The organism is Microbacterium sp. M28 (genome assembly GCF_025836995.1).
GTDB lineage: Bacteria > Actinomycetota > Actinomycetes > Actinomycetales > Microbacteriaceae > Microbacterium.
The window spans coordinates 2,258,204-2,488,889 of sequence record NZ_CP107546.1 but is presented as its reverse complement, the minus strand read 5'-3'; the positions used below and the strand labels follow the sequence as shown (position 1 = coordinate 2,488,889).

At 69.3% G+C, this 230,686-nt stretch carries 195 protein-coding genes and 2 riboswitches (2 of these 197 cut by a window edge); of the genes, 104 read left to right on the top strand and 91 right to left on the bottom strand.

The annotated features are described in order from the left end of the window. On the top strand, positions 1–345 hold the end of the coding sequence (locus OED01_RS12150; protein ID WP_264155542.1) for a carbohydrate ABC transporter permease. The gene continues 621 nt to the left of window position 1, outside the view; 345 of the gene's 966 nt are visible here — the last part of the coding sequence; its start codon lies beyond the left edge, outside the window; it ends in the stop codon at positions 343–345. Between the two features lie 42 nt (positions 346–387). Beyond that, positions 388–2,142, top strand: coding sequence for a type 2 periplasmic-binding domain-containing protein (locus OED01_RS12145; protein ID WP_264155541.1), 1,755 nt, complete (start codon positions 388–390; stop codon positions 2,140–2,142). Between the two features lie 237 nt (positions 2,143–2,379). On the opposite strand, the gene OED01_RS12140 is transcribed toward OED01_RS12145, so the two are convergent. The 3 genes from OED01_RS12140 to OED01_RS12130 are packed head-to-tail and all read right to left on the bottom strand — an operon-like array spanning position 2,380 to position 6,331. Next, positions 2,380–2,982, bottom strand: coding sequence for a YesL family protein (locus tag OED01_RS12140; RefSeq protein WP_264155540.1), 603 nt, complete (start codon positions 2,980–2,982; stop codon positions 2,380–2,382). After that, positions 2,979–3,980 carry a LacI family DNA-binding transcriptional regulator gene (locus OED01_RS12135; protein WP_264155539.1) on the bottom strand — a complete coding sequence of 334 codons (1,002 nt, stop codon included), beginning with the start codon at positions 3,978–3,980 and terminating at the stop codon, positions 2,979–2,981. The genes OED01_RS12140 and OED01_RS12135 overlap by 4 nt, the downstream gene beginning before the upstream one ends. Then, complete coding sequence (locus OED01_RS12130; RefSeq protein ID WP_264155538.1) at positions 3,974–6,331, bottom strand: glycoside hydrolase family 95 protein; 2,358 nt, start codon at positions 6,329–6,331, stop codon at positions 3,974–3,976. The genes OED01_RS12135 and OED01_RS12130 overlap by 7 nt, the downstream gene beginning before the upstream one ends. A gap of 62 nt (positions 6,332–6,393) precedes the next feature. Between OED01_RS12130 and OED01_RS12125 the strand changes: the two genes are divergently transcribed. The 14 genes from OED01_RS12125 to OED01_RS12060 all read left to right on the top strand — a co-directional run bounded on the left by OED01_RS12125 (position 6,394) and on the right by OED01_RS12060 (position 23,283). After that, entirely contained in the window at positions 6,394–8,448 is a 2,055-nt protein-coding gene (locus tag OED01_RS12125) for a beta-galactosidase (RefSeq protein WP_264155537.1), read from the top strand. Further along, positions 8,445–10,766, top strand: a complete 2,322-nt coding sequence (gene yicI, locus OED01_RS12120; protein WP_264155535.1) for an alpha-xylosidase — start codon at positions 8,445–8,447, stop codon at positions 10,764–10,766. The genes OED01_RS12125 and yicI overlap by 4 nt, the downstream gene beginning before the upstream one ends. Further along, positions 10,766–13,255, top strand: coding sequence for a glycoside hydrolase family 3 C-terminal domain-containing protein (locus OED01_RS12115; RefSeq protein ID WP_264155534.1), 2,490 nt, complete (start codon positions 10,766–10,768; stop codon positions 13,253–13,255). The genes yicI and OED01_RS12115 overlap by 1 nt, the downstream gene beginning before the upstream one ends. A 26-nt stretch (positions 13,256–13,281) precedes the next feature. Then, positions 13,282–14,235: a type I pantothenate kinase gene (gene coaA, locus OED01_RS12110; protein WP_264155533.1), complete on the top strand. Its 954-nt coding sequence runs from the start codon at positions 13,282–13,284 to the stop codon at positions 14,233–14,235. Positions 14,236–14,296: 61 nt separating this feature from the next. Next, positions 14,297–16,144, top strand: a complete 1,848-nt coding sequence (glmS, locus tag OED01_RS12105; protein ID WP_264155532.1) for a glutamine--fructose-6-phosphate transaminase (isomerizing) — start codon at positions 14,297–14,299, stop codon at positions 16,142–16,144. A gap of 141 nt (positions 16,145–16,285) precedes the next feature. Then, entirely contained in the window at positions 16,286–16,645 is a 360-nt protein-coding gene (locus tag OED01_RS12100; protein ID WP_264155531.1) for a holo-ACP synthase, read from the top strand. Beyond that, positions 16,642–17,748 (top strand): alanine racemase, encoded by a 1,107-nt coding sequence (gene alr / locus OED01_RS12095; RefSeq protein ID WP_264155530.1) that lies wholly within the window; start codon positions 16,642–16,644, stop codon positions 17,746–17,748. Before OED01_RS12100 ends, alr begins: the two co-directional genes overlap by 4 nt. Further along, complete coding sequence (tsaE, locus tag OED01_RS12090; protein ID WP_264155529.1) at positions 17,745–18,227, top strand: tRNA (adenosine(37)-N6)-threonylcarbamoyltransferase complex ATPase subunit type 1 TsaE; 483 nt, start codon at positions 17,745–17,747, stop codon at positions 18,225–18,227. The genes alr and tsaE overlap by 4 nt, the downstream gene beginning before the upstream one ends. Positions 18,228–18,308: 81 nt before the next feature. Further along, positions 18,309–18,932: a tRNA (adenosine(37)-N6)-threonylcarbamoyltransferase complex dimerization subunit type 1 TsaB gene (gene tsaB / locus OED01_RS12085; protein WP_264155528.1), complete on the top strand. Its 624-nt coding sequence runs from the start codon at positions 18,309–18,311 to the stop codon at positions 18,930–18,932. Then, positions 18,929–19,504 carry a ribosomal protein S18-alanine N-acetyltransferase gene (gene rimI / locus OED01_RS12080; protein ID WP_264155527.1) on the top strand — a complete coding sequence of 192 codons (576 nt, stop codon included), beginning with the start codon at positions 18,929–18,931 and terminating at the stop codon, positions 19,502–19,504. Before tsaB ends, rimI begins: the two co-directional genes overlap by 4 nt. Continuing rightward, a complete protein-coding gene (gene tsaD, locus OED01_RS12075) occupies positions 19,501–20,574 on the top strand; it encodes a tRNA (adenosine(37)-N6)-threonylcarbamoyltransferase complex transferase subunit TsaD (RefSeq protein ID WP_264155526.1) in 1,074 nt (357 codons plus the stop codon). Before rimI ends, tsaD begins: the two co-directional genes overlap by 4 nt. Continuing rightward, positions 20,571–21,017: a hypothetical protein gene (locus tag OED01_RS12070; RefSeq protein WP_264155525.1), complete on the top strand. Its 447-nt coding sequence runs from the start codon at positions 20,571–20,573 to the stop codon at positions 21,015–21,017. The genes tsaD and OED01_RS12070 overlap by 4 nt, the downstream gene beginning before the upstream one ends. Before the next feature lie 83 nt (positions 21,018–21,100). Next, positions 21,101–22,225, top strand: coding sequence for a hypothetical protein (locus OED01_RS12065; RefSeq protein WP_264155524.1), 1,125 nt, complete (start codon positions 21,101–21,103; stop codon positions 22,223–22,225). After that, complete coding sequence (locus OED01_RS12060) at positions 22,222–23,283, top strand: hypothetical protein (RefSeq protein ID WP_264155523.1); 1,062 nt, start codon at positions 22,222–22,224, stop codon at positions 23,281–23,283. Before OED01_RS12065 ends, OED01_RS12060 begins: the two co-directional genes overlap by 4 nt. A gap of 6 nt (positions 23,284–23,289) precedes the next feature. Here the strand turns inward: OED01_RS12060 and OED01_RS12055 are convergent, their stop codons facing one another. Next, positions 23,290–24,549, bottom strand: a complete 1,260-nt coding sequence (locus tag OED01_RS12055) for a THUMP-like domain-containing protein (RefSeq protein ID WP_264155522.1) — start codon at positions 24,547–24,549, stop codon at positions 23,290–23,292. Positions 24,550–24,708: 159 nt separating this feature from the next. On the opposite strand from OED01_RS12055, the gene groES reads away from it, so the two are divergent. The 3 genes from groES (at position 24,709) to OED01_RS12040 (ending at position 27,468) form a co-directional block, all read left to right on the top strand. After that, positions 24,709–25,005 carry a co-chaperone GroES gene (gene groES / locus OED01_RS12050; protein WP_017203655.1) on the top strand — a complete coding sequence of 99 codons (297 nt, stop codon included), beginning with the start codon at positions 24,709–24,711 and terminating at the stop codon, positions 25,003–25,005. A 142-nt stretch (positions 25,006–25,147) separates the two neighbouring features. Beyond that, positions 25,148–26,077: an EamA family transporter RarD gene (rarD, locus tag OED01_RS12045; RefSeq protein ID WP_264157968.1), complete on the top strand. Its 930-nt coding sequence runs from the start codon at positions 25,148–25,150 to the stop codon at positions 26,075–26,077. A 134-nt stretch (positions 26,078–26,211) separates the two neighbouring features. Further along, positions 26,212–27,468 (top strand): ABC transporter substrate-binding protein, encoded by a 1,257-nt coding sequence (locus OED01_RS12040; protein ID WP_264155521.1) that lies wholly within the window; start codon positions 26,212–26,214, stop codon positions 27,466–27,468. A 158-nt stretch (positions 27,469–27,626) separates the two neighbouring features. Here the strand turns inward: OED01_RS12040 and OED01_RS12035 are convergent, their stop codons facing one another. Genes OED01_RS12035 through OED01_RS12020 form a run of 4 tightly spaced genes read right to left on the bottom strand, consistent with a single transcriptional unit; the run spans position 27,627 to position 31,745 of the window. Continuing rightward, positions 27,627–28,427: an ABC transporter ATP-binding protein gene (locus OED01_RS12035; protein WP_264155520.1), complete on the bottom strand. Its 801-nt coding sequence runs from the start codon at positions 28,425–28,427 to the stop codon at positions 27,627–27,629. After that, a complete protein-coding gene (locus OED01_RS12030; protein ID WP_264155519.1) occupies positions 28,424–29,431 on the bottom strand; it encodes an ABC transporter ATP-binding protein in 1,008 nt (335 codons plus the stop codon). The genes OED01_RS12035 and OED01_RS12030 overlap by 4 nt, the downstream gene beginning before the upstream one ends. After that, positions 29,421–30,398 (bottom strand): branched-chain amino acid ABC transporter permease, encoded by a 978-nt coding sequence (locus tag OED01_RS12025; protein ID WP_264155518.1) that lies wholly within the window; start codon positions 30,396–30,398, stop codon positions 29,421–29,423. The genes OED01_RS12030 and OED01_RS12025 overlap by 11 nt, the downstream gene beginning before the upstream one ends. Before the next feature lie 3 nt (positions 30,399–30,401). Continuing rightward, positions 30,402–31,745, bottom strand: coding sequence for a branched-chain amino acid ABC transporter permease (locus tag OED01_RS12020; protein ID WP_264155517.1), 1,344 nt, complete (start codon positions 31,743–31,745; stop codon positions 30,402–30,404). A gap of 216 nt (positions 31,746–31,961) precedes the next feature. Here OED01_RS12020 and guaB point away from each other — a divergent pair, with 216 nt between their 5' ends. The 4 genes from guaB (at position 31,962) to OED01_RS12000 (ending at position 38,144) form a co-directional block, all read left to right on the top strand. Continuing rightward, positions 31,962–33,464, top strand: a complete 1,503-nt coding sequence (guaB, locus tag OED01_RS12015) for an IMP dehydrogenase (protein ID WP_264155516.1) — start codon at positions 31,962–31,964, stop codon at positions 33,462–33,464. Between the two features lie 112 nt (positions 33,465–33,576). Further along, positions 33,577–34,935, top strand: a complete 1,359-nt coding sequence (locus OED01_RS12010; RefSeq protein WP_264155515.1) for an MFS transporter — start codon at positions 33,577–33,579, stop codon at positions 34,933–34,935. Continuing rightward, on the top strand, positions 34,932–36,389 hold the full coding sequence (locus OED01_RS12005; RefSeq protein WP_264155514.1) for a pyridoxal phosphate-dependent decarboxylase family protein: 1,458 nt from the start codon (positions 34,932–34,934) through the stop codon (positions 36,387–36,389). The genes OED01_RS12010 and OED01_RS12005 overlap by 4 nt, the downstream gene beginning before the upstream one ends. A 66-nt stretch (positions 36,390–36,455) precedes the next feature. Beyond that, positions 36,456–38,144 carry an ABC-F family ATP-binding cassette domain-containing protein gene (locus tag OED01_RS12000; RefSeq protein WP_264155513.1) on the top strand — a complete coding sequence of 563 codons (1,689 nt, stop codon included), beginning with the start codon at positions 36,456–36,458 and terminating at the stop codon, positions 38,142–38,144. 9 nt (positions 38,145–38,153) lie between these two features. Here the strand turns inward: OED01_RS12000 and OED01_RS11995 are convergent, their stop codons facing one another. Then, the gene (locus tag OED01_RS11995; protein WP_264155512.1) at positions 38,154–39,239 is read right to left on the bottom strand and encodes an FAD-dependent oxidoreductase; all 1,086 of its coding nucleotides are present in this window, start codon (positions 39,237–39,239) and stop codon (positions 38,154–38,156) included. Between the two features lie 66 nt (positions 39,240–39,305). On the opposite strand from OED01_RS11995, the gene OED01_RS11990 reads away from it, so the two are divergent. The 3 genes from OED01_RS11990 to OED01_RS11980 all read left to right on the top strand — a co-directional run bounded on the left by OED01_RS11990 (position 39,306) and on the right by OED01_RS11980 (position 46,057). Further along, a complete protein-coding gene (locus OED01_RS11990) occupies positions 39,306–40,424 on the top strand; it encodes a GuaB3 family IMP dehydrogenase-related protein (RefSeq protein WP_264157967.1) in 1,119 nt (372 codons plus the stop codon). A 55-nt stretch (positions 40,425–40,479) separates the two neighbouring features. Next, entirely contained in the window at positions 40,480–41,235 is a 756-nt protein-coding gene (locus OED01_RS11985; RefSeq protein WP_264157966.1) for an SURF1 family protein, read from the top strand. Between the two features lie 208 nt (positions 41,236–41,443). Then, a complete protein-coding gene (locus OED01_RS11980; protein ID WP_264155511.1) occupies positions 41,444–46,057 on the top strand; it encodes an ExeM/NucH family extracellular endonuclease in 4,614 nt (1,537 codons plus the stop codon). A 60-nt stretch (positions 46,058–46,117) separates the two neighbouring features. On the opposite strand, the gene OED01_RS11975 is transcribed toward OED01_RS11980, so the two are convergent. Next, the gene (locus OED01_RS11975) at positions 46,118–46,720 is read right to left on the bottom strand and encodes a VOC family protein (RefSeq protein ID WP_264155510.1); all 603 of its coding nucleotides are present in this window, start codon (positions 46,718–46,720) and stop codon (positions 46,118–46,120) included. Between the two features lie 109 nt (positions 46,721–46,829). Here OED01_RS11975 and OED01_RS11970 point away from each other — a divergent pair, with 109 nt between their 5' ends. Next, positions 46,830–47,363 (top strand): DUF3817 domain-containing protein, encoded by a 534-nt coding sequence (locus tag OED01_RS11970; RefSeq protein WP_264155509.1) that lies wholly within the window; start codon positions 46,830–46,832, stop codon positions 47,361–47,363. Next, positions 47,360–48,937, top strand: a complete 1,578-nt coding sequence (guaA, locus tag OED01_RS11965; RefSeq protein WP_264155508.1) for a glutamine-hydrolyzing GMP synthase — start codon at positions 47,360–47,362, stop codon at positions 48,935–48,937. Before OED01_RS11970 ends, guaA begins: the two co-directional genes overlap by 4 nt. A gap of 89 nt (positions 48,938–49,026) precedes the next feature. Here guaA and OED01_RS11960 read toward each other — a convergent pair whose 3' ends face one another. Next, positions 49,027–50,958, bottom strand: a complete 1,932-nt coding sequence (locus OED01_RS11960; RefSeq protein WP_264155507.1) for a TPM domain-containing protein — start codon at positions 50,956–50,958, stop codon at positions 49,027–49,029. Positions 50,959–51,092: 134 nt separating this feature from the next. Between OED01_RS11960 and OED01_RS11955 the strand changes: the two genes are divergently transcribed. Continuing rightward, positions 51,093–51,518: a YciI family protein gene (locus OED01_RS11955; protein ID WP_264155506.1), complete on the top strand. Its 426-nt coding sequence runs from the start codon at positions 51,093–51,095 to the stop codon at positions 51,516–51,518. After that, the gene (locus tag OED01_RS11950) at positions 51,518–52,804 is read left to right on the top strand and encodes an RNA polymerase sigma factor (RefSeq protein WP_264155505.1); all 1,287 of its coding nucleotides are present in this window, start codon (positions 51,518–51,520) and stop codon (positions 52,802–52,804) included. The genes OED01_RS11955 and OED01_RS11950 overlap by 1 nt, the downstream gene beginning before the upstream one ends. On the opposite strand, the gene OED01_RS11945 is transcribed toward OED01_RS11950, so the two are convergent. The 7 genes from OED01_RS11945 to OED01_RS11915 form a co-directional block, all read right to left on the bottom strand. Then, the gene (locus OED01_RS11945; RefSeq protein WP_264155504.1) at positions 52,794–53,066 is read right to left on the bottom strand and encodes a GlsB/YeaQ/YmgE family stress response membrane protein; all 273 of its coding nucleotides are present in this window, start codon (positions 53,064–53,066) and stop codon (positions 52,794–52,796) included. The genes OED01_RS11950 and OED01_RS11945 overlap by 11 nt on opposite strands. 131 nt (positions 53,067–53,197) lie before the next feature. Continuing rightward, a complete protein-coding gene (locus OED01_RS11940) occupies positions 53,198–56,230 on the bottom strand; it encodes an alpha-mannosidase (RefSeq protein ID WP_264155503.1) in 3,033 nt (1,010 codons plus the stop codon). A 31-nt stretch (positions 56,231–56,261) separates the two neighbouring features. Continuing rightward, complete coding sequence (locus tag OED01_RS11935; RefSeq protein ID WP_264155502.1) at positions 56,262–57,155, bottom strand: carbohydrate ABC transporter permease; 894 nt, start codon at positions 57,153–57,155, stop codon at positions 56,262–56,264. A gap of 1 nt (position 57,156) precedes the next feature. Beyond that, the gene (locus tag OED01_RS11930; protein WP_264155501.1) at positions 57,157–58,092 is read right to left on the bottom strand and encodes a carbohydrate ABC transporter permease; all 936 of its coding nucleotides are present in this window, start codon (positions 58,090–58,092) and stop codon (positions 57,157–57,159) included. A gap of 7 nt (positions 58,093–58,099) precedes the next feature. Next, entirely contained in the window at positions 58,100–59,452 is a 1,353-nt protein-coding gene (locus OED01_RS11925) for an extracellular solute-binding protein (protein WP_264155500.1), read from the bottom strand. A 105-nt stretch (positions 59,453–59,557) separates the two neighbouring features. Beyond that, positions 59,558–60,775 carry an ROK family transcriptional regulator gene (locus OED01_RS11920; protein ID WP_264155499.1) on the bottom strand — a complete coding sequence of 406 codons (1,218 nt, stop codon included), beginning with the start codon at positions 60,773–60,775 and terminating at the stop codon, positions 59,558–59,560. 109 nt (positions 60,776–60,884) lie between these two features. After that, positions 60,885–61,805 carry a Bax inhibitor-1/YccA family protein gene (locus tag OED01_RS11915; protein WP_264155498.1) on the bottom strand — a complete coding sequence of 307 codons (921 nt, stop codon included), beginning with the start codon at positions 61,803–61,805 and terminating at the stop codon, positions 60,885–60,887. 87 nt (positions 61,806–61,892) lie between these two features. Here OED01_RS11915 and OED01_RS11910 point away from each other — a divergent pair, with 87 nt between their 5' ends. Next, positions 61,893–62,879, top strand: coding sequence for a glycerophosphodiester phosphodiesterase family protein (locus tag OED01_RS11910; RefSeq protein ID WP_264155497.1), 987 nt, complete (start codon positions 61,893–61,895; stop codon positions 62,877–62,879). A 17-nt stretch (positions 62,880–62,896) separates the two neighbouring features. On the opposite strand, the gene OED01_RS11905 is transcribed toward OED01_RS11910, so the two are convergent. Continuing rightward, positions 62,897–63,295 carry a YccF domain-containing protein gene (locus OED01_RS11905; RefSeq protein ID WP_264155496.1) on the bottom strand — a complete coding sequence of 133 codons (399 nt, stop codon included), beginning with the start codon at positions 63,293–63,295 and terminating at the stop codon, positions 62,897–62,899. A 98-nt stretch (positions 63,296–63,393) separates the two neighbouring features. On the opposite strand from OED01_RS11905, the gene OED01_RS11900 reads away from it, so the two are divergent. From OED01_RS11900 to ligD, 6 genes are all read left to right on the top strand, one after another. Then, entirely contained in the window at positions 63,394–64,368 is a 975-nt protein-coding gene (locus OED01_RS11900; protein ID WP_264155495.1) for an ABC transporter ATP-binding protein, read from the top strand. Next, positions 64,365–65,384: an ABC transporter permease gene (locus OED01_RS11895; protein WP_264155494.1), complete on the top strand. Its 1,020-nt coding sequence runs from the start codon at positions 64,365–64,367 to the stop codon at positions 65,382–65,384. Before OED01_RS11900 ends, OED01_RS11895 begins: the two co-directional genes overlap by 4 nt. Before the next feature lie 103 nt (positions 65,385–65,487). Further along, positions 65,488–68,280, top strand: coding sequence for a lamin tail domain-containing protein (locus OED01_RS11890; RefSeq protein ID WP_264155493.1), 2,793 nt, complete (start codon positions 65,488–65,490; stop codon positions 68,278–68,280). Between the two features lie 136 nt (positions 68,281–68,416). Beyond that, complete coding sequence (locus OED01_RS11885) at positions 68,417–70,831, top strand: ATP-dependent helicase (protein ID WP_264155492.1); 2,415 nt, start codon at positions 68,417–68,419, stop codon at positions 70,829–70,831. 87 nt (positions 70,832–70,918) lie between these two features. Further along, positions 70,919–72,073, top strand: a complete 1,155-nt coding sequence (locus tag OED01_RS11880; RefSeq protein WP_264155491.1) for an SseB family protein — start codon at positions 70,919–70,921, stop codon at positions 72,071–72,073. A gap of 48 nt (positions 72,074–72,121) precedes the next feature. Further along, positions 72,122–73,174, top strand: a complete 1,053-nt coding sequence (gene ligD, locus OED01_RS11875; protein ID WP_264155490.1) for a non-homologous end-joining DNA ligase — start codon at positions 72,122–72,124, stop codon at positions 73,172–73,174. Positions 73,175–73,180: 6 nt separating this feature from the next. Here ligD and OED01_RS11870 read toward each other — a convergent pair whose 3' ends face one another. Continuing rightward, positions 73,181–74,221, bottom strand: coding sequence for an ATP-dependent DNA ligase (locus OED01_RS11870; protein ID WP_264155489.1), 1,041 nt, complete (start codon positions 74,219–74,221; stop codon positions 73,181–73,183). A gap of 163 nt (positions 74,222–74,384) precedes the next feature. After that, a complete protein-coding gene (locus OED01_RS11865; protein WP_264155488.1) occupies positions 74,385–75,833 on the bottom strand; it encodes a phytoene desaturase family protein in 1,449 nt (482 codons plus the stop codon). A gap of 65 nt (positions 75,834–75,898) precedes the next feature. On the opposite strand from OED01_RS11865, the gene OED01_RS11860 reads away from it, so the two are divergent. Further along, positions 75,899–76,411 carry an SLC41A family transporter gene (locus tag OED01_RS11860; protein ID WP_264155487.1) on the top strand — a complete coding sequence of 171 codons (513 nt, stop codon included), beginning with the start codon at positions 75,899–75,901 and terminating at the stop codon, positions 76,409–76,411. A 5-nt stretch (positions 76,412–76,416) separates the two neighbouring features. Here the strand turns inward: OED01_RS11860 and OED01_RS11855 are convergent, their stop codons facing one another. Together OED01_RS11855 and OED01_RS11850 are read right to left on the bottom strand one after the other, a co-directional pair. Further along, on the bottom strand, positions 76,417–76,809 hold the full coding sequence (locus tag OED01_RS11855) for a hypothetical protein (protein WP_264155486.1): 393 nt from the start codon (positions 76,807–76,809) through the stop codon (positions 76,417–76,419). Beyond that, positions 76,806–77,453, bottom strand: coding sequence for an NAD(P)-dependent oxidoreductase (locus tag OED01_RS11850; protein ID WP_264155485.1), 648 nt, complete (start codon positions 77,451–77,453; stop codon positions 76,806–76,808). The genes OED01_RS11855 and OED01_RS11850 overlap by 4 nt, the downstream gene beginning before the upstream one ends. A gap of 107 nt (positions 77,454–77,560) precedes the next feature. Here OED01_RS11850 and OED01_RS11845 point away from each other — a divergent pair, with 107 nt between their 5' ends. Then, entirely contained in the window at positions 77,561–78,118 is a 558-nt protein-coding gene (locus OED01_RS11845) for a PadR family transcriptional regulator (RefSeq protein WP_264155484.1), read from the top strand. Between the two features lie 18 nt (positions 78,119–78,136). On the opposite strand, the gene OED01_RS11840 is transcribed toward OED01_RS11845, so the two are convergent. After that, the gene (locus OED01_RS11840) at positions 78,137–79,372 is read right to left on the bottom strand and encodes an acyl-CoA dehydrogenase family protein (RefSeq protein ID WP_264155483.1); all 1,236 of its coding nucleotides are present in this window, start codon (positions 79,370–79,372) and stop codon (positions 78,137–78,139) included. Between the two features lie 55 nt (positions 79,373–79,427). Further along, entirely contained in the window at positions 79,428–80,090 is a 663-nt protein-coding gene (locus OED01_RS11835) for a TetR/AcrR family transcriptional regulator (protein WP_264155482.1), read from the bottom strand. 130 nt (positions 80,091–80,220) lie between these two features. Between OED01_RS11835 and sucC the strand changes: the two genes are divergently transcribed. Both sucC and sucD read left to right on the top strand, forming a co-directional pair. Next, entirely contained in the window at positions 80,221–81,387 is a 1,167-nt protein-coding gene (gene sucC, locus OED01_RS11830; RefSeq protein ID WP_413231583.1) for an ADP-forming succinate--CoA ligase subunit beta, read from the top strand. A gap of 18 nt (positions 81,388–81,405) precedes the next feature. Further along, complete coding sequence (gene sucD, locus OED01_RS11825; RefSeq protein WP_264155480.1) at positions 81,406–82,308, top strand: succinate--CoA ligase subunit alpha; 903 nt, start codon at positions 81,406–81,408, stop codon at positions 82,306–82,308. 63 nt (positions 82,309–82,371) lie between these two features. On the opposite strand, the gene OED01_RS11820 is transcribed toward sucD, so the two are convergent. From OED01_RS11820 to OED01_RS11805, 4 genes are all read right to left on the bottom strand, one after another. Beyond that, on the bottom strand, positions 82,372–83,424 hold the full coding sequence (locus OED01_RS11820) for a DUF916 domain-containing protein (RefSeq protein ID WP_264155479.1): 1,053 nt from the start codon (positions 83,422–83,424) through the stop codon (positions 82,372–82,374). 74 nt (positions 83,425–83,498) lie between these two features. Further along, positions 83,499–85,445 carry a glycerophosphodiester phosphodiesterase family protein gene (locus OED01_RS11815; RefSeq protein WP_264155478.1) on the bottom strand — a complete coding sequence of 649 codons (1,947 nt, stop codon included), beginning with the start codon at positions 85,443–85,445 and terminating at the stop codon, positions 83,499–83,501. 185 nt (positions 85,446–85,630) lie between these two features. Continuing rightward, positions 85,631–86,377: a GntR family transcriptional regulator gene (locus OED01_RS11810; protein WP_264155477.1), complete on the bottom strand. Its 747-nt coding sequence runs from the start codon at positions 86,375–86,377 to the stop codon at positions 85,631–85,633. A 73-nt stretch (positions 86,378–86,450) separates the two neighbouring features. After that, entirely contained in the window at positions 86,451–87,020 is a 570-nt protein-coding gene (locus tag OED01_RS11805; protein ID WP_264155476.1) for a TetR/AcrR family transcriptional regulator, read from the bottom strand. A gap of 75 nt (positions 87,021–87,095) precedes the next feature. Between OED01_RS11805 and OED01_RS11800 the strand changes: the two genes are divergently transcribed. Continuing rightward, positions 87,096–87,503 (top strand): VOC family protein, encoded by a 408-nt coding sequence (locus OED01_RS11800; RefSeq protein ID WP_264155475.1) that lies wholly within the window; start codon positions 87,096–87,098, stop codon positions 87,501–87,503. 63 nt (positions 87,504–87,566) lie between these two features. On the opposite strand, the gene OED01_RS11795 is transcribed toward OED01_RS11800, so the two are convergent. Then, entirely contained in the window at positions 87,567–88,991 is a 1,425-nt protein-coding gene (locus OED01_RS11795; RefSeq protein WP_264155474.1) for an NCS2 family permease, read from the bottom strand. 90 nt (positions 88,992–89,081) lie between these two features. Between OED01_RS11795 and OED01_RS11790 the strand changes: the two genes are divergently transcribed. The 8 genes from OED01_RS11790 to OED01_RS11755 all read left to right on the top strand — a co-directional run bounded on the left by OED01_RS11790 (position 89,082) and on the right by OED01_RS11755 (position 99,688). After that, positions 89,082–90,476 (top strand): cell division protein PerM, encoded by a 1,395-nt coding sequence (locus OED01_RS11790; RefSeq protein WP_264155473.1) that lies wholly within the window; start codon positions 89,082–89,084, stop codon positions 90,474–90,476. Positions 90,477–90,485: 9 nt separating this feature from the next. Then, positions 90,486–91,073: a phosphoribosylglycinamide formyltransferase gene (purN, locus tag OED01_RS11785; RefSeq protein ID WP_264155472.1), complete on the top strand. Its 588-nt coding sequence runs from the start codon at positions 90,486–90,488 to the stop codon at positions 91,071–91,073. 26 nt (positions 91,074–91,099) lie between these two features. After that, positions 91,100–92,707, top strand: coding sequence for a bifunctional phosphoribosylaminoimidazolecarboxamide formyltransferase/IMP cyclohydrolase (purH, locus tag OED01_RS11780; RefSeq protein ID WP_264155471.1), 1,608 nt, complete (start codon positions 91,100–91,102; stop codon positions 92,705–92,707). A gap of 180 nt (positions 92,708–92,887) precedes the next feature. Then, complete coding sequence (locus tag OED01_RS11775) at positions 92,888–94,369, top strand: DNA-3-methyladenine glycosylase 2 family protein (protein ID WP_264155470.1); 1,482 nt, start codon at positions 92,888–92,890, stop codon at positions 94,367–94,369. Then, complete coding sequence (locus OED01_RS11770) at positions 94,366–94,860, top strand: methylated-DNA--[protein]-cysteine S-methyltransferase (protein ID WP_264155469.1); 495 nt, start codon at positions 94,366–94,368, stop codon at positions 94,858–94,860. Before OED01_RS11775 ends, OED01_RS11770 begins: the two co-directional genes overlap by 4 nt. 285 nt (positions 94,861–95,145) lie before the next feature. After that, the gene (locus OED01_RS11765) at positions 95,146–97,038 is read left to right on the top strand and encodes an ABC transporter ATP-binding protein (protein WP_264155468.1); all 1,893 of its coding nucleotides are present in this window, start codon (positions 95,146–95,148) and stop codon (positions 97,036–97,038) included. After that, positions 97,035–98,843: an ABC transporter ATP-binding protein gene (locus OED01_RS11760; protein WP_264155467.1), complete on the top strand. Its 1,809-nt coding sequence runs from the start codon at positions 97,035–97,037 to the stop codon at positions 98,841–98,843. The genes OED01_RS11765 and OED01_RS11760 overlap by 4 nt, the downstream gene beginning before the upstream one ends. 50 nt (positions 98,844–98,893) lie before the next feature. Beyond that, a complete protein-coding gene (locus OED01_RS11755) occupies positions 98,894–99,688 on the top strand; it encodes a hypothetical protein (protein WP_264155466.1) in 795 nt (264 codons plus the stop codon). A 108-nt stretch (positions 99,689–99,796) separates the two neighbouring features. On the opposite strand, the gene OED01_RS11750 is transcribed toward OED01_RS11755, so the two are convergent. After that, a complete protein-coding gene (locus OED01_RS11750) occupies positions 99,797–100,255 on the bottom strand; it encodes a GNAT family N-acetyltransferase (RefSeq protein ID WP_264155465.1) in 459 nt (152 codons plus the stop codon). Between the two features lie 127 nt (positions 100,256–100,382). Here OED01_RS11750 and OED01_RS11745 point away from each other — a divergent pair, with 127 nt between their 5' ends. Further along, a complete protein-coding gene (locus OED01_RS11745; RefSeq protein WP_264155464.1) occupies positions 100,383–102,599 on the top strand; it encodes an NADP-dependent isocitrate dehydrogenase in 2,217 nt (738 codons plus the stop codon). Positions 102,600–102,677: 78 nt separating this feature from the next. Here OED01_RS11745 and OED01_RS11740 read toward each other — a convergent pair whose 3' ends face one another. After that, complete coding sequence (locus tag OED01_RS11740) at positions 102,678–104,174, bottom strand: L,D-transpeptidase family protein (RefSeq protein ID WP_264155463.1); 1,497 nt, start codon at positions 104,172–104,174, stop codon at positions 102,678–102,680. A 229-nt stretch (positions 104,175–104,403) separates the two neighbouring features. Between OED01_RS11740 and OED01_RS11735 the strand changes: the two genes are divergently transcribed. Further along, complete coding sequence (locus OED01_RS11735) at positions 104,404–104,787, top strand: hypothetical protein (protein WP_264155462.1); 384 nt, start codon at positions 104,404–104,406, stop codon at positions 104,785–104,787. 75 nt (positions 104,788–104,862) lie between these two features. On the opposite strand, the gene OED01_RS11730 is transcribed toward OED01_RS11735, so the two are convergent. Together OED01_RS11730 and OED01_RS11725 are read right to left on the bottom strand one after the other, a co-directional pair. Next, positions 104,863–105,348, bottom strand: coding sequence for a hypothetical protein (locus OED01_RS11730; RefSeq protein WP_264155461.1), 486 nt, complete (start codon positions 105,346–105,348; stop codon positions 104,863–104,865). 117 nt (positions 105,349–105,465) lie between these two features. Further along, positions 105,466–105,873 (bottom strand): RidA family protein, encoded by a 408-nt coding sequence (locus tag OED01_RS11725; protein ID WP_264155460.1) that lies wholly within the window; start codon positions 105,871–105,873, stop codon positions 105,466–105,468. 25 nt (positions 105,874–105,898) lie between these two features. Here OED01_RS11725 and OED01_RS11720 point away from each other — a divergent pair, with 25 nt between their 5' ends. The 5 genes from OED01_RS11720 (at position 105,899) to nagB (ending at position 113,418) form a co-directional block, all read left to right on the top strand. Further along, entirely contained in the window at positions 105,899–107,116 is a 1,218-nt protein-coding gene (locus tag OED01_RS11720) for a type III PLP-dependent enzyme domain-containing protein (RefSeq protein WP_264155459.1), read from the top strand. Beyond that, positions 107,107–110,349, top strand: coding sequence for a family 20 glycosylhydrolase (locus OED01_RS11715; protein ID WP_264155457.1), 3,243 nt, complete (start codon positions 107,107–107,109; stop codon positions 110,347–110,349). The genes OED01_RS11720 and OED01_RS11715 overlap by 10 nt, the downstream gene beginning before the upstream one ends. Before the next feature lie 79 nt (positions 110,350–110,428). Continuing rightward, the gene (locus tag OED01_RS11710) at positions 110,429–111,616 is read left to right on the top strand and encodes an ROK family transcriptional regulator (RefSeq protein WP_264155456.1); all 1,188 of its coding nucleotides are present in this window, start codon (positions 110,429–110,431) and stop codon (positions 111,614–111,616) included. Between the two features lie 52 nt (positions 111,617–111,668). Then, complete coding sequence (locus OED01_RS11705) at positions 111,669–112,646, top strand: ROK family protein (protein ID WP_462937627.1); 978 nt, start codon at positions 111,669–111,671, stop codon at positions 112,644–112,646. After that, the gene (gene nagB, locus OED01_RS11700) at positions 112,639–113,418 is read left to right on the top strand and encodes a glucosamine-6-phosphate deaminase (protein ID WP_264155455.1); all 780 of its coding nucleotides are present in this window, start codon (positions 112,639–112,641) and stop codon (positions 113,416–113,418) included. The genes OED01_RS11705 and nagB overlap by 8 nt, the downstream gene beginning before the upstream one ends. A gap of 10 nt (positions 113,419–113,428) precedes the next feature. Here nagB and OED01_RS11695 read toward each other — a convergent pair whose 3' ends face one another. From OED01_RS11695 to OED01_RS11670, 6 genes are all read right to left on the bottom strand, one after another. Then, positions 113,429–113,833, bottom strand: coding sequence for an NUDIX hydrolase (locus tag OED01_RS11695; protein ID WP_264155454.1), 405 nt, complete (start codon positions 113,831–113,833; stop codon positions 113,429–113,431). Then, positions 113,830–115,191: an FAD-binding oxidoreductase gene (locus tag OED01_RS11690; RefSeq protein WP_264155453.1), complete on the bottom strand. Its 1,362-nt coding sequence runs from the start codon at positions 115,189–115,191 to the stop codon at positions 113,830–113,832. Before OED01_RS11690 ends, OED01_RS11695 begins: the two co-directional genes overlap by 4 nt. After that, the gene (locus OED01_RS11685; protein ID WP_264155452.1) at positions 115,188–115,559 is read right to left on the bottom strand and encodes a YrdB family protein; all 372 of its coding nucleotides are present in this window, start codon (positions 115,557–115,559) and stop codon (positions 115,188–115,190) included. Before OED01_RS11685 ends, OED01_RS11690 begins: the two co-directional genes overlap by 4 nt. 9 nt (positions 115,560–115,568) lie before the next feature. Continuing rightward, the gene (locus OED01_RS11680) at positions 115,569–117,818 is read right to left on the bottom strand and encodes a sigma-70 family RNA polymerase sigma factor (RefSeq protein ID WP_264155451.1); all 2,250 of its coding nucleotides are present in this window, start codon (positions 117,816–117,818) and stop codon (positions 115,569–115,571) included. Positions 117,819–118,229: 411 nt separating this feature from the next. Then, positions 118,230–119,381, bottom strand: coding sequence for an N-acetylglucosamine-6-phosphate deacetylase (nagA, locus tag OED01_RS11675; RefSeq protein WP_264155450.1), 1,152 nt, complete (start codon positions 119,379–119,381; stop codon positions 118,230–118,232). Then, positions 119,378–120,877, bottom strand: coding sequence for a beta-N-acetylhexosaminidase (locus OED01_RS11670; RefSeq protein WP_264155449.1), 1,500 nt, complete (start codon positions 120,875–120,877; stop codon positions 119,378–119,380). The genes nagA and OED01_RS11670 overlap by 4 nt, the downstream gene beginning before the upstream one ends. Positions 120,878–120,941: 64 nt before the next feature. After that, positions 120,942–121,026: riboswitch (ZMP/ZTP riboswitch) on the top strand. Between the two features lie 37 nt (positions 121,027–121,063). Between OED01_RS11670 and glyA the strand changes: the two genes are divergently transcribed. Together glyA and OED01_RS11660 are read left to right on the top strand one after the other, a co-directional pair. Further along, positions 121,064–122,338 carry a serine hydroxymethyltransferase gene (gene glyA / locus OED01_RS11665; RefSeq protein ID WP_264155448.1) on the top strand — a complete coding sequence of 425 codons (1,275 nt, stop codon included), beginning with the start codon at positions 121,064–121,066 and terminating at the stop codon, positions 122,336–122,338. Continuing rightward, positions 122,335–123,216: a bifunctional methylenetetrahydrofolate dehydrogenase/methenyltetrahydrofolate cyclohydrolase gene (locus tag OED01_RS11660; RefSeq protein WP_264155447.1), complete on the top strand. Its 882-nt coding sequence runs from the start codon at positions 122,335–122,337 to the stop codon at positions 123,214–123,216. The genes glyA and OED01_RS11660 overlap by 4 nt, the downstream gene beginning before the upstream one ends. 109 nt (positions 123,217–123,325) lie before the next feature. Here the strand turns inward: OED01_RS11660 and OED01_RS11655 are convergent, their stop codons facing one another. After that, on the bottom strand, positions 123,326–123,868 hold the full coding sequence (locus tag OED01_RS11655; RefSeq protein WP_264155446.1) for a phage holin family protein: 543 nt from the start codon (positions 123,866–123,868) through the stop codon (positions 123,326–123,328). Between the two features lie 113 nt (positions 123,869–123,981). Here OED01_RS11655 and OED01_RS11650 point away from each other — a divergent pair, with 113 nt between their 5' ends. Continuing rightward, the gene (locus tag OED01_RS11650; protein WP_264155445.1) at positions 123,982–125,325 is read left to right on the top strand and encodes an anaerobic C4-dicarboxylate transporter family protein; all 1,344 of its coding nucleotides are present in this window, start codon (positions 123,982–123,984) and stop codon (positions 125,323–125,325) included. Positions 125,326–125,341: 16 nt separating this feature from the next. Here the strand turns inward: OED01_RS11650 and OED01_RS11645 are convergent, their stop codons facing one another. The 6 genes from OED01_RS11645 to OED01_RS11620 form a co-directional block, all read right to left on the bottom strand. Next, positions 125,342–126,430, bottom strand: coding sequence for an N-formylglutamate amidohydrolase (locus OED01_RS11645; protein WP_264155444.1), 1,089 nt, complete (start codon positions 126,428–126,430; stop codon positions 125,342–125,344). A gap of 39 nt (positions 126,431–126,469) precedes the next feature. Further along, positions 126,470–127,201, bottom strand: a complete 732-nt coding sequence (locus OED01_RS11640) for a DUF6882 domain-containing protein (protein WP_264155443.1) — start codon at positions 127,199–127,201, stop codon at positions 126,470–126,472. 22 nt (positions 127,202–127,223) lie between these two features. Next, positions 127,224–128,498 (bottom strand): MFS transporter, encoded by a 1,275-nt coding sequence (locus OED01_RS11635; protein ID WP_264155442.1) that lies wholly within the window; start codon positions 128,496–128,498, stop codon positions 127,224–127,226. 85 nt (positions 128,499–128,583) lie between these two features. Continuing rightward, the gene (xylB, locus tag OED01_RS11630; protein WP_264155441.1) at positions 128,584–129,912 is read right to left on the bottom strand and encodes a xylulokinase; all 1,329 of its coding nucleotides are present in this window, start codon (positions 129,910–129,912) and stop codon (positions 128,584–128,586) included. A gap of 1 nt (position 129,913) precedes the next feature. Continuing rightward, entirely contained in the window at positions 129,914–131,104 is a 1,191-nt protein-coding gene (gene xylA / locus OED01_RS11625; protein WP_264155440.1) for a xylose isomerase, read from the bottom strand. A gap of 76 nt (positions 131,105–131,180) precedes the next feature. Then, positions 131,181–132,179 (bottom strand): LacI family DNA-binding transcriptional regulator, encoded by a 999-nt coding sequence (locus OED01_RS11620; RefSeq protein WP_264155439.1) that lies wholly within the window; start codon positions 132,177–132,179, stop codon positions 131,181–131,183. Positions 132,180–132,330: 151 nt separating this feature from the next. Between OED01_RS11620 and OED01_RS11615 the strand changes: the two genes are divergently transcribed. The 5 genes from OED01_RS11615 to OED01_RS11595 are packed head-to-tail and all read left to right on the top strand — an operon-like array spanning position 132,331 to position 139,151. After that, on the top strand, positions 132,331–133,620 hold the full coding sequence (locus tag OED01_RS11615; RefSeq protein WP_264155438.1) for an extracellular solute-binding protein: 1,290 nt from the start codon (positions 132,331–132,333) through the stop codon (positions 133,618–133,620). 8 nt (positions 133,621–133,628) lie between these two features. Continuing rightward, positions 133,629–134,639 (top strand): carbohydrate ABC transporter permease, encoded by a 1,011-nt coding sequence (locus OED01_RS11610; RefSeq protein ID WP_264155437.1) that lies wholly within the window; start codon positions 133,629–133,631, stop codon positions 134,637–134,639. Continuing rightward, entirely contained in the window at positions 134,636–135,523 is an 888-nt protein-coding gene (locus OED01_RS11605; RefSeq protein WP_264155436.1) for a carbohydrate ABC transporter permease, read from the top strand. The genes OED01_RS11610 and OED01_RS11605 overlap by 4 nt, the downstream gene beginning before the upstream one ends. Positions 135,524–135,551: 28 nt before the next feature. After that, positions 135,552–137,969 (top strand): beta-xylosidase/alpha-l-arabinosidase, encoded by a 2,418-nt coding sequence (locus OED01_RS11600; protein WP_264155435.1) that lies wholly within the window; start codon positions 135,552–135,554, stop codon positions 137,967–137,969. 9 nt (positions 137,970–137,978) lie between these two features. Continuing rightward, a complete protein-coding gene (locus tag OED01_RS11595; protein ID WP_264155434.1) occupies positions 137,979–139,151 on the top strand; it encodes an ROK family transcriptional regulator in 1,173 nt (390 codons plus the stop codon). A 121-nt stretch (positions 139,152–139,272) separates the two neighbouring features. Here the strand turns inward: OED01_RS11595 and OED01_RS11590 are convergent, their stop codons facing one another. The 6 genes from OED01_RS11590 to OED01_RS11565 are packed head-to-tail and all read right to left on the bottom strand — an operon-like array spanning position 139,273 to position 145,653. Next, positions 139,273–140,055, bottom strand: coding sequence for an HpcH/HpaI aldolase family protein (locus OED01_RS11590; protein WP_264155432.1), 783 nt, complete (start codon positions 140,053–140,055; stop codon positions 139,273–139,275). Beyond that, positions 140,040–140,825, bottom strand: a complete 786-nt coding sequence (locus tag OED01_RS11585; protein WP_264155431.1) for a 2-keto-4-pentenoate hydratase — start codon at positions 140,823–140,825, stop codon at positions 140,040–140,042. Before OED01_RS11585 ends, OED01_RS11590 begins: the two co-directional genes overlap by 16 nt. Positions 140,826–140,835: 10 nt before the next feature. Continuing rightward, positions 140,836–141,996 (bottom strand): 3,4-dihydroxyphenylacetate 2,3-dioxygenase, encoded by a 1,161-nt coding sequence (gene hpaD, locus OED01_RS11580; RefSeq protein WP_264155430.1) that lies wholly within the window; start codon positions 141,994–141,996, stop codon positions 140,836–140,838. 25 nt (positions 141,997–142,021) lie between these two features. Next, positions 142,022–143,518: a 5-carboxymethyl-2-hydroxymuconate semialdehyde dehydrogenase gene (hpaE, locus tag OED01_RS11575; protein WP_264155429.1), complete on the bottom strand. Its 1,497-nt coding sequence runs from the start codon at positions 143,516–143,518 to the stop codon at positions 142,022–142,024. Between the two features lie 15 nt (positions 143,519–143,533). Further along, positions 143,534–144,211 carry a GntR family transcriptional regulator gene (locus OED01_RS11570; protein ID WP_264155428.1) on the bottom strand — a complete coding sequence of 226 codons (678 nt, stop codon included), beginning with the start codon at positions 144,209–144,211 and terminating at the stop codon, positions 143,534–143,536. Further along, on the bottom strand, positions 144,208–145,653 hold the full coding sequence (locus tag OED01_RS11565) for a fumarylacetoacetate hydrolase family protein (protein WP_264155427.1): 1,446 nt from the start codon (positions 145,651–145,653) through the stop codon (positions 144,208–144,210). Before OED01_RS11565 ends, OED01_RS11570 begins: the two co-directional genes overlap by 4 nt. Positions 145,654–145,781: 128 nt before the next feature. Here OED01_RS11565 and OED01_RS11560 point away from each other — a divergent pair, with 128 nt between their 5' ends. From OED01_RS11560 to OED01_RS11550, 3 genes are all read left to right on the top strand, one after another. Beyond that, on the top strand, positions 145,782–147,155 hold the full coding sequence (locus OED01_RS11560) for an MFS transporter (RefSeq protein ID WP_264155426.1): 1,374 nt from the start codon (positions 145,782–145,784) through the stop codon (positions 147,153–147,155). Between the two features lie 42 nt (positions 147,156–147,197). Beyond that, entirely contained in the window at positions 147,198–149,054 is a 1,857-nt protein-coding gene (locus OED01_RS11555) for an FAD-dependent monooxygenase (protein ID WP_264155425.1), read from the top strand. A 113-nt stretch (positions 149,055–149,167) separates the two neighbouring features. Continuing rightward, entirely contained in the window at positions 149,168–149,554 is a 387-nt protein-coding gene (locus OED01_RS11550; protein WP_264155424.1) for a VOC family protein, read from the top strand. Between the two features lie 180 nt (positions 149,555–149,734). Here OED01_RS11550 and OED01_RS11545 read toward each other — a convergent pair whose 3' ends face one another. Both OED01_RS11545 and OED01_RS11540 read right to left on the bottom strand, forming a co-directional pair. Beyond that, positions 149,735–150,226, bottom strand: a complete 492-nt coding sequence (locus OED01_RS11545; protein WP_264155423.1) for a hypothetical protein — start codon at positions 150,224–150,226, stop codon at positions 149,735–149,737. Positions 150,227–150,284: 58 nt separating this feature from the next. Next, the gene (locus OED01_RS11540; RefSeq protein ID WP_264155421.1) at positions 150,285–151,748 is read right to left on the bottom strand and encodes an HNH endonuclease signature motif containing protein; all 1,464 of its coding nucleotides are present in this window, start codon (positions 151,746–151,748) and stop codon (positions 150,285–150,287) included. Between the two features lie 265 nt (positions 151,749–152,013). Here OED01_RS11540 and OED01_RS11535 point away from each other — a divergent pair, with 265 nt between their 5' ends. Further along, the gene (locus tag OED01_RS11535) at positions 152,014–153,186 is read left to right on the top strand and encodes a Cmx/CmrA family chloramphenicol efflux MFS transporter (protein WP_264155420.1); all 1,173 of its coding nucleotides are present in this window, start codon (positions 152,014–152,016) and stop codon (positions 153,184–153,186) included. 86 nt (positions 153,187–153,272) lie between these two features. Here the strand turns inward: OED01_RS11535 and OED01_RS11530 are convergent, their stop codons facing one another. After that, positions 153,273–154,085: an alpha/beta fold hydrolase gene (locus OED01_RS11530; RefSeq protein WP_264155419.1), complete on the bottom strand. Its 813-nt coding sequence runs from the start codon at positions 154,083–154,085 to the stop codon at positions 153,273–153,275. Then, entirely contained in the window at positions 154,082–154,522 is a 441-nt protein-coding gene (locus OED01_RS11525; protein ID WP_264155418.1) for an NUDIX domain-containing protein, read from the bottom strand. The genes OED01_RS11530 and OED01_RS11525 overlap by 4 nt, the downstream gene beginning before the upstream one ends. A gap of 107 nt (positions 154,523–154,629) precedes the next feature. On the opposite strand from OED01_RS11525, the gene OED01_RS11520 reads away from it, so the two are divergent. From OED01_RS11520 to OED01_RS11505, 4 genes are read left to right on the top strand one after another with little or no spacing between them, the layout of a single operon-like run. Next, positions 154,630–155,586: an ABC transporter ATP-binding protein gene (locus tag OED01_RS11520; RefSeq protein ID WP_264155417.1), complete on the top strand. Its 957-nt coding sequence runs from the start codon at positions 154,630–154,632 to the stop codon at positions 155,584–155,586. A 2-nt stretch (positions 155,587–155,588) separates the two neighbouring features. Next, the gene (locus OED01_RS11515) at positions 155,589–156,344 is read left to right on the top strand and encodes an ABC transporter permease (RefSeq protein ID WP_264155416.1); all 756 of its coding nucleotides are present in this window, start codon (positions 155,589–155,591) and stop codon (positions 156,342–156,344) included. 18 nt (positions 156,345–156,362) lie between these two features. After that, positions 156,363–157,481 (top strand): sensor histidine kinase, encoded by a 1,119-nt coding sequence (locus OED01_RS11510; protein WP_264155415.1) that lies wholly within the window; start codon positions 156,363–156,365, stop codon positions 157,479–157,481. Continuing rightward, positions 157,478–158,092, top strand: a complete 615-nt coding sequence (locus OED01_RS11505) for a response regulator transcription factor (RefSeq protein WP_264155414.1) — start codon at positions 157,478–157,480, stop codon at positions 158,090–158,092. Before OED01_RS11510 ends, OED01_RS11505 begins: the two co-directional genes overlap by 4 nt. A 21-nt stretch (positions 158,093–158,113) precedes the next feature. Here OED01_RS11505 and OED01_RS11500 read toward each other — a convergent pair whose 3' ends face one another. Continuing rightward, positions 158,114–159,853, bottom strand: coding sequence for a thiamine pyrophosphate-binding protein (locus OED01_RS11500; RefSeq protein ID WP_264155413.1), 1,740 nt, complete (start codon positions 159,851–159,853; stop codon positions 158,114–158,116). Positions 159,854–159,988: 135 nt separating this feature from the next. On the opposite strand from OED01_RS11500, the gene OED01_RS11495 reads away from it, so the two are divergent. Beyond that, positions 159,989–160,498, top strand: a complete 510-nt coding sequence (locus tag OED01_RS11495) for a phosphoribosyltransferase (protein WP_264155412.1) — start codon at positions 159,989–159,991, stop codon at positions 160,496–160,498. Between the two features lie 34 nt (positions 160,499–160,532). Next, positions 160,533–161,657, top strand: a complete 1,125-nt coding sequence (locus OED01_RS11490; protein ID WP_264155411.1) for a DUF998 domain-containing protein — start codon at positions 160,533–160,535, stop codon at positions 161,655–161,657. 19 nt (positions 161,658–161,676) lie between these two features. Here OED01_RS11490 and OED01_RS11485 read toward each other — a convergent pair whose 3' ends face one another. Continuing rightward, positions 161,677–162,531 carry a MurR/RpiR family transcriptional regulator gene (locus OED01_RS11485; protein WP_264155410.1) on the bottom strand — a complete coding sequence of 285 codons (855 nt, stop codon included), beginning with the start codon at positions 162,529–162,531 and terminating at the stop codon, positions 161,677–161,679. A gap of 75 nt (positions 162,532–162,606) precedes the next feature. Between OED01_RS11485 and OED01_RS11480 the strand changes: the two genes are divergently transcribed. From OED01_RS11480 to OED01_RS11470, 3 genes are all read left to right on the top strand, one after another. Next, positions 162,607–163,497, top strand: coding sequence for a BadF/BadG/BcrA/BcrD ATPase family protein (locus tag OED01_RS11480; protein ID WP_264155409.1), 891 nt, complete (start codon positions 162,607–162,609; stop codon positions 163,495–163,497). Then, positions 163,487–164,422 (top strand): N-acetylmuramic acid 6-phosphate etherase, encoded by a 936-nt coding sequence (murQ, locus tag OED01_RS11475; protein ID WP_264155408.1) that lies wholly within the window; start codon positions 163,487–163,489, stop codon positions 164,420–164,422. Before OED01_RS11480 ends, murQ begins: the two co-directional genes overlap by 11 nt. Before the next feature lie 68 nt (positions 164,423–164,490). Continuing rightward, positions 164,491–165,552, top strand: a complete 1,062-nt coding sequence (locus OED01_RS11470) for a winged helix DNA-binding domain-containing protein (protein ID WP_264155407.1) — start codon at positions 164,491–164,493, stop codon at positions 165,550–165,552. A 12-nt stretch (positions 165,553–165,564) separates the two neighbouring features. Here the strand turns inward: OED01_RS11470 and OED01_RS11465 are convergent, their stop codons facing one another. Further along, on the bottom strand, positions 165,565–166,215 hold the full coding sequence (locus tag OED01_RS11465; protein WP_264155406.1) for an HAD-IA family hydrolase: 651 nt from the start codon (positions 166,213–166,215) through the stop codon (positions 165,565–165,567). A gap of 20 nt (positions 166,216–166,235) precedes the next feature. After that, positions 166,236–167,678 carry an XRE family transcriptional regulator gene (locus OED01_RS11460; protein ID WP_264155405.1) on the bottom strand — a complete coding sequence of 481 codons (1,443 nt, stop codon included), beginning with the start codon at positions 167,676–167,678 and terminating at the stop codon, positions 166,236–166,238. Between the two features lie 109 nt (positions 167,679–167,787). Here OED01_RS11460 and OED01_RS11455 point away from each other — a divergent pair, with 109 nt between their 5' ends. After that, positions 167,788–169,653 carry a phosphoenolpyruvate carboxykinase (GTP) gene (locus OED01_RS11455; RefSeq protein WP_413231582.1) on the top strand — a complete coding sequence of 622 codons (1,866 nt, stop codon included), beginning with the start codon at positions 167,788–167,790 and terminating at the stop codon, positions 169,651–169,653. A 164-nt stretch (positions 169,654–169,817) separates the two neighbouring features. On the opposite strand, the gene OED01_RS11450 is transcribed toward OED01_RS11455, so the two are convergent. After that, positions 169,818–171,713 carry an ABC transporter ATP-binding protein gene (locus OED01_RS11450; RefSeq protein ID WP_264155404.1) on the bottom strand — a complete coding sequence of 632 codons (1,896 nt, stop codon included), beginning with the start codon at positions 171,711–171,713 and terminating at the stop codon, positions 169,818–169,820. Positions 171,714–171,919: 206 nt separating this feature from the next. Between OED01_RS11450 and OED01_RS11445 the strand changes: the two genes are divergently transcribed. From OED01_RS11445 to OED01_RS11425, 5 genes are read left to right on the top strand one after another with little or no spacing between them, the layout of a single operon-like run. Continuing rightward, a complete protein-coding gene (locus tag OED01_RS11445) occupies positions 171,920–172,336 on the top strand; it encodes a hypothetical protein (RefSeq protein ID WP_264155403.1) in 417 nt (138 codons plus the stop codon). Next, positions 172,333–175,137, top strand: coding sequence for a vWA domain-containing protein (locus OED01_RS11440; protein WP_264155402.1), 2,805 nt, complete (start codon positions 172,333–172,335; stop codon positions 175,135–175,137). Before OED01_RS11445 ends, OED01_RS11440 begins: the two co-directional genes overlap by 4 nt. 34 nt (positions 175,138–175,171) lie before the next feature. Then, positions 175,172–178,585: a tubulin-like doman-containing protein gene (locus OED01_RS11435; protein ID WP_264155401.1), complete on the top strand. Its 3,414-nt coding sequence runs from the start codon at positions 175,172–175,174 to the stop codon at positions 178,583–178,585. Between the two features lies 1 nt (position 178,586). Next, the gene (locus OED01_RS11430) at positions 178,587–182,174 is read left to right on the top strand and encodes a brain acid soluble protein 1 (RefSeq protein WP_264155400.1); all 3,588 of its coding nucleotides are present in this window, start codon (positions 178,587–178,589) and stop codon (positions 182,172–182,174) included. Position 182,175: 1 nt separating this feature from the next. After that, positions 182,176–183,078, top strand: coding sequence for an HNH endonuclease family protein (locus tag OED01_RS11425; protein WP_264155399.1), 903 nt, complete (start codon positions 182,176–182,178; stop codon positions 183,076–183,078). A gap of 17 nt (positions 183,079–183,095) precedes the next feature. Here OED01_RS11425 and OED01_RS11420 read toward each other — a convergent pair whose 3' ends face one another. Next, positions 183,096–183,302: an AsnC family protein gene (locus OED01_RS11420; protein ID WP_264155398.1), complete on the bottom strand. Its 207-nt coding sequence runs from the start codon at positions 183,300–183,302 to the stop codon at positions 183,096–183,098. A gap of 92 nt (positions 183,303–183,394) precedes the next feature. On the opposite strand from OED01_RS11420, the gene OED01_RS11415 reads away from it, so the two are divergent. Continuing rightward, positions 183,395–184,426 (top strand): S66 family peptidase, encoded by a 1,032-nt coding sequence (locus OED01_RS11415; protein ID WP_264155397.1) that lies wholly within the window; start codon positions 183,395–183,397, stop codon positions 184,424–184,426. A 6-nt stretch (positions 184,427–184,432) separates the two neighbouring features. On the opposite strand, the gene OED01_RS11410 is transcribed toward OED01_RS11415, so the two are convergent. From OED01_RS11410 to OED01_RS11370, 9 genes are all read right to left on the bottom strand, one after another. After that, positions 184,433–185,887 (bottom strand): MFS transporter, encoded by a 1,455-nt coding sequence (locus OED01_RS11410; RefSeq protein ID WP_264155396.1) that lies wholly within the window; start codon positions 185,885–185,887, stop codon positions 184,433–184,435. An 87-nt stretch (positions 185,888–185,974) separates the two neighbouring features. Then, the gene (locus tag OED01_RS11405) at positions 185,975–187,711 is read right to left on the bottom strand and encodes a glycoside hydrolase family 35 protein (protein ID WP_264155395.1); all 1,737 of its coding nucleotides are present in this window, start codon (positions 187,709–187,711) and stop codon (positions 185,975–185,977) included. Between the two features lie 242 nt (positions 187,712–187,953). Continuing rightward, complete coding sequence (locus OED01_RS11400; protein ID WP_264157963.1) at positions 187,954–188,313, bottom strand: Fe-S protein; 360 nt, start codon at positions 188,311–188,313, stop codon at positions 187,954–187,956. Between the two features lie 68 nt (positions 188,314–188,381). After that, positions 188,382–188,858, bottom strand: a complete 477-nt coding sequence (gene ribH / locus OED01_RS11395; RefSeq protein WP_264155394.1) for a 6,7-dimethyl-8-ribityllumazine synthase — start codon at positions 188,856–188,858, stop codon at positions 188,382–188,384. Further along, positions 188,855–190,129 carry a GTP cyclohydrolase II gene (gene ribA / locus OED01_RS11390; RefSeq protein ID WP_264155393.1) on the bottom strand — a complete coding sequence of 425 codons (1,275 nt, stop codon included), beginning with the start codon at positions 190,127–190,129 and terminating at the stop codon, positions 188,855–188,857. Before ribA ends, ribH begins: the two co-directional genes overlap by 4 nt. Further along, positions 190,126–190,755, bottom strand: a complete 630-nt coding sequence (locus OED01_RS11385; protein ID WP_264155392.1) for a riboflavin synthase — start codon at positions 190,753–190,755, stop codon at positions 190,126–190,128. The genes ribA and OED01_RS11385 overlap by 4 nt, the downstream gene beginning before the upstream one ends. Next, positions 190,755–191,795 (bottom strand): bifunctional diaminohydroxyphosphoribosylaminopyrimidine deaminase/5-amino-6-(5-phosphoribosylamino)uracil reductase RibD, encoded by a 1,041-nt coding sequence (ribD, locus tag OED01_RS11380; RefSeq protein WP_264155391.1) that lies wholly within the window; start codon positions 191,793–191,795, stop codon positions 190,755–190,757. Before ribD ends, OED01_RS11385 begins: the two co-directional genes overlap by 1 nt. A 51-nt stretch (positions 191,796–191,846) precedes the next feature. Next, a riboswitch (FMN riboswitch) is annotated at positions 191,847–191,992 on the bottom strand. Between the two features lie 55 nt (positions 191,993–192,047). Continuing rightward, positions 192,048–192,911, bottom strand: a complete 864-nt coding sequence (locus OED01_RS11375; RefSeq protein WP_264155390.1) for an Fpg/Nei family DNA glycosylase — start codon at positions 192,909–192,911, stop codon at positions 192,048–192,050. 49 nt (positions 192,912–192,960) lie between these two features. Further along, entirely contained in the window at positions 192,961–193,527 is a 567-nt protein-coding gene (locus tag OED01_RS11370; protein ID WP_264155389.1) for a GNAT family N-acetyltransferase, read from the bottom strand. An 88-nt stretch (positions 193,528–193,615) separates the two neighbouring features. Between OED01_RS11370 and mfd the strand changes: the two genes are divergently transcribed. Then, positions 193,616–197,164: a transcription-repair coupling factor gene (gene mfd / locus OED01_RS11365; protein ID WP_264155388.1), complete on the top strand. Its 3,549-nt coding sequence runs from the start codon at positions 193,616–193,618 to the stop codon at positions 197,162–197,164. A gap of 66 nt (positions 197,165–197,230) precedes the next feature. Then, complete coding sequence (locus OED01_RS11360; protein WP_264155387.1) at positions 197,231–197,827, top strand: gamma carbonic anhydrase family protein; 597 nt, start codon at positions 197,231–197,233, stop codon at positions 197,825–197,827. A 7-nt stretch (positions 197,828–197,834) separates the two neighbouring features. On the opposite strand, the gene OED01_RS11355 is transcribed toward OED01_RS11360, so the two are convergent. The 5 genes from OED01_RS11355 to OED01_RS11335 all read right to left on the bottom strand — a co-directional run bounded on the left by OED01_RS11355 (position 197,835) and on the right by OED01_RS11335 (position 200,991). Continuing rightward, positions 197,835–198,215, bottom strand: a complete 381-nt coding sequence (locus OED01_RS11355; RefSeq protein ID WP_264155386.1) for a hypothetical protein — start codon at positions 198,213–198,215, stop codon at positions 197,835–197,837. A gap of 11 nt (positions 198,216–198,226) precedes the next feature. Then, positions 198,227–198,490 (bottom strand): hypothetical protein, encoded by a 264-nt coding sequence (locus OED01_RS11350; protein ID WP_264155385.1) that lies wholly within the window; start codon positions 198,488–198,490, stop codon positions 198,227–198,229. A gap of 2 nt (positions 198,491–198,492) precedes the next feature. After that, positions 198,493–198,732 (bottom strand): hypothetical protein, encoded by a 240-nt coding sequence (locus tag OED01_RS11345; protein WP_264155384.1) that lies wholly within the window; start codon positions 198,730–198,732, stop codon positions 198,493–198,495. A 92-nt stretch (positions 198,733–198,824) separates the two neighbouring features. Continuing rightward, on the bottom strand, positions 198,825–199,712 hold the full coding sequence (locus OED01_RS11340) for an agmatinase family protein (protein ID WP_264155383.1): 888 nt from the start codon (positions 199,710–199,712) through the stop codon (positions 198,825–198,827). A 1-nt stretch (position 199,713) separates the two neighbouring features. Next, complete coding sequence (locus OED01_RS11335; RefSeq protein ID WP_264155382.1) at positions 199,714–200,991, bottom strand: DUF445 domain-containing protein; 1,278 nt, start codon at positions 200,989–200,991, stop codon at positions 199,714–199,716. A 52-nt stretch (positions 200,992–201,043) separates the two neighbouring features. On the opposite strand from OED01_RS11335, the gene OED01_RS11330 reads away from it, so the two are divergent. Continuing rightward, the gene (locus tag OED01_RS11330; protein WP_264155381.1) at positions 201,044–201,316 is read left to right on the top strand and encodes a metal-sensitive transcriptional regulator; all 273 of its coding nucleotides are present in this window, start codon (positions 201,044–201,046) and stop codon (positions 201,314–201,316) included. A gap of 4 nt (positions 201,317–201,320) precedes the next feature. On the opposite strand, the gene OED01_RS11325 is transcribed toward OED01_RS11330, so the two are convergent. From OED01_RS11325 to OED01_RS11310, 4 genes are read right to left on the bottom strand one after another with little or no spacing between them, the layout of a single operon-like run. Then, on the bottom strand, positions 201,321–202,478 hold the full coding sequence (locus OED01_RS11325) for an acyl-CoA dehydrogenase family protein (RefSeq protein WP_264155380.1): 1,158 nt from the start codon (positions 202,476–202,478) through the stop codon (positions 201,321–201,323). Then, on the bottom strand, positions 202,475–203,230 hold the full coding sequence (locus tag OED01_RS11320; RefSeq protein ID WP_264155379.1) for an alpha/beta fold hydrolase: 756 nt from the start codon (positions 203,228–203,230) through the stop codon (positions 202,475–202,477). Before OED01_RS11320 ends, OED01_RS11325 begins: the two co-directional genes overlap by 4 nt. A 34-nt stretch (positions 203,231–203,264) precedes the next feature. Continuing rightward, entirely contained in the window at positions 203,265–204,161 is an 897-nt protein-coding gene (locus OED01_RS11315) for a sugar kinase (protein ID WP_264155378.1), read from the bottom strand. Then, positions 204,158–205,324, bottom strand: a complete 1,167-nt coding sequence (locus OED01_RS11310) for an MFS transporter (RefSeq protein WP_413231581.1) — start codon at positions 205,322–205,324, stop codon at positions 204,158–204,160. The genes OED01_RS11315 and OED01_RS11310 overlap by 4 nt, the downstream gene beginning before the upstream one ends. 402 nt (positions 205,325–205,726) lie before the next feature. On the opposite strand from OED01_RS11310, the gene nrdH reads away from it, so the two are divergent. Genes nrdH through nrdF form a run of 4 tightly spaced genes read left to right on the top strand, consistent with a single transcriptional unit; the run spans position 205,727 to position 209,560 of the window. Continuing rightward, the gene (nrdH, locus tag OED01_RS11305; protein WP_120228032.1) at positions 205,727–205,960 is read left to right on the top strand and encodes a glutaredoxin-like protein NrdH; all 234 of its coding nucleotides are present in this window, start codon (positions 205,727–205,729) and stop codon (positions 205,958–205,960) included. Positions 205,961–205,972: 12 nt separating this feature from the next. Further along, positions 205,973–206,407, top strand: a complete 435-nt coding sequence (gene nrdI / locus OED01_RS11300; protein WP_264155376.1) for a class Ib ribonucleoside-diphosphate reductase assembly flavoprotein NrdI — start codon at positions 205,973–205,975, stop codon at positions 206,405–206,407. Next, positions 206,404–208,548, top strand: a complete 2,145-nt coding sequence (gene nrdE, locus OED01_RS11295; protein ID WP_264155375.1) for a class 1b ribonucleoside-diphosphate reductase subunit alpha — start codon at positions 206,404–206,406, stop codon at positions 208,546–208,548. The genes nrdI and nrdE overlap by 4 nt, the downstream gene beginning before the upstream one ends. A gap of 31 nt (positions 208,549–208,579) precedes the next feature. Continuing rightward, the gene (gene nrdF, locus OED01_RS11290) at positions 208,580–209,560 is read left to right on the top strand and encodes a class 1b ribonucleoside-diphosphate reductase subunit beta (protein WP_264155374.1); all 981 of its coding nucleotides are present in this window, start codon (positions 208,580–208,582) and stop codon (positions 209,558–209,560) included. A 336-nt stretch (positions 209,561–209,896) separates the two neighbouring features. Here the strand turns inward: nrdF and OED01_RS11285 are convergent, their stop codons facing one another. Beyond that, positions 209,897–210,082 (bottom strand): hypothetical protein, encoded by a 186-nt coding sequence (locus OED01_RS11285; protein WP_264155373.1) that lies wholly within the window; start codon positions 210,080–210,082, stop codon positions 209,897–209,899. A 186-nt stretch (positions 210,083–210,268) separates the two neighbouring features. Between OED01_RS11285 and OED01_RS11280 the strand changes: the two genes are divergently transcribed. From OED01_RS11280 to OED01_RS11265, 4 genes are read left to right on the top strand one after another with little or no spacing between them, the layout of a single operon-like run. Next, positions 210,269–210,622: a YciI family protein gene (locus OED01_RS11280; protein ID WP_264155372.1), complete on the top strand. Its 354-nt coding sequence runs from the start codon at positions 210,269–210,271 to the stop codon at positions 210,620–210,622. Beyond that, complete coding sequence (locus OED01_RS11275; protein WP_264155371.1) at positions 210,619–211,932, top strand: RNA polymerase sigma factor; 1,314 nt, start codon at positions 210,619–210,621, stop codon at positions 211,930–211,932. The genes OED01_RS11280 and OED01_RS11275 overlap by 4 nt, the downstream gene beginning before the upstream one ends. Next, on the top strand, positions 211,929–212,294 hold the full coding sequence (locus tag OED01_RS11270; RefSeq protein ID WP_264155370.1) for a YciI family protein: 366 nt from the start codon (positions 211,929–211,931) through the stop codon (positions 212,292–212,294). The genes OED01_RS11275 and OED01_RS11270 overlap by 4 nt, the downstream gene beginning before the upstream one ends. A 30-nt stretch (positions 212,295–212,324) precedes the next feature. Then, positions 212,325–212,624, top strand: coding sequence for a DUF7882 family protein (locus OED01_RS11265; RefSeq protein ID WP_264155369.1), 300 nt, complete (start codon positions 212,325–212,327; stop codon positions 212,622–212,624). Positions 212,625–212,790: 166 nt separating this feature from the next. On the opposite strand, the gene OED01_RS11260 is transcribed toward OED01_RS11265, so the two are convergent. After that, positions 212,791–213,402, bottom strand: coding sequence for a flavodoxin family protein (locus OED01_RS11260; RefSeq protein ID WP_264155368.1), 612 nt, complete (start codon positions 213,400–213,402; stop codon positions 212,791–212,793). Between the two features lie 131 nt (positions 213,403–213,533). On the opposite strand from OED01_RS11260, the gene OED01_RS11255 reads away from it, so the two are divergent. Then, positions 213,534–213,743 (top strand): hypothetical protein, encoded by a 210-nt coding sequence (locus tag OED01_RS11255; protein ID WP_264155367.1) that lies wholly within the window; start codon positions 213,534–213,536, stop codon positions 213,741–213,743. Between the two features lie 6 nt (positions 213,744–213,749). Here OED01_RS11255 and OED01_RS11250 read toward each other — a convergent pair whose 3' ends face one another. After that, positions 213,750–214,352 carry a GNAT family N-acetyltransferase gene (locus tag OED01_RS11250; RefSeq protein WP_264155366.1) on the bottom strand — a complete coding sequence of 201 codons (603 nt, stop codon included), beginning with the start codon at positions 214,350–214,352 and terminating at the stop codon, positions 213,750–213,752. 50 nt (positions 214,353–214,402) lie between these two features. Here OED01_RS11250 and OED01_RS11245 point away from each other — a divergent pair, with 50 nt between their 5' ends. Further along, positions 214,403–215,332, top strand: coding sequence for an aldo/keto reductase (locus OED01_RS11245; protein WP_264155365.1), 930 nt, complete (start codon positions 214,403–214,405; stop codon positions 215,330–215,332). Positions 215,333–215,365: 33 nt separating this feature from the next. Further along, a complete protein-coding gene (locus OED01_RS11240) occupies positions 215,366–215,740 on the top strand; it encodes a PLDc N-terminal domain-containing protein (protein ID WP_264155364.1) in 375 nt (124 codons plus the stop codon). Positions 215,741–215,746: 6 nt separating this feature from the next. On the opposite strand, the gene OED01_RS11235 is transcribed toward OED01_RS11240, so the two are convergent. Then, on the bottom strand, positions 215,747–216,718 hold the full coding sequence (locus OED01_RS11235) for an epimerase (RefSeq protein ID WP_264155363.1): 972 nt from the start codon (positions 216,716–216,718) through the stop codon (positions 215,747–215,749). Then, on the bottom strand, positions 216,715–217,332 hold the full coding sequence (locus tag OED01_RS11230; RefSeq protein WP_264155362.1) for a DUF4166 domain-containing protein: 618 nt from the start codon (positions 217,330–217,332) through the stop codon (positions 216,715–216,717). The genes OED01_RS11235 and OED01_RS11230 overlap by 4 nt, the downstream gene beginning before the upstream one ends. Positions 217,333–217,480: 148 nt before the next feature. On the opposite strand from OED01_RS11230, the gene OED01_RS11225 reads away from it, so the two are divergent. Beyond that, a complete protein-coding gene (locus OED01_RS11225; protein ID WP_264155361.1) occupies positions 217,481–218,503 on the top strand; it encodes a Gfo/Idh/MocA family protein in 1,023 nt (340 codons plus the stop codon). Positions 218,504–218,518: 15 nt separating this feature from the next. On the opposite strand, the gene OED01_RS11220 is transcribed toward OED01_RS11225, so the two are convergent. From OED01_RS11220 to hrpA, 5 genes are all read right to left on the bottom strand, one after another. Next, a complete protein-coding gene (locus OED01_RS11220; RefSeq protein WP_264155360.1) occupies positions 218,519–219,487 on the bottom strand; it encodes an NYN domain-containing protein in 969 nt (322 codons plus the stop codon). 4 nt (positions 219,488–219,491) lie between these two features. Next, the gene (locus OED01_RS11215; protein WP_264155359.1) at positions 219,492–220,475 is read right to left on the bottom strand and encodes a Gfo/Idh/MocA family protein; all 984 of its coding nucleotides are present in this window, start codon (positions 220,473–220,475) and stop codon (positions 219,492–219,494) included. A gap of 37 nt (positions 220,476–220,512) precedes the next feature. Then, entirely contained in the window at positions 220,513–221,841 is a 1,329-nt protein-coding gene (locus tag OED01_RS11210; RefSeq protein WP_264155358.1) for an O-acetylhomoserine aminocarboxypropyltransferase/cysteine synthase family protein, read from the bottom strand. Between the two features lie 70 nt (positions 221,842–221,911). After that, positions 221,912–222,856, bottom strand: coding sequence for a quinone oxidoreductase family protein (locus OED01_RS11205; protein ID WP_264155357.1), 945 nt, complete (start codon positions 222,854–222,856; stop codon positions 221,912–221,914). Positions 222,857–222,865: 9 nt separating this feature from the next. Beyond that, entirely contained in the window at positions 222,866–226,957 is a 4,092-nt protein-coding gene (gene hrpA, locus OED01_RS11200) for an ATP-dependent RNA helicase HrpA (protein WP_413231580.1), read from the bottom strand. A gap of 86 nt (positions 226,958–227,043) precedes the next feature. Between hrpA and OED01_RS11195 the strand changes: the two genes are divergently transcribed. From OED01_RS11195 to OED01_RS11180, 4 genes are all read left to right on the top strand, one after another. Then, the gene (locus tag OED01_RS11195; RefSeq protein WP_264155356.1) at positions 227,044–227,880 is read left to right on the top strand and encodes an aldo/keto reductase; all 837 of its coding nucleotides are present in this window, start codon (positions 227,044–227,046) and stop codon (positions 227,878–227,880) included. A 74-nt stretch (positions 227,881–227,954) separates the two neighbouring features. Then, complete coding sequence (gene msuE / locus OED01_RS11190; protein WP_264155355.1) at positions 227,955–228,524, top strand: FMN reductase; 570 nt, start codon at positions 227,955–227,957, stop codon at positions 228,522–228,524. A 33-nt stretch (positions 228,525–228,557) separates the two neighbouring features. Continuing rightward, positions 228,558–230,360 (top strand): thioredoxin domain-containing protein, encoded by a 1,803-nt coding sequence (locus OED01_RS11185; protein ID WP_264155354.1) that lies wholly within the window; start codon positions 228,558–228,560, stop codon positions 230,358–230,360. A gap of 127 nt (positions 230,361–230,487) precedes the next feature. Continuing rightward, on the top strand, positions 230,488–230,686 hold the start of the coding sequence (locus OED01_RS11180) for an aminoglycoside phosphotransferase family protein (protein ID WP_264155353.1). The gene runs 566 nt beyond the window's last position; the window shows 199 of its 765 coding nt (coding positions 1–199); its start codon is at positions 230,488–230,490; the stop codon falls past the right edge of the window.

Here is a 230,686-nt window from a genome sequence, read left to right as displayed (position 1 = left end):
GTGTACCTGCCGAACATGACGCCGATCCTCGCCACCGTCGCGATCTTCTCCGCGGTGGCTCAGTGGAACAGCTTCCAGGACACCCTGATCTACATCACGGACCAGAGCCTGTACACGCTGCAGTACCTGCTCTACATGTTCATCAACCAGGCTTCCAGCCTCGCCCAGGCCGCGCAGAACGCCGGCGGCGACCTGTCGGGCATCGTCTCGGCGGCGACGTCCCAGACCCCGACGTCCATCCGGATGACCGTGTCGGTGATCGTCGTCCTGCCGATCATCTTCATCTACCCCCTGTTCCAGCGCTTCTTCGTGAAGGGCATCATGCTGGGCGCCGTCAAGGGCTGACGGCAACGCCCCGGAGATGCGCGCACCCAAGAAAGGAAAGCAATGAAGCTGAAGAGGAAAGCCGCGCTCGGAGTGGTCGCACTCCTTGCGGTCGGGTCCCTGGCCGCGTGCAGCGGTGACCCGGCCGAGACCGATGAGTCGCAGGTCGACTCCTTCCCGACGGAGTGGGAGGAGGAGATCACGATCGACGTGTTCGACGGTCTCGCCAACTACATGGGCATCCAGGAGGGGTGGTTCGGCGAGCTCGTCAAAGAGAAGTTCAACATGAAGCTGAACATCATCGCCCCCAACGTCGCCGGCGGCGGCGACACGCTCTACAACACCCGCGTGTCCGCCGGAGACCTGGGCGACCTGATCATCACGGACAAGGGTGAGAAGCTCGACGAGCTGATCGAGGGCGGACTCGTGTTCGACGCCTCGAAGTACTACCCGGCGATGGACGAGCTGGACCGGTTCGAGAAGGCGGTCGACAAGTTGAACGAGGGGAAGGAGGGCGTCTACGCCTTCCCGACCGCCGTCTCCGGCATCCAGCCGACCCAGCCCAGCGAAGGCCTGGAGCCCACCTTCGGCGCCTACCTGCGCTGGGACCTGTACTCCCAGCTCGGATACCCCGAAGTCGGCACGCTCGAAGACCTTCTCCCGGTGCTGAAGGACATGCAGGATCTGCAGCCCACCGCTCCCAACGGCAAGAAGGTCTACGCCCTCTCGCTGTTCAAGGACTGGGACGGCAACATGATGAACAACGTCAAGCAGCCGATCACCTACTACGGCTACGACGAGCTCGGCTTCGCGCTCGCCAAGGCCGACGGCTCCGACTACCAGGGCCTCCTCGACGACGACGGCCAGTACCACCGCGTGCTGGAGTTCTACAACGAGGCGTACCGCATGGGCCTGGTCGACCCCGAGTCGACGACGCAGAACTACGACACCCTGTGGTCGAAGTTCCAGAACGGCCAGGTGCTGTACTCGTGGTGGCCGTGGCTCGGACAGTCCGCGTACAACACCGACGAGAACATGAAGGCCGGCACCGGCTTCATGCTGGTCCCGATCGAGGATCAGACGATCTTCTCGTATGGCGCCGAGGCGTACGGCGGCAAGCAGGTCTTCTCGATCGGCTCGCAGGCGGAGGACCCCGAGCGCATCGCGGCGTTCATCGACTGGCTGTACTCGACCGAGGGCACCTACACGAACAACAGCCAGACGCAGGGTGCTGCGGGTCCTGAGGGCCTCACCTGGGAGATGGGCGACGACGGGCAGCCGAAGCTGACCGAGTTCGGCCAGGAGGTCTTCCTCACGGGCGACGCGACGGCACCCGAGGAGTGGGGCGGCGGCAGCTACATCGACGGCACCTCGGCCCTGAACGTCAGCGCCGTGCTCCCGAACGACATCGACGAGAACACCGGCCTGCAGTACAACTACCAGTTCTGGCCGCACTACCAGGAGCTCACGCAGAACGAGTTGAAGGCCGACTGGTCCTCGCACATGGACGACGCGACGAGCACCATGGAGTACCTGAAGGCGAACGACGAGCTGCTGGTCGCCCCCGGCGCGAGCTACACGGCCCCGGCGGACGACTCGCAGACCGAGGCGCTGCGCAACCAGGTCAAGGCGCTCATCGTGCAGTACTCCTGGCAGGCGACTTTCGCCGAGAGCCAGGCGGACTTCGACAAGCTGTGGTCCGAACTGCAGGAGACCGCGAAGGGCCTCGGCTACGAGGACGTTCTCGAGGTCGACCTCGACCGCGCCAAAGAGCAGAACGATGCTCGTGAAGCGGTGGCGAAGGAGTTCGCGGAGTAAGCGAGGCGTATGTGCGGAGGGGCCCGGCTTCGGTCGGGCCCCTTTCGCGTGCCGGGGGTGTGTGGCGGGGTGCCGCGTGGGACGGGTCGCGTGTGGTCGTCTCGGGGTGGTGGAGGCGGCGATATGCGCCACCTTTCGGGGGCGGGCGGCGGTTACCGCGTGAGGAGGGGTCGTGTGTGGTCGCCTCAGCGCGGCGCACGCGGCACAACGCGCCACGCCCCGACGCGGTGCCCGGCGTCAGCCGCGGCGGGCGAAGACGCTGCGGAACAGGAACGCCGTCGTGTACGCGCCGACCGAGAAGCCGATAGTGACCAGGATCACGCCGGACATCGGGAACACGATCGTGATGCACACCAGCGCGATCGGGACGAGCAGTATGCCGAGCGTGCGCACCGGTTCGGCGGCGGGCAGCAGCAGCGCGTTCCTGAGCGCCTGGCGGAACGGCGTGGTGAACGCGGCCGTGAGCGCCATCGCGAACAGGAACGCGGCGAACAGGTAGATGGCGGCCACCGTCGCGATGATCGTCGCAGCCCCGGCCAGCAGGCTCGGATGCGACGCCCAGAACACGGCGCTCGCCGCCAGCAGCACCATCGGCACGGCCAGGCACAGACCGAGCAGCGTGGCGCGGACGAAGTTGCGCCCGAACGCGGGGAAGTAGTCCTTCACCGGACGCCCGCTCTCGTCGTCGGAGTAGCGGATCGTCACCTCGTACAGCGCGCTCGTCGCCGCCGGGATCGTCACGACGGGGAGGCACGTGGCCAGGTACATCAGGTTCAGGGCGACGAATCCGAGGAACGAGGACATCCCCTGGAGCGTCCGGCTCTCCGGGTCGATCTTCATGGCGCGGAGATGGATGCCGCGGCATCCGCTGTCGATTCCAACCGGGGAGCGAGCAGCTGGACCGGCGGCTGGTCCCGGCCCTCGAGCAGCCCCAGGATCGCGCGGGTCGCGCTGGCGCCGAGCTCCTCGGCCGGCACGTCGATGCTGTCCGTCAGCGACGGCACCGTCCGCGCGATGTCGGCCGGGCACAGGGCGATCACATCCAGGTCGCGTCCATCGGGCCCGGTGTCGAGATGTCCGGCCACGTAGGGCAGCGCCCCCTCGTTGTGGAACAGGATGCCGGTGACCTCGGGGTGTTCGGTCAGGATCTCCTCGACCGTCGTCACGGACTCCTGACTGCTCGGGCAGGCGTGCACGGTGGCATCCAGCCCGAGCTCCGCCGCCGCGGCGAGGAAGCCGCGGTTCAGGCGGTCCACGTACGATGTGTGCCGGGCGATGACCTCCGCCGGAGCCCCGATCAGGGCGACGTGCGTGTGCCCGAGCTCGGTGAGACGCGTGGCAGCCAGGCGACCCGCCGCCTCGAAGTCGAAGTCCACGCACGCGATGCCGTCGGCGCCGGCCGGGAGTCCGATGAGCACCGAGGGGGTGGGGAGATCCTCGAGCGCGGCGATGCGCGGGTCGTCGGATTCGATGTCCATGACCAAGAGCGCATCGACCATGGAAGCCCGCGCGGCGCGGCTGAGACCAGCCGCATCATCGCTCGTGAGCAGCAGGATGTCGTACTGGTTGGCGCGGGCTTCTCGGACGACACCGGCGACGATCTCCATCACCACGTGCACGTCGACGCCGGAACGCAGCGGTGCCTGCAGGCCGATGACGTTCGTCGAGCGGGAGGCGAGTGAGCGCGCGCTGGCATGCGGGCTGTACTTCAGGTCGGCGATGGCCTGCTCGACGCGATCCCTCGTCTCCTGCGAGATGGTCCGTTTGCCGCTCATCACATAGGACACGGTGGATATCGACACACCGGCTGCGCGTGCGACCTCGGCGATCGTCACCATCTCGGCTCCTTCGGCTCGATGATCGTCTCTTCTCCCGGATGCAACTCTCGGACGGTCTCGTCGACCCCCGGCCCCGAGATCACGACCGCACGCGCGGTATCAGAGCGCAATCGTACCCGGGTGACGCGATGACCCCGCCACGTCACGTCGACGCGCACGCCTCCGCGGGCGCGCAACCCGTGCACGGCACCCTCGCCCCACGCGGGGGGAAGCGCCGGGAGCAGCCCGATGCGGGTCCGCACGGCGTCCGTGTCGTGGGACTGGACGAGCGCTTCGGCGATGCCGGCCGTGAGCCCGAGGTTGCCGTCGATCTGGAACGGCGGATGGGCGCTGAAGAGATTCTCGTAGACGCCGCCGCGCTGACCGGCGGCATCCTGCGCCGGCCGCAGCGACAGGAGGATCTGATCGTGCACGCGGGCGCCTTCGCCGAGCCGCGCCCACATGGCCAGCCGCCATGCGAGCGCCCACCCGGTGGACTCGGGGCCGCGGGCCAGGATCGCGTCCGCGGCAGCCCTTGCCAGCTCGGGTGTGCTCTCAGGCGTGATCATCGCGAGTGGATACAGCCCGACGAGGTGCGACAGGTGGCGATGCAGCGGCTCGGCATCCTCGACATCCGCACCCCACTCCGCGAGGCGCCCATCCGGCAAGGCGCGCAGGTCGGGCAGCAGCGCGGTCACGCGCACGAGCTCGTCGAGCCAGCCGGGCCGGGCGCCGAGCAGGCGAGCCGCCCGAACGCACGTGCCGGCCAGCTCACGCAGCAGCGTGACGTCCATCGTGGTGGACTCTCCGAGCGCGCGCGGAACGCCGGCGTCGTCCAGATACCTGTTCTCGGGCGACGTGGACGGACTCGTCCAGGCGCGCGCGCCGTCGGTGCGGATCCAGTCGAGCGCGAACAGCGCAGATCCCTCCAGCACCGGCCAGATCTCCGAGCGGAGGCGCTCCACATCGCCGTCGAACGTGAACGCATCCCACAGCTGCAGGCTGAGCCAGACGCCTCCCATCGGCCAGAACGCCCAGGCAGCATCACCCGAGCCGCCGCCGACCGGCGCGGCGTGCCCCCAGGCATCCGAGTTGTGGTGCATCGCCCAGCCGTCAGCGCCGTGCAGCGCGCGGGCGACGACGCGTCCGGTCGTCGCGGCGACGCGGCCGACGAAGGCGCGCAGCGGCTCGAGGCACTCCGGCAGACCGGTCGCATCGGCCGGCCAGTAGGCCATCTCGAGGTTGATGTTCGACGTGTACGCGCTCGACCAGGGGCCGGGGAGCTCGGCGTTCCACAGGCCCTGCAGCGTCAGAGGGATCGATGCGCGGCGGGAGGAGGAGATCAGCAGATAGCGCCCGTAGTGGAACGCCAGCGCGGCGAGCCCCTCATCCGGACGCTCCTGCGCCAGGGCGACCCGCTCGTCCACCGGCAGATCGTCGGCTCCTGGGGGCGACGGCAGCTCCAGGGCGCAGCGCGCATACAGCTCCTGGTGGGTGCGGATGTGCGCATCCCTCAGCGTCTCGGCGTCCGGCAGCGGAACCGTCACCATGGCGCGCTCGAGGGCGGTCCGGACGTCGGCCGGCGCACCGGGCAGACCCGGCGCCGTCGCGGTGCCGATCAACAGCAGATGCTCCCGCGCCGCAGCGGTCGTGAGAACGCCGTCCGCCACGTCAGCCGTGACCGACGAGCGCACGGTCACCGCGGCGGTGCGTCCCCGTGCGTCGTCGTAGCTGATCGGCTCATCGGCGTGGGCATGCGCTGGAGCGACGTCGATCGGGAGGAGCCATTCGAAGCCGAGCGCGTCGTCGCCATGGTCGACCCGGTGCGGACGCAGCTGACTTCCGACGCTCACCCGCAGCCGGATCGGCTGGTCGGCGACGACGCGGTGCACGACCGCTTCGGTCGCGGCATCCGCCCACGTCTCGTGCCGGACCGCCCCGGCATCCGAGGTGTATTCGTGCGCGGCGATGGCGGTCCGCAGGTCGAGGATGCGGCGCAGAGACGCGCTGTCGGCCGTGACGGCCAGGAGTTCGATGTCGACGTGGCCGAGCGGCAGATAGGCCTGCCCCCACGGAGTCTGCTGGCGCTGCACGAGCCGCTCGGCTTCGTCGCCGTCGCCGCGTGCGATGGCAGCGCTCGCCGCCGCGAGGACGTCGGGGCCGCGATCCGCGATCCCGGCCAAGGGGTCACCGCCGGGGAGTCCGGACCACGCCGTGATGTCGTTCAGGTGCAGGCGTTCGCCCGCGAGGCGCCCCTCGCACATCGCTCCGCGGATGCTGTCGCCGACCGGGAATGCGGCCGTCCACCGCTCGGCGGGGCGGCGCAGATGGAGGAGATGGAGGGCGTCTGCGACCTCGATGGACTTCGGCACGTGGCTAGTATATGTTCTCGTTGTTGAAACGCTTCGACAACTCGAGTCAGAACCGGAAGACCATGTCAACGACGACCCCACCCCGCCGCGCTTTCGACGCGCTCATCGCCGAGCACGGCCTCGGATTCGGTGGCGACTACAACCCCGAGCAGTGGACGCCTGACGTGTGGCGCGAGGACGTCGAACTCATGCGCGAGGCGGGGGTGAACCTGGTCACGGTCGGCGTCTTCAGCTGGGCGATGATCGAGCCGACGCCCGGTGCACGCGAGTGGGGCTGGCTGGACGAGGTGCTCGACCTGCTGCACGCGGGCGGCATCGCCGTCGACCTCGCCTCGCCGGTCGCATCGCCGCCGCCGTGGCTGGGCATGCGCCACCCCGAGACGCTGCCCGTCGATCGCGACGGCGTGCGCCTGATACCCGGATCGCGCAACCAGTTCTCGCCGGCATCGCGCGTCTACCGCGAGCACGCGGCCGCCATCACCCGTGACCTCGCCGAACGCTACGCCGGGCATCCGGCCGTTTGCATGTGGCACGTGGGCAACGAGTACGGCCAGGTCGATCACGGAGACGAAGCCGCCCGTGAGTTCCGGCTCTGGCTGGGGCGCCGCTACGGCACCATCGAGGCGCTCAACGAGGCATGGGGGACCGCGTTCTGGTCGCAGCGCTACGCCGACTTCGACGAGATCCTGCCGCCGCGCCGCATGCCGTACCTGGTCAACCCCACCCAGTCGCTGGATTTCCGCCGGTACAGCTCCGACCAGCTGCGGGAGTGCTACCGGGAACTGCGCGACGTCATCCGCGCGACCGGGGCCGCTCAGCCCATCACCACCAACTTCATGGGGTTCCATGCGCTCACCGACTACTGGGCGTGGGCGGACGACGTGGATGTCGTGTCGGACGATCAGTACCCGGATCCGGCCTCGTCGGATTCGCCGGCGGACATCGCTCTCGTGCAGGACCTCATGCGTTCGCTCGGCCGGGGACGCTCGTGGGTGCTCATGGAGCAGGCGATCAGTGCGACCTCGTGGCGGGAGCACAACCTGCCGAAGTCCCCGCTGCGCGCACGCCGTGATTCGCTGCAGGCCGTCGCCCGCGGCGCCGATGCGGTCTGCTATTTCCAGTGGCGCCAGGCGAAGGCCGGTGCGGAGCGCTTCCACTCCGCGATGCTTCCGCACGCAGGGTCGGATTCCGACGTCTTCCGCGGCGTCCGTCGTCAGGGCGAGGATCTGAAGAAGCTGACCGCCGTCGCGGGTGCGCGCGTCCCGGCCGAGGTCGCGATCCTGTTCGACTGGTCGTCGTGGTGGGCCGGTGAGGAGCCGGCTCGGCCGACCGAGCGGCTGAGCACCATGACCGAGGTGACGCGCTGGTACCGCGAGCTGTGGCGTCGCGGCGTGGTCGCGGACGTCGTGCCCGCGGCATCCGACCTGGCCGGCTATCGGACGATCCTCGTGCCGCACTCCTACATCGTGACGCCCGAGACCGCGTCGGCCCTGCGCACGGCCGTCGACGCCGGCGCGCACGTCGTGATCGGTCCGTTCAGCGGCGTCGCCGACGAGAACGCGCAGGTTCTCACGGGGCGTTCCCCCGTGCTGCTGCGCGATCTGCTCGGTGTGAGCGGAGAGGAATGGGGGGCGGTGCCGGATGCCGGGAGCCCGCTCGCTCCGGCCGACGATTGGGATGCCGGACGCGCCGTCGCTCAGCCGCACGCGGGCATCCTCGCCGAACGCCTCCGCGCCGAGGACGCCGACGTGCTCGCGCGGCACGCGGACGGCGACCTCGCAGGTATCCCCGCCATCACCCGGCGCACCGTCGGGACGGGGGCGGCCTGGTACGTGGGCGCGGTCCTCGATCAGGCGACTCTGTCGGCGGTGATCGCGGATGCGCTCGCGGCCGCGGGCATCACCGATGCGCTGGGCGGGCCGGCGGGGCTGCTCCCCGACGGCCTCGAAGCCGTCCGCCGCGGGGACGTCCTGTTCCTGCTCAACCACGCGGACACCCGCACGGACATCACGGTGACCGGGTCGCACGTCGACCTGCTCACCGGAGAAGAGACCATCGACTCCGTCGGCATCGCGCCCGGCGAAGTGCGAGCACTGACAGAAAGGCGCACCTGGTGAAGTTCACCGATGGCTACTGGCTGACCCGACCGGGTCTGACCCCGCTCTACGCGACGCAGGTCGACGACATCCGCATCGACGCGGATGCCGGGACCATGACCGTCTACGCCCCGACGGCGGTGATCCGTCAGCGCGGCGACACGCTCAACCGGCCGATGCTGACGGTCACGTTCTCGTCACCGGCATCCGGCGTCGTCAAGGTCAGGGTGCAGCGTCACGCAGGCCGCATCAACGGCGGGCCCGACTTCGAGACGTTCCCCGAGGAGGGCTTCGTGCCGACGGTCTCGGTCGACGACGAGCAGGGCGTGCTCGAGACCGGCGACCTGCGCGTGGTCGTCACCCGAGACGGCGCGTGGGACGTGCGCTTCGAGCAGGACGGGCGCGTGCTGACCCGGTCGCTTCCTCGCTCGATCGGACACTTCACGGCCGACGATTCGTTCCACGCCGACGGCGGGCCGCAGACCGTCGCGGGGGACACCTGGGTGCACCAGCAGCTCTCGATCGAGCCGGGCGAGCGGGTGTTCGGGTTCGGCGAGCGCTTCGGCGCCTTCGTGAAGAACGGCCAGGTCGTCGAATCGTGGAACGCGGACGGCGGCACGTCCAGCGAGCAGTCGTACAAGTCGGTGCCGTTCTACCTCACCAGCCGCGGCTACGGGGTGCTCGTCGACAGCCCGGACCGGGTGTCGTTCGAGGTCGGCAGCGAGGTCAACTCGCGCGTGCAGTTCTCGGTGCCGGGGGAGACCCTGGACTACTACGTGTTCGGCGGCCCCACCCCGAAGGACGTCCTGGGCCGATACACCGCGTTCACGGGCCGGCCGGCCCGCGTGCCGGCCTGGTCGTTCGGCCTGTGGCTGACGACGTCGTTCACCGCCGACTACGACGAGGCGACCGTGAACGCGTTCATCGACGGGTTCGCCGAGCGCGACCTGCCGCTGAGCGTGTTCCACTACGACTGCTTCTGGATGCGCGAGTTCCAGTGGACCGACTTCGAATGGGACCCGCGGATGTTCCCGGATCCGGAGGGCCAGCTCGCACGCCTGCACGAGCGCGGTCTGAAGGTCTCGGCATGGATCAACCCCTACATCGCCCAGCGCTCGGCGCTGTTCGACGAGGCCGCCGAGAAGGGCTACCTGCTCAAGCGCACCGACGGCGGTGTCTGGCAGTGGGACCTGTGGCAGGCCGGCATGGGCATCGTGGACTTCACGAACCCGGAGGCGGCAGACTGGTACGTCGGTCACATCGAACGCCTCATGGACCAGGGCGTCGACACGTTCAAGACCGACTTCGGCGAGCGGATCCCGTCCGAGGGCGTCGTCTGGCACGACGGATCTGACCCCGCCCGCATGCACAACCACTATCCGCGGTTGTACAACGAGGTCGTGTTCCGAGCGCTCGAGCGCCGCCGCGGAAAGGGGGACGCGGTGCTGTTCGCGCGCTCGGCCACCGCCGGGACGCAGCAGTTCCCGGTTCACTGGGGCGGCGACAGCGACTCCACGTTCTTGTCGATGGCGGAATCGCTCCGAGGCGGGCTCTCGCTCGCGATGAGCGGCTTCGGGTACTGGAGCCACGACATCGGCGGCTTCGAGGGGACACCGGACGCGGGACTCTTCAAGCGCTGGCTCGCGTTCGGGCTGCTGTCGTCGCACTCGCGCCTGCACGGGTCCTCGAGCTTCCGCGTGCCGTGGCAGTTCGACGAGGAGGCCGTCGACGTGACGCGTCTGTTCACCAGGCTCAAGATGCGCCTCATGCCGTATCTCGGCGGTGCGGCTGAGCAGGCGGCATCCACGGGCATCCCGATGATGCGTCCGATGGCGCTGGAGTTCCCCGACGACCGCAGCGGCTTCGACGCCGATACGCAGTACATGCTCGGCGACGCGCTCCTCGTCGCGCCCGTCTTCGACGCCGACGGCGCGGCCGAGTACTACCTGCCGTCCGGTCTGTGGACGTCCCTGTTGGACGGATCCGAGGTCGCGGGCGGACGCTGGGTGCGCGAGCAGCACGACTACCTGTCCGTGCCGTTGCGCGTGCGCCCCGGAACGGTGCTGCCGTGGGGAAGCGTCGACGACCGGCCGGACTACGACTGGGCCGACGGCGTCACCCTGCGCTGCTTCGCGCTCCCGGACGGGTACGACGCGGTCACGACCGTCCCAGGTCACGACGGCACGGCCGCCACCACGTTCCGGGTGCGCCGCGAGGGCGAACGGATCGTCGCGTCCAGCACGGATGCCGCGGCATCCTGGTCGCTCTCGGCCGGTGCCGTCTCCGCGACCGCCGACGGCGCAGGAGAACTGACGATCACGATCGAGGAGAACCGCTGATGCTCTTCCGCGACATCTCGGCATCCGTGGCCGACCGCGCCGCCGACCTGCTGTCCCGTCTGACGTCCGACGAGCGACTCGCGCTGCTGCATCAGGCCGCGCCGGCGATCGAGCGGCTCGGCGTCGCCGAGTACCGCACCGGCTGCGAGGCGCTGCACGGCGCCGCCTGGCTGGGCACCGCGACCGTCTTTCCGCAGCCGGTTGGCCTCGCGGCGACCTGGGACACCGAGCTGATCGAACGCGTCGGCGGGGTCGCGTCGACCGAGGTGCGCGCGAAGCGCGCCGAGAACCCGCTCGTGAGTCTGAACGTGTGGGCTCCGGTCGTCAACACGCTGCGTCACCCGGCATGGGGGCGCAACGAGGAGGGCTATTCGGAGGACCCGCACCTGACCGCCGCGTTCGGCACCGCGTATGCCCGCGGGCTCCGCGGATGCCACGAGAGGGTGTGGAAGACGGTCCCCGCGCTCAAGCACTTCCTCGCGTACAGCAACGAGACCGATCGGTCGGTGACGTCGTCGAACATGTCGCTGCGGACGCTGCACGAGGAGGAGCTCCCGGCCTTCCGCGGGCCGATCGAGGCCGAGGCCGCCGGCAGCATCATGCTCGCCTACAACCAGGTCAACGGCTCGCCAGCGCACACCCAACCACAGCTCACCGACGAGGCGCGCAGCTGGGCGCCCGGTTCGCTCGCGATCGTGTCGGATGCCGGCGCGCCCACGTTCGTCGTGTCGATCCAGGGCGCGCAGCCGGACATGACGCACGCTGCGGCCGCACTCGTGCGCAGCGGCATGGACTCGTTCACCGACAACGACGCGGACGCGACGCCCACGCTGACGAACCTCCGCGCCGCCCTCGACGCGGGTCTGCTCGAGGAGGCCGACATCGACCGTGCGGCGCTGCGCCTGCTCGAGATGCGGGTGCGCAGCGGCGAGTTCGACGGCGACGCGGACCCGTATGCCGGAATCGGCATGGATGCGATCGACGCACCCGCGGCACGAGAACTGGCGCGCGAGGCAGCTGCAGCCGGTGTCGTGGTGCTGCGCAACGACGACGGCGTTCTGCCGCTGGCGGCGCCGCGGTCGATCGCGGTGGTCGGTCAGCTCGCCGATCTCGTGCTGACCGACTGGTACTCGGGGACGCCGCCGTACGCGGTCGGCGTCGCTCGGGGACTCGCCGAGCGCTACCCGGATGCCGAGGTGCGCGTCGAGACCGGCGCGGACACGATCGCGCTGCGATCGACGAGCAACGGCTCCTACCTGCGCTCCGATGAGACGGGAGCGCACGTCGCCGCAGTGGCTTCGTCGGCGGGCGACGACGCGCTGTGGGACGTGACCGACTGGGGCGACGGCATCCTCACCTTCCGGTCGCACGCCTCGGGGCGGCTGCTCACCGGCGGTGCCTGGCCGATGCGCGCGGACGCGGACCGGGTCGGCGGCTGGGTCGTGCAGGAGAGCTTCCGCAAGCACGTGCACGCCGACGGCACCTGGTCGCTGCTGCATCTCGGCTCGGGTCGCTGGGTGCGCGTCTCGCGTGAGGTGGGCATCGTACTCGCCGAGGGCGTGACGCCCGATCGCGCCGAACGGTTCGCCGTGCGGACGGTGCGCTCCGGTGCGCAGGCCGTCGCGGATGTCGCGGCATGCGCCGATCTCGCGGTCGTCGTGGTCGGCAACGATCCGCATCTCGCGGGACGGGAGACCGAGGACCGGCCGCACCTGTACCTGCCGGAGGCGGCGACGGGGATCTGGCGCACCGCGCACGAGACCGGAACGCCCACGGTCCTCACGATCGTCTCCAGCTATCCGTATGTCCTCGGTGATGCCGCGGAGGCCGCGACGGTCATCTGGACGAGTCACGCCGGTCAGGAACTGGGACACGGCATCGCCGATGTCTTCAGCGGCGATCGTGAGCCCACGGGACGTCTGGCGCAGTCGTGGCCGGCCGACCCGGCGCAGGCGGGCGACCTCTTCGACTACGACACGCAGCGCCAGCAGGCGACCTATCGGCACCAGCCGGCGCCGTACGCGTTCGCGTTCGGGCACGGCCTGACCTACACGGACATCGCGTACGAGCAGGTCTCGATCTCCGTCTCCACCGTCACTGCGGGGGAGCCGTCGCATCGGCATCCCGCCTTCGGCGAAGCGGGTGAGGTGACCGCGACCGTTCGCGTGACCAACGCCGGCGAGCGGGCGGCGGACGAGCTCGTGCAGGTGTACGGGCTCGCGCCCGACGGCCTGCCGATCCCGCCGGCGCGGCGCCTGCTGCTGGGCTACCGGCGGGTGCGATTGGAGCCTGGAGAGACCCGCGAGGTCGAGATCTCCTTCCAGACCGCGCGGTTCGCGGTGTGGGATGAGAACCTCCGGATCGACGGTGCCCTCGACGACTGGCTGCACACGGGTGCGCTGCGCGTGCAGGCGGGGGAGTACCGGATCGCCGCCGGCCCGTCCGCGGACGCACTGGAGGTCGCCGCGCCGCTGCGCATCGTCGACTGAGCGCGCCGGTCCGGCGCGCGGATACGATGGATGCCGTGACCACCGCCGAGCCGACGCTGCCGCTGTCCCCCTATCGGGAGATCGGCCGCGCGGAGTGGGCGCGGCTCGCGGCCGACCTCGATCAGCCGCTGAGCGAGACCGAGGTCGTCGAGATCCGCGGCATCGGGGACCGGCTCGATCTCACAGAGGTGCGCGAGGTGTACCTGCCGCTGAGCCGGCTGCTCAGCCTGTACGCCACGTCGACGAAGCGTCTGGGAGCGGCGACGAGCGACTTCCTCCAGGAGGAGGACACCACGACCCCGTTCGTCGTGGGAGTCGCCGGATCGGTCGCCGTCGGCAAGTCGACCATCGCGCGTCTGCTGCGCGAGCTGATGAGCCGCTGGCCCGGCACGCCGCGCGTGGAGCTGGTGACCACCGACGGGTTCCTGTATCCGAACGCGGAGCTCGAGCGTCGAGGGCTCATGGAGCGCAAGGGCTTCCCGGAGTCGTACGACCGCCGCGCGCTGCTCTCGTTCCTCACCGAGGTGAAGTCCGGCGCCCCTGAGGTGCGGGCACCGTTCTACTCGCACATGCGGTACGACATCGTGCCTGATGCGCACGTCGTCGTCCGCCGCCCCGACGTCGTGATCGTCGAGGGGCTCAACGTCCTGCAGCCGCCGCCCGTGCCGAACGACGTCGCCGTCAGCGACCTGTTCGACTTCTCGATCTTCGTCGACGCCGACACGGCGCACATCGAGAGCTGGTACGTCGACCGCTTCCTCGCGCTGCGTCAGGGTGCATTCAGCAACCCGTCGTCGTACTTCAACGTCTTCGCGCACCTCACGGACGACGAGGCGGTGCAGACGGCGCTGGGCTACTGGAACGACATCAATATGCCGAACCTCGTCGAGAACGTCATGCCAACCAAGCACCGCGCGACCCTCGTGCTGAACAAGGGCGCCGATCACGCCGTGGAGAGCGTGCTGCTGCGCAAGCTGTGAGACGCGATGCCCCGAATATTGTTCGGAACCCTCGCAAAAAACGCCGCTTACCCTTGTGAGCATGTGTGGAATCGTCGGATACGTGGGCCCGCGGCCCAGCCAGGACATCCTTCTCGCCGGGCTCGCCCGTCTCGAGTACCGCGGTTACGACTCCGCGGGCATCGCCGTGATCGATGAGAGCGGTGAGCTCGGGATGCGCAAGAAGGCCGGCAAGCTCGGCATGCTGCGTGACTCCCTGAGCGAGAGCCCGCTCCCGGCAGGGACGACGGGCATCGGTCACACGCGCTGGGCGACCCACGGCGGCCCGACCGACGTCAACGCGCACCCGCATCTCGCCGACGACGACAAGCTCGCCGTGATCCACAACGGCATCATCGAGAACTTCTCCGCGCTGCGCGACGAACTCCTCGCCGACGGCGTGAGCTTCCGCAGCGAGACCGACACCGAGGTCGCCGCAGCGCTCCTCGGACGCGAGTACGCGAACAACGGCGGCGACCTGCAGCTCGCGTTCCGCAACGTCGTCAACCGCCTCGAGGGCGCGTTCACGCTGCTCGCGATGCACGAGGATCAGCCCGGCCTCGTCGTCGGCGCTCGCCGCAACTCGCCGCTGGTCATCGGTCTCGGCGAGGGGGAGAACTTCCTCGGCTCCGACGTCGCCGCCTTCGTGGAGCACACGCGCAAGGCGCTCGCGATCGGACAGGACCAGATCGTCGCCATCACGCCGTCCGAGGTGACGGTCACGGACTTCGCCGGAACGCCGGTCGAGGCCGAGCCTTTCGACGTCTCCTGGGATGCCGCGGCCGCCGAGAAGGGCGGGTGGCCCTCGTTCATGGCGAAGGAGGTCGCAGAGCAGCCGGAGGCCGTCGCGAAGACGATCCTCGGACGCATCCAGGACGGACAGGTCGTCATCCCCGAACTGGACGGTCTGGACGCGCTGTTCACAGGGATCACGCGCGTCATCATCACGGCGTGCGGCACGGCATCCTACGCAGCCCTCGTCGGCAAGTACGCCATCGAGCAGTGGGCGCGCGTCGCGGTCGACGTCGAGCTCGCACACGAGTTCCGCTACCGCGACCCGGTGATCGGCGAGGACACGCTCGTCGTCTCGATCAGCCAGTCCGGCGAGACCATGGACACGCTCATGGCGGTCAAGTACGCCCGCGAACGCGGCGCGCGCACGCTGTCGATCTGCAACACGCAGGGGGCGACCATCCCGCGCGAGTCGGATGCCGTCGTCTACACGCACGCCGGACCCGAGGTCGCCGTCGCGTCGACCAAGGCGTTCTCGGCGCAGATCACCGCGCTGCTGCTGCTCGGCCTGCACATGGGACGCGTGCGCGGTACCGTCGCGGATGCCTCCGTCGACGTCGCCGAGCTGCAGGCGCTGCCCGAGAAGGTCGCCCGCGTGCTCGCCGAGGAGCAGGACCACGTCGTTCAGCTCGCCGGCTGGATGGCTGACACCCGCTCTGTGCTGTTCCTCGGCCGCCACGTCGGCTACCCGATCGCGCTCGAGGGCGCGCTCAAGCTCAAGGAGATCTCCTACATCCACGCCGAGGGCTTCGCCGCCGGTGAGCTCAAGCACGGCCCGATCGCGCTGATCGAGCCTGGGCAGCCCGTGTTCGTCCTCGTGCCGTCGCCGCGCCACTCCGCGCTGGTGCACGCCAAGGTCGTCTCGAACATCCAGGAGATCCGTGCCCGAGGCGCTCGCGTGATCGTCGTGGCCGAAGAGGGCGACGCCGCCGTGCTGCCGTTCGCCGACGAGGTCATCCGCATCCCGCTCGCCGGCGCGCTTTTCGAGCCGCTGCTCGCGGTCGTCCCGCTGCAGATCTTCGCGATGGCGCTCGCGACGGCCAAGGGCCTCGACGTCGACCAGCCGCGCAACCTGGCCAAGTCCGTCACCGTGGAGTGATTGATCGTGTCGGGGGCCGACACGCCACATGTCGGACGTTCTTCGCCGAAGCGTCCGACAACTGGCGTGTCGGCCTCCCTTCTCGTGCGACGGCGCGGTCGGCATCCGTGCCGCGTGTCGGCGCCCGGGTAGGCTGAATCGGTGATCATCGGCACCGGCATCGACATCGTCGACATCGCGCGCTTCGAGCGCACGGTAACCCGGACACCGCGCCTGATGGAGCGCCTGTTCGCCCCCGCAGAGCGGACGCTGCGTCTGCCGTCGCTCGCCGCGCGGTACGCCGCCAAAGAGGCCCTGATCAAGGCGCTCGGTGGTTCGGACGGCGTGCACTGGATCGACATCGAGATCACATCGGAGGCCTCTGGTCGCCCCCGGTTCGAGCTCAGCGGCACGACGGCCGAGGTCGTGGCCGATCGCGGCATCCTGACCCTCCACCTGTCCCTGAGCCATGACGCCGGCCTCGCCGCCGCGTTCGTCGTGGCGGAAGGAGTTCCGCTGTGACCGTTCCGTTCCGCGAGGCCAGGATCGATCTCGACGCGATCGCCGACAACGTGCGGCACCTGCGCGCCCTCACCGGCGTCGAGGTCATCGCTGTCGTCAAGGCGGATGCCTACGGGCACGGCGCTGCGACCGCCGCCGTCGCCGCGCTCGCGGGCGGAGCGACCCGACTCGGCGTCGCCGAGATCGCCGAGGCGCTGCACCTGCGGCGGCAGGGCATCCGCGCGCCGATCATGGCGTGGCTGCACCAGCCGGGGGAGACGTTCGTCGAGGCGGCCGCCGCCGACGTCGAGGTGGGCATCTCCTCGTTCGACCAGCTCGAAGCCGCCGGCACCGCTGCTGCGGTCGATCGCCCGGTCGGGGTCCATCTCAAACTCGAGACCGGCCTGAGCCGCAACGGGATCGCTCCGCGCGACTGGCGGCGGGTGTTCGCCGAAGCCGCGCGCCTTGAGCGCATCGGCCGGGTGAGGATCGTCGGGCTCTTCAGCCACCTCTCCAACACGTCGCCGCAGGACGATCGCACGGCGCTCGCGCGATTCGAGCAGGGCGTCACCGAGGCGGCATCCTTCGGCATCCATCCGGAGATCCGGCACATCGCCGCCACCGCCGCGGCGATCGACCTGCCGGAGTCCCGCCTCGACGCCGTGCGCATCGGCATCGGGCTGTACGGCCTCTCGCCCTTCGACGACCGATCCTCCGGCGAACTGGGCCTGCGTCCGGCGATGACGCTGCGTGCCGCGGTCGCCGCCGTTCGCCGCGTGCCCGCAGGCACCGGTGTGTCCTACGGCTACGTGCACCGCACGGACCGGGACACGACGCTCGCTCTCGTCCCGCTGGGCTATGCCGACGGCGTGCCGCGGCAGGCGTCCGATCGCGGCCCCGTGACGATCGGCGGACGCCGGTTCACCGTGGCCGGTCGAATCGCGATGGATCAGTTCGTCGTCGACGTCGGCGATACGCCCGTCTCCGTGGGTGACGAGGTCGTGCTGTTCGGCGACCCCACCCTCGGCGTCCCCTCGGCGACCGAGTGGGCGAACGCCGCGGGCACCATCAATTACGAGATCGTGACGCGCATCGGCCCTCGCGTACCGAGGCGGGGCGCATGAGCATCGACCCCGCGTTCCTCGGACGCCGCGAGATCGCGACGGCCGAGGAGATGGAGCAGCTCGGCCTCCGCATCGGCGAGCAGTTGGGAGCCGGCGACCTGCTGGTGCTCACCGGTCCGCTCGGCGCGGGAAAGACGACCTTCACGCGCGGGCTCGCCGAAGGGCTCGGCGTCCGAGGTCCGGTGCAGAGCCCGACCTTCGTGATCGCCCGGACGCACCCGTCGCTCGTCGGACGCGCACCGCTCGTGCACGTCGACGCCTATCGGTTGGGCTCGGCCGCCGAGCTGGACGATCTCGACATCGACTTCGCCCGCTCGGTCGTCGTGATCGAGTGGGGCAGGGGCATGGCGGATGCCGTGGCCGACAGCTGGTGGGACATCGAGCTGTCCCGACCCATCGGCGGAGCCGACGGCATCGCGGACGAGGATCTGGATGCCGACGCTCCGCGCCTCGTGGAGATCACCCGCGTCGAGCGATGAGCGCGGAATCCGGCACGACCCGCGCGGCCTGATCCCGATCGGAGGCGGCTGCGGCGCATCGCCGCGACTACCCTGGGAAGCGTGATCCTCGCTGTCGACACCTCGCTGGGCTCGGCCGTCGCCATCGTCGACGGCGACGGAGCGCACCTCTCGGATGCCTCCAGTCCCGACCCGCTCGGCCACGCCGAGGTGATCGGCGATCTGCTCGTCCGCGCTGTCGAGGAAGCCGGACCCGGCCGCATCGACCACGTCGTCGCCGGTATGGGGCCCGGCCCGTTCACCGGTCTGCGCATCGGCATCGCCACCGCCCGCACGTTCGCCCTCGGTCGCGGCGTCGACGTGATCGCGGTCCCGAGCCACTTCGCGCCGGCGCTCACCGAGCTGGAGAGGGATGCCGCGGCCGGCCGCTTCGCGATCGTGACGGATGCCCGTCGCCGCGAAGTCGCGATCACGGTGTTCGACGGGCTGGATGACCACGGCATCCCGCACGTCGTGGCCGACACGATCCTGGTGCCGCGAGCGGATGCCGAGACGCACCTCGCCGGCATCCGATCCATCGAGACGATCGCGCTGGACGCCGCAGCCCTCGCCCGCGTCGGTCTGCGCGCGTCCCGTGCGGGGCGCGTCCTCGTCGGCCAGGAGCCGCTGTACCTCAGGCAGCCCGACGTGACGCTGCCCGGTGCGCCGAAGAAGGTCGGCTCATGATCCGCCGAGCGACATCGGACGACCTCGAGGCCATCATGGCGATCGAGCACGCGTCTTTCCCGACCGACGCGTGGAGCGCCGAGACGATGGCGGCCGAACTCGCGGGCGAGTACAGCCATTATCTCGTCGACGAGCAGGACGGCCGCGTCGTCGGGTACGCCGGACTGCGCTCGGTGCGCGGCGCGTCGGATGCCGACATCCAGACGATCGCCCTGCTCGACGCGCACCGCGGCGCAGGACGAGGGCGTGCGCTCCTGGTGGCGCTGCTGTCCGAAGCATCCGCCAGGGGCAACCGCGAGGTGTTCCTCGAGGTCCGCGCCGACAACCCGGGCGCGGAGGGGCTCTACCTCTCGGAGGGGTTCACCGAGCTCGGCCGTCGACCGCGCTACTACCAGCCGGACGGCGTCGACGCGATCGTCATGAAGCTGGATCTGCGGGCGTGGCAGACGGAGCCCCCGAACGGGAGGACATCGCACGATTCGGAGGACCGGAACGGCGCTATCGCTCCTCCGGATCGAGTGATCTCCTCCGGATCGAGCGACGCGCAGACGGCGAAGGAGGCCACGGCATGAGCGAACCCCTGGTGCTCGGCATCGAGACGAGCTGCGACGAGACCGGGATCGGGATCGTCCGCGGGCGGACCCTGCTGTCCAACACGATCGCCTCGAGCATGGACGCGCACGCCCGTTACGGAGGCGTCGTGCCCGAAGTCGCGGCGCGTGCGCACCTCGAGGCGCTGCAGCCGTCGATCGAGGCCGCACTCGCCGAGGCTCGGGTGAGCCTGGCGGATCTGGATGCGGTCGCGGTCACGTCGGGCCCAGGGCTCGCCGGCGCGCTCATGGTGGGCGTCGGCGCGGCGAAGGGCCTCGCCGTCTCACTCGACAAGCCCCTCTATGCGGTCAACCATCTCGTCGGGCACATCGCGGCCGACATCCTGACCCCGGATGCCGAGCCGCTGGAGTATCCGACGATCGCGCTGCTCGTGTCCGGCGGCCACACGTCGCTGCTGCATGTGCGCGATCTGACCACGGACGTCGAGCTGCTCGGCGAGACCATGGACGACGCGGCGGGGGAGGCGTTCGACAAGGTCGCTCGGCTGCTGTCGCTGCCGTACCCCGGCGGACCGGAGATCGACCGGGCGGCAGCGGACGGCGACCCGAACGCCATCCGATTCCCCCGAGGGCTGTCCCGGGCATCCGACATGGCGAAGCACCGGTACGACTTCTCGTTCTCCGGGCTCAAGACCGCGGTCGCACGGTGGGTCGAGCGCTGCGAGGCCGAAGGGTCGCCGGTTCCCGTCGCGGACGTCGCCGCGAGCTTCCGCGAAGCGGTCGTCGACGTGCTCGTGACGAAGGCGCTCGCCGCGTGTCAGGATCTGGGTGTGCCCCGTCTGCTGCTCGGCGGAGGCGTCATCGCCAACAGACGCCTGCGCGAGGTCGCGCTGACACGGGCGCAGGCTGCGGGCGTGACCGTGCGCATCCCGCCGCTGTCGCTGTGCACAGACAACGGTGCCATGATCGCGGCGCTGGCGGCCGAGCTGATCTCGTCCGGGCGACGCCCGTCCACGCTGGCCTTCGGCGCCGACTCGACACTGCCGGTGACCGAGATCCAGATCGCCGAGCGCGCGGAGGCCGCCGCATGAGCGATGAGACACGTCCGCAGCTGGAGGGCGCCAGCCCCGACGTGGAGAGGCCTGCCGGAAGCGCGCGACTGCCGGGTGCGCGGCGCGAGGGCTACACGAAGCTGCCCACGGGACCCGTCGGCATCGAACCCGTGGTGGTGAGCGGTCCGGACGCGGACGCTGTGGGCTCGTGGGAGCCGAGCACGACCGATCCGATCGAGGACAACACGCGACTCGCTCCGTGGGCGCTGCTGGCCGCGGTCGTCGCGCTGATCGCCTCGTTCTTCGTCGGCTGGGGCATCCCGGTGGCGATCGTCGCCGTGATCGCGGCCATCATGTCGCTGCGGCGCCCGTTGGAGAGCCGGCCGATCGCGATCTGGGCGCTCGTGCTGGGAATCATCGCGACACTGTACAGCGGTGGCTGGCTCGTCTGGGCAGCCATGCAACCGGGAACCTTCGGGTAGTCGGATGCTGTCGCCGGGGGAACGCGCAGAGCGGCGCGGGCGTCGACGGTCCGGACGACGCGGACTGATGAGGGGGAGCGGCGATGGCGGAGAGCGTTGACGACGAGCTGCGCGAACTGCGGGAGAAGGCCTACGGACCCGGTGGCGAGCTGACGGCTGCCGAGGCGGAGCGCCTCGAGGAGTTGCAGGCGCGCGCACGCGGGACGGCCCCTGCGCGCGCAGCGAGCACGGAGCTCGAGGCCGGACATCACGACGAAGCGCCGGCGCAGGCCAGCCGCACGATCGACCCGCCGGCTGCGGGCTCCACCGTATTCCGGGAGCCGGAGTCCCTCGACGAGCCTGAGGAAGGCACGGACACCGAGCCGGCCGACACCCGTGCGGCATCCGCCGGTCTGCGCGGCATCTCGAAACGCCGGTGGTTCCCGTTCGCGGCCGTCGCCGTCGCGCTCCTCCTCGGATTCGGTGCGGGCTTCGCCGTGTTCGGACAGAGCGTGGTGCGATCGATCGCGCTCTCGATCGCGGTCGGTGCCGAGCAGGCCGCGCTCGAGGAAGCGGGAGATTACGACCCCGGCTCGATCACGCCCATCGGGCAGTCGCACGGCGCGACGGTCTGGAACGCGACCAGGCAGGACGGCGAGATGCAGTGCGTCGTCATCACTCGCGACACGAGCGAGGCGAACGGGTGCCACCCGACCGATCAGATCGAGGAGAACGGGTTCTGGCTGGGCACCTCGCTGGACATTCCGGAGACCGAAGGCAGCCCGGCCGGAAGCCTGGATGTCAGCCTCGTCCGAGACGTCGACGGCGACATCACGATGGTCAGTCGTTTCTGGACGGCTGACCGGTGGGACTGGCGCGCGCAGTACACCGCGAGCGAGCTCGCCTACATCGATCGGATCGAGAGCGAGACCGGCATCCCCGGAGAGACGCTGCAGATCGTCGGATACGACGACGAGACCCCGATCTGGCTGGAGTACACGGGCATGGGCACGTGCATCCTCGTCGCCGTGATCGACGGCGTCGATCGGGCGTGCACCCAGTACGCCGACGAGGACGTGACCCTGGAGATCGCCGGCCCCGACGGCACCGTCACGCGCTACCAGGTGACCGTCTCCAGCTCGCGCGGCCCGTTGCTCACGATCGAACGCGTGCCCGCTCCCGGTGTCGATACAGGGATCGACGACCGGACCGGAGACGTGGAGCCGTGAGGGAAGCGGATGCTGCGGAGCTCGCTTCTCTGAGAGCGAAGGCCTACGGACCGAACGGCTCGCTCACGGATGCCGAGGCGGAGCGGCTCAGGGAGTTGCAGGACGCGACGCGCACGCCGGACCGAGTCGCCGATCCAGCGCCTGGGGCATCCCAGACGACCGACCCGGTCGAGCCGGTCGAGCCGGAAGAACCCGCCACCGGGCCCGTCGACGACGCGCAGTCACCGCCGCCGCGTCGACGCAGGCTCATTCCGGCGGCCGTCATCGCTCTCGCGGTCGTCGTGGGGACCGGCGTCGGATGGGCGCTGGCGACCGGAGCGTCGTCGTCCACGATCGAGCTGACCTCGCAGCAGCAGGAGTGGCAGGACGCCCTCGCCGCGGCGGGGGAGTACGACGAAGGCTCGTTGCGGGCCATCGCGGTCGACACCGCCACGCAGATCAGTGGCGACGCGAGCCCCGTCGTGTGGGCCGCGACGAAGGATCACGGCGCGGAGCTCTGCGTCATCGTCGGGGATGCGGACGGCGATGCAGCGACGTGCGCGGAGGAGTACGTCGTGCGGCGGGATTCGCTCGTGGCGTCCTACCCGCGTGCCGACGCGGAGCGCGACTCCGTCACGATCACGACGGCGCTGGCGCTGATATCGCCCGACGGTGAGCTCACCGGTCGGCTCTCGACGCACTGGATCGAGTCCTCGGAGGCAGGACCCGTGTCCGCGGATGCTCTCGCGCGGGACACCGCCCTGATCTCACGGGAGTTCGTCGTGGAATCGTTCGAGGTGGTCGGAGCCTTCGAGGAGTACCCGGTGTGGCTCACCACGATCGCCGGAGGGCAGTCGTGCCTGACCTACGTCGGCGAGTCCGGCGGTCCGTTCTTCACTTGCACCTCGACACAGGGCGTGGCGGACGCGCCGCTGCGTCTCGACATCATCTCCCACGACATGGGCGAACCGGACGGCGCCGGAGAACGGACCACGTTCGAGCTCACGTTCCCCGACCCGGCGTCGCGTCAGCTCCTGATCACGCGCACACCAGAGGACGAGATCCAGCCCATCGGCTGAGCAGCCTCAGACCCGATCGGCCAGCACAGCCGTCCGGTGATCGCCGATCCGCGCGAGGATCAGCGTCGCGCTCCGCGACCCGCTCAGCTTCAGCTTGCGGCGGAAGGATGCCGGATCGATGTCCATGCCGCGCTTCTTGATCTCCAGCGTTCCGATGTCGGCTCGGCGCAGGGCGGCGTTGATCGCCTTGATGTTCGCCGGCATCGACTCGCGCACGCGGAACGACTGCACGAACGGGCTGGTGACCGCGGCATCCCCCGTGAGATACGCGATGTGCTCGTCCAGCATCCCGGCGTCGAGGCTCCGTGCGACGTCGCCGATCAGACGGGCACGGATGACAGCGCCGTCCGGTTCGTGGACGAAGGCGCCGAGCGGGCGCACCTCGGCATCCTCGGCATCGGCTCCCGCAGTCAGCTCGTGCGACTCGTCGCCGCGGATCACGAGCGCGGCGCGGCGGACGCCTTCCCGCGCCAGAGCGCCGGTCCAGACGACGAGCTCGACGACGCTGCCCTCAGCGCTCACCCATTGCGCCTCGGCATCCTCGGGGAGCGCGTCCCTGTCGTGCCCCGGACCGAGCTTGATGCCGGTCGGGATGCGGGTGGCCACGTCGAACGCCCAGTCCAGCGAGGGGGAGTAGTCGGATGCCGTCACGCGCAGCGTCTCGCTGTGACCGGAGGTGCGGCGCGCCGGGTCCATCCAGATCGCTGTGCTGTTCCCGCGGAGATGTGCGTCGTCTTCGGACGTTTCGGGGGTGAACCTCCGAAGATGGCGCACATCTCCGAAGATCGTGCTCACCGCATCCTCCGCCGTCCCGTGCGACACGGAGGCATCCTCGCCGAACGCCGCCAGGTTGTACGCCGCGATCGCCGCCGTGACCTCATCGACGTCGACGGCCGTGACGGTCAGCCCGGCGCCCGCGAACGCGAGCGCGTCTCCGCCGATGCCGCAGCCGAGATCCGCCACGTGCGCGATCCCCGCGTTCCGCATGCGCCCGGCGTGCCGAGCCGCGACGCCCAGACGCGTGGCCTGCTCGAGACCTGCCTGCGTGAACAGCATCCGCTGTGCGAACGGGCCGAACTTCGCGGTGGCCTTGGTGCGCAGCCTCGCCTGACCGACGACGGCGGAGACCAGTTCGGGGGAGTGGCCGGCGGCACGCAGACGTGAGACGACTCTCGCCACATCGGTTGTGGACTCGATGCTCCCGACGTCGTCGAGCAGATCCAGTCCGTCCGGGGTGAGCAGGGCGGCGAGCTCGGTCATCTCCACCGGTTCAGCCTACGCGGCACGCGTTCGCCCAGCGCGTTACGCCTCACTGGCACTCGCATTGCGTGAGTGCCAGCCGACGTCATACACTGGCATTAGCACTCTCGGGTTGAGAGTGCGAACGAGTCTTTCGTGTCAGCGTCAAGAAAGAAGAGGTAGACCGTGTCGGTTTCCATCAAGCCGCTCGAGGACCGCATCGTCATCAAGCAGGTCGAGGCCGAGCAGACCACCGCGAGTGGACTGGTCATCCCCGACACCGCCAAGGAGAAGCCCCAGGAGGGCGAGGTCGTGGCCGTGGGCCCCGGCCGCATCGATGACAACGGCAACCGTGTTCCGCTCGACGTCGCCGTCGGCGACCGCGTGCTCTACAGCAAGTACGGCGGCACCGAGGTGAAGTTCGGCGCAGACGAGTTCCTCGTCCTGTCGGCCCGCGACGTCCTCGCGGTCGTCGTGCGCTGATCTGAGCGACCATCGCTTCGAAGGCCCGGATGCATCACGCATCCGGGCCTTCGTGCTTCCCCGGCCAGGGCTGATCCGTTTCCTGCCAACGTGGCAGCTCGTGGCATCCGACGTCCGGGCCCGGTCGTAGGGTGGATCAGTGATCACGAAGACCCCGCCCCGCACGGAGCAGACCACCGGGGCGTTGTACGCCCTCGGCGCGTACCTGCTCTGGGGCGTCCTCCCGCTGTACTTCCTCCTGCTCGCGCCCACCGGCCCCTGGGAGGTCGTCGCCTGGCGGGTGCTCTTCTCGCTCGCGTTCTGCGTCATCCTGCTCGCGATCACGCGGGGGTGGCAGCGGCTCCTGGCCATCGTCCGGCAGCCGCGCCTGCTCGGCCTCACCGCGCTCGCCGGCGTCCTCATCTACGTCAACTGGCAGGCGTTCCTCATCGGCACGCTCGACGACAAGGTGGTCGAAACCGCCCTGGGGTACTTCATCAACCCGATCACGACGGTGCTGCTGGGAGTGTTCGTCCTGCACGAGCGGATGCGCCGGCTGCAGTGGGCAGCGGTCGGCATCGCCGCGCTCGCGGTCGTCGTGATCATCGTGGGGTACGGCACGGTCCCGTGGATCGCGCTGACGCTCACGCTCTCGTTCGGCGTCTACGGTCTGATCAAGAAGAAGATCGGTCCGTCGGTGGATGCCGTCAGCGGGCTGACCGTCGAATCGTTCTGGCTCATCCCCATCGCGGTCGTCCAGTTGATCGCGGTCGGCGCGACCACCGGCATCACGATCGGGAACAACGGCGTCTGGCACACGCTCCTGCTGTCCTTCGCCGGCGTCGCGACCGCGGTTCCCCTGCTGCTGTTCGCCTCCGGTGCACGACGCATCAATCTCACCGTGATCGGGATGATCCAGTTCATCACCCCGATCATGCAGTTCCTCATCGGCGTGGTCCTCCTGCACGAACCGATGCCGACCGAGCGCTGGATCGGCTTCATCCTGGTCTGGGCGGCGGTTGCCGTCTTCGTGGTCGACCTCGTCCTCGCCGCACGGCGGCACCGCCGAATGCCGGCGGCCGAACTCGTCTGATCCGCGGCATCCGCGTCGTCATCTGCGCGAAATCAGATCGTTAGCGCACCGATACCCGCAGGCGCCGGGCCCGGTCATAGTGTTAGAGCACCCGGACGTGGTACCGCCATGTTCGCTGTTGTCGAAGGAGCAATATGAACGGTTTGCAGGGTTCGCGCCCCAAGCTGCTGGCAGGAATCGCACTGCTGGGAGCGTCGGCGCTGGTCATGGCGGGGTGCAGCACACCCACACCCGCCCCCGAGTCGTCTGAGGCGACGAACGAGCGTCCCGAGAACGTCGATCTGTCGCTGACGCTGGGCTCGCTCCTGCCCGCGACGGGAACGCTGGCCTTCCTCGGCGCTCCCATGGAGGCGGGCGTCCAGCTCGCCGTCGAGCAGATCAACGAAGCGGATGCAGGCATCCAGGTGGAGCTCGTCAGCGAAGACGAGGGCGACCTGGACAACAAGGCGTACGAGACCTCGATCACGAACCTCCAGAGCGCGGGCATCACGGCCATGGTCGGTGCCGCGTCCTCGAGCGTGACGAAGCTGATCCTCGACGGCAACGCCGGTGCGGGCATCCTCACGGTCTCGCCGTCGAACACGTCGCCGGACTTCTCGGGCATCAACGACCTCTACTTCCGCACCGCGCCGAGCGACCTGCTCCAGGGCGAGGTCCTGGGCAACCAGATCGCCGAGGACGGGCACAAGACGCTCGGCATCATCTACCAGAACGACCCGTACGGCACGGGCCTGTTCGAGGCCATCAAGACGACGTTCGAGGGCACCGGTGGCGAGGTCGTCGCCGAGGCGTCCTACAACCAGGGCGATGGCCAGTTCAACGCTCAGGTGCAGACGATCGCCGCCGAGAAGCCAGACGCGGTCGCCGTCGTCTCGTACGACCAGTTCGCGACCATCGCGCCGCTGCTGGGCAATGCGGGCATCGACACCGGTGCACTGTACCTGGTCGACGGCAACCTCAAGGACTGGCCGGACCTTCCCGTCAGCCTCGAGGGGTCGAAGGGCACCCGTGCCGGCGCCGAGCTGCCTGACGACTTCATCGACCAGCTCAACGAGGTCTGGACCGCCGGTGGCAACGAGCCCATCGACGCGCTGACCTACTCCGCTGAGGCGTACGACGCCGCGACGCTCATCGCGCTGTCGGCCCTGTACGCGGTTTCCGTCGAAGGCGCCGACATCGCGGGAGCGATGCGCACGGTGTCCGGTGGCGAGGGCGAGGGCGAGCCGTGCACGAGCTTCGCCGACTGCGCCGAGATCATCAACGCCGGCGGCACGCCGGACTACGACGGCTACTCGGGCAAGGTCACGTTCGACGAGAACAACGACCCGAAGGGCGCTGACATCGGCGTCTACGAGTACGACGCCGAGAACGTGCAGACCCGTCTGAAGTAAGACGCATACGAAAAGGGCTCCGGATGCCTCGGCATCCGGAGCCCTTTTCGTGCGCCAAGGTCGGTGTCGCGCGGTGCGGGAGGGGTCGCGTGTGGTCACCTCGCGCGTGGCGAGGCGACGATTTGCGCTACCTGCCCGCCCGGGACGCGGCGCTCGACCTACGCGGCGTCCGTGCCCAGCGTGCCGAGGTAGAGGCCGATGACCTTGGGGTCGTTGAGCAGGTCGCGTCCTGATCCCTCGTACGCGTCGCGCCCCTGGTCGAGCACGTAGCCGCGGTCGCAGATCTGCAGGCAGCGGCGCGCGTTCTGCTCGACCATGATCGTCGTCACGCCTGCCTTGTTGATGTCCGAGACGCGGATGAACGCATCGTCCTGACGAACCGGCGACAGCCCGGCCGACGGCTCGTCGAGCAGCAGCACGGCGGGGTCCATCATGAGCGCGCGGGACATCGCGACCATCTGACGCTCACCGCCGGACAGGGAACCGGCGCGCTGCTTGAGGCGCTTGCCGAGTTCGGCGAAGATTCCGGTGACGAACTCCAGGCGGGCCGCGAAGATCTTGGGGTTCTGGTAGAGCCCCATCTGCAGATTCTCCTCGATCGTCAGCGACGGGAACACGTTGTTCGTCTGTGGCACGAACCCGACGCCCCGGGCGACGAGTTTGTCGGCCTTCAAGCCGACGATGCTCTCGCCGTTGACGGTGACGTCGCCCCCGCGGATCTGCACCATGCCGAAGATCGCCTTGAGCAGCGTCGACTTTCCGGCACCGTTCGGGCCGATGATGCCGATGAGCTCGCCCTTGCGGGCGACGAGATTCGCGCCGTTGAGGATGTTCACGCCGGGAAGGTATCCGGCGTGCACGTCCTTCAGCTCGACGACGACGTCCCCGCGTGCGTGGACGTCGGGCGTCGCCTGTCCCGAGCCGGTCGATGAGACGTCGCGGTTGTCTTCGCCGGTCATGGCTTCTCCTCCTTGGGATCGTCGGATGCGGCGAAATCGGCTTCCAGCTCGGCTTCGGCCTCCGCTTCGATCTGCGCCCGCAGGCGGGTCGCCGCGGCATCCGCCACGACGGGGATGCGGCCGGTGACGGCACCGAGGTCGACATCCTGGTGGGCGCCGAGATAGGCATCCACGACGGCCGGGTCCTCCATGACCTGCTCGGGCGGGCCCTCCGCCACGACGCGGCCCTCGGCCATGACGACCACCCAGTCGGCGATGTGGCGGACCATGTGCATGTCGTGCTCGACGAACAGCACGGTCATGCCGAGGTCCTTCAGGCTGAGGATGTGCTCCAGGAGAGACTGCGTGAGCGCCGGGTTGACGCCGGCCATCGGTTCGTCGAGCATCACCAGGGTCGGATCGCTCATCAGCGCACGAGCCATCTCGAGGAGCTTGCGCTGACCGCCGGACAGCGAAGCGGCGAAGTCCTTCTCCTTGGCGTCCAGCTTGAATCGGGCGAGCAGCTCACGCGCCCGCTCCTCGATCTGCGCCTCCTGATCGCGCCAGAGGAACGGGAACAGGCCGGCCCAGAAGCCCTCGCCGCGCTGATGCGGGGCGCCGAGCTTCATGTTCTCCAGGACGGTCAGCAGCGACAGCGACTTGGTCAGCTGGAACGTGCGCACCTGACCCATCTGGGCGACCTTGAACGAGGGAACACCCGACAGGTTCTTGCCGTCGAACGACCACGTTCCGGAGTTGGGCCTGTCGAACCCGCAGAGCAGGTTGAACAGAGTCGTCTTGCCTGCACCGTTCGGACCGATGAGCGCGGTGATGGCGCCGCGCGGGATCTCGAGGTGGTCGACGTCGACCGCGGTCAGGCCGCCGAAGCGGCGCGTCACGCTGTCCGCGACGAGGATGGGGTCGACCTTGGCGACGCCGGGAGCCGCTGGACCCTTGGCGAGGCCGGTCGTCTTCGCCCGCGGCGCGGCCGGAGCCGGGCCGGTAGGGGTGGATTCACTTGACAAAGGTCATCTCCCTCTTGTTTCCGAGGATGCCCTGCGGCCGGAAGATCACGATCAGCATCAGCACGACGCCGATCAGGATGTAGCGCACCATGTCCGCCTGGGCCGCGGTCATCGGCAGCAGGCCGGCGTCCGCCATCGCGGGCAGCAGGCTGCCGAGGAACGCGAAGACGACCCAGAACAGCACGGCGCCGAGAGTCGGGCCGAGAACGGTCGCAGCTCCCCCGAGGAGCAGGATGGTCCACAGGAAGAACGTCAGCGACGTCGAGTAGCTGCCGGGGATCACGGCCGACGGCAGGACGAACACGATGCCGCCGAGCGCACCGAGCACGCCGCCGACGACGAGCGCCTGCATCTTGTACGCGAACACGTTCTTGCCGAGCGAGCGCACTGCGTCCTCGTCCTCGCGGATGCCCTTGAGCACGCGGCCCCACGGACTGCGCATGAGGGCCCAGACGAAGAGCACGGCGATCGTGAGCATGATGAGTCCGAACACGCGCACCCACAGGTCGTTCGCGTTGTAGGTCCACGGGCCGAAGCCGTAGGTCCCGGGCGGGAACGGGTTGATGTCGCGGAAGCTCTGATGGTAGCCCGACAGGCCACCGGCCGAGTTCGTCCACTTCTTGAACAGCTCGGTGAGGAACAGCAGTCGCACGACCTCCGCCGCCGCGATCGTCGCGATGGCGAGGTAGTCGGCACGAAGGCGCAGTGTCGGGATGCCGAGGATCAACGCGAAGCCCGCGCCGGCGATGAGGCCGATCAGCATGCCGATCCACCACGGGAGGCCGAAGCTGAGCACCGAGATCGCGTAGCCGTAGCCGCCGACCGCCATGAAGGCCGCCATGCCGAAGTTCAGCAGGCCGGTGTAGCCGAAGTGCACGGCCAGACCGGTCGCCGCCAACGCGTAGGCCATCGTGGTCGGGCTGAAGAGATATGCGGCGGTGTTGCCGAGGATGTTGCCGAAGTCCATGCGTCAGCCCAACCTTTCCTTGCGGCCGAGCAGGCCCTGGGGCCGTACCAGCAGGATCACGATCAGCGCGACGAGGGCGCTGGCGTACTTGAGGTCGCTCGGGACGCCGAACAGGGTCGACACCTCGACGGCGAGACCGACGATGATCGAGCCGATCAGCGCGCCGATGGCCGAGCCGAGGCCGCCGAGCGTGATGGCGCAGAAGATGAGCAGCAGCATCTGCATGCCCATGTCCCACTTCACGCCAGGGCGGAAGTACGCCCACAGGATGCCGGAGATCGCGGCGAGGACGCCGGCGAGGATCCACACGATGCGGATGACCTTGTCGACGTCGATGCCGGATGCAGCAGCCAGCTGCGGGTTGTCGGAGATCGCCCGGGTGGCCTTGCCGACCCTCGTGCGCGTCAGGAAGAACGCGACGCCGAGGATGACGAGCAGGCTGACACCCATGCCGATCATGTCGATGTACGACAGCGAGATCGGGCCGAGCTTGATCGGAGTCGGGCTGGACCCCGGCAGCTGATACGTGCCGCCGCCGATCATGAACTGCAGCGCGTAGCGCAACGCCAGGGAGAGGCCGATGCTGACGATCATGAGCTGCACCACGCCGAGTCCACGGCGCCGCAGCGGACGCCAGAGACCGGCATCCAGACCCCACCCGAGCAGGCCGCCGGCGATGATGGCGGCGATGATGCCGAGCCACATCGGCAGCTGCCAGAACGAGCTGACCAGCAGCGCGACGACCGCACCCCAGGTGACCATCTCGCCGTGCGCGAAGTTCGACAGCTTCGTCGTGCCGTAGATGAGCGCGGCGCCCATCGAGGCGAGTCCGAGCAGCAGGCCGAAGTTCAGCCCGCCGACAGTCCTGGACAGCAACTGGTCCAGGAACGACGTCGTCTCGCGGACGCCCTCGCCGAGGAACAGGTTGACGATCTTCGTCCCGGTGAGTCCGAACTCGACCTCGAACGACGCCGTCGTGCCGGAGATCGGCTGCATGCCCTCCGGCAGCTGCGTCGCGTCCACGATCACGCCGTCGGGGAGCGAGTCCTCATCGACGGTGAGCGTGTAAGTCGCGGCCTCGGGGACGTAGAGACGCCATTTGCCCTCGGCATCCGTCTCGGTGTCGGCTTCGAAGCCCTCGCCCTCGACGGACATCGTGACGTCGGCGACGGGATCGTCGTCGAACGTGATGACTCCGGCGAGATAGAAGTCGGTGATCTCCTGGCCGTCGTCGGTCTCCTCTGCTGAGGCGGGTGACGGCGGCTGGAGCGCCAGGAAGGCGAAAGCGAGGAGCGTCCCGACCAGGGCGATCGCCCATCGGATTCCGCTCCGCTTCGCCGAGATCATCGGACTCACAGAACCTCCCGTCCAGTACACAGGCCAAGACGGAGTTGTTCATCGGCCCTGATGTACGACGGTATGAGCGTAGTGTGTCGATTCTGTTTCAGCCAATGCACGATCTGCTCACGATCCGCGCTCGCGCGCGGGAATAGTACGCGAGTCGGCGGCGCTTAGAATTGGTACACCCGCGCCGCTCCCCGCCACCCCCCAGGAGGATCATCCATGGACCAGCACGACCCGTTCGGTTTCGTCGGCCTCACCTATGACGACGTGCTGCTCCTGCCGGGGCACACCGACGTCATCCCGAGCGAGGCGGACACCTCCTCGCGGATCACGCGTCGCATCTCGGTCGCGACGCCGCTGCTGTCGAGCGCCATGGACACCGTCACGGAGTCTCGCATGGCCATCGCGATGGCACGCGAGGGCGGCATCGGCATCCTGCACCGCAACCTCTCGATCGCCGATCAGGCCGCGCACGTCGACCGCGTCAAGCGCAGCGAGTCGGGCATGATCACCGACCCGATCACCACGACCCCGGACGCGACCGTCGAAGAGGTCGACTCCCTCTGTGCGCGCTACCGCATCTCGGGTCTGCCCGTCGTCGACCCCGACGGCAAGCTCGTCGGCATCATCACCAACCGCGACATGCGCTTCGTCTCCGGTTTCGAGCGTCAGACGACGTTCGTGAAGGACGTCATGACCAGCGAGGCGCTCGTCACCGCACCGGTCGGCGTCGCCGCCGGCGAGGTCATCGCGCTGTTCGCGAAGCACCGCGTCGAGAAGCTGCCGCTCATCGATGACGACGGCAAGCTCGCGGGTCTCATCACGATCAAGGACTTCGACAAGAGCGAGAAGTACCCCCTCGCCACCAAGGACGACCAGGGACGGCTGCGCGTCGGCGCAGCGATCGGCTTCTTCGGCGACGCGTGGGAGCGCGCCGAGGCGCTGCGGGATGCCGGGGTCGACCTGCTCGTGGTCGACACCGCGAACGGACAGTCGCAGGGCGTCGTCGATCTGATCCGTCGCCTGAAGGCGGACGCTTCGTTCGAGCACATCGACATCATCGGCGGGAACATCGCGACCCGTGAGGGCGCACAGGCGCTCATCGATGCCGGAGCCGACGCCGTGAAGGTCGGCGTCGGTCCCGGATCCATCTGCACCACCCGCGTCGTCGCCGGCGTCGGCGTTCCGCAGGTCACTGCGGTCTACGAGGCGTCGCTGGCGGCGCGCCCCGCCGGCATCCCGGTGATCGCCGACGGCGGTCTGCAGTACTCCGGCGACATCGCCAAGGCGCTCGTCGCCGGTGCGGATGCGGTCATGCTCGGCTCGCTGCTGGCCGGAACCGACGAGTCACCGGGCGAGATCGTCTTCCAGAGCGGCAAGCAGTTCAAGCAGTACCGGGGGATGGGCTCGCTCGGTGCCATGCAGACCCGCGGCAAGCAGACCTCGTACTCGAAGGACCGCTACTTCCAGGCTGATGTGCCCAGCGACGACAAGCTCATCCCCGAGGGCATCGAGGGCCAGGTCCCGTACCGCGGCCCACTCGGCGCCGTCGCGTACCAGCTCATCGGTGGCCTGCGTCAGTCGATGTTCTACGTCGGCGCGCGCACGATCGAAGAGCTCAAAACCCGCGGCAAGTTCGTCCGCATCACACCGGCGGGGCTCAAGGAATCTCACCCGCACGACGTGCAGATCGTCGTCGAGGCGCCCAACTACAAGCGCTGACCCGAACGGCCGGATGCCTCGGCATCCGGCCGTCCGTCTGTCGAGGTGGTCCGCACGAACGCGTCGCAACGGCGTCGAGCGACCGTCTCACGGGCGCCACTAGAGTGAGCGCATGGATTCACCGGGGAGTTCGGCGCTGACCAGGAGCCAGGTCGCCCGCTACGCGATCGGCTCGCTCGGCACCGGCGGTTTCGCCACGTTGCCGGGGCTCGTCCTCGTCTACTACCTCACCGATTCGCTCGGCGTCACGGCGCTCGCAGCCGGCGCGATCGTCACGGCTGCGAAGGCCTGGGACGTCCTGATCGACCCGGTGATCGGCGGACTCAGCGACCGCTCCTACGCGCAGGCCGGGTCGCGACGTCGATTCATGATCCTCGGGGGTATCGGCCTGCCGATCGCGTTCGTGCTCACGTTCGCGGTCCCCGGCGGGCTCGGGCCGGTCACGTCCGGAGTGTGGGTGCTGATCGCCTTCATGCTCGCGGCGACGTGCTTCAGCCTGTTCCAGGTTCCGTACATCGCCCTGCCGGCCGAACTCACCGACAGCTACCACGAACGCACCAGGCTGCTCACCTGGCGCGTGGTGGTGCTGACCACCGCGATCCTGCTGTTCGGCGCCGGTGGACCAGAGCTGCGCGGTCTGTTCCCGGACGATCCGCTACGCGGGTACCTCGTGATGGCGCTGGTCGCGGGCGTCGTCCTGGCCGTCGGGATGCTGGTGTCGGCATCCGTGGCGCCGCAGCGGCCACCGCTTCCGGTCGTCGCCGGCATGTCGATCGGCGCGCACTATCGCGCCGGCATCCGCGTGCTCCGCGAGAGCCAGCCGTTCCGGGCGCTGCTGTCGGCGTTCATGCTGCAGGGGCTCGCGACCGGTCTGATGCTGGCATCGGCCCAGTACGTCGCGCGGTGGATCCTCCAGGACGAGGGAGCCGTCACGCCGCTGTTCGCGTCGCTGATCGCCCCCGCGCTGCTGATGGCTCCGGTCTGGAAGGGCATCGCCGATCGCGTGGGCAAGGAACGCGCTTTTCGGATGGCGAGTCTGATCTTCCTGCTCTCGACCCTCGCACTCGTGGTGATGATCTGGGTGCCCGGCTGGTGGATCCTCGCCCCGGTGGCGCTCGCCGGCGCGGCGTACGCCGGCATGCAGACGCTGCCGATGGCCATGCTGCCCGACGTCATCGCGCACGATCGCTCCGCGCACTCCGGGACGAATCGGTCAGGCGTGTTCAGCGGGGTCTGGACGGCGGGGGAGACGACGGGGATGGCCCTCGGGGCAGCCGTGCTCTCGGTCGTGCTCGCGACCACCGGCTACCTCGAGTCCACGGCGGGCGTGGCGATGGACCAACCCGCCGCGGCCGTCGATGGCATCGCCGTCGCGTTCAGCATCCTGCCCGCAGCTCTGATGGCGCTGAGCCTCGTCGTGCTCGCGCGCTACCGGCTGCGTGAACGCGACATCGCGGGGACGGCGGCATGAGCGGCGGCATCCTGGGCCGGCTGCGCGACCTCCGGGCGCTCGACGCTCCGACACACGGCGGGCACGTCCTGGCGTATGTCTACGACTCGGGGATGCCGGAGCTGGACGAGCTGGCAGATGCCGCGGCATCCCTCGCCCGTCCGGTGAACGGTCTCGACCCCACCGTCTTCCCGTCCGTCGCGGCGATGGAGCGCGACCTCCTCGGCTTCGTGCGCCGAGCAGTGCACGGAGGACGCGACGTCACAGGTTCCGTGACCAGCGGGGGAACCGAGAGCTGCCTGCTGGCGGTGAAGACGGCGCGCGACCTGTGGCGCACTGAGCATCCGGATGCCGCGGCCCAGGGGACGCGACCACGCCTGCTCGCGCCATCCACGGCCCACGCGGCGTTCCAAAAGGCGGCACGGCTGTTCGACCTGGAGTTCGACCCGGTGCCGTGCGCTCCCGACGGGACCGTTGCGGCGGCGGATCTGATCGCGAGGATGGGCGACGACGTCGCGCTCGTCGTCGTGTCGGCGCCCGCGTATCCGAGCGGTGCACTCGATCCGGTCGGCGCGGTCGCCGCGGCGGCGAAGGTCCGCGGCATCCGGTGCCACGTCGACGCCTGCTTCGGGGGACTCGTGCTGCCATGGTGGCGGGACGCAGCGCCGTGGGACTTCCGCCTTCCCGGTGTGACGAGCCTGTCGGCGGACCTTCACAAGTTCGGGTACGCGCCGAAGGGCGTCTCGGTGCTGCTGCACCGGGGCAGGCGCCAGCACCGGGCCCAGTTCTTCGCCACGACTCGGTGGCCCGGCTACCCCGTCGTGAATGCGACGCTGCTCGGGTCGAGGTCCGCGTCCCCGCTGGCGGCGGCCTGGGCGATCGTGCAGCGGTTGGGCGACGACGGATTCGCGGAGCTGACCGCGTCGATCGAGCGCGTCGCTGCCGGCATCAGAGACGAGGTCGCGCGCATCCCTGGGCTGGTGGTGATGGGGGATCCGGTCGGTCCGGCGATCACCCTCGTCGCGGACGTCGCCGCTCCGATCGACGTCCGCGTGGATCCGCATCGGCTCGCGGACGAGCTGGCCGACCACGGCTGGCGGATCCAGCATCAACCGGGGTTCGTGCAGAGCGACGGCACCCGCCTGCCGCGCAGTGCACATCTCACCCTGACCCCGGTGCTCGAGCGTCGCCTGAAGGATTTCCGGCGTGCGTTGACCCACGCAGCCGACGCCGTGCGAGGGCGCCGTCCGGCGGACGGCCGATGGATGGCCGGGGCGGTGCGCACGCTCGGATACGCTGCCGATCGCGTGCCGGGACCTGCAGCATCCTGGCGTCTGCTGCGACTGGCCGGCGCCGGCCGGGTGACGCAGGGTCAGCCGATGTCGACCCTGATGGCATTGATCGAGGAACTCCCGGCACCCGTCGCCGAGGCGCTGCTCGCCGAGCTGCTGGCGCGGATGTCGGAGCCGCGCTGACCCGGATGGTGATAGCCTGGTCGGCTTGCTGTGCGACGGTCGCGGTGGGCGGAAGGACGACCCACCGTGGGCTACATCGACGTCTCGGCGATCTCACTCACCCTGCCGGATGGCAGACCGCTGCTCGATGAGGCGACGTTCCGCGTCGGCGCCGGCTCGACCAGCGCGCTGATCGGGCCGAACGGCGCAGGCAAGACGACGCTGCTGCGCATCATCCGCGGCGATGCCGCCGCCGACTCCGGCGCCGTCACCATCGACGGCGGCCTCGGCGTCATGGATCAGTTCATCGGTCACGGCGAGGCAGGTCAGACGGTGCAGGATCTGCTGACGCGGGTGGCCCCGCGTCGCATCCGCGCCGCCGCCGAGACACTGGAATCGGCGGAGAACGCGCTCATCGAACGCGACGAGCACGACACCCAGATGGCGTACGCCGCGGCGATCGCCGAGTACGCCGATGCGGGCGGGTACGAGCACGAGACGGTGTGGGACCAGTGCACCATCGCCGCTCTCGGCGTGCCGTACGAACGCGCCAGATACCGCGAGCTCGTCACGCTGTCCGGCGGCGAGCAGAAGCGGCTCGCCCTCGAGGCGCTGCTGCGGGGCCCGGACGACGTGCTGCTGCTGGACGAGCCGGACAACTACCTGGACGTCCCGGCCAAGCGCTGGCTGGAGGAGCAGCTGCGGCAGACCCCGAAGACGGTGCTGCTCGTGTCGCACGACCGGGAGCTGCTCGCGAGAGCGGCCGACCGGATCATCACGCTCGAACCCGGTGGCGCCGGCGCGACCGCATGGGTGCACGGCGGCGGTTTCGCCACGTATCACCAGGCGCGCGAGGACCGGATGGATCGCCTGGACGAGCTGCGGCGTCGCTGGGACGAGCAGCACGAGAAGCTGCGCACCCTCGTCGCGACGCTCAAGGTGAAGGCCGAGGCGAACGACGGCTTCGCATCACGGTATCGGGCGGCGCAGACCCGGCTGCGCAAGTTCGAGGAGGCCGGGCCGCCCGAAGAGCGTCCACCGGCGCAGGACTTCGACATGCGGCTGCGGGGAGCGCGCACCGGCAAGCGCGCCGTGATCGCCGAGCGGCTGGAGCTGACCGGCCTCATGCGACCGTTCGACGCTGAGATCTGGTTCGGGGACCGCATCGGTGTGCTCGGATCGAACGGGTCGGGCAAGTCGCACTTCCTCCGTCTGCTCGCCAGAGGAGGCACCGACCCTGATCCGACGCTCGGGCACGTCACGTCGACGGGCGAGCTGGTGGCGGAGGTGCCGCACACGGGCCGCGCGATCCTCGGCGCCCGAGTGGTGCCAGGGCTGTTCGCGCAGACGCACGCGCATCCTGAGTTCGTCGGCCGCACGCTGCTCGAGATCCTGCACCGCGGCGACGATCGACGCCAGGGTCTGCCTCGGGATGCCGCCAGCAGCGCCCTGGACCGCTACGGACTCGTCCGGCAGGCGCAGCAGAGCTTCGACTCGCTGTCCGGTGGCCAGCAGGCGCGGTTCCAGGTGCTGCTGCTGGAGCTCTCCGGGGCGACGCTGCTGCTGCTCGACGAGCCGACGGACAACCTGGATCTGGAATCCGCCGAGGCGCTGGAGGACGCGCTGACGCGCTTCGACGGGACGGTCCTGGCGGTGACACACGATCGCTGGTTCGCGCGGTCGTTCGATCGATTCCTCGTATTCGGATCGGACGGAGAGGTGTACGCGGCCGACGAGCCGGTGTGGGATGAGCGCCGCGTGGCTCGAACCCGCTGAGCCACTCGGTCAGGCGAGACGGAACGGCCAGGCGGCGCGCGCCGTCTGGTCGAGCGCGAGATCGGCCAGCACGGCGCCGACGCCGGGCGCGAACTTGAAGCCGTGTCCCGAGAAGCCGGCGCCGATCACGAACCGCCCTCGCCGGTCGAGCACGAAATCGCTGTCGTCGGTCGACGTGTACGTGCAGCTCAGATGCACCGCGGAGTCGGCGTCGAGCCCCGGCATCCACTCGCGCACATACGAGCGGAGCGCGTCCGCATGCGTCGTGCGGTGCGGACGGTCGTCGGGGTCGACCTCGTCGCCGACCTGGTGGAAGCCCACTTTGACGCCCTCGCCAGGCGTGGGCATGCCGTAGACCGTGGCGGGGTAGTCGCTCGGTGCGACGTAGTGGTTGAAGGACGGCCACGCGGTATCCGTCACGGGCTGGAAGTGCGCCGGCGTCTCCTCCGTGACACGCAGCCGCGGCAGCCCGATGCCGCCGAGCAGAGTCGAGGTCCATGCACCGGCCGTCACGATCACGGTGTCCGCGCGCAGGGTCGTCCCGTCCGCCAGGGCGAGCAGAGCGCTCGCCGGATCCTGACCAATGCGTTCGACAGGGGTCTCCCATCGGACCGTGCCGCCGCCGGCGACGATCCGCCGCTCCAGCTCGCGGAGGGTGTCGGCGGCGCGGATGACTCCGGCATCCGCCGACCACAGCACGTCCGACGCGAAGCGCATCCCCGGCCACCGCCGCTGCGCCTCCGCCGCCGTGAGCAGGTCGGCCGGGATGCCGCGGCGCGCGAGTCCCGCCTGTACCGCAGCGATGTCGACGTCGCCGTGGGTGACCAGGCCGTGCAGGCGCAGCAGCGGGGCGCCGTCCACGGTGCCGAGCGCCTCCCAGCCGGCGCGCGAACGCTCCAGCAGGTCGAGGTAGTGATCCTCGGTATAGGCGTCGTTGAAGTTGCGGGTGGCGCCGTGGGATGCGCCCTGCGTGTGACCGCGCGCGAAACGCTCCAGGACGACCGGTCGGAGACCGCGGCGCACGAGCTCCCACGCCGTCGCCAGCCCCATGACGCCGCCGCCCACGACGGCGACGTCCACGGCATCCTGCGCCATCCCGAACCTCCCGATCCCGACCAGTCTCTCAGCTGCGGTCGCCCCGGGTAGGCTGGAGGGGTGACCATGGACATCGAACTCGGCCGAGGCAAGCGCGCGCGTCGCGCGTACACGTTCGACGACATCGCGGTGGTGCCGTCGCGGCGCACGCGCAACCCGGAGGACGTCTCGACGGCCTGGACGATCGACGCCTACGGCTTCGACATCCCCGTGCTCGGCGCGCCGATGGACTCCGTCGTGAGCCCGGCGACGGCGATCAAGCTGGGCCAGCTCGGTGGTCTGGGCGTGCTCGACCTCGAGGGTCTGTGGACCCGTTACGAGAACCCCGAGCCTCTGCTCGCCGAGATCGCGGGTCTCGCACCCGCCGAGGCGACGCAGCGCATGCAGCAGCTGTACAGCGAGCCCATCAAGCCCGAGCTGATCAAGGCGCGTCTCGCCGAGATCCGCGCAGGCGGCGTGACGGTGGCCGGTTCCCTGACGCCGCAGCGCACGCAGGAGCTGTACGAGACGGTGGTCGCCGCCGGTGTCGATCTGTTCGTCATCCGCGGCACGACGGTGTCGGCTGAGCACGTCTCGAGTGCCGCCGAACCGCTGAACCTGAAGAAGTTCATCTACGACCTCGACGTCCCCGTGATCGTCGGAGGGGCTGCGACCTACACCGCGGCCCTGCACCTCATGCGCACCGGCGCGGCCGGTGTGCTCGTCGGCTTCGGTGGGGGAGCGGCGTCCACGACGCGCGCGACTCTCGGCATCCACGCGCCGATGGCGACCGCGGTCTCCGATGTCGCCGCCGCTCGGCGCGACTACCTCGACGAGTCGGGCGGGCGTTACGTCCACGTGATCGCCGACGGCGGTGTGGGCACCTCGGGCGACATCGTCAAGGCGCTCGCGATGGGCGCGGATGCCGTGATGCTCGGCGTCGCACTCGCTCGCGCGACGGACGCTCCAGGTCGCGGCTTCCACTGGGGGCCCGAGGCGCACCACCCCAAGCTGCCCCGCGGCCGCCGCGTCGCCGTCGACGGCATCGCGCCGCTCGAGGAGATCCTGTTCGGCCCTGCGCCCGTCGCGGACGGCACCGCGAACCTCATCGGTGCGCTGCGCAAGTCCATGGCCACGACCGGATACTCCGACCTCAAGGAGTTCCAGCGCGTCGAGGTCGTGCTGGCCCCGTACGAGCAGGTCTGAGCATCCGCCTGCCGTGACGACACCAGAGGTCTTCCCGCCGACGCTGCGCGAGGTGATGCTGCGTCCGCGCTGGATCGGCGTCCTCGCGCTGTGCCTGGTCGTCGCCGGTGTCTTCGCGTTCCTCGGCCAGTGGCAGCTCGGCCGCGCGATCGAGACAGATCCGCCCCCCGCCGGCGTGACGGAGCAGGTCCGTGCCCTGGATGACGTCGTCGCGCCGGGCGAGTATCTGCCGGAGCCGTACGTCGGTCAGCGCACCGAGGCGACGGGCAGCTGGATCGGCGGCGACTTCCTCGTCGTCTCGTCCCGCTACAACGACGACGTCGAGGGGTACTGGGTCACCGGCCAGTTGCGCGTGGGCGATCGCGTCTCGATCGCCGTCGCGCTGGGCTGGGCCCAGGAACGTGAAGACGCGGATGCCGCGGTCGCAGCCCTCGAGCAGAGCGCCGCCGGCACCGAGGCCACGATCAGCGGGCGACTCATCTCGGACGAGGGCGTGCAGGTCCCACCGGCCGATGACCCGCAGCGCATGGACCGGATGTCGCCGGCAGCGCTGCTGGGCCACTGGCACGATGCAGAGCAGCTCGCGGTCTACCGGCCCTACCTCGCGAGCTTCGACGCTCCGGACGGGCTCGTGGACATCTCCTCCTCGCCGCCGGACGAGCTGTCGCCGGTGAACTGGCTGAACGTGTTCTACGCGGCCGAGTGGGCGATCTTCGCGGGCTTCGCGTTCTACATCTGGTACCGCCTGGCGAAGGATGCCTGGGAGCGCGAGGTCGAGGATCTCGAGGATGCGGCAGCCGCGGCATCCTGAGCCCGTCGAGCGCGCATCCGAGCAGGCGGTAATGCGCATCTGAGCGTCTTCGCGGCGATTCGATGAGCGAGCGGTGACCATTCGGCGAACACCGTTGCTCCTGTCCCCGGCCCTCCGTATGCTCCCGAATATGTGTGTGCGCTGAGAGCGCACACGGACGGTGGATTCACGAGAGCCGCCGCACCACCCGATCGAGGAGACAGCAACGATGATGCCAGCCCCCGATGCCGGGAACCGAACGGTTCCGGCGTCCTTCCGCAGCAGGGGGCGCGTCAGCGTCCTCGCCGTAACCTGTGTCGCCGCCCTGGGCGCCGGCGCCCTGGTCGCGACACCCGCCTTCGCGAACACGACCGGGACGGGGGTCGTCATCAACGAGGCGTACCTTTCCGGTGGCAGCGCAGGGGCGCTGTTCACGAACAAGTTCGTGGAGCTCTACAACCCCACCTCCGAGCCGGTCTCCCTCGACGGACTCTCCCTGCAGTACCGCTCGGCGACCGGGACCGCGGCCTTCAACGGCGTCGTCCCCCTCACGGGCACGATTCCCGCCGGCGGCCACTACCTCGTGCAGGGCGGCAGCAACGGCGCGAACGGTCAGGCGCTGCCGACCGCGGATGCCGTCGGCAACCTGAACCCGAGCGGCACCAACGGGACGCTCGCACTCGTCGAGGGCACCGCCGCGGTCACCCTCGCGCCCGGGTCGATCACGGGCACGGCGGGAGTCGTCGACCTGCTCGGATACGGCACCTCGAACACATTCGAGACGGCAGCGGCCACCCCGCCGGCCGGCAACACCGACGTCAAGTCGCTGAACCGGACGAACGCCGCCGACACCGACGACAACAGCGCGGACTTCACGCTGTCCGCGACGATCACCCCGCAGAACTCCGGCGGCACAGGGCCCGAAGAGCCCGAGGAACCGGAAGAGCCCACCGCGGTCTCGATCGCCGAGGTGCAGGGTTCCGGCGACGTCTCGCCGTTGGCCGGCCAGAACGTCACGGTCTCCGGCGTCGTGACCGGCGACTACCGCACGGGCGGCTACAAGGGCGTCACGATCCAGACCCAGGGCTCGGGCGGCGACACCGACGCGACCCCCGGAGCTTCGGACGGCGTCTTCGTCTACCTGAACGCCCTCGCACCGACGCTCGCCATCGGCGACCTCGTGTCGGTCACGGGAACGGTCAGTGAGTACTTCGGCCAGACGCAGATCAACCCGGCAGCGGCATCCGACGTCTCGGTCGTCACCGCCGCTGCGGGGGTGCCCGCTCAGACTCCGCTCGCCGACACGGTCACCGGCGCCGATCGCGAGGCCTTCGAGAACATGCTCGTCGCGCCGACCGGGTCGTACCTGGTCGCCTCCAGCCACCAGCTCTACAACTACGGGACCCTGTGGCTGAACCCGGGTGAGCTCAACGTCAAGAGCACCGAGACCACCCGCCCCGGCGACGCGGCGAACGCGATCGCCGCCGAGAACCGCGCCGAGCGCATCCTCCTGGACGACGGATGGTCGTCGCAGGTCACCAGCAACGCCCACCCAGGACAGCAGCCGTACTTCACGGCCGACACCGTGGTGCGCAACGGCGACGCGGTCGACTTCGCGGACGCCGGGTACGTGCTGCAGTACGGCTTCGACGACTGGCGACTGCAGCCGGTCGTGCCGATCGACGACACCAGCGACGCGGGCTACAAGGCCGGATTCACGGCGCAGAACCCGCGCACGGACGCGGCCCCCGAGGTCGGCGGCGACGTGCAGGTCGGCGCGTTCAACGTCTACAACTACTTCACGACGCTCTCCGGCGAGAATCCGGACGCGCGTGGAGCGGAGACGGCAGAGGAGTTCGCGATCCAGAAGTCGAAGATCGTCACGGCGATCAACGCACTGGACGCCGAGGTCGTGTCGCTGATGGAGATCGAGAACTCGATCCACTTCGGCAAGCCGGCCGACGCCGCGCTGAGCGACCTCGTCGACGGTCTCAACGCCGATGCGGGCTCCGAGGTGTGGGCGTTCGTGCCCACCCCCGCCGCTCTGCTGCAGACCGAGACCGACGTCATCACGAACGCGATCATCTACAAGAAGGATGCCGTCACACCGGTGGGCGACAGCGCCACCATCATCGACGAGACGGTGTGGGACAACGCGCGCGAGCCCGTCGCGCAGACCTTCGACGTGGACGGCAAGCTCGTCTCGGTCGTCGCGAACCACTTCAAGTCGAAGTCGCCGCCGTCCGGTGGCGGGGCCGAGCCTGCCGACGGCCAGGGCTTCTTCAACGCCGACCGCATCGCGCAGGCGCAGTCCCTGCTGGCGTTCACCGAGACGCTCGCCGAGACCAGTGGAAGCGACGACATCCTGCTGCTCGGCGACTTCAACGCGTACGGCCAGGAGGACCCGATCGACGTGTTCGCCCAGGCCGGCTGGACCGACCTGGTTCCGGCGCAGGCCGCAGGCCACTACACGTACACGTTCGACGGTGAGCTCGGGTCACTCGACCACGCGATCGCGTCCCCGTCGCTGACCGAGTCCGTCACGGGCACGGGTGTCTGGGCGATCAACTCGCCGGAGTGGAGCGACCGCGGCTACGCGTTCGGCGCCGCCGAGGCGGGGACCCCGTACCGCTCCAGCGACCACGATCCGATCGTCGTGGGCATCTCGAGCGAGATCCCGCCCGTGTCGATCGACATCGTCACGATCAACGACTTCCACGGTCGGATCGAGGCCGACGGCGCCGCAGCGGGTGCGGCCGTGCTCGCCGGGGCCGTGCAGCAGCTGCGCGACGGCAACCCGAACACGCTCTTCACGGCGAACGGCGACCTCGTCGGCGCATCGACGTTCACGTCGTTCATCCAGGACGACAACCCGACGATCGACGCGCTCAACCTGGCGGGACTCCAGGTGAGCTCGACGGGCAACCACGAGTACGACCAGGGTTGGGCCGACCTGTCTGAACGGATCGAGGCGCGCGCCGACTGGCCGTACCTCGCCGCGAACGTCTACCTCGCCGGTACGGACGAGCACGCCCTCGAGCCGTCCTGGGTCACCGAGGTCGACGGCGTGGACGTCGGATTCATCGGCGCCGTCACGGAGGACCTTCCGACGCTCGTGTCGCCGGACGCGATCTCCGAGCTCGAGGTGCGCGACATCGCGGACTCCGTCAACGCGGAAGCCGCGGCGCTGACCGACGGCGACCAGGCCAACGGCGAGGCGGACGTCATCATCCTCCTCGTGCACGAGGGCGCGGCGTCGACGGAGCCGGCGGAGTTCGAGCCCGGCACCCCGCTCGGCGACATCCTCGCCGGCGTCGGCCCGGAGGTCGACGCCATCTCGACCGGCCACACGCACGGCGCGTACAGCGAGGTCATCGATGGCCGGCCCGTGTTCCAGGCCGGGCAGTACGGCGAGAACTTCGCGTTGACGAGCATCGAGGTCGATCCGGAGACCAAGGAGCTCCTCTCGATCGAGAACGAGATCAAGCCGCTCACCGAGGCGGGCAAGGCCCTGTACCCCGCTGACCCCGAGGTCCAGGCGATCGTCGACGCGGCCAAGGCCGAGGCCGACGTGCTCGGCGCCGAGAAGGTCGGGGAGATCACGGCCGACTTCAACCGGGCACGTCAGACCAACGGCTCCGAGAACCGGGGTGGCGAGTCCACGATCGGGAACTTCGTGGCCGACGTCCACAAGTGGGCGACCGGCGCGGACGTGGCGCTGATGAACCCGGGCGGGATCCGCGCGAACCTCGCGTACGCGAGCGCGGGCCAGAACGACCCCGACGGCAACGTGACGTTCCGTGAGGCGGCGACGGTACAGCCGTTCGCCAACACGCTCGTCACGCTCGAGCTCACCGGCGCGCAGCTGGAGAGCGTGCTCGAGGAGCAGTGGCAGCCGGCCGGCGCGAGCCGTCCGTTCCTGAAGCTCGGCGTCTCGGAAGGGCTCGTGTACACCTACGACCCGACCGCCGCGGCCGGTGAGCGGATCACCTCGATCACGCTCGACGGCACGGCGATCGACCCGGACGCGACGTACGTCGTCGCGGCGAACTCCTTCCTCGCGGCCGGCGGAGACAACTTCGCCAGCTTCCGGGAGGGCGTGAACAAGAAGGACACCGGCAAGGTGGACCTCGCCTCGACGGTCGAGTGGTTCGACGCCAACGGCACCGCGACGCCTGATCTCGCGCAGCGCGCGGTCGGCGTGACGCTGAGCCCCGCCGATGCGGACGGCTACACCGCGGGTGACCAGGTGACGATCGCGCTCTCCTCGCTGAACTTCAGCGCCGGCGAGGCGAACGGTGCCGAGGTGGCCGTGTCGCTGGGGGAGACGGTTCTCGCGTCCGGCCAGATCGATCCGACCATCGTCGACACGACCGACGAGGTCGGCCGCGCCAGCCTGTCGTTCACGGTGCCGGATGGGGTGTTCGGCGAGCAGTCGCTCACGGTCGCGGTCACCAGTACGGGCACGACCGTGCAGGTGCCGTTCACGATCGCGGGCTCCGAGCCGGTGGAGTTCACCGGCACCATCGAGGTTCCGAAGAAGGTCGCCGCAGGCAAGAAGCTCAGCATCACGGGTGCCGACTTCGAACCGGGCGAGACGGTCACCGTCCGCCTGCAGCCCAAGAAGGGCTCGGCGATCGAGCTCGGCGAGGTCGTGGTGGGCGAGAACGGCTCATTCCAGGCATCCGTCACGGTGCCGAAGAACACCCACCCCGGCAAGTACAGCGTCGAGGTCGCGCAGGCCGACGGCGACACGGCGTCCGCGACGGTCGGCGTCAACCGCGGCGGCGGAGTGCGAGATGTCCTGGACTGGCTCTGGGATCTGATCACGGGCTGGTTCTGATCCGCTGAAACGGGACGAAGGCCGTCGGGAGCGATCCCGGCGGCCTTCGTCGTGCTCTGATCATGCGGCCCAGACGAAGCCATCCGGGTCTGTGGCCCCGGCGCTGGTCCCGTTGATCACCAGGCGATGCGAACCGCCGCCGTCGCTCGCGATGCCTGCCGACTTCGCGAGAGCGGCACGCTTGTAGAGGCCCAGACCGATCGAGCCTTCCGGTGTGTCGAAATCCACGTAACTGCCGAAGCTCTTCTTCACCGAGAAGCCCTGGTCGGTGTAGAAGTGCTTGCTCTCAGCGACGTTCTCGGTGCCCAGCAGCAGCACGATGTTCTCGATCGCCCGGCCCGCGGGCTTCGTGTCCTTCTTGCTCGACGTCGCGATGTTCCACACGGTGCCGTCCGGAGCCTGCACGGAGCCGCCGAAACCCCAGAGCGATTTCGCGGCCGGCTTGAGGACCATAGCGCCGGCAGTGATCGCTTCGTCCAGCAGCAATCGGGCATCCGCGGGTTGGGCGACGATCAGTGAAACGGTGAATCCGCGGAACCCGGTGGTCGCGGCATCCGATTCACGCAGGCGAAGGCGGTCGCCGAGGCCGAAGACACGGGAGTAGAAGCTCTGAGCCCCCGCGAGGTCGGCGACTTCGAGGGTGAGGGAGTCGATGCTGTTCATGTCCATCACGCTACGAGCGGCGTTCGGGGCGCGCTTCTCGATTCCTGACCGACTCTGCGGTCCGCTGCGCACGCCAGGAGGGCCGTCCGCGCCCGGTAGACTGGACGCCATGCCCGAACCGAAAGCCGCCTCCTTCCCGAAGATCCGTGGGGCGCTGAAGTTCTACCAGGTCGCGTCGATCATCACGGGCGTCATGCTGCTGCTGCTTCTGGGGGAGATGATCCTGAAGTACAGCCCCACCCACGTCGAGCTCTTCGCCGGCGGGTCGGGCGGCTTCCTCTGGTTCGCACCGGTCATCGTCGGCGACGGCTGCCAGTGGTATTCGCTGTTCGTGCCCGGCGGGATGGGCTGCGACCTCGAATCGACCGGGCAGACGGCCGGCGGGCTGAACCTGTCGCTGTTCGTCCTCGTGGCGCACGGCTGGTTCTATGTCGTGTACCTGTTCGCCTGCTTCCGTGTGTGGAGCCTGATGCGCTGGCCGTTCGGTCGCTTCATCATGCTCGCGCTCGGCGGCATCGTGCCGCTGCTGTCGTTCTTCATGGAGGCCAAGGTCTCCCGTGAGGTGAAGACCTATCTCGCTTCCCGCGAGGCCGCGATCGCGGCCGACGCATCCGACCACACCACCCAGGAGGCCGCGCGATGAGCGCTGACACCGCCCAGCGTCCCGTGCTCGTCGTCGACTTCGGCGCCCAGTACGCCCAGCTGATCGCCCGCCGCGTCCGCGAAGCCGGCGTCTACAGCGAGATCGTCCCGCACACCGTCTCCGCCGCAGACATCGCGGCGCAGAATCCCGTTGCGCTGATCCTCTCGGGCGGCCCGTCCTCGGTGTACGAAGAGGGGGCGCCGTCGCTCGACGGCGGGATCTTCGACCTCGGCATCCCGACGCTCGGCATCTGCTACGGCTTCCAGGTCATGGCCCGCGCTCTGGGCGGCGAGGTCGCGAACACAGGCCTGCGCGAGTACGGTGCGACGGATGCCGCGCTCACCGGCGACGGGGGAGTGCTGCTCGGCGGGCAGCCGGACACGCAGAACGTCTGGATGAGCCATGGCGACCAGGTCGCGCGCGCGCCGGAGGGCTTCGAGGTTCTGGCATCCACCGAGGCGACGCCCGTCGCGGCGTTCGGAAGCGCCGAGAAGTGCTTCTACGGCGTGCAGTGGCATCCCGAGGTCAAGCACTCCGATCACGGCCAGGAGGTCATCGAGAACTTCCTGCACAAGGCCGCTGGTCTCGCCGCTGATTGGAACAGCGACAACGTCATCGAGGAGCAGGTCGCGCGCATCCGCGAGCAGGTCGGCTCCGCCCGTGTCATCTCCGCCCTCTCCGGTGGTGTCGACTCGGCCGTCTCGACCGCTCTCGTGCACAAGGCGATCGGCGACCAGCTGACGGCGGTCTTCGTCGACCACGGACTGCTGCGCAAGGGCGAGCGCGAACAGGTCGAGCAGGACTACGTCGCCTCGACCGGCGTGCGTCTGATCACGGTGGATGCGGCGGACACGTTCCTCGGACACCTCGCGGGCGTCACCGACCCGGAGCAGAAGCGCAAGATCATCGGCCGCGAGTTCATCCGCGCGTTCGAGAAGGTGCAGCGCGAGCTCGTCGAGGAGGCCAAGGCCTCCGGCGAACCGGTGAAGTTCCTGGTGCAGGGCACGCTCTACCCGGACGTGGTCGAATCCGGCGGCGGCACCGGCACCGCGAACATCAAGTCGCACCACAACGTCGGCGGGCTTCCGGAAGACCTCGACTTCGAACTCATCGAGCCGCTGCGCACCCTGTTCAAGGACGAGGTCCGCGCGATCGGCCGCGAGCTCGGTCTGCCGGAGGCGATCGTCGGACGACAGCCGTTTCCGGGGCCAGGCCTCGGCATCCGCATCGTGGGCGAGGTCACCGCTGACCGCCTCGAGATCCTGCGTGACGCCGACGCCATCGCCCGCGAGGAGCTGACCAAGGCGGGGCTCGACCAGGAGATCTGGCAGTGCCCCGTCGTGCTGCTCGCCGATGTCCGCTCGGTCGGTGTCCAGGGCGACGGCCGCACCTACGGCCACCCGATCGTGCTGCGTCCGGTCTCCAGCGAGGACGCCATGACGGCCGACTGGACGCGCCTGCCCTATGACGTGCTCTCGAAGATCTCCAACCGCATCACGAACGAGGTGCGCGAGGTCAACCGGGTCGTGCTCGACGTCACGTCCAAGCCCCCGGGGACCATCGAGTGGGAGTGATCTGAGCACAGGAGCGGATGCCTCGGCATCCGCTCCTGTGTCGTTTGCGGGTCTCTCCGATCACGGCGGTCAGGCGGATGCCGCGACGATCAGAACCGGCGCCCGCCGGACCGCCCGGAGGAGCGGCTCCCGCCGGACGACCGGCTGCTGGACGAGCGAGAAGAACCGCCCCACGACGTGCGCGACGAGGAGCGCGAAGAGCCTCCCCACCCGGAAGAGCTGCCGCCGCCACCGTTGCCGCCGAACGCGCCGGACAGCGCGCCGAGCACGACGCCGCCGAGAACGAACATCACGATCAGCCCAGGCGCACCGTCGGAGAGGCCCACGCTGCTGAAGAATCCGACCACGCCACCGCTGATCCCGCCCAGCACCGCCTTGCCTCCGGTGCCCTCATCATCGTCGTAAGCGTATGAACGCCGCCACGCTGACCGCGTGCCGGAGTCGGAGGACGGCGGGTCGTACATGATCGCCCGGTTCTCGGAGGGCGACGCGGAACGGACGAACCGGCGACTCTCCGACGCGACCGGCGAGCCGACGAGGCTCTGCACCTGCTCCGCGGCGGCCAGCGCTGATGCCGCACGCAGCTCGACGTCCTCCGATTCAGTGGCGGCCGTCGCTTCGGCGAGCTGCCGCTGGGCGAAGTACAGACGCGTCAGCGGAAACGAGCTCACCTCACCCGACCGGGCCTGAACGGAGAGCTCGGCGGCGCGCACCGCGGCCTTCGCCCGCTCGAGGGTCGATCCGGTCTCGGCAGCCGGGGCGGCCGCTCGGGCGGCGAGAGCCTCCGCCTCGGCGCCGACCGCATCCTGCAGGTCCTTCGCCTCGGCGAGCAGCCGCTCGATCTCGTGCACGCTCTGCGAGATCGCGTCGGGCTTGCGCGCGTCCACCGCCTTCTGCAGCGCCTCGAGCTGCGCATCGGCCGCCCGCAGGCGACCCGTGATCTCAGCGGGGTTGTCGGCCACGCCGGCGAGCTCGGCCGCAGAGAACGCCGTCGCGAGAGCGGCGAGGCGCTCGGCGGCCACGCCGGCGAAGGCCGAAGCGGCCTCGCGCTCCGATCTCAGGCGCGCCAGTGTTTCCGCTGCCCCGTCCGCCAGAGCCCGGAGCGAGGCCAACGCGCGCTTGCGACCCTCGAGATCGTCATCCACCTGCCCGCACAACCGGATGATCGTGTCGGTCCAGGCGCGCGTCTCGTGCGGCTCGTCCTCATCGGCATCCTGCAGCTTCTCCAGGAGCTGGAACGCCTCCTGCAGGCGGACGCGGCAGGTGGCGAGCACGGCGACGAACTCGGCCGTGGACTCTTCTCCGAACTCCGCGGTCACGAAGCCGAGCTCCTGTTCGCTCGTGCGCACCGCCTCATCGGCCTGGACGAGAAGGCGCGCCGCCCGCTTCTTCTGGCCTTCGAGCGTGCGCAGTTCGGCGGCGCGAGCGGCCCGCCGTCGCAGGAACAGCACGAGCCGCGTGACGAGGAAGATGATCAGCGCCAGTGCGGCGATGCCGAGCACCCACACCCACCATGGCCACGGGACCTTCTCGAACTCATCCGCGACATAGTCGATCCCGCCCGCCCAGTCGTCGTCGGCGAGATGGTCGCTGCCGAGTCCGTCCTCGATCTCGAGCACGCGGCCTTCGGAGAGCGGCCCTGCCGCGGCTCCGCCGTCGCCGTACTCGGCGGAGATCGCGAGGCTGCGGCCGTCGGTCGCGATCGCCAGCAGATACTGATCCGCCGCGAGGTTGTTGCGCAGAGCGGTCTCGTCGGCCCAGGCGAGCGCGTTGACCGGGTCCTCGAAGTCGGGCACCAGGACGACGAAGAGCTCCGGCACGCCTTCGGTGGATGCGAGCTCACGCAGACGTTCTTCCAACCGGGCTTCATCCGCAGCGTCGAGCACGCCGGACACATCGGTGATGTACCCGGAATCGAGCTCCGGCGGCGTCTCGGCGTGCGCGGCGGCCCCGGATCCGATGATGAGAGTGCTGAGCAGCGCGGTCGTTCCCCAGCGCGCGAGTGGTCTCCGCTTCGTCACCCCCAGAGGCTATCGCGTCGGCGATCTCGAAGAATTTCGAAAGAAATCCGGATGCCGTGTCGATCCGGTGTCTTCCCGTTCGACGTCTTCAGTGAGAGGGTCGAGAGGCGGCCCCATCATCAAGGAGAACAACCATGAAGTACATGCTGATCATGCGCGCGGACGACTCGGGCGTCGAGGCGTACCAGGACATCCCCTTCGAGCAGATCATCGAGGCGATGGGCAAGTACAACGAGTCGATGATGAAGGCGGGCGTGCTGCTCGCCGGCGAAGGTCTGACCGACGCGGCCGAAGGCTTCGTCGTCGACTTCTCGGCCGAGGCGCCGCTGGTCACCGACGGCCCCTACGGCGAGACGAAGGAGCTGTTCAACGGCTTCTGGATCATCGAGGTCTCGTCCCGTGAGGAGGCCGCGGAGTGGGCCAAGCGCGCACCGCTCGGACCCGGCGCCTACCTCGAGGTGCGTCGCGTCACCGAGATGAGCGACTTCCCCGAGGACAACGAGTGGATCCAGAAGGAAGAGGGCTGGCGCGAGGAGCAGGCGCAGCGCGCCGAGGGCTGATGGCCGATCGGGAATCCGCGCCGAGGGCGCACTCCACGCAGGACGTGGAGCGCGCCCTCGCCGCCGTCTGGCGCATCGAATCAGCGAAGATCACGGCGACCCTCACTCGCATGGTCGGTGACTTCCCCCTGGCCGAGGACCTCGCGCAGGAGGCGCTCGTCGAGGCGCTGAAGCAGTGGCCGACCGAGGGCGTGCCGCGCAACCCCGCCGCCTGGCTCACGGCCGTCGCGAAACGTCGCGCGATCGACGGCTGGAGACGACAGGAGCGCCTTGACGACCGGGTCGCCGCGATCGCCCACGATCTCGAACGCGAACAGGCGGATGCCGCCGGCGCCGACCCGTGGGACCCCGACGAGATCGACGACGACGTGCTCCGTCTCGTCTTCATCTCGTGCCATCCCGTGCTGTCGCGCGAGGCGCAGGTGGCGCTGACGCTGCGCGTCGTCGCAGGCCTGTCGAGCGAGGAGATCGCGCGCGCGTTCATGGTCCCGACCGCGACGGTGCAGCAGCGCATCGTGCGCGCCAAGAAGACGCTCAGCGCGGCGAACGTTCCGTTCGAGGTGCCGCCGCGGGAGGAGCAGCCGGCGCGGCTCGGCGCCGTGCTCGCAGTGCTCTATCTGATCTTCAACGAAGGCCACGCCGCCTCGAGCGGCGCGGACTGGATGCGTCCGGAACTCAGCGTCGAGGCCATCCGCCTCGCCCGCGTGCTCGTGGCGCTGCTGCCCGGGGAGCGCGACGCGCACAGCATCCTGGCGCTGATGGAGCTCACGGCCGCGCGCTTCCCGGCCCGCGTCGATGCGAACGGGGACCCGGTCCTGCTCGCGGACCAGGACCGGCGTCGCTGGGACCGGGGGCGCATTGCCGCGGGGAGAGCGGCGCTCGCCCGCGCGGATGCGCTCGGGGCCCGCACCGCGTACGGTCTACAGGCGGCGATCGCCGAGTGCCACGCGGTCGCGGCATCCATCGAGGACACCGATTGGGATCGCATCGTCGTACTGTATGAGGCGCTCGGTCGGGTCGCGCCGTCGCCGGTCGTCGATCTCAACCGTGCGGCCGCGATCGCCATGGCCACCGGCCCGGCATCCGCGCTGCGGGAGATCGATCGGCTCGCGGCATCCGGAGCCCTGAAGGGATACCACCTGCTGCCCGCCACTCGGGGGGAGCTGCTGCTGCGGCTGGGGCGAGCGGACGAGGCGCGCACAGAGTTCGCGGCCGCTGCCCGACTGGCGGGCAACGACCGCGAACGTACGATTCTGGAGGCGAAGGCCGCCGACGTCAGTCGTTGACCTTCTGGCCGCGCCCGGCGATGAGGCCGTAGATCAGCAGCACGATGATCGCGCCGCCGATGGCGAGCAGCCAGGTGCCGAGATCCCAGAACTCGGTGAGTGGGCGGTTGAGAAGGAGGCTGCCCAACCAGCCGCCGAGGATCGCGCCGACGACGCCGAGCAGAAGGGTGATGAACCACCCGCCGCCCTGCCGTCCGGGCAGGATCAATTTGGCGATCGCTCCGGCGATCAGGCCGAGGAGAAGGAATCCGAGGAAGCTCATGATGCGCTCCTTTTCTGTAGTCGGTGCACCCCAGGATGGCGGGAGAACCGCCTCACGACAACCCCTTGACAACGACGAAGGCCCGTCTCAGAGGAGACGGGCCTTCGACGGGTCGCAGACGGCGTCGCTGCTCAGCCGCGGCTGAAGCGCATCGTGACGATCTGGAAGGGGCGCAGCTCGAGTCGCACACCATCGCCGCTGACCGAGGAGCCATCGGGAGCCACGTCGCGTTCGAGCAGATCGACCTGTCGCGCGTTCGCGAAGGAGAAGCCGGTCGTCAGCGTCGCGCGCGCCCGGGTGCCGAGCGCCTCATAGAGGCGCACGACCACATCGCCGCTTGCGTCCTCTGCGAGCTTGACCGCCTCGACGACGACGCCCGGGTTGTCGACGAGCACGAGTGGATCGATCGCATCGACCGCGGCGCTCTCGACACGACGAGCGGGGAGGTTGATGTGGTAGCCCTCCGCGACCGTCGTGACGACGTCGGCGCCGATCACGAGACCGACCTGCAACGTGTGGGAGCCCTCATCCTGCGTGGGGTCGGGGAACAGCGCGGAGCGGATGAGCGACAGCCGAGCGATCGTGATCGTGCCGCCGTGCTCATCGCGCTGTTCGCGCGTGATGTCGTGGCCGTAGGTCGAGTCGTTGACGATCGAGGCGCCGAAGTCGGGTTCGGCGACATGGATCCATCGGTGGGCGACGGTCTCGAATCGTGCGGCATCCCACGACGTGTTCGTGTGCGTCGCCCGCTCGATGTGTCCGAACTGGATCTCCGACGCGGCCCGGTCGGTGTGCAGGTCGAGCGGGAAGGCGAACTTGAGCATCTTCTGCTTCTCGTGCCAGTCCAGTTCGAGGTCGAACGACAGCACGCGCGATTCGGCGCGCAGACTGATCCGCTCGATCACCGTCGACGCACCGAACCGGCGCTCGACGACGATGGCCGAGCCGTCGACCTCGATTGATGCGACGTCGGTCAGATCGGTGACGGTGTTGCGATAGTGGACGTCCACGTCCCAGGCATCCCACTGCGTGGGGGTGTCGCGGTGAAGCTGAAGCATCCCAGCGGGGCGCCCTGGGGCGACGACATCGCGTCCCGTACGGAGGTCGACGGCCGAGACGACCAGACCCCGGTCGTCCACCGTCACGCGGACGATGCCGTTGTCGAGCACCCATCCCGCGGCTCCGGCGCGGCTCGGCTCGATGAGCTCGACGTCGTCCGCGGCAGCGGCGCCGAGAGCCGACACTCCCTGACGCGCGTGCGGGGACGCGTTCGCGATGAGCGTCCTTTCCCCTTGCCCCGCAAGGGCTCGCAGGCTGTCGCCGATCAGCTCCTCGAGCTCCCGAGCCACGAACGCGTAGTTGCGCTCGGCGTCCTGGTAGACCCACGCGATCGACGACCCAGGGAGGATGTCGTGGAACTGCTGCAGCAGGACGGTCTCCCAGACGCGCTGCAGTCGCTCCGCAGGGTACGGGATGCCCAGGCGAACGGTCGCCGTCGCGGCCCAGAGCTCCGCCTCACGCAGCAGATGCTCACTGCGTCGGTTTCCCTGCTTCGTGGCGAGTTGGCTCGTATAGGTTCCGCGATGGAACTCCAGGTAGAGCTCTCCAGACCAGACCTCGGGCCGCGGGTACTCGGCCTGGGCGGCTTCGAAGAATCTCCTGGGGGTGCTGTGCACGACGCGCGGTGACCCCTCGAGCGACTCGGCGCGGGCGACGGCTGCGGTCATCTCGCGCGTCGGCCCGCCGCCGCCGTCGCCGTAGCCGTAAGGGAGGAGCGACACGGTGGCGCGCCCCTTGTCGGCGAAGTTGCGCTCGGCGTGAGCGAGTTCATCCGCGGTCACGCGTGAGTTGTACGTGTCGACGGGCGGGAAATGCGTGAAGATCCGGGTGCCGTCGATCCCCTCCCAATCGAACGTGTGGTGGGGGAACTTGTTCGTCTCGTTCCAGGAGATCTTCTGCGTCAGGAACCATCGGACGCCGGCCGACCTGGCGATCTGCGGCAGCGAGCCCGAGTATCCGAACGAGTCGGGGAGCCACGCCTCCGGCGTGTCGATTCCGAACTCGCGCAGGAAGAAGGACTTGCCCGCGATGAACTGGCGAGCCATCGCCTCGGATCCCGGCATGTTCGTGTCCGATTCGACCCACATGCTCCCCACCGGGATGAATCGGCCTTCGGCGACACGGGCTCGGATCCGCTCGAACAGGTCGGGGTAGTACTCCTTGATCCAGGCGTACTGCTGCGCGCTCGAGGCGACGAAGACGAAGTCGGGGTCCTCGTCCATGAGCGACAGGACGTTCGAGAAGGTCCTCGACACCTTGCGGACGGTTTCCCGCACGGGCCACAGCCAGGCGGAATCGATGTGCGCGTGGCCGACGGCGTGCAGCGTGTGAGCGGAGGCGGAGGCCGGCTTCGCCAGCAACGGCGCGAGAACCTCGCGACCTGAGGCCGCGGTCCCGGTCACGTCATCGGGATCGATGACGTCGATCATCCGTTCCAGGGCGATCAGGATGTCGGCGCGTCGAGGGGAGCCGTCGTCGAGCTGCTCGGCGAGGCCGCGCAGCGTCAGCGTGTCGGCGAGCAGGTCGGTGACCTCGAGGTCGCGCAGACGCACCTCGAGGTCGCGGAGCGTGTAGATGGGGTCGGTACCAGCCGTCGCGAGATCGCCCACCGGCGTCGGATCGAACGTGAAGAGGCTGCCGACATCCGGATTGGAGGCGGCCTCGATGTACACGTCGATGTCGCCCGCCTCGTCCACCGCTTCCGAGACGGCGTTGTTGAGTGGCGCGATTCCTCGAAGCGGCCGGCCCGCGACATCCCACACCATGGCTTCGCATTGGAATCCGGGTTGGCCCTGGGTGAAGCCGAGGTCGACGACGACCTCGGCTCGGGTGCGTGACGGGAGCGATCCGTCCGGCCCCCGCCAGGATGCGGGCACGGCGCCGTGCACGCGGAACCAGGTCGTTCCCCACGGGCGCCCCCAGAGATCTCCGGGAGCGATCGGCGTGTACACGCCCGCCGCGGCCTCGGCGAAGGAGACGGGTTCGCCGGCGGCGTTCCAATGCGTTGCGGCAAGCGGTTCCGACGCCCGGTGGATGCGGGGTCGCAGCCGTTCGCGGACGAACCGGTCGACACGGAGGAGAGCAAGGCGAGAACGGTCATGCATGAGAGAGCTTTCGTGTGAGAAGAGGGCTGGGTCAGCCCTTGACGGATCCGGCGAGCGCGAAGGAGGAGCCGGACAGTTTCTGGACGATGACGTACAGGATGACCATCGGCGCCGCATACAGCACCGAGTATGCCGCGAGCTGGCCGTACGCGATCGTGCCGTACTGACCGAAGAAATTGAAGATCGATACGGCGGCGGGAAAACGGTCCGAGGTGAACAGGAGAACGAACGGAACGAAGAAGTTCCCCCAGGCGCCGGTGAACACGAAGATGAACACCACACCGATGCCCGGACGCATGAGGGGCACGACGATGCGCGCGAGTGCCTGCATGGAACTGGCGCCGTCGACCCAGGCCGCCTCCTCCAGTGAGATCGGGACCGAGTCCATGAAGTTCTTCAGCATCCAGATCGCCATCGGCAACGATGTCGCCGACATGAACACGATGACCCCCCACGTGGAGTCGAGGATGCCGAAGGCCACGAACAGCGAGTAGACCGGCACCATCATGGCCGTGATCGGAAGGCCCGTGCCGAACAGGATCGCGTACATGAACGGCTTCTGATATCGGGCCGCATACCGCGAGAGGGGGTAGGCCGCCAGGAGGGAGACGACGACAGTGATGACCGCGGTACCGAGCGATATCAGCACCGAATTGAGCAGGGGGAGCCATGCAAGCTCCCAGGTCATGACGTTCGTGTAGTTCTCGAGCGTCCACGTCTCCGGTATCCGCATCGACACGGTCGCATTCGCGTCGAACGAGGCGAAGACGACCCACAGGAGGGGGACGAGGAACAGCACGCCGATGATGCTCAGGATGATGCTCGTCGTCACCGTCTGAGCGCGCTTGCGCGGAGCGGACACGCTGAGGGATCTGCTCCCCGGGGTGAGGAGCGTGCGCGTCTCCGTCATGGTCTGCGAGGCCATCTCAGTCCACCTCCGGCTTGAGAACTCGAATGTAGATGATCGAGAAGACCGCGCCGATCAGCAGGGTGACGGTGGCGATAGCCGTGCCGTATCCGACCTGCGCGAACTTGAAGGCCTCCTGGTAGGCGAGCACGGGCAACGTCGCGGAGGCGGTGCCTGGACCGCCGCCGGTCATGACCCAGATGAGCGTGAACACACCCAGCGTCTGGAGGGTCGTCAGGAGGAGGTTCGTGGAGATCGAACGGCGGATCACCGGCAGGGTGACCTGGGTGAACCGCTGCCAGGCCGATGCGCCGTCGATGGTCGCCGCCTCGATCAGATCGGGCGGCACCTCGGCGAGTGCCGCGTTGTACACGAGCATCGAGAACGCCGTTCCGCGCCAGATGTTCGCGATGATGACTGACAGCATCGGCAGATGATAGAGCCATGCGGTCGGCTCGAGGCCGAACCACCCCAGGGCAGCGTTGAGCGTGCCGTCCTTCGAGAAGAAGGCGTAGAGGGCGAAGGCCGCGACGATCTCGGGAAGCACCCAGGCGAGGACCACGATTCCGCTGACCATCGTCCGCACGAGCTTGGACGAGCTCTGCATGAGCACGGCCAGGAGCATCCCGAGCACGTTCTGGCCGATGACGGCGGACGCGAGGACGAACACGACCGTGAGGACGAGCGCGTTCCAGAACTCGGCGGAACCCAGCAGCTCGACGTAGTTGTCGATGCCGACGAACTGCGGGTTGGCGGCGCGCGGACCGGTCATGGCCCGGTCGGTGAGCGAGCCGTACAGCGAATAGACGATCGGACCCAGCATGAAGGCGGCCAGCAGCAGCACGGCGGGAACGATCGGCAGCAGGCGGATGAGGGCGCGGCTCGAGCTGTGCCGTGGTCGGGGAACGGATCCCCGACCACGGTGCCCGAGCCCGCCGGCGGTGACGGCGGTCATGCGAAGCTCAGCCCGCGGTGACGTTGTCTTCGCCGACGATGCCGATCAGCGCTTCGTCGTAGGCCTTCTGCGCCTCTTCCGGCGAGGACTGCCCCGTGATGACCGACTCGGTCGCAACAGGGATGTTCGACGAGATCTGCGAATAGTCGGGGGTCGCCGGGCGGAAATGCGTGTACTGGACCAGCGACGAGAAGAACTCGAACGACGGGTTGTAGTCGAGGTACTCCTGGCTGGAGGCGACGTCGGAGCGCACGGCGATCTGCCCTGCCTGCTGGTGGTAGGTCAGTGCGTTCTCGGGCGTCATCGCCTGGGCGATGAAGTCGAACGCGGCCTGCGGGTCGTCGGCATTGGCGCCGACGGCGAGCGTCCAGCCACCGGACATCGACGTGAAGCCGTCTCCGCCGCCATCCTGGGTCGGCATCGCGGCGAGTCCCATCGTCTCCTGCCACTCGGGCCACGCGTTGTCGCCGTCGATCCATCCGCTGGGAAGCCACGAGCCGTCGATCGCGATCGCGAGCTTGCTCTGAGGGATGAGCTCGTTCTGAACCTTGGATCCCCAGCCCGGATCGAGGGCCTCGGCGGGATCGGGCGCGAGTCCTTCTTCGAAGGCGGTCTCGTAGAAGCCGAGTGCATCGCGGAACCCGGCCGATCCGGCCACCCACTTGTTCGACGAGGTGTCCAGGAGCTCGTCACCGGTGCCGTACAGCAGCATCTCGAAGCCCTGCATCGAGGTGGCCTCGCCGAGGGTCTTCGCCGCATAGATGTTGAGGGGTGTCACATCGGGATGGCTCTCCTTGATCGCACGCGCAGCCTCGAGGATCTCATCCCATGAGGTGGGCTGCCAGTCGGTAGGCAGTCCGGCCGCCTCGAAGAGGTCCTTGTTGAAGTAGATCCCGCGTGTGTCGGTGCCGAGTGAAACCCCGTACATCTTGCCGTCGTCGCCGACGCCGGCCTGCTTCGCGCCCTCGTCGTAGAGATCCCAGTCCTCCCACTCGGCCAGGTACTCGTCGATGGGCAGGAGGTAACCGGCGGCCGCATCCGAGCGGATCTGGAAGGTGTCCTCGTAGATGACGTCCGGAGCGGTGTCTGCGGATCCGTTCATGAGGGCGAGCTTGGTGAAGTACTGATCCTGCTCCGCCTCGATGGGCACGAGCTCGACCTCGCGATCCGGATACTGCTTCTCGTACTCCGCCTTGACGGTCTTCATGAGGTCGTCCATCGCGGTGAACGACGACGTCTTCTGGTAGGCGACGCGAAGCACGTCGTCGCCACCGCCCGACGTGCCCCCGGTGCAGCCGCTCAGGGCGACGGTCAGGCCGCCCACGGCGAGGATGCTCAGTCCGGCCAGTGATTTCTTCATCGAAGCTCCTTTGCTCACGCGTGTGGTGCGCAGACGTCGCGCTCGTGTTATTCAAACATGTTTAGATATCAAGTCAAGCCCCAATTTCGATCGGGGCGAGTGCGCTCAGGAGTCGCTGATCATCAGGCCGGAGGCCCGCGCGCTGAACATGTTGTCCAGAACCAGGCACGCAGCGCCGGCTGCCGCGAGATCCGTGCCCAGCCGAGCCTCGACGAGGCGGAGCGGGCGTGTCGTCGTGATCTGCGACACCGTGGGGAGGATGGTACGCAATCGCGGCTCCAGGAGTTCGCTGAGCCGACTCCACGCCGGACCGCCGATCACGACCGTCCCGGCATCGAGCATGTTGTTGATGAGGACGATCGCCCGTGCCAGCGCTTCAGCCGCACGAGCGCACACCGCGAGCGCGCGAGCGTCGCCGTCGTGCGCCCGCGCGCGCAGTTCGTCCAGGCCCGCGGGCACCGCACGCCACGGGAGGTCGAGCGAAGCCGTGACGCCGGCATCGAAGAGCAGGCGCTCCGGTGCGACCGTGAAGCCGAGACAGCCTCGCATCCCGCATTGGCACTGCGGACCATTCGGATCGACGACGAGGTGACCGATGTCACCGGCGTTGCCTGTACGCCCTCGGACGGCTTCCCCATCGTGTGCGATGCCGAGGCCCACCCCCGCGCCGTAGTAGAGGAGCGCGGCATCTCTGAGCGCGTGGTCGGCATCGGCCCACTGCTCGCCGACCATCGCGGCGATGACATCCTTCTCGACCACCACCGGCAGATCCGTCGACTGGATCAGGAGGTCGCGCACACGGGTGTGGTGCCAATTGGGCAGCAGTGGCGGCGCCAGGAGCATGCCTTCGGCATCGTCGATCGGACCTGGCAGCGCCGCGCCGATGCCGAGGACACGGTCCGACGGGACGTCGGCTGATCTCAGGAGTGCGCGAGTGTTGGCGGCGAGCGCTGCGATCAGATCCGGTGTCGAGTCCGTGTCGCCCGGGGGCGCTTCCCTGTGCGCGACGATGCTTCCCGAGAGATCGACCACCACGAAGGTGTCGATCGAAGGATCGAGGTGAATACCGGCGGCGAAGCGGGCACGACGGTTCAGCTGGAGCATGGTCCGCGGCTTGCCCGGGCCTGAGACGACGCGCTCTCCCTCGAGGATGAGGCCAGCGACCGACAGCTTGCGGGCGACGTTGCTGAGCGTCTGTGCGGACAGGCCGGTCAGCTCCGCCAGTTCGATCCGGCTCAGGCCCGTCGGCGACCGGCGGATCATGTCGAGCACCAGGGTCTGATTGTACGTCCCGACGGCGGGCATGTTGGATCCGCGTTTCATGGTTCCTCCCGAGCGCACACTATCGTCCCGCAGACAGTACCGGCATGCGCGCGCATCGAAGAAAGGCCGCCCCCGATGGGACGGCCTTTCTTCGATGCGGAGCGCTGGGTCAGTTGTCGCCGCGGACGATCGCGATGATGCGCAGGATCTCGACGTACAGCCACACCACGGTGACCATGATGCCGAAGGCACCGAGCCAGCCGTACTTGCGGGGGGCGCCATTGCGCACGCCCTGCTGGATCTGGTCGAAGTCCATCACGAGCGAGTAGGCCGCCATGAAAACGACCAGGAGTCCGATGAGCAGGCCCACCGGGATGCCCATGATCTTCATGCTGTAGATGCCGAACGTCAGCTGCGGGTCGACGAGACCGGTCCACATGCCGATGAGGTTCAGAACACCGAAGACGAGGTAGCCGATCATCGCGATCATGACGATCTTCGTCATCTTCTTGGAGGCGCGGACCTTGCCGCTGGCGAACAGCGCGAGGGTGACACCGACGACGGCGACCGTCGCGAGCGTGGCCTGGCCGACGATGCCGGGCCAGATCATCTCGAAGAACGCGGAGATGGCACCGATGAAGAGACCCTCGAAGGCGGCGTACGCGAAGATCAGCGCGGGGCGCACCTTCTTGCGGGAGGTGAAGGTGACGACCATCGCCAGCACGAAGCCGACGAGCGCGCCGACCATCCACGGCACCATCGAGACCGAAGCCGTATCGGCACGGTCAGGGAAGGGTGTCCCACCCAGAGTCCAGACCCAGCCGACGGCGGCGGTGGCGAGCAGAATGACGAAGAGGCCGACGGTCTTCCAGACCGTGTCCTCGACGCTCATCCGGTCGGTCTCGATCGCACCTGCGGCCGGAGCGGCGTACATGCCCTCCAACTGCGCGTTCGTGGCGGCATCCACACCGGCGTGCTGGAACGAGGCGGCCTGAGCACCCTGAGCCGCCTGCGGTCCGCCGGGATACGTCGCGACATTGCGCGGGTCCTGCTGCTGGAAAGCAGGATTGTTGAATGCGAAGTTGCTCATCGTGGCCTCACTCCAAGGGGGTCTTGATATCGCTTGTTCTTACACTACCCGGGCGGCCAGCCGCATGCGCTGTTCTACGCTGAGAGCATGCCCAGGAACGCGCCTCTCGTCATCGGCCATCGCGGCGCTTCCGGGTATCGCCCCGAACACAGCCGCTCGGCCTACGAGCTCGCCCTGGCGATGGGCGTGGACGCCGTCGAACCGGACGTCGTCGCGACGAGCGACGGAGTGCTCGTCGTCCGCCATGAGAACGAGATCTCCGGGACGACGGACGTCGCGGCGCATCCGGAGTTCGCCGATCGCAAGACCACCAAGCGGATCGACGGCCAGGCGCTGACCGGCTGGTTCACGGAGGACTTCACCTGGGCGGAACTCACCACCCTTCGTACACGCGAACGCGTACCGGAGGTGCGCCCGTCGAGTGCCAGCTTCGACGGTGCGCAGCCGATCCTGCGTCTCGTCGACGTCCTCGACCTCGTCCGCGCTGGTTCGGCCGAGCACGGGCGGGAGATCGGGGTCGTGCTGGAGATCAAGCACGCGACCTATTTCGACAGCATCGGACTCGGTCTCGCCCCTCTGATCGCGCGCGATCTGCGGTCCGCCGGCTGGGCGGAGGGCGAGCTGCCGCTGATCATCGAGTCCTTCGAGTCGACCGTGCTCGAGCAGCTGCGCACAGCCGGGATCGCGGCGTCGTACGTGTACCTCATCGAGGCGAAGGGGCGACCGTACGACCTGCTCGTCGCCCAGGGCAAGCAGGCGCTGACCTATCCGGCCACGGTGGAGCCCGCCGGCCTCGACGGGCTCGTCGGACGGTTCGACGGCATCAGCGTGAACAAGCGGATGCTGCTGAAAGGCCCGAATTCCATCGTCGACGACGCGCATGACCGAGGACTGCAGGTGTTCACGTGGACGTGCCGCCCCGAGAACGCCTTCCTCGCACCCGAGTTCCGTGGCGCCGGCGGACGCGAAGCCTTCGGCGACTACGAGGGGGAGTGGAGCGCGATAGCGCGCACGGGAGTGGACGGCGTGTTCGTCGATCACCCGGATCTCGGCGCCGGCTTCTTCCGCGGCTGAGTTCACAGCGTCCGGTGTCACAGCGTCCGGTCGAAGGCCCCGGTCCCTGATTTGACGATCTCCTTGCCGAGCGGCATGAGGGATACCGGCACGAGCTTGAAATCGGCGATGCCCATCGGGATGCCGATGATCGTGATGCACAGGGCGATCCCCGACACGATGTGCCCGATCGCCAACCACCAGCCGGCGAGGATCACCCAGATGACGTTGCCGAGGAAGGACCCGACACCGGCAGTCGGCCTGCTCACGACCTCCCGGCCGAACGGCCAGATGGCGTAGCCGGCGATACGGAACGACGCGATCGCCCACGGGATGGTGATGATCGGGACGCACAGCAGGATGCCCGCGAGCACGTAACCGAGGAACAGTGCCCATCCGGCGAGGATCAGCCAGATGATGTTGAGGATCGTGCGCATGCTCCGATTCTGCCAGCGTGTGCCTGGGGATCGGCCCGGCGCTGAGCGTCACCTGGCAGTTCCGAAGATCGGAAGCCGGTCGATGCCATGATGACCGGATGAGCGGAATCGTCGCCGAGGGCGTCACCAGATCATTCGGCCAGGTACGCGCCGTCCGACACGCGAGCTTCCACGCCAGAGCAGGTCGGGTGACCGGCCTGGTGGGTCCGAACGGCGCAGGCAAGACCACGCTGCTGCTGATGCTCGCCTCACTGCTCGCGCCGGACTCCGGCAGCATCCGCATCGGCGAGATCGATCCGATGGCCGATCCGCTCGCCGCCAGACGGCTCCTCGGTTGGATGCCGGACGCGCTCGGGGCCTGGCCGTCGCTGACCGCCAGGGAGACGATCGTCACGACGGCTCGGCTGTTCGACATGTCTAAGCAGGATGCCGCCGCCCGCGCCGCCGAACTGCTCGCTCTGGTCGGGCTCGGCGACCTCGCCGACGCGCCGGCGAAGGTGCTCTCGCGCGGGCAGAAGCAGAAGCTGGGTCTGGCGCGTGCGCTCGTGCACGACCCGCAGGTGCTGCTGCTCGACGAGCCGGCGTCCGGACTGGATCCGGAGGCGCGCGTGCACCTGCGGGTGCTGCTGCGCGATCTCGCAAGCCAGGGTCGAACCGTGCTGATCTCCAGCCACATCCTCTCCGAGCTGGAGGAGGTCGTCGACGACGCCGTGTTCCTCGTCGCCGGGTCCGTCGTCGATGCCACAGCGGCGCAACCGTCGACCAGGGCGTGGCGTGTCCGTCTCGCCGGCGCGAGCGAGGAGCGCTTCAGTGCCGACGCCTGGCAGGTCGCATCGACGCTCGGCATCCCCACCGAGTCGGTCGGGGCGGACCGCGGTGCCGTCGTCGTTGGTTTCCCTGGTGAGGACGCCGCGGCGCACGCCCTCCGTCTGCTCATCGAGGCACGGCTCGCCGTCGCCGAGTTCGCGCCGGCGCAGAGCGCGTTGGAGCACGCCTTCCTCAACATCCGCGGCGCCGCCCAGACCGCGCCGCCGCCTGCACAACCATCGTCCGGAACGGAGGCGGCGGTATGAGCGCCGCGCACATCGCCACCATCGCCCGCCTCGAACTGACGCAGCGCCTGCGCAGCGTCGGCTGGTACATCCTCCTCGGCGTCTTCGCCCTGGTGCTGATCGGCGTCACCGTCCTCGCGTTCATGGTGTATTCGTGGGGCGATTTCGTCGGTGCCGGCGTGTACTCGATCGTCGTGAACGTCGTGCTCCTGCTCGTCGTGCTCGTCTCACCCACGCTCAGCGGCAACGCGATCAACGGCGACAGGGAAGCGGCGACCCTCGCTGCGGTCCAGGTGACCGCGGCATCCACGGGCGACATCATGCTCGGAAAGCTCCTCGCCGCGGTCGCCACCGGCGGAGCCTTCCTGCTCGTCGCGCTCCCGTTCCTCGCGATCGCCCTGCTCGGCGGGGGAGTGAACGCGCTCGTACTGCTCGTCTCGCTGCTCGTGCTGGCCGTCGAGATCGTCGTCGTCGCCGCGATAGGCGTCGGCCTGAGCGGTCTCATCGCACGCCCGCTGTTCTCCGTCGCAGCGACCTACCTCGTCGTCGCCGGGCTCACGATCGGGACCCTCATCGCGTTCGGACTGGGCGGCGCCGCGATCCGCAGCGAAGCGACCAGCTACAGCCGCCCGTACGACGCGGACGGCCAGCTCGAGTGCGACCGATGGGAGACGTACACGTACGAGGTGCCGCGGTTCGATCGGGTGTGGTGGGTGCTGGCGGCCAACCCGTTCGTCGTCCTCGCTGATGCGACACCCACCGACTTCAACCCGGACGGATACCCGGTGGACATGTTCGGTCAGATCAAGCTCGGCGTCCGGATGGCGCAGCATCCCCCGGTCGAGCAGCGCTGGGATGGCTGCTCCGAGGAGTACGGCGACGCTCACACACCGGAGGAGCTCATGGAGGGCACGGTGCCGAGCTGGTTCGTGGGACTCGGCATCCAGATCCTGATCGCGGGTGGCCTGTTCGCCGGCGCCTGGTCGCGCACGCGGACGCCGGCGCGACGGCTGCCCCCGGGGACGCGCATCGCCTGAACGGCCACCGGCTGTTCACCGTCGATACACCTGCGCGTCGCCACGCGTCCACGCGGGATCGCTGGTCTGAGGGAACACCCGTCCTTCCTGACCCAGGAGTCCTATGTCCCGCCTGCACCGCGGGGTCGCGCTCACGGCGGTCAGCGCTCTGAGCGCTGCCGCCCTGCTCGCCGCACCCGCTGCCGCCATCGGCGCCGAGCCCGGCATCCGATCCACCGAGACCGCCGCCGCACCGACGATCGTCCTCAATGAGATCGTCTACGACGACGCCGCGACCGGTCTCGCCGACCAGGTCGAGCTGTTCAACGCCGGCACCGAGGCCGTCGACCTCGACGGCTGGCGGATCGCCGACGAGAACCGCGACGAGTTCGGCCAGGCGCCGGCGGGCAGTGTGCTCGAGCCGGGCGGTTTCCTGGTGCTCGAGAAGGACGTCGACTTCGGCTTCGGGCTCGGCAAGGGCGACGAGGTCGTCCTGTTCGATCCGACGGATGCCGAGGTGGACGCCTTCGCGTACGAGAACACGGCGCCGCTCGCGGTGTGGGCCCGCTGCCCGGACGGCACGGGGGTGTGGGCGCACGCGACCGCGGCGACTCCTGGTGCTCGGAACGACTGCACGATCGAGCCGGTGGCCGGATCGATCCGCATCAACGAGGTCGATTCGCAGCCCGCCGACTGGGTGGAGTTCCACAACCCCGGTACGGAGCCGCTGGACGTCTCAGGCTACGAGATCCGCGACAACTCCGACGATCATCGCTGGAAGTTCCCGACCGGATCGGTGATCGACGCCGGCGAGTTCCTCGTGGTCGACGAGGGCTCGATCGGGATCGTCGACGGCGTCGAGACCGCATTCCGCGATCCGATCGGGATCGGCAGCGCCGACCGCATCCGCCTGTTCGATGCCGCCGGCTCCCTGCTCGATGACACCCAGCCGTGGAGCGGCCACGCCGCGATCGACGGCGACTTCGCTGCGGCGACGCTCGCCCGCTGCCCTGACGGTGTCGGGGCGTTCGTGCTGGCGCATGCGACGCCAGGGGCGGCGAACACGTGCGTGACACCGGACGTGGCGATCAACGAGATCGAATCGAACGGCGACGCGACCGACTGGGTCGAGATCGTGAACCTCGAGGCGACGTCCGTGGACATCTCGGGGTGGACGCTGATGGATTCGGATCCGGTGGGGCACGCCGGCGAGACCACGCCGGTGCCCGCCGGCACGGTTCTCGAGCCTGGTGCGTACTTCGTGTTCGATCAGCCCCGTGATTTCGTGTTCGGCCTCGGCGGTGGCGACACCGTCACCATCCGCGAAGCGGACGGCAGCACGGTCGCGGAGCACGCCTACGCCGCCCACGCGGCCGGCGTGTGGGCTCGATGCGCGGACGGGACCGGTGACTTCGTCGATCTCGCGTCCGCGACCAAGGGACTGCGCAACGCGTGCGAGGGCGGTGGCGAGGAACCGGGCGAGGGCGAAGAGCCCGGTGAGGTGACCGTCTCGCCGTGGCCGGGTTCGGCAGAGGTGCGGGTGCTCGACACCGCCCCGACATTCCTCGAGGACAGCTCGGGTCTCGATCTGCAGGAGACGGCTGAGGGAGCGTTCCTCTGGGCGGTCGACAACGGCGAGGGGCGGATCTGGAAGCTCGAGGCGAACGCGGACGGCTCGATCGTCATGGCCGACGGCTGGGACAAGGGCAAGCGCGTCCGATTCCAGAAGGACGCGGCGGATGCCGGCGCGGCCGGTCCTGACACCGAGGGCATCACGGTCGACGGAGCCGGTTCCGTCTACGTCGCCTCGGAGCGCGACAACAGCGCGAAGGGCGTGAACCAGAACGTGGTGCTGAAGGTGGATCCGGATGCCGCGGCCGGCGATCTCGTCGCCGAGCAGGAGTGGGACCTCACGGCTCTGCTCCCGGCGGTCGGAGCGAACCTCGGCATCGAGGCCGTCGAGTGGATCTCCGACGATGTCCTCGCCGGAGCCCTCTTCGACGACACGACGGGCGCGGCGTACGATCCGGCCGAGCACCACGGCCACGGTGACGGACTGTTCTTCGTCGCCGTCGAGGACACCGGCCACGTCTACGCCTTTGCGTTCCGCGCGGACGGATCGGCGACGCTCGTGTCCGAGATCGAGCCGGGGCTCGCAGGCGTCATGGCTCTCGACTACGACAGCGCGCTCGATGTGCTGTGGGCCGTGTGCGACGACGGCTGCCAGGGGCGTTCGGCGCAGATCGCGCTCAACGGCACGGTCTCGCCCGACATCGCCCACTTCGCGCGTCCGGCGGGAATGCCCGACATCAACAACGAGGGGTTCGTCACGGCACCCGCGTCTCTCGCCGTCGACGGCGAACGTCCGGTGTGGTGGTTCGCCGACGGTTTCGCGTCCGAAGCGCTGCGCGCCGGGACGCTTCCGATCGCGAACGGCGGTGAGAACCCCGGCGGTGAGAACCCTGGCGGCGAGCCGGACGGTCAGACGCCGCCGGCGGGAACGGAGCTGGTGGACGCGAATCGCAACGGTCTGGTCGTGAACCCCTCGGTCGCGACCCCGGGGCAGGCGGTCAGGGTGATCGCGGGCGCGGCGCACGCCGGTGCCGGCGTGTCCGTCTGGATGTACTCGGAGCCTGTGCGACTCGCGGCGGGAGCCTTCGACGCGACCGGGGAGATCACGGTCACGATCCCGGCGGACGCGGCGGCCGGCCCCCATCGGATCGCGGTGTACGACGCGAACGGCGAGCTCATCGGCTGGGCGGACATCACCGTCTCGCAGAGCGCGGGCCTGGCCGCGACCGGCGCTCAGCTCCCGATCACGGCTGTGGTGTTCGCCGCGCTTCTCGTGGCCGCAGGAGGACTCCTCGTGCGCACCCGCCGGATCCGCGCCGCTGATGCGGGTCCGGCACAGGGCTGACGCTCTTCGCCTCGAGAGATCCCGGATGCCGGAGACTTCACGCCGAAGTCCTCCGCGTCCGGGATCTCTCCGTCCGCGCAGCAGCTGCGGGCGACCGCGCGTGCGTGTCCGTGGCGCCGCCTAGACTCGAAAGGACATGACAGACGCACCCCTCATCGTTCCCGGAACAGCAGGGCCCCAGGCGCAGGACGACCTCCTCGCCGGGCTCAATCCGCAGCAGCTCGAAGCCGTGACCTACCGAGGCCCCGCGCTGCTCATCGTGGCGGGTGCCGGATCGGGCAAGACGAGCGTGCTGACCCGCCGCATCGCCTCGCTGCTGCGGGGACGCGAGGCGTGGCCGAGCCAGATCCTCGCGATCACGTTCACGAACAAAGCCGCGGGCGAGATGCGCGAGCGCGTCGGGTCGCTGGTGGGCGAAGCCTCCCGCGGCATGTGGATCTCCACGTTCCACTCCGCCTGCGTGCGGATCCTCCGGCGCGAGGCCGAGCACTTCGGCTTCACCAAGACATTCACGATCTACGACTCCGGCGACTCGCGCGCGCTGATCAAGCGGCTCGTGAAAGACCACGAGGCCGATGCGTACGGGCTCACCCCGGCATCCGTGCAGTCGCGCATCTCGAAGCTGAAAAACGAGCTGTCGGACGCCGAGTCGTACGCCCGTCAGGCCAACATGTCCGATCCGGCCGAGCGGCTGTTCGTCGAGATCTTCGGCGACTACCAGCGGCAGCTGCAGAAGGCGAACGCGTTCGACTTCGACGATCTCATCGGTCAGACGGTGTTCCTGTTCCGCGCGTTCCCGCAGGTCGCGGACACGTACCGGCGCCGATTCCGGCACATCCTCGTCGACGAGTACCAGGACACCAACCACGCCCAGTACGCACTCATCCACGAACTGACACGACCGGTGTCCTCGACGGCACCGGATCCGTATGCCTCGAACGGCATGATGATCTTCGAGCCGGAGACGACCCCGGCCCTCGAGGGGGCGTCATTGACCGTCGTCGGTGACAGCGACCAGTCGATCTACGCGTTCCGCGGCGCCGACATCCGCAACATCAGCGAGTTCGAGCGCGACTTCCCCGGTGCCAAGGTCGTGCTGCTCGAGCAGAACTACCGATCGACGCAGAACATCCTCTCGGCGGCGAACGCCGTCATCGGCAACAACTTCGACCGCAAGGACAAGAAGCTGTGGACCGACCGCGGCGACGGCGAGAAGATCGTCGGGTTCACCGGCTACTCCCAGCACGATGAGGCGCAGTTCGTCGCCGACGAGGTCGAGGCGCTGCACCGCAAGGGCTTCCCGTACTCCGAGATGGCGGTGTTCTACCGCACGAACTCGCAGTCCCGCGCGCTGGAGGAGATCTTCATCCGCTCGGCCGTTCCGTACAAGATCATGGGCGGCACGAAGTTCTACGAGCGCGCCGAGATCAAGGACGCCCTCGCCTACCTCGTCTCGGTCGCCAACCCCGCGGACGAGATGGCTCTGCGGCGCATCCTGAACCGGCCCCGCCGTGGCATCGGCGACGTCACGGCGACCGCGATCGCCCGGTTCGCCGAGGACCACGGCATCACGTTCCGGGAGGCGCTGTCGCGCCCAGCCGAGCTCGGCGTCGGGCCCAAGCTGCAGGCCGCGATCGGCCGACTGGATGCCGTGCTCGCCGAAGCATCCGAGATCCTGATGCCCTCGTCCGGTGAGGTGCCGCCGGCGACATCGGTCGCGGACGGACTCACCCTGCTGCTCGCCAAGAGCGGCTACCTGGACGCGTTGCGCGCGAGCCGGGATCCGCAGGACGAGGCGCGCGTCGAGAACCTCGACGAGTTCGTGGCCGTCACGCGGGACTTCGCCCGCAACAACCCCGAAGGCACGATCGTCGACTTCCTCACCGACGTCGCCCTGGTGTCGGATGCCGACGACCTGGACGACGAGTCCGGCTCGGTCTCGCTCATGACGATGCACACGGCGAAGGGCCTGGAGTACGACGCGGTGTTCGTCACGGGTGTTGAGGAGGACCTCATCCCGCACCGCATCTCCGCGGGTGAACCGGGGGGTCCGCAGGAGGAGCGCCGGCTGTTCTACGTCGGCATCACGCGTGCCCGCAAGCGCCTGCACCTGTCGCTCGCGATGACCCGCGCCCAGTTCGGCGAGGTGTCCGTGGCCATGCCGAGCCGCTTCCTGCAGGAGATCCCGGCGGGGCTCATCGATTGGCGTCAGTCACCGGGAGACGTGAACTCCCGTGGTGGCACGCAGTCGCGTGCGCTCAACGCACGCAGGCCGACCGGCGGCGACCGATTCGGCGTCAAGCCGCTCGGCGGCTCGCTCAAGCCGCTGTCGACGTCGATGGACCGTTTCCCGAACAAGGTCACCTCGAAGGTGCGCGACAACGGCGACCTCGTCCTCGCCGCGGGCGACCGCATCCGTCACGACGACTTCGGCGAGGGCAGGGTGGATGCCGTGACCGGCGAGGGCGCGAAGCGCATCGCCCACGTGCGCTTCGATTCGGCCGGCCAGAAGAAGCTCCTGATCAAGATCGCCCCGATCGAGAAGCTCTGACCCGCCGCACCGTTCCCGTACGCTCGCTCGGCATCACGGGGCACGTGAGGGCGGCGTGCGGTGCCGGCGACGATTAGGCTGGCTGGCATGGCCCTGTTCTCCCGCCGAAAGAAGTCCGCCGACGACGCCGTCCCGGTTGCGGAGCCGACCACGCTCGACGCCGCCGAGGCCGATCAGAGCGCTGCGCAGGGCGAGAACGATGTCGCAGAGCCGACCGCGGTCGAGCCGGAGGCAGCGGCGCCCACGGTCGGCATCTCGGTGCAGGCCTTCCGAGGTGTGGGCGCGGAAGCGGGACCCGAGGTCGCGCTGCCCGGCGATGAGCCGGCCCCGACGCGTTCCTCTGTCCAGGCCACGCAGTCCTCCCCGGCATCCGCGCCCGCTGCACCGGCGACCCCGGTCAAGCGCGCGCTGCCGCTCGCCGCCGCAGTTCCCCCGGAGCAGACCGAGACCGTGCCCGGCATGAAGGACAACGTCCTGCTGCGCGAGGCGCTCGCCGAGATCGAAGCCGGGGCGACCAACGAGCAGCTGCTCGGCGTCCTCCGGCAGTCGCTGCAGGGGCACCTGTACCTGCGTGTCAACGGCGACGCGAGCACGCAGATCGCGGAGGGCAAGCAGCTGTCGATCGCGGTCGTCCGCGACGAGGACCGTTCGTTCATGCTCGCCTTCAGCAACGCGGCATCCGTTCGCGACTCCGTGCAGCGCGAGACCGACCCCACCGCGACATCCGCGGTCGCGCAGCCGGTGACCTCGGTGATCGAGCAGGTCATCTCCGGCGGCTTCACCGGTCTCATCCTCGACAACGCCTCGGGCGTGCACCGTGCGGTGTTCCCGACCGAGGTGCTGCAGAAGGCGCTCGACCAGGCGGACCCAGGCCTCACGATCAAGACGCTGCTGGCGGCATCACGGCAGGCGGATACTGCAGCGAAGGTCGGCGAGGCGCTGGCGAAGATCAAGGTCTGGGTCGCGGTCAACGACGGCACCTCCAGCGGCCAGGTGGGCATCGCCGAGGCGCAGACGCCGGACGGCAAGCGGTTCCTGCAGGTGTTCTCGCACCCGCTCGAGGTCGTGGCGCTCGGCCGCGGTGATCGTCCCATGCCCTTCACACCGGAGCAGCTCGCGAAGGTGCTCTCCACGCACCCCGAGATGGCTGGCGTGCTCGTGGACCCGGCGGGCCCTTCGATCATCGTGGAACGCGACGCACTCGCGCCCGTTCTGGTCCTCGCGGTCGACTTGGGGGACTGACCGGCCGGGACTCTGGCCCCCGTCGCCCGTTCGGAATAGGGTCGACGCATGGCCTCCGAACGCGTCACCGTGACCGTGTCCGATCCCGACGGGGAGCGCGAACTCGCGCTGTCCAGCCCGAACCGCGTCGTCTGGCCCGAGGTCGGCATCACCAAGGCCGAGCTCGCCGAGTACGCGCAGCTCGTGGCGACGCCGTTCCTGAGCGCGAACGGGAACCGTCCGGTGTCGCTCGAGCGGTTCCGCGAGGGGATCGGCGGAGACAGCTTCTTCTCGAAGAACCCGCCCAAGGGCACCCCCGACTTCGTGGACGCGGTGACGGTCACGTACAACAGCGGGCGTCGCCACCCGCAGATCGTGTTCAACAGGCCGAGCGCGATCGTCTGGGCCGTGCAGATGAACACGATCGTGTTCCACCCGTGGGCGTCGCTCGCCGGGAACGCCGACAATCCGGTGGAGCTCCGCATCGATCTCGACCCTCAACCGGGTACAGACTTCGCGGATGCCGTGGTCGCCGCGCACGGTCTGCGCGAGGTGCTGCGCGAAGGCGGCCTCGAGCCGTTCATCAAGACGAGCGGCAACCGCGGACTGCATGTGTTCTGCCCGATCGTCCCGGAGCACGAGTTCCTCGACGTGCGGCACGCGGTGATCGCCGCCGGGCGCGAACTCGAGCGCCGGATGCCGGATCAGGTCACGATGAGCTGGTGGAAGGAGGAACGGGGCAAGCGCATCTTCGTCGACTTCAACCAGGCCAACCGCGACCGCACGATGGCCGGTGCCTACAGTCCGCGCGCGCTGCCGACCGCGACCGTGTCCACCCCGGTGCACTGGGACGAGCTCGACGATCTGGATCCGAAGAGCTTCACCGTGCGCAGCATCCCGAAGCGCCTGGACGAGCTGGGCGACCCGTGGGCGGACATCCAGGCCTCGCCCGGCCGGATCGACACGCTGCTGCAATGGTGGGAGCGCGACCTGGCCGACGGGCTCGGTGAGCTCTCATTTCCGCCGGAGTTCCCCAAGATGCCCGGGGAGCCGCCGCGCGTGCAGCCGAGCAAGAAGGTCGCCGAGAACTGGGACGAGAACGGCGAACGGGTCGAGGACTGACGGCGCTCAGGCGAGCACGTCGTCGAGGTCGTACCCCGCGACGGTCTCCAGCTGCGCATAGGTGCACGACCGGGCGTCGCGATCGGGACGCCAGCGCTCGAACTGCACGGTGTGCCGGAAGCGCGCCCCTTCCATCTGGTCGTAGCGGACTTCGAGCACGCGCTCGGGACGCAGCCGCACGAAGGACACGTTCGCGGCGGAGAATCGGCTGCGCTCGCCCTCGCCGGTCACAGCTGATCCGTCGGCGTCCCGTTCGACGAGCGGTGCCAGCTCGTCGACGAGCTCCTGCCGCCTGACATCGCTGAACGCCGCGACGCCGCCGACCTGGCGCAGCACGCCATCGCCGTCGTACAACCCCACGAGGAGCGAGCCGACGCCGGATCCGGATTTGTGGACGCGGTAGCCCAGCGCCACGACATCGGCGGTCCGTGCGTGCTTGACCTTGATGAGCGTGCGCTTGCCGGGTGCGTACGGCTGATCCAAGGGCTTCGCGACGATGCCGTCGAGACCCGCGCCCTCGAACTCGGCCAGCCAGCGCTGCGCGACCTCCCGGTCGTGCGTCGTGCGGGTCAGGTGGAACGGATGCGGAACGCCGTCGAGAAGCCGCTCGAGACGGTCGCGCCGCTCCGCGAAGGGGCGGTCCTGGAGGAGTTCGTCCCCGTCGGCGAGGAGGTCGAAAGCGACGAACATGGCCGGCGTCTCGGCCGACAGGCGAGTGATGCGGGAGGCCGCCGGGTGGATGCGCTGGCTGAGCGCCTCCCAGTCCAAGCGCTGCGCACCGGACGGACCTGTCGCGACGACGATCTCACCGTCGAGCAGACACGGGCCGGGGAGCGCCGACGCCGCGGCATCCGCGAGTTCGGGGAAGTAGCGCGTCAGCGGCTTGGCGCCGCGTGATCCGATCTCGAGCGCCTCACCGTCCCACGCGAGTAGGCCGCGGAACCCGTCCCACTTCGGCTCGTACAGCAGTCCTCCGGCGGTCTTCGCTGGATCCGGGACGGTGGTCGCCGCCTTCGCGAGCATCGGGGCGGGGATGTCGTAGCGCATGGCTCCATCCTGGTCGCGTGCGGGCCGCGAGGGAAGACGCCTGCGGCGTTCACAACTCCTCAGAAGTTCTGCGCTCGCGCGGTCATCAGCCCGGATCTCCGCGCCACGGATGAGCGTGTGACGGCATCCGTGAGGAGTTGTGAACGGCAGGCGGTCGCGCTTCTCAGAACAGATCGCTCAGCGACACCTTCGTACCGGCATCCGCGAGCGCGGTTCTGGCGGCATGCCAGCCGGCCATTCCGTTGACGCCGGGGCCTGGCGGCGTTGATGCCGAAGCCAAGTACACCCCGCGCATCGGCGTCCGCCATGGTGCCGTCGAGAGCGTCGGTCTGCGCAGCGCCTGCGCGATCGTGAACGCGCCGCCGAGGATGTCGCCGCCGATCTCGGCTGGGTTGATCGCTTCGCGCGAGGATGCCGGAACGGAGTGGTGCGCGAGGATGCGGTCGCGGAATCCGGGCGCGAAGCGCTCGACCTGACGGGTGATGAGCTCGGTGGCGTCCAGGTGCGAGCCCTGGGGCACGTGGATGTACGCCCACAGCACCGCCTTGCCCTCGGGGGCGCGGGTGTCGTCGAGCACGGAAGGCTGGACGGTGAGCACATAGGGCCGCTCGCTGACGACGCCGTGGGCGACGGCGTTCTCGCTCGCCCAGATCTCTTCGCGCGAGCCGCCGACGTGGACGGTCGGCGCCTGGGCGACATCGGAGTTGGTCCACGGCACGGGGCCGTCGAGGGCGAAATCGACCTTGGCGGCTGCGGGTCCGTAGCGGTACGCGTCGATCGCGCGGGCGTACCGGCGCGGGATGTCGGGGTGCGTGCGCAGCAGCCGCGGCGACGTGTTCAACAGCAGGACGTCGCCGCGGGCGGGGTCGCCCCAGTCGAGGGAACCCAGGTCCGTGACGTGATTCCCAGTCTCGATCGTTCCGCCGTGGGCCGCGAGATCGTCCGCCATGACGTCGGCGATCCGCTGCGCGCCGCCCCGGGGGTACATCCATCCGCCGGCGTGGGCCTGCGCGGCCAGCAGCAGCCCGGCAGCCGCACCAGCGAGCGAGGGGAGCGGTGTGTTGGCGTGCGCGAGCACCCCGGACATCAGCCCGGCGGCCTCCTCGGTCCGGAACGTGCGCGCGGCGAGCGGCGTTCCCTGATCCAGCATCCGCAGTGCGAAGCGGACCGCCGTGATCGGGTCGTGCGGAACACGCAGCATCTGGTTGCCGGTGAAGTCGACGACGCCGGCGATATGAGAGCTGAGCGGACGCAGGCGGGTCAGCCATGCGCGCTCATCGACGCCCAGGCCGGCAGCGGTGCGCTCGATGTCGCGCCAGGCGATTCCGGCCCGTCCGTCGTCCAGCGGATGCGCGTACGAGATCGCGGGACGGAGCCAGTCGATGCGTTCGGCGAGCCCGAAGGCATGGAAGAAGGGCGAGGCCAGCGCCGCGGGGTGCACGGCCGAACAGACGTCGTGGCGGAAGCCGGGGAGCGTCGATTCCAGCGTGCGCACGCCGCCGCCGACCGTGCGCGCGGCTTCGAGCACGCGCACGTCGTAGCCCGCGCGCGCCATCGACACTGCGGCCGCGAGTCCGTTCGGACCGCTGCCGATGATCGTCGCGCGCACCATGGGGCAAGTCTTGCACGCCGGACAATGGTGTGTGCGATACCTCTGCGCGTGAGATCCTGGAGGTAATGAACGAAGTACAGGGGCCGACCCCCGCAGGCACCTCCCGTCCGTACCGCAATCTCCCCGAGGCGTTGCGTGCGCATCGGATCGACCCGGCGAACCATGCATTCATCACGTCCATCACGGATGCCGTCGGCATCTCGTCCTTCATCGACCGCGGCCGCTACATCGAGGCGGTCAGAGTCGGCGAGGGTGCACCGCTGCACATCGGCAAGACGTACACCAACGGCTTCGAGTCGTGGGAGCAGATCGTCGTGGGCTCCACCATGCTGCGACTGCAGCCGAGTGAGGGGCGTGCGCCGTACTTCTTCGTCACGCACCCGAGCGCTTACGCCGAGACGACGCCGCTGAAGGCCTCCACCAAGCGCACGCCCGGCTCGAACAAGCCGTCGGCGCCTCGGGTGGCGACCGCCGCACGGCCGGTGCGCGCGACCAAGCTCGAAGAACGCGACTACGGCGTGTGCGACGTCTGCTTCATGGTGAAGGGTCCCTCGGGCGCCTGCGGCTGCACCGGCTGAGCCGATCAGGGACGCGTGCGTGCGATCAGGAACAGCACGGCGAGGATGATCGATGCGATGGCCTGGAAGACGAACCAGGCGATCGCCGACTCCGCGATTCCGAGGCTTGCCATGAGGAGCGTCACCGCCGAGACCACGACCCAGACGGAGTCGTATGCCGCGAGCAGGAAGACGTGGCGACGCTCGGCGCGACCGCTGATGACGATCTCGACGATGCCGGATGCCGCCACCAGCATCGCCGTGAGGGAGACGATCCACGGGGCGACCCCCAGTGCGCTCGCAAGCGGCGCGTTGAACACGGCGTAGGCGGCCGCGACCACGAGCTTGAAGCTTCCGTCGGCGACGATGCCGATTCGGGTGAGACGGGAGCCGGACGGGTGTCGCTGCTGGTCGCTCACGAGCGTGCCTCCGGTCGGCTGGCGATCCCGTACGAGATCCCGGCGGCATGCGGACGGCCGGCGACGTCCAACAGGGCCCTGGCCAGATCGGCGCGGTGGACGACGCCCATCGCATTCGACTCCTCGACCAGTTCGTACGCGCCGCCTGGCTGGTCGACGAGATAGCCCGGTCGGACGATGGTCCAGGCGACGACACCGTCGGACTGCCGCAGCGAGTGTTCCATGTCCTCCAAGTCCGCGTAGATGTGCCTGCCCGACCACCGGACGATCGGGCGCACCGTCGCCCGGAACCAGAACGGTTCACCGTTGGCACGCCGCAGCACGGGGGACGCGGAGGTGGCGACCAGTCGACCGATTCCGGCTCGTCGCATCGCGGCCATGACGCGTTCGGTCCCGACGGTGCACACAGGCGTGCGGTCACGAGGCGAGTTCTTCCCGAGCGTGGAGATCACCACGTCCGCGCCGGCGGGAAACTCGAAGTCCGCTCCGCCGACGACGTCGGCTCGAATGATCTCGACGCCTGCCGTCAGCTCTGCGGCGCCCGGATCACGGACGACAGCCGTGACCCGGTGGCCGTCGTGCCGTGCCTGCCGAACGACGTGCCGCCCTGTTCTTCCGTTCGCTCCGATGACGACGATATGCATCTGCTCTCCTCCGGTGGTTGCCCGTGCGGTCAGCGCTTGCGTCCATAGTACAGTTTGACTACCGGCCATGATTTCCCGGCCGGCACCACGACAGACAGGATGAGACGGTGACCGCGACTCGACTGCTGCTGCTCGGAGCCGTGCGTGAGCGCGGCCGCGCCCACGGCTATCAGGTGCGCCGCGATCTGGAGTCGTGGGGGGTCCAGCTCTGGGGCAGCGTCCAACAGGGGTCGATCTATCACGGCCTCAAGAAGCTGCATGCGGAGGGTCTGCTCCGCCAGGAGGAGGCGGAAACAGCGGATGCCGGACCGGCGCGGATCACGTATTCGATCACGGAACGCGGCGAAGCGGCATTCCGCAGCCTGCTCGAGAGCGCGCTCAGCTCCGACAGGGCGGACCTCACGATGACGATCGCAGGCATCGGCTTCATGACCGAGCTGACGAGAGAGCGTGCGCTGGAGCTGCTGCACGCGCGAGTGCAGCGGTACCTGGATTGGCGCGCGCGGGTCGTCGGGCCGTACGAGCTCGAACCCGATGCCGACTGGCAGCATCACGTCGAGGCGATCCGCCTCTGGGCTCACACGGCGGACAGTGCCCTCGAATGGACCCGTGCGCTCATCGGACGCCTGGAATCCGGTGAGTACCGGATGGCGGGCGAGCGCTGAGGCGCAGGCTCGCGGCGCTCAGGCGAACGCGCTCATCCCGGTGATGTCGCGGCCGAGCAGCAGCGCCTGCACGCTCTCGGTGCCCTCGTAGGTGTGGATCGCCTCGATGTCGGCCATGTGCTGGATCACGCCGTTCTCGAGCAGGATGCCGTTGCCGCCGAGCAGGTCGCGCGCCGTCGACGCGATCCGCCTCGCGGCACGCGTGTTGTGGAACTTCGCGAGCGACGCCTGGGTCGGCCGCAGCTCACCCGCCGTCTCGAGGTCGGCGAGGCGGCGGCAGTACAGCTGCATCGCGGTGAGGTCCTCGAGCATGTGGGTCAGACGCTCCTGCACCATCTGGAACTTCGCGAGCGGCTTGCCGAACTGCACGCGCTGCATCGCATACGAAAGCGCGGCCTCGTAGCAGGCCGTGGCGTGGCCGAGCGCCGACCACGCCACGCCGGAGCGCGTCGCATACAGCACCGTCGAGGCGTCCTTGAAGCTGCGGGTCCCCGGGAGCACGGCATCCAGCGCAACCCGCACGTCGTCGAGACGGATCAGCGCCTGATGGATGCCGCGCAGCGATCCCTTTCCGGGGATGACCGTACCCGCGTAGCCAGGGGTCTCCTGCTCGACGAGGAAGCAGCGCACGGCGCCGTGCTCGTCGGCGCCGGGGTCGTCGACTCTGGCCCACACGAACGTGATGCCGCCGGACGCTCCGTTGCCGATCCACTTCTTCGCGCCGCGGATGACCCACTCGTCTCCGTCGCGACGCGCCACGGTCTCCAGTGACACCGAGTCCGAGCCGTGATCCGGTTCCGTCAGTGCGAACGAGCCGAGCACCGAGCCGTCCGCCAGCGCGGTCAGCCACCGCGCCTGCTGGCCCTCGCTGCCGAACAGCGCCAGCGTGCGCAGCGCCAGGCCGCCCTGCACGGCGAGCACGGTGCCGAGGGAGCCGTCGCCGCGGGATATCTCCATGTTGACCAGACCGGCGGCCAGCGGCGAGAAGCGCGTCAGCGCCGGATGCTCGATGCCGTCGACGACCAGATCCATCTCGCCCATGCGCCGCGCGATGTCGAGCGGGTACTCGCCGCGATCCCAGGCATCCGTCATCCGAGGGCCGACCTCATCGATGTACGCCTTCGCGCGATCCCACGCCGCGCGGTCGGCGGCGGGGATGTCGGCGAAGACCGCGTAGTAGTCGCTGTCGCGGCGGCTCGTCGTGTCATAGCCGCCTGCGCGCTCGCCGGGGAAGGTGGGGGCTTCGTCGCTCATGCGCGCCACTCTATCGCGCGACGGCACTCGGTTTCACGTCAGAGGGCACCGAGTCTCAGCCGAGCCGGGCTCCCAGACGCCGGGTGACCTCCGCCGTCGGCATCGACCGCGGGAACACGGCCACGACGAGATCGTCCGCGGCGGACTCGGCGGCATCGGCCGCGACCCCGTAGCGACGCCTCACGTCGACGAGGGCCGACTGCAGCGTCGACACCGGAACCTTCTTGGCCTCGCGCAGCAGACGGCGCAGCACATGATTGTGGACGGCCGTGACCAGAGCGGCGAAACCCACCGCATCCAGCGGATCGATGCCGGGCATCGCCTGGCGCAGGTACTCGTCGAACAGCCGCTCGTATCGGAACACCGTGATGATCTCGCGCTCGCGCAGCGCCGGCACCTGCCGCACGATCTGATAGCGCTGCCGCGCCATCTCGGGGTCGTGCGCGAAGTGCGCGTAGACCCGCTCGGATGCCTCGCACACCGCGGCCCAGGGGTCGCCGTGGCCCTCGGCGAGGAATGCGCGCAGCTCCTCCAGAAGAACCTCGTGGTCGGCGAAGACCACATCCTCCTTGCCACCGAACTGGCGGAAGAAGGTCGACCGGCTCACGCCGGCGGCCCTCGCGATCTGCTCCACGGAGGTCTGGTCGTAGCCCTGCGCCTGGAACAGTTCGAGCGCAGCGGCGACGACGGCGGAGCGCGGTTCTGCGGATTCGTGCATAGCGAGAAGCCTAGACCGGCGCGAAAGGCTGATGACAGACGGTAGTAGGCTGGGGGATCGGGTCGATTCATCTATCGGCAACCGACATTCTTGTCGCGTCCCACCCGCCGCAACCAGCGAAGGACTGCACGTGGATCTCTACGAGTACCAGGCACGAGACCTTTTCGAGAAGTACGGAGTGCCGGTTCTCGCCGGCATCGTCGCGGACACTCCTGAGGAGGTGAAAGCGGCAGCCGAGAAGATCGGCGGTGTGGTCGTCGTCAAGGCTCAGGTCAAGACAGGCGGCCGCGGCAAGGCCGGTGGCGTGAAGGTCGCCAAGACTCCCGACGAGGCCTACGAGGCGGCCAAGGCCATCCTCGGACTGGACATCAAGGGTCACGTCGTCAAGCGCGTCATGGTCGCGCAGGGTGCGGCGATCGCCGAGGAGTTCTACTTCTCCGTGCTCCTGGACCGCGCCAACCGCTCCTACCTCTCGCTGTGCTCCGTCGAGGGCGGCATGGAGATCGAGCAGCTCGCCGTCGAGAAGCCCGAGGCGCTCGCGCGCGTCGAGGTCAACCCGCTGACCGGCATCGACAAGGACAAGGCGATCGAGATCGCTCGCGCCGCGAACTTCCCCGAGGACCTCGTCGAGAAGGTCGCCGACGTCTTCGTGAAGCTCTTCGAGGTCTACAAGGGCGAGGACGCCACGCTGGTCGAGGTGAACCCGCTGGTGCGCACCGAGTCGGGTGACATCATCGCGCTCGACGGCAAGGTGACGCTCGACGAGAACGCCTCCGAGATCCGCCACCCCGAGCACGAAGAGCTCGAGGACAAGGATGCAGCGGACCCCCTCGAGGCCAAGGCCAAGAAGAGCGGCCTGAACTACGTCAAGCTCGACGGCCAGGTCGGCATCATCGGCAACGGCGCAGGGCTTGTCATGTCGACGCTCGACGTCGTCGCCTACGCCGGTGAGAACCACGGCGGCGTGAAGCCGGCCAACTTCCTCGACATCGGCGGCGGAGCGTCGGCCGAGGTCATGGCGAACGGTCTGGACGTCATCCTCGGTGACCCGCAGGTCAAGAGCGTGTTCGTGAACGTGTTCGGCGGCATCACGGCGTGCGACGCGGTCGCGAACGGCATCAAGGGCGCCCTCGAGACGCTCGGCACGACGGCGTCCAAGCCGCTGGTCGTCCGCCTCGACGGCAACCGCGTCGAGGAGGGACGCGCGATCCTCGCGGAGTATGCGCACCCGCTCGTGACCCTCGCGGCCACGATGGACGAGGGCGCCGACAAGGCCGCTGAGCTGGCGAACGCCTGAGACGAAGGAATCAGAGAAATGTCGATCTACCTCAACAAGGACTCCAAGGTCATCGTCCAGGGCATCACCGGCGGCGAGGGCACCAAGCACACCGCGCTGATGCTGAAGGCCGGCACGCAGGTCGTGGGCGGCGTCAACGCCCGCAAGGCAGGCACGACGGTCTCGCACACGGACAAGGACGGCAACCCCGTCGAGCTGCCCGTCTTCGGTTCGGTCGAAGAAGCCATCAAGGAGACCGGCGCCGACGTGTCGATCGCCTTCGTCCCCGGCGCCTTCACCAAGGCCGCGATGATCGAGGCCATCGACGCCGAGATCCCGCTGCTGGTCGTCATCACCGAGGGCGTTCCCGTCGGTGACAGCGCCGAGGCCTGGGCGTACGCGCAGTCCAAGGGCAACAAGACCCGCATCATCGGCCCGAACTGCCCCGGCATCATCACGCCCGGTGAGGCGCTGGTCGGCATCACGCCGGCCAACATCACCGGCAAGGGTCCGATCGGCCTCGTCTCGAAGTCGGGCACGCTGACCTACCAGATGATGTTCGAGCTGCGCGACCTGGGCTTCTCCACCGCCATCGGCATCGGCGGCGACCCGGTCATCGGCACGACGCACATCGACGCGCTCGCCGCGTTCGAGGCCGACCCCGAGACCAAGGCGATCGTCATGATCGGTGAGATCGGCGGAGACGCCGAGGAGCGTGCCGCCGATTACATCAAGGCGAACGTCACCAAGCCGGTCGTCGGCTACGTCGCAGGCTTCACCGCACCCGAGGGCAAGACGATGGGCCACGCCGGCGCGATCGTCTCCGGCTCGGCAGGCACGGCGCAGGCGAAGAAGGAGGCCCTCGAGGCCGCCGGTGTGAAGGTCGGCAAGACGCCGAGCGAGACCGCCGCGCTCATGCGTGAGATCGTCGAGTCGCTCTGACGCGCTAAGCTGTAGACGAAGGCCCGGGCTCCACCCCGGGCCTTCGTTGCGTCCGCGTGATGCTCAGGAGCCCTCGGAGGCCGTGGTCGGGCGACGCCGCGTCCGTACCGCGACGAGGGCCACGAGGAAGACGATCAGACCGGCGCCGACCGCCAGCACCCACCACCCCGGCGCAACCGCGAGAGCGGAGAGCGCCACGCGTTCCTGGGCGACGGTCGGCGGGCTGTCGGTGTTCGTGACGAGCACGGTCGGTGACACGGCCACCTCGACCGGGATGATCGGCGACCACGCGGACAGCCCGTCGACGGCGGCGTGGACGTCGACTTCGGCATCCGGGAGCAGCTCCGCGAGGCTCCGGAAGCCGGATGCCGCGTCGGGTGTCGAGTAGAGCTCCACTCCGGGCGCGGTGATGAGCTGGACCGCGGACAGGCGCGTGTTGCCGGTGTTGCGGACGGTGTAATCGACGGCGGCCACGGCCCGGTCCCACGGCCAGAACCCGGTCGAGACCATGACCTGAGGGCGATCGACGGCGAATCCGGCGGTCAGTTCGCCGGCGACGGTCACGGTGACGCGTGTGGCGTAGCGCATGTCGACGGATACGGTGTCGCCGACGCTCTCGCGCACGGTGAGCAGTGCGCCCGCGTGCTCTCCCGGTTGCGCATCCGGCGGCACGGTCACCGTGAACGGCAGTCGCACGACTTCGCCGGGGGCGAGTCGGATGCTCGCCGCCTCTGCCGTGATCCAGCCACCGACGCCGGTGGCTCCGGCCTCGGCCGCGGACACGTCGAGGGCGCCGGCATCATCGGTGTAGGCATCCGATCCGTACACGCCGAGGGTCAGCTCCGCGGCTCCGGAATTGCGCACGAGGACGGCATCCTCGATGGCTGCGCCCGGTTCGAGCGCGTAACTGAAGTTGCTGCGCTCTTCGCCGACGTCGGTGATGACGGGCATCATGCTCCACGCGACGTCGCCCGAGCCGGCGGCAGCGGAGGCAGCGAGGGGAGTGTCGGCGCGGGCACTCAACGCCGACGTCGTGACGGTCGTCAGCAGGACCAGAGCCGCCGCGGCGCCGGCACCGATGACGAGACCGGGACGACGGGGGAGGAATCGAGACATCGTGGGAGCCTTTCGGGGATTCGGTGAGGCATGCGGTGCAGGGCGCAGCCGAGGCGGCTGCGCCCTGCACACGATCACTGGATGACGGTCACGGTGAGGGTCGACGTGTAGTCGCCGGCTGCCTGCGCCAACGGCAGACGAAGGTCGAGGTCGGCTGTGACGACCGCCGTCTCGACGCCCTTGTACTCGTCGCTCGGTGCCGAGACGAGAACGGCGCTGCGGGACAGGCCGCCGTCGACCCCCGGCGAGACGGGGGCCCCTGGCACTGCGCCGGCGCCCTCGGCATTCAGGCGCGGTGTCCACCCCAGGGCACTGGAGTCGAAGGAGTCCGCACCCGAGGCGAACGCCGAGGCCTGACCGGACAGGGTCCAGGGGGCCGCGGGGTTCGCACGGGTGTCGGTGATCTCGATGTCGTTCAGCACGCCGGTGGCGACATATCCGTCGCCGAGCGGAGCCGCCTCGCCGAGCGACACGACGTCCTGCGAGCTGAACCGCCAGGTGAACTCCCCGGACGGCTGGTTCGCCTCGGGCACGCTGACCGCCAGCGACTGCTCGTTCTCGCCCGGGTGCGGCTGTTCGGTCGTCGGCGGCGCCTGGTTGTAGCGCTGCATCCATCCCACGAGGGCGTCAGGACGGTCGGTGATGATGCCGTCCACGCCCATGGCGGTCAGCGACTGCCATGCGGTCGCGCTGTTCTGCGTCCAGACGAACACACCGAGCCCCGCGTCATGCGCGGCCTTGACGGTCTCGGCCGTCGCGTTGCTGGGGTTGACGGCGTCGGCGCCGAGCTGTTCGGCCGTGGCGATGATCGCCGGATCGATCCCTCCGGTGAGCCACGCCAGCGGCAGATCCGGTGCCACCGAGGCGAAGTTGCCGACGGTGGTGGCGCTGAAGCTCTGTGCCAGGACCTTGTTCTCGACACCGGCGGCTTCGATCATGTCGACGGTCATGCGCGTGTCATCGACGTTCCAATCGCCCTTGTATTCGATGACGACGTCCGCACCGCCGCCTGCCACGTAGGTGAGCACCTCGTCGAACGTCGGCACCTTCGTTCCGGCGAACGCGGGCGAGAACCACGACCCCGCGTCGAGCGCGCGGATCTCGTCGAGGGTGAGAGCGCTGACCGCACCGGTGCCGTCGGTGGTGCGGTCGACGGTGCCGTCGTGCATGACCACGGGGATGCCGTCCTTGGTGAGGGCGATGTCGATCTCGAAGTAGTCCGCTCCCGACCGGGTCGTCGAGACGAAAGCCGGCATCGTGTTCTCGGGCGCCACGGACGAGTTGCCCCGGTGCCCGACCACGACGCCGGTCTCGCCGGGTGCGCGGATCGAGATGGGCGGCAGCGGGTCGATCTCGGTGAGCACGAGGTTGTCGAAGCGCACCTGGGAGTTGTTCGCGATGAGTCCCTGCACTCCGTCAGCGGTGCGCACGAGCTGTCGCGTGGTCATGACCTTCTCGCCGTCGATGTACCAGGTGCCGACGTTGTCGTTCACCTCGACGCGCAGATGCGCCCAGGTGCCGAGTCCGATGTCGGCTTCGGTCGAGCCGGTGTCGGTGACGTTCCAGCCGTTCGCCGGCGTGCGCTGCGCGAATTCGACGCCGTTCGCCGCCGATGAGCCGTTGCGCACCGCCGCCTGCTGCCAGGGGTGCGAGCCGTCCGACGGAGCATCCAGCAGCAGCGAGAGCCAGCGTGCGCTGTTGGCGGCCGAATCGAAGCGAACGTCGACGTCGATGGCGAAGTCCGTGCGATGCTCACCGAAGGTGAGCTTGGCGTCTTCCGCGCCGCCGACTCCGACGAGTGCGCCGTCCTGGACGCTCCATGACCCGGCGATGGTGTTCCAGCCGGCGGGGATGCTTCCGGATTCGAAGTCCTCGGCGAGGAAGACGCGGTCGCTTGCCGGCGGCGTCTCCGCCGGAACAGGCGAGGCCGCCGCCGCGAGCGGCGACAGCGCACCGGCGAGCACGGCAGTGGCGATGCACGCGGCGCGGACGCGTCTGCGCCGGCGAGGGGAGGTGGTCATGATGCGGGTCCTTCCGTCGAGGAGCGCCAGGCAGTCCCCTGGCGGCTCCACTCAACGGGCGGCATCGTGACGGCCGGTGCACGGTGTCGGGCCGCGCGTTCGACGCGGAGGGAAGACTTCGTGACGTGGCGTGACGAGACGGGCCGACGGTCACAGAACGACAGCGACGGCGCCGGCGGGCGGCCTCAGCTGCGCGTCGGCTGACGCGCCGAGTTCACGATGCTCAGCGACGTCGCGGTCGACAGGTAGCGGTCGTCGCTGTACTCGAACGGGCGCCCGTCGAACGTCCGCGCCGTGCGCTGGATGCGCAGAAGCGGCGTGCTGCGCGGCACGCCGAGCAGTCGCGCGTCCTCGGTGTCGGGAAGAACGGCGGAGATGACGTGCTCGCCGTGCGCGAGCTGAGGACCGTGAACGTGCTCGACGACCTCCATGATCGAGCTGGCATCGGGCGGGACGCGGGCGATCGTGGGGATCAGCCATTGCGGGAAGGTCGTCCGCTTGACCATGACGGGAGCTCCGTCGAGCGACTGCAGCCGTGTGATCCGCAGCACAGGGCGATGCAGGCCGATGCCGAGCGCGTGCGCCTCCTCCTCGGTCGAACGTCCTTCGACGCTGGACACGGTGCGCCCACCGGGGCGATGGCCGATCGCCTTGGCCCATTGGCCGAAGGATCGCAGCTGGGTCACGTCCTGAGCGAGCGTCGTCGGATGCATGATCCACCTGGCGCCGCGCCGCGAGAGCCGATGATGCGTTGTCGCGATGTGTTCGAGTGCCCGGTGGACGGTACCCCTGGCTACGCGGTAGCGAGCTGCCAGGGCCGACTCGCTGGGGAGCACATCATCGGAGGCGAGCAGACCCGATTCGAGTTCCGCAAGGATCTTCTCGGCGACCGCGAGGTGCAGCTTCCGGGTGTTCGTGGAGCGTGCGGGCACGAGGACACGGTGTCACGGGCACGTTAATGGCAGGTGCCCATCCAGCAAACCCGGCTGCCCCGCGTCGGCGTGATCAGAGGATGCCGTCCAGCAGGTGGTCCAGCGCTCGGTGCGCCGCGGCATGCGATTCGGCATCGCCCGGGTGGCGGACGAGCAGGAGCGCCAACTCGTTCATCGCACCGGACAACGCGGCGGTCATGGCGTCGACGAGCGCGGGGGAGAGGCCGACTTCGCTCAGGCCCGTGCGCAGCTCCGACTCGGGGCCGGCGGCGTCCATGCCTCGCCAGTCCTGCCAGCTCAGGACGGCGGGCCCGTCGATGAGGAGGATGCGCGCGACCGCTCCGCGTGTGATCGCATCCAGGAACGCGTGACTGCCGTCGCGCAGAGCTTCCGCCGGTTCCGAGCGCTCGGTCGCCGCCGCGATCGACTCTGCGACCGACCGCTGCTGCGCGGCCGCGACGGCGGAGAACAGTCCGGTCTTGGAGGCGTAGTGGTGATAGACCGCGCCACGCGTGACACCCGCGCTGCGGGCGATGTCCTCCACGGATGCCGCGCCGAACCCGTGCTCGGCGAAGTGCGTGGTCGCGACGTCCAGGATGCGCCGGGCCGTCTCGGCGGCTTCGGCGGCGCTGGCTCTCGGCATGGGGCTTCCTTTACGTGCTTGGTGTATGTATCGTAGCTCCAGTCGTTACAAACAGCGTGTATGTAAAGGGAGAAGATGGACATCACGAGTTTCTATCCGGTGCTCATGGTCGACGAGGTCGCGGCGGCCACGCGGTTCTATCGCGAGGTGCTCGGTTTCGAGACGACCTTCGAGGCCGATTGGTATGTGAGTATGCGCTTCCACGGGGGAGAGCTCGCCGTCCTGGATCACCGGCACGAGACCATCCCCGTCGGGTTCCGGGAACCCGTGCGCGGCCTGCTGCTGAACGTCGAAGTGCCGGACGCTGCCGCGGAGCACGCGCGCATGGTCGGCGAGCTCGGACTTCCCGAGCGCCTGCCGTTGCGGGACGAGGCCTTCGGCCAGCGTCACTTCATCGTCGAGGCGCCGGGCGGCGTCCTTGTCGACGTCATCGAGCCCATCGAGCCCACCGCGGGATTCGCCGCGGCGTACGCCGCCGACTGACCGGCGCAAGACGACGGAGGGGTCGGATGCCGAAGCATCCGACCCCTCCGTCATGATCGTCGATCAGGCGACGCCGAAGGCAGCCTCGATCGGGCCGCGGGCGAAGAACAGGACGAAGCCGACGCCGACGATCCACAGCAGCGGGTGGATCGTCTTCGCCTTGCCGGACAGCGCGTTCACGACGATCCAGCTGACGAAGCCCGCGCCGATGCCGTTGGCGATCGAGTAGGTCATCGGCATGACGGTGATCGTCAGGAACACCGGCAGCAGCACGCGGAAGTCGGCGAAGTCGATGTGCTTGATCTGCGACAGCATCATCGCACCGACGAGCACGAGCGCCGCACCCGCGATCGCGCCGGGGACCAGCGCCGTGAGCGGCGTGAAGAACATCGCGAGCAGGAACAGGCCACCCGTGATGACGGTCGCGAAGCCCGTTCGCGCCCCTTCGCCGATGCCGGCGCCCGACTCGACGAACACCGTCGCGGACGACGACGAGGTGCCACCGCCGACGATCGCACCGACACCCTCGACCACCAGCGCCGACTTGATACGAGGGAAGTCGCCCTTCGCATCGGCGAGGTCGGCCTCCTTGGCGAGACCGGTCATCGTGCCCATGGCGTCGAAGAAGTTCGAGAACACCAGGGTGAAGACGAACATCACGAGAGCGACGAAGCTCACCTTGGCGAAGTCGAAGGAGAAGTCCACGGCGCCGATGAGGCTGAGATCCGGCAGACCGACGATGCCGCCCGAGAAGTCGAACCCGAGCCCCTCGACGTTCCAGATGAGGTTGATGAGCGCGCCGATGACGGTCCCGCCGACGAGCGCGATCAGGATCGCGCCCTTGATGCGCAGTGCGATGAGCACGCCGCCCAGGAGGAGCGTGATGACGAACAGCAGCGTCGGGACGCTCGCGACGGATCCGCCGATGCCGAGATCCACCGGGGGAGAGGGGTTGCCCGTCGCCGTGACGAATCCGGCGTTCACGAAGCCGATGAAGGCGATGAACAGGCCGATGCCGACCGTGATCGCGAGTTTGAGCTGCACGGGCACGGCGTCGAAGATCATCTTCCGCAGGCCGGTCGCAGCCAGCAGCACGATGACGATTCCGTTGATCATCACCAGGGCCATGGCCTCGGCCCACGTGACGGACCCGACGACGGAGAACGCGAGGAACGCGTTGATCCCGAGACCGGCGGCGAAGGCGAACGGCAGTCGGGTGATGACGCCGAACAGCACGGTCATGACACCGGCCGTGAGCGCGGTCGCGGCCGCCACGGCGGGGCCGGGCAGCGTGTCACCGGCCACATCGGGCGTGGACAGGATGATCGGGTTGAGGATCACGATGTAGGCCATCGTCACGAAGGTGACCAGGCCTCCGCGGATCTCGGTGCCGATCGTCGATCCGCGCTTCGAGATCTCGAAGAATCTGTCGAGCGCGTTCTTGGGCTCCGCGGACGTGGTCGGCGCGGGGGCAGGGGCAGTTGTCATCGGGGGACCTCCGCAGAAACGTTACCGTGTGGCGGCCATCGCGCGCGCCCCCGGGGGACTGTCGGCAACTCGTCGTAGTCTCGTTGAGTCATGCAACGCCTCCTCGTCGCGCTCCTCGCCGCCGTCGATGCCGCCATCGCGGCCGCCGTGGGGCTGACGGTGCTGCTCGCACCGCTGACGCTGCTGTGGACATTCGCGTTCGGCGTCGACGCCGACTGGGGAGCGCTGTGGCCGGCGACGGGCATCCTGTGGCAGTTCGGGCATGCGGTCCCGCTCGATGTCGTCCTTCCCGACGAGATGCTCGTCGCGGTCGGCATCGGATCGGATGCCGCGGTGTTCACGCTCTCCGTCGCGCCGATGGCGTTCCTGCTGTTCACGATCTTCGCCGCCGCCCGGTCAGGACGCCGAGCCGCACGCTCGGGTGCATGGGGGACCGGTGTGCTGGCCGGTTCGGCGGCCTTCGCCGCGATCACGACCGGCGTCGTCATGACCTCGCACGTCGCGGGCATCACGGCATCTCCGGTGCTCGGCATCCTGTTCCCGGCCGGCTGCTATCTGGTCGGAGCCGTCGGAGCCGCCGTGGTCGAGGCCTGGCGCGAAGGGGACGACGGACTCGTCGACCGCGTGCACGACGCAGTGGACGGATGGGGCGATTGCGGGCCCGTGCCGGCCGAGGCGCTGCGGGGAACCGCGATCGTGACCGTCATCCTCACCGGGGTCGGCGCCCTGTCGGTCGCCCTCATGGTGCTGCTGCGCGGCAGCGAGGTCGTGACCCTGTTCGAGGCGGCGCGCGTCGATGGTCTCGGTGCCACCGTCATCACTCTGGGACAGCTCGCCTATCTGCCGACCGTCATCGTCTGGGCCGTCTCGTGGCTGGCCGGTCCCGGCTTCGCGGTCGGCGTCGGCACCGCGGTCTCGCCCGCCGGCACCCAGCTCGGCGTCGTCCCCGGCATCCCGATGTTCGGGCTGATGCCGGAGCACAGCTCCATCTGGATGCTGATCGTGGTTCTGATCCCCGTCGCCGCTGGTGCGGTCGCCGGATGGATGGTGCGCTCGCGCCTCGTCTGGGAGCAGACCGCGGTGGGGTGGGCGCCTCGAGCCGTGATCGCCGGCGGCATCGCCGCGCTGTCCGCGCTGGTCGCGGGACTCGCAGCGTCGGCGGCCTCTGGTTCGATCGGGCCCGGACGCCTCGCCGATGTCGGCCCGCACCCCGGCTGGTTCGCGCTGGCCATCGGCGCCGAAGTGCTGGTCGGTGCGGGCATCCTGCTGCTGTCGCCGCGCAACCGCGACGAGCTCGCCGAGGAACGAACCGATCGCTGGACCGCTCAGATGGGCGTCTCCCCGGTCGAGGTCGATGCGCCGATCGCCGCACTGCATGCGCGGGCGGATGCGGTCCTCGGCGACGAGGGCGAGACCGCCCCCATCGACGAGTCCGGCTTCTTCCGTGACGACCGCGGCGACGGCGGCACCTCCGACCGCCGGTAGACTGACCGGGTGCTCACGGTCGCCGTCCTCATCTCGGGCGCGGGCTCCAATCTTCGGGCCCTCCTCGAAGCCGCTCGTCACCCCGATTTCCCCGCTCGGATCGTCGTCGTCGGCGCCGACCGGGAAGCCGACGGTCTCGCGCATGCGGAGGAGTTCGGCATCCCGAGCTTCTCGGTGCCGTTCCGCGCCTTCGCGACGCGCGAGCAGTGGGGGGAGGAACTCGCCCGGCAGCTCGACGTCTGGTCGCCGGATCTCATCGTGCTCTCCGGACTCATGCGTCTGCTTCCCGCGGCGCTCGTTGCCCGGTACGCGCCGCACATCATCAACACGCATCCCGCGTACCTGCCGGAGTTCCCCGGCGCGCACGGCGTCCGCGACGCTCTCGCCGCCGGCGTCACGGAGACCGGGGCGAGTGTGATCGTCGTCGACGACGGCGTGGACTCCGGACCGATCCTCGCGCAGGAGCGCGTGCCCGTGCAGCCCGGCGACACAGAGCACACTCTGCACGACCGCATCAAGCCGGTCGAGCGACGCCTTCTGATCGATGTGGTCCGCGCCATCGCGACCGGCGACATCGATCTGACAACCGCTTCCTGAACACCCGACGCACGAAGGAGCCCTCCATGGCCGGCCCCCGCCACGATCCCACTCTCTACCGTGACCGCGACATCGTGCCGATCCGGCGCGCGCTGGTGTCGGTGAGCGACAAGACCGACCTGCTGGCGCTCGCCGAGGCACTCGCCGCCGCGGGCGTCGAGATCGTCTCGACCGGCTCGACGGCCGCGACGATCCGGGATGCCGGATACGACGTCACCGACGTCGCCGCCGTCACGGGCGTCGCCGAGATGCTCGACGGCCGTGTCAAGACGCTGCACCCCAGCATCCACGGCGGCCTGCTCGCCGACCTGCGCTTGGCCGACCACGAGCGTCAGCTGGCCGACCTGGAGATCGCGCCCTTCGAGCTCGTCGTCGTGAACCTCTATCCGTTCGTGGAGACCGTCACCTCCGGCGCGGTCGGAGACGATGTGGTCGAGCAGATCGACATCGGCGGACCCGCCATGGTGCGCGCTTCGGCGAAGAACCACGCGAACGTCGCCATCGTGGTCTCCCCGGAGTCCTACCCTGCGATCATCGACGCCGTCGCAGCCGGCGGTACCAGCTTCTCGCAGCGCCGCGAACTCGCGGCCCGCGCGTTCGCCCACACGGCGGCATACGACACCGCCGTCGCGGCATGGTTCGCCGAGGGCACGCTGTCGGACGGCGGCGAGCTGCCCGCGCACCTGACGATCAAAGCCGAGCGCCTGACCACGCTCCGCTACGGCGAGAACTCGCACCAGCGCGGCGCGATCTACTCCCGCGTCGGCGGCCACGGCATCGCTCAGGCGGTGCAGTTGCAGGGCAAGGAGATGTCGTACAACAACTACGTCGACGCGGATGCTGCGCTGCGCGCCGCGTTCGACATGGTGCTGCCCGCGGTCGCGATCGTGAAGCACGCCAACCCGTGCGGCATCGCGACGACGGCACCGAACGCCCTCGACCCGATCGCCAGCGCGCACCTGCGTGCGCACGAGTGCGACCCGGTGTCGGCCTACGGCGGCGTGATCGCCGCGAACGGCACCGTGACGCTGAAGATGGCCGAGAACCTCAAGGACATCTTCACCGAGGTCATCGTCGCACCGGCGTTCGAGCCTGCGGCGCTGGAGGTCTTCAAGGCCAAGAAGAACCTGCGCCTGTTGCAGCTGCCCGCCGACTGGCGTCAGGAGCAGATGGACGTGCGGCTCGTCTCAGGCGGACTGCTGCTGCAGGACGCCGACCGGTTCCCCGACGACATCGAATCCGTCGCGAAGAACTGGGAGCTGGTCTCCGGTGAGCGCCCGGCGGACGAGGAGATGCAGAACCTCATCTTCGCGTGGAAGGCCTGCCGTGCGGTGAAGTCGAACGCGATCGTCCTCGCCAAGGGCAACGCGACGGTCGGCATCGGCATGGGCCAGGTCAACCGCGTCGACTCCTGCCGCCTCGCGGTGGAGCGGGCGGGGGACAGGGCGGCCGGTTCGGTCGCCGCATCCGACGCGTTCTTCCCGTTCGCCGACGGACCGCAGGTGCTGCTCGATGCCGGCATCACGACCATCGTGCAGCCCGGCGGCTCGGTCCGTGATGACGAGGTCGTCGCGGCTGCCAAGGCTGCCGGCGTCACGATGTTCTTCACGGGAGAGCGGCACTTCTTCCACTGATCCCCGTGCTTCTGCGGACACCCCTGGCGTGCATTCGCCGGGGTGTCCTGGTTTCTGCGGGTGATGGGGGCGGCATCCCGCACCGACCCGGACACACGGCGCGGTGTGCGGGGACCGAGCCTCGACAGTCATGTCCGATTTCCGCGCGCACGCGGCATCCGGCCATGTCAGAGTTGAGGCATGAGCCTGACGATGTTGACCTTCGATGAGCGATACCGCGCCATCGACGCGCGCGATGTCCGCTTCGACGGGCAGTTCGTCACGGCCGTGCGCTCGACGGGGATCTACTGCCGACCCAGTTGTCCTGCGCGCACGCCCAAGCCCGAGAACGTCACGTTCTTCCCGACCAGTGCTGCGGCGCACGAAGCCGGTTACCGTGCCTGCAAGCGCTGCCTTCCGGAGGCGGCGCCCGGTTCTCCCGAGTGGAATCTCCGCGGAGACGCGACGGCGCGGGCGATGCGCCTGATCGCCGACGGCGTCGTCGAACGCGAGGGGGTGCCGGGTCTCGCCGCTCGCCTGGGCTACTCGAGCCGGCATCTGACCCGACTGCTGACGAACGAGCTCGGTGCCGGACCACTCGCACTGGCCAGGGCGCATCGCGCGCACACCGCCCGGATGCTGCTGGTCGGCACCGACATGCCGATCTCCGATGTCGTCTTCTCGGCCGGCTTCGCCAGCATCCGTCAGGCGGGGGACACGATCCGCGAGGTGTTCGGCATGACCCCGACCGAACTGCGCGCCCGGCGCCACCGCACGAGCGTGTGCGCTCCGGGCGAGATCGACCTGCTGCTGCCGCATCGCGAACCGCTCGACGCCGCGGGCGTGTTCGCCTGGATGTCGATTCGCGCTCTCCCGGGCGTCGAACAGGCCACGGCGACATCCTTCGCGCGTCATCTGCGGATGCCCGGCGGCCCGGCATGGTTCGAGATCCGAGAGCAGGAGGGGCGCCTGCGGCTGCGGGCACGGGTCAGCCGGCTCGGCGACCTGACGCCGCTCGTCGCGACGGCGCGTCGGCTGTTCGATCTCGACGCCGACCCCGTCGCCGTGGATGCCGCCCTCGCGAACCACCCGGAGCTCGCCGACGCGGTGGCCCGCACGCCGGGGATCCGCGTCCCCGGCGCCGCCGACCCGCACGAGATGCTCATCCGCGCGATGGTGGGCCAGCAGATCACGGTCGCCGCGGCGCGCACCGCGCTGACGGCGCTCGCCGACCGGCTGGGCGAACGGGTCGACGACGGCATCCTCTTCCCGACGATGGCGGCCATCGCCGAGCACGGCTCCGAGGTGCTGCGCGGACCCGCCGCACGGATCCGCGCCATCACGCACGCGGCGGCGTCCCTCGCCGACGGGGGTCTTCGTCTCACCGTCGGCGACGATGCGCTGGAGCAGCGCGCCGCGCTGATCGCCATGCCGGGCATCGGCCCCTGGACGGCCGGCTACGTCGGGATGCGCGTGCTCGGCGACCCCGACGTGTTCCTCCCGGGAGACGTCGCCGTCCGCTCGGGCGCCGCGGCGCTCGGCATCCCGTCCGATCCCGCCGCTCTGACGGCCTGGGCGACCCGTACAGCGCCGTGGCGCAGCTATCTCACCGCGCATCTGTGGCGGGCGGCGCCCGTGCGCACCCCGCGAACCCGCTCGAATCGAACCGAGGAGAACTCATGACCGCGATCATCCAGACCATCGACACCCCGGACGGGGCCTTCACGATCCTGGCGGACGAGGAGCAGCGCGTGCTGGCCTCGGGCTGGACGGGGGAGCAGGACGAGATCCTCGCCAGACTCGCGGTGCGCAACCGTCCCACCGCTGTGCGCGAGGGGGCGACGGATGCCGCTGACGCCGTATCGGCCTATTACGGCGGCGACCTCGGCGCGATCGACGAGGTCCGCGTCGCGCAGTTCGGCACCGAGATGCAGCTACGCGGTTGGGCGGCCCTTCGGCGCATCGATGCGGGTGCGCCGTTGACGTACACCGGCTTCGCGGCGGCGCTCGCCCAGCCCAGCGCGGTCAGGGCCGCGGCATCCATCTGCGCGCGCAATGCCCCGGCGCTGTTCGTGCCGTGCCACCGTGTGCTGCGCACCGACGGTTCGCTCGGCGGCTTTGCCTGGGGGCTCGACGTGAAGCAGTCCCTGCTGGCCCGCGAGGCGGCCGCCTGAACCGCTGTTCCGGGTGACACGTGTCAAAACGTCAGGAGAAAGTCTTGCACCCAGCTGGTTCACAGGCATAGGCTGGTGGGCTGTCGCACCGACCGGGCGGCATCACCCCACCCCGAGGAGGACATCATGATCTCGATCGCCGTCGCACAGGTGTCCGCTCCGGGGATTCACGTGGCGACCTGCCGCGGGTAGATCCTCCTCTTCGATCTCCGTTCGCACGCCGTCGCAGCCACGCTGTCGGCGCGCTTTTTCGTCTCCTCTTTCGCCTCGTCACTTCTGAGAGTCATGTCTGCCACCCCTGCTCCGCATATCCCTCCTTCCTCCGTCTCTCTCTCCACTCCGGCCGCTCTGTGGCGGCTGAAGCCGTTCGTCCGTCCGATCGTCTGGCGCCTCGTCGGCGGCGCCGGAAGTGCGCTCGCCGCCGCGATCATCGCGCTGATGGTGCCGATCGTGCTCGAGCAGGTCGTGCGCGGCCTCGAAGCACAGTCCGTCAACCTCGGGCTCATCGTCGGCGGCGCCGCCGTCGTGCTCCTGCTCGGCTTCGGCGAGGCAGCCATGGTGTGGCTGCGCCGCTGGTTCGTCCTCACCCCGGCGACCGAGGTCGAGTTCCGGATGCGCTCCGAGATCTACGCGCGGCTGCAGACGCTGCCGGTCGCCTTCCACGACCGCTGGCAGTCCGGCCAGCTGCTCAGCCGCATGATGCAGGACATCGGCCTGATCCGCCGCTGGATCGCGTTCGGTCTGATCCTCCTCGTCGTCAACGTGCTGACGATCATCATCGGCTCCGTGCTGCTTTTCCAGTGGCACTGGATGCTCGGAGTGATCTTCCTCATCACCGGTGTGCCGATGTGGATCCAGGGCTACCTGTTCGAGAAGCGCTACGGCGCGCTCGCGAGGCAGAGCCAGGACCAGGCCGGCGACCTCGCCACGAGCGTCGAGGAGAGCGTGCACGGCATCCGCGTGCTGAAGGCGTTCGGCCGCGGACAGCACGCCCTCCGTCGCTTCAGCTCGCAGGCCGAGACGCTGCGCGAGACCGAGCTCAACAAGGCCAGGGCCGTCGGCCGGATCTGGTTCTGGTTGGACCTCATGCCGCAGATCGCGTTCGGTCTGAGCCTGATCACCGGCATCTGGCTGGTCTGGCAGGGGCAGATCGACGAGGCGCAGCTGTTCGCGTTCTTCGCGATGGCGACCGTGCTGCGCTGGCCGATCGAGTCGATCGGGTTCCTGTTCTCGTTCATGCTCGACGCCCGCACGGCGACCGACCGCGTGTTCGACATCTTCAACGAGAAGAACTCGATCACCGACCCGGAGAAGCCGGTGCACATCGCCGAGCCCCGAGGCGAACTCGCCTTCGAGAGCGCGCACTTCCGCTACCAGGACGCCGGTGCGTCGGAGCGCGACCTCCTGGACGGCATCGACCTCGTGCTGCGCCCCGGCGAGACCATGGCGCTGGTGGGGCTCACCGGTTCGGGCAAGACGACGCTCACGACCCTGCCTGCACGTCTGTACGACGTGACGGGCGGCCGGGTGACCCTCGACGGCGTCGACGTGCGCGACCTGCCCCTGGCCGAGCTGCGCACGCACATCGCGATGGCGTTCGAGGACGCGACGCTGTTCTCGGCGACCGTGCGCGAGAACGTGCTTCTCGGTCGTGCCGACCTCGACCCGCACAGCGAAGAGGGCGAGCGCGTCATGCGCGAAGCACTCGACGTCGCGCAGGCCGCGTTCGTGGACGCTCTGCCTGAGGGCACCGAGACGATCATCGGCGAGGAGGGGCTGAGCCTGTCCGGTGGACAGCGGCAGCGCCTGGCACTCGCCAGGGCGGTCGCCGCGGCACCGAAGGTCCTCGTGCTGGACGACCCGCTCTCGGCGTTGGACGTCGACACCGAGGCGCTCGTCGAGGAGGCGCTGCGCCACGTGCTCGCCGAGACCACGGCGCTCGTCGTCGCGCACCGCCCGTCGACGGTGGCGCTCGCCGACCGTGTCGCGCTGCTCGAGTCGGGCAGGGTCACGGCCGTCGGCACCCACACCGAGCTGCTGCGGACCAGCTCGCACTACCGGCACGTGATCTCGAGCCTCGAGGCCGAGGAAGCCGCCAGAACCGGGGCGATCCCGATCATCACGGAGGAGATGCTTGCGCACTCCACGGCAGGCGAGGACGAGGAGGTGCAGGCATGACCCTCACCGGAACCCAGGGCGAGGATCGCTCCAACTACACCCGCGAGGAGAGCAGGGCCATCCGGCGTCGCTCGCTGCGCCTGCTCGGCTCGCTGATCACGCCGCTGCGAGCGCGGATCGCGCTGGCCGCCGTCGTGCTCGTCGTGTCGACCGCGCTGCAGGTCTCCGGTCCGATCCTCATCGGGCTGGGAATCGACCGGGCACTGCCCATGCTGCTCGACGAGGCGGACTGGATGCCGGCGATCCTCGTCACCGTCATCTACATCTTCGCGGGGGCGACGGCAGCCGCGCTCATCGGATGGTACGTCGTGATCGCGGCGCGGATCACCCAGGCCGTGCTGCTGGATCTGCGCAAGCGCATCTTCCTGCACACCCAGAAGCTGAGCCTGGAATTCCACGAGTCGTACACGTCCGGGCGCATCATCTCGCGTCAGACGAGCGACCTGGATTCGATCCGTGAGCTGCTGGACGGCGGACTGAACAACCTCGTCTCCGGCGTGCTGTTCGGGATCTTCACGTTCATCGCCCTGATCATCGCTGACTGGCAGTCCGGACTGATCCTGCTGCTCGCCGGCGTTCCGCTGGCGTTCCTGATGCGCTGGTTCTACTCGCGTTCGCAACTCGTGTACCGGGAGTCGCGGGTCATCAGCGCGAAGGTGATCGTGCAGTTCGTCGAGACGATGACCGGCATCCGTGCCGTGAAGTCGTTCCGCAAGGAGCCGCGCAACGACAAGACGTTCCGCAAGCTGGCCGGTGACTACCGCGACGTGAACCGCCGATCGATGGTGCTGTTCGGCACGTTCGAGCCCGGGCTCATGGCCGTCGCCGCGCTGACGACCGCGTTCGTGGTGCTCTGGGGCGGCGTGCGCGTGTCGACCGGCGCGATCGGCATCGGCGTCCTGCTGAGCGCCGTCCTGTACGTGCGGAACTTCTTCGCGCCCATGCAGGAGATCGCCATGTTCCTGAACTCCTACCAATCGGCGACGGCCGCGCTGGAGAAGGTGTCCGGCGTCCTCGACGAGGTCCCGACGGTTCCGGACCCCACGAAACCAGTGGATCTGTGGGAGTCGCGCGGACACGTCTCGTTCGACGAGGTCACCTTCGGGTACAACGGCGAGAAGACGATCCTGCCGAACTTCTCGCTCGACATCCCCGCCGGCCAGACCGTGGCGCTCGTCGGAACGACGGGAGCGGGGAAGTCCACGCTGGCGAAGCTGATCTCGCGGTTCTACGACCCGTCCGAGGGGCGTGTGACGCTGGACGGCGTCGACCTGCGTTCGCTGCACCCGAAGGACCTCCGCCGGGCGATCGTCATGGTGACGCAGGAGGCGTACCTGTTCAGCGGAACCGTCGCGGACAACATCGCCCTCGGAAAGCCGGACGCGACGCTGGATGAGATCCGCGCCGCGGCGAAGGCGGTCGGCGCCGACGAGTTCATCTCATCGCTGCCGGACGGCTACAACACCGACGTGAACAAGCGAGGCGGGCGCGTGTCTGCCGGTCAGCGTCAGCTGATCTCGTTCGCACGCGCGTTCCTGGCCGACCCCGCGGTGCTGATCCTCGACGAGGCGACCGCATCGCTGGACATCCCGTCGGAGCGGCTCATCCAGGACGCCCTGCAGACCCTGCTCGCCGACCGCACGGCGATCATCATCGCGCACCGGCTGTCGACCGTCGCGATCGCCGACCGCGTGCTCGTGATGGAACACGGCCGGGTCATCGAGGACGACAGCCCCGAGGCGCTCATCAGCGGCACGGGCAAGTTCGCCCAGCTGCACGCCGCGTGGCAGGAGACGCTGGTCTGATCCTGACCGGGGCGGATGCCGAGGCATCCGCCCCGGTTAGCATGAAGGGCATGGACCCCCTGCTGCTGGCCGAGTTCTGGTGGGCGGCGCCGGCGGCAGTCGGTGCCGTGGGGGCCGGCGCGTGGGGAGTGCACAGAGTGAACGCCGAACGACGACTGGCATACGATGCCGCCAAGCTCGAGCTGCGTGCCGCGATCGCCGAGGCGATCTCAGCGCAGAACGCCGCACGGGTCGCGAAGACCGATCTCACCAGGGTCTCAGCCGATCGGGCGGCGTCGCGCGCGAGCCTGGACGATGTGAACCGCGCCCGACGGGACCTGCAGACCGCGCAGCGGGAGGCCAAGGCGGCGGCGGCCGCGGTCAAGGCGCTGCGAGCCAGGGTGACCGCGGCGAGGGCTGAGATCCCGCCGAGATCCGAGCCGACGCCGCTGGAACGGCTGCGCGCCCAGCACGACACCGTGCTCGTGCGCTGGATGCAGTACGAGACCGATCCGGCGCGGATGATCGCGTATCCGACCATGAGCGACGGGCACGTGCCGGAGACGGCGGCCTTCCTGTCCGCGCTCGAGCGTGCGCAGGAGAGCCGGCCGGCACCCGGAAAGGTGACGCCTGCTGAGTACACCGCGTACCGGCTCTCCGTGGTGCGCCTCGAGCGCGCCTTCGACGACGCGGAGCAGGCGGCGCACATCGCGGCGGGCGAACGGCCGGCGGTCGGCCCAGGATGGCAGGACGCCGCTCAGCAGGTCATCACCCTGTCGGCCGATGTGCTCGACCGTGCGGCCGCGGCCGCGGCATCCGCCATCGCCGCCTGGCGGGACCGCCCGCGCCCCGGCGACCGACCCTGACGACCGTTCCCGAACGACGTCGTGCCCTTCGACGGCGGCGCGGCGGGCGCGCAGAAGGAGGCGACGGGGTCTCGGTGGGGGAGGGGATCCGAGGCCCCGCCGCCGGTCTTAGGAGTCGATCCGGATCTCGGCGATGACCTCGCCGTACTCCGTCTCACCGACGGGAGAGAATCCGACGCGCGTGAAGAAGGCCTCCGGCCCGTCCTCGCCCGCCTCGTAGATGACATCGACGTGATCGAAACCGCGCTTGCGCGCCTCTTCGACGAGTGCCTCGACGGCGAATCGTCCGACGCCACGGCCCTGGTCATCGGCATCGACGTTGATCCGCCACAGCACCGAGCGGAAGTGCTCCTCCGGCGCATCGGAATCGAAGTTCGCGCTCACGAAGCCGACGACCTCGTTGCGATCGAGGACCACGCGCTGCCACGACGTCTTCGGGTTGATCACCGTGGCGGCGATCCCGTAGGAGACCGGCGCGAGGAACTGCTCCTGTCCGGGCTTCAGGGACAGGTTGTTGACCGCGACGATCGTCGCGGCGGACAGTTCGACCACACGGAGTTCCGACATAAGCCCAGGGTAACCGCTCCCAGTGGTTCTGACACCAGAGGAGGACGAATCCCTCGGATCAACGCGGCGGCGGGGCCTCAGGTATCTTGGTATCGAGACAAATGCCCTCGTGAACGGAGATCTCCCGGTGACCGACGACGCCATCATCTACACCTACACCGACGAGGCACCGGCTCTGGCCACCGCTTCGCTCCTGCCGATCGTGAAGGCGTACGCCGGAAAGGCATCGATCGCGCTCGAGACGCGCGACATCTCGCTCGCCGGCCGTATCCTCGCCGCGTTCCCGCAGCGGCTGAGCGCCGACCAGAACGTCTCCGACGCGCTCGCCGAGCTCGGCGGACTGGCCACGACGCCCGAGGCCAACATCATCAAGCTGCCCAACATCTCGGCATCCATCCCTCAGCTCAAGGCGGCGATCGCCGAGCTGCAGTCCCAGGGCTTCGACGTGCCGGACTTCCCCGACGAGCCGTCCACGCTCGAGGAGAAGGATGTACGCGCCCGCTACGACCGCATCAAGGGCTCCGCCGTGAACCCGGTGCTGCGCGAGGGCAACAGCGACCGTCGTGCTCCACTGGCTGTGAAGAACTACGCCAAGAAGCACCCGCACCGCAACAAGGCGTTCGCAGAGGGGTCGAAGACCCGCGTCGCGACGCTGGGTCACGACGACTTCAAGGCGAACGAGAAGAGCTGGGTCGCCCCCGCCGACGACGTGCTGACGATCCAGCACGTCGCCGAGGACGGAACCACCACGGCGCTGAAGGAGAACCTCAAGGTCCTCCCCGGCGAGATCGTGGACGCCACGTTCCTGTCGGCCGCGGCGCTGGACGCCTTCCTCGCCGAGACCCTCGCGGAGGCCAAGGCCGACGACGTGCTGTACTCGGTGCACCTCAAGGCGACCATGATGAAGGTCTCGGACCCCATCATCTTCGGTCACGTCGTCAAGGCGTACTTCGCGGATGTCTTCGCACAGCACGGCGATGCGCTCGCCGCTGCCGGCCTGAGCGCCAACGACGGTCTCGGCTCGATCCTGACCGGTCTGGCGGACCTGGACGGCGGCGAGGCGATCGCCGAGGCGTTCTTCCGCGCCATCCAGGACGGACCGCGTCTTTCGTACGTGAACTCGGACAAGGGCATCACCAACCTGCACGTGCCGAGCGATGTCATCGTGGACGCCTCGATGCCCGCGCTCATCCGCAACGGCGGCAAGCTCTGGGGAGCCGACGGCGGCGAGGCGGACACGCTCGCGGTCATCCCGGACTCCTCGTACGCCGGCGTCTACCAGGCCACGATCGACGACGTCATCGCCAATGGGCCGCTCGACCCCGCCACGATCGGCACCGTGCCGAACGTGGGGCTGATGGCGCAGGCCGCCGAGGAGTACGGCAGCCACGACAAGACGTTCGAGGTCGCAGCGGCCGGCCGCATCCAGGTCGTCACCTCGTCGGGTGACGTCGTCATCGAGCACACCGTGCAGGCGGGCGACATCTGGCGCGCCACTCAGACCAAGGACATCGCGATCCGCGACTGGGTGAAGCTGGCCGTCTCGCGCGCCCGCGCCACCGGCTCGCCCGCGGTGTTCTGGCTGAACGCCGACCGGTCGCACGACGCGGCGCTGATCGCCAAGGTGAACGAGTACCTCGAGGATCACGACACCGACGGGCTCACGATCGAGATCCTTGCGCCCGAGGACGCCACGCGCTATTCGCTCGAGCGTCTGCGCCGCGGCGAGGACACGATCTCGGTGACCGGCAACGTGCTGCGCGACTACCTCACCGACCTGTTCCCGATCCTCGAGGTCGGCACCAGCGCCAAGATGCTGTCGATCGTCCCGCTGCTCGCCGGCGGTGGACTGTTCGAAACCGGCGCGGGCGGCTCGGCTCCCAAGCACGTGCAGCAGCTCGTCGAGGAGAACTACCTGCGCTGGGACTCGCTGGGCGAGTTCTTCGCGCTGGCCGCCTCGCTGGAGCACTTCGCGGACTTCGCAGGCAATGAGAAGGCGCGGGTGCTGGCCGAGACGCTGGATGCCGCGACCGGCACGTTCCTGGAGGAGGACCGCTCTCCCGGCCGTGCGCTCGGCACGATCGACAACCGAGGCAGCCACTTCTATCTCGCCCTGTACTGGGCGCAGGAGCTGGCGAAGCAGACGAAGGATGCCGACCTCGCGGCAGCGTTCGCGCCGATCGCCGAGAAGCTCACGGCTCAGGAGCAGGACATCGTCGCCGAGCTGAACGCCGTGCAGGGCTCGCCTGCCGACATCGGGGGGTACTACCGCCCGGACGCAGCGAAGGTCGAGGCGATCATGCGTCCGTCCGCGACGCTGAACGCGGTGATCGACGCCCTCTGACCCGGCGGACGCACGAAAAGGGGCGGATGCTTCGGCATCCGCCCTTTTCGTATGCTCTCCGTGGACCGGAGGCGTCGGTCAGTTGTGGACGTGGACCTCGACGCCGTCCGGCGCCCACTCGTAGACCCACTGCGCGGCCGAGATCGGCATGTTCACGCAGCCGTGGCTCATGACGCTTCCGAAGTTGCTGTGCCAGTACGTGCCATGGAAGGCCTGGTCGCCGTTGAAGTAGGTGACCCAGGGGACGTCCTTGGTGAGGTAACCCGCCGACGCGCCGCCCATGTCCTGGATGCGCACGTGCGCGCGGATCTTGAACTTCCCGGTCTCGGTCTCGTGGCCCGGCCTGCCGGAGGAGATCGCCCACGAGTTCACGAGCTGATCGTTCTCGTAGAAGTAGGCGCGCTGCGAGCTCAGATCCACCTCGGCTCGGCGGACGAGCGCCGTCGTCTCGAACGGGGTCTCGGTGACCTGGAGTGCGTACACGGCGTTGCCGTCGGTCAGCTGCGCGGCGAAGTCCTCGGCGATGCCCGAGGTGTCACCCAGCGCACGACCGTTCTGGCCGGCGGTGAGCTCGCGGAGCACGTTGCCGCTTCCGTCCGTGACGTTCTTGGCGTTGACCGGCGCGCGATCGACGGCGGCGGCGAGTCCGTCCACCGTCGTCTGGATGGCTGCGGCGTCGGCCTCGACGACGAGTTCTCCGTCGACGTTCTCGACGCTCAGCCAGGTCGCGGCGACAGCGGGGCCGACCGGAACGGTGCGCTCCTCGCCGACGTAGAAGCCGATGCCGGCGAGCATCGTGTTCAGCTCGGATGCCGTCGCCTCGGCATCCTCGGTCGAGACGTCGGGGAGTGCTTCGGTCGGGTCACCGGTGAACTCGAGGCTCGACTTGCCGTCGCCGATCGCTTCGACGAACGCGCCCGAGAGCGCGTCGACGTCGATGCCGGAACCGGATTCGGCCGGCGTGACCGTGTAGGTGCCGGATGCGCCGTCGAAGACGACGGTGGCGTCGGTGGCATCGGTGAACGACGCAGGTGCGGCGGAACGCAGCGTGCTCTCGGCCGTCTCCGCGTCCAGTGCGATGCTCGCCGAGATCGGGTCGGCACCCCACTGGCTGACGTTCCACAGCGGACGCTCGGCGAAAGCCTGCTCAGCCAGCGCCGTCGCATCGACGGACGCGCCGAGATCGGCACCCGTCACCACGACGTCGCCGCCCATGCCGGTCAGCGTGACCTCGGTCTCGGCCAGGCGGTTGCTGATGGTCTCGGCGGCCATGCCGGGGGTCATGCCGCCGACCTGGATGCCTGCCACGCTCGTACCAGGGGCGATCAGGACCATCGAGGCCGCTGCGGCACCGAGCACGACGACGCCCGCGCCGATGCCGACCCAGAGGCCGATGCGCTTCTTCCTGGGCGCCGACTCGATCGGAGCCCACTCCACGTGCGGGTTCTCCGGGGGCTGCTCCGCGTTGCGGGCCGCGCTCGTCGCATCGCTCTCCGAGATCACCGCGGTCTTCGCGGTGTCGGAGCCGGATGCTGCAACAAGATCGGTCACGATCTCACCCCCCGTGATCGGCATGACACGTATCGCCTCTATCGTACGGGATCCGTTATCACGAAACGGCAACGGTCGGCAACTTCGCGGGTGCGGCCTGGAACGGGCCGGGGCTGTCGATCTCAGGAGGCTCGTCGATCCGACGCGTTTCTTGAGATCGGACTGCGTCGTCACCCGCGCTCCAACAGCTCGCAGAGTCGACGACGAGTGAGCCGCGACGGCCGACGCGCAGATCACCTGCCAGTATGGGGTCGTGCGGATCGTCGGCAGTGTCTCCCTGACGATCGCGGCGACGCTGCTCGGACTTCTCGGCAGTCTCTTCCTCGGCTTAGCCGGCCTCAGCCTCGCGGGCCCGGGCGCCACGGTCATCGAGTACTCCGATTCGGATGACGGCGAGCGGTCGATCGGCATCGGTATGGGCATCGCCGCGCTCGTGGCCTGGCTCGTGCTGCTGCTGTCCGCCGCGCTCGTGGGGCTGCGCGGCCCGCGGCCGACGCGCGCTCGGCGTGCGACGGTATGGATCGCCGTGGGGCTGAGCGCTGTCCTCGTGCTGGGGGTTCTGATCGCGGTGCTGGCTACGCCTCCCGCCAGCGAGTATCCGCTTCCGGAGTGGAACCGCGCGCAGCCTGCGACATGAGCGCGATTGCCAAACGACGGATGCCCCGCGACCAGGAAGGTCGCGGGGCATCCGTCTGAAGAGGTTCGCGGTGGATCAGCCGGCGCAGAGCTCGTAGAACTCGGTCGTCGACGCCTGCAGGTCGCTCGTCACCGTGGTGAGGTCGGCGGCGACGGACATGTCCTGGTCGACCAGGACGGCGGAGAGCAGGTCGCGCATCTTGCCGAAGTCCTCGTAGATGGCGGTGACGGATTCCTTGACCTCGGCGTTGTTCACCGATGCGGCCACCTCGCCGATGGCGTCGGTCGTCGCGGTGAACGTGTCCAGCGTCGTCTGCGGGTCAGCGGTCGCGGCCTCGATGTCGAGCTCGGACATGGACGTCGTCGCGGCGGTGATGTCCTCGGTCGCGGCCTTGCACGCGTCGGCGACGGACTGCTCCGCCGTGGACTCGGCCGGCGCTTCGCTCGCGGTCGTCTTGTCGGAGTCGTTGGCCTTGTCGGCCGTGCTGGGCGTTCCGCCGCATGCGGTCAGGCCGAGGACGGCGACGGCTGCGATGCTCAGAGCAGCGATCTTACGATTCATGAGTTTCCCCCTGTGATGGCGCACCGCATCGCGGTGCTGATTCTCCGGTCGCCTCAAGTCAATCACAGGAGGCGTTTCGGCCCTGACGGGGAGAAATCCCCATCCTCGCGATGGCTGTCAGGCGTCGACGATGGCGATGCCGTCGATCTCGACGAGCATCTCCTCGCGCGGCAGGCCGGTGAAGACCGTCGTGCGCGAGGGGAGCACGCCGCCGGTCGTGTGCGCCTCGACGAATGCGCCGTACGCCTCGTTCATGATTGGGAAGTCCTCACGCTTGGTGAGGTAGACGCGCAGCATCACGACGTCGTCGAACGTGGCACCGGATGCCTCGACGATCGCCTTGACGTTCTCGAGCGTGCGGGTGGTCTGCGCCGCGACGTCGCCGGGGAAGAGGTACTCGTTCGTCGCCGGGTCGACGGGACCCTGGCCCGAGACCTGCACGAACGGGCCCTTGCGGACGCCCTGCGAGAACGTGTGCGCGGGGGCGGGGGCGGCGTCGGTGGTGACACGGATCTTCGAGCTCATGCCTCCAGCCTAGTAGCCTTGTTAGGTGCCTCTACAAATTCCGGACCCCGTGCTCGGCCCCTGGGCCAAGGCCTTTCCCGCCCGCGCCCACGGGTTGCGGCTCTCCGACGTGGGGGATGCCGGCCTTCGCCTCTCCGAGTTCTCCACGCCCGTGATGACGGTGCATGCGGACGCTCTCACCCACAACGAGACGACGGTGTTCGAGTGGGCCGGCGACCTCGGCATCCTGCTCGCCCCGCACGGCAAGACGACGATGTCGCCGGCGCTCTGGCAGCGCCTGCTGGATGCCGGGGCCTGGGGGATCTCGGTCGCGACGCCCTGGCAGGCCGGTGTGGCCATCGATGCCGGCGTGCGAACCGTGCTCATCGCCAACAGCGTGACCGACGTCGCGGCGGCCGCCGAACTGGGCGCTCAGCTGTCGGGCATCGACGGGTTGCGCATCATCTGCTGGGCGGACTCGGAAGCCACCGTCGCCCTGCTCGCCGGCGCACTCACGGACGACGCGCACCCGCTCGACGTGCTCGTGGAACTCGGCGGCGCGAACGGGCGGACGGGCGCGCGCACGATCGCCGACGGCGAGCGCATCGCCGCCGCCGTCTCCCGCGCGTCCGGTCTTCGCCTGGCCGGCGTCGCCGGATACGAAGGGCCGTTCGGCCCGGACCGCAGCCACGAGTCCGTCGCGGCCGTCGACGCCTATCTTCAGGGCCTCGTCGATCTGCACGAGCGCCTGGAGTACCCCGTGGGGGTGCGCCCGATCCTCTCCGCCGGCGGCAGTTCGTTCCCGGATCGCGCGGCCGCGATGCTCGCGCCGCACGCCGGTGACGTCGACGTCGTGCTCCGCTCCGGTGCCTTCCAGATCCACGATGACGGCTTCTATTCGCGCATGTCGCCCTTCGGCGCGGCGGTGCCGACCGAATCGCTGCGCTCCGCGATGCACGCGTGGTCGCGGATCGTCTCGCATCCGGAACCCGCATTGGCGCTGCTGGATGCCGGGCGCCGTGACGTGCCGTTCGACATCGACCTGCCGATCCCGCAGACCGTCGAGGGCGAGGTCACCGCGCTCAACGACCAGCACGCCTTCTTCCGCCTCTCCGATGGCGCGGAGGTCGCGGTGGGGGACGTCGTGCGCCTCGGCCTGTCGCACCCCTGCACGGCGTTCGACAAGTGGCGCGTGGTGCCGCTCATCGACGACCCGGATGCCGAGGATCCGCGCGTGATCGGGGCGGTGGCGACATGCTTCTGAGCGCCGAACACGCCGCCGCCGGACGCGTACGGGTGTATCGCCGCGCGAGCGTGGTGGACGGAACAGGCGACGAGCGGTTCACCGCGGACGTCGCCGTGGAAGGGACCCGGATCGTCGGCATCCGCCGCGGCGACGATGCGGACTTCGAGCTGCCGGACGGATCCCTCGAGGTCGACGCGACGGGTCTCGTCCTCGCCCCCGGCTTCATCGACATGCACGCCCACAGCGATCTCGCCGTGCTCCGCGGCGCCGAGCACACCGCCAAGATCGCCCAGGGCGTCACGTGCGAGGTCATCGGCCAGGACGGGCTCGGTTACGCTCCGCTGGACGAGCGGTCGGCGGCCGCGATCCCCGCGCAGATCGCCGGCTGGAACGGCCCGGCCGAGGTGCGATGGCGCACGACGGCGGAGTTCCTGGAGGCGATCGATGCAGCCACGGCGGCCAACGTCGCCGTGCTCGTGCCGCAGGGGAACCTGCGCATGATGGTGATCGGCCATGAGGACCGCGCGGCCGAACGGCACGAGCTCGCGCGCATGGCGGAACTGCTGGGTGACGCGTTGGACGCGGGTGCGTTCGGGATGTCGAGCGGCCTCACCTACACACCTGGGATGTACGCGTCGACCGCCGAGCTCGAGGCACTCTGCCGTGTGGTCGCAGAGCGCGGCGGCTACTGGGCCCCGCACACCCGCAGCTATGGCGCGGCTGCCCTTGACGCGTACCGCGAGGTGCTCGACATCGGTCGGCGCACGGGGTGCCCCATCCACCTGACGCACGCCACCATGAACTTCGCGCCGAACCGAGGGCGTGCGGCGGAACTGCTCGCGATCGTCGATGCGGCCGTCGCGGACGGCGTGGACGTCACGCTCGACACCTACCCGTACCTCCCAGGGGCGACGACGCTGGCGGCGCTGCTGCCGAGCCGGCTCGCCGCGGGCGGCGACCTCGTCGGCACGATCGCCGCGCTCGATGCGGACGGCCGAGAGCAGGTGCGCCTCGAACTGGAGGAGATCGGCTGCGACGGCTTCCACGGCGAACGCGCCGACTGGTCCGCGATCGAGGTCTCGGGCGTCGCCCACCCGGCTCTGGCCGGCCTCGTCGGTCGCCGCATCGATGAGATCGCACGGTCCGAGGGCCGGCGGCCGGTCGATGTCGTGCTCGACACCGTGGTGCAGGATGCCGGGGCCACCGGCATCCTCATGCACATCGGCGATGAGCAGAACGTCCGCGAGATCATGCGGCATCCGCGGCACAGCGGCGGCAGCGACGGCATCCTGATCGGAGACAAGCCGCACCCGCGTGGATACGGGACGTTCCCGCACTACCTCGGCCACTACGTGCGCGAGCTCGAAATCCTGACTCTCGAACAGGCGGTGCAGCACCTCTCCGCGACGCCCGCGCGCCGGCTCGGACTCGACCGAGGGGATGCGCCCCGCGGCATCATCCGCGAGGGCGCGACGGCGGATCTCGTACTGTTCGATCCGCTCACGGTCGGCGCAGGCGCCACGTTCGAGACACCACGGGCCGAGGCCCGGGGCATCGTCGACGTGCTCGTCGGGGGAGTGGCGGTGATCGAGAGCGGCCGGCCGACCGGACGCACGCCGGGTGCGGCGCTGCGCATGCCCCCGCCCGCCCACCGCACGGCTGTTCCCCGGCTGGATGCCGAGATCGACGCCGCAGCCGAGCCGTTCGTGCTCCGCCCAGGCACAGTCGTCGAGGCCTCGGACGCCTTCGCCGGCGTCGCGGAGCGGCTGCGAGACGCGCTGCGGATCCAAGAGCCGGAGGATGCCGCGGCAGGCACGATCGCACTCGTCCGCGACCCGCAGCAGAAGCAGTCCGAGTCGTTCCGCATCGACGTCTCGGCCGAGCGCATCGAGGTGCATGCCGCCGAGGCCGTCGGTGCGTTCCGCGGGGTGATGGCGCTGCGTCAGCTCCTGCCGCCGGAGTCCGCCAACGGGGCACGACTGCCGGCAGGGCACTGGCGCGGCGCACCCGCGTTCGGATGGCGAGGCGCGATGCTCGACGTCGCACGCCACTTCCGACCGGCCGCCGACATCCGGCGCCTGATCGATGTGCTCGCGGCGCACCAGCTCAACGTCCTGCACCTGCACTTGACCGACGACCAGGGCTGGCGCTTCGAGGTGCCAGGGTACCCCGCGCTCACCGAGGTCGGCGCACGACGCGACGCCACTCAGCGCGGGCACGGTCCACTCGCGACGGTCGAGCCTGGGCGTCATGAAGGGCACTACACGACTGCGGAGCTGCGCGAACTCGTGCGTTACGCCGCCGAGCGGTTCATCACGCTGGTGCCGGAGGTGGAGCTCCCAGGACACGTGCAGGCCGCGCTCGCCGCGTACCCGGCGCTCGGCAACACCGACGCCTCGGACCCCGTCGATGGCCCCTGGGAGCGCTTCGGCGTGAACGAGCGGACGCTTGCACCGACGGAGGAATCCCTCGCGTTCGGCCGCACCGCCATCGATGCGCTGTGCGACGTGTTCGATTCGCCGTGGATCGGCATCGGCGGTGACGAGGTGCCCGTGACCGAGTGGCAGCGCAGCCCCGCGGCGCAGGAGCGGATGCGTGCCCTCGGTCTGAACTCCGCCAGGGACATCCAGCCGTGGTTCACCGCGCATCTCGTCGCGCACGTCCGTTCGCGCGGGCGGACGGCGCTGGCGTGGGATGAGGTGCTGGAAGGCGACGTCCCCGACGGGGTCGAGATCCTCGCCTGGCGCGCACCCGTCGCGCTCCAGGAGGCGCTGGACCGCGGCATCCCCGTCATCGCGTGCCCAGACCTCGAGGTCTACCTCGACTACCGGCAGTCCGAATCGACCGACGAACCGGTGCCGGTGGGGCCGCCTCTGACCATCGAGCACGCCTACACGCTGCACATCGATGAGCGCGCGCTCGGCGGCCAGGCCAACACGTGGACGGAGCACCTGCCCAGTCGCGATCGGGTGGACTTCGCGATGTTCCCCAGGCTCTCCGCGATCGCGGAGCGCCTGTGGCTCGGAGGCGAGCCGGACGAGTACGCCGGTTTCGCGCGCCGACTGCCGGTTCAGCTTCGGCGTCTGGCTGCGATGGGAGTGCGGTATCGTCCCCTCGACGGTCCGTCTCCCGAGCAACGTCGGCCCGGAGTCCCAGGCAAGCCGATGAGCGTGCAGGATCGCCAGCGGATCGTCGCCGAACTCGTCGCCGGTCTGGGAGCGCACGGGGGAGCGGAGAGCGCGCATCGCTAGGTAACGTTTCGGTAACCCTCCATCGCGTCGACCTCGCAGAGGTTGCGCAACTCTATGTTCGTAAGGTCTACTAACAAACATGTCCGAATCGGATGGGATGCGTGTGCCGGCGGCGGCCCAGTACACCGGCGCGACCGCGCACGGATTCGCGGGTGCCCGGCACCTGCGATCGCGCGCCAAGGTGCTGCCCGAGCACGCGCGCGGGCACAACAGAGCCCTGGTTCTGCAGACGCTCTACCACGCCGGTGCCATGAGTCGCGCCGACCTCTCCCGCGAGACGGGTCTCACGCGCGTGACCATCTCCGACCTCGTCGCCGAGTTCATCGCCGACGGCATCGTCGTCGAGAAGGGCATCCGCGAGACGGCCGGCCCTGGCAAGCCGCCGATCCTCATCGACATCGATCGTGAGGGCCACCAGATCATCGGGTTGGATCTGTCGGGACCGGAGGCGTTCCAGGGCGCCGTTCTCAGTCTGGACGGCGAGGTTCTCGAACGTCGTGAAGTCCCGCGTCCCGCGCAGCCGGACGGCACGGCGACGTACGACGCACTGCTCGACCTCGCCCGCCAACTGGTGCACGCATCCACGACGACCCTTCTCGGCGTCGGGGTCGGAACGCCCGGCATCGTGCGGCCGGACGGCGTCGTCATCGAGTCTCCGAACCTCGGCTGGACGGATTTCCCACTTGAGGCTCGACTCGGTCTCGACCTCGATCTGCCGGTGACGGCCCGCAATGACGCCAACGCGGCAGTCCTCGCCGAGTACACGTTCGGAGAGGCCCGCGCAGACGTCATGCTGATCAAGATCGGGCGAGGCGTTGGTGCTGGCCTGATCACGGGCAGCCAGCCGCTGCTCGGCAGCCGCTTCGCCGCGGGTGAGATCGGCCACGTCGTCGTGGGAACGGACGGCGGTCCCCGGTGCGTGTGCGGCAAGGACGGATGCCTGGAGGCCTGGCTCAGCGGCAGCCGTCTGGCTGCTGCCATCGCCGAGGCGCCGGGGTCCCGTGAGGAGCTCCTGCGCGACGCGGGCACGCGGATGGCCGTGGCGATCGCTCCGATCGTCAGCGCGCTCGACCTGTCCGAGATCGTGCTGTCGGGGCCCGCGGATCTGCTCGACGATGACTTCTTCGACGCCGCGACCGCCACGCTGCGTGCGCGGACGCTCGACGGCGTGTTCGACGATGTCGTGATCCGTCTCACCCGCCAGGAGGACATCGTGCTGCGCGGCACTGCCGTGATGGTGCTCTCCGGTCAGCTGGGCGTCTCATGATGCGCGTTCCGATGACAGGCGAGATCGCCGTCCGGCCGGGCCGCGTCTGCTGATGGGTCGGCGGGTGAGCTCCGACCTGTCCGGTCGGTCGATTCGAGTGGGCCTTGACGTGGGCGGGACGAAGACCGACGCCGTCGCGGTGGACGCCGACGGCGACATCGTCGCGCGTGTGCGTCGCCCCACGGGCTGGGGCGACGAGGCGGTCATCGCCAGCATCCTGGACAGCGTCACCGCACTCGCGGAGGAAGGCGGCTTCGCGTCGTCGGAGCTGCGCTCCGTCGGCGTCGGGATCCCGGGGCTCGTCGAGCCGGCCACCGGGCGGGTGCTGCACGCGGTGAACCTCGGCGTCGAATCGCTCGACATCCCTGGGCGCGCCGGCAGTGTGCTGCGGGTGCCGATCGCGGTCGAGAACGATGTGAAGGCCGCCGCGCTGGGCGCTGCTGCGCTGCGGGGCGACGGCGCGTCGATGGCGTATCTGAACCTCGGAACCGGTGTAGCAGCCGGCATCGTGACGGATGGTCGGATCTGGCGCGGTGTCCACGGCACGGCGGGAGAGGTCGGACACCTCAGCGTGGACCCGGCCGGCCGCCTGTGCGGGTGCGGCCAGCGCGGCTGCGTCGAGACGCTGTGCGGCGGTGGCGCGCTGGCGAAGGCCTGGGGCCGCCCAGGCGCGCTTCCGGTCCGTGACATCTTCGAAGCAGCCGAATCCGGCGACCCTCACGCGCTCGCACTGCGCTCGGACCTCGCCAGAGGCGCCGCAGCCGCGGTGCGCATCCTGGTGCTCTCGGTCGACGTCGAGACCGTGGTGATCGGGGGCGGCCTCACCGCGCTCGGCGACCGCCTGCACACCGACATCGTCGACGCCCTGCGGCGTGAAGCCGAGGGTTCTGCATTCATGCGCTCGCTGCGGCTCGATGAGAGGATCGAGCTGCTGCCGGTCGGCTCGCCCGCTGCGGCGCTGGGCGCGGCGCTCGTCGGAGCATCCGAACACGCGCCCGTGCCCGATAAGGAGATCGTTCCCCATGGCTGAAGTCGTCATCGTCGAGAACAAGGCGGCCGCTGGTGCACTGGTCGCGGAGGAGATCGCCGCGCTGATCGCCGCGCGTCCGGATGCCGTGCTGGGGCTTGCGACGGGGTCCACGCCGCTGCCGGTCTACGAGGCGCTGAAGAGCCGTCTCGCCGGGGTCGACGTCTCGCAGGTTCGGGGCTTCGCACTCGACGAGTACGTCGGTCTCGACCCTGCGCACCCCGAGAGCTACCGGTCGGTCATCACCCGCGAGGTCGTCGAGCCGCTCGGACTCGATCCTCGGCGCATCCACGTGCCCAACGGCGCATCCGACGGAATCGAGCACGCGGGGCCCGACTATGAGGCAGCGATCGCGGCGGCGGGCGGAGTCGACCTGCAGATCCTCGGCATCGGCACCGACGGCCACATCGGCTTCAACGAGCCGGGATCGTCGTTCGCCTCCCGGACGCGGGTCAAGACGCTCACTCAGCAGACGCGCGAGGACAACGCCCGTTTCTTCGACTCGATCGACGACGTCCCGATGCACTGCATCACCCAGGGCCTCGGCACGATCCTCGAGGCGCGGCATCTCGTGCTGCTCGCGTTCGGCGAGAGCAAGGCCCAGGCCGTTGCGGATGCCGTGGAGGGGCCGCTGTCCGCCTTCCTGCCCGGCTCGGCGATCCAGTTGCACGCGCACGCGACGGTCGTGGTCGACGAAGCGGCGGCCTCGAAGCTGAAGCTGGCGGACTACTACCGCTACACGTTCGCGAACAAGCCGGCCTGGCAGGGGATCTGAGCGGCGGTGCCTAGGCCCGACCAGGCCAGGCCAGCGGGAGCAGATGCTCCAGGCTGAGCGGCGCCAGCGGCAGTGTTTCGATGTCGGCCGGGGTGATCCAGCGGAGTTCGGCGAGCTCCGCCTGCACCGTCACCTGATCGGGTTCGGCGCGCATCGCGAACGCTGATGCGACGACGCGGTGCCCCGGCTCGTTCGCCGCCGCCGAGACGAACTCGCCCAGCGGGGTGAGATCGGCCTCCGCGACACGGAGGCCGAGTTCCTCCTCGAGTTCCCTGGCGAGGGTCTCGGCGGGATTCTCGCCCTGTTCCGGCTTGCCACCCGGCTGCATGAACCGCACGGTGCCGTGCTTGCGCACGACCAGGACGCGGTCGTCTGCGTCGCGGATGATCGCCGCGCTCACGTGGATGTCGGTCATGGCGCCGTGAACACCTTTCCGGGGTTGAGGATGCCGGCGGGGTCGAACACGCGCGTGATGTCGCGCTGCAGCCGCCACTGGTCCTCGCCGAGCTCCGCAGCGAGCCAGCGGCTCTTCAGCGTGCCGATGCCGTGTTCTCCCGTGAGGGTGCCGCCGAGGCGGATCGCTGCGCGGAACAGCTCATCGGCCGCCTGCCAGACCTGCGCGGGGACTTCTGGACCGTCGAAGATGAAGTTCGGATGCAGATTGCCGTCGCCGGCGTGCACCACGGTCGGGATCGTCATCCCGTACTCGCGTTCGATGCGTGCGATCTCGTCGAACATGGTCGGGAGCGCACTGCGCGGCACCGACACGTCTTCGATGAGCGTCGTGCCGAGCGCCGCCATCGCGGCGTGCATCGAGCGGCGGATCGCCAGCAGACGCTCGCCCTCGGCCGGGTCGTCGGAGAGAGCGACTGCGCCGCCGTGGGCGGTGAGCACCTGCGCGATGCGGTCGGCCTCGTCCCGCGCGGCGGGGCCGTCGGTCTGGATGGTCAACTGCGAAGACCCGGGTGCCGGAGCGGGGAGTCCGAGCAGGTCGTGCACGGCGGCGAGGGCCGCGGCATCCATCAGCTCCATGATGGCGGGCTGGATGCCGGAGGCGGTGACCGCAGCGGATGCCATCGCCCCGGCACGGGCGTCGGGGAAGACGGCCGCGATCGTGCAGGTCGTGCCGGGGGTGAGTCGGCGAAGCTTCAGCGTGGCGCCGACGACGGCGCCGAGGGTGCCCTCGGAACCGATCACGAGCGACGTGAGATCGAGCCCCGTCACGCCCTTGACGGTGCGGTGACCGAGGCGCAGCAGGCGGCCGTCGGCGAGCACGAGATCGATCCCGAGGACGGCATCCCGCACGACGCCGTACTTCGCGCACAGCAGCCCGCCGGCGCCGGTCGCGATGTTGCCGCCGACGGTCGAGATGTCGCGACTTGCGGGATCCGGTGCCCACCAGACGCCGTACGGCGCGAGCGCCGCGTTGAGGTCGGCGTTGAGGATTCCCGGTTCGACCACGGCGAGCAGATCATCCGCCCTGATCTCGAGGATGCGGGTCATGCGCCGTGTCGAAAGCACGATCTCGCCCTCGCCCGCGTTCGCCGCTCCGGCGAGTCCGGTGCCTGCGCCGCGGATGACCACAGACGTACGGGTCTCCGTCGCGATGCGCATCGTCTGCTGGACGTGCTCGACGGTCTCGGCGTGGACGACGGCGATCGGGCGTCCGGGAGCCGCGTGACCGGATCGGTCGGCGCGGGCAGCCTCCAACGACGCCTCCGACACGTCGACGATCTCGCCGAGAGCCGCGCGAAGCGCCGCGAGAGCGCTCATGCCAGTGATCGCCGCCCTGCGATGACTCCCGCGGCGATCGCGACGACGGCGAAGATCGACCCGATCACCGCCTGACCCATCGACCACCACGCGATCGTGACACCGACGTAGACGAGCAGTTCGACGGCTGCGCGCAGGAACGGGTGCACGCGCAGCACCGGTCGCGGCGAGAGGAACAGTGCCCACACGAGCAGCACCACCACGGGCGCTCCGATGCCGACGATGACGCTCCACGGGAGATCCCACGAGGCGAAGCCCCACAGGGCGAGCGATGCGAGCGCAGCCAGCAGGATGACGACCCGGATGATGTCGAGGGGGGTGACGTTCGGGCGGTTCACGCCCGGTTCGGCCGGTGTCTCCTGGGTCATGCTCCCAGTCTATTCGGCGGGAGCCGCGGCCTCGTCTGTCGAGGCTGGGGCCTCGGTGGCGGGAGCGGATGCCGAGACCGTGGGGGCGGGCGCCGGGACGGGGGTGACCGCCTCCTCGGACGGGGTCGGTTGCTCGACGGGCTCAGACGCCGATGGTGTCACGGGCTCGACCGCGTCCTCGTCTGCCGGTGCCGACGTCTCCGGTGCGGCCGTCCCTGGTGCCGGTGCCGCGGGTGCCGTCGCCTCAGGTGCTGGCGCCTCGACGACGGGCGGGGCATCGACGGGGACCGCCTGCTCGACAGGCGCCTCCGGTTCGACAGCGGCCGCGCCCGCGTCGGCCTCGGCTTCGGCGTCCGGCGTGGTGTCGTCGATGGGCTGTTCGACCGTGGCGGCGTCGCTTCCGTCGCACGCCGGGGCGAGCAGCACGGTGATCAGGTTCACGCCCAGGTCGGAGAGCGTCGTCGTGAGAGGGTGCACGGGGCCGGTCAGCGTGACGTAATGGATCTCGACGTCGGCATCCGACAGGATCTGCGACGCGTTGGGCCGCAGGCTGATGGTCTCGGTCCCGTCGGAGCCGAGGATGGCGTCGTCCGCGCCGGCTGTACTGCCGTCCAGCAGCGCCTGGATCTCGGCGCCGGGCACTCCGAGGACGTCGAGCGAGACGTACGTCTTGCCATCTGCGCCGAAGCACATCGTCGTGCCCGTGAGCGTGACCGGCTCGGTCGGCGGCCCGGGCTCGACCGGATCAACGGGGTCGACCGGATCCACTGGGTCCACCGGATCCACGGGGTCGACTGGGTCCACGGGGTCGACTGGGTCCACGGGGTCGACTGGGTCCACGGGGTCGACCGGGTCCACGGGGTCCACCGGCTCCACTGGATCAGGATCGGGTGCGGGCGCCGGCTTCACCGGCGCCGTGTCGCCTCCGGAACCCGATTCGCCGGAGTCCGATCCGCCGGGAGCGGGAACGACCGGCGCCGCGAGAGGCGCCTCCACCAGGGGTTCGGCTTCGGGCGCCGGGGCGTCATCGACCTTCTCATCGTCGAGAGGTTCCTCGAGCAATGGATCCGGCTCGAGCGCTTCCAGATGCTCGTCGGGGCCGACGTCCGTGGCGATGGACGGAGAATCAGCCACTTGGCCCGCGCTCGGCAGGCTCGTCATCGCGGGCGCGGAGACCAGCCCTGGCACGATGGCGGCGGCCGCCACGACGCCGGCGACGATCAAGGCGGCGGATCCGACGCCGACCAGAGCGCCGATGCCGGACACAGCGCCGGCGACCGCGCCGGTCCCACCGGCGGCGCCCGCACCTCCTGCCGCGCCCGTACTCGCAACCGTGCCGCCGGTCGACCCGGATCCGGCCGAGACACCGGCCACCGCGGCGCCTGACGTTCCCGACACGACGACGGCGCCTTCGACCACGCTGGACGGCATCGCGGCCAGAGCGACGACCGGTGCTCCGCCGCCCTGCAGCATCGCGAGGTAGCCGGCCGAACCCGCGACGCCGAGCACGAGCGGGAGCAGCACGAGCGCGAGACGCTGCGAGACGTCCTTGGCCTCGGCGGCGACGATCATGCAGCGCGCGCAGTCGGAGAGGTGCTCGTCGAGACGCTTGCGGTCGCGGTTGCTGAGGTTGCCGCGTGAATAGGCGCCGAGATGCTCGATGGTCCACTGGCATTCCGAGCCAGGGGCGGCACTGCGCAGATGCGCCTGGATCCAGGCTTCGCGCAGACCCTCGCGAGCGCGGAACGCGAGCTGGGCGACGGCGCCGGCCTTCATGCCCAGCAGGGGAGCGACCTCGGCCGGCTTCATCTGCTCGATCTCGGTGTACCAGAGCACCTCCTGCCAGCGCGAAGGCAGGCTGCGGAACGCCTGAGCGGTCAGGCCGCGATCAAGAGCCTCGTCCGTCGCCTGCTCGGTCGTATCAGGGTCGGCGACGGCATCCATCTCGTCGATCGCGGTCTCGCGACGCGCCTTGCCCCAGGCGGCGGCGGTGTTGCGGATGCTGGTGAACAGATAGGCGCGGAAGGAGCCGTTGGGGCCGCCCCCCTTGAGGATCGCGTTGTAGATGCGGGTGTACGACTCCTGGACGAGATCATCCGGGTCGAGGGACGACGTGATCGATCGCGCGACCGCGATGCCGGACGGGTAGTGCCGACGCCAGAGTTCGCCGAAGGCGTTCCGGTCGCCCGACCGGGTGCGCAGAATGAGATCGGCGTCCGCGATCTGCGCGTTGTCGTTGTTGTCGTTCGGCACTGTCACCCAGCTCTCGTGGCGCCTCGGGTCGGCTCCACACGAAGAGACGCATGAATCGGGTCCCCATCACGCGCCCTGTACATTCTCACCCGGTTTTCCCAGCCTGGCCAGCCCTGTGCACAACTCGGAGCGAACTCTCTGCGAGCCGCCGCGGAGAATCCGCGAAAAGAATTCTTCGAATCGCGTGATGATTCCGTCCGGTCGCCGTCTCATCAATCAGAGCACGCTGTGCGATCACCACCGGGGGGCGGAGATCGCACGGTGCCGACGCGGGGGCAATCGCGTCGGACCAGGGCAGGCTCGGGATCCTCGGGGGAGGAGTTCCCGAGCCGCCCGCTCGCCCTGGAGGGAGCAGGGCCGTCGCTGACTGGGGCGCGGCGGCCCCCTCTCCGACCGGCCGCAGAGCGGCGCGTGAGGTCACTGCACCGACCGGCCGTCCACCCAGACGCGCCGCACCTGCAGCCCGGCATTCAGCAGGACGGCATCCGCGACCAGGCCCTCGTCGAGCCGCCCGAGTCTGGCAGCCTCGCCGATGACGGATGCCGGGGTCGCCGTCACGGCTCGAACGGCTGCACTCAGCGGCACGCCGGCCTCCACGGCGCGGCGCAGCGCGACGTCCAGCGTCAGCGTCGAACCGGCGATCGAGCCCGTGGCGTCGGTGCGGGCGATTCCGTTCGTCACCGTCACCTTCACCGCCCCCAGGTCGTAGTGGCCGTCGGCGCTGCCGGCGGCAGCCATGGCGTCGGTCACGAGTGCGACTCGGTCCGGCGCCGCATCGAACACGAGCTTGATGACGTGCGGGTCGAGGTGGACGTTGTCGGCGATCGCTTCCAGCACCACGCGAGGATCGGCCGCCGCCGCAAGCACGGGACCCGGCGCACGGTGGTGGATGCCGCGCATCGCGTTGAACGCGTGCGTGAGCAATGTCGCTCCGGCGTCGAAAGCCGCTGCGGCGGTCTCGGCATCCGCGTCGGTGTGACCGACCGCCGCGACCGACCCGGCGGCGACGATCAGCCGGATCGCCTCGATGCCGCCGGGCAGCTCCGGCGCGATCGTGACCTGGCGGACGGTGCCGCGGCCGGCGTCGAGCAGACGCTGGACGTCCGCGCCGACGGGTGCCCGCAGCAGGGTCGGTTCATGCGCACCCTGATGACCGGGGTCCAGAAAAGGGCCCTCGAGGTGGGAGCCGAGGATCTCGGCATCCGACTCGGTGAGCTCGGCGATCTCACCCACACGGCGGGCGAGATCGTCGATCGATGCCGTCACCAGCGAGATGACCGCGCGCGTCGTCCCGTGCGCGCGGTGCAGGTTGCGGGCGGTGCGGATCGCCTCGATCCCGTCGTCGTAGGATGCGCCGGCTCCGCCGTGCCCGTGGATGTCGATGAAGCCGGGCGTGAGGACGGCACCGGGGCCGGCGACCTCCGTCGCGTCGACGATCGAGTCGGCGTCATCCCAGGTGCTTCCGACGCCGGTCGCCGCGACGATGCCGTTCTCGAACCGGACCCAGCCTTCAGCCGTCTCCCGTCCACCCGATACCAGGCGGGCGGAATGGATCACGGTTGCGGTCATGGCGTGCTCCAGTCGATCTCGGCGGGGCGATGTCCTCCCCATCCTTCGGCATCCCACACCGATCCGAGTCCGCCGACGCGCTCGCGGAAAGCATTCCAGTCCTTGGCGGAAGCCGGAGCCCAGGCGATCTCGGCCAATGCGGCGGCGCGGGGGAAGAAGAGGTGGTCCACGTCGTCGAGGGTGGTGAGAGTCTCGGCCCAGAGCGGCCCCTCGATCCCGATGATCGCGTGCGGGTCGAGGCCGGGGACGATCGCCGTCGGCTCCCAGGAGTACGCGGCTTCGAGGTCGATGACGGCGGCCCAGCTCAGTCCGAGCGGGTCCTCCGGCGAGTACTTCATGTCGAGATACGCCCTCGTGGACGGCGAGAGGATGACCGAGCCGCCGCGTTCCGCGAACCGGAGCGTGTGCTCGATGTGCTCGGGCGAGGGGGTGTCGCTGCCCCAGAACTGGCCGACGGTTCCCTCGGCCACGGCGGCGGACCCCGCTTCGTGCCACGCCACCGGCGTCTTGCCGAGCTCGATGGTGAGCGCGGTGACGCGCTCGACGAAGGCGTCGAAGTCCGCCTGAGGCGTGCCGAGGCATTCGTCGCCGCCGACGTGCAGGTACGGGCCGGGCGTGAGCTCTGCGACCTCGCCGAGCACGTCGCGCAGGAAGTCCCACGTCGCCTCCTCATGGATGCGCACCGACGAATGGCCGACGCCCCAGCCCTGGTACGGCTCGCCCGCGACGGGCAGCGGCTGACCGAGCGACTCCGACTGCGCCAGGAGCATGTCGTTCATCACGGGGGCCTCGACGGTCTCCGGGTACGCGAGCCCGATCGCATGCGTGTGGCCGGGGAGGTCGATCTCGGGAACCACGACCATGTGATGCGCGGCCGCGTACGCGATGATCTCGCGGAAGTCGTCCTTCGTGTAGAAGCCTCCCGGTCGGCCGAGAGCCGAGGTGCCGGCCGCCTTCTCGGTCAGCAGCGGCCGGCTGTCGATCTGCAGCCGCCAGCCCTGGTCATCCGTGAGGTGCAGGTGCAGTCGATTGAACTTGAGCGACGATGCACGGTCGATGAACGCCTTCACGGTGGCGACGTCGAAGAACGTGCGGGCGACGTCGAGCATGACGCCTCGGTACGCGAACCGCGGCACATCGACGATCGAGACCTGTGGGATCGACCAGGCGCCTGCGTCCTCGCGCAGCAGCTGCCGCAGGGTCTGGATGCCGTAGAACAGGCCGGCGGCCGAGCCCGTGAGCTCGACCCGGTCGGTGACATCGAGGCGGTAGGCCTCGTCGTCCGAGTCGGTGGAGCGCAGGACGATGTCACCGGCGACCGCCGGGTCCGTCGTCACTTCCGAACGGAGACCGGGACGGTGGGCGAGCAGATCGGACAGGGCGGATGCCGCGGCATCCGCACCGTCGACGATGACGATGCGCGTGGCGGGGGAGAGGGCGAAGCTTCCGGAACCCGCCGTCACGGACGAGGGCAGCGGCACAAGAGTAAGGACCATGAACAAAACGTACCGGTGGTGGTGACGACATCCAAGCGTTCCGGACGATCTGATCCGCTATGCTCGAAACCGTCGCGACTGGCGTCTGGGTGGACTACCACCGGGGAGCGACTTCTCATGGGAATCGACCGCGCGCCTGGGCCGATCAGGAACCACCCCCTTCCACCGTGAGATCAGGAGCACGTCATGACCGACCCGTACTTCAACGCACCGCTTTCCGAGGTCGACCCGGAGATCGCCGAGGTCCTCGAGCGGGAGCTGAACCGCCAGCGGGGCTTCCTCGAGATGATCGCATCCGAGAACTTCGTCCCCGTCTCCGTTCTGCAGTCGCAGGGCTCCGTGCTCACGAACAAGTACGCCGAGGGCTACCCCGGTCGCCGCTACTACGGCGGTTGCGAAGAAGTGGACGTCGCGGAGTCGCTGGCCATCGAGCGGGCGAAGTCGCTGTTCGGGTCCGAGTTCGCCAACGTGCAGCCTCACTCCGGCGCCACGGCCAACGCGGCCGTGCTGCACGCGATCGCCCGCCCCGGTGACACGCTGCTCGGCCTCTCGCTCGACCACGGCGGCCACCTCACCCACGGCATGAAGATCAACTTCTCGGGCCGCCTGTACGACATCGTCGCGTACGGCGTCGACCCGGAGACCTCGCTCGTCGACATGGACGAGGTCCGTCGCCTCGCCATCGAGCACAAGCCGAAGGTCATCATCGCCGGCTGGTCGGCGTACCCGCGTCAGCTGGACTTCGCGAAGTTCCGCGAGATCGCAGATGAGGTCGGCGCCTACCTGTGGGTCGACATGGCGCACTTCGCCGGACTCGTGGCCGCTGGTGTGCACCCGAACCCCGTCCCGCACGCGCACGTCGTGTCGTCGACCGTGCACAAGACGATCGGCGGCCCTCGCTCCGGCTTCATCCTCACCAACGACGCGGACCTCGCCAAGAAGATCAACTCGGCCGTCTTCCCCGGCCAGCAGGGCGGTCCGCTCATGCACGTGATCGCCGCGAAGGCGACCGCGTTCAAGATCGCCGCGACGCCGGAGTTCAAGGAGCGTCAGGAGCGTACGGTTCGCGGCGCCGCTCTCCTCGCCGAGCGCCTCGGACGTCAGGACGTCAAGGATGCCGGCATCGCGGTCCGCTCCGGCGGGACCGAGGTGCACCTCGTGCTCGTCGACCTGCGCGACGCCGAGATCGACGGCAAGCAGGCCGAGGATCTGCTGCACGACATCCACATCACAGTCAACCGCAACGCGGTTCCGAACGACCCTCGTCCGCCGATGGTCACCTCGGGTCTGCGCATCGGCACGCCGGCGCTCGCCACGCGCGGGTTCGGGGATGCCGAGTTCACCGAGGTCGCCGACATCATCGCCCTCGCGCTCCTGCCCGGCGCCGACGTCGCGGCGCTCAAGGCGCGCGTGGACGCGCTCGCCGCTGCCTTCCCGCTCTACCCGGGGCTGACCCAGTGACCGCTGTCGTCCTGGACGGCAAGGCGGCATCCGCCGAGATCAAGGCGGAGCTGGCCGAGCGGGTCGCGGCGCTGCGGGAGAAGGGCATCGTCCCCGGCATCGCCACGGTGCTGGTCGGGGCGGACCCGGCGTCCCAGCTGTACGTCGGGATGAAGCACCGGCAGTCCGAGGCGATCGGGATGAACTCGATCCAGTGCGAGCTTCCCGCCGACGCCACGCAGGAGCAGGTCGAGGCGCTGATCGACGAGCTCAACGCCGATCCGTCCTGCCACGGGTACATCGTGCAGCTGCCGCTGCCGAAGCACCTCGACACCGACGCGATCCTCGAGCGGATCGACCCGGCCAAGGACGCGGACGGTCTGCACCCGACGAATCTCGGTCGGCTGGTGCTCAACGTCAACGCGCCGATCCACACGCCGCTGCCCTGTACGCCGCGCGGTGTCATCGAGCTGCTGCTGCGCAATGACTACGACCTCAAGGGCAAGCACGTCGTCGTCGTGGGCCGCGGTGTGACGATCGGTCGTCCGATGGGGTTGCTCCTCACGCGTCGCGACATCAACGCGACCGTGACCCAGGTGCACACCGGCACCCCGGACATGGCGCCGTACCTGCGTCAGGCCGACGTGATCGTGGCGGGGGCGGGCGTCAAGCACCTGATCCGCGCCGAGGACGTGAAGCCGGGTGCCGCCGTGCTGGACGTCGGCGTCACGCGCGAGACCGATCCGGAGACCGGCAAGAACAAGGTCCACGGCGACGTGCACCCGGATGTGGCGGAGGTCGCCGGCTGGATCTCTCCGAATCCGGGCGGCGTTGGTCCGATGACGGTGGCGCTGCTCATGACGAACGTCGTGGAGGCCGCCGAGCGTCTCGCCGGCTGAGTGTGTCCGCGCGCCTCGGCATCGTTCGTCGGGCGAGTGGGCGCGCGGTCACCTCCACCTCGCTTCTCCCGTCGCTCGACGAGCGACGGGAGGGCGCCGAAGTCGAGGGCTACAGCTCGTCGAGCATTCTGCGCTGCTCGGGCGTCAGGCCGTCATCAGGCTCGAGGTCGGTGCGAGCCGCCGGCGCGGCCCCGTTGGCGGGCGCCGCGGCCTCCGTCGGCGTACGTCGCGATCCGGCGACCCGGTCGTACACGTCGCCGGCCTTGCGGCGCAGGACATCGTCGACCTGGTCGTAGATCACCCAGCCGAGCAGCAGGAGCAGCGGTGGGAGGGCGAAGCCCCAGAAGCCATCGATCGACACCGGGCTGAGCCACACGGTGATGACCCAGATGATCAGTTCGACGACGTAGACGAGCGCGTACTGGACGACCTTCTCGCCTGTCTTGGTGCGGTCGGCGGCCGACCGGGCCGCCGACTTGCGGAACACGCTCTTCAGCAGCGGCTTGATGAACAGGGCGGCGAGCGTCAGGATCACAGATGCCCACAGGGCATGCCATCCCACGCTCACGCTGGGCAGCACCAGCCCGATGATGAGCAGGACCGCGACGTTGAAGACGTAGAGCGCGCCGAAGCGGATGATGCCGTTCCTCATATTCCCAGGTTCGCATACTCCGGAGCCGAGCGGCGACGACATTCATCGCCGCCATGGCGCGGGCTCGGATATACCGATAGCCTGACGCCGAATCCGCGCCGAAGGAGCGACCGATGGAAGCCGTCCTGTTCATCCTCCAGTTGCTCGTCGTGCTGGGCTGCATCGTCATGGGAACCCGCTCGAGCGGAGTCGGACTCGGCCTCTGGGGTGGCGCTGGTGTCGCGATCCTCGTGTTCGTCTTCCAACTCTCGCCCGGCTCTCCACCCGTCGACGCGCTGCTCATCGTGCTGTCGGTGGTGCTCGCGGCATCCATGATGCAGGTCGCCGGCGGCATCGACTGGATGGTCTCGGTCGCCGCGAAGCTGATCGCACGCAACCCCAAGCAGATCACGCTCGTGGCGCCGCTCGTGTCGTTCCTGTTCGCCGCCGGAGCGGGCACGTCGAACATCCTCTACCCGTTGCTGCCCGTCATCCAGGACCTGTCGTACCGCAACGGGATCCGCCCGTCCCGGCCGCTGTCGCTCTCCGTCGTCGCGACCGGTGTCGCGCTCGCCTGCAGTCCCGTGTCGGCTGCGATGGCGGCCATGGTCACGCTCACCGACGTGCCGCCGTACGACTTCGAGCTCATCGACATCCTGAAGGTGACGATCCCCGCCGCGATCGTCGGGATCGTGCTCAGCTCGCTCGTCGTGAACCGGCTCGGCAAGGATCTCGCCGACGATCAGGAGGTGCAGGCGAAGATCGCCAGCGGTGAGCTGGCACCTCCCCGCGCCGGGGCCGCCGAGGTCAAGGCCGACGTCACGGTGACGAAGGCCGGCCGGAACGCCGCGATCATCTTCCTCACCGGCGTGCTGGCGATCGTCGTGTTCGGACTCTTCAAGGGCATCCGCCCGTTGGATGCCGAAGGCGACCCCGTCGGCATGACCCCGATCATCGAGATCGTCATGTTCCTCGTCGGAACCGTCATCCTCATCGTCTCGCGGCCGAACGTGGCCGACGTGCCGACCGCCACGGTGTTCAAGGCCGGTATGGTCTCGGCGATCGCCCTCTTCGGACTCGCCTGGCTGACCGACACGTTCCTCTCGGCGCACGTCGAGTTCATCTCGGAGAGCATCGGTGCGCTGGTCGGCGCGGCGCCGTGGATCTTCGCGCTCGGCGTCTTCCTCGTCTGCGTGCTCACGACGAGCCAGTCCACGGCGACCCGCACGATCGTGCCGATCGGGCTCGCGGCCGGCATTCCGCTGGGAGTGCTCAGCGGAATGTGGGCCGGTGCATTCGCGGGGATCTACCTGCTGCCGACCAACGGATCCCAGATCGCCGCGGCGAACTTCGACACGTCGGGCACGACGAAGCTGGGCACCAAGCTCGTCGACCACGCGTTCTTCCTGCCGACGCTGATCCTCGCCGTGACGACGATCGGCGCGGGCGCGCTGTTCGGCGCCCTCTGGGGCGGATGAGCGGCGGCGGTCGCCGTCAGAACTCGCGGTAGAGGTCCCAGGCGCGACGGCACGCGAAGGCGACCTCGTCGATGTGAGCGGGGTCCTCGGCGATCCAGTCGGTTCCCGGTTCATGCAGCTCGGCCACGGCGGCGTCGCCGAGCAGGAACTCGCGGCGGAACTCGGCCTGGATGGCATCGAAGTGCGCGCCGGCGCGCCGTGCTTCGTCGTCGAGTTCGCGGAACCGGACGCCCGCGGCCAGGATCTCCTGGCTGCCCAGGTACGGCTTGTTCAGCGCGACGTCGGCGGGGTCGCCGGTCGCGAACCCCGCCCGGTGGGCCTCGGCGAGGATCCGAAGGCGGGCGGCGTCCATGGTCGGCGGGTCGGCGGGGTCGCGCTGTTCGCCTCTGGCATCGCCGCGGTTCGACAGGGCGACGACATCGGGAAGCCGGTCTTTCGGATCCCGCGGCACGTTCACGGCGCCGTCCTTCGTGGTGGTGGTGTTCATGGTGTCGTGGAACGACAGGCGCGTGAAGCGGTCTCCTGAGCGAAGCTTCTCGGCGATGAACCGCTCGGTCAGCTCGTCCCGGATGTGCTCGTACACGCCGAGACCGCGCTCCGCGACCTCGACGAACGCATCGACGAGGCGGTGGAGTCCGGCATCCGTGTCGGGGACCTCGAGGATGGGGAAGAACGAGAACGTGACGGGGCGGATCGCATCGACGCCGGTGAGATCCACCTTCTGCCAGGCGCCGGCGGCTCTGGTCCGCTCGATGGCCTCTGTGAGGTCTGCGGCGACGTCGGCCGGCTTGGCCCGATTCGGATCCCGCACCAGGCGCGGGTGCGGATTCAGCACCGCGACCACGCGGGGATCCTGCGACGCCCAGCGGCGGACGATCGCATTGGTCGCCACGTCCGTGAAGTCGAACTGCAGCCGACGCGTCACCGCGGGAGAGAGGAACTCCGCGATCTCGGCGGGGATCGCCGCACCGGCGTGCGGACAGCTGATGAGGACGTCGGCATCGCGGATCGCCTCGTCCAGCGATCTGGCGTCGGCGTCCGCGTAGACGACGATCTCGGCTTCGGTGAAGGTGGTGCCTGCGGGGATCAGCTCGAGGGCGGACATGCGCTCATGCTATCGAGCAGGCCTCCCGCCGCCCAGGGGTCAGGCCGAAGTCGCGCCGCTCATCGAGCCCTCGATACCGGTGATGCGGGCCTGCTCGTCGAAGCGGAAGGTCGCCGAGCCGGACGCGTCGCTGACCACAGCGCCGGAGAAGGCCTCGTCGGTCCACTCCAGGTTCCAGCCGGCCAGGCGGGCGGCGTCCCAGACGGAGGACCGGGCATCAGGAAGGGTCAGGGTCGAGAGCATGCGGGGTGCGGCGATGACGGCATCCGCGACGGTCAGCGGAGCGAGCGGCGCGTCCAGCAGGAAGACGGCGCGCGTGCCGCCGCCGACCGGAGCGGAGTAGTACGGCGAACGCCCGGTGATCTCCACCGCGACCGAGCCGATGACATGCGTCGCCTGGGCGATCCACGAATCGACGTCCTCGCCGGCATCCTCGGGGAACGGCAGCTCGGCCTGGGTCAGCTCCGCGATGCCGTACTGCTGGCCGTAGTCGCGCAGTTGCGCGGCGACGCCCTGCGCATCGCCCTGTGGGTGAGCCCACGCCCACAGCAGCGACCGAGGGCCCGGCGCGAGCGTCGCGATCAGGTGCGGACGTGCGATGAACTGCCGCGTCGCATCGTCGTTCGCCGTGAAGGTCAGGGTGCCCGCGTTCAGGTCGGCATCCCAGCGGTGCTCGCCCAGGGCGTCGGTCGCCGTGACGAGTGCATCCTGGCGGAGCGCGGTGAACAGGGCGGCCCGATCGGCCAGGGGCTGGAGTGCGGCGAAGCTCATGGCACCAGTCTGGCCTGGGACGCTATGAATCCGCCAGTTGCGTCTGCGCCGTGAGCGGCCTGCCCATCCGCCACACGCTCGGGACGGCCAGAGTCGCGAGTGCGATGGCGGCGTAGAGGATGCCGGACACCACGAGCACGGTCGTCACGTCGGCGTGGGTGATGAGCCATCCGTACGCCAGGGTGCCGATCGGCATGACCACGAAACTGCCGAGCATGTCGTAGCTCGACACGCGCGACAGCCGGTCGATCGGGATGTTCTCCATCATGGCGACGTTCCAGCCGGTGCTGAACACCTCGTGTCCGAGGCCGGCGAGCAGGGCGGCGATCGCGAGCAGCACGACCGCCGGGTGCAGGCCGAGCATCGTGAGCGGGATGGCGAACACCGCCATGCCGATCATGCCGAGCCGCAGGGGCCGCTTCAGCGGAACCCACATGAGCACGAGCGTCATCAGGAGGATGCCGACGCCCTCGGCGCTGAGGACCCAGCCCCAGCCGGCGATGCCGAGCCGATCGTCGTTCTTGGCGATGTACGGACCTGCGACGCTCCACGCGCCGACATGGATCGCGTTCATGACCATGAAGGCCAGCACGATCGTCCACAGCCAGGTGCGGCCCCAGAACTCGTTCCAGCCGAGCCGGAGATCGTGGAACAGCGTCGAACCGCCCGTGCCGGCAGGCGGCGGCAGCTTCACGAGGGCGAGGATCGGGATCGCCGCGATCCACCCGACGGTCTGGACGATCATGGCCCACGCGGGGCCGGCCGCCGTGACCAGGATCCCGGCGATGATCGGGCCGCCGATCGTCACCGCCGATCGGACGAACGAGAGCATCGCGTTCGCCTGCTGCAGGTGCTCCGGCGTGGTCAGCTGCGGGATGATGCCCTGCATCGCGGGCATGACGAACGCCGTCGATGCGCCGGTCACGATCGACAGGAGCATGAGCAGGGGAACGGTGGCGGTGCCGGTGAACAGCAGGGTCGCCATCGCGCCGACGGACAGGATGTCGATGACGTAGCAGGTCTGGATGACGAGCGCCCGTGGCATCCGATCGGCGACGACGCCGCCGAACAGGATGAACACGATGTTGCTCACCGTGAACGCTGCGAGCACGAGCGACAGCGACCGTGCGTCGTTGTCGATCTCCAGGACCGCGAAGGCGAGGGCGATCGACGACATCGACCCGGTGATCATCGTGATCGCCCTGGCGATGAAGAACCACCGGAAACTGCGGTCCTGCATCGCGGCGAGCCCGCGGATCATCGGAGGGCTCTCGTCGGCATCCTCCCATCCTGGCATCCCGCGCCGGACGTTCGAATCGCTCTGTTCGCTCGAAATCCGACGGATCCGAGCGAACAGAGCGATTCGAAGCCCGTGGGGCGGGTCACCAGGAGGGGCGGGAGCCGGTCAGGGCCCAGGCCGCCTGCACGGCGGCGCCGAATGCGACGTACTCGCCCGGTTCCGGAACCACGACGGGAGCGTCGAAGATCTCGGCGGCGATGGCCGAGACGGCAGGGCTCTGCGCCGCACCGCCGATCAGGAGCACGCGCTCCGCGGTGACGCCGTGCTCGCGCATGGCGTCCAGCCCGAAGGCCAGGCCCTTGAGAACGCCTTCGATCGCCGCGCGTGCGAGATTCTCGCGCGTCGTCGAGGCGAGCGTCATGCCCGAAAGCGTGGCGGTGGCGTCGGGCCGGTTCGGCGTCCGCTCGCCCTCGAACCACGGCTGCAGCGAGAGGCCGTCGGCACCGGCATCCGCCGCCAGCGCCAGTCGGGAGAACTCGTCGTGATCCACGCCGAGCAGAGCAGCGGTGACGTCGAACACCCGCGCGGCGTTCAGGGTCGTGACGATCGGCAGGCGAGCGCCTGACGCGTCCGCGAACCCGGCGACCGTGCCGGTGGGGTCGACCACCGGCGCGTCGGTGACGGCGAACACCGTTCCGCTCGTGCCGATCGACACACCGACATCACCGGAGCGCGCGCCGAGCCCGAGGGCTGCCGCCGCGTTGTCTCCGGCACCCGCCGAGACGAGGAGCCCATCGGGGCCGGCGACGTGCTCGGACGGACCGAGAACGCGGGGGAGGACGACCTCGGCGGCATCGCGTCGCAGGGCGAGCGAGAGCAGCTCCCGGTCGTACTCGTCTCGCGCCGGATCGAAGTACCCCGTGCCGCTGGCATCCGAGCGATCGGTGACCAGCTCCGACAGATCGGGCCCCAGCGGCGCCTCGCCCGCGGGGCCGTAACCGCGCAGGCGCCACGTCAGCCAGTCGTGCGGGAGGGCGACGGCCGCGACGCGCGCGGCGTTGTCCGGCTCGGCATCCGCGAGCCAGCGCAGCTTCGTCACGGTGAACGACGCCACCGGCACCAGGCCGGTGCGCCGCGCGAACTCCGCGGCGCCCACCTCATCGGTGAGCGCCGCGGCGGCGTCAGCCGAGCGCGTGTCGTTCCACAGCAGGGCGTCGCGGATCACGCTGCCGTCGGCGTCGAGCGCCACGAGGCCGTGCTGCTGGCCGCCGATGCCGATAGCCGCGACATCCGTCAGCCCTCCGGCATCCGAAAGCGCAGTCTGCAGAGCCTCCCACCATGCCGATGGGGCGACCTCGGTGCCGTCGGGATGCGAAGCGCGTCCCGACCGCACCACGGCACCCGTCGAGGCATCGCGGATGACGACCTTGCAGCTCTGCGTCGAAGAATCGACTCCGGCGACCAGCGTCATCTCAGCGGGCTCCGAGCAGGTGCTCGGTGGCGAGCTGCTGCAGGCGCACGAAGCCGAAGCCCTTGCCGCCCAGGTAGGCGTTCGCGTCGAAGTCCTCGTACGCCGAGCGGTCGGCGAGGAAGTCGTCGTAGGACTCGCCCTCGTTCAGCGTCGGAGTCGACAGCTCGTCGACCTTGGCGGCTGCGAGCGCCTCCTGCACCTCGGGGTCGGCGCGGAAGGCCGCGGCACGCTCCTTGAGCAGCAGGTAGGTGCGCATGTTGGCCGCTGCCGACTCCCACACGCCCTTCTCGTCCTCGGTACGGCTCGGCTTGTAGTCGAAGTGACGGGGGCCGTCGTACGCGGGGACTCCGCCGGGGCCGCCGTTCTCGAGCAGGTCGACGAGCGAGAACGCGTTGTGCAGATCGCCGTGACCGAACACGAGGTCCTGGTCGTACTTGATGCCGCGCTGACCGTTGAGGTCGATGTGGAACAGCTTGCCGTGGAACAGCGCCTGCGCGATGCCCGCCGTGAAGTTCAGGCCGGCCATCTGCTCGTGCCCGACCTCGGGGTTGACGCCGACGAGCTCGGGACGCTCGAGGGAGTCGATGAAGGCGATCGCGTGACCCAGCGTCGGCAGGAGGATGTCGCCGCGCGGCTCGTTCGGCTTCGGCTCGATCGCGAAGCGGATGTCGTAGCCCTTGTCGGTGACGTAGTCGCCGAGGAGGTTGACGGCCTCGCGGTAGCGCTCCAGTGCCGCGCGCACGTCCTTGGCGGAGTCGTACTCGGCGCCCTCGCGGCCGCCCCACATGACGAACGTCTTGGCGCCGAGTTCGGCACCGAGGTCCAGCTGACGGAAGACCTTGCGCAGCGCGTACCGGCGAACGTCGCGGTCGTTGGAGGTGAAGCCGCCGTCCTTGAACACGGGGGCGCTGAAGAGGTTCGTGGTCACCATCGGAACGATCAGGCCGGTGTCGGCCAGTGCACCCTTCAGGCGGTCGATCTGCGTCTGGCGCTCCGCGTCGGTGGAGCCGAACGCGAACAGATCGTCATCGTGGAACGTGAGGCCGTACGCGCCGAGCTCGGCGAGCTTCTCCACGGCGTGCACGACGTCGAGGGAGGGGCGGGTCGGGCCGCCGAACGGGTCGGTTCCGTTGTAGCCGATCGTCCAGAGACCGAACGAGAACTTGTCTTCGCGGGTGGGTGTGAGTGCCATGGCGCATCGCTTTCAACGTCGGTGGTGAATTGTTGTGAGCTAGAACATATCAACCCGAAGCGCTCAGCGCAACGCGTCAGGCGGATGCCGATGCCGTCGAGCCGCGGACGATCAGCTCCGCAGGCATCCGGATGTGCTCGGCTTCACCCCCGCTGAGCATCTCCAGCAGCACGTTGACCGCCGTCGATCCCATCTCGGCGAGGGGCTGGCGGACCGTCGTGAGCTGGGGTGTGTGCGACGCGGCCTCGGGGATGTCGTCGAAGCCCACGACCGACAGATCCGCCGGGATGCGCAGCCCGCGTTCGGTCGCGACGCGCATCATCTCGATCGCAGAGAGGTCGTTCGCCGCGAAGACCGCCGTCGGACGGTCCGCCAGGTCGAGCAGCGCGCGCGCACCGGCGGTCGATGCGGCCGTGCGGTATCCGCCGTCGACGACGAGTGCGGGGTCGTAGGCGATCCCGGCCGCCGTGAGCGCCTCGCGGTACCCCCGCTCGCGCTGGTGCGCGGATTCCAGGTCCGTTCGGCCGCGGAGATGGGCGATACGTCGATGGCCCAGCGAGAGCAGGTACTCCATGGCGGCACGTGCACCCGTGACGTTCTCGACCGACACGGTCGCGGGTCCGTCCGGGCCGGTGTGCGGATCGACGGCGACCAGGGGGATCGACGACTGGGTCGGCATCGCGGTCGGCGTGACGAGGATGGCGCCGTCGATCAGGGTGCCGCCCAGGCGCGAGAGCGAGCGGCGCTCCCACCCCAGGTGGTCACCGGCCGACACGCTTCCGGCATAGGCGAGCACGTCGTAGGGGGTGTCCTGCAGGGCTGCCGAGACGCCGCGCAGCAGCTGCAGGGCGAACGGTTCGAACTCGGCGACCAGTACGCCGATCACGTTCGTCTGCCCTCGTCGCATCGACGTGGCGACCAGTGAGCTCTCGTAGCCGAGCTCGGCCACCACGCCGAGCACGTGGGCGAGCGTCGCGGCCGAGACGCCGTCGCGGCCGTTGATCGCCTTGGAGACCGTCGCGACGGAGACGCCCGCGGCGAGCGCGACGTCGGTGATGGTGGGCCGTCGGTTCATGTGGTCAGCCTAACGAATGCATCGAAAACGTTATCGATATCGTTTGACATCAGCGTGTCGACGATGTCAGAGTGGCCTCACAACACATTGGTGTGGCTGGCAACAAATAGGTTCCGCTCGCCGCACGACTCGATGAAGAGGAGAACACAGCATGAAGATGCGCAAGGCATGGGCCGCCGGTGCGGCCGTCGCAGCGCTGGGAATGCTCGGCCTGACCGGTTGCACCACCGGTGGCGGTGACGCGGGCGACAGCAGCGGCGGCGAGCTCACGATGTGGCACAACTCCACGACCGGCGACGGCAAGCAGTACTGGGAGGACGCAGCCGCGGCCTTCCACGAGGAGAACCCCGACGTCACGATCAAGGTCACCTCGATCCAGAACGAGGACATGGACGGCAAGCTGCAGACCGCCGTCAACTCCGGCGACATGCCGGACATCTTCATGGCGCGCGGCGGCGGCAAGCTCGCCGACATCGTCTCGGCCGGCAAAGTCAAGGACCTCACCGACCTCATCTCGGACGACGTGAAGTCGGCGTTCGGCGATGCATCGTTCAGCGCGTTCACCGTCGACGACAAGATCTACGGGATGCCCAGCGCCGTGCTCCCCGGTGGCATCTTCTACAGCAAGGACCTGTTCGCTCAGGCCGGCATCGAAGGCACCCCGACCACGATCGACGAGCTCGGCGACGCGGTCGACAAGCTGAAGGCCGCCGGCATCCAGCCCATCGCGCTCGGCGCCAAGGACGCGTGGCCCGCCGCGCACTGGTACTACTTCTTCGCGCTGCGCGCCTGCGGTCAGGACGTCGTCCAGAACCTCGCCACCGACCCGGACTTCACGGACGGATGCTGGCTCGAGGCCGCCGAGAACCTCGACGAGTTCGCCTCGACCGAGCCGTTCAACGAGGGCTTCCTCACCACGTCCGCCCAGGAGGGCGCCAACTCGTCCGCGGGCCTCGTGGCGAACCACCAGGCCGCCATGGAACTCATGGGTGCCTGGAACGTGGGCGTCATCGCCAGCCTCACGCCCGACCAGAAGCCGCTCGCGGATCTGGACTGGTTCCCGTTCCCCGAGGTCGAAGGCGACGGCGAGCCCGGCGCGATGATGGGTGGCGCGGACGGCTACTCGTGCTCCGCCGATTCCCCGGCTGCCTGCGAGGAATTCCTCAACTTCGTCTCGTCGAAGCAATGGCAGGAGAAGTACGCGGTCGCGTTCCAGACGATCCCGGCTTCGCAGGAGGCCACCGGTGCCGTCACCGACCCGTCGCTGGCACCGCTCATGGAGGCGTACAGCAAGGCGCCGTACGTGTCGCTGTGGCTGGACACCTCGCTCGGTCAGAACGTCGGCAACGCGCTGAACACCGGCGTCGTCGAGATGCTGGCCGGTCAGGGCGACCCGCAGAAGCTGGTCGACGGCGTCGAAGCCGCCGCGGCGAGGGGCTGATCCGAGACATGACCCATTCACAGGCGCTGACGGAGACCCCAGCGCCTGCGAGAAGCACCCGTGCCGGGACCGACCAGGTCCCGGCACGGCGATCCCCGCGGCCGGACTGGCGCAAGCGCGGCGAGATCGTGCTTCTGGCAGGCCCCGCTCTCCTGGTCTTCCTCGGCTTCGTCATCTTCCCGGTGCTGATGGCGGGGTTCTACGGCTTCTTCCGGTGGAACGGCTTCGGCTGGCCGACCGAGTTCGTCGGACTCGACAACTACGTGCTCATGCTGCAGGACGAGACGTTCCGCGAGGCCGTGCTGCACAACTTCATCATCGTGATCCTCTCGCTGGTCATGCAGGGCCCGATCGCGATCCTGTTCGCCCTGCTGCTGAATCAGAAGATCCGCGGTCGCTCCGTGATCCGCGTGCTGATCTTCGCCCCCTACGTCATCGCGGAGGTCGTGGTCGGCACGGGCTGGAGCCTGATGCTGCAGGACGCAGGCGCCCTCAACTCCCTGTTGGAGAAGATGGGCCTCGAGGCGCTGCAGCAGTCATGGATCGCCGACCCGTCCATCGCGATGTGGTCGCTGATGGTCATCATCACCTGGAAGTACATCGGCTTCGCCGTCATCCTCATGCTCGCCGGCATGCAGTCGATCCCGGAGGAGCTCTACGAGGCGGCTGCCATCGACGGCGCCGGATTCTGGCGCGCGCAGTGGAGCATCACCCTGCCGCTGCTCGGTCCGACCATCCGCATCTGGGCGTTCCTGTCGATCATCGGATCCCTGCAGCTGTTCGACCTCGTCAACATCATCTGGGGGCAGTACATCGCCGCCACGGCCGGAACCTCGACCATGGCCACGTACATGTACCAGAACGGCCATCTGGCCGGGAACTACGGCTTCGGCAACGCGGTCGCCGTGATGCTGTTCCTCATCTCGCTGGTGGTCGCCCTCGTCTATCAGCGGTTCGTGCTGCGACGCGACACCGAGGGCGCACTGACCGGAGACAGCCGAAAGGGTCGCAGGCGATGACCGACACACTCAAGACCTCCGTGGCCATCCAGGCCGTCGGCCCCCGTCGGCGACGCAGCGAGTCCGGTGTGCGCTGGGGGAGCCCCGGCGTCTACCTGCTCGCCCTCGTGCTGATCACGATCTGCGTCACCCCGCTGCTGTACATCATCATCGGCGGCTTCCGCACGAACTCGCAGATCACGAACGATCCGGCCGCCTGGCCGAGTCCGTGGGAGATCGGCAACTACACCGACGTGCTCGCCAGTAGCGAGTTCTGGACGGCGATGCTGAACTCGACGATCTCCGCGGTCGGCACCACCCTCGGCGCCGTGGTGCTGGGCGTCATGGCCAGCTACGTGATCGCGCGGTACGACTTCTCCGGCAAGGCCGTGATGTACTCCGTGTTCGCCGCCGGACTCATGTTCCCGGTGACGGTCGCGATCACGCCGCTGTATCTGCTGATCCGCAACCTCGGCCTCGTGAACAGCCTCGCGGGCATCATCCTGCCGCAGATCGCCTTCGCGCTTCCGACGACCATCATCATCCTGGTGCCGTTCCTGCGGGCGATCCCGAAGGAGCTCGAAGAGGCCGCCTCGATCGATGGCGCGTCCCGGCTGGGCTTCTTCTGGCGCATGGTGGTGCCGCTCAGCCTTCCCGGTGTGATCACCGTCGGCATCCTCGCGTTCATCGGCGCCTGGAACGGCTACATGCTCCCGCTGTTCATCCTCAACGATTCCAGCCTGTTCACCCTGCCGCTCGGCGTGCAGAACTTCGCGTCGCAGTACTCCGTCGACACGGCTCGAGTGCTCGCGTACACGTCGCTGTCGATGCTGCCGGCGCTGATCTTCTTTAGCATGTTCGAGCGGCGCATCGTCGGTGGACTGACCGGCGCGGTCAAGGGCTGAGAGACACGCACGACCCATGGAGACACCTATGACCGCGGACATCCCTGCATTCCCGACGCCGTCGGCGCGCGTCGCCGACCTGATCGGGCGGATGACGCTCGAGGAGAAGGCCGCGCAGATCGTCGGCTACTGGCTCGATCGGGGCGGCGACGTGGTCGCCCCGATGCAGAACGAGATGGCGGGGGATGCCGCAGGCGACACCCTCGCCGAGATCACCAGGCACGGGATCGGCCACTACACCAGGGTCTACGGCACCCGGCCGGTGGATGCGGCGGAGCGCGCCGCATGGCTGTGGCAGGAGCAGCGTCGACTGAAGCGCGAGACGCGCCTCGGCATCCCGGCGCTGGTGCACGAGGAGTGCCTGACCGGGCTCGCCGCGTGGAAGGCCGCCACGTTCCCGACGCCGCTGGCGTGGGGGGCCTCGTTCGACGCCGAGCTCGTCGGCGAGATGGGGGCGCTCATCGGGGAGTCGATGCGCAGTCTCGGCATCCATCAGGGTCTGGCACCGGTGCTCGACGTCGTGCGCGATCCTCGGTGGGGGCGCGTCGACGAGTGCATCGGGGAGGACCCGTACCTCGTGGGCACCGTCGGGACGGCGTTCGTGCGCGGGCTCCAGTCGTCGGGCGTGCACGCCACGCTCAAGCACTTCCTGGGGTACTCGGGCTCGCGCGCCGGCCGCAACCACGCTCCGGTCGCCGCCGGTTCGCGCGAGGTCGCCGACGTCTTCCTGCCGCCGTTCGAGATGGCGATCCGCGACGGCGGCGTCCGCAGCGTCATGAACAGTTACGCCGAGATCGACGGGATGCCGGTGGCCGCGGATGCCGATCTGCTCACCGGACTCCTGCGCGAACGGCTCGGATTCGACGGCGTCGTGGTCGCCGACTACTTCGCCGTCGCCTTCCTGGAGGTCATGCACGCCGTCGCCGCCGACCGAGCCGAGGCGGCCGAGCTCGCCCTGACCGCGGGCATCGACGTCGAGCTGCCCTCCGGCGACGCGTACCTCGAACCGCTCATCGAGCGGGTGCGGTCCGGACAGCTCGACGAGCGCTACGTCGATCGCGCGGTGATCCGCGTCCTGGCGCAGAAGGAGGAACTCGGGCTGCTGGAGCCGGATGCCTTCGAGGGCGAACCGCCGAGCGTGATCGATCTGGACACGCCGCGGCATCGGGAGGTCGCACGACGTCTCGCCGCGGAGTCCCTCGTCCTGCTGTCGAACGACGGCGCCCTCCCACTCGCACGCGGCGCGGGGCGGATCGCGCTGATCGGCCCGAACGCGGACCGAGCCGACGCGCTGCAGGGCTGCTATTCGTTCGCGAACCACGTGCTCGCGCACCACCCGGAGTACGAGATCGGCTTCGAAATCCCGACCGTGCGCGAGGCGCTCGCCGCTGCACTGCCATCGACCGAGATCATCCACGTGCACGGCGCTGATGTCGAGGGCGACGACCGGTCGGGCTTCACGGAGGCCGCGCAGGCCGCGGCGTCGGCCGACGTCGCGATCGTCGTCGTCGGCGACCAGGCCGGGTTGTTCGGCCGCGGCACCGTCGGCGAGGGCAACGACGTCGACTCCCTGGACCTCCCCGGCGTGCAGCGTGAGCTCGTGGAGACCCTCGTCGCGACGGGGACGCCGGTCGTGGTCGTGCTGATCACGGGGCGGCCGTACGCGATCGACTGGGCGCTCGACGGTGAAGGGGAGCGGCCCGCTGCGGTACTGCAGGCGTTCTTCCCCGGCGAGGCAGGCGGCACCGCGATAGCCGATGTGCTTCTCGGCGACGTGTCGCCGTCCGGGCGCCTTCCGGTGAGCCTGCCCCGGTCGTCCGGTGCGCAGCCGTACAGCTATCTTCGGCCCATCCTCGGCGGCCCGTCGGCGGTGACCGCGCTGGATTCGACGCCGCTGCGACCGTTCGGCTTCGGGCTGTCGTACACGAGCTTCGCCTACGACGCGTTCGCGGTGTCGGGCGAAGCCCGCACGGACGGCGCCTTCACGGCATCCGTCGTCGTGACGAACACGGGCCACACGGACGGAGCGGATGTCGTCCAGCTGTACGGCCGCGATGTCGCGGCGTCCCTCACCCGCCCTGTCGCGCAGCTGCTCGCCTATGCGAGGGTCGAGCTTGCGGCCGGTGAGAGCCGTACCGTGCGGTTCGAGGTGCCGGCGGCCCGCTTCGCGTTCACGAACCGGGCCATGACCCGCGTCGTCGAACCCGGTGACGTGCGCGTGTGGGTCGCGTCCCACGCCGAAGCCTCCTCCGGTGGCGAGATCGCCGACGCGACGGGGGGAGCGATCTCCAACGAGCGGGCCGCATCGCGACGCGAGATCGGGGGCATCGCGACCGAGGCGCTGCCCGTCGCGCTCGTCGGCGAGGTGCACGCGGTGACGGCGGAGGACGCGCGAATCGTGTCGGTCGAGGTCGAAGACGCGGGTGTCGTGGCCGAGCCTCGATAACCTGGGCGGATGAACGAACGAGCGACGACTGTGGAAGGCGTGCGCCGGACCAATCTCGGCGAGGTGCTGCGCCTGGTGCATCACCATGGTGCGCGCTCGCGCGCGACGATCACGGCGGACACCGGGCTGAACCGTTCGACGGTCGCCGATCTCGTGTCCGAACTCGCGACACGCGGTCTCGTCATCGAGCAGGAGCCGGACGCCACTCGGCGTGTCGGCCGGCCGTCGCCGATCGTCGCCCCGAGCCCTGATGTCGTCGCGATCGCGGTGAACCCGGAGGTCGACGCGATCGAGATCGGCGTGATCTCGCTCGGCGGGACGGTGCAGGAGCGCACGCGCGTCGCATGCGCGCAACCGCCGACGACGGCGGACGTGATCGCGGCTGTCTCACGCTTCGTGCAGGACTGGCGAGCCGGTTCTCCCGGCGCCCACATCGTCGGCGTCGGGCTCGCCGTTCCCGCGCTCGTGCGCGCCGACGACGGGATCGTGCGCCTGGCTCCGCATCTCGGCTGGCACGACGAGCCGATCGCCGAGCAGCTCGGCTCCGTGCTGGAGCTGCCCGTGCTCATCGACAACGACGCGTCCCTCGGCGCGCGCGCGGAGCGACTGTTCGGCGCCGCGCGCGAGCACCGCGACGTCGTCTACCTCAACGGCGGCGCGAGCGGCATCGGCGGCGGTCTCATCCTGGACGGTCAGCTCATCTCGGGCGCCGGGGGATACGCCGGCGAATGGGGACAGACGCGGCCGGGCATCCTGAGCGATGAGGACCGGCGCACGAAGAACGGCGTGCTCGAGGACGAGGTCAACCGTGCGCGGCTGCTGCAGGCCGCGCGGCTGGGAGCGGTCGATGACGCGGCGCTCGCGGCGGTTCTGGCCGCGACCAGCGATGCCGGAGTCGTCGCCGAGATCGACCGGCAGCGACGGATCCTGATCGCCTCGCTGGCGAACGCGGTGAACGTGCTGAACCCGTCGATCGTCGTGCTCGGCGGGTTCCTCGCGATGCTCAGGGATCGCGACACCGATGCCTTCGACGCGGATGTGCGGGCGGGGGCCCTGCAGGCGCCGGCCGAACAGGTCGAGCTGCGTGCGGCTGCGCTCGGTGCGGACCGGCTGCTGATCGGAGCCGCAGAGGCCGCGTTCGCACCGCTCCTGTCGGACCCGCTCAGCACCTCGGCTCGCTAGCTGTCCTTCCTCGTTCGTCGAGCGAGCGGAGCGAGTCGAAAACGCGGTGGATGCTGAGGGCGGTGACTGCGATTCGTCTCGGTCGGCGTCGCCGTCCGCGCTCAACGAACGAGGGTTTCGCTCAACCGAGGGAGGCGCCGAACCGCTCCGCGAGGGACTCCGAGCTTCGGGCGAGCATCGCGACATCCGCGCCAACGGCGACGAAGTCGGCGCCCTGCGCGATGTACGCGTCGGCGGTCACCGGGTCGAACGCGTTGACGCCGACCGCGGTCCCCGCCGATCTCACCGCGGAGAGCGTGCGGTTCACGGCATCCACGACATCCGGATGCGTCTGCTGGCCGAGCCTGCCGAGTGAGGCCGCGAGATCCGAGGGTCCGACGAACACGGCGTCCACGCCGTCGACCGCCGCGATCTCGGCCGCGTTCTCGACCCCGGCCGCCGTCTCGATCTGCACGGTGAGGGAGACGTGCGTCGCGGCATCCTGCAGGTAGCCGTCCACGCGGTTCCAGCGGGCGCTGCGGGAAAGGGCGCTGCCGACGCCGCGGACGCCGTGCGGGGGATACCGCGTCGCCGCGACCGCCGCCTCGGCCTCCGCAGCGGACGACACCATCGGCACGATGATGTTCTGCGCGCCGAGGTCGAGCACCTGTTTGATGATGACGGCGTCGTTCCACGGCACGCGCACGAGCGGCACGGCAGGATACGGCGCGACGGCCTGCAGCTGGTGCAGGACGCTCTCGAGCGAGTTCGCCGAGTGCTCCATGTCGATCAGGAGCCAGTCCACGCCGGAGCCGGCAGCGATCTCGGCGATCACAGGGCTGCCGGAGCAGACCCACATGCCGATCTGCGCGCGGTCGGCTTCCGTGAGATGTGAACGGAAGGAGGGGGCTAGATGAAGCGGCATTCGATCGTTCCCATCTCGCGGTAGTCGCACAGCACGGTGTCGCCCTCGGCCACCCACATCGGGCGCGTGAACGATCCTGCCAGGATGATCTCCCCTGCCTCCAGCCGCGCGCCGTGCTGGTGGAACTTGTTCGCCAGCCACGCGACGCCGGTCGCGGGGTGTCCGAGGACACCAGCGGCGACGCCGGTCTCCTCGATCTCGCCGTTACGGCTGAGCACGCCGGGCACCCAGCGCAGGTCGATCTCGTCCGGCCGCTTGCGGACCGTCCCGAGCACCATGGCACCGTACGCGGCGTTGTCGCTGATGGTGTCGACGATCGTGCGGCCCTCCAGCTCGATGTGCGAGTTCAGCACCTCGAGCGCGGGTACGGCGTAGTCGATCGCCGCGAGGGCGTCCTCCAGCGTGCAGTCCGGGCCTTCGAGCGGATGCCCCAGCACGAACGCCAGCTCGACCTCGATGCGGACATTGGAGAAGTCGTCGAAGCGGATGTCGGCGCCGGAGGCGTGGACCGTGTCGTCGAACATCACGCCGTAGTCCGGTTCGGTGATGCCGGTGGCGTGCTGCATCGCCTTCGAGGTCAGTCCGATCTTCCGGCCGACCAGGCGGCGCCCTGCGGCGATCTGCGCATCGCGCCACACGCCCTGGATGGCGTACGAGTCCTCAATCGTCGCTTCGGGGAAGCGGGCGGTGATCCGGGGGATCACCCCGTGGGTGCGGTCGGCCTCCGCCAGCTCGGCGGCGATCTCTTCGATCTGCGTAGGTGTCAGCATCCGTCGGCCCTCACAGCTGGTGGCCGAGCTTGTACTCGCCCTGCTTCCATTCCGGCATCGCTTCGTCCTCGGGGCGGGTGTAGCTGAAGCCGTCCGCGCCGATCGTCACCGCCATCTCGCTGTCGTCAGTGCGGGCGACGACGGGCTGCGGGTTTCCGTCGAGGTCGAGCACGAGCGAGGCATCCGTGTACCAGGACGGCACGACCGGGTTGCCCCACCAGTCCCGGCGCTGGTTGTCGTGGACGTCCCAGGTGATGACGGGGTTGTCCGGGTCGCCCGTGTAGTAGTCCTGCGTGTAGACCTCGACGCGGTGTCCGTCCGGGTCTCGCAGGTACAGGTAGAAGGCGTTCGAGACGCCGTGACGGCCGGGTCCGCGCTCGATCGCGTCGGAGCGGCGCAGCGCGCCGAGCTTGTCGCAGATGGCGAGGATGTTGTGCTTCTCGTGCGTCGCGAAGCACACGTGGTGCATGCGAGGACCGTCACCGCCGGTCATGGCCGTGTCGTGCACGGTCGGCTTGCGGCGCATCCAGGCGGCGTAGACGGTGCCCTCCTCGTCCTGGATGTCCTCCGTGACGCGGAAGCCGAGATCCTGCATGAACTTCACGGCCCGCGGCACGTCGGGGGTGACCTGGTTGAAGTGGTCCAGGCGCACGAGCTCGCCCGGCGTGTGCAAGTCGTAGCGCCACGACATCCGCTCGACGTGATCGGTCTGGTGGAAGAACTCGTACGGGAAGCCCAGCGGGTCGACGACCCGCACCGAGTCGCCGATTCCCTTGACGAACCCGTCGGGATTGCGGCGCACGTCGCATCCGAGTTCGGTGTAGAACTCGACGGCGCGGTCGAGGTCCTCCGGGGTGCGGACACGGTACGAGAAGGCGGAGACGGCCGCGATCGGTCCCTTTCGCAGTACGAGGTTGTGGTGGATGAACTCCTCGGTGGAGCGGAGGTAGATCGCCTCCTCATCCTCCTCGGTGACGTAGAGTCCGAGCACGTCGACGTAGAAGACGCGTGAAGCGGCGAGGTCCGTCACCACGAGCTCCATGTACGCGCAGCGCAGCACGTCCGGCGGCGTGCTGATCGGCGTGGGCGTCGGGTTGCTCGTGCGGATCGGCGCCTCCTGGCTCACGTAGAAGCCCGACGAGGTCAGAGTCATGTCGTCGCGATTGGTCATGTCAGCGTCCTTGCTGGTCTCGGGGTCAGTTCTTGCCGAAGGTCGGGTTGTGCACCGCGCCGAGCGTGATGTGCACGGCCTGCTGGTCGGTGTAGAAGTCGATCGAGCGGTAGCCGCCCTCGTGGCCGAGGCCCGAGGCCTTCACGCCGCCGAACGGCGTGCGGAGGTCCCGCACGTTGTTGCTGTTCAGCCACACCATGCCCGCCTCGACGGCACCGGCGAAGTTGTGCGCGCGCTTGAGATCGTTGGTCCAGATGTACGCGGCCAGGCCGTACCTGACGCCGTTCGCGAGGGCGAGCGCCTCCTCCTCGGTGTCGAACGGGGTGATCGCGACGACGGGGCCGAAGATCTCCTCCTGGAAGATGCGCGCGTCGGGGGAGACGTCGGCGAACACCGTCGGGGCGACGAAGTTGCCGGTCTCGAATCCTTCCGGCCGGCCGCCGCCGGCGACCAGGCGGCCCTCGCTCTTGCCGATCTCGACGTAGGACATGACCTTGTCGTAGTGCTCCGGATGCACGAGTGCGCCGACCTCGGTCGTGGGGTCGTGCGGATAGCCGACCTTGACGCGCTCGGCCTGGGCGGCGTAGCGCTCGACGAACTCGTCGTAGACGCTGCGCTCCACGAGGATGCGGGACCCGGCCGTGCAGCGCTCGCCGTTGAGCGAGAACACCCCGAAGATCGTGGCGTCGATCGCGGCATCCAGATCCGCGTCGGCGAACACGACAGCGGGGGACTTGCCGCCCAGCTCCATCGAGAGCCCCTTGAGATACGGTGCCGCGTTGCCGAAGATGATCTGCCCCGTGCGGCTCTCGCCCGTGAAGGAGATCAGCGGCACGTCCGGATGCTTGACGAGCGCGTCTCCGGCATCCTCGCCGAGGCCGTTGACGAGGTTGAAGACGCCCTGGGGGAGTCCCGCCTCCTCGAAGATGCCGGCCCACAGCGACGCCGACAGCGGCGTGAACTCGGCCGGTTTCAGCACGACCGTGTTGCCCGTGGCGAGTGCGGGGCCGAGCTTCCACGACTCCAGCATGAACGGCGTGTTCCACGGCGTGATGAGCCCGGCGACGCCGATCGGCTTGCGGTTGACGTAGTTGATCTGGCGGCCGGGGACCTTGAAGGTGTCATCCGCCTGGGCCACGATCAGGTCCGCGAAGAAGCGGAAGTTCTCGGCCGCGCGCCGCGCCTGGCCGAGCGCCTGCGTGATCGGCAGCCCGGAGTCGTAGCTCTCCAGCTCCGCGAGGCGCTGATCGCGGGACTCCACGATGTCGGCGATGCGGTGCAGCACGCGGCTGCGTTCGCGCGGGAGCATCCGCGGCCACGGGCCGTCGTCGAACGCGCGCTTCGCGGCCGCGACGGCGCGGTCGATGTCGGCCTTCTTGCCTGCCGCGGCCGTGGTGTAGTTCTCGTTGGTCACGGGGTCGAGCACGTCGAACGTGTCGCCGTCGGACGAATCGACGAAGGCGCCGTCGATGTAGTGCTGGATGTGGTCGGGGAGATCTGCGGGAATGCGGGAGTCGGTCATGTCTTCTCCTGTGCTTCAGAGGATGTGCATTCCGACGGCTTCGTCGGGATGCTCGTGGTCGAGGTAGGCGTCGAGGGTCGCGGCGTGATGCCGCCGGGCGGCGTGTTCGATCTCGTTCAGCGGTGCGCCGTTCTCGATGAGTGCGACGATCTGCTCGTGCTCCCGGACGGACTCGTGCGCGCGGCCGGGGACGAAGCTGAAGGTCGAGTCGCGCAGGCGGCTCAGCCGCGCCCATTCCGCGGTCACGAGCTCGTGCAGGCGGGGGTTGGGGCACGGGGCGATGAGGGCCGAGTGGAAGCGCTGGTTGAGTGCTGTGAACGCCGACGGGTTGAAGTGGTCCAGCGTCCTGACCATCTCGTCGTTGATCGCGCGGGCCGCGCGCAGGTCGTCCGCGGTGAGTGCACGGGCCGCCATGGCGGTCGCCGTGCCCTCCAGGATGCTGAGGGCTTCCATGCTGTGCCGGTACTGGGCGTCGTCGACCATGGCGACGCGCGCGCCCACGTTGTGCTCGAACTGCACGAGGCCCTCGGCTTCGAGCTGGCGGATCGCCTCGCGGACCGGTACGACGCTCATGTCGAGTTCGCCGGCGATAGACCCGAGGACGAGCCGGTAACCGGGGGTGTAGGTCTGCGTCGCGATGCGCTCCTTGATCCAGTGATAGGCGCGTTGCGACTTGCTGAGCGTCTGGGTCATGAGCGCCCTTCCGTCCGGGACTCGTAGCGTGCACGCCATTGCGCGTTCATCGGGAACAGCCCATCGACGGGGTGTCCGGCGGCGACCTGCTCGGCGATCCAAGCATCCTCGTCCTCCTGGGCGAGCGCGGCGTCGGCCACCTCCTCGGCGAGGGCGGGAGGGATCACGATCACGCCGTCTCCGTCGCCGACGATGATGTCGCCGGGCTGCACGACGGCACCGCCGCACGCGATCGTGACGTCGACGTCCCACGGGACGTGCCGGCGTCCGAGGACCGACGGGTGCGCACCGCGGGAGAACACCGGAAGCCCGATCTCGGCGACCGCGTCGAAGTCGCGGACTCCGCCGTCGGTGACGACGCCCGCGGCACCGCGGGTCTTCGCCCGAAGCGCGAGGATGTCGCCGAGGGTGCCGGTGCTGCCGTCGCCGCGCGCCTCGATCACGATGACCTCGCCGTCGTCGACGGCGTCGAAGGCGCGCTTCTGCGCGTTGTAGCCGCCGCCGTGCGCGGCGAACAGATCCTCGCGGAACGGCACGAAACGCAGGGTCTTCGCCGTCCCGACGATCTTGGCTCCGGCGATGTTCGCCGCGACGCCGTCGATGAAACAGGCGGTGATGCCGCGCTGGCGCAACTGCGTCGAGAGCCCTGCGGTCGGCGCCGCCTCGAGCTTGGCCCGGAGCTCTGCGCTCAGGCCGGGCGCGACATCGGCGAGGCCCGCCGCCTCCCGCGAGCCCCACGCCTCCGCGCGCTGCAGGTCGTCGACCGAGGGAAGGGAGCCGATCGCCGGGTCGAAGGGCACGTCGCCCTGCACCACGGTCGTCACGAGTCGTCCTGATGTGACGCCCGCGGCATCCACTTCGATCTCGACGACGTCGCCCGGCACGATGACACTCGATCCGGCAGGCGTCCCGGTGAGAATGACGTCGCCGGTTTCGAGCGTGAAGTGCTGCGACAGGTCGGCGACGAGCTGGGCGAGGGGGAACAGGAGGCCGGCGGTGGTGTCGTCCTGGCGGAGCTCGCCGTTCACCCACGCGCGGACGCGCACAGCGTACGGGTCGACGGTGCGGGCGTCGATGAGCTGCGGGCCGAGCGGCGTGTAGCCGTCGCCGCCCTTCGAGCGCACGTTGGAGCCCTTGTCGTTCGCGCGCAGGTCGTACAGGCCGAGGTCGTTGGCGGCCGTGATCGAGGCGACGTGCGCCCAGGCATCCTCGATGCGCACGCGACGGGCGGGCGTCCCGATGATCAGGGCGATCTCGCCCTCGAACGCGAGCAGCTCGGTTCCTGCCGGGCGTTCGACGGTGCCGCCGGATGCCGAGACGGAGCTGGCCGGCTTGAAGAAGTACGAGGGGTGAGCGGGGCGGCGCCCGCGCTGCTCGGCGCGGGAGGCATAGCTGAGGTGGATCGCGATGATCTTGCCGGGGCGGGCGATCTGGTCCGTCACGGGGCGCCTCCTTGCGTCGTTGCGGCCGCTCTTGTGCGACATATTCGAAATCGTATATCATCGCCGTACCGGGTGGCAAGCAATCATCCACCCGCCCTGCAGACGACGACGTCGACCAAGGAGCATCAATGACTGATCACCCGGGCTTCACGCCGACCGGCACCATCGCCACCTCGACCGATCGACGGCGCGTGGTCTTCGCGACCGTGGTCGGCACCACCGTCGAGTGGTACGACTACTTCATCTACGCGACCGCCGTCGCGCTGGTCTTCAACGAGCTGTTCTTCTCCGCGCTCGGCGCCAACAGCGTCCTGCTCGGGTTCGCGACCGTCGGGATCAGCTTCCTGTTCCGCCCGCTCGGGGCATTCCTGGCCGGCCACTTCGGCGACAAGTACGGCCGCAAGACCGTGCTGATGTGGACGCTCATCCTGATGGGGGCCGCGACGGCGCTCATCGGTCTGCTGCCCACCGCCGCGGCCATCGGGGTGACCGCCCCGATCCTGCTCGTGCTGCTGCGCATCCTCCAGGGGCTGTCGGCCGGCGGCGAGTGGGGAGGAGCCGTGCTCATGGCCGTGGAGCATGCGCCCAAGAAGCGCCGAGGGATCTTCGGGGCGTCGCCCCAGATCGGCGTCCCGCTCGGACTGCTGCTCGCCTCGGGCGTCATGGCGATCATGACGGCGATCGCACCGGGCGAGCAGTTCCTCGTGTGGGGCTGGCGCATCCCGTTCCTGCTCAGCGTCGTGCTGATCCTGGTCGGCTACTACGTGCGGCGCCGGGTGGAGGAGAGCCCGGTGTTCACCGAGCTGGCCGAGCGCAAGGAGAAGGCGCAGATGCCGATCGTGCAGCTGTTCCGCAAGCACCTGCTGCTCGTGATCATCGCCGCCCTCGTGTTCGCCGGCAACAACGCGGTCGGCTACATGACCACCGGCGGATACATCCAGAACTACTCGACCAACCCGGAGGGGCCTGTCGCGCTCGACCGCGGTCCGGTGCTCTGGGCCGTCACCGGGTCGGCGGTCACCTGGCTGCTCACGACCCTGCTCGCCGGCTGGATCTCCGACCGGATCGGTCGACGCAGCACGTACATCATCGGCTGGATCCTGCAGCTCGGCGGTGTGATCCTGCTCTTCCCGCTCGTGAACACCGGCAGTATCTGGCTGCTGTTCGTCGCGCTCGCCGTCCTGACGATCGGGCTCGGCTTCACGTACGGCCCGCAGGCCGCGCTGTACACCGAGCTGTTCCCCGCCAGCATCCGCTTCTCGGGGGTCTCGATCTCGTACGCGATCGGTGCGATCGCCGGAGGCGCGTTCGCGCCGATGATCGCCGCATGGCTCGTCGAGAAGACCGGCTCGACGGATGCGGTCACCTGGTACCTCGCCGGCATGACCCTGATCGGTCTCGTCGCGACCCTGCTGCTGCGCGATCGCAGCGGCATCCCCCTCGGACCGGACCACGAGGCCGAGCAGACGGTCAGTCCGATCCGCGGGATGGCCAAGGCCTGAGACGCACCCGTCCGCCTCGCATTCGATCAGGAGCAACGCACGATGCAATTCCACCACCACGGCTACGTCTCGCAGGACCCGCGGGTGCTGCCGGCATCCGGCACGGGGATCGACCGACCGGGTGATCTGCCGGCCGAGGTCGACGTGCTCATCGTCGGATCGGGGCCTGCCGGGATGCTGCTGGCCGCGCAGATGTCGCAGTTCCCGGACGTCACCACGCGGATCATCGAGAAGCGCGCCGGGCGGCTGGCGCTCGGTCAGGCCGACGGCATCCAGCCGCGCAGCGTCGAGACGTTCCAGGCGTTCGGGTTCGCCGAACGGATCACCGCCGAGGCGTACAACATCGGGTGGATGAACTTCTGGGGGCCCGACCCCGAGCATCCCGAGAACATCCGGCGAACCACGCGTACGGCGGACTACGCGTACGACATCTGCGAGTTCCCGCACCTCATCGTCAACCAGGCGCGCGTGCTGGACTACTTCGCCGAGGCGGCCGCGCACGGGCCGGGCCGGATCGCCCCGGATTACGGCGTGGAGTTCCTGGGGCTGTCGGTGCACGACGACGGCGCGTTCCCCGTGGAGGTCCGGGTGCGGGATGCCGGTGGCGAGCGGACCGTGCATGCGAAGTACGTGGTGGGTTGCGACGGCGCGCGCAGCGGTGTGCGCGAGGCGATCGGCCGCAAGCATGTGGGCGGCGTGGCCGCGCACGCCTGGGGTGTGATGGACGTGCTCGTGAACACGGACTTCCCCGACTGGCGCACGAAGTGCGCGATCAACGCCGAGGCGGGCAACATCCTGCACATCCCTCGTGAGGGCGGATATCTCAGCCGGATGTACATCGACCTCGGCGAGGTCGCCGCCGACGATGATCACCGGGTGCGGCAGACGCCCATCGAATCGATCATCGCGAAGGCGAATGCGATCCTGCATCCGTACTCGATCGATGTGAAGCAGGTGGCGTGGCACAGTGTCTACGAGGTCGGACACCGGGTCACGGACGGGTTCGACGACGTGATCGACGGCTCGGGGCGGACTCCGCGGGTGTTCCTGACCGGCGACGCGTGCCACACGCACAGCGCCAAGGCCGGGCAGGGCATGAACGTGTCGATGCAGGACGGGTTCAACCTCGGGTGGAAGCTCGGGGCCGTCCTGACCGGGCGCTCCCCGGAGACGCTGCTGGCGACGTACGGCGCGGAGCGGCGACCCGTCGCGCAGCAGCTGATCGATTTCGATCGGGAGTGGTCGGCGCTGATGGCGCGCAAGCCCGAGGAGATCTCCGACCCGACTGATCTGGCCACGTACTATCTCGCGACGGCCGAGTTCCCGTCAGGTTTCATGACGCAGTACACGCCGTCGATGATCACCGGGTCCGATGCGCATCAGTCGCTCGCCGGCGGATTCCCGCTGGGCAAGCGGTTCAAGTCCGCCGAGGTCGTCCGGGTGTGCGACGGCAACGTCGTGCATCTGGGTCATCACGCGAGGGCAGACGGACGCTGGCGCATCTACGCGTTCGGCGATCAGGACGGGACGGCTTTGGCGGCGTGGGCTTCTGCCGCGTCGGAGGTGCTCGCCCGCTTCACCCCGTCGGATGCCGATGAGGATGCCGTCTTCGACGTGAAGGCGGTGTATCAGCAGTCGTTCGAGGAGGTCGACTTCCCCTCGGTGCCGGCGCTGTTCCAGCCGAAGTCCGGGCCGTTCGGATTGACCGACTGGGAGAAGGTGTACGCCGCGGGTCCGTCGAAGTGGACTCCGGCCGACATCTTCGCGGAGCGGGAGCTGTCGCGGGACGGTGTCGTCGTGGTGGTGCGCCCGGATCAGTACGTCGCGGCGATCCTGCCGCTGGACGGGACGGCCGAGCTGGCGGAGTTCCTGGAGGGCGCGTTCCTTCCGGCCCACTGAGCGGGCGAGGCGGTGCGCGGGTGTCGGGCGGATCCGGGCGGAGGGTGGTGCATGTCGGAGGCCGGCTCTAGCTTGGACTCGGGCGGGACGGTCTCGCCGTGGAGGTGTGCGCTATGGATTGGAAGATCGAGCTGATCTTCGTGCCGGTGACCGACGTCGACCGCGCGAAGGACTTCTACGTCAAGATCGGCTTCAACGCCGACCACGATCAGCAGGTGAACGAGGAGCTGCGTTTCGTCCAGATGACCCCGCCAGGGTCGGCATGCTCGATCGCGTTCGGCACGGGGCTCGGGGGATCGCTCGCACCGGGACAGCAGGACTCGATCCAGGTCGTCGTCCCGGATGCGGATGCCGCGCTCGTGCAGCTGCGCGATGCCGGTGTCGAGGCGAATGGCGTCGATGAGCAGGCGTGGGGCCGCTTCGTCACGTTCGACGACCCGGACGGCAACACCTGGACGCTGCAGGAGCTGCCCGACTACTCGGCCGCGGCGCAGAGCTGACGCGGAGCAGACGAGCGCGATGGCGCCGGAGCAGGCTGCGGTGAGCGAACGTCCCCGCAGCCTGCTTGCGGGTGCGTGTGGGCCGCGCCACGTCGCCGACCGGCCGGTGCTAGAGATCTCCTACCCAGTCGTGAGAGCGCGAGTTGTCTCCGACGTGCGTCGCACCCCTTGGGGCAACGACTACGACGCGAGCTCCCCAGGCGATCCCACCCCGGACACGATGGCCACGAGCATGGCTCCGGCGCCCTCTGCCCCGGCGCTGCTGATGCTCACGGCGTTGACTTCCTCGAACGGCTCATCGAGGTCGATCGCATGGCCGTCGCCATCGCATTCGATCTCCGCAGACTCGACGCCCAACCACGACGAACCCACCCGAACAGCGAAACCGAGTCGCGCTGTTCCGTCACCGAAACAGGCAATCGTCACGCCCTCAACGAGCACATCGCTCGCGTACGAGAGCACAACCTCGAGCTCTTCTGGCGACTGCGCCCCTTCTCGGTCAGATCGAAAGCTGGCGGAGCCGAGAAATCCATCTTGACTCGAGGCGACATCCTCGAACTCTTGGGCAGCCGCTTCCGCCGCTGGCCAGTCTGGCTCGGCCTGCGGTGCGCATCCGGCCAAGCCGGTGACGAGCAAGCCGAGAACCGTGAGGACGGCATAGCGGATACGCATGCGCCAACGTTACCGAACCACCGGTTCGCCGCACTGCCGACACCATGCCTCGTGCGTCCTATCCGCCGATCCACTCGGGAAGGAGAGGTCGTGGTGCACGCCATTCCTGCGTCGGGTCCCACCAGGCGGGGCCGCGGATCTGAGGTCTGCCGCGGACCACGCGGATCTCCCATCCGGAGTGGTCGATGGTGCGGTGATGCCACCAGCACAACGGCACGCCGTTGTCGGTGTGCGTCGGCCCGCCTCGGGAGTGCTCCTCAACGTGGTGGATCTCGCACCAGGATGCCGGGACGTGGCAGCCGGGGATGAGGCATTCCTTGTCGCGCAGCACGATCGCCCGGCGCTGGTGGGCGTTGAAGAGGCGGTCGGTGGTGCTGATCGCGACGATGCGTCCCTCGTGGAACAGCACGCGCTGGATCATCGCCGAGCAGGCGGCGTGCGCGGCGACCGACACGGGAACGGGGGCGTCGACGCCGGCGACGCGTGCCCATCCGGTTCCGCGGACGAAGTCTTCGGCTTCGACCTGCACCACCAGGGTGGGGGCGGCCCCACCGAGCGAGGGCATGTCTTCGTGGCGGGCGGCGAGGCCGAGTGCGAACGCGAGCGCGTCGTGCCGCTTCTGCGCCAGGGTGCGCGGGTCGATCACGGCCCGCGGGTCGGAGTTGAACGGGTCACCATCGCCATCGAGCAGGTCCTCGTCGCTGTCGCGGAAGGTGACGCCGAGGTCGGGGGCGCCGCCGACCTTCGGGTTGTTCTGGGCGTCGAGGATGAGGGTGAGCTGCCCGTAGGTCTCGGGGAGCAGCGCTCCCCGGATCGGGTATACGCCGTCGCGCAGACGACCGATGGTCAGTGACCGGTTCTGCGCGGCCTGCGCTTCGGTGGGCGCTGCGCCGTCCGGGTCGAGATAGGTGGCGATGAGCTGGGCGAACTGGCGCAGATCGTCCGGGGTGGCCGGCGGAGCCGGCTGCGCCGGTTCTTCGGACGTCTCCGGATCGGAGGAACCGAGACCTCGTGCGCACGCGGCGAGCTCGGCATCCGCGCGCAGCCGATCCTGGCCGCCGATGCGGTCACGGGTCCGTTCGATCGGATCCGTCGCCGCCAGCATCCCGGCGACGCCGATTGCACCGTCGAGCATGGCCTCGCGCAGCGCAGGCCAGCGCGCCGGCAACCGGGCACCGGTGGTCAGCTCGACATCGCGGTGCACGACGCCCGCGGCCTTCGTGACCCGTCCGGCGCCTGTCGCGTCGACCCGCAGCACCCGCTGCAGCAGCTCGTTCATGTTCCGGCATCCGAACACCGCCGCAAACGTCGGCACCCCCGAACCCGCGGGGCGACCATCGACCGACGCGACCGTCTCGACCACCAGAGCATCCAGCCGCCGCTGCGCCTCACCCGCGAGCCGGAGGAATTCCATCTTCTCGGCATCCGACAGCACACCGAGCCCGCCAGAACGCACCGCGGACTCGATCGAGAGATCGAGGTCGGAGACGACCCTCTCGAGAACTGCTGCGATGCCGTTCATATCTCCTATTAAACACCGGGTTACCGACATTCAGATCTCGAATATCTCTTCTGGGGATAACTTCCGGACTTCGGGCGTGTGCGGTAACGTTCTGTGCCATGTCGAGTCCCGAATCAGACAGGTCAGGGGCTGCCGGTCGCACCGCCAGCCCCGTGAACCGCTGAACCGACGCCCGCCTCCTGCGCGGGCGTCACCTGGCGTACTCCAGCCGCTGGCCGTGGTGACCGGAAGAACCCTCTTCTGACCTCTCACCTCGGAGTACTCGATGCCTTTTCCCCTCTATCTGCTCGCCCTGGCGGTCTTCGTCATGGGCACCTCGGAGTTCATGCTCGCGGGGCTCGCCCCGGACATGGCCGCCGATCTCGACGTGACGATCGGCGCCGCAGGACTCCTCACGTCCGCCTTCGCCGTCGGCATGGTCGTCGGAGCGCCGCTGATGGCGGCGTTCGCCCGCCGCTGGCCTCCTCGGCTCACACTGCTCGCATGCCTGGTCGCGTTCGCAGGATGCCACGTGCTCGGTGCCCTGACGTCCGCGTTCCCCGTTCTGCTCACCACCCGCGCGCTCAGCGCCGTGGCGACCGCAGGCTTCCTGGCGGTGGCCTTGAGCACCGCCACGGCCCTGGTCGCACCCGACCGGAAAGGGCGCGCTCTGTCGATCCTGCTCTCAGGGACGACCGTGGCGGTGGTCGCCGGCGTCCCGGCGGGAGCGCTGCTCGGCGAAGCCCTGGGTTGGCGGGCGACGTTCTGGACGCTCGCGCTGCTGTGCGTTCCCGCCGCGCTCGGTGTCGCCGTCGGCATCCCGAACCAGCGCCGAGCCACAAGCGACGACACCCCGAGCCTTCGTGCCGAGCTCGGCGTGCTGGCCTCGCCGCCGCTCGTCCTCGCGATGCTGCTCGGCGCGTTGATCAACGGCGGCACGTTCGCGGTGCTGACCTTCCTCGCGCCCATCGTCACCGGGACCGCAGGACTCGCTGCGGCTTGGGTGCCGGTCGTCCTCGTGCTGTTCGGCGTCGGATCATTCCTCGGCGTCGTGATCGCCGGCCGCCTGTCCGACACCAGGTCCGCACTCGTGCTCTCGATCGGAGGCCCGCTGCTCCTCGTCGGCTGGGTCGTCCTGGCGCTCGTCGCAGCTCATCCTGTGCTGCTGTTCGCGCTGGTGCTCGTCCAGGGCGTCCTGGCCTTCGGCGTCGGCAGCACCGTGATCACCCGCGTGCTGTACGCGGCATCGGATGCCCCCACGATGGGCGGGTCGTACGCCACGGCGGCGCTCAACGTCGGCGCGGCCATCGGACCGATGCTCGGTGCGCTCGCCCTCTCCGGCGGACGAGCCGCGACCGCCCCGGTCTGGGTCGCCGGGATGCTGGTGGCGATCGCCGTCGCCGTCATGAGCGCGACGAGCCGCACGTCCGCACGCGTCGCCCCTCCGCGTGTGCGCTGACGTGCAGCCCGCGGCGGCCTCATGGCCGTCGCGGGCCGGCCACCCGTTCAGAACGGCAGCACCCCGCGGACACGAGCCCCGGGCGCCTACAGGCCGTCGCGAGCCGCCGCCCACTCCTCCAGGACCTGCAGCAGCACGCGCGACGTGCCCTCCGGTGCATCCCAGGTCACGATGTGCCCGGCATCCGGGACGACATGTTCGTCGATCCCCTCCGCTCGCGCCCAGCGCGGCATCGCGTCGGCGATGTTGCCGGTGCGATCGAGCGCGCCGCGCATCAGCGCCAGCGGCACCGGTGTCCGGTACGCCGGGTCAGGATCGACGAACGACACCGTGGCGCGCCAGACGTCCAGGAACACCCTCTTGGGCATCCGTGCGAAGACGGCTTCGGTCCGTGCGATCGCGTCCTCCGTGACAGCCGATGCTCTGGCCATGATGCCGGGCAGCCGACGCGCCGGGACCAGTGCCAGCGATGGGGCGGCGAGGCGAAGCGCGAGGCGCTCCCACCACGCGAGCGGACCCGCGTTCCAGGTCGAATCCATCACGATCAGGCCGGCGGCCCTGTGCGGGTGCGCACGCGCGAACGCCTGCACCAGATTGCCTCCGAGTGAGTGCCCCACGAGCGCCGGCCGGTCCACTCGGCATTCCGTCAGCAGGGCGCTCAGGTCGTCGAGCGCAGCGGATGCCGTGAACCGCGCCGTCGCGGACAGCGCCGACTCGCCGTGACCGGCCAGATCCCAGGTGATGACGCGGAACCCGGCGCCGACGAGTGCGGCGGCCTGAGCCTCGAACATGGTCCGGTCCATGCCGGCGCCGTGGCAGAGCACGACGGCCTGCCCTGCGCCGCCGAAGTCCTCGAAGGCGATCTCCGCGTGCGGACGGGCGAGTGTCCGGACGGTCACGCGTCCGCGCCGATCAGTGCGCACAGCGCCTCGAGGGCGCCGGCGGGGTACAACGGACGCACGCCATCGCGCAGGTCGTCGATGGGCACCCAGCGCACTGGCGACCCTTCGTCCAGGACATGCAGCTCGGCATCCAGCGGCACAGCATCCAGCTCGGCGCAGACGACCGCGAAGATGTGCGCGATCTCGTGGCCCGGCTCGCCCTCGTACGTGAAGATGTTCTCGCACACGGCCAGCAACCCGGACCCGACCAGCGAGACGCCGAGCTCCTCCATGAACTCGCGCCGCAGCGCGTCATCCGCACGCTCTCCGAACTCGATGCCGCCGCCGATCGCGCGATGGAAATCGGCACCGACGGAGTGATCGCGGCCCGCCAGGACGAGGACGTGGCCGTCCTTCACGGGCAGGCCGACGCTGATGTTCCGGATCGCGGGCATACCACGAGCCTACGGTCCGCCCGCAGCAGCAGGACATGACACACGTCACGTCCATCCGATGACATCGCCCTCCGGCATCCGCGGCGTCGCGCGGCCACGCTGGAAGCATGCACACCATCACTCAGGGGCAGGTCTCGCCCACCGCCGTCACGGATGACGCGGTCATCGCCCTCACCGGCGTCCGCCGCCATTTCGGTCACGGCGACCGCCGCGTCCAGGCGGTCGACGATGTCTCCCTTACGATCACGCGCGGCGAGGTCGTCGCGCTGCTCGGACCGAACGGCGCGGGCAAGACGACCACGCTCGACATGCTGCTCGGACTCTCCGAACCCAGCGAGGGCACCGTCCGCGTGTTCGGGCAGCGCCCGGATCAGGCGACGGCGCGCGGCGCCATCGCGGCGGTGCTCCAGACCGGCGGCCTGCTCTCCGACCTCACCGTCCGCGAGACCGTCAGCCTGGTCGCCTCCCTTCATGGACGCGCGGCGCTCGCCCGCGTCCCAGAGGTGCTCGAGCGCGCGGATCTGACCGGCCTCGCCCGCCGACGAGTGGCCAAGTGCTCCGGGGGTGAGCAGCAGCGCATCAAGTTCGCGCTCGCGCTGGTCGCCGACCCCGACATCCTCGTCCTCGACGAGCCCACCGCGGGCATGGACGTGACCGCCCGCCGTCACTTCTGGGACGTCATGCGCGCGGATGCCGCGGCAGGACGCACCATCGTGTTCGCCACGCACTACCTCGAGGAGGCGGAGCAGTTCGCGCACCGGACGGTCGTCATGCACCGCGGCACGGTCGTCGCCGACGCCCCGACCGCACAGCTGCGCGCCGGCCTGGGGGCCCGGCTGGTCTCGGCGACGCTTCCGACCGAGGCGGATGCCGCGGACACCGTCCTCACGACGCTGCGTGGGCAGGACGGCGTCTCGGACGTGCGCCGTGACGCGGATCGCATCAGCCTCCATGCCGTCGACTCTGATGCCGCGGCCCTGACGCTGCTCACGGCCGGCGCGCACGACCTCGAAGTCGCAGCTCCCACCCTGGAAACCGCCTTCACCGCCCTGACGGAGGACTGATCATGCTCGTTTCGCCCACCATGCTGCGCATCGAAGGCGTTCGTCAGCTGCGCAACCCCTACACGCTCGCGTTCACCCTCACGATGCCCGTCGTCATGTACCTGCTGTTCGGCGGGGCCGCCGCATACGGCGGTCAGTCCGCCGGGCACGGCAACGTCTCGTTCTACGTCATGGTGTCCATGGCGGCGTACGGAACAGCCGTCGCGATGAGCTCGCTCACCTCGCTCGCCGCGGCGGAGGCGAAGCAGGGTTGGGGGCGTCAGCTCGCGATGACCCCGCTCAGCACCGCGGGATACGCGGCCACCAAACTGATCACGGCCGTGGCGTTCGCCGCGCTCGCCCTGATCGCGGTCTTCACCGCCGGTCTGCTCACGGGCGCCGAAGTGGATGCCCTCTGGCGGTGGGCGGCATCCGCCGGGATCATCCTCGGCCTCGGTCTGATCTACGGCCTCTACGGGCTGGGCGTCGGTCTGTTCTTCAACTCCGATTCGGCCGCGGCGCTGGCCTCGATCTCGATGACGTTCTTCGCCTTCTTCGGAAATGTGTTCATGCCGCTGGACGGCATCATGCTCGACATCGCCCGCTTCACGCCGCTGTACGGCTACGTGGCCCTCAGCCGCTGGCCGCTGACCGACGGCGCGCTGACGACCGGTCAGAGCGACCCGCTGTGGGCCGTGCTGCTGAACATCGCGGTGTGGCTGGCGCTGTTCGTGCTGCTGGTCCTCGCCGGGGTGCGCCGCGCGCGTTCGCGTCGCTGACGTGGCAAGGTGTCAACCGTGACCAGTGCGAGACCAGACACGGCGAAGAATCCGTGGGAGCGCTTCTCTGTCGTGATGGCCCTCATCTGGCTGGTCTTCCTGATCTACCCGGTGGTGGCGCTGCTGCGATCCGAGGCGGCGGCGGGATGGATCACGGTCGCGTGGGTCGCGCTCGCACTGTTCATCGTGCTGTACGTCGTCGGCGCCGTCCGCGGCGTGCGCAGCGATACCCCGATCGGCTCACCGGTCGGAGCAGCACCATGGCTGTTCTACGCGGGACTGATCGTGTGCGCCCTGCTGTCGGTTCCGGCCGAAGGCGGCGCCGTGCTGAGTTTCCTGCCATTCATCATGTCCTTCGCCGCATTCGGCCTGACCCGCACCTGGCACTGGATCACGTCCGGCGCGTCGCTGATCATCGCCGCCCTGTTCGTCTTCCTCAGTCCCGGCGGCATCGGCTTCGTCACCATCCTCATCATCATCGCGCTGCTCGCCGTGGTGAACACCGTGTCGACGACCTTGATCATGCGGTCAGCGGACGCGGAGCGGCTCGGGCTCGAACTGGCCACGAGCGAGGGACGCGAAGCCGTCGCGCGAGACGTCCACGACCTCATCGGCCATTCGCTGACCGTCGTCGGCCTGAAGTCGCAGCTCGCCAGGCGCCTGATCGATTCCGATCCGGAGCGGGCCAAAGCGGAACTCGCCGACATCGAGGCGCTCACCGCCGAGGCGATCGCGGGGGTCAGAGCAACCGTCTCGGGCGTCAGAACCGTCACCCTGGACGAACAGCTCGCCGCGAGCGGAGAAGCCCTGCGCTCCGCCGGCATCGCCTTCACGGTCGACGGCGACCCCGGCTCCCTGTCACCCGCCCAGGCGCTCACCGCGACCTGGATCCTGCGGGAGGCGACGACGAACGTGCTGCGTCACGCCGAGGCATCCCGGGTGCAGGTGCACGTGTCGACCGGCCGGCTGTCCGTCGTGGACGACGGCCGCGGCTGCGACGATCGCGACGGCGGCCCGGCCGGAAGCGGCGAGGGCAACGGCATCCGCGGCATGCGCGAGCGCGCCGCGATGGCAGGAGCGCAGTTCCGGCTCGACGACGAGCCCACCGGCGGCACGATCGTGGAGGTGATGTGGTGAGCGACAGCATCCGACTGGTGATCGCCGACGATCAGGCGCTCGTGCGCGGTGCACTGGCCGCACTGCTGGAGCTCGAGGGCGACCTCGTGGTGGTGGGCGCGGCCGCCGACGGCGAGGAGGCGGTGCGCCTGGTGCGCGAACATGCGCCGGACGTCTGCCTGATGGACATCCAGATGCCGGGTACCGACGGGATTGACGCGACCAGACGCATCCGGGAGGCCAGCGCGGCGACGCGGGTGCTGATCGTGACGACCTTCGCCCGGCCGGGCTACCTCCGCCAGGCTCTGGATGCCGGCGCCAGCGGGTTCGTCGTGAAGGACACCCCGGCCGAGCAGCTCGCCGACGCGGTGCGCCGGGTGCACGCCGGACAGCGCGTCCTCGACCCCGCGCTCGCCGAGGAGAGCCTGTTCACCGGTGCGAACCCGCTCAGCGACCGCGAACGCGAGGTACTGCGGCTCGCCGCCGACGGCCGATCGGCCGCCGCGGTGGCCTCCGAGGTCTTCCTGTCCGCCGGGACGGTGCGCAATCACCTGTCATCCGCGATCGGCAAGACCGGGGCGGCGAACCGCGCGCAGGCCGTGCGGATCGCGCAGGACAGAGGCTGGATCTGAGCGGACCCGGCCGTCGCCGGCTCAGGAGTTCACGCGGATGATCTCCTGCTGATAGGGCGCGATGACGTCGCCCGAGATGCGCAGGTCCAGCAACAGGAAGCGCCGCGTTCCGGCATCCTCGGCGGCCCAGGTCCCGAGCCGGTCCAGATCGGCGAGCGTCCGAACGACGACGCCCTCTGCTCCGACCGCCGATGCGAATGCGGCGAAGTCGACCTCGGGGATGCGCATGGGCTCCTCGGCGAGGCCCTTCAGCCCGTACAGGTTCACCTCGGCGCCGTAGGCCGCGTCGTTCCAGATCACCGCGCACCCGCGCCCGCCTGCTGCGCGCACCGCGGATTCGAGGTCCGCGATCGCCATGAGACCGCCGCCGTCTCCGGAGGTGAGCACGATCGTCGTCTCCGGCCGGGCGCGTGCCGCGCCGACGACGCTCGGCCAGCCCTGACCGATCGCCTGGAACGCGGTGCCGATCATCATCATCCGGTCGGGTGAGGCCACCGGCCAGTACATGTTCGCCCAGCCGATGAAGTGGCCGCCGTCGGACACGACGACGCGGTCCTCCGGCAGCAGCTCGGCGATCCGGCGTGCGGCGGACCGGGGGTCGAGTCGGCCGTCGGCGGCGAGATCGTCGCCCGGCTCGTAGGCGCGCGCGGCGGCGACGTCGACGGTCTCGCGCCACGGAATCGCCGACACGGGAATCGCCGAATCGCGCTCATCTCGCAGGGATTCCTCGGAATCGTGCGAGATGCGTGCGGTGCTGCGGGATGCGTGCGCCGCCGCATGCAGGCTCCGCACCCGCTCGACCAGGTCCTCGGCCACGATCCGGGCGTCGCCTCGGACGAAGCCGCTCACGTGCGCATGCGTCGCGGCGGTCGCGACGTCGACCTGATAGACCCTGGTGCCGGGGGAGAACAGCGATCCGAAGCGCATCGTGAACTGGTTCAGCGACGCGCCGAAGACCACCGCGACGTCGGCCTCGGCGATCAGCCGCATCGCCCCTTCGGCGCCGAAACCGCCCGTCACGCCGAGGTCGTACTCGCTGCGCGGGAAGACGCCGCGGCCCAGGGCGGTGGATGCCGTGAGAGCACCGACCTCGTCCGCGAGCCGGCCGAGCGCATCGCCCGCGCCCGCGAGCCATGCTCCGCGCCCGGCGAGCAGCAGCGGCCGGTGTGCGCCCTGCAGCGCCGCGGCGATATCGTCCAGCATCCCGTCGGCGAACGCTCCGGCAGGGGCGAGCGGAGCCGGCAGTCGCAGGTCTCCGGCATCCGACGAATCCGAGACATCCAACGCCGCCACGTCGTAGGGGATCGCGAGCACCACAGGGACCCGATAGGTCAGCGCGTGCTCGATCGCGATGACCGTGGTGGCCGCGGCATCCGTGCGTCCGACCGTGTACGTCCTCGCACCGACCGCCGAGGCGAGTGCGATCTGGTCGACGTCCCAGGGGCGAGGACCCGATGTCGGCTCGTCGCCGACGACGAGCACGAGCGGCACCCGCGCCTGCACGGATTCGGCCAGCGCGGTCAGCGTGTTCGTGAAGCCGGCGCCGTAGGTGGCTGTTCCGGCGGCGATGCGGCCGGAGGCGCGATAGTGCGCATCAGCGGCGACGACGGCGCCCTGTTCGTGTCGCACGGCCGTGAAGGCGGCGGCGGTCTGCGTCTCGATCGCGTCGAGGAAATAGGCGTTGCCGTTGCCCATCACGCCGAAGACGGCGTCGATGTGCCGGGCGAGGGTGCGGGCGACGTGGGCGGAGACGGTGGGCATGCGAAGACCTTTCGACACGGACGGAGAGTGTTTCCGTATGTGTCTCGCCCCGAGGCGTCTTCACCGCGGGCTTCGTGCCCCTTTTTCGGGCACCGGCGTCAGAGGCCGGACGACTCCCATCTTAGAGTGGACCCCGTGACTGATGCATTGATCGAGCGCGAGACGCTCACCTGGGACGGGTTCGGCGAGGCGACGCGTGAACTCGCCCGCCGCATCGTGGACAGCGAGTTCGAGCCGGAAGTCGTCGTCGCGATCGCCCGCGGGGGACTGCTCCCGGCCGGGGCGATCGCCTACGGGCTCGGCGCGAAGAACTGCGGCGCGATCAATGTCGAGTTCTACACCGGCATCGGCACCGTGCTGGATGCACCGGAGGTGCTCCCGCCGGAGCTGGACATGGCCTACCTCGACGGTCGCCGCGTGCTGCTCGTCGACGACGTCGCCGACTCCGGCCGCACGCTCGCGCTCGCCGCTCACCTGCTCGAGGACATCGGTGCCGAGGTACGCTCGGTCACCATCTACACCAAGCCCTCGACCATCATCCAGCCCGACTACGCCTGGAAGGACACCGACCTCTGGATCGACTTCCCGTGGTCGTACAAGGGCACGGTGCGCGAAGAGGACCAGGGGCTCGCGCCGACGGCGTGACATCGCACCGCCGCGCAGGCTCTATCGTGATGGCATGCACACTGCCGACACGAGCCGCGTGAGCGACTGGGTGAACCGATTCGTCCGACGACCGGGGGAGACCACGATCTCGCTCGAAGCCGTCGCTCTGCTCGTCGGCGCCGGATTCTTCATCGTCGCCTTCCCGATCTCGTTCGTGGTGTTCTGGGGCCGCACGCTCGATATCACGGGCCCAGGATCGATCGGCACCTACGCGGCGATCGGGGGCGCCGTCGTCGCCATCCTCGCGGTCGCGCTGGCACGCATCGGGGTCCGCTCCCGCGGGGAACGACTCCTCGTGCGCTCGGACGGCCTCGCCCTTCCCGACGTCCGTGTGCGCTGGTACGAGAGTGCCGCGATCGCGCTCGCCTATGCGGTGACGGCGCTGCTCGGTTGGGAGGGCATCGCCGTGCTGCTGTCCGACAGCTTCACGGGAGCTCCGGTGTTCGCGTTCCCCGGTGCGATCCTCGTCGCTGTCGCCTTCGCGCTGACCGCCTACATCTGCTACCTCAGCGCGGCCACGCTCACGCCGATGTCGCTGTCGCTCGTGCTGGCCGTGTTCCTCGTGGTCGGTGCCTTCGCGAGCATGCTGACCGCGACGGACCCGCTCTGGTGGCAGGACAACCTGTCGGCCCTGGGGATGTCGACCAACAGCTCGGCCTGGATCTTCAACGGCACGCTCATCGTCGCGGGCATCATCGTCACCACGATCGGCCGGTACGCGACGGCGCAGCTGCCCGTCGAGACGCCGGAGCAGCAGCGGGGACGACGGTTCGTGCGCATCGCGATGGCGCTGATCGGCGTGTTCCTCGCCTGCGTCGGGATCTTCCCGGTGGACGAGTTCTTCCTCCTGCACAACACGGTCGCCACCGGCATGGCCGTCGCCTTCGCCGCCGTGGTGATCGCGCTGCCCTGGCTGCTGCCGACGATCGCCCGGGTCTTCGTCGTGCTCGGGTACGTCTATGTCGCCGTGATCGCCCTGCTCGGCGTGTTCTTCGCGACGGGGTACTACAACCTGACCGCCGTCGAACTGATCGCGGCCGTTCTCATCTTCAGCTGGATCATCGTCTTCCTCCGGACGGCGAGCGTCGGAATGCCGGTGGCGGATGACATCGCCGCATCGCAGGCCGTGACCGCGTGACCCCGACGCCGGTCGCGGTTCAGCGCAGGCCGCGGGTTGCGTCGTGCGTGCGACGCAGAGCGTCGACCGTGTCGGCGTAGCGGCGCTGGGCCACCCCGAGGAACAGGCAGTCGACCAGTGCGAGCTGCGCGATCCTGCTCACCATGGCGCCCGCGCGGAAGGCCGGTTCCCGCACAGCCGTGTAGAGCGCGAATTCGACGGCCTTCGCGAACCGGGAGTCCCGCGCCGAGGTTACTCCGACGGTGGTCGCGCCCGCGGCTCCGGCCGTCTCGATGAACCGCAGCGTCTCCACCGTCGTTCCCAGATGGGAGAATCCGATCGCGACGGTGCGGGGGCTGGAGAGGGTGGCGGAGCTCACGGCCTCGTGGGCGTCCGAGAGCACGAGGGCGTTGCGGCCGACGCGCAGGAGCTTGTGCCCGAGATCCGCGGCCGTGAACTGGCTCGCTCCGATGCCGAACAGCAGGATGCGATCGGCCGCGTCGATCGCATCCACGACGGCGCCGAGCGTGGTGAAGTCGAGCCCCGCGATGGTCTCCTCGATCGCCAGCGCCTCCAGCGACGCCATGGTCGCGGCGATCTCGGACAGCGAGTCGTCGACGCCGATCTCGGAGCCGAAACCGCCGCGCTGCGAGAACTGCGCCGATTCGCGGCCGATCTCCGACGCCAGCGAGATGCGCAACTGGGCGTAGCCGGAGACGCCGACGGCACGGCAGAAGCGCACGACGGAGGCGACGGAGGTCTCGCAGCGCTGGGCGAGCTCGGTGATCGACAGGCGCGTGACGAGTGCGGGGTCGCGGCGGATCTCCTCGGCGATGCGCTGCAGCGCGGGGGACAGCGAGGGCGACGCCTGATCGATGCGGGTCTGGATGCTCATGCGTCTCCTCTGCGACGTTCCGGCCGTGGTCGGAATTTCGTTACAGCTGTCAGGTAGGAAATGTAGACTATTTTCATGCGTGCAGCGGCCATCGATCTCGGCAAGACGCGGTGCCGACTCCTCGTCACCGAAGCGTCGTCGCCGGTGAAGCTCGTCGGCGATGGTTCCCCAGGTCTCGCCGCCCCGGCGGGGACGGAAGCCGCGTTGGAAGCCATTCTGCCCCTGATGGACGCTGCGGGGGGTGAGGTCGACGCGCTCGGCGTCGGAGCAGCCGGTGCCTGGGCCGCGCCGGATGCGGCTCGACGTCTCGCCGCCGAGCTCTCCGCGCGGCTCTCCGCACCCGTGGTGGTCGCCTCCGACGTCGTCACCGCCCACGCCGGAGCACTCGGCGGCGACACAGGAGTGCTGCTGATCGCCGGCACCGGAGCATCCGCTCTCGGTGTCGATCAGGCAGGCGTTCGCCTCGTCGACGGCTGGGGTCCCGACCTCGGCGATCTCGGCAGTGGATCCTGGCTCGGACGCGAGGGCATCCGGGCGGTGCTGCGGGCGGATGCCGCGCTCGGACCCGCCACCTCACTGACCACCGCGCTGAGCGCCCATATCGCCCCTGATGCCGACGTGCACGGCTGGCTCGCCGGACCCGTGCCGGCCGCGCGGCGGTTGGCGACCTTCGCTCCCGCGGTCCTGGACGCCGCATCCGTCGGCGATCCCGTCGCCCGCGGCATCGCCGGGGAAGCGGTCGCGCTGCTCGTGGCATCCGCCGTCGCGGCATCCGCGGCCTCGTCGGATGTCGCCGTCCACGGCGGACTCACCGATCACGCATGGTTCCGCGCTGCTCTCGAATCCGCCCTCGTCGCTCAGGGGCGCACGGTCGTGCCCGCGCGCGGCGACGCTCTCGACGGTGCGCTGCTGCTCGCGGCGCGCACCGATCTGCCCCACGAAAGGTATCTGCACCGTGTCGGATGACTCCTCCCGCTTCGCCGCCCTGCTCGCCGAGCTGTCTGGCCTCACGACCGAGGCGCAGACCGCCGACCGCGGAGATCTCGATCTGCTCGACACGGCCGACCTCGTGCGGGCCATGAACGCCGAGGACCGACGCGTTCCGGAAGCCGTCGCCGCGCAGGCCGACCAGATCGCCCGCGCCGTCGACGGCATCACCGAACGATTCCGACGCGGCGGACGCCTCATCTACATCGGCGCGGGGACCGCCGGGCGCATCGGAGTGCTGGACGCCAGCGAATGCCCGCCGACCTTCGGCACCGACCCGTCGATGGTCGTCGGCGTCATCGCCGGCGGGGAGCGGGCGATCCGCTCGGCTGTGGAGGATGCCGAGGACGACGAGGATGCGGCGATCGCCGACCTCGAGCGCTTGTCGCTCGCACCGGAGGACACGGTCGTGGGCATCTCGGCATCCGGTCGCACGCCCTACGTCGTGAGCGGTCTCGTGCACGCGGGAGAAGCAGGCGCGTTGACCGTCGCGATCGCGTCCAACGCGGGGTCGGCGACCGGCGCCGCCGCGGAGATCGCGATCGAGGTTGTCACCGGGCCGGAGTTCGTCTCCGGATCGACCAGGTTGAAGTCCGGCACCGCGCAGAAGCTCGTGGTGAACATGCTCTCGACGCTGTCGATGATCAAGCTCGGCAAGACGTACCGCGGGGTCATGGTCGATCTGCTCGCGACGAACGAGAAGCTGCGCGTGCGCAGCGTCCGGACGGTGTCGCAGCTGGCGGGAGTGGACGTCGATGCGGCATCCGATGCGCTCCGAAGGGCCGACGGATCCGTCAAGCTCGCGCTGCTGATGCTCGCCACCGGAGCGGATGCCGTGACGGCCGCGCGTGCGCTGGGCGACGCGGACGGGATCCTGCGCGAGGCGATCGCCCGCCTCGGCTGAGGAGCGCTCCGACGCGCGGAGCGTGCGTGGGACAAGCGGTTGTCCGCAGCATCCGCCAAGATGTCACCGTGACCACGACAGCACAGCGGCGGGGCGAGCGGCTGCGCTCGCACCTTCTCACGGCGCCGGCGCCGAGTCTCGCGGACGCGGCGAGCCACATGCTCGCGGTGCAGAGTCAGGAGTTCTGGGGCGGACGCTGGGCGCTCGCCTCGCGCACGCGGGGTGCGCCGACGCTGCGCCAGGTCGACGCGCTGTTCGACGACGGCACTCTGGTGCGCGCATGGACGCAGCGCGGCACCCTGCACATCGTCCCGGCCCGTGACTTCGCCTGGATGCTCGGTGTGACCGGGGCGCGACAGCTGCAGGCTGGGGCGCCGCGCTACCGCGAACTCGGCCTCGATGCCGAGGCGTTCGCGAGGATCGAGCGTGCCGTGCGCGCGGCGCTCCGAGGAGGCAACGCCCTGACCCGCGCCGAGGTCTTCGAGGTCCTGTCCGGCATCGGCATCGACCCCACCGGTCAACGCGGTGTTCATGCCATCGGGAACCTCGCGATGCGCGGCATCATCTGCCAGGGTCCCGTCGTCGCGCGAGCCGACGGCGTGAGCCGCGAGCAGCGCTTCGTGCTGGTCGAGGAGCACATCACGGATGTGCATGCCCCCGCCGACCCCGCGGCCGAGATGTTCTCGCGGTACATCGACGGACACGGACCGGCGACGGTCGCGGACTTCGCCTGGTGGTCGGGGCTCACGCTCACCGCGTCGCGCGCGGCGGCGGCCGCCGCGGTCGATCGCGTGGACGAGGTCGACGACGGCGTGTTCCAGGCGCGGACCCGCCCCCGGCGCCGCGCGGTCCCCGATGTGCAGGCGCTCGCCTCCTTCGAGGAGTACTACATCTCCTACGCCGACCGATCGATCGCCGGCCCCGTCGAGCGCTTCGCCGCCGTCGGCCCTGGGAAGAACGGCATGGTCAGGCCCATCCTGCTCGCCGGGGGCGAGATCGTGGGCACGTGGCGTCAGTCGACGGCGCTCGGTCGTCACACCGAGCATCCCACCGTCGAACGGCTGGCCGATGTGTCGGAGGCCGACGTGGTGGCGGCGCTGGACCGCTATGCGGCGTTCGTCACCGGTTGAGCCGTGGCGCGGTCAGCCGATCGTCACGTCGAAGCCGTCACCGGCAGCCGTGATCCGCACCGCGGTCAGGTCGTCGACGTGGTGCGACGGATCGAACGACGGCGCGTGCGGTCCGACGCCGATCACGGTCATCCCGGCATCCAGACCCGCGCGGATGCCCGCAGCGGAGTCCTCGAACACGACGCAGTCCGCCGGGTCGACGCCCAGCTTCGCCGCGCCGAGCAGGAAGCCCTCCGGGTCCGGCTTGCTCCGGGAGACGCTCTCCGCCGTCACGGCGAGAGCGGGAACGTCGAGGCCCGATGCGCCCATCCGCGCGGTCATCAGGCGCACGTCGGCGGAGGTCACGATCGCGTGCGGGAACGGTGCGAGAGCGCGCAGGAACGCCGCGGCCCCCGGGATCTCGACCACGCCGTCGACGTCTGCGCTCTCGCGCAGCAGCATCTCCTGATTCTCGACCAGGTTCACGGCATGATCGCGCTTCGGCAGCAGCAGGGCCATGCTCTGGTGCCCCTGCCGTCCGTGCACCGTGCGCAGCACCGTCTCGGGGTCGAGGCCGTGCGGGCGCGCCCAATCCAGCCACAGCCGCTCGACCACGGCGGTCGAGTCGACGAGCGTGCCGTCCATGTCGAGCAGGGCGGCGCGGGCATGCAGCGTGATCGTCATGCTTCCAGCGTACGGGCGGCTCACTCCGCCGCGTGACGGGCGAGGAAGTCGTACACCTCGTTGTCGTCGACGCCGGGGAACGCGCCGCGGGGGAGCGGTGAGAACATGTGCGTGTGCACGCGCGCGCTCGGCCACGCCTTGCCGCTCCAGCGGTCCGCGACGTCGGCGGCCGGTCGGCGACAGCACGCCTCATCGGGGCAGGTCGAGACGGCGCGGTCCGGCGTCTCCCTGCCACGCCACCACCGGGCGTCGTCGAAGGGGACGCCCACGGTGATCGAGAACTCCCCGTCGCTGGACGAACCCGTCTGGGTCGAGCACCAGAACGTGCCGGACGGGGTGTCGGTGTACTGGTGGTGCTCGGTGGTGCGGTTCTGCTGCGAGAACGCCGCCCTCGCCTGGAACTTGCGGCACACGCGCTGCCCCTCGACCGCGCCGGTCACATCCATCGGCAGGGGCAGATCGTCGTTCTCGTATACGCGGGTGATCGCGCCGGTCTCGTCGACGCGCAGGAAGTGCAGCGCCATCCCCAGGTGCTCGGTGAGCAGGTTCGTCATGCGCATTCCGGCGGCCTCGTGCGTGACGCCGAACGCGTCGCGGAAGTCCTCGACGGCGAGATTGCGATCCTTGCGCGCCTGCTGGAGGAACGCCACACCCGCGGTCTCGGGGATCAGGCAGCAGGCGGCGAAGTAGTTGATCTCGAGCCGCTGCTGCAGGAAGTCGGCGTAGTCGGTCGGGGGAGTGTGGCCGAGCAGCCGGTGCGCCATCGCCTGCAGCGCCATCGACCGCAGGCCGTGACCACCGGGGATCGAGGCAGGCGGGAGATAGATGCGGCCGTTCTCGAGATCGGTCACCGAGCGGGTCGAGTGCGGCAGGTCTCCGACGTAGATGAGTTCGAAACCGAGCTTCTCGGCCATGATGCTCACCGTGCGATGCGTCAGTGCTCCGGCGACGTGACCTGCGGCGCGCAGCTGCTTCTCGGCGAGCTTCTCGATGTCGCCGATGTAGTTGTTCTGCGCGCGCATGCGCAGTCGCAGCTCGGTGTTCGCCCGGCGCGCCTCCTCCGGTGTCGCGATGGCCTCGCGCTCGCGGCGCTGCAGCTCCCGATGCAGGCCCAGCAGCGACTCGATCGTCTCGTCGGACATGCCCTTGGTCACGCGCACCGGTGCGATGCCCAGCTGGCGGAACACGGGGCTCGCCTGGGCGTTCTCGAGCTCGATCTCGAGGGCCGCTCTGCGGTTCGGCGGTTCACCCGAGATCAGGTCGGCCACCTCGGTGCCCGTGGCCTGGGCGATCGCCTGCAGCAGCGACAGCTTCGGTTCGCGCTTGCCGTTCTCGATCAGGCTGAGCTGCGAGCCGGCGACGCCGACCATGGCACCCAGTTCGTCGAGCGTGAAGCCGCGCGCGGTGCGGTGATGACGGATGCGATGGCCGAGAGTCGTCAGATGGATGCCGGAGCCGCTCATTCCTTGAGCATACCGAAAGAACTGAGATTCTTAAACGCAAACTCGTCCGTAAATCGTGTCCGCAACGACCCAGAATTGCCATAACGACCTACTCTTCAAAGGAGCAGACATGGCCATCGCCGAGACCTTCACCCTTCGAGCAGCCTCCGTCGCACCCGCGCGCACGCTGGGGGCGGAGCCGGTGTACGACACCCCGGGGATGGCGGAACTGCGCGCGTGGGTGGAGGAGATCCGTGCCCTCACCCAACCGGACGCCGTGCACTGGGTGGACGGGTCGCGCGCCGAGAACGACGCACTGCTGCGGGGTCTCGTCGACGAGGGCAAGCTCATCAAGCTGAATCCGGAATGGCGTCCCGGTTCCTACCTCGCACGATCGCACCCCAGCGACGTCGCGCGTACCGAGGGCCGCACCTTCATCGCGTCCGAGCGCGAGGAGGACGCAGGCCCTACCAACAACTGGGCCGAACCCGGCGCCATGCGCACCAAGATGGACGTCCTGTTCGCCGGCTCCATGCGCGGGCGCACGATGTACGTCGTCCCGTTCTCGATGGGCGCGGTCGGCGGCCCGCTGTCGCACATCGGCGTGCAGATCACGGACAGTGCGTACGCCGTGGCATCCATCGGCATCATGACCAGGGTCGGCGACGCCGTGACCCGTGAGATCGCCGGGGGAGCACCGTGGGTGCGCACCGTGCACACCGTTGGTGCGCCGCTGGCACCAGGCGAGCAGGATGCCGAGTGGCCGTGCAACGACGAGAAGTACGTCGTGCACTTCCCCGAGACGCTCGAGGTGTACTCCTACGGCTCCGGCTACGGCGGAAATGCGATCCTCGCGAAGAAGTGCTTCGCGCTGCGGATCGCCTCGGTCATCGCCCGTGACGAGGGCTGGCTCGCCGAGCACATGCTGCTCATCCGGATCGTCGATCCGAACGGCCGCCGGTACCACGTCGCCGCGGCGTTCCCCTCCGCGTGCGGCAAGACGAACCTCGCGATGCTCCGTCCGACGATCCCCGGCTGGCGCGTGGAGACGATCGGCGACGACATCGCCTGGATCCGCCCCGGCGAGGACGGACGGATGTGGGCGATCAACCCTGAGGCCGGATTCTTCGGCGTGGCCCCCGGGACGGGGGAGTCGACGAACGTGACGGCCGTCGAGACGCTCTGGGGCAACACGATCTTCACGAACGTCGCGCTGCGCCCCGACGGCGACGTGTGGTGGGAGGGTCTCACCGACACCCCGCCGAGCGACCTGATCGACTGGGAGGGCAACCCCTGGACGCCGCAGTCCGGCCGTCCGGCAGCGCATCCGAACTCGCGCTTCACGGTCTCGGCCGCGCAGTGCCCGCAGCTCTCCGAGGACTGGGAGGCGGCCGTCCCACTGGATGTCATCCTGTTCGGCGGTCGGCGCGCGTCCAACGTCCCGCTCGTCGTGGAGGCGACGGACTGGGCGCACGGCGTCTTCCTCGGCTCGACGATCTCGTCCGAACGGACCGCGGCGGCGGAGGGCACGGTCGGGGAGCTGCGTCGCGACCCGTTCGCGATGCTGCCGTTCTGCGGCTACAACATGGGGGACTACTTCGCGCACTGGCTCGATGTCGGGCGCAAGCTGCGCTTCGACCGTGCCCCTCGGATCTTCCAGGTCAACTGGTTCCGACGCGGCGAGGACGGCCGGTTCCTGTGGCCCGGCTTCGGAGACAACTCCCGCGTGATCGACTGGATCATCCGCCGCATCGACGGTCAGGTGCCCGCCGTGGACAGCCCCGTCGGTCGCCTCCCGCAGGCATCCGATCTGAACCTGGACGGCCTGGAGATCCCGGATGCCGATCTCGAGGAGCTCTTCCGAGTGGATGCCGCGGCCTGGCAGGCCGAGGCCGACGGCATCGAGGAGTTCTACGACACCTTCGGCGACAAGCTGCCGGCGGCGCTGCGCGCCGAGCTCGCATCGCTGCGCTACCGGCTCGCCCGCGCGAGCTGACCGCGGCGCACAGACCCGCGACGGCTGGATGACGAGGACGAACCCATGGCTGAGTGGTCCTCGGCATCCCGCCGTCGCGTCATCCCGCCTTCCGCCCCGCCGAGACCTCTCGCACCTGCGACGGGGTCTCGATGGTGCGGATGCTGAGGCGGGGGCGCTCCCGCTCAGGCGAGGAGCTGGTGACGGGCGAGGTCGCGGTACAGCGGCGTGGACTCGATCAGCTCGGCGTGCGTGCCCTGACCGACGACCTGACCGTCCTGCAGCACGACGATGACGTCGCTGTCGACCACGGTGGACAGCCGATGAGCGATCACGACGAGAGTCCGATCGGTCGCGACGGCGTCGATGGCCTCCCGCATCCGCTGCTCGTTCACCCCGTCCAGCGATGACGTCGACTCGTCGAGCAGCAGGATCGGTGCCTCGGTGAGCAGCGCCCTGGCGATCGCGAGGCGCTGACGCTCCCCGCCGGACAGCATCACGCCGTCCTCACCGACCGGAGTGGCGAGGCCCTGCGTGCCGCGTTCGAGGACGTCGCCGAGGTTGACGGCGCGCAGCACGCGCTCGCAGTCGGCATCGGTGGCGTCAGGCGACGCCAGGCGGAGGTTGTCGGCGAGCGTCCCGGCGAGGGTCGGCGCGTCCTGCTCGACGTAGCCGAAGTGCGCCCGCAGCTCGGCGCGGGGATACGTGCGGATGTCGTGGCCGTCGAGTCGGATCGAGCCGCCGGTGGGGTCGTAGAAGCGCTCGATCAGAGCGAGGATCGTGCTCTTGCCGGCTCCGCTGGGACCCACCAGTGCCACGCGGGCGCCGCGCGGCACCGAGAACGAGATGCCCCGCAGCACGTCGCGGGCCGCGTCGCTCGCGGTGGGCGCGGGGTCGTCGCCGTCGCGTTCCAGGTGCGCGTCGACGAGCAGGCTGTGCGCCTCGGTCGCTGCGGCCCTGCGTGCGGCGACGACGTCGTCCGGATACCGGAAGCGCACGTCGTCGAACTCGAGCGCCGGCGCATCGGACACGTCGACGGCACGACCGATGCGCGCCGCCGTCTCGACGTCGGCATCCGATTCCTGCGGCAGGTCGAGGACCTCCTGGATGCGGCCGAGCGCGCCGAGCGCCTGGTTGACGGAGGTGATCGCGCCGAACGTCGATGCCAGCGGCATCACCAGCATGAACAGGAACATGACGAACGTGATCAGCGCCGCGATCGAGATCGAGCCGGCCGCGACGCGGAATCCGCCGACGCCGAGCACGACCAGAAGCGACAACTGCAGGGCGATGCCGGCGATCGGCACGACGAGCGCGGAGACCTTCGCGATGCGCACGCCGAGGCCGTACGCTTCGTGCGCCAGCTCCGACACGGCTGCCGTCTCGCGCTCGGTCGCGCCGGAGGCCCGCACGGTCCGGATCGAGCCGACGGCCCGCTCGACGCCGGAGGCGAGCTCGCCCACCTTGACCTGCTGCGCGGTCGACGCCTCACGGATGCGGCCGCTGAGCGCGACGACCACCGCGACGGATGCTCCGATCACGACCACGATCAGCAGCAGCAGGATCGGGTCGATGACGAGCATCGCGATGAGGGCTCCGAGGAACAGGATCGCGTTGCCGACGGCATCCGCGAGGCCCTGTGTGAGCACGGCGTACAGCAGCGTCGTGTCGGTGCCGACCCGGGAGACCAGGTCGCCGGTGCGGCGCGCGTCGAACTCGCTGATCGGCAGATGCAGGATCCGCGCGATCAGCTGACGTCGGGACGAGTGCACGACGGCGGTGCCGGTGCGCTGGAGCAGGTAGTGCTGGTAGCCGGAGATGATCGACGACACGATCACGAAGCCGACCAGGAGCCAGATGAGCACGCCGAGCGCCTGCTCGTTCTGCACGGCGGTGATGACCTGACCGACCAGCAGCGGCTGCACGAGCGAGGTCGCCGCGCCGAACACGCTGAGCACCGCGACGACGATCAGGGTGCGCTTGTGCTCGAACAGGAAGGGGAGCAGCTGGCGGAACGTGGCGCGCGGACCATCCTGCGGCGCGTCGCGTCCGCGGCGGCGTGCGGGCGCCGTGCGGGACATGCGGGGACCTCGTTCTGAGAGAAGGGAGTACTACGACCGTACTTCCTGTCGGGCGGTCGGCTGTGATCGGGAGCGCAGGTTCACGGGGGACAATCGCACGGTTCACGCTCCCAGGAGTCTTGTAGGCAGAGTCGGAGGCCGTCGCTAATGTGTGGAGTACGGGGAAAGCACGCCGGGCGCCGCCCGCGTACGGGTGGAGGCACGCGATGACATCAGCGGTTCACGCGACTGCACGACCGTCATCGCGGGCGGGCGGGGCATCCCCGATCCCGCTGGCGATCGGGCTCGGCGCGCTCGCGGTGAGCCTGATCATCGCGGTCGTCGTGATCGCCGGCTTCAGCGCCCCCGTCGAACTGTTCGCCGGTGTTCCGCTTCCGCTCGTCCTCGCCGAGCACTGGTGGCTCAGCCTCATCGGCTATCTGCTCACGCCCCTCGTCGTGATCGCCTGCTATGGGTGGGACGTGATCGGCCAGCGCGGAGGCGTCCGCCGCAACGCCAACTTCGCGCTGAACGCGCGGTACACGTCGCTGCTCCGGTGGGCGCTCTGGCCTGCCGTCGCGATCGGCATCTGGCACATCCTGAATCTCAGCGTGCCGCTGTCCGAGGCCTGGGGGCTCTCATGACCAGGGGTGCACGGATCAGAGCGGGGGTCGTGGCGACGGTCGTCGCCCTGCTGACGTCGTTCGGCGCCGCGGGCTCGGCGGCGGCCGCCCCCGCGCCGGCCGTCGTGCCCGTCACCGCGGCGGCCGCAGGCGGCGAGCTGTCCGACTCCGGCAGCGAAGCGATCGCGGACCTGCGCGCCTGCCTGGCCTCGCAGAGCACCCTGAACGTCTACTACCTGATCGACTCGTCGACGTCGCTGCGCCGGGCGGACGGCGGCGGGCCAGGATCGGATCCGGACGTCGTCAGAGCCCAGATCCTGGGCAACAGCCTGGCGCAACTGGGCGCGCTCGACGACGGGATCACGCTGAACTGGGCGGCCGGCTTCTTCGCGAGCGACTACGCCGAGGCGATCCGCTGGCAGAGCTACGACGACAGCAGCCCGGATGAGCTCGCCGCCGCGATCGAGAGCAAGCGCCCGGAGGGCTACACGAACTGGCCGGACGCCCTCGCGGGGGCTCAGCGGCAGCTCGCCGATCAGCAGAGTGCTGCCCCCGGGTGCCAGATGCTCATCTGGCTCACCGACGGTGCCCTCGACATCAAGGCCCCAGACGGCCAGCAGGCGGAGGACTTCGACGCCCTCAACGCGATGTGCGGTGCCGTCCTCGACGAGCGCGGCGCGCAGCCGTCCGGGTATGGCGTCTTCAATTCGTTCCGCCAGTCGGGCGTCGTCGTCGTCGGGGCGCTGCTCGCCGTCGGATCGGATGCCGCGGATGCCGCCCCGACGATGCAGACGCTCGTCGAGGGCGGAGTGCCGGGCGCCGATCCCGCGTGTGGACAGCAGCCGATGCCCGACAGCTTCGTGCACGGCGCGTTCGTGAACGCGGACGGTCCCGATGCGCTGTCGCTGGTGTTCCTGCAGCTCGGCGCGCAGGTCGCCGGCGGGTTCCCGCAACCGTTCGACGAAGACGGCGGGTTCTGGATTGACGAGGGCGTCTCGCGGTTCCGTGTGATCGTGTCCGGTGAGTGGATGCTGACCCCGCCCGAAGGATCCGACCGCCCGACCTTCTCCGCCGACACCGCCGAGGACGCGGACGGCATGACGGTGGACACGAGCGACGGCGCGAGCATCATCGAGGTCGCCGTGGACTCCGACGCCGAGGGGCGGTGGCGCCTGGAGGCCGACGATCAGACGACGGCTTCGCTCTACCTGTTCAGCGACCTGGCGATCGAGTTCGACGACGTCAACGAGATCGAGATGTCCGCCGACGGCTCGTTCGCGGCGGCCCTGAGCGCGACGGTGCGGGATGCGGACGGCGAGCCCGCGGATCTCGGCGAGTTCGGAGAGGCCGCGTTCAGCGCGTCCTATCTCTCGGAGGGCGCGCGCACCGCGCTGCCGGATGCGACCGTCGACCAGAGCACCGGACGCATCACGATCCCGCTGCCCGCCGATGTGAATCTGGCGTCGATCGACGTCTCGGCCTCGATCGATCCGCTGCGCACGGCGGAGCACGATCTCCCGCTCGCCCCCGTGACGACGCAGAAGACGATCACGCTCACGCTCGGGGCCGACTTCCCGCATGCCGTCACAGACCCGCCCACACGCCTGAGCGACCTCGAGGGCGCGGACGGCACGGCGGAGGGCACCATCACGATCGTGGGCCCGACCCAGAACGGCGCAGGCACCGCCTGCATCGCGGACGACCGGACGTCCATCACGAGCGACGCGGGTGAGCGCGGTGAGACCTGGCGGTGGAGCTTCGGCGACCTGGACGAGAACGGATGCGTCACCGTCCCCGAGAACGGCGAGGTGAAGATCCCCGTCTCCGTCATGAACGAGATCGCGGCGGACGCCGACGTCGCGGCCGCGGTGCCGATCACCTTCGTGTCCGCTGCGGGCGAGTCCGTCGAGCAGAGCGTCCCGGTGCAGTTCCGCTCCACCCACCCCGTGAACACCGCGGCCGTGCTGCTGCTGGCGCTCGCGCTGCTGGCCATCGGCCTGCTGCTCCCGCTGATCGTGCTGTGGGTGCTGAACTGGCTGACCACGCGCATCGACGTGCCCAAGAGCACGCAGCGGGCGGCGTTCCCGATCCGGATCGATCCGCAAGGCGTGCAGATCACCGCCCCCGCGCAGGGCAGCGCGCTCTCGGACGCGTTCGCTTACCGGTCGCCGTCCGACGGGGAGCGGTCGATCTCCGACCCGGTGCTCGGCACCCTGCGGGCGCGCGTGCCGTGGTTCCCGCTCCGTGCGCCGTGGTACGAGGTGACGGCGCCGGCGGGGATGGCCCTCATCACGGCGCGAGCGGGACGCATGGCGACGGCGTCCAAGGACTCCCAGCGCCGTCTGCGCTTCGCGAAGCTGCCGCTCGACCGGTTCTTCGGCGTCGTCGTACCGGAGGCCGAACTGCGCCGCACCGCACGCGGTGAGCCCGTGACCGGCACGGTCGTCGTCTACCACCGCGCATCGCCGAGCGACCAGGGGCAGCACGCGCAGCGTCTGGCCGAGATCGCCGTGGACACCACACTCGCCGAGGCGGTGAACCGCGCGCGAGCCGATCTCGTCGAGCGAGATCGGGCCAAGGCATCGACGGGCGCCGACGGATCAGGTGCCGCGCGAGCGCAGGCCCCTTCGGCTGCGGCGCCCTCGGCATCCGCTCCGGCACGGGCGACCTCGACCGATCCGGCCGCACCGCCGCCGCTCCCGGGTCGCGCACCGGGTGCGACCGCACCACCCGCCCGCGGCACTGGCTCAGCTCCCCCACCACGCACGGGCGGACCCGGTACTCCGCCACCGCCGCGGCCAGGCACCCCGCCGCGTTCCTGACACCCGAACCGATCGCGAAAGACAGAGAGACATCATGCTTCGTCCCTTCCTCATCATCGGCGTCGGAGGCTCCGGCGGAAAGACGCTGCGCGGCCTGAAGTACCAGCTCGAACTCAAACTGCAGCAGGCCGGCTGGAACGGCGGGCTCCCAGCAGCCTGGCAGTTCCTCCACTTCGACACCCCGACCGTGCAGGACGGCGTCGACTACCCTGCACCCTTCCTCCCGGCGCAGGAGTACAAGGGTCTCGTCTCCGCCGGCGCCAACTACGACACGGTCTACAAGACGATCGAGGGCGCTCACGCCACGAACCAGAGCGTGCACTCCGACATCGAGCGTCAGCTGCCCGATCCGCGGCGGGTCAGGGTCGACGTGACCAAGGGGGCAGGGCAGTTCCGCGCGGTCGGTCGCGCGGTCGCACTGTCGTCGACCAAGGACATCGCTGTCGCCGCGCGCAATGCGATCGCCCGGCTGGGGGATGCCGCAGCCCTCGCCGAGCTGCAGACCCTGGGCCGCGCCCTGCGCGCCAGGGACGAGTCGGCCAACAGCAGCCCGACGGTCATCGTCGTCTCCTCCGTCGCGGGCGGTTCCGGCGCCGGACAGTTCCTCGACATCATCGAGATCGTCAAGTCCACCGCGAAACAGTATCCGTGGTCGAACGAGGTCTTCAGCATCCTGTACGCCCCGGATGTCTTCGACCAACTGGGCGTCACGGCCGGCACCCCGGGCAACGCGCTCGCCGCGATCGCTGAGACGATGAACGGCTTCTGGACCGACACTCCCTCCAGCTCCACGATCGAGCTGCTGCAGACGCAGGGCGTCGCGCCGTCCTACGGCGGCGCGCGCGACCGCGTCGGCGCCGCGTATCCGTTCATCGTCGGCCGCAGCAACTCCAAGGTGACCTTCGCCGACCAGAGCGAGGTCTACAACGCCGTCTCCGCCAGCCTCGCGGCCTGGATCACGGACGACCGCGTGCAGGACAGCATCACCGCGTACGCCTCCGGCAACTGGCAGGCCCGCGTCGGCGCGAACGTGCTCCCCGACGCGACCGGTCTCATCAACTCGGCCCACCACTCGCCGGCGTTCTCCTCGATGGGCTTCGGACGCGTGACGCTCGGGCGCGAGAAGTTCTTCGAGTACTCCGCCGAGCGCCTGGCCCGATCCGTCATCGATCGGATGCTGTACGCGCACACCGAGGCCGACCCGCTGTTCGCGCAGCGCACCGAGGCCGAGTGGATCTCGGTCAGGGCCGACCAGGACTATCAGCTGTTCATCCGCGAACTGCGCCTGAACGAGGACACCGAGGATCACAACGACGTCACCGATCGGCTCCGGCCGGCCGCGGAGCGCGCGGCGCTGGCGACCAAGCTCGGCCAGGACATCCAGCTGCGCCTGAACGACCCCGCGCAGCTCGACAAGAACGGCGGACTGGACCTCACGACCTGGAGTCAGCGGCTGCTGGCCGAATGGTCGGTGCGCAAGCCCGAACTGCTGCGGGTGGAGCAGAACCACCGTCAGGTGCTGCTGGACACGTGGGAACGGGAGGCGCCGGCGGAGATGCTCCGCGTCATCGCCGAGCACGTCGCGACCAACGGGCTCCCGGTCGTCGTCGAGCTACTCACCCGCGTCGACCGGACTCTCAAGAGCACGGTCGACGGACTCGAGTCCGAGGCGCAGATGCACGAGGAGTGGGTGCAGTCGTTGCCCTCGCTGGTCAGCGAGCAGCTGCAGAGCGCGCCGAACCAGCAATCGATCCGCCCGGATCAGGATGCCGTGATCGGCGCTGTCGAACGCATCCAGCAGGCGTTCGACTGGGCGGCGGAGGCGCCGTTGCGCCGCAGCGCGGCGCAGTTGCTGAACGAGCTGCGCCGTGAGTTCCTGACCCCGCTTCGCGTGCACCTCGAGGGCGCGTACAAGGAGCTGGCGCTGCGCGTGAAGGCGCGCAAGACCGCGGACGACCGCGACAACGACTACGATTTCTGGCCCAAGCGCGAGGACTCGACCGTGCCGCGCAAGTACACCCCCGCGCCGAACGAGCGCCTGCTCGTCGAGCAGGACGAGTACCCGCGCGAGTTCGAGAGCCTCGTCCGGTCGACCTTCTCGGAGGGCACGGGTCGGTTCGCCGACGCGATCCTCGACGCCGTCCGCGAGCTCATCGTCGGCGTGGCCGCCGTCTCACGCAGCGAGGAGGACGCGGGCACCTGGTCCATGATCGACCAGGCCCGTACCTGGAAGCCGTCCGTGACGGCCGATCCGGAGGCCTCGCGGTCTCCGCAGAATCCGCGGTTCACGATGGCCACGACGCCGGATGCCTACGTCGACCGCGCCAGGAAGTGGATGCGCCGGGAGGGCACCGCCTTCAACGCCTACGTCACCGAGGACCTGCGGAGCTTCTTCGACGAGTCAGAGCTCGCCCCCGACGTGTTCGGACGGCGGCGCGAGAAGTTCCGTGAGCAGCTGCAGTCCGCGCTCGGCGCGAGCGAGCCGCTCGTCAAACTCAATCCGACGCTGCTGCGCCTCGTCCACGACAAGGCCATCAACGAGGCGACCAGCCTGGTGTTCAGTTCGATCCCGTTCAAGGCGGGCACCGAGATGCACGCCGTCACCAAGCAGGTGCTCGGCGCGATGGGGTTCTGGAACGACGCGGTCTCGGACAGCTGGTTCCAGGACGCGCGTGTCGAGGGCATCGAGGTGTTCGCGATGAGCGGGTTCCCGTATCAGCCCATCGTCATGGACTCGGTCATGGAGCCGATCGCACGCGATTGGCTGCGCCAGTCGAACACGCAGGAGAGCCGCGAGGCGTTCTGGCGGTTCAAGCGATCGCGCCTGCTCGGCGAGGCGATCCCGGCCGACCCGACCGTGATCAACGCGATGATCCGCGGCTGGTACGTCGCCAAGGCGCTGGGGTGGCTCAAGGTCGAGGGCGACGGCGGTGAGCGAGGACCCGGGTTGTCGCTGTGGGATCCGGAGTCGCGGCGCCACGCCGGCTTCCCCCGGCCGCTGCTGGACACCAGGCGCACCCAGCCGTACGACTATCCCGGCGTGGTCATGCAGTCGCTCACGATCGCCCTGGCGCTGTGCAACACGCAGGAGTCGCTGGAACCGCTGCGCCCGTACCAGATCCTCGCGTTCCTCGGCGGAGACGATCTCGAGATGTCGGACACGCTGGTGCGCTGGGTCCAGGAGGGCCGCCTCGCCGCCGACGCGCCGACTCCCGACTCGTCGCGTGCCGGCGACGCAGCGGGTACGCTGACCCAGCGCCAGCAGGCGCTGCGGGACTACTTCGGTGAGGAGTACGCCAAGTTCCGTTCGCAGGTCGCCGAGCACGACTTCTCGGTGTCGGTGTACGACTATCCGGTCAGCTGGGAGATCCGTCACCAGGTCGCGGCCGCGCTGCAGAGCCTGTCGTCGGCGGTCATGGCGACACGCGCCGTGGACACCGGAGTCTGACATGGTCCGATCGTCCTGGCCCGATCGCAAGGTGAGCGTCATCCTGCTGCCCAGTGGGGAGCAGGGAGAGGCGCTGCTCGCGCTCGCCGGGGAGTGGACCAGGATGGGGCTGCTGGGGCCTGCGCTCTGGGTGCGGCCGGAGCGCGTGCAGCGCGCGCGGTCCGGCCCGCCGCGCATCGGCGCGACGATCCTGCTGCTGGATCGGGAGCACCGGCTGACGGCTGTGGACGTCGACCTCTTCGAGTCCCTGGCACGCGAGAGTCTCGCTCTCGTCCGCCTGGTCAAGCTCCGGTCGGCTGTACCGTCTCGTGAGGTCGACGCCGAACAGGACGACATCGCCGAGCAGGTGGGGGAGTACCTCGTCAAGGCGATGCCGATGGCCGTGCCGTCGGTGAGCATCGCCGACCAGCCGACGGATCTGTCCCGGCTGACGCTCATCTGCGCGCCGACGGAGTTCCAGTTGCAGCAGCGCGTGGACTGGGCGGCATCCGAGTACGGCACCGTCGTGGTCGCCTCGCCGGAGGATCGGTCGACGCCGTGGTCGGGAGACGCGTTCGTCCGCGACAACGACCGCTTCGTCGGGTTCGCGCTAATGCATCTCGCCAGCGTCGCCGGACTGTGGAACGGGGCGGGTGTCGGAAGCTTCGAGCTCGTGCAGCGCGAGGCGTCCAGCCACCAGAGCGTCTGGGTGTCGCGGGTGTTCGTCAACGCCGTGATCACCGAAGCGCTCGGGCGCAGGACCGCCGCGCAGGTGCTCGACCTGGCCAGCAGAGCCGATTCGCTGCTCATCGACCCGAGTGCCGGGTCGCCGCCGACCGGCACGGCGTTCATCGACGACAGCCTCGTCCCTGGTTACGTCGACCAGATGGTCGCCGCGTCGATGTCGCTCGATCAGGGGGCGCTGAGCTTCCACCCGATCGAGGAGGAGCGTCAGCCCGATCGTGCTCGCATCGGCATCGTCGAGCAGCTGCGGCGCTTCGGGTCCTTCAGCGCCGACAAGCTGGTCTCGATGCCGCGCTGGACCTGGCGGTGGATCACATCGAGGACCGGCCGGGCACTGACCAGGCAACTGCAGTCCGATGACGGCACGCACATCGTCGGGCAGGACTTCGATTCGGTGCTCGACGCGCGCGACGCGCGGCTCATCGCCCGTCGTGACGAGATCTTCGACGCGGAGAAGGCCGCGAGGGCGGCGATGTCCGCTCCCGTCGGCGTCGGCGGCATCCGGACGACGCCGCGGCTGTGGGCGCGTCTGCGCGAGCTCGTGTTCGGTTCGCTGGACGGCAGCTCAGACCTCACAGACCTCGGCTTCGTCAAGATCGAGGAGAAGGTCCCGGTCTTCGGGCGCGTATCGGACGTCTTCCCCGATCCGGATGCCGCGTGGACGATCGAGGACGGTCCCGCGAATCTTCCGGTCCCGGTGGACTGGTACGTCCTGGCCGCCGGTGAGCCCCGCACGCATCTGGCAGCATGGGCCAGTGCCGGGCTCGGTGAGGCGCAGCAGGCGGCGAACGAGATGGCCGCCGCGGAGCACGCCTTCCGGCTCCTTCCGGAGCCCGTCGCCGCGCCGGAGCAGCCGATGTCGAGCGGAGGCGTCGCCACGTCGCCCGCCGGGCCCGCAGCGGAAAGCGCTGCGTCTGCGCCGCCCGCGCAGGCGGCTCGGGCCGCCGAGGCCGCAGACGGAGACATCGAGGACAAGCCGGAATCCGAGGCGCCGGCATCCGAGGATCCGGCATCCGAGGAGCCGGATGCCGCGGCTCCGACGTCCCGCCGTGCGCTGGCGGCCGCCGCAGCCGCGCGGTCCGGCGAAGTCGGGGAGCCGGTCGTCGACCCGGCCGAGGCGACGGAAGCGGATCGCGCCACCGACCCGACGACAGCAGACGACACCGCTGCGCACACCCACACAGCCACCGACAGCGATGCGCCCTCCGATCGGACGCCCGGTCCCGACGTCGTGTTCGCGGCCCCGTCGTCGGAGCAGGACGCGTCGTCCGATCGCCCGTCGAGCCCGGACGCTCCCGCCCCTGCTGCTCCCGCGCCGCCGGCACCCGCTCCTGCTCCGCCCGCCCCGGTCATCCCGTCAGCGCCGGAGACTCCGGAGCAGGCCGCGAACCGCGAGCACCGCGAGCAGATGCAGCGCGAGATGCGCGTGCAGTGGGAGGACGCCAAGGCGCGTCGTGATGCGGCGGCGGCGCGTGCGCAGGCGGCAGAAGCGGAGCGGCGCCGACGCGACGAGGCACTGGCCTCGTACGACGACTGGGCGGTGGGGCGCGATCGCTCGTTCACCTGGCGCCTGCTCGCGGCGCTCAACGCCGATCGGACCGCCGCGCAGACCGCCGTGGCGCGCTACGCCCGCGAGATCGATCGTCTTCGGGCACCGATGCCGGGGGAGCTCCTCCGGCTGCGCAAGGCGTTCCACCAGCGGATGCTCGTCGCCTGGCTCGTGATCATCGGCGTCGTCGCTCTCGTCGAGCTGCTGCCGATCCTCCTGCCCGAGCTGCGCGACACCGTGCGGAGGGTGGGTTTCTGGTATCCGGAGACCTGGGTGACGATCACGGTCGGTCTCGTGATCGGTCTGCTGCTGACGCTCGGCTTCCTCGCGGCCTATCACCGCGGCTGGTCGACGTTCCAGCGGCATGTGGATCTCACGCACGCGCATCTCGAGCACATCTCGGATGCGTCCCGGCATGCCCGCCGCGAACTCGCCCGGCTGTCGTCGCTGCATCGGCAGATGGTCGACTGGCTCGACCTCCTGGCACGGGCAGTCCACCACCCGTGGGCCATCCGTCCGGAGTGGGAATCGAAGCCTGACTACGAGCTCGCTCGCGAGTCCCTGCCGTTCGCGATGAACATCGGAACCGTGGTCGAGACGGACTATGCGGCGGCCACGCGACTGCGTCGGATGACCACGGAGCACCTGTTGCGCCGCGGGTGGCGCGCCGACGCGTTCCGCGATCTCGTGCGCGAGGTCGGAGCCGAGCTCGGGCAGGACGGTGCCGCCTTCGGTGTCGGCGCGCTGGACGACGACCTCCCGCACTCATCGAACAACGCCAGACGGATGCTGCGCGACGCGATGTCGCAGGAGAGCGTCCTGACCCGCGTGGCGGCACCGCGCCTGCGGGAGCTGATGGGCGAGATCCAACGGCACTCCCTGCACGGCAGCAAGCCGCGGGTCACGGCCATCGAGGAGAACCCGTTGGATGCGGTGGCCAGGATGACCGACCCGATCGGCATCGACGCCGGCATCGCGTGGGACGACTTCCTGCTGGATTCGCTCGCCGGCCGACGTGAGCCGGTGACGCCGTTGAGCGCCACCTGGCTCGCCCAGCGTCAGGTGCAGGAGGGGCATCACGAGAACGTCACCAGCTACCTCGTCATGCCGGAACGGCTGGAGCGGCAGCTCGGATTCCACGAGGACGCTCGAGTGGTGACCGCGCCGTTCCGCGGCTCCGGCCGCGCCGGCATCGACCTGGTCTGGCGCGTGGACGTCGCAGGCCCTCTGCCCATCGGTGCGATCGGTCTGTGGGACGCGCCGCAGCGCACCGTGGCGGTCGAGATCGACCCCGACACGTACGACAGCGGGATCTGACGTGGCACCGACACCGCCCCCGCGTCCGTCGGGGGAAGCCGATAGCGCGCCCGCACGCAGCGCCTCGCCACCTCATCCGCGGACGCGAAGGCCGACGCACGGTGCACGCCGCGGTCGCCTTCGGCCCCGAACGCGTCGCGGGTCGTGGGGGATCGGCGTCGTCGCCCTGATCGTCGTCGTCGCTGTCGGCATCGGCGTCGCGAACCTCGGCTCCGCTCCAGCGGCCGGAGGCCCCGCACCCGCGCAGACGATCGCGACGCCGACCGTCACGGCTCCGCCACCGGATGCCGTCGTGTCACCGTCGCCCGGAGCATCCGATCCTCAGCGCCCGAGTGATCCGACCGACCCCGCGGCACAGGCGCTCGATGCCCTGGCCGGACTGGACGCCGTCTCCGGCCGGGCGCCGTACGACTACGTCCGCGACCTGTTCGGCCAGCGCTGGGCGGATGTGGATCGCAACGGATGCGACACCCGCAACGACATCCTGGGACGCGATCTGCGCAACCCCGTGTTCAAGCCGGGAACCCGCGAGTGCAAGGTGCTCGCCGGTGATCTCGTCGATCCGTACGACGGCACCGCCGTGTCGTTCGTGTCCGGCCGGAACACGTCGGTGCTGGTGCAGATCGACCACGTCGTCGCCCTCGCCTGGGCCTGGGAGCACGGAGCGTACGCCTGGACGGACGAGCAGCGCACGGCCTTCGCCAACGACCCGCAGAACCTCGTCGCCGCGTCGCAGGACACGAATCAGTCCAAGAGCGCGTCCGGGCCGGCACAGTGGCTGCCTCCCGAGCCCGTGCTGCGCTGCTCGTATGTCGAGCAGTGGGTGGGCGTGCTCGATGCCTACGACCTCGGCATCGACGACCCTGATCGTGCCGCAGCCGAGGCGGTCCTTCGGACCTGCTGATCTGCGGACAGCCGGGGCTAGGCGCGTCCGAATCGGCGGTGCGCGGCCTGCTTGCTGACGCCGAGGGCGCTGGCGATCGCCTGCCAGGAGTATCCCGCGGTGCGCGCTCGACGCACCTGAGCCTCCTCGGACCGCGCGATCTCGCGCCGCAGATCGGCGAGCCGATGCAGCTCTGCGAGCGGCTCGCCGGCCGGGTCCGTGGCATTCGCGGTGCGGGTGTTCATGATGACCTCCGTACGTCAATCTATATTGACGTACGTGAGGCTGTCAATGGACGTTGACGACTGCGCGCCGCCGCTCGTGATGAGATGGAGCCATGCGCATCCCGCCCAAACTCCATGCAGGGGACCGAGTCGCCATCCTGTCACCCGCCTTCGCCGCACCGGCGGAGGCGCCGGAGCTGCACGAGCAGGCGATGCGGCGCCTCGTGGAGAAGACCGGTCTCGTGCCGGTCGAGTATCCGACGACGCGGATGCGGGACGCTACCCCGCAGCAGCGGGCGGTGGATGTCGACGCGGCGTTCGCCGACCCGTCGATCCGTGGCATCCTCGCCACCATCGGCGGCGACGACCAGATGCTCGTGGTGCCGCACCTGGATCCGGCGCTCGCCCTGGCCGACCCGAAGCCGTTCGTCGGCTACAGCGACAACACGAACATCCTGAACTGGTTGTGGGGTCTGGGCATCGCGGGCTATCACGGCGGCTCGACCGCGGTCCATCTCGGGCCGGGGCCCGCGGTCGACGACGTGCATCTGCTGTCTCTTCGGGCCGCGCTGATCGACGGTGGCGAGATCGAGATCATCGAGCCGGGCGAGTCCGAGGATGTCGGACGCCGCTGGACAGATCCTCGTGCGCTCACCGAATACGGCGACCGGACGCCGACCGGACCGTGGGCGTGGAGCGGTCCGGAGCGTCGAGTCGAAGGACGCACGTGGGGCGGATGCCTGGAGGTGCTCGACGGCCTCGCATGGGCCGACCGACTGCCTGCGGCATCCGATCTGGAGGGAGCGGTCCTGCTCCTGGAGACGAGCGAGGAGCGTCCGAGCGCAGGCTGGGTCGCGCGGTGGCTGCGCGGCCTCGGCGAACGCGGCATCCTGCAGGCCGTCGCGGGTGTTCTCATCGCACGACCGCTCGTGAGCGATTTCGAGTTCCACCCGACAGGTTCCGAGGCGCAGGCGCTGCGCGACGAGCAGCGGGATGCCGCGATCGAGGTCATCTCGCGCTACAACCGCGAGGCCGTCGTGTGCATCGGCGTGCCGTTCGGCCACACGCGGCCGCAGTGGATCCTTCCCTACGGCGGCCGCGTGGTGCTCGACGGTTCGACCCAGCGGGTCTTCGCGCGCTACTGACGCCCGCTACAGCGTTGCACCGACACCGAGGTCGGACTCGTAGTCGTGATCCTTGGTCTCGGGGGTGAAGATCAGCGCGATGAACGTCAGCACGCCCATCGATGACAGGTACACGCCGACGAGCCACGGCTGTCCGTCGACCGCTGCCCACAGCGCGACGGCGATGAACGGGGCGACCGCCGCACCGAGAATGGACGACACGTTGTAGGCGATCGCGGATCCCGAGTAGCGGACGTTCGTCGGGAACAGCTCGGGCAGCAGGGCTCCCATGGGACCGAACGTCGTGCCCATCAGCACGAAGCCGAAGATCAGGAACGCCTGCGTGAGCGCACCCGTGAACTTCGGATCGGCCTGCGGCAGCAGGAACACGTTGAAGAGGAGACCGAAGAGGATGATCGCGCCCGTGGTCCACAGCAGCAGCTTGCGGCGGCCGATGGCGTCGGCGATCGGCCCCGACAGCAGCGTGAAGATGCCGAAGAACACCACTCCGATGATCTGCATGAGCACGAAGTCGGTGTAGCCGAAGCCGAGACCGGGGTAGAACTGCGCGGCGAACGCGGACGGATCGAACGACTTGCCCGTCGCCTCCGCCGCCGCCGCGGCCGCGGCCGATGCCGTTTCGAGATCGGCCGCCTTCGTGCCGTACGTGAGCGTGAAGTTCGTCATCAGGTAGAACAGCACGTAGGTCGCGAGCATGATGAACGTGCCCAGGATCAGCTGCTTCCAGTGGAAGCGGAACACGGTCGCCAGCGGCAGCTTGCGGATCGTGCCCTTCTGCTCCGCCTTCTTGAACGTGTCGGATTCGACGAGCTTCAGACGTACCCACAGCCCGATGATGACCATGACGGCCGAGAACAGGAACGGGATCCGCCATCCCCAGGCCAGGAACGCCTCGGACTTCAGCGCCGGGTTCTCGGCGTGCGGCAGCATCCAGTTGATCGCGAGGAACAGGACGTTCGCGATGATGAAGCCCAGCGGGGCTCCCAGCTGCGGGAACGAGCCGTACCAGGCGCGCTTGCCGGCCGGCGCATTCTCGGTCGCGACGAGCGCCGCGCCGGACCATTCACCGCCCAGCGCGAAGCCCTGCGCGAGACGCAGGATCAGCAGCAGCAGGGGAGCGACCCAGCCGATCTGCTGGAACGTGGGCAGCAGTCCGATCACGAACGTCGCGATGCCCATGGTCAGAAGCGATGCCACGAGGGTGGCCTTGCGTCCGAACTTGTCGCCGAAGTGACCGAACACCACAGCGCCGATCGGGCGGGCGACCATCGCCGCCCCGAATACGGCGAACGACGCCAGCAACGAGGCGGTGTCGTTGTCGCTCGGGAAGAACAGCACCGGGAACACGAGCACGGCCGCGGTCGCGTACGCATAGAAGTCGTAGAACTCGATGGTCGTGCCGACCAGGCTCGCGGTGATGACGCGCGAACGGGGGTTCGCCGGCTTGGTGACGGAACTCATGGGGCCTCCGGGGCGCTCGAGTGCGGAAAGAGCACACCGGAGTTTACGCCCGGCTGTGCGTTCCCTGTGGGATTACGACGAGTCGCGTCACTCGCTGAGGTCGCCGAGGGCAGCCTCGGCGACGAAGGACGCGATCGGCTCGAGCAGGTTCTCGAGCTCGAGCACGACGAGCCGGTTCGCTCCGGTGCGCGTCGCCGGCTCCGGGACGAAGAGGGTCCGCTGCGGTCCGTTGCGCCAGTAGCGGCCGAGGAAGAATCCGTTGACGAACGCGTAGCCCTTGCTCCACAGCGCCGTATCGAGGAACAGGTCGGATGCGGCATCCAACCTGAATTCTGCCGTGTAGGCGACGGGTCCTTCTCCGGCCGGGGCAGGACCTGTGGCGACTCGTTCGGCGATCTCCGCCACATCCAGCGGCGTGGAGGTCCAGCCGCGCAGCGACGCGCCGTCCAGCAGGGGAGCGACGATCATGCCCTTGTGCTCGCCGAGCCGGTGGTCGTAGTTCACCCGCCCCTGATCCTCGACGAGGATGCTGACCCGTCGTCCGGCCGGGAGGGTGACCGCGCGATCGTGACGCGTGCGCGAGAGCGTTCCGACGTGCTGCCCGTCGACGCTGACCCACGCGAGGTCGCGGATCTCCTCCTCCCATCGGAGGATGCCGCCGCCGAAGCCCTCCGGCAGCTCGGCGTCGTAGCGCACGAGTGCGCTCAGGTGGCCGAGGTCGTCGAACGAGGTCGGCTCATCGGCCGGCATGCCGTTCGCCTCGACATCCGTCCATGTGCCTGCCGCAGTCAGCTGCGCTGTGAACGCGGGGGCGGGCCGAGCAGGAGGCGGAACCTCGGCGGGGACGGGGGCGTACTTCGCGATGACGTCGCGCAGCGCGAAGTACTTCGCCGTCGGGTTGCCCGCTTCGTCGAGCGGTGCGTCGTAGTCGTACGAGGTGACCAGCGGGAGGTAGCGGCCCTTGTGGTTGGCGCCGTTCGTGAGGCCGAAGTTGGTGCCGCCGTGGAACATGTAGATGTTGACCGAGGCACCAGCCGCGAGCAGGGTGTCGAGTTCGGCGGCCGTGGCTGCGACGTCGGTGGTGTGGTGCACGCCGCCCCACCAGTCGAACCAGCCGTCCCAGAACTCCGAGCACATCAGCGGGCCGGTCTGCTGGTGCCGCCGCAGCGTCTCCAGGCGCTCAGCGCTGCGGGAGCCGAACGAGCCGGTCCTGTGCAGCTCGGGGAGACTGCCGTCGGCGAGCATGCGGTCGGTCGGCTGATCCACGGTGGTGAGCGGCACCTCGATTCCGGCGCCGCGGGTCACGCGGACGAGTTCTTCGAGGTACGCCTTGTCCGACCCGTAGGCCCCGTACTCGTTCTCGATCTGCACGAGCACGACCGATCCGCCGCGGTGGATCTGGCGAGGAGCGACGATCTCGTACACGCGCCGGAGGAACCCGGTGACGTCGGCAAGGTACGCCGGATCAGAGGATCGAAGCGTGCGCTCGTCCGCGTCGACCCAGGTCGGCAGGCCGCCATTGCGCCACTCGGCGCAGATGTACGGACCGGGGCGCACGATCGCGTCCATGCCCTCGGCAGTGATCAGGTCGAGGAAGCGGCCGAGGTCGTTCCATCCCGTGGCGTCCCACTCGCCCCGGCGCGGCTCGTGGGCGTTCCAGGCGACGTACGTCTCGATCGTGTTCAGCCCCATCAGCCGGGCCTTGCGGATGCGGTCCTGCCACTGGTCGGGGTGCACACGGAAGTAGTGCAGCGCCCCGGACAGGATGCGGTGGGGTGCGCCGTCGCGGACGAAGTCGGTGTCGCCGATGGAGAAGGTGGTCACGTGCCGTGCTTTCGGAGAGAGGTTTCGTATGCGGGCACCGAGACGTGTCCGCACCCCGCAACCTGGATATCACTGGTTGACGGAGAAGCCTTGTTCATCGCGGCACGACACGAGCGCGTCGTCAGGGAGAGCACGGCGCGGCTCTGCGCTGGTGGTCAGGCGAACGATCGGGAAGCCGTCGCCCGGTGTTTCGACTCGCTCCGCTCGCTCGACGAACGAAGGAGGGGCGAACGGGTGAAGCGTCAGCGCCAGAGCACCGCGATGGCGGCGTTCGTGGCGGTGAGGATTCCGACGAGCCAGAACAGCGCGGGCGGAACCGCGGCTCCGCGCTTCTGCCGCGACAGCCCGGCGCCGACCAGTCCGCCGATCGCGATCAGGATGACGAGCTTGGTGCCGATCTTCACGTAGTTCATCTCGGCGCCTTCCGGCAGCCCCCAGGGCGCCGCGAGGGCGAGCCCGGCGACACCGGCGATCAGCAGCCCGTACTCCATGATCTTGCCGAACTGGCGCTTGCCGCCGAACGCCTGCGCCGCCCAGGCGCCGAACAGCGTTGCGAAACCGATCAGGTGGATGAACAGGACGATGTGCCGCAGGGTCTCCATGACGCTCACGTTAGGGCTCCACGCGCTGATGCGCTAGGTAGGCAGCCCTGACTTCGACGCAGCTGGTCTCAGCCGCGCAGCTGCTTCACGAGCAGGGCGGTGCGGATGGCGGCATCCGCGGCCTCGGCGCCCTTGTCCTCCTTGGACCCGGGAAGCCCCGCCCGATCCAGGCCCTGCTTCTCGTCGTCCAGGGTGAGGACGCCGAAACCGACCGGCTTTCCGGCATCCAGTGATACGCGGGTCAGCCCGTCGGTCGTCGCGGCGGACACGTACTCGAAGTGCGGCGTACCGCCGCGGATGATGACGCCCAGGGCCACGACGGCATCGGCTCCACCGGCGAAGGCGGCCTGTGCGGCGAGGGCCAGCTCGAACGACCCTGGCACGCGGACGAGTCGATGCGTCGCGTGCGCTGCCGTGAGGGTGCGCTCGGCGCCGGCGATCAGCCCGTCGGTGATCGTGTCGTGCCAGGTTCCGGCGATGATCACGACGTCCAGGCCGGTCGCGTCGAGCGGCTCCTGCGGGGTGGGGGCTCCTGCGCCGCTCATGCCTTGTCCTTTCCGTTGGCGAGAGCCTCTGCGAGCTCCGCCTCTCCGATGATGTGACCCATCCGGTCGCGCTTGGTCTCGAGGTACTGGTGGTTGTTCGGTCCGACGCCCACGATCAGCGGCACCTGCTCGACGACGTCCAGTCCGAGCTCGCGGAGCTGCTTGACCTTGTCGGTGTTGTTGGTGAGCAGGCGAACCTTGGTGACGCCGAGGTCGCTGAGGATGCCGGCGGCCGCCGCGTACTCGCGGGCGTCGGCTGGGAGGCCGAGCGCGAGGTTGGCGTCGACGGTGTCGAGCCCCTCCTCCTGCAGGCTGTAGGCGCGCAGCTTGTTGATGAGCCCGATGCCCCGACCCTCGTGACCGCGCATGTAGATGACGACGCCGCCGTCCTGCTCGATCGCGTCGAGTGCGGCATCCAGCTGCGGACCGCACTCGCACTTCAGCGAGCCGAACGCCTCACCGGTCAGGCACTCGGAGTGCACGCGCACGAGTGCGGTCTCGCCCACCTCTCCCTTGACGACTGCGATGTGGTCGGTGCCCGTGACGCGGTCCTTGTACGCGAGGAAGCGGAACGTGCCGTGCTCGGTCGGGACGGTCGCGTCCGCACGGAGGCTCACCCGGCGCTTGCCCGTGCCGGATGCGGGAGCCGCGGCATCGCGCGGATCGACCTCGTTCAGGTGGGCGATGAGCTGCTCGATCGTGATCACCGGAACATCATCGCGTTCGCCCAGCTCGATGAGGCCGGGCAGGCGCATCATGCTGCCGTCCTCGGCGACGACCTCCGCGATCGCGCCCACCGGCCGGAGCCCGGCCAGCTTCATGAGCTCGACGGCCGCCTCGGTATGACCGCTGCGTTCACGCACGCCGCCGTCGACGGCGCGCAGCGGCAGGATGTGTCCTGGACGGATGATGCTCGTGGAGGTCGAGTCGGGGTTCGCCAGGACGTTGAGCGTGTGCGCGCGGTCGTGCGCGCTGATGCCGGTGGTCACGCCCTCCGCGGCATCCACGCTGACCGTGTACGCGGTTGAGCGGGCGTCCTCGTTGGCCTCGACCATCGGCGGAAGGTTCAGCTGGTCGGCGAGGTCGGTGGGCATCGGGGCGCAGATGAACCCGGAGGACCAGCGAACCGTCCACGCCACCCACTCGGGCGTCGCGAGCTCGGCGGACAGGATGACGTCGCCCTCGTTCTCGCGGTTCTCGTCGTCCGCGACGATCACGGGACGGCCGGCGCGCAGGGCGTCCAGGGCCGCGGGGATGGTGGCAAGGCTCATCGCGAGCCTCCTTCCGGAGCAGGGCGGAATGCGAGCAGGCGCTCGACATGACGGGCCAGGATGTCGGTTTCGAGATTGACGACGTCGCCGACGATCCGGCCGCCGAGAGTGGTGGCGGTGAGCGTCTCGGGGATCAGCGAGACCTCGAGCCAGTGCTCGGTCGCGCCGGCGTCGCTCACGGCGCTGACGGTGAGCGACGTGCCGTCGATCGAGATGGATCCCTTGTCGACCACGAGAGGGGCGAGTTCTGCCGGCAGCGCGATGCGGAGCACGCTCCACTGATCGCCGGGGCGGACCTCGGCGATGCGGCCGATGCCGTCCACATGCCCCTGGACGATGTGTCCACCGAGGCGGGCGCCGACCGGCATCGCCTTCTCGATGTTGACGCGAGAGCCGACGGCTGCCGCGGCCAGCGCGGAGACGTCGAGCGTCTGCTTCATGACATCCGCGTCGAAGGTCTCCGGCGTCGAGTCGACGACCGTGAGGCAGACGCCCGAGACCGCGATGGACTCGCCGTGCACGGCGTCGGAGGCCGCGCCCGGCGCCCGGACGGTCAGGCGCCAGCCGTCTCCGGACGGTGCGATGGCGGTGATCTCGCCGATCTCGGTGATGATTCCGGTGAACATCAGCTTCCTTCTTCCCTCGCGGTGTCCGCGTCTTCCGGGTGTGCGATGACGAGCAGGTCGGCGCCGAGCTGCAGACGCTCGTCGACGAGGAGGCGTCTGGCCTGCGCGATCGACTCCACGCCGATGTCGGTGAGCGCGAGACGGCTGCCGCCGAGCAGGACCGGCGCGATGTAGGTGAGGATCTCGTCGGCCAGCCCGGCCCTGATGAACGCGCTCGCGAGTGTCGGGCCGCCCTCGACGAACAGGCGCTGGACGCCTCGTTCGTGCAGGTCGCGCACCACCGCCTCGAGATCATGTGTCTCGAACCTCAGCAGCTCGTGCGGGTGGCGGTGCAGGGCGGCGGTCTCGGGGATCTCGCGCGCACCGATCACGACGGGGACGGGCTGATGAGGCAACAGCGCGTCGCCGTCCCGTGCCGTGAGAGACGGGTCGTCGGCGAGCACGGTGCCGGTGCCGACGGCGATCGCATCGGATGCCGCGCGCCGCCGGTGCACATCGGCGCGGGCCTCAGGACCGGTGATCCACTGACTGCTGCCGTCGTCCGCGGCGGCGCGGCCGTCGAGGCTCTGCGCCCACTTCACGGTCACGTGCGGACGACCGAGGCGCTGTGCAGTCAGCCAGTCGGCGATGACGGTGCGCGCGGCATCCGCCTGCTCGCCGGATTCGACCTCGATGCCGGCGGCGCGCAGGCGCTCGGCGCCGCCTCCGGACGTGTCGCCCGGGTCATCGAGCGCGTATACGACGCGGCTGACTCCGGCCTCGATCAGTGCCAGGGCGCAGGGGCCGGTGCGGCCGGTGTGGTTGCAGGGCTCGAGTGTGACGACGGCGGTGGTACCGCGGCTCGCGCCTGAAGTGAGATGCGAGAGCGCGTCGACCTCCGCGTGCGCGGTTCCCGCTCCACGGTGCCACCCTTCGGCGATCACGTCGCCATCGGGGGAGAGCAGCACGGCCCCGACCTGCGGGTTCGCGCCCCGAGGTCCGCGGACGGCGAGCTCGAGGGCGCGGGTCATCGCCCGGCGCTCCGCCTCGGTCACTGCCATCCGTCGTCCTTCGTGAAGGCTCCGGGGGTGGCCGAATGCGCGCGTACCCGCATCGTGCTGCCTCCCATCCGGACTAGCGAGGTCTCCCTCGCATCACCGTCGGTTCCGGATTTCCACCGGATCGGCGTCCTGGAAGAACCAGGACGTTCGCGGACTGTCACCGCCGGTTCGGATTCTCACCGACCCCGGAGCACGTTGATGCTCTGAGTGTACTCAACGCACCTGAGGGGATTTCATTCCGTGACCCCTCGGTCATTTCAGCAGCCGAGACAGCCGGCGATCGGCGAGGACCTTGCCCCCGGTCTGACAGGTCGGGCAGTACTCCAGCGAACGGTCGGCGAAGAACACACTGCGCACCTCGTCGCCGCACACCGGGCACGCCTCGCCGCGGCGCGCGTGCACCTGCATGCCGCGTCGTTTGGCGTCCTTGAGATCGGCCGGTGGTTTGCCGGACGCGGCGGTGACGGCCTCGCGCAGCGTCTCCTGCAGCGCGGTGAACAGCCTGTCGATCTCGTCGTCGCCGAGCGTGCCGGCGATCGCGTACGGGGACATGCGTGCCGCGTGCAGGATCTCATCGGAGTAGGCGTTCCCGATGCCCGCGATCACGCCCTGATCGCGAAGGAGCCCCTTGATCTGCATGCGCCGACCGTCCAGCATCCCGGCGAACACATCCCGCGTGAACGACGGATCGAGCGGGTCGGGCCCGAGGCGCGCGATGCCGGGGACCTCCCGGGGGTCGCGCACCACGTACACCGCGAGGGACTTCTTGGTGCCGGCCTCGGTCAGATCGAATCCGCTGCCGTCGTCGAGTGCGACGCGCAACGCGATCGTGCTCTTGCCCGGCCTGATCAGCGTGGTCGGAAGAGCCTCGTACCAGCGCAGCCACCCCGCCTTGGCGAGGTGGAAGACGAGATGCAGATCGCTCCCGCACGTCAGATCGATGAACTTGCCGTGTCGCGCCGCTGCGGAGATGGTCGCACCGTGCAGCGCCGTGTTCGGCGGATCGAACGTCTTCAGTGCGGCGATCGCGCCGACGCTCGTCTTCGTGATCGTCCGACCTGCGGCGCGCTCGCCGAGGAAGTCGACGAGTCCCTGGACCTCCGGCATCTCAGGCATGGTGCCATCCTGTCACCGGCATCCGACATCGTCACCCCCTCGAGCCGGCTCAGCTCAGCACCGGCCAGTCGACGGGTGTGCGGTCGTCGCTCGCCAGCAGACCGGCGAACCAGCCGTCGTCGCGACCACGTGGTCCTGTGAGCGCCTGGCGCTGCAGTCCCTCGTAGTGGAAGCCGAGCGTCCTCGCGGTGCGAGCCGACGGGATGTTCCCCGCGACCGCCCTCCACCCGAGCCGCACCATGCCGCGGTCGGTGAACGCCCAGTCGATGACCGTGCGCGCCGCCTCCGTGAGATAGCCCTTCCCCCGGGCATCGGAGACCACCCAGAATCCGATCTCGGCGTCCGTTCCGGCCGGGTCCGGGTTCACGTGGTGCAGACCGATCATCCCCACGAGGCGGCCGTCGGCGCGGATCGCCCACACGAAGTCCTTCTCCTCCGCCCACCCACCGGCGACGGAGCCGACGAAATCCTCGGCGTGCTCGCGCGTGTAGGGGCTCGGGACCGTCGTCCACCGCGGGATCTCCGGGTCCTGGCAGGCCTCGTTGATGGCATCGACATCGGATGCCGTCGGAACGCGCAGCTCGAGGCGGTCGGTGGTCAGAACGACGGTTTCCATCCCGGCATCCTATGAGGTCACAGCGGGGCGTCCGATCCGTGCCGCACCCCATCGCGCCGGTGTCGGAGGGGCGGCATAAGCTGGTGCGGTGACTGTTCCGGGGATTCTGCGCGCCTTGGAAGAGGCGTCTCTGTATCGCGACGCCTTGACCTGGGCGCAGACCGACGCCGACCTCGGCCTGGTCGACGGTCTCGACGCGCCCGCGCTCGCCGGGCTGCTCGATCGACGGGCGCAGAGCGGGAAGCCCGCTTCGCTGCTCGTCGTGGCACCCACCGGGCGCCGTGCCGAGTCGCTCGCGCAGGCGCTGGAGGCCTACCTCCCGGATGCCGAGATCCTCGGCTTCCCCGCATGGGAGACCCTCCCGCACGAGCGGCTGAGCCCGAGCCCCGACACGGTCGGTCGACGGCTCGAGACCCTGCGCCGCATCACGCAATGGTCCGGAGAGCGTCCGCTCGTCGTGGTGGCATCCGTGCGGGCGGCCCTGCAGCCCATCGCCGGCAACCTCGGCGACGCCGCACCGCTCGAACTCACCCTCGGCGGACGCGGCATCGAACTCGAGCACGCCGTCGAGCAGCTCGTCGAGCGCGCCTACACCCGCGTCGACATGGTGTCGCGGCGCGGCGAGTTCGCCGTCCGAGGCGGCATCCTCGACGTCTTCCCCGCCGCGTCGGAGCATCCCTACCGCGTGGAGTTCTTCGGCGACGAGGTCGACCAGATCCGCGCGTTCTCGGTCGCCGATCAGCGTTCGCTCCCGGGTGACGTCGATCGGGTCGAGCTGCCCGCGAGCCGCGAGCTGCTGCTCACCGCCGACGTGCGCGAGCGGGCCCGAGCACTCGTGGGCGCTTTCCCCGCCATCGCGGGGATGCTGGAGAAGATGGCCGAGGGCATCCCGGTCGAGGGCATGGAGTCGCTGCTGCCGGCGGTCGCCGGTCCGCTCGTGTCGCTCGTGGAATACTTCCCCGAGGGTTCGGCCACCGCACTGGTCGATCCAGAGCGCTCGACGAACAGGGCGCAGAGCCTCGGCGACACGAACCGCGAGTTCCTGGACGCGGCGTGGAGCGCCGCCACCTCGGGCGCATCGGCACCGATCGACCTGGGCGCCGGCGACTTCCTCACGGTCGCGCAGCTGCGCGAGGTCGTCGCCGAGCGCGATGGAGTCTTCTGGCGCCTGAGCCCGTTCGCGACGGACGACACGGATGCCGAGAACATCGACGCTTCGATCATCCCGTCCTTCCACGGCAACGTCGACGGGGCGATCGCGTTCGTCGACGCGCGCGTCGCCGACGGCTGGCGGGTCGTGGTCATCGCCTCCGGTGCCGGGCTTGTCGAACGCGCACGCGACGTGCTCAGCGACCGCGGTGTCGCGGCGCGCATCGTGGAGAGCCTGGACGACGCGCCGGCGGCGGGGGTCGCGACGCTCGTCACCGGATCGGTCGAGAGCGGCTTCCAGGTACCGGAGGCGAAGCTCGCCGTCCTCACCGACAACGAGTTCTACGGTCGGACGATCGGCGGCGACCAGCGCGTCGTCAAGAAGCTCGCGTCGCGGCGCAAGAACGTCGTCGACCCGCTGCAGCTGAAGCCGGGCGATCACGTGGTGCACTCCACGCACGGCATCGCCAGATTCGTGGAGATGACCCAGCGCGAGGTCTCCACCGGCGGCCGCAACGCCACCAAGACCACGCGCGACTACCTCGTCCTCGAGTACGCGCCATCCAAGCGCGGCTACCCCGGCGACAAGCTCTACGTGCCCACCGATCAGCTCGACCTGCTGTCGAAGTACGTCGGCGGCGAGGCCCCTGTGCTGTCCAAGATGGGCGGCAGCGACTGGTCGGCGGCGAAGGGCAAGGCGCGTAAGGCGGTCCGCGACATCGCGGTCGAGCTCGTGAAGCTGTACTCGGCGCGGATGTCGGCAAAGGGACACGCGTTCGGACCCGACACGCCGTGGCAGCGCGAGCTGGAGGAGGCGTTCCCGTTCGCCGAGACGCCCGACCAGCTGCAGACGATCGACGAGATCAAGGCCGACATGGAACGGCCCATCCCGATGGACCGCCTGCTGTCGGGGGATGTCGGCTTCGGCAAGACCGAGGTCGCCGTCCGCGCCGCGTTCAAGGCGATCCAGGACGGCAAGCAGGTGGCGATGCTCGTCCCGACGACGCTGCTGGTGAAGCAGCACCTCGAGACGTTCACCGAGCGCTTCGCCGGGTTCCCGGTCAAGGTGCGTCCGCTGTCGCGCTTCCAGAGCGACAAGGAGGTCCGCCTGACGCTGCAGGGCCTGATCGACGGTTCGGTCGACATGGTCATCGGCACGCACCGCATCCTCACCGACCAGGTGATGTTCAAGGATCTCGGCCTCATGATCATCGACGAGGAGCAGCGCTTCGGCGTCGAGCACAAGGATGCGCTCAAGAAGATGAAGACGAACGTCGACATCCTCGCGATGAGCGCGACGCCGATCCCGCGGACGCTCGAGATGGCTGTCACCGGCATCCGCGAGATGTCGACCCTGCAGACGCCGCCGGAGGACCGGCATCCGATCCTCTCCTTCGTCGGTGCGCGCAGCGACAAGCAGATCGCCGCGGCGATCCGGCGCGAGATCCTCCGCGAGGGCCAGGTCTTCTTCGTCCACAACCGCGTGCAGTCCATCCAGCGGATCGCGAGCGAGCTCGCCGAACTCGTCCCGGAGGCCCGGATCGCCGTCGCACACGGCAAGATGGGCGAGCACCAGCTGGAGCAGGTCGTCGACGACTTCTGGGAGCGCAAGTACGACGTGCTCGTGTGCACGACGATCGTCGAGACGGGCCTCGACATCTCCAACGCGAACACGATCATCATCGACCGTGCGGACAAGTACGGTCTCAGTCAGCTGCACCAGCTCCGCGGCCGCGTCGGCCGAGGCCGTGAGCGCGCATACGCCTACTTCCTCTACGACGACGGCAAAGAGCTGTCCGAGACGGCGGCCGATCGGCTGCAGACCATCGCGATCAACAATGACCTCGGCTCCGGCATGCAGGTCGCCCTGAAGGATCTCGAGCTGCGCGGTGCGGGCAATCTGCTCGGCGCCGAGCAGGCCGGTCACATCGCCGGGGTCGGATTCGACCTCTACCTGCGCATGATCGGCGAGGCGGTGGCGACGTTCCGCGGAGAGGAGACGGAGACCGGCACCGAGCTGCGTATGGAGCTGCCGGTGGACGCCCGCATCCCCGAGACGTACATCGACAGCGAGCGGCTGCGCCTGGAGGCCTATCAGAAGCTCTCCGCGGCGTCGGCCGCGACGGCCAAGGACGATGCCATCGACCTCGTGCGCGAGGAGCTCGTCGACCGCTACGGGACGCCGCCGGACGAGGTCGAAGGACTGTTCGCTATCGCGCGCCTGCGCCGACGCGCCGCCAAGGCCGGCCTCGCGGACGTCGTGGCGATGGGCTCGAACCTCCGCGTCGCGCCAGCGCGCCTCGAGGACTCGATGAAGGTGCGCCTGCAGCGCCTGTATCCGAACGCCAAGCTGGTCGGCGGGGGAGAAGCGCTCGTCGTGCCGCTGCCGCGCCCCGGTGGCGAGGCGCCGACGGATGCCGGACTGCTGGAGTGGGTCGCTCAGCTCTTCACGGCACTGTTCCCCGAGCCGGTGCCCGCGGCATCCTGATCCCGGCGATCGGGGCGGTACGGCACGTTCCGCCGAACCGGACGGATGCCGGAGTACGCTGACGGCATGCTGTACGAGCACCTCGGGGCTCGCCCCCGTATCGACGACACCGCCGTCATCGCGCCCACCGCCGTCATCTCCGGCGACGTGACGATCGGAGCGGACTGCCAGGTGCTGCACGGCGCCGTGATCACGGCGGAGGGCGGACCCATCACGCTCGGCGAGAACGTGATCGTGATGGAGAACGCGATCGTCCGCGCCAGTTCAGCCAACCCGGTGCACATCGGCGATCACGTGCTGATCGGACCCGGTGCGTCGGTCTCCGGCGCGATCGTCGGCGACGAGGTGTTCCTGGCCACCGGAACGCGGGTCTTCAACGGCGCCCACATCGGCGACCGTGCGGAGGTCCGCATCAACGCGGTCGTGCATCTGCGCACGATTCTGCCGGAGGATGCGGTGGTGCCGATCGGCTGGGTGGCCGTCGGCGACCCGCTTCTGGTGCTGCCGCCCGATCGGCACGAGGAGATCGCCGCGGCCCAGCAGGAACTCGACTTCCCGGGGTACGTCTTCGGCGTGGACCGGGAGACCCCGGATGTCATGGTCCAGCTGACCGAGCGCTATGCCCGCTCGCTGGCCAGGCACGCGGACGACTCACCGGCATAGCGCGACGTCACGCCGTCGGCACCGCCGACCACGCGATCATCACGCACGCGAACAGTCCGGCGAGGGCCACCGCTGCCATCGCGAGCATGAGCACCGCCAGCACGCGCAGGCGACGCGTGCGGTCCTCGATGAGGAACCGCGTCGCCACCAGGCCCGCATACGACAGCGCCACCAGGACGAGCGTCATCCACGCGACCGGTCCCGCGCCACCGGGATTCGCGAGGATCAGGACGAGCGGGATCGCGCACGCGATCGCGAAGGCGCCGGCCACGAGGACCCAGATCGTGCCGTCCGAGGTGCGCAGAGCCGGCTGGTTGCGCACCAGCGTCTCATCCGTGGATCCGCGCCGGCGCGCGTGGTGCGGCGTCCCGCCGGTGCGATCGTCCATGTGTGCTCCCGTCAGACCCGATCGACGAGCTGGGGCTCGCCCTGCAGGCGCGCGCAGTGCGCGCAGCAGAAGATCTGCGCTTCCGCCTCGACACCGTGCCCGATGATGCGGCATCCGCAGTGCGCGCACGTGGGAGCCATCGCCTGGATGGCGCACTCGAAGCTGTCGAACGTGCCGACGTGGTCTCCGCGTGCGACCGTGAACACCTTGTCGTAGACGTTTCCGCACGTGTCGCACGTGGCGGTCATCGTGCCGCCTTGGGCGGTGCCGGTCATGCTCATGATCCTGCCTCGTCCTCCTCCTCGAGCCGAGCGAGCAGCATCCGCTTGCCCTGCTCACCGGCCTTGAGGCTGTTGTGCTGGATCTTGCGGAACCACTCCGCGAGTTCCGTGTCGCCCGCGCGGTCGGCGTCCTCGGCGTACGTCTGCATCGTCCATGCGTTGCGCAGGCTGGATTCCAGGACGGCGACGAGGTTGTAGTTCTTGTCCTTCATCGCCGATGCAGGTGCGGCGGTCATGATGCTCTCCTTCGTCTCGATGAGGACTCAGGATGCCTCGGCAGACCGCCCTCGTCGAAGGGGGTGGCTTCGACGGCAGGACAGGCGTACGCTCAGCGGGAGGCGAGTCCTGCCAGGAGTTCGAGCACGCACAGCGCCGCCAGACGGACGGTCCGCCCATCAGGCGCATCGGCGGTGGCATCGACCTCGGCGATGTCGGCGCTCACCACCCGTCGATCGGACGCGACGCCGCGCGCGAGTGCCCTCAGCTCCCACGCGGCGAGCCCGCCGGGGACGCTCGCCGGGCATCCGGGGGCGACCGAGCGGTCGCACACATCGACGTCGATGTCGAGATGGATCCGCGCCGCGGCATCCGCTCCGGCGACGTCGAGGGCTTCCGTGACGACGTCCGCGATGCCGCGTCGGCGCACGTCATCCAGAGTGATGACGTGGATGCCCCAGTCGGCCGCTCGCCGGGCGTAGGCCGCCGAGTTGGCGAAGTCCGCGATGCCGATCTGCACGATGCGCGAGCCGTCGATGCGTTCGCCGTCCGGTGCGTCCTGGACGAGACGGCGCACGGGGGAGCCGTTGGAGACCCCGTCGCGCAGGTCGAAGTGCGCGTCGAACGTGATGAGCCCGGTCGCACCCGCGCCTCTGGCAACCGGATACGTGACGGAGTTGTCCCCGCCGAGCGCGATCGCGAACGCCGGTCGCAGCGCGCGAACACGTGCCACGACGCCCTCGACGTCGGTGTCCGCATCCGCGACGTCTCCGGCATCCACGATCCGCAGCGCCTCGTTCAGATCGACCACAGGCGGACCGATGAGCGTCGTGCTGTAGCGTCGCAGCGCCTCGCGGATCGCCGCGGGGGTCGCATGCGCGCCGGTCGGAGAGAGCGATGTGCGCCAGGCGGGGACGCCGATGATCGCGGCGTCAGCGGCACCGTCTGGTGCGGGCCAGGCGCCGGCACGGGGCCAGAGCGGATCGTGGGAGAGGGCCATGTCAGACTCCGGGGATCAGATTGTGGGCGACGGTGAAGATGGCGAGTCCCGCGAGCGCACCGACGACGGTGCCGTTGAGCCGGATGTACTGCAGGTCCCGGCCGACCATGAGTTCGATCTTCTCGGTGGTCTCCGCGGGGTCCCAGCGCTCGACGGTGTCGGTGATGATCGAGGCGATGTCGTGTCGATAGCGATCGACGAGGAACACGGCCGCATCCGTGATCCACGTGTCGACACGGCGCTGCAGGGACTCCTCGGTCGTCAGGCGCTCACCGATCTCGCGGACCGCCTGAGCCGCTCGCTGACGCAGCCCGCTCGCGGGGTCGGCGAGCGACGTGAGCAGGCCTGTCTTGGCGGTGTGCCAGGCCTCGGCGGCCAAGGCCGCGACGCGCGGGCTGTCGAACAGGGCGGACTTCGCGTTCTCGAGCTTCGCCCTCGTCACCGGGTCGTGCTGCAGGCCGTCCGCCAGGCGGCCGAGGTATCCGTCGATCGCGATGCGGGCCGGATGCTGCGGATCGGACTGCACGGCGCTGACGAACGTCACGGCCTCGCGGTACACGGTGTCGTCGACGAAGCGGTGCGCGAGCTTCGGCACCCACGTCGGGAGCCGACGCGAGACGAGCCCTGTGAAGGCCTCGGCGTTGGCGTCGAGCCAGTTCGCGATGCTGTCCACCGCGAGATCGACGGCGCCGTGGTGGGCGTCGGTCTCGATGATGCGCTGCAGCCACACACCGGCCGGTGTCCCCCAGTCGGGGTCGATCAGGTGCTCGCGGGCCAGGTCTCCGATGAGGTCGCGGACGTCGTCGTCGCTGAGCGCGTTGAGCACGGCCGTGGCCACGGTCGCCCCTTCGGCGGCGACGCGATCCGCGTGCGCAGGGACGCGCAGCCACTCGCCGGCACGCTCGGCGATACGGGTCCGCGAGAGCTTCTCGCGGACGACGTCTGCTGCGAGGAAGTTCGTCTCGACGAACTCGCCGAGTGTGCGCCCGATCTCATCCTTGCGGTTCGGGATGATCGCGGTGTGCGGGATCGGCAGACCCAGGGGACGGCGGAACAGCGCGGTGACCGCGAACCAGTCGGCCAGTGCGCCGACCATGCCGCCCTCGGCCGCGGCACGCACGTACTGCAACCAGGTGTGGCGCTCCTGCAACCAGAACGCGATCACGAACGCGACCGCCATGGCGATCAGGGCACCGAGGGCGACGGCCTTCATCCGCCGCAGCGCCCTGGCGCGTTCCTGATCGGCAGGGGAGAGCAGAGCCATCGGTGTGCGCGCCATGTCGTCATCCTCGCACGCGAGCACGCGCTCGCACGCGAGTACCCTCGGAAGGGTGATCGAAGACATCAAGAAGCGCGCCATGCACCGCACCAGCATCCTCGAGGGTCAGTTGCGCGGCGTCGCGCGGATGATCGAGAACGAGGAGTACTGCATGGACATCATCACGCAGTCCCGCGCGATCCAGAAGTCCCTGGAGTCTCTGAACCGGCTGCTGCTCGAGAACCACCTGCGCACGCACGTCACGCACATGTTCGAGCAGGGCGGAGACGAGCGCGATCAGGCGGTCACGGAACTGCTCAAGGCGTTCGACTTCGATCGCAAGTAGGCCGTCAGCTCTTCAGCGGACCCAACCACGCGCTCGCCGCGGTGGAATGCGCCGACTCCGGGTCCGAGGGGTGGAACATGCCGGCCAGCACATCGCGGTAGAGCCGGGACAGCTCGTTCGAGGAGAAGTAGGAGCCGCCGCCTGCGGTGAGGATCGCGTCGTCGACGACGCTCTTGGCCATCGTCACGGCTCGGTGCTTGACCCCGGACAGCAGCGTGAACCAGCGACCGCCGTGGTCGGCGAGAGAATCGACATCGCGCGCGAGCGCCGCGATCTGCGGGGGCAGCGCGTCGTAGGCGAGGCCCATGTCGGCGATGCGCCAGCGGATGTCCGGGTCCTGGCTGTACGTCGCCCCTGTCTTCTTGGATCGACGCTTCTGCACGGTCTCGACCGCGAGGTCGAGTGCACGCCTGGCGATCCCGGTGTACACCGAGGCGAGCAGGATCTCGAACACGCTGAAGATGCCGAACACGATCGGATCCGGGTTCGGCCCAGGGTCGATCCGGCGGACGACGTGCTCCGGGCGGGCCGCCGCGCCGTCCAGCCGCGTGGTCCGGCTCTGCGTCGCACGCATTCCGAGCGTGTCCCAGTCGTCGCTCGTCGACACGGCATCCGTGCGATCGACGAAGGCGAACACGAGTTTCGGTGCGTCAGCGGAGGTCGTGTCCAGTCCGTGCAGCCCGAGCTTCGTCCACACGGGAGCGAGCGAGGTGAAGATCTTCGTACCGGTGAAGGCGTAGCCGCCGTCCGGTTGCGGTGCGGCATCCGTGTCGCTGCCGAACAGCACCAGGTCGTTGCCGCCCTCGCTGATTCCGAAGGCGAACACGTCGCCTGCCACGGCGCCGTCCTGGAGGAACTCGAGCCCGGCGACGCCGCGGTCGCTGAAGACCTTCGCCACGCCGGTCCACACCAGGTGCATGTTGATCGCCAGGGCCGTCGCAGGCGCGGCCGTCGCGAGACGCTGCTGCAGCACGGCGGCCTGTTCGAGGCCGAGCCCCGCGCCGCCGCGCTCCTTCGGCACCAGGATGCTGAGGTAGCCGGCGTCGCGCAGTTCGTCCAGATCCTGCTGCGGGAACGTGTTCTCCCGGTCATGGATCGGCGCGCGCTCGCGGACGCGCTCGAGCAGGTCGTCCGGCAGGTGGACCAGCGGGTCGAAGCTCACGAGAGCGCCTCCAGGATCTGCTGCATCGTCTCGTCCGGCTTGTCGCGGTGCGGGGAGTGGCCTGCGCCCGCGACGATCGACATCGAGATGTGCGGATTCGCGGCGAGGACGCCGTCGGCGACGTCGCCGGTGAACAGGCTGTAGACCGCCGGGTCGGCGCCGATCACGTGCGTGGGGACGGTGAGCCTGGCCGCCGCATCGCGGACATCCCAGGGCTTGTTCTGCGCACTGGTCTGCTCGATCGCCCATCCGCTCGCGCGCGTCACGGCGTCGATCTTGAGTTCGAGGTCCTGCTCGTGCCAGTGCGGATGCTCCTCGCGGACCACCTCGATGCGATTGTCCGCGAAGGCGCGCTCCTGACTGCGCCGGACGATCGTCGCATCCCTGCCGTCGACCAGAATGGCCGGGTCGATCAGGAGCAAGCGCCTCGTCCAGGACGGGTCGGATGCCGCGGCCACCGTGCTCGCGGCGCCGCCGAGGGAGTGACCGATCACGGCATCCCACGACTCGCGATGCTGCGGGCGGGTCGATCCGAGGTCTTCCGCATACGCGCCGACCGTGTAGTCGAGAGCGCGCGGCGCATCGCCGTGCCCGCGCAGATCGACGGCGACGGCGCGCCAGCCCGCGTTCGCGAGGGCGTCGCCGATGCGCCACATCAGGGCACCGGACGAGCCGAGGCCGTGCACGAGAAGGGCGGTCTTCGCAGAATCCGGTGCGCCCCAGGAGAGGCGGGGGAGAGTCACAGCAGCCACGACCCTCAGCCTACTGATCGGCGTCGACGTCGCCTCAGGGGTGCGGCGGCATGTCCGCCGCGATCGTCAGCACACGGGCCGCCGCCTCGTGTCCGGCCGACAGCCGCTCCGCCAGCGGAACGCCCTCGAGCGCGGCAGCCAGGAACCCGGACGCGAACGCGTCTCCGGCCCCCACCGGCTCGACGACGTCGACCACGGGCGCGGGGACGAACACCGGTTCGTCGTCACCGGCGTAGGCGGTGGCCCCGACGTCGCCGTCCTTGACGACGAGCAGGGCGCAGTTCGGCAGGAAGGCCCGGATCTCGGACGCGGTCGCCGTGCCCCAGATCCGCTCGGCCTCGTCGCGTCCCACGAAGGCGATGTCCGCGGCATCCGCCAGCCGGGCGAGAGTCGCGGCTGCGTCCTCGAGCGACCAGAGCGCGCGCCGGTCGTTCACGTCGAACGACACCAGGGCGCCGGCGGTGCGGGCGTCTTCGAAGAGCCGGTCGATCATGTCCCGGCACGAGGCGGACAGAGCGGGGGTGATGCCGGTGGTGTGCACGATGCGCACCCCGGTCAGACGCTCGGCGGCAAGGAAGCCCGAAGCCATCCGTGACGCTGCAGAGCCGCGTCGGTAGTAGTGCACCGACGATCCTTCGACGCTTGGGTCCTTGAACATGACGCCCGTCGGAGCCTCGGCATCCCGCTCGACCCACAGTTCGACGCCGCGGCGGGCGAGCTCGTCCGTGATGCGGATGCCGAGCGGGTCGTCTCCGACCCGCGACGCCCAGGCGACGCGGTGACCCGCAGCGGCGATGCCGGCCGTCACGTTCGACTCGGCGCCGGCGAGCCCGATCGATGCCTCGGATGCCGACGCGAGCGCGGCGTCGGTCGGGGTGACGAGGATCATCGTCTCGCCGATGCAGACGATCTCGGGGGATGCAGTGCTCATGAAGGGGTGACCGCCACAGGTTCGGTATCGGGGAAGGGGCTCGGATCGCGGTGCCGGAGGTCGGGGAAGGCCCGGACGAAGACGATCGCGACGACCACACCGACGATAGCGAACAGTGTCGCAGCCAGGTACGCGCCCTGCGGACCGCCGGTGCTGTCGACGAGGAAGCCGGCGATGGCCGAACCCGCGGCTGCGCCGATCAGCTGCCCCGTGCCGGCCCAGCCGAACGCCTCGGCCGTCTCGCTGAACTTCACGCTGGCGGTGGTGATCGCGAACAGTACGGCCAGCGCTGGGGCGATGCCGATGCCGGCGATCAGGAGGGTTCCGCCGAGCCAGAACACGTTCAACGAGACCATCGTGAGCGCGAGACCGATCGTCACGATCACGAGTCGACGGGCCATGGCCCACTGGCCGATCGGGATGTGCCCCATCGACAGGCCGCCGACGAGACTGCCGACCGCGAACACCGCCAGCACGAGTCCTGCTTCCAGGCTGCCGTGCTCGAACGTCGCGACGACGCCGACCTCGACCGCCGAGCATGCGCCGATCAGCAGGAATCCGATCACGGTCGCCAGCAGCACCGGCGGCTTCAGTACGACACGACCGAATGCGCGGCGGCTGCGGGGGATGCGCACCCGTCCGACCTCGGGGGAGAGGATGAACCATCCGCAGCCCGCGACGAGGAACGCTGCCACGAGCAGGAGCCCCTGCGTCGTTCCGATCTGGGTGGACACGAGAGTGATGACCACCGGCGCGAGGATCCAGATGATCTCCTGCAGGGAAGCGTCCAGCGAGAACAGCGGCGTCAGCTGGGAGGAGTTGACGAGCTTGGGGTAGATGGTGCGCACGGCGGACTGGATCGGCGGAGTGGAGAGGCCGGCGATCAGACCGAAGAACATGTAGCCCGGCAGCGTCAGCGGCAGCAGCGCGAGGCAGAGCATCGCTCCGATGCACACGGCCGCGGTGAGCGTGAGGACGCGCCGCATCCCCCAGGCGCCCATCCACCGACTGGTCACCGGGCCGGCGACTGCCTGGCCGACGGAAGTCGCGGCGAGGACGAGCCCCGCGGCGCCGTACGAGCCGGTCTGCTGCTCGACATGCAGCAGGATCGCCAACGACGCCATCCCGTTGGGGAATCGCGCCGTCAGCTGCGCCGCGATCATGCGCGCCACACCAGGCGTGCGAAGAAGGTCCCGATATCCCGCCACCAGACAACGGTACCGGGGTGCCTCGCAGGGGTCGGCACGGGGCCTCCGCGCGACACGCCGAAGACCCCTCTCCACAGGAAATCCGATGTCCGAGGCCCCGGGTAGCGTCCGGCCTGTGGATAGATTCCGGACCGACGTCCGCGAGGCGCGATCTGACGCGGTTCGCGGGCCTTCGAGAAAGGTCGCCGGTTGTGGATGAAACGGTGGACAACCTGTGTTGTATCAGTGGAGAGCGGTGGAAAACTACACGGATGTAACTACTATCCCTTGTGGTCGGTCCGAATGTCCGTCCCTATATGTAGTATTGAAGTCCCGGCGGGGGGCCTGCCGGAAAACCAGGATTTGAGGGGAAGCGATATGTCGATCACGGTCTACACCAAGCCTTCGTGCGTGCAGTGCAATGCCACCTACCGCGCACTGGATGCCAAGGGCATCGAGTACGAGATCCACGACCTCTCCGAAGACGCCGCGGCGCTCGAGCAGGTCAAGGCGCTCGGCTACATGCAGGCTCCGGTCGTCGTGACCGACGAAGGCCACTGGTCGGGCTTCCGTCCCGACAAGATCGACGAGCTCGCGGCTCGCCTGGCGTAAGGAGAAGAAGTCATGAGCGCCGTCGCGACAGCAGCGCCGCTCCTGGTCTACTTCTCCAGCGTCTCCGGGAACACGGCGCGCTTCGTCGAGAAGCTGGGCCTTCCCTCCCGCCGCATCCCGTTGCACCGCACGGACGAGGATCTCGTCGTGGACGAGCCGTTCGTGCTCGTCACCCCGACGTACGGGGGCGGGCAGGGGCGCGGCGAGGAGAAGGGCGCCGTACCCAAGCAGGTGATCCGGTTCCTCAACGACGAGCGCAACCGGCGTCACCTTCGGGGAGTCATCTCCGCAGGTAACACCAACTTCGGCGACGCCTTCTGCCTCGCCGGTGACATCATCAGCCGCAAGTGCCACGTGCCTCACTTGTATCGGCTGGAAATCTTCGGCACACAGGACGATGTCGATCGGGTGACCGACGGATTGGAACGACGGTGGGAACTTCAGTGACCGAGACAGTGGCATTCAAGGCGAACCCTGCATACGAGGGTCTCGACTACCACGCTCTCAACGCGATGCTGAACCTGTACGACGCGAACGGGAAGATCCAGTTCGACGCCGACAAGCGCGCCGCTCGGGAGTACTTCCTGCAGCACGTGAACCAGAACACGGTGTTCTTCCACTCGCTCAAGGAGCGCCTGGACTACCTCGTGGAGAAGGAGTACTACGAGGGCGCCGTCATCGAGAAGTACTCGTTCGACTTCGTCCAGCGCCTGAACGACCTGGCCTACTCGAAGAAGTTCCGCTTCGAGACCTTCCTCGGCGCGTTCAAGTACTACACCAGCTACACGCTGAAGACCTTTGACGGCAAGCGCTACCTCGAGCGCTTCGAGGACCGCGTCGTCATGACCGCCCTCGCCTTGGCCGACGGCGACGAGCAGGTCGCGATCGACCTGGTCGAGGAGATCATCTCCGGCCGGTTCCAGCCGGCGACGCCGACGTTCCTCAACGCGGGCAAGGCACAGCGCGGCGAGCTCGTCAGCTGCTTCCTGCTGCGCATCGAGGACAACATGGAGTCGATCGCCCGCGGCATCAACTCCGCCCTCCAGCTGAGCAAGCGCGGCGGCGGCGTCGCGCTGCTGCTGTCGAACATCCGCGAGTCCGGAGCGCCGATCAAGCAGATCGAGAACCAGTCGTCGGGCATCATCCCCGTGATGAAGCTCCTCGAAGACAGCTTCAGCTACGCCAACCAGCTCGGTGCCCGCCAGGGCGCCGGCGCGGTGTACCTCAACGCGCACCACCCCGACATCATGCGCTTCCTCGACACCAAGCGCGAGAACGCCGACGAGAAGATCCGCATCAAGACCCTCTCGTTGGGCGTCGTCGTGCCGGACATCACCTTCGAGCTGGCCAAGAACGACGAGGACATGTACCTGTTCTCGCCGTACGACGTCGAGAAGGTCTACGGCGTGCCGTTCGGCGACATCTCGGTCACCGAGAAGTACCGCGAGATGGTCGATGACCCCCGCATCAAGAAGACCAAGATCAACGCGCGCGAGTTCTTCCAGACCATCGCCGAGATCCAGTTCGAGTCTGGCTACCCGTACATCATGTTCGAGGACACGGTGAACAAGGCCAACCCGATCAAGGGCCGCATCAACATGTCCAACCTCTGCAGCGAGATCCTGCAGGTGAACACGCCGACGACCTACAACGAGGACCTCTCGTACAAGGAGATCGGCAAGGACATCTCCTGCAACCTCGGCTCGATGAACATCGCCCTGGCGATGGACGGCGGCAACCTCGCCGCCACCGTCGAGACCGCGATCCGCGGTCTCACCGCGGTGAGCAACCAGAGCCACATCGCCTCGGTCCGCTCGATCGAGGACGGCAACGACCGTTCGCACGCGATCGGTCTGGGTCAGATGAACCTGCACGGCTACCTCGCTCGCGAGCACGTGTTCTACGGCTCCGAAGAGGGCATCGACTTCACGAACATCTACTTCTACACGGTGCTGTTCCACGCGCTGCGCGCGTCGAACAAGCTCGCCATCGAGCGCAACCAGGCCTTCGACGGCTTCGAGGACTCGACGTACGCGTCTGGAACGTTCTTCGACAAGTACATCGATCAGGCCTGGGTTCCGGCGACCGAGAAGGTCAAGGAGATGTTCGCGGGTCACTTCATCCCGACGCAGGCCGACTGGGTCGAGCTGAAGGAGAGCATCCAGAAGCACGGCATCTACAACCAGAACCTGCAGGCGGTGCCCCCGACCGGCTCGATCTCGTACATCAACAACTCGACGTCGTCGATCCACCCGATCGCGTCGAAGGTCGAGATCCGCAAGGAAGGCAAGCTCGGTCGCGTCTACTACCCGGCTGCGTTCATGACGAACGACAACCTGGAGTACTACCAGGACGCGTACGAGATCGGCTACGAGAAGGTCATCGACACCTACGCCGCTGCCACCCAGCACGTCGACCAGGGTCTGTCGCTGACGCTGTTCTTCAAGGACACCGCCACCACGCGCGACATCAACCGGGCCCAGATCTACGCATGGCGCAAGGGCATCAAGACGATCTACTACATCCGTCTGCGTCAGCTGGCGCTCGAGGGCACCGACATGACCGAGTGCGTCTCGTGCATGCTCTGAACCCGACCAGGAACCCGAGAGACGACGAAGAATGACCCCTCACGAACCGCTCAAGCTGGTCGACAGCGTTCAGGCGATCAACTGGAACCGCATCCAGGACGATAAGGATGTCGAGGTGTGGAACCGCCTCGTCAACAACTTCTGGTTGCCCGAGAAGATCCCGCTGTCCAACGACATCCAGTCGTGGAACACCCTCACCGCCGACGAGCAGTTGCTCACCATGCGCGTCTTCACCGGACTCACGCTGCTCGACACGGTGCAGGCCACGGTCGGGGCCGTCTCGCTGATCCCCGATGCGATCACCCCGCACGAGGAGGCCGTCTACACGAACATCGCGTTCATGGAGTCGGTGCACGCGAAGAGCTACTCGTCGATCTTCTCGACGCTGTGCTCGACGAAGGAGATCGACGAGGCGTTCCGCTGGTCAGTGGAGAACCCGAACCTTCAGAAGAAGGCGCAGATCGTCACCGACTACTACCGCGGTGACGACCCGCTCAAGCGCAAGGTCGCCTCGACCCTGCTCGAGAGCTTCCTGTTCTACTCGGGGTTCTACCTGCCGATGCACTGGTCCAGCCGTGCGAAGCTCACCAACACGGCCGATCTGATCCGTCTCATCATCCGCGATGAGGCCGTGCACGGCTACTACATCGGCTACAAGTTCCAGCGCGGCCTGGAGACGGTCGATCAGGCCAAGCGGGACGAACTGAAGGACTACACGTTCTCGCTGCTGTACGAGCTCTACGACAACGAGGTGCAGTACACGCAGGACCTCTACGACGGCGTCGGCCTGACCGAGGACGTCAAGAAGTTCCTGCACTACAACGCCAACAAGGCGCTGATGAACCTCGGCTACGAGGCGATGTTCCCCTCCAGCGTCACCAACGTGAACCCGGCGATCCTGTCGGCGCTTTCGCCGAACGCCGATGAGAACCACGACTTCTTCTCGGGGTCGGGCTCGTCGTACGTGATCGGCAAGGCCGAGGCGACGGAAGACGACGACTGGGACTTCTAGAAAACGCTGGTCAGAGGCTGATTCTCTGACAACGGAAGGCCCTCGGCCGGCTGCTCATCACGAGCTGCTGACCGAGGGCCTTTTCACGTCTGCCCACGTTTAGCCCACGCGTCCACGCGACGGCCGCCTCGCGTGCGCCGCTCCTCGCTTTGGCCGCGACCCTGGGACTCTGGGGGACCCGACGGTGTCGCTCTACGCGGGGGCTCTTGCCTCGTGGTCCATATGATGCCCGCTAAGCGAGAGCCCTTCAGCCGTTCACGTTGGTGTCCAGGTGCGTCCGTCGTCCTACGGGACCCACAGCCCCCGGCGGGCGCACCGTTGATCGGGGGCCGCGCGTCACGCGCGACGCTTCGTTCGCAGGAGCAGGGCTGCGGATGCCCGGGTCGATCGCACGAAGGCCGCTCGGCGCGCAGCAGCGGCCTGCCTCTGCGCCGCGCGCTCCTCAAGCCGCTCCCAGCGCATCTCGCGGATGCGGTCGCTGTACTCGCGGGCCTCGGCCGCGCTCATGATGTCGCCGCGCATGGCGGATCCTCTCCTCGTGGCGGCGCTCCTCGACCGCCCTCGTGAGGACCACGAACGGCTCGACCGTCTTTCGACACCCTGCGCTGAAGAAAATGTTGCAACTTCTTTTCCGACTCCTGTCGAATCGACGTGAACGTGTTCGTGGTGATGATGAGGATCGCCGCACGTGCGATCGAGAGGAGCGTCATGACCGCGCGACAGAAGTTCCTGGTCATCCACATGAGCGACCCCGCAGGTGCCGAATGGGATCCGGACGTCGACGGTGCCCGGCTCCAGCGCTGGCTGGAGCTCCGCGAAGGCCCGAACGGGTGGGAGCCCAACGGCGAGACCGTCGCAGGTCCCGACCAGGCGCGCCGCATCACCGCGCACGGCGGAGACGTCGTCGTGACCGACGGTCCCTTCCCGGAGTTCACCGAGTGGTTCCTCGGTGTCGAGTGGATCGAAGCGGCCGACATGGACGAGGCGACGCGGATGCTCGCCGAGCATTCAACGGCGCGCATCGGGCGGATGTACGTCATCCCGGCTCGCGGCGACCAGTGACCGACAGGAGCGGGGCGATCGACGTCGACGCCGAGCTCGCCCGAACGCATCGCGAGGAGTGGACCAGGATCGTGGCCGGCCTCGTGCGTCGTTACGCCGACCTCGACATCGCGGAGGAGACGGCTGCTGAGGCGTTCGCCACCGCCGTCGAGCGCTGGCCGATCGACGGGGTGCCGCCCAGTCCGGGCGCGTGGATCACCACGACAGCCCACCGCAAGGCCATCGACCGACTGCGCCGCGAGGCCAGGCGGGACGACAAGCAGAGGGAGGCGTTCATGCTGCAGGACGACTCGCCCGCGGAGCCGACGGGATACATCGAGGACGATCGGCTGCGGTTGATCTTCACGTGCTGTCACCCGGTGCTCTCCATCCAGGACCGCATCGCGCTCACACTGCGGATGGTCGGCGGACTCACCGTCGCGGAGATCGCCAGGGCGTTCCTGGTGCCGCAGACGACGATGGGTCAGCGGATCAGCCGAGCCAAGGCCAGGATCAAGGCCGCCCGGGTGCCGTACGTCGTGCCGCGACGCGAAGATATAGCGCCGCGCGTGTCCGACGTGCTCGCGGTGCTGTATCTGATCTTCAACGAGGGCTACTTCGCATCCGGCGAGAACGTCGACCCGATTCGCCGCGACCTCGCCGAGGAGGCGATCCGGTTGGCACGGCTCGTCCGGGAACTGCTCCCTTCGGGTTCCGACGAGGATGCCGAGGCGACCGGTCTGCTCGCGCTGATGCTCCTCACTCAGGCGCGCGCCGACGCCCGGCTGTCCGCCGGCGGCGAGCTGGTCCGGCTGGACGAGCAGGAGCGCAACGCCTGGGATCGCACGTTGATCCGGGAGGGCATCGCGCTTGTGGATGAACGGCTCGAAGCCGGCGGGCATGATGTCGGCGCGCTGGGGCGCTACCAGCTGCTGGCGGCGATCAACGCCGTGCACGTGTCCGCACCTCGGGCGCAGGACACCGATTGGTCCCGGATCGTCGCACTGTACGACGCACTCGAGCGCATCGACCCGAGTCCGATCGTGAGGCTCAACAGGGCGATCGCGATCTCCGAGTACGACTCGCCCGACGTCGCGCTCGCGCTCGTCGACGAGCTCGGCGATGACCTGGCCGAGCATCACGCCTTCCACACGACGCGCGCAGAACTGCTGCGCCTGACCGGGCGATCGGATGCCGCTCGCGGCGCCTACGATCGCGCGATCGACCTGGCGGTCAACGCCGCCGAGATCACGCATCTCACCCGTCGCCGGGATCAGGTCGCGGCGGCATCCCAAACCGATGGAACCACCGATGAAGGAGAACTCTCATGACCAGCCCGTACCTCGTCATCCACATGACCGATGCGCAGGGAACAGCCCTGCCGGAGTCGGAGGATCGGCAGAAGCTCGACGCGTGGGCGGAACGCGGCAACCAGGCCGGCATGCTCGGCCCCGGCGCGCCCGTCGCGGGCCCTGAGCAGGCCAAGTCCGTCGCGATCCGCGACGGCGCACTGCTCATCACAGACGGACCGTTCCCCGAGTTCAAGGAGTGGTTCGCCGGCTACGACCTGATCGAGGCTGACTCGATCGACCAGGCTGCCGCGTACATGGCCGTTCACCCGACGGCGGTGGCCGGGCGGATGTACATCCTTCCGATCGTGACGCTGCCGTGGGAGCAGCCGCAGGAGGCGTGATGACCGCGTCGCGGGCGTAGTGTGCTGTCCATGGGAACTCTCGAATACAACAGCACGCGCCCCGCGATCGGCGTGGATGACGAAACTTTGGCGCATCTGAAGATCGTGATCGGGACGAAGCTGCGCCGGCAGGAGAGCTTCATGATGACCTGGCTGCCCGAGGATCAGGACAAGGCGCCCGGCCGGCTCACGATCTGGATGAACCCGAGCATCCCGCTGATCATCGCGTTCGACAACCCGACCATGCCGGCGATCGACCCCGCACGGATCGAGCGCATGATGGAGAACCTGAACGTGCGAGGCGAACTGGTTCTGGATCAGCTCGGCTGATAGCGCACGCGGCGCCGACAAAGCAACCCCCTGCGGCTTATCACCGATCCTGCGTAACGTGATCCTCGGAGTCGTTCGGGCGCTCTCGCGGGGGCGGGAGCACTTTCGGGTCTGAACTTCCGCGCGCCGGTGGCTCATCCATCCCTGCCGATGGGTGGGCCGCCGGTCATCCGACCGGGTACTTCTGCCCGCGCAGGAGCCCCGCCAGATGCGCCGCGTCGGCCGCCGCCGTCGCCGTCGCCTGTGCGACCTTCTCCGGCGTCGAGGGCAGATCCTTGTAGTCGGTCTGCTGCATCGCCTCGCCGTTCCAGTACACCGAGCCCTGCGCCGGGATGCTGAAGCCGACGTCGTTGAGCGACTGGAACAGGATGGCGGCGATGTGATGCGCGCCGTCCTCGTTGCCGACGATGCCCGCGATCGCGACCTTGTCGAACAGTGTCGGGCGTCCTGATGCATCCGTTTCGCTGAGCTCGGCATCCAAACGCTCGAGCACGCGCTGGGCGACACTGGAGTGCTGGCCGAGCCACGTCGGCGTCAGGAACACGAGGACATCTGCGGCGAGGACCTGCTCGCGAAGTGCGGGCCACTGGTCGCCTTCGCCCATGTCCTTCCCCACGCCGGGAAGCAGCGTATGGTCGACCGCGCGCACCATCGTGCCGATCACGCCGTGCTCGGCGAGGGCGGCGAGGATCTGCCTGCCCAGCAGTTCCGAACTGGAATCACCGGGGGAGGGCTTGAGCGTGCAGTTGATCGCGAGTGCCGTCAGTTGTGCGTCCATGCGGCCAGGCTAGGTGCGGACCTCCGCGGCGTGGAGGGGGTTTCGTGCGCCGATCCTCTGCGCTATGCGGCGGCGGGCCCGCGCACGGGTATCCTGGACCGAGCGAGATTTCCCGACGTCAGGAGCGCCCGATGATCCTCAGCTTCATCTTCTTCATGATCCTCTTCCTCGGAGGGTTCTGGGTGATGGGCATCTCGTTCGGGCTGCCGGATTTCCAGGCGCTGGTGTTCATCGGCGGACTCCTGCTGATCTGCATCTCCCTCGCGTTCATGATGCGCGAGGGCCGCAGCGGCGCGACCCGGCGCTCGAAGAACTGGGACGGCGGACCGGCGGCGAGCTGATCCCGCTCAGCTGCGCTTCGCCAGCCGCATCTCCAGGTTGGCCTTCACCGCGGGCCATTCGGGTTCGATGATCGAGTACTCGACGCTGTCGCGCAGCGCGCCGTTGCGGTAGCGCATGACGGCGCGCATCACGCCATCCTGCTTGGCACCGAGGCGTTCGATCGCCGTGCGCGACTGGAAGTTCACCCACTGCGTCGTGAGCCCGACGCGGTAGACCCCGAGTTCTTCGAACGCGTGCCGCATGAGCAGGTACTTGGACTCCGCGTTCGTCCCCGTGCCGTGGGCGGATGGACGATTCCACGTGTAGCCGATGTGCAGCCGCGGGACGTCGGCGACCAGGTCGTAGAACGACGTCACTCCGATGATGCGCCCCGTCGCGTCGAACGCGGTGAAAGGGATCATCTCGCCCTTCTCCGCCATCGCCAGACGCTGGTCGATCGCTGCGGCGACCCCGCCGGGCTCGGGAACCGACGTGTACCAGGCGGTCTTCCACAGTTCGCCCTCCGACGCGGCCTCCACCAGGCCGTCGTGGTGCGCCCGTTCGAGCGGTCGCAGCTCGACGAGTCGGCCTGTGAGAGTCAGCGGAGCGGGGTCGATGAGGAAGGCCATACGGTAATTCAACCAGTGGTGTGTCCCCGTTCCGCGCTAGCGTGGCTGGCATGAAGACAGTGCCGTTCGCCACCGCATCCGCTGCCGCCGTCGTCGCCGGAATGATGCGCATCCACGACAAGGACGATGCCGAGATCCGTGCGCTCTACGACGCGGCACGTGGAGCGGGGGTCGATTTCTTCGACCATGCCGACATCTACGGCGGCGGGATGCACGTGTGCGAGGCGCGCTTCGCCGAGGCGCTGCAGCTGACCCCGGCCGAACGCGACGAGATCACGCTGCAGACCAAATGCGGCATCGTGCCGGCCGACGGCGCATACGACTTCTCGTACGAGCACATCATGCATCAGGTGGACGGATCGCTCGCGGCGCTGCGGACCGACCGGATCGACGTCCTGCTGCTGCACCGGCCGGATGCCCTGGTCGAGCCGGATGAGGTCGCCCGCGCGTTCGACGAGCTCGCCGCCGCAGGCAAGGTCCGTGCCTTCGGCGTCTCCAACCACACTCCGCGGCAGATCGATCTGCTGCGTACGGCTGTGAAGCAGCCCTTCGTCGCGAACCAGCTGCAGCTCTCCCTCACCCACGCGTCGATGATCGCCGGACCGATCGCCGCCAACCGCGAGGAAACCGATCAGAGCATCACCCGTGACGGCGGCGGAATCCTCGAGTACTGCCGGACCAACGGCATCACGATCCAGGCCTGGTCGCCCATGCAGGCCGGCGCAGGACGGGGTCCGATCGTCGGCAACCCCGCCCTCCCCGAGTTGAACATCGCACTCGAGCGCATCGCCGACGCGCACGGCAGCACGCCCACCGGAATCGCCGTCGCGTGGATCACGCGGCATCCCGCCCGCATGCAGGTCGTCATGGGGACGACGAGTCCGGAGCGCATCGTGGCGGCGGCCGAGGGAGCGGAGGTCGAGCTCACCCGGACCGAATGGTACGAGCTGTATCGGGCTGCAGGCCACACGCTGCCCTGACCCCCGCCTGCCAGCGTCCTCTACTCTGTAGCCATGCCGTTCATCTTCTCGTTGCTGGTCATCGCCCTGATGATCGGTGCCCTGATCGACATCATCACCCGCGACGATTCGCGCGTGCGGTTCCTGCCGAAGATGGTGTGGATCATCATCGTCATCCTGCTGCCGCTGATCGGCAGCATCCTGTGGTTCGCGCTCGGCCGGGAGTACTCGTCCGACGGGGTCTCGATGCCGAGGATTCCGCGTCGAGCGCGCTCAGCCGGGCCTGCATCCGCGCCGCCCCAGGCTCCGCCGAGGCCGGTCGACACTCGCACCACCGAGCAGCAGATCGCGGATCTCGATCGGGAGATCGAGGAGTGGCGGCTGCGGCAGGAGATCGAGAAGCGCCGGCAGGAGCGCGGCGAAGACTGAGCCCGGTCAGCGGGTGACGGACTCGGCGTCGAAGGATTCCCGGAGCGCCGGCTCGAGCACCGGGTAGCGGAACGCGTAGCCGGCCGCGGTGAGCTTCTCGGGCAGCACCCAGCGGCTCTTGAGGATGAGTTCGGTTTCGGTGCGGATGCCGATGGCGCCGATCTCCAGCATCCATCGCGGCATGGGTGGGCCGAACCGCACGCCGAGGACGTCGCGAACGGTCGCCATGAACGTCGTGTTGTCGACCGGATTCGGGGATGCGGCGTTCACGGGACCGCTGATCTCGGGGTGATCCTCGAGGAAATCGATGATGCCCGCGATGTCGTCGATGTGCACCCAGCTGAACCGCTGCCGACCGCGCCGCGCCCCGGGGAAGTGAGCGGTTCCGGCCTCTCTGCGCCGTCTGCCGACCGGCCACCAGCCGTCGTGCTGCGCGCCGCCGAGGCCGAGCCGGGCCAGCGAACGCAGGGGTCCGAGCACACCGCCGTGGCCCAGGACGATCGTGCTGCGCAGCGCCACTCGCCTGGTCAGCGGGAGATCGTCGGCGAACAGCGCCCGCTCCCACGCCTTCGCGACCTCGACGGAGAAACCCGTGCCGATCTCGCCGGTCGACTCGGTCATCGGGCGGTCGTCGGCGTGCCGGTAGATCGTGGCGGTGGAGGAGTTGATCCAGAGCGGGGGCGGATTCTCGGCCCGCAGGATCGCGCCGCCGAGCGCGGCGGTCGTCTCCTCCCGTGAGGCGAAGATCTCAGCTCTGTTCTCCGGCGTGTACCGGCAGTTCACACTCTTGCCGGCGAGGCCGATCACGAGTGCCGCGCCGTCGACGGCGGCGTCGATCTCCTTCTGATCCGCCCAGCCGAAGTCGGCGCCGGAACGCGAGATGGTCACGACCTCGCGCCCTGCGTTCCGATACTTCCGCACCAGATGGCGCCCCATGAATCCCGAGGAGCCGCCGATCACGACGCGTCCAGCGGTCATGATTCCTGCTCGATCCGGTAGGTGAAGGTGCCGCCGTACTCGTAGACGCGGCCGAGCAGGGGCATGTCGATCGTGAGCTCGATGCACTGGCGATCCGAGTCCGCTTCGAGTCCCTCGCGCAGGCGGACCCGCGGCGCGAGCCACCCGGAAAGCCGCGGGCGCAGGCGACCCAGCCGCATTCCCACCGCGCGGCTGGTCAGGCGCATCGCGCCTGCCTCCACGTCGACGTCGAAGCTCACCGCCAGCAGCGGAGGCTCGCCGAGTTCGTCGACCAGACGCCCGTGCGGCTTCAGCGCGACGGCATCGCGCATGACCCACTCGCCCTGGGGCAGGGTGAGGGTCCGCTCCGCGATCGCCCGACCGGCGACCGTGCGGTTCTCGATCCGGAAGGGGACGTCCGTGTGCCAGCCGGCGACGAGGATGCCGCGCCGCTGCAACGGACGGAGCAGGCGTGCGAGCCACCGGCGCCGCGTGCCGACCCGGTCGAACACGCCCTCTCCGATGCCGACGTGACCGTCGGGGATCGCGGCGAAGTAGCTCTGCGTCGGCGGATCGAGCAGACGGATCCTGGCCCCCAGCGCTCGTGCGTACGGGGACGTGGAGGGATGCCGCATGCTTCGAGCGTACTCGTGCGGACGGCTCGCTCCTGGCCGGGGCTCCGCGGTGCGTCCTAGAGTGAGAGCGCCGCGCCGTCCGCGCGGCGAGGACGGGAGCACTGATGCGCAGACACGACCACGATCTCCGCCCGGCAGAGGGGTCGTCGTGCTGACGCTGCCCGAGCCGTCCGTCACGCCGCTGCGCGGTGGACCGACGCTGCGCTGGGGCGTCCTCGGCCCCGGAGGCATCGCTCAGGACTGGGTCAGCACGGTGCACCGGCACACCGACCAGCGCGTCGTCGCCGTCGCATCGCGCTCGAGTGACCGCTCGCAGGCGTTCGCCGTGCGTCACGGCATCCCGCACGCGTTCGAAGGTCATGAGGCGCTGCTCGCGTCGCCCGACGTCGACGTCGTCTACGTCGCGGCTCCGCACGCGCAGCACCGTCCGCTGGCACTCGCCGCGATCGCCGCGGGCAAGCACGTGCTGATCGAGAAGCCGATGGCGCTCGACGCGCAGGAGGCCGAGGAGATCTCTCAGGCGGCGAAGGCGGCGGGGGTCTTCGCGATGGAGGCGATGTGGACGCGGTACCTCCCGCAGTCCGACCTCGTCTCCCGGCTGCTCGCGGACGGAGCCGTGGGGGAGGTGCGCACGGTCACTGCGGATCTGGGATGGCGGTGGGAGTATTCGGCAGGCGACCCGCGCTTCGACCCGACGATCGGCGGTGGCGTGATGATCGACGCCGGCGTCTACCCGCTCTGGTTCGCGCACTCCGTTCTCGGACCGATCGACAGCGTGCACGCGATCGGAAGCGTCGCACCGACCACCGCGGAGATCGAAGCGGTCATCGCACTGCGCAGCGCCTCAGGAGCCCTGGCCTCGCTCTCGGCATCCGCCACGACGACGACCCCGGGGCTGGCGTCCGTGTACGGCACGACGGGAAGCATCCTGTTCGACTCGAGCTTCGTCTTCCCGGCACGCCTGAGGATCCTCAGCGACGGTGGCGAGCACGAATGGGCCGACGAGAGCGGCCTGGCCGGTCGCGACGGCCTGGCCTGGCAGGCGACGGCGCTCGCCGCCTACGTGGCGGAGGGGCGTACGCAGTCGCCGCTGCACTCGCTCGACGACTCGATCGCCGTGCTGCGCGTGCTCGATGACGTCCGTCGGCAGATTCGTCGTCACGCCGAGTGATCGCCGCGCGGCGCGTCAGCGCTCGCGCAGGCGGACCAGCCGCTCGTGTCCGGTCTCCTCCAGCTCCGCGATGTCGTCGCGGGACTTCAGGAAGTCGGAGAACGACCGGTGCCCGAGCGCCTTCTCGCTGAAGGAGGGATCCATGCGTCGCATGTGCGTCTTGACGGCTGAGCTGTGCAACCACTCGTCGGCATCCGCCTTGTCGTGCCCCAGGCGCAGAGCGCGCTCCAGCAACTGGGTCGCCTCCTCCTGCTCGGTCAGCGCCGGCGCCTCCGGCTCGACGACCTTGGGTGCAGCCTTCTTCGCGCGTGATCGAGGGGCCTTCGCCTTGACGGGCGCCTCCGCGGCGGCATCCGGTTCCGCCGGAGTCTCCGGCTCGGGGACCGGAGCGGGCGCCGCCGGAGCCTTGGCTGCCGGGCGCACCACGCCGGGGAGCGAATCGTACGCTTCGAACTCGTCGCATGCCGCGGCCAACGACTTCGCGGTGGAGCCGGCGACGCCGACGCCGATCACGTAGCGTCCGAGGCGCTTGCACCGCTGCGCGAGCGGCACGTAGTCGCTGTCGCCCGCCACGATCACGACATGCGTGAGATCGGGGAGGCGGAACATGTCCTCCACGGCGTCGACCGCGAGGCGGATGTCCGCGCCGTTCTTCGCATACGCCGCCGCGGGGAACAGCTGCACGAGGTCGACGGCCCGTGCCACGAGCTGCGACCGGTAGACCGCGTTCACCGGGGAGGACCAGTCCGCGTACGCCCGCGTGAGCACGAGCGTGCCGAACGAGGCCGCGTAGTCGATGATGGCGCCGACTTCGATCGTGGCCCGCTTCAGCCGCTCGGCGACCTCGGGGTCGTTCGGGTTCTCCGTGATGCGCTGTCGGTCCTTGCCGTAGGCGTTGCGCCCGTGGACGCGGTCGTACCAGGAGATGACGATGTTGTCGAAGTCCAGGTAGACGGCGACGCGGGTGTCCTGTGTCTCGGCCATAAGGTCATCCCTCGTTCGGGTACCGCACGCCGATCTGGGCGCGGATCTCATCCAGTGTGGCCATGATGGCGACGCTCTCGGCGATCGGGAGAATGTCGCCTTCTGGTGTGCCGGTGGCCACGAGTCGTTCTGCTGCCAGCGCCTGATACTGCATGCCGCGTCCGTCGATCGCCGACTCGTAGCTCTCGCGGACCGTGCCGTCCGGGGCGACCAGGCGGAACGAGGTCGGCGCGTACCAGACCCGATCGATGTCGATGCGTCCCTCGGTGCCGATGACGGATGCCGTGTTCGGCCCGACGGCTCTCGCGGAGGAGACGCTCGTGGACACGGCGCCGCCGGCGTGCGTCATCACGGTGGCGATCTCGGTGTCCGCTCCGGTCTCGCCCAGGCGTGCGACCGCCTTGATCGTCTCCGGTTCGCCGAGGATGTCCCAGATGAACGAGATCGGGTAGATGCCGAGGTCCAGAAGGGCGCCGCCGCCGAGTTCGAGGGCGTTCAGCCGGTGCGCGGGGTCGGCCGTGATCTTCTGGGTGTGATCGGCGGTGACGGCTCGGATCTCGCCGAGAGCGCCGTCGGCGATCAACTCCCTGATGCGGACCATGTGCGGCAGGTAACGCGTCCACATCGCCTCCATCACGAGCAGGCCCTTCTCCGCCGCGAGCCGCTGCAGGTCCGCGGCCTCGGCGCGGGTCACCGTGAACGACTTCTCGACGAGGGCGTGCTTGCCGTTCTCCAGCGCGAGGCGGGCATCGGCGTGATGCATCGGGTGCGGCGTGGCCACATAGATGATGTCGACGTCCGGATCGGTCGCCAGCGCTTCGTACGAGCCGTGCGCGCGGGCGATGTCGAACCGGGCGGCGAACGCGTCGGCGGATTCCTGGGAACGCGAGCCGACGGCGACGAGATCGAGACCGGCGGTGCGCAGATCGGAGGCGAACGCGGCGGCGATGCCGCCGGTGGCGAGGATTCCCCAGCGCAGTGCAGTCATGCACTCAGCGTACCGGCCGCACCGCGTCCGGATTCCGTCAGAGCCGGGCCAGCGCCTGGTTCAGGTCAGCGACGAGGTCGGTCGGGTCCTCGAGACCCGCCGAGAAGCGGATCGTGTTCAGTGAGATGCCGGCGGCCGCACGCTGCGTCGGGCTCAGGTGCGAGTGGGTCATGGATGCCGGATGCGCGACCATGCTGCGCGCGTCGCCGATGTTCGCGATCAGCCGGACCACGGCGAGGTTGTCGATCACCAGAGCCGCGCGCGCGTGGGCTGCGGGGTCCTCGTCTCCGTCGATGTCGCCCGCGAGATCGAACGAGAACACCGAGGGTACGCCGCGCGGGAGGTATTGCTGTGCGAGGGCGTTCCACGGGTTTCCCGACAGTCCTGGATGGTGGACCGCGGCGACCTTCGGGTGCTGCGCGAGGTGCTCCGCGATCGTCAGTGCCGTCGCGCTCTGGCGGGACACCCGCAGATCCAGCGTCTCGATGCCCTGCAGGATCTGCCAGGCGTTGAAGGGCGACAGCGACGGTCCGAGGTCGTGCACGTACTTGGATTTCACGAGGGCGCCGAAGGCCTGGCCGATTCCGAAGCGCTCCCAGAGCACGAGCTCCCCGAAGCGCGCGTAGGGGGCGGTGAACTGCGGCCAGCGCTGCGGCTCGGCTCCGAAGTCGAACGTGCCTTGATCGACGACGACACCGCCGAGCGAGGTGCCGTGCCCGGAGAGGAACTTGGTCGCCGAGTGGACGACGAAGTCGGCCCCGTGCTCGCCTGGCCGCACGAGGTACGGGGTGCCGACCGTGTTGTCGATCACGAGCGGCACGCCGGCCTCGTGCGCGATGTCGGCCACGAGGCGGATGTCGAGCACCTGGGCGATCGGATTCGCGACGGATTCGGCGAACAGCGCGCGGGTCTCGGGGCGGATCGCGGCGCGCCAGGCGGCCGCGTCATCCTGGTCGACGAAGGTCACCGGGATGCCGAAGTCGTCGAACGTCTCCTGCAGCAGGTCGACCGTGCCGCCGTAGAGCTGGTCGGCGGCGACGATGTGGCCGCCGCGGCCGGCGAGCGCGAGGAGCGTGACCGCGACAGCGGCCTGCCCGGAGGCCACGGCGACCGCGGAGGCACCGCCCTCGAGCGCGGCGACACGGTCCTCGAGCACCTGCTGCGTCGGGCTCGCGTTACGGCTGTACAGATTGCCCGCCTTGCGGAGCGCGAACAGGTCCGCGGCATCCGCCAGCGAGGCGAACTGGAAGGCTGCGGTCTGGTAGATCGGCGGAACGGCGCTGTTCTGCGGGGCGCCGGGCACATACCCGGCCTGGATCTGCCGGGTGGCGAATGCGGTCGAGCCTGGCTCGGCGGAAGCGGTCATCCGTCCATTGTCCTGGCGCGCCTCACGCGCACGCGTGCGTGTGTCGAAGTGTTGCGGCAGGCCCGCGGGCTTACGGCACCAGGACGATCTTGCCCCTTGCCGCATGCGCCTCGATCAGCTCGTGGGCGTGGGAGGCCTCGGACAGCGGAAGCTCGGGACCGAGCTCGATCTGGAAGTCGCCGTCGGCGAGCAGGCCGATCGCGATGGGAACCGCCTCGGCGCGCCAGGCGAGCTCCTCGGCGGTCAGCGGCTGCGGAGCGCCACCGCTGAAGGCGCGGATGCCGAGCTCGGCGGCGTCGGGGCCTCGGACGATCGTCACGATGCGATCGTGATCGGCGACCAGCTGCTTGGACACCTCGATCGCCTCATCCGTGCCGATGCAGTCCAGCGCCACGGTGACACCGGTCGGCGCGGCTTCGCGAACGCGATCGGCGAGCCCGTCCCCGTAGGCGACGGGGATGGCGCCGAGGTCGCGCAGCTGCTCGTGGCGCGAAGGGCTGCCGGTCGCGATGACGGTCGCGCCCCAGGACACCGCGAACTGGATGGCGGCCTGCCCGACCGCACCGGAACCCGCGTGCACGAGCAGCGTGTCGCCGTCACCGACCCCCAGCGAACGCAGGCACTGGTACGCCGTTCCGATCGGGATGCCCAGGCTCGCGCCCTCGGCGGCGGTCACGGCATCCGGGAGCGCCGACAGGCGCTCGGCGGGGACGGCCAGATGCGTGGCGTAGGTGCCGACGGCGTCGCGGACGGCGACCCGGTCGCCGACGGCGACGCCGGTGACGCCGTCGCCGAGGCTCTCGACGACACCCGCACCATCGAATCCGACGCGCCGGGGCTCGGCGATCGGCGGAGAGGGGCGCGCACCGCGGCGCAGCTTCGCGTCGAGCGGGTTCACACCTGCCGCTTCGATCCGCACGACGGCTTCGCCGGGGCCGGCGACGGGGTCGGGGACCTCCACGAGATGCAGGACGTCGGGGGTGCCGATTTCGGTGTAGACGATCGCGCGTGCCATGCAGCCAGGCTAGCGCGCGCCGGCGAGCACCTTCTGGATCCGCTGCGGAGAGACGGGCTGCGCGGTGCCCAGCCGCTGCGCGAAGACGCTGATGCGGTACTCCTCGAGCAGCCAGCGCGTCTCGACGAGAGATGGCGGCGCGTCCTGGTGCAGGGGGATGGTTCCGCCGGCGTCCTCGAATACCCGGGCCATCCGCTCGTACTCGGTCATGCGCGAGCGATCCTTGCCCGGATCGTTCGCGAGGGTGTTCAGGCGTTCGAGCATCCCGTCGAGATAGCGGGGCAGGTGCGCCAGCCGCTCCGTCCCCGTCGCCGAGATGAAACCGGGGCGCACGAGGCCGGCGAGCTGCGAGCGCACGTCGTTGAGAGGCCCGAGCAGTGCGAGCGAGTTCTGGGACTTGAGGGCGCGTTCGACGTCACGCGCCTTGGTGAGGATCTTCGCCACGAGCGACACGCAGGTGAACAGCCGATCGACGAGCCCGGCGTTGACCGCGTCGCGCACGCGGGTGAACTCGGCTTCGGTCCGGACGATGCCGCCCGGCGCCTCGGCCTCGATCATGGCGCGGACGACGGCGGCGCGGGCATCCTCGATCAGCGCGGCGACGTTCTGGTAGGGCGAAGCCGCGAGCGCCAGCTTCTCCTGGCTGGTCAGATGCCCCTGAATGTACGACGACGGCGAAGGGACATTGAGCAACACGAGACGCAGGATGCCGTCGCGGGTCGCCTTCGCGGCTGCATCCGCCGTGGCCTCCACCCGGACCGACACGGTCTTGCCCGCGTCCACGACGGCGGGGTAGCCGCGCACCACACCACCGGCGACCCGGGTGTCGAGGACCTCGGGAAGCTCGCCGAACGTCCACGCGGTCAGGCCGTCCTGCTCGCGCACGGTCGGTGCGTTCGACGATCCGGTCGGCGATACGCCGGCCACCTGCGCCTGCCGGAGGGCATCGGCCATCGCCGTCTCGGGACGCCGTCCCCGTTCGGTCGTCGGTCGTGCGATGGAACGGGCGACACTCGCGCGCGCCCGATCGGCCAGCTCCTGCTGCAGACGGGTGAGGTCGCGCGCGGAGCCGGCGACGCGACCGCGCTCGTCGACGGCGCGGAAGTTCATCCGCAGATGCCCGGCGACCCGGTCGTCGTCGAAATCGGCTGCGGAGACGGGCTGATTGGCGAGCGGCTGGATGAGCCGTGCCAGCGATTCCTTCAGCGAACGCGGCGGCAGCCCGTTGTGATGCTCCGGTCCATCGGCGGCGAGCTGTTCCCCGAACTTCTCCGCCCAGTCGGCGGCGGGGACGACGTGGCGACGGATCGCCTTCGGCAGCGCACGCAGGAGCGCGGTGACGAGTTCGGCACGCAGACCGGGGACCTGCCAGTCGAAGCCGCGGTCGTCGATCTGGGCGAGCAGGGCGAGGGGGACGACCACGCTCACGCCGTCATCGGGCGCCCCCGGCTCGAACCGGTAGGCGAGCCCCAGCACCTGGTCGCCCTGCGTCCACCGGGTCGGGAACTCGCTCTGATCGGCCCGGTCCGTGTCGTCGAGCAGGTCGCTCTCCCGCATGACGAGGAGCTTCGGCGTCTTCTGCAGCGTCTCGCGCCACCAGCGCTCGAAGGAGCGCACGTCGAAGACATCGGCGGGGATGCGCTCGTCGTAGAACCGGAACACGGCTTCATCGCCCGCGAGGATGTCGCGGCGACGCTCGCGCTCCTCGAGCTTCTCCAGGCGCTTGCGCAGTTCGCCGTTGCTGCGCCAGAACGCGCTCACCCTCTTGTCGATCCTGGTCGGATCCCATTCGCCCTCGACCAGCGCGTGCCGAAGGAACAGCTCCCTGGCCGCTGCACGATCGATGCGGGCGAACTGGACCCGGCGGCGCGGGATGATCTCGACGCCGAAGAGGATGACCTTCTCGAAGGCGACGGCCGCTCCGGCATCCTTCGACCAGTGCGGTTCGGACACCTGGCGCTTGGCGAGGTCGCCGGCCAGCGCCTCCGCCCACGCCGGATCGATCGCCGCTGCCGTGCGGGCGAACATGCGCGAGGTCTCGACGATCTCGGCCGCCATCACGGCGCTCGGGCTCTTCTTGCGCAGGGCGGAGCCGGGGAAGATCGAGAACCGGATGCCGCGGGCGCCGCGGTACTCGGTGACTCGCCGCTTGGCATCCTTCGGCGGTGTCTTGTTCGTCCCCTTCGCGGCGGACGTTCGCTCGTCCAGGATGCCGATCTGCGACAGCAGCCCGGACAGCAGCGCGCGGTGCACGGCATCGGGGTCGCTCGTTCCGCGTTCGTTGAGCGAGGACGGCGGAGCCGACCGAGTCGAAACGCGCTCCTCGTCGCGACCGCGTTTCGACTCGCTCCGCTCGCTCGACGAACGAGAGGGCACCAGCGACCGGAGCTGACGATGCACGTCGAACCATTCCCGGACGCGTACGTAGTTCAGGTGCTCGCTGCGGCACATCCGGCGGAACGCGCTGGAGCCCAGCTCGCGCTGCTGCTCGCGCAGGTGGTTCCAGAGGTTGAGGATCGTGAGGAAGTCGCTGGTGGGGTCCGCGAAGCGCGCGTGCATGCGGTCGGCCTCGTCGCGTATGCCCTGCGGGGCATCCTGCGAAGGGCGCTCGCGCACATCCTGGATGGACAGACCGGCCACGATCGCGAGCACGTCGGTCAGCACGCCGTTCTTCGCGGCCTCGACCAGCATCCTGGCGAATCGGGGGTCGATCGGCATCCGGGAGATGTCCCGCCCGATGCGGGTCAGCCGAGGGGAGTCGCCGGTCAGTGAGACGGCGCCGAGTTCGGTGAGCAGGTCGAACGCCGCCTTGATGCCGCGGGAATCCGGCGGCGTCAGGAACGGGAAGGCCTGAATGTCGCCGAAGCCGAGCGACAGCATCTGCAGCACGACCGAGGCGAGCGACGTCCGCAGGATCTCCGGCTCGGTGAACTCCGGGCGCTTCTCGAAGTCCTCCTCCGAATACAGCCGGATGGCGATGCCGTCGCTGGTGCGGCCGGCGCGGCCGGAGCGCTGGTTCGCCGATGCCTGGGAGATCGCTTCGATCGGGAGCCGCTGCACCTTCGATCGGTTGCTGTACCGGGAGATGCGAGCCGTGCCCACATCGATGACGTACTTGATGCCGGGGACCGTGAGGCTGGTCTCGGCGACGTTCGTGGCGAGCACGACGCGGCGGCGCACGCCGGCGACACGGCTGCGCTCGAAGACGCGATGCTGCTCGGCCGCCGACAGCCGGCCGTACAGCGGGAGCACCTCGGTGGGGGAGCGGTCCTTCGCATACGCCGCGCGCACGGCATCCGCCGCGTCGCGGATCTCGGCTTCACCGGGGAGGAAGACGAGCACGTCGCCCGGAGCCTCGCGATCGAGTTCGCGCAACGCGGTCACGATCGCCGAGACCTCGTCCTCCGGTTCAGAACTCCTCATCGATGGCTTGGATCCGCCCGGATTCGGACGATTCGGCGTCGACGGGGGCGATTGCTGAGGAGTTGTGGGCGCGTCGTCCAGCGGCCGATACCGGATCTCCACCGGGAACGTCCGCCCCGACACCTCGATCACCGGGGCCGGCTCGCCGTTCGCGTCGGCGAAGTGCCGCGCGAAGCTCTCCGGGTCGATCGTCGCCGACGTGATGATGACTTTGAGATCCGGCCGCTCCGGCAGGATGCGCGTGAGATACCCCAGCAGGAAGTCGACGTTCAGCGACCGTTCGTGCGCCTCGTCGATGATGATCGTGTCGTAACGCCGCAGCAGCCGATCGCGATGGATCTCGTTCAGGAGGATGCCGTCGGTCATCAGCGCGATCTGCGTGGCATCCGAGACCTGGTCCGTGAAGCGGACCTTGTAGCCGACGCGGCCGCCGAGCTCGACGTGCAGCTCCTCCGCGACGCGCTCCGCGATCGTCCGCGCGGCCAGACGACGCGGCTGCGTGTGCGCGATGCGTTCGCGACCCAGCTCGAGGCAGATCTTCGGCAGCTGCGTGGTCTTTCCCGACCCGGTGGCGCCGGCGACGATCACGACCTGATGCGCGCGGATGGCGTCGGCGATCTCCTCCCTGGCCGCGCTGACGGGCAGCTCGGCGGGATAGGAGATCACGGGAGAGGACATAGCCCTCCATCGTACGACGCGCGACGAGGTCGATCGCGAGGCGCGTCACCCGTGCATCGTCGCGGCTGCCGTCCTAGGCTGAAATCATGACCACTCCCACTCTTTCCCTGAACGACGGCCACTCGATCCCCCAGCTCGGCTACGGCGTCTTCCTGGTTCCGCCGGAGGACACCGAACGCGCCGTCAGCGAGGCACTGGAGATCGGATACCGGCACATCGACACCGCGGCGGCCTACCGAAACGAGGAGGGCGTCGGTGCCGCTATCGCCGCCAGCGGCATCCCGCGCGACGAGCTGTTCGTGACCACCAAGCTCTGGAACGACCGGCACGACGGCGACGACCCGCACGCGGCGATCGCCGAGAGCCTCGAGAAGCTGGGCCTGGACCGCGTCGACCTCTACCTCATCCACTGGCCGACGCCGGCGAAGGACAACTACGTCAACGCATGGCAGCGGCTCATCGAGATCCGCCAGCAGGGCCTGGCCCGTTCGATCGGCGTCTCCAACTTCCTCGTGCCGCATCTCGAGCGCATCGTCGCCGAGACGCAGGTCATCCCCGCCGTCAACCAGATCGAACTGCACCCCGCCTACCAGCAGCGCGACGTGACCGAATGGGCGAAGGAGCAGGGCATCCGGATCGAGTCCTGGGGCCCGCTCGGGCAGGGCAAGTACGACCTGTTCGGAACCCCGGCCGTCTCCGACGCGGCCGCAGCCCACGGCAAGTCGCCGGCGCAGGTCGTGCTGCGCTGGCACCTGCAGAAGGACTTCATCGTGTTCCCGAAGTCGGTGCGCGCCGAGCGTCTGAAGGAGAACATCGACGTGTTCGACTTCACGCTGTCGGATGCCGAGATCGAGGCCATCGACGCGCTCGACCCCCTGGACGGATCCGGCCGTGTCGGTACGCATCCCGAGGACTTCAACTGAGTCATCAGACGTCACATGACGCCCCGTGTCGCCTCGTGCGGCACGGGGCGTCGTCGCGAGTACCGTCCTGACACATGACAGCTCCCTATCGCATCGTGGCCGTATCCGGTTCTCTCCACGAGCCCAGCAAGACGACCGCTCTCGTCCGCGCGATCGCCGATGCCGTGGCAGAACGCGCGCCGGCCGAGGTGACCGTCGTCGAACTGACGGCCGTCGGTCCCGCCCTGGCCGGCGCGCTCCGCCGGGAGGAGCTTCCCGCCGACGTCGAGGCGCAGCTCGTCGCGATCGAGCAGGCCGACCTCCTCATCGTCGGAAGCCCGGTGTATCGGGCGTCGTTCACAGGACTGTTCAAGCATCTGTTCGACTTCATCGGACAGTACGCGCTCGTCGGCAAGCCGGTGCTGCTCGCCGCGACAGGCGGCGGGGAGCGGCACGCGCTCATCATCGAGCATCAGCTGCGACCCCTGTTCGCGTTCTTCCAGGCGCTGACGCTGCCGATCGGCGTGTACGCGAGCACCACGGACTTCGACGGCTACGTCGTGGCCTCCGAGCTCCTGCGGGAGCGCATCGCGGTCGCCGCCGAGCGGTCCCTCCCTCTCGTGGGCTACGCGACGACGCGACCGGTCGAGGTCCTCGCTGGGTGACGCGCGACCGCGCGGCGGGCGTACCGTGGGGTCATGACGAATCGGCTCGCGGACACCCTGAGCCCGTACCTGCGGGCGCACGCCGACAACCCGGTCGACTGGTGGCCCTGGGGTCCCGAGGCGTTCGCGGAGGCTCGACGGCGCGGCGTGCCGATGCTGATCTCGATCGGCTACTCCACGTGCCACTGGTGCCACGTCATGGCGAGGGAGTCGTTCTCGGACGACGCGATCGCCGAGATCATGAATCGCGATTTCGTCAACGTCAAGGTCGACCGCGAGGAGCATCCGGATGTCGACGGCGCGTACATGGCCGCAGCCTCGGCCTTCACGCAGAACCTCGGCTGGCCACTGACCGTGTTCACGACCGGCGAGGGGCACACCTTCTTCGCCGGTACGTACTGGCCGCCGGAAGCGCGCGGACAGATGCCGGCGTTCCGCGACGTGCTTGCGGCGGTGCAGGAGGCATGGACGATCCGCCACGACCGCGTGGTCGAATCGGCGGATGCCGTCGCGAACGCGCTCGCCGAAGCATCCGCCTCCGCGCCGGCGGATCTGCCGACCGCCGAGGATCTGACTGCGGCCGCCGACGCGATCGCGGCGCAGGAGGATCGGGCATTCGGCGGGTTCGGCGGCGCGCCGAAGTTCCCCGTCGCCACGACCCTGTCGTTCCTGCAGTCGCCGCTCGTGCGCTCGGGCGCACCGGATGCCGCGGCATCCGGCTCCCGCGCGCTCGAGGCCATGGCGGGCTCGGCGCTGCGCGACGCCGACGGGGGCTTCTTCCGGTACGCGACGCAACGGGACTGGAGCGTTCCGCACTATGAGCGGATGCTGACCGACAACGCCCAATTGTTGGACGTCGCGTGCCGTGAGGGCGATCACGCCACAGCTCGCGGGGTCGCATCGTTCCTGCTCGACACGCTCCGCCTGGACGGCGGCGGATTCGGGGCAGCCCAGGACTCGGAATCCTGGATCGACGGGGAGCGCAGTGAGGGCGGCTATTACCTGCGCGACCTCGACGAGCGCCGGCACCTGGAACCGCCGGCGGTCGACGGCAAGGTGATCTCGGCCTGGAACGGGCTGGCGATCGGTGCGCTCGCGCGTGCGGGGGCAGCGACGGGGGAGCAAGCCTGGATCGACGCCGCGGCGGGTGCAGCGACCTTCGTGCTCGCCACGAATCGCGGGCGCGACGGTCGGCTGGTGCGTCTCTCACTCGATGCGGTGGCATCGGCCGCCGTCGCGACGGCGGCCGACATCGGGCTGCTCGCCGACGGGCTCTTCGCTCTCGCCGTCGCGACAGGCGAGAGTTCATGGGCGGAGACCGCCAGGTCCCTGCTCGACGATGTCCTCGCGGACGGCGCCGAGCCGGACCCGGTGCTGAGTGCCCAGGGCATCGCGGTCGCGCCGGATGAGACCGACGGCGACCTGCCTTCGGGCTCTGCCGCCGTCGCGCAGGCGGCGCTGACGGCGTGGCGGCTCGGGGCGGGGGAGCGCTACCGCGCCGCCGCGGAGGAGCGCGTACGCCTGCATGGGAAATCGGCTCTGCGACATCCGTTCGGGCACGGCACGATGCTCGCGGTCGCCGCCGGGCTGGTCGAGGCGCCGCGACAGCTGGTGGTGGTGACCTCGGATGGCGAGTCCGCCCTGGCCGACGCGGCGCGCGGTGCGGATGCCGACGTGGTGGCCGTCGTGACACCGGCGCAGGCGCGCGCCTTCACGGATGCCGGATTCGAACTGTTCGACGGAAAGGGGCAGTCCGACGGCGTCGCCTACGACTGCCGGTCGTTCGTGTGCCGGCTGCCGACGTCGGACCCCGCGGAGATCCCGCGGACCCGCTGAGCCGTCTGGCTCCCTCCCTCGCCCCCTCGTTCACCCGTCGCTCGTTTGAGCGAGCGGAGCGAGTCGAAACGCGCTGCCTGCCGCAGCACGTCAACCTCTCACCCCCGGCGGTGCGTACGATCAGGGCATGACCGACCCAGACGAGCAGATCCCGCTCACCGGCGGCAACATGAACGCCGTCGTCCGCGTCGGCGATGAGGTTCGGCGCCCCACAGGCCCGTGGACGCCGAACGTGCACGCGCTCCTGGACGCGCTCGAGAGCGCCGGCATCGATCACGTGCCGCGGGTCATCGGTGTCACGGAGGACGGTCACGAGCGGCTCTCGT

What these genes read in the sequence shown, in the direction of transcription:
- OED01_RS11985 (WP_264157966.1), top strand. Translation starts at nt 40,480, where the DNA reads ATGCTGCGTCCGCGCTGGATCGGCGTCCTCGCGCTGTGCCTGGTCGTC.
- OED01_RS11925 (WP_264155500.1), bottom strand. Translation starts at nt 59,452, where the DNA reads ATGAAGAAATCACTGGCCGGACTGAGCATCCTCGCCGTGGGCGGCCTG.
- OED01_RS11895 (WP_264155494.1), top strand. Translation starts at nt 64,365, where the DNA reads ATGAGCGCCGCGCACATCGCCACCATCGCCCGCCTCGAACTGACGCAG.
- OED01_RS11640 (WP_264155443.1), bottom strand. Translation starts at nt 127,201, where the DNA reads ATGAGCTTCGCCGCACTCCAGCCCCTGGCCGATCGGGCCGCCCTGTTC.
- OED01_RS11935 (WP_264155502.1), bottom strand. Translation starts at nt 57,155, where the DNA reads ATGGCCTCGCAGACCATGACGGAGACGCGCACGCTCCTCACCCCGGGG.
- OED01_RS12125 (WP_264155537.1), top strand. Translation starts at nt 6,394, where the DNA reads ATGTCAACGACGACCCCACCCCGCCGCGCTTTCGACGCGCTCATCGCC.
- nagA (WP_264155450.1), bottom strand. Translation starts at nt 119,381, where the DNA reads ATGACCGCAACCGTGATCCATTCCGCCCGCCTGGTATCGGGTGGACGG.
- OED01_RS11250 (WP_264155366.1), bottom strand. Translation starts at nt 214,352, where the DNA reads ATGGCCTTCCTCATCGACCCCGCTCCGCTGACTCTCACAGGCCGACTC.
- OED01_RS11650 (WP_264155445.1), top strand. Translation starts at nt 123,982, where the DNA reads ATGGAAGCCGTCCTGTTCATCCTCCAGTTGCTCGTCGTGCTGGGCTGC.
- OED01_RS11835 (WP_264155482.1), bottom strand. Translation starts at nt 80,090, where the DNA reads ATGCACGAATCCGCAGAACCGCGCTCCGCCGTCGTCGCCGCTGCGCTC.
- OED01_RS11730 (WP_264155461.1), bottom strand. Translation starts at nt 105,348, where the DNA reads ATGAATCGTAAGATCGCTGCTCTGAGCATCGCAGCCGTCGCCGTCCTC.
- OED01_RS11515 (WP_264155416.1), top strand. Translation starts at nt 155,589, where the DNA reads ATGCTCGTTTCGCCCACCATGCTGCGCATCGAAGGCGTTCGTCAGCTG.
- OED01_RS11950 (WP_264155505.1), top strand. Translation starts at nt 51,518, where the DNA reads ATGGCCGATCGGGAATCCGCGCCGAGGGCGCACTCCACGCAGGACGTG.
- hpaD (WP_264155430.1), bottom strand. Translation starts at nt 141,996, where the DNA reads ATGACCAATCGCGACGACATGACTCTGACCTCGTCGGGCTTCTACGTG.
- glyA (WP_264155448.1), top strand. Translation starts at nt 121,064, where the DNA reads ATGACCGACCCGTACTTCAACGCACCGCTTTCCGAGGTCGACCCGGAG.
- OED01_RS11195 (WP_264155356.1), top strand. Translation starts at nt 227,044, where the DNA reads ATGACCACTCCCACTCTTTCCCTGAACGACGGCCACTCGATCCCCCAG.
- OED01_RS11430 (WP_264155400.1), top strand. Translation starts at nt 178,587, where the DNA reads ATGGTCCGATCGTCCTGGCCCGATCGCAAGGTGAGCGTCATCCTGCTG.
- OED01_RS12010 (WP_264155515.1), top strand. Translation starts at nt 33,577, where the DNA reads ATGGATTCACCGGGGAGTTCGGCGCTGACCAGGAGCCAGGTCGCCCGC.
- OED01_RS11770 (WP_264155469.1), top strand. Translation starts at nt 94,366, where the DNA reads ATGACCGCGATCATCCAGACCATCGACACCCCGGACGGGGCCTTCACG.
- OED01_RS11340 (WP_264155383.1), bottom strand. Translation starts at nt 199,712, where the DNA reads ATGGCCCTCTCCCACGATCCGCTCTGGCCCCGTGCCGGCGCCTGGCCC.
- OED01_RS11615 (WP_264155438.1), top strand. Translation starts at nt 132,331, where the DNA reads ATGAAGATGCGCAAGGCATGGGCCGCCGGTGCGGCCGTCGCAGCGCTG.
- OED01_RS11970 (WP_264155509.1), top strand. Translation starts at nt 46,830, where the DNA reads ATGCCCGAACCGAAAGCCGCCTCCTTCCCGAAGATCCGTGGGGCGCTG.
- OED01_RS11210 (WP_264155358.1), bottom strand. Translation starts at nt 221,841, where the DNA reads ATGACCGCTTCCGCCGAGCCAGGCTCGACCGCATTCGCCACCCGGCAG.
- OED01_RS11525 (WP_264155418.1), bottom strand. Translation starts at nt 154,522, where the DNA reads ATGCCCGCGATCCGGAACATCAGCGTCGGCCTGCCCGTGAAGGACGGC.
- OED01_RS12005 (WP_264155514.1), top strand. Translation starts at nt 34,932, where the DNA reads ATGAGCGGCGGCATCCTGGGCCGGCTGCGCGACCTCCGGGCGCTCGAC.
- OED01_RS11975 (WP_264155510.1), bottom strand. Translation starts at nt 46,720, where the DNA reads ATGAACAGCATCGACTCCCTCACCCTCGAAGTCGCCGACCTCGCGGGG.
- OED01_RS11920 (WP_264155499.1), bottom strand. Translation starts at nt 60,775, where the DNA reads ATGAAACGCGGATCCAACATGCCCGCCGTCGGGACGTACAATCAGACC.
- OED01_RS11870 (WP_264155489.1), bottom strand. Translation starts at nt 74,221, where the DNA reads ATGCGCTACGACATCCCCGCCCCGATGCTCGCGAAGGCGGCGACCACC.
- sucD (WP_264155480.1), top strand. Translation starts at nt 81,406, where the DNA reads ATGTCGATCTACCTCAACAAGGACTCCAAGGTCATCGTCCAGGGCATC.
- guaA (WP_264155508.1), top strand. Translation starts at nt 47,360, where the DNA reads ATGAGCGCTGACACCGCCCAGCGTCCCGTGCTCGTCGTCGACTTCGGC.
- OED01_RS11760 (WP_264155467.1), top strand. Translation starts at nt 97,035, where the DNA reads ATGACCCTCACCGGAACCCAGGGCGAGGATCGCTCCAACTACACCCGC.
- OED01_RS11645 (WP_264155444.1), bottom strand. Translation starts at nt 126,430, where the DNA reads ATGTCCGCCCTCGAGCTGATCCCCGCAGGCACCACCTTCACCGAAGCC.
- OED01_RS11635 (WP_264155442.1), bottom strand. Translation starts at nt 128,498, where the DNA reads ATGCCAGGATGGGAGGATGCCGACGAGAGCCCTCCGATGATCCGCGGG.
- OED01_RS11550 (WP_264155424.1), top strand. Translation starts at nt 149,168, where the DNA reads ATGGATTGGAAGATCGAGCTGATCTTCGTGCCGGTGACCGACGTCGAC.
- OED01_RS11860 (WP_264155487.1), top strand. Translation starts at nt 75,899, where the DNA reads ATGAACGAAGTACAGGGGCCGACCCCCGCAGGCACCTCCCGTCCGTAC.
- OED01_RS11600 (WP_264155435.1), top strand. Translation starts at nt 135,552, where the DNA reads ATGACCGCGGACATCCCTGCATTCCCGACGCCGTCGGCGCGCGTCGCC.
- OED01_RS11765 (WP_264155468.1), top strand. Translation starts at nt 95,146, where the DNA reads ATGTCTGCCACCCCTGCTCCGCATATCCCTCCTTCCTCCGTCTCTCTC.
- OED01_RS11205 (WP_264155357.1), bottom strand. Translation starts at nt 222,856, where the DNA reads ATGGCACGCGCGATCGTCTACACCGAAATCGGCACCCCCGACGTCCTG.
- OED01_RS11280 (WP_264155372.1), top strand. Translation starts at nt 210,269, where the DNA reads ATGACCGCGCGACAGAAGTTCCTGGTCATCCACATGAGCGACCCCGCA.
- OED01_RS11995 (WP_264155512.1), bottom strand. Translation starts at nt 39,239, where the DNA reads ATGGCGCAGGATGCCGTGGACGTCGCCGTCGTGGGCGGCGGCGTCATG.
- OED01_RS12070 (WP_264155525.1), top strand. Translation starts at nt 20,571, where the DNA reads ATGAGCGATGAGACACGTCCGCAGCTGGAGGGCGCCAGCCCCGACGTG.
- guaB (WP_264155516.1), top strand. Translation starts at nt 31,962, where the DNA reads ATGGACCAGCACGACCCGTTCGGTTTCGTCGGCCTCACCTATGACGAC.
- OED01_RS11695 (WP_264155454.1), bottom strand. Translation starts at nt 113,833, where the DNA reads ATGACCGACATCCACGTGAGCGCGGCGATCATCCGCGACGCAGACGAC.
- OED01_RS11605 (WP_264155436.1), top strand. Translation starts at nt 134,636, where the DNA reads ATGACCGACACACTCAAGACCTCCGTGGCCATCCAGGCCGTCGGCCCC.
- OED01_RS11715 (WP_264155457.1), top strand. Translation starts at nt 107,107, where the DNA reads ATGCTTCTGAGCGCCGAACACGCCGCCGCCGGACGCGTACGGGTGTAT.
- OED01_RS11545 (WP_264155423.1), bottom strand. Translation starts at nt 150,226, where the DNA reads ATGCGTATCCGCTATGCCGTCCTCACGGTTCTCGGCTTGCTCGTCACC.
- nagB (WP_264155455.1), top strand. Translation starts at nt 112,639, where the DNA reads ATGGCTGAAGTCGTCATCGTCGAGAACAAGGCGGCCGCTGGTGCACTG.
- OED01_RS11520 (WP_264155417.1), top strand. Translation starts at nt 154,630, where the DNA reads ATGCACACCATCACTCAGGGGCAGGTCTCGCCCACCGCCGTCACGGAT.
- OED01_RS11480 (WP_264155409.1), top strand. Translation starts at nt 162,607, where the DNA reads ATGCGTGCAGCGGCCATCGATCTCGGCAAGACGCGGTGCCGACTCCTC.
- OED01_RS11440 (WP_264155402.1), top strand. Translation starts at nt 172,333, where the DNA reads ATGACCAGGGGTGCACGGATCAGAGCGGGGGTCGTGGCGACGGTCGTC.
- OED01_RS11915 (WP_264155498.1), bottom strand. Translation starts at nt 61,805, where the DNA reads ATGAGCAACTTCGCATTCAACAATCCTGCTTTCCAGCAGCAGGACCCG.
- OED01_RS11410 (WP_264155396.1), bottom strand. Translation starts at nt 185,887, where the DNA reads ATGAGTTCCGTCACCAAGCCGGCGAACCCCCGTTCGCGCGTCATCACC.
- OED01_RS11450 (WP_264155404.1), bottom strand. Translation starts at nt 171,713, where the DNA reads ATGTCCCGCACGGCGCCCGCACGCCGCCGCGGACGCGACGCGCCGCAG.
- OED01_RS11375 (WP_264155390.1), bottom strand. Translation starts at nt 192,911, where the DNA reads ATGCCTGAGATGCCGGAGGTCCAGGGACTCGTCGACTTCCTCGGCGAG.
- OED01_RS11655 (WP_264155446.1), bottom strand. Translation starts at nt 123,868, where the DNA reads ATGAGGAACGGCATCATCCGCTTCGGCGCGCTCTACGTCTTCAACGTC.
- OED01_RS11755 (WP_264155466.1), top strand. Translation starts at nt 98,894, where the DNA reads ATGGACCCCCTGCTGCTGGCCGAGTTCTGGTGGGCGGCGCCGGCGGCA.
- OED01_RS11990 (WP_264157967.1), top strand. Translation starts at nt 39,306, where the DNA reads ATGGACATCGAACTCGGCCGAGGCAAGCGCGCGCGTCGCGCGTACACG.
- OED01_RS11315 (WP_264155378.1), bottom strand. Translation starts at nt 204,161, where the DNA reads ATGAGCACTGCATCCCCCGAGATCGTCTGCATCGGCGAGACGATGATC.
- OED01_RS11865 (WP_264155488.1), bottom strand. Translation starts at nt 75,833, where the DNA reads ATGGTGCGCGCGACGATCATCGGCAGCGGTCCGAACGGACTCGCGGCC.
- OED01_RS12135 (WP_264155539.1), bottom strand. Translation starts at nt 3,980, where the DNA reads ATGGTGACGATCGCCGAGGTCGCACGCGCAGCCGGTGTGTCGATATCC.
- tsaD (WP_264155526.1), top strand. Translation starts at nt 19,501, where the DNA reads ATGAGCGAACCCCTGGTGCTCGGCATCGAGACGAGCTGCGACGAGACC.
- OED01_RS11460 (WP_264155405.1), bottom strand. Translation starts at nt 167,678, where the DNA reads ATGAGCGGCTCCGGCATCCATCTGACGACTCTCGGCCATCGCATCCGT.
- OED01_RS11435 (WP_264155401.1), top strand. Translation starts at nt 175,172, where the DNA reads ATGCTTCGTCCCTTCCTCATCATCGGCGTCGGAGGCTCCGGCGGAAAG.
- OED01_RS11750 (WP_264155465.1), bottom strand. Translation starts at nt 100,255, where the DNA reads ATGTCGGAACTCCGTGTGGTCGAACTGTCCGCCGCGACGATCGTCGCG.
- OED01_RS11820 (WP_264155479.1), bottom strand. Translation starts at nt 83,424, where the DNA reads ATGTCTCGATTCCTCCCCCGTCGTCCCGGTCTCGTCATCGGTGCCGGC.
- OED01_RS11355 (WP_264155386.1), bottom strand. Translation starts at nt 198,215, where the DNA reads ATGGACGATCGCACCGGCGGGACGCCGCACCACGCGCGCCGGCGCGGA.
- OED01_RS11910 (WP_264155497.1), top strand. Translation starts at nt 61,893, where the DNA reads ATGCCCAGGAACGCGCCTCTCGTCATCGGCCATCGCGGCGCTTCCGGG.
- OED01_RS11940 (WP_264155503.1), bottom strand. Translation starts at nt 56,230, where the DNA reads ATGCATGACCGTTCTCGCCTTGCTCTCCTCCGTGTCGACCGGTTCGTC.
- OED01_RS12035 (WP_264155520.1), bottom strand. Translation starts at nt 28,427, where the DNA reads ATGACCGGCGAAGACAACCGCGACGTCTCATCGACCGGCTCGGGACAG.
- OED01_RS11885 (WP_264155492.1), top strand. Translation starts at nt 68,417, where the DNA reads ATGACAGACGCACCCCTCATCGTTCCCGGAACAGCAGGGCCCCAGGCG.
- rimI (WP_264155527.1), top strand. Translation starts at nt 18,929, where the DNA reads ATGATCCGCCGAGCGACATCGGACGACCTCGAGGCCATCATGGCGATC.
- OED01_RS12115 (WP_264155534.1), top strand. Translation starts at nt 10,766, where the DNA reads ATGCTCTTCCGCGACATCTCGGCATCCGTGGCCGACCGCGCCGCCGAC.
- OED01_RS11690 (WP_264155453.1), bottom strand. Translation starts at nt 115,191, where the DNA reads ATGAGCGCTCTCGCGGCGCTTCGCGCGGCTCTCGGCGAGATCGTCGAC.
- tsaE (WP_264155529.1), top strand. Translation starts at nt 17,745, where the DNA reads ATGAGCATCGACCCCGCGTTCCTCGGACGCCGCGAGATCGCGACGGCC.
- OED01_RS11465 (WP_264155406.1), bottom strand. Translation starts at nt 166,215, where the DNA reads ATGACGATCACGCTGCATGCCCGCGCCGCCCTGCTCGACATGGACGGC.
- OED01_RS11980 (WP_264155511.1), top strand. Translation starts at nt 41,444, where the DNA reads ATGATGCCAGCCCCCGATGCCGGGAACCGAACGGTTCCGGCGTCCTTC.
- OED01_RS11445 (WP_264155403.1), top strand. Translation starts at nt 171,920, where the DNA reads ATGACATCAGCGGTTCACGCGACTGCACGACCGTCATCGCGGGCGGGC.
- OED01_RS11310 (WP_413231581.1), bottom strand. Translation starts at nt 205,324, where the DNA reads ATGATCGCGGCGCAGCTGACGGCGCGATTCCCCAACGGGATGGCGTCG.
- nrdH (WP_120228032.1), top strand. Translation starts at nt 205,727, where the DNA reads ATGTCGATCACGGTCTACACCAAGCCTTCGTGCGTGCAGTGCAATGCC.
- OED01_RS12065 (WP_264155524.1), top strand. Translation starts at nt 21,101, where the DNA reads ATGGCGGAGAGCGTTGACGACGAGCTGCGCGAACTGCGGGAGAAGGCC.
- OED01_RS11775 (WP_264155470.1), top strand. Translation starts at nt 92,888, where the DNA reads ATGAGCCTGACGATGTTGACCTTCGATGAGCGATACCGCGCCATCGAC.
- coaA (WP_264155533.1), top strand. Translation starts at nt 13,282, where the DNA reads ATGGATGCCGTGACCACCGCCGAGCCGACGCTGCCGCTGTCCCCCTAT.
- OED01_RS11485 (WP_264155410.1), bottom strand. Translation starts at nt 162,531, where the DNA reads ATGAGCATCCAGACCCGCATCGATCAGGCGTCGCCCTCGCTGTCCCCC.
- OED01_RS11535 (WP_264155420.1), top strand. Translation starts at nt 152,014, where the DNA reads ATGCCTTTTCCCCTCTATCTGCTCGCCCTGGCGGTCTTCGTCATGGGC.
- OED01_RS11945 (WP_264155504.1), bottom strand. Translation starts at nt 53,066, where the DNA reads ATGAGCTTCCTCGGATTCCTTCTCCTCGGCCTGATCGCCGGAGCGATC.
- OED01_RS11455 (WP_413231582.1), top strand. Translation starts at nt 167,788, where the DNA reads ATGGCCATCGCCGAGACCTTCACCCTTCGAGCAGCCTCCGTCGCACCC.
- OED01_RS11230 (WP_264155362.1), bottom strand. Translation starts at nt 217,332, where the DNA reads ATGCGGCATCCCTCCACGTCCCCGTACGCACGAGCGCTGGGGGCCAGG.
- OED01_RS11590 (WP_264155432.1), bottom strand. Translation starts at nt 140,055, where the DNA reads ATGCCGCTTCATCTAGCCCCCTCCTTCCGTTCACATCTCACGGAAGCC.
- xylB (WP_264155441.1), bottom strand. Translation starts at nt 129,912, where the DNA reads ATGACGCTGGTCGCCGGAGTCGATTCTTCGACGCAGAGCTGCAAGGTC.
- OED01_RS11850 (WP_264155485.1), bottom strand. Translation starts at nt 77,453, where the DNA reads ATGCATATCGTCGTCATCGGAGCGAACGGAAGAACAGGGCGGCACGTC.
- OED01_RS11350 (WP_264155385.1), bottom strand. Translation starts at nt 198,490, where the DNA reads ATGACCGGCACCGCCCAAGGCGGCACGATGACCGCCACGTGCGACACG.
- OED01_RS11585 (WP_264155431.1), bottom strand. Translation starts at nt 140,825, where the DNA reads ATGCTGACACCTACGCAGATCGAAGAGATCGCCGCCGAGCTGGCGGAG.
- OED01_RS11270 (WP_264155370.1), top strand. Translation starts at nt 211,929, where the DNA reads ATGACCAGCCCGTACCTCGTCATCCACATGACCGATGCGCAGGGAACA.
- ribH (WP_264155394.1), bottom strand. Translation starts at nt 188,858, where the DNA reads ATGAGCGGCGCAGGAGCCCCCACCCCGCAGGAGCCGCTCGACGCGACC.
- OED01_RS11500 (WP_264155413.1), bottom strand. Translation starts at nt 159,853, where the DNA reads ATGCCCACCGTCTCCGCCCACGTCGCCCGCACCCTCGCCCGGCACATC.
- OED01_RS11800 (WP_264155475.1), top strand. Translation starts at nt 87,096, where the DNA reads ATGGACATCACGAGTTTCTATCCGGTGCTCATGGTCGACGAGGTCGCG.
- OED01_RS11930 (WP_264155501.1), bottom strand. Translation starts at nt 58,092, where the DNA reads ATGACCGCCGTCACCGCCGGCGGGCTCGGGCACCGTGGTCGGGGATCC.
- hpaE (WP_264155429.1), bottom strand. Translation starts at nt 143,518, where the DNA reads ATGACCGACTCCCGCATTCCCGCAGATCTCCCCGACCACATCCAGCAC.
- OED01_RS11880 (WP_264155491.1), top strand. Translation starts at nt 70,919, where the DNA reads ATGGCCCTGTTCTCCCGCCGAAAGAAGTCCGCCGACGACGCCGTCCCG.
- OED01_RS11240 (WP_264155364.1), top strand. Translation starts at nt 215,366, where the DNA reads ATGCCGTTCATCTTCTCGTTGCTGGTCATCGCCCTGATGATCGGTGCC.
- OED01_RS11215 (WP_264155359.1), bottom strand. Translation starts at nt 220,475, where the DNA reads ATGACTGCACTGCGCTGGGGAATCCTCGCCACCGGCGGCATCGCCGCC.
- OED01_RS12140 (WP_264155540.1), bottom strand. Translation starts at nt 2,982, where the DNA reads ATGAAGATCGACCCGGAGAGCCGGACGCTCCAGGGGATGTCCTCGTTC.
- OED01_RS11740 (WP_264155463.1), bottom strand. Translation starts at nt 104,174, where the DNA reads ATGCCGATCACGGGGGGTGAGATCGTGACCGATCTTGTTGCAGCATCC.
- OED01_RS11620 (WP_264155439.1), bottom strand. Translation starts at nt 132,179, where the DNA reads ATGAACCGACGGCCCACCATCACCGACGTCGCGCTCGCCGCGGGCGTC.
- OED01_RS11840 (WP_264155483.1), bottom strand. Translation starts at nt 79,372, where the DNA reads ATGAGCGACGAAGCCCCCACCTTCCCCGGCGAGCGCGCAGGCGGCTAT.
- OED01_RS12020 (WP_264155517.1), bottom strand. Translation starts at nt 31,745, where the DNA reads ATGATCTCGGCGAAGCGGAGCGGAATCCGATGGGCGATCGCCCTGGTC.
- OED01_RS11795 (WP_264155474.1), bottom strand. Translation starts at nt 88,991, where the DNA reads ATGACAACTGCCCCTGCCCCCGCGCCGACCACGTCCGCGGAGCCCAAG.
- OED01_RS11420 (WP_264155398.1), bottom strand. Translation starts at nt 183,302, where the DNA reads ATGAACACCCGCACCGCGAATGCCACGGACCCGGCCGGCGAGCCGCTC.
- ligD (WP_264155490.1), top strand. Translation starts at nt 72,122, where the DNA reads ATGGCCTCCGAACGCGTCACCGTGACCGTGTCCGATCCCGACGGGGAG.
- OED01_RS11815 (WP_264155478.1), bottom strand. Translation starts at nt 85,445, where the DNA reads ATGACCACCTCCCCTCGCCGGCGCAGACGCGTCCGCGCCGCGTGCATC.
- OED01_RS11540 (WP_264155421.1), bottom strand. Translation starts at nt 151,748, where the DNA reads ATGAACGGCATCGCAGCAGTTCTCGAGAGGGTCGTCTCCGACCTCGAT.
- OED01_RS11890 (WP_264155493.1), top strand. Translation starts at nt 65,488, where the DNA reads ATGTCCCGCCTGCACCGCGGGGTCGCGCTCACGGCGGTCAGCGCTCTG.
- msuE (WP_264155355.1), top strand. Translation starts at nt 227,955, where the DNA reads ATGACAGCTCCCTATCGCATCGTGGCCGTATCCGGTTCTCTCCACGAG.
- OED01_RS11595 (WP_264155434.1), top strand. Translation starts at nt 137,979, where the DNA reads ATGAACGAACGAGCGACGACTGTGGAAGGCGTGCGCCGGACCAATCTC.
- ribD (WP_264155391.1), bottom strand. Translation starts at nt 191,795, where the DNA reads ATGGCAGTGACCGAGGCGGAGCGCCGGGCGATGACCCGCGCCCTCGAG.
- OED01_RS11610 (WP_264155437.1), top strand. Translation starts at nt 133,629, where the DNA reads ATGACCCATTCACAGGCGCTGACGGAGACCCCAGCGCCTGCGAGAAGC.
- OED01_RS11220 (WP_264155360.1), bottom strand. Translation starts at nt 219,487, where the DNA reads ATGGCCGAGACACAGGACACCCGCGTCGCCGTCTACCTGGACTTCGAC.
- hrpA (WP_413231580.1), bottom strand. Translation starts at nt 226,957, where the DNA reads ATGTCCTCTCCCGTGATCTCCTATCCCGCCGAGCTGCCCGTCAGCGCG.
- nrdF (WP_264155374.1), top strand. Translation starts at nt 208,580, where the DNA reads ATGACCCCTCACGAACCGCTCAAGCTGGTCGACAGCGTTCAGGCGATC.
- OED01_RS11725 (WP_264155460.1), bottom strand. Translation starts at nt 105,873, where the DNA reads ATGAGCTCGAAGATCCGTGTCACCACCGACGCCGCCCCCGCCCCCGCG.
- OED01_RS11905 (WP_264155496.1), bottom strand. Translation starts at nt 63,295, where the DNA reads ATGCGCACGATCCTCAACATCATCTGGCTGATCCTCGCCGGATGGGCA.
- ribA (WP_264155393.1), bottom strand. Translation starts at nt 190,129, where the DNA reads ATGAGCCTTGCCACCATCCCCGCGGCCCTGGACGCCCTGCGCGCCGGC.
- OED01_RS11385 (WP_264155392.1), bottom strand. Translation starts at nt 190,755, where the DNA reads ATGTTCACCGGAATCATCACCGAGATCGGCGAGATCACCGCCATCGCA.
- nrdI (WP_264155376.1), top strand. Translation starts at nt 205,973, where the DNA reads ATGAGCGCCGTCGCGACAGCAGCGCCGCTCCTGGTCTACTTCTCCAGC.
- OED01_RS11705 (WP_462937627.1), top strand. Translation starts at nt 111,669, where the DNA reads ATGGGTCGGCGGGTGAGCTCCGACCTGTCCGGTCGGTCGATTCGAGTG.
- OED01_RS11335 (WP_264155382.1), bottom strand. Translation starts at nt 200,991, where the DNA reads ATGGCGCGCACACCGATGGCTCTGCTCTCCCCTGCCGATCAGGAACGC.
- OED01_RS12025 (WP_264155518.1), bottom strand. Translation starts at nt 30,398, where the DNA reads ATGGACTTCGGCAACATCCTCGGCAACACCGCCGCATATCTCTTCAGC.
- glmS (WP_264155532.1), top strand. Translation starts at nt 14,297, where the DNA reads ATGTGTGGAATCGTCGGATACGTGGGCCCGCGGCCCAGCCAGGACATC.
- OED01_RS11710 (WP_264155456.1), top strand. Translation starts at nt 110,429, where the DNA reads ATGTCCGAATCGGATGGGATGCGTGTGCCGGCGGCGGCCCAGTACACC.
- OED01_RS11235 (WP_264155363.1), bottom strand. Translation starts at nt 216,718, where the DNA reads ATGACCGCTGGACGCGTCGTGATCGGCGGCTCCTCGGGATTCATGGGG.
- OED01_RS12040 (WP_264155521.1), top strand. Translation starts at nt 26,212, where the DNA reads ATGAACGGTTTGCAGGGTTCGCGCCCCAAGCTGCTGGCAGGAATCGCA.
- OED01_RS11415 (WP_264155397.1), top strand. Translation starts at nt 183,395, where the DNA reads ATGCGCATCCCGCCCAAACTCCATGCAGGGGACCGAGTCGCCATCCTG.
- OED01_RS11490 (WP_264155411.1), top strand. Translation starts at nt 160,533, where the DNA reads ATGCACACTGCCGACACGAGCCGCGTGAGCGACTGGGTGAACCGATTC.
- OED01_RS11805 (WP_264155476.1), bottom strand. Translation starts at nt 87,020, where the DNA reads ATGCCGAGAGCCAGCGCCGCCGAAGCCGCCGAGACGGCCCGGCGCATC.
- OED01_RS11570 (WP_264155428.1), bottom strand. Translation starts at nt 144,211, where the DNA reads ATGACCCAGACGCTCAGCAAGTCGCAACGCGCCTATCACTGGATCAAG.
- OED01_RS11265 (WP_264155369.1), top strand. Translation starts at nt 212,325, where the DNA reads ATGGGAACTCTCGAATACAACAGCACGCGCCCCGCGATCGGCGTGGAT.
- OED01_RS11900 (WP_264155495.1), top strand. Translation starts at nt 63,394, where the DNA reads ATGAGCGGAATCGTCGCCGAGGGCGTCACCAGATCATTCGGCCAGGTA.
- OED01_RS11345 (WP_264155384.1), bottom strand. Translation starts at nt 198,732, where the DNA reads ATGACCGCCGCACCTGCATCGGCGATGAAGGACAAGAACTACAACCTC.
- OED01_RS11670 (WP_264155449.1), bottom strand. Translation starts at nt 120,877, where the DNA reads ATGGTCCTTACTCTTGTGCCGCTGCCCTCGTCCGTGACGGCGGGTTCC.
- OED01_RS11360 (WP_264155387.1), top strand. Translation starts at nt 197,231, where the DNA reads ATGCTGTACGAGCACCTCGGGGCTCGCCCCCGTATCGACGACACCGCC.
- OED01_RS11370 (WP_264155389.1), bottom strand. Translation starts at nt 193,527, where the DNA reads ATGGAAACCGTCGTTCTGACCACCGACCGCCTCGAGCTGCGCGTTCCG.
- OED01_RS12145 (WP_264155541.1), top strand. Translation starts at nt 388, where the DNA reads ATGAAGCTGAAGAGGAAAGCCGCGCTCGGAGTGGTCGCACTCCTTGCG.
- OED01_RS11245 (WP_264155365.1), top strand. Translation starts at nt 214,403, where the DNA reads ATGAAGACAGTGCCGTTCGCCACCGCATCCGCTGCCGCCGTCGTCGCC.
- OED01_RS11285 (WP_264155373.1), bottom strand. Translation starts at nt 210,082, where the DNA reads ATGCGCGGCGACATCATGAGCGCGGCCGAGGCCCGCGAGTACAGCGAC.
- OED01_RS11955 (WP_264155506.1), top strand. Translation starts at nt 51,093, where the DNA reads ATGAAGTACATGCTGATCATGCGCGCGGACGACTCGGGCGTCGAGGCG.
- purH (WP_264155471.1), top strand. Translation starts at nt 91,100, where the DNA reads ATGGCCGGCCCCCGCCACGATCCCACTCTCTACCGTGACCGCGACATC.
- OED01_RS11185 (WP_264155354.1), top strand. Translation starts at nt 228,558, where the DNA reads ATGACGAATCGGCTCGCGGACACCCTGAGCCCGTACCTGCGGGCGCAC.
- OED01_RS11555 (WP_264155425.1), top strand. Translation starts at nt 147,198, where the DNA reads ATGCAATTCCACCACCACGGCTACGTCTCGCAGGACCCGCGGGTGCTG.
- OED01_RS11685 (WP_264155452.1), bottom strand. Translation starts at nt 115,559, where the DNA reads ATGACCCAGGAGACACCGGCCGAACCGGGCGTGAACCGCCCGAACGTC.
- OED01_RS11790 (WP_264155473.1), top strand. Translation starts at nt 89,082, where the DNA reads ATGCAACGCCTCCTCGTCGCGCTCCTCGCCGCCGTCGATGCCGCCATC.
- OED01_RS11400 (WP_264157963.1), bottom strand. Translation starts at nt 188,313, where the DNA reads ATGGAGACCCTGCGGCACATCGTCCTGTTCATCCACCTGATCGGTTTC.
- xylA (WP_264155440.1), bottom strand. Translation starts at nt 131,104, where the DNA reads ATGGCACTCACACCCACCCGCGAAGACAAGTTCTCGTTCGGTCTCTGG.
- OED01_RS11560 (WP_264155426.1), top strand. Translation starts at nt 145,782, where the DNA reads ATGACTGATCACCCGGGCTTCACGCCGACCGGCACCATCGCCACCTCG.
- OED01_RS11255 (WP_264155367.1), top strand. Translation starts at nt 213,534, where the DNA reads ATGATCCTCAGCTTCATCTTCTTCATGATCCTCTTCCTCGGAGGGTTC.
- OED01_RS11260 (WP_264155368.1), bottom strand. Translation starts at nt 213,402, where the DNA reads ATGGACGCACAACTGACGGCACTCGCGATCAACTGCACGCTCAAGCCC.